Genomic DNA, 229,215 nt, shown 5'->3' with positions numbered 1-229,215 from the left:
GGAGGCGTTGTAGGGGCTGGACATCGTACCGTCGCCGAGACCCTTGATGATGACGCCGCCACCGGCGTTGTTGCCACCCGGGTAGTAGGCCAGGAAGTCCTGGTTCGCGGTGCCCCAGAACCTGCCGGTGATCATCTGGGCGCCGTCGAAGTCGGTCGGCGACGCATTGCCGGTGACGCCGTTGCCGTAGATGCCGATGTTCACCGCTGGAACCTTCACCCGGCCGGTGCCGACGCCGGTGGTCGCGTTGATCCGACCCCGCGCCGTCCAGACGCCGGAGTCGAGGCCCGTCGTGGTGCCGCCGGCGGTCACCAGGTCCGGTACGCCGTCACCGTTGAGGTCCTTGTCGACCGGGCCGGTGACGGCGGTGGTCGGCGCGTTGACCGGTGCGGCCTGCGCCGGCAGGGCCGGGACGACGGCGAGCGCCAGGGTGGCAGGCAGCGTCCAGGCGAGCAGCCGGCGACGGGCGGAGAGGTGCTTCATGGATTCCCAATTCAGTCAATGGATCTTGTTCGGCTCACCGTAGTGGACGCACGCCCGTCGTTCCCTCCCCTGAACGCCCGACCGGGTTCGTCATAACCGCATCTCCGGGGCGAGTCGGCCCTAGCCTGGGCTGGTGAGCACCATCGTCGTGTTTGGCGCGGGCGGCACCGCCGGGTCACGGGTCGTCGCCGAGGCCGCCGACCGGGGACACCGGGTGATCGCCGCGGTCCGGCGGCCGGAGGCGACCTCGTACCTGCCGGACGGGGTGCGCACGGTCACCGGCGACGCCACCAGCGAGCGCAGCGTCCGAGAATTGGCGCCGGACGCGGACGCGCTGGTGGTGGCCATCGGCGGCGGCGAGCGCGGGCTGTGGCGCACGGCCGCCGAGACCCTGGTGACCACCCTGCGGTCCATGCCGGCCGCACCCCGGATCATTCATCTGGGTGGCGGGTCCACGCTGCTCACCCCGCGCGGCACCCGCTTCCTCGACGAGCCGGACTTCCCCGAGCAGTACCGGGACTCGGCGATGGGCCAGGCCGACGCTCTGGACTACTACCGCAGCTCCGCCGACGGGGTGCGCTGGACCTACGTCTCGCCGCCACCGCTGGAGTTCCACCCCGGCGACCGCACCGGGCACTACCGCACGGGCACGGATGAGCCGGTCACCGACGACCAGGGCCGGTCGGTGCTCACCTACGAGGATCTCGCGGTCGCGATCGTCGACGAGATCGAGCAGCCCCGCTACGTGAACACGCGCTTCACCGCCGCGTACTGACCGGCAGCGCGGTCAGTCGGCGAGGCGGGCCGGGAAACCGCCGGTGGCGATCGGGCCCCAGGCGTCGATGGTGACCCGGATCAGCGACTTGCCCTGGCGCACCATCGCCGCCCGGTAGTCGTCCCAGTCCGGGTGCTCGCCCGAGATGCTGCGGAAGTACTCGACCAGCGGCTCCAACGCCTCGGGCAGGTCCAGCACCTCGGCCGTGCCGTCGATCTGCACCCACGGGCCGTTCCAGTCGTCCGAGAGCACACACGCCGAGACGCGGGGGTCACGGCGGATGTTTGTCACCTTCGCCCGCTCGGGGTACGTGGACACCACCAGCCGGCCCGCGCCGTCGATGCCGGCGGACACCGGTGAGGACTGCGGTCGGCCGTCGGCCCGGGTGGTCATCAGCACGACACGGTGTCGCGGCCGGAGGAAGTCGAGCAGGGTGTCCCGGTCGACCCGGGTGTTCTTCGCGATGCTGCGCGCCATCACTCGTTCCTACCAGGCCGGCGGCGGTCCCGCGGGCGGTGGGGGGTCAGCGGGGGTCAGCGGCGGTACGGTGCACCGCCTGGGTGGGGACGCGGGGTCGGCCGGCCGGGCGCCAGGCCCGGCCGTTGGCATAGATCACCCGGAAACCGAGGTACGAGGCGAGCGGCGCCCAGTGCGCCGAGCCCATCCGCAGTTCGGCGGCGTTGTGCCGCTGCCCGTTGGCCAACACGTCGAGCAGGACGGTTTCGAAGGCGGCCGATTCAACCCAGTCGACGTCCCGGGTGAAACCGCAGATCAGGGCGGCTCCGGTGACCTCCAGGAACTCGCGCAGCACCGCGTCCGACGCGCGCAGCACCGAGCAACTGCCGAAATAGAGCCGCCGCCCCTCGCAGCGGCCGGCCATCAACTCGGCCACCTCGTTCAGCTCCACCGACTGCCAGTCGGTGAGGCAGAGTCGGCTCGGCTCGCCGTGCATGGCGAAGAAGCCGACGCGGTGGTCGGCGTACTGCTTCAGTAGCCAGCGGTCCAGGAAGTAGAACAACTCGTCGCGGGTCGCCGCGTCCTTGTGGATGAAACGGATCTTGCCCAGCCGTTCGAGCAGTTCGAGGGTGGGCAGCACGGAACCGCGTTCATTGAGGTCGCGGTGCCACTGACCTTCGACACAGAAGACGCCACCGCGTGCCACATGCACCTCCGCCAGTCCGCCGCCCGGTCCTGACGTTACCGGCCGCGCAGCGGCGGGGAACATCACCCTGGGTGCGACCGGATGCGACGTTCGGTGCGGTTCCCGCGCTCCCGGGCCGATCGGGGGAAATGGCTGTTTCGCAAATCAGCCCAATTCACAGGCGACGCCCAGGAACGGGCGAATCATGAGGACAATTCTCGTTATTGCCGCCAACCGCACCGATCAGTGCCAGGGTGGAAATCGCGGGACGTCCCGGTCGATGTCCCAGAGCCACCCCATTCGCTCTCCTATCGGGAGGACTTCTGTGCGCGTAAACACCTTGAAGCGAGTTGCTGTCGCTTTCGCCCTGGCATTGCCCGGGGCAGCGATCGCCTCGGTGGTCGCCGCGCCGGCAGCGTACGCGGACGGCTGCTACACCTGGAACCGCAACCTGTACCAGGGACGATCCGGCGACGACGTCCGTCAGTTGCAGATCCGGGTCGCCGGCTGGGCCGGCTACCGGGACATCGTCGAGAACGACGGCCGCTACGGACCGAAGACCGCCGCCGCCGTGAAGCGGTTCCAACAGGCGTACGGGTTGCGCGCCGACGGCATCGCCGGCCCGCAGACGTACGCCAAGCTCTACCAACTCCAGGACAACGACTGCACGCCCGCCCACTTCACCTACGGCGAGTTGGACAACGGGTGCGGGAGCAGCGGGTGGAGCGGGGGTCCGCTGTCCGCGGCCCAGACCAAGCAGAACGCGCTGCGCACCATGTGGAAGTTGGAGGCGTTGCGCAAGAGCCTCGGCGACAAGCCACTGAACGTGACGAGCGGTTTCCGTAGCCGCGCCTGCAACAACCAGGTCGGGGGCGCCTCGGACAGCCAGCACCTGTACGGCAACGCGGCCGACGTCACCTCACGCACGTCGTCGCTGTGCAAGGTGGCACGGGACGCCCGCAACCGCGGCTTCAGCGGGATCTACGGGCCGGGCTACCCCGACCACGACGACCACGTGCACGTCGACTCGCGGCGCGAGAACAACAGCGACCGCAGCTCGAACACGACGAGCTGGTCCGCGCCGGACTGCGGGATCGGCGGCGGCAACGACTGAACCGACCGGTCGACGTGACGTCGGCCCGACGCGGTGGGGAAACCTCCGCGTCGGGCCGACGCCCTGTCGCCCAGGGCGGAGCGGGTCGTGGGGTGACGCCGCTCAGCTCGCCCGGGGCCAGCGCGGCACGGTGACACCGGGACTCACCGGGCGGCCGGCGGGCGCGGGTCGTACCCCCGTGGGGGTGGGCCGCGCGGCCTGGTGTCGCGCCGGCAGTCCGGCGCGGCCGGGCGCCGGCGGGCCGGGGGGCGTGGCCGGCCGGGCGGCGGGGCGCGCGGACGACGGCCCGGTCGCGGTGAACGGGAAGGGCACGTGCACGAACGGGTTGCCGTGCCGGATCAGCGCCTCGATCTGCCGCTCGTTGAGACCGTGCGCCTCCAGGACCCGACGCCCCCAGCGGTGCAGGCGGCACGGGTAGGACGCGCCGTCGTTGCGGCACAGCGGCCCGGTCGGCCACTCCTCGGCGGTGTGTACGACCACCGCCCGGACGGCGAGCCGGACATCTTCGGGGGTCAGTGGCGCCGGTACCGGCACCTCACCCAGCACCTGGTCGATGGGATCCGTCGACTGCTCACCAGCACGCACGGTAGGCCTCCCGCAGCTCGGCAGCGGTACGGCGGACCCACCGCACCGACATCCTCGGGCAGTGGTACGGCCGGCACCGGACGAAGGTTCAATTCCGGTACGCGGTAAGCAGATCCTCCGGCGACAGCACACGGAGCCCATCGACGGCGGCGCCGCTGCGAGACACGGCAACGGTCGGTACCGATTCGTCGGCTCCGGGCAGCCGGGACCGGTGTAGAAGTAGTCGGCCCAGGTCATGGGCATCGAAGGGCCGGTTCTCCTGCCACTTCACCGAGCCGACGAAGCAGATCCGCTCTGCGACGGGCGCCCGATCGGCACCGACGATGTCGATCTCTGGGTCGTTCGTACGCGTCCAGTAGCCGCCGATCGCCGACGCTTCGGCCGGCAGCGCATCTCCGGGCAGCCGGCGCATGGTCTCGCGGACGACAGGCTCGATCGCCCGGCCCCGCCAGGACGTCCACGACCGCAGGATCCGCTGCAGGGTCAGGTCACCTCGCCCACGCTCGATCTCGGCGAGGTGAGGTCCCAGGAATGACAGCCAGAAACGCAGGTACGGGTCAGCCACCGCATACCTCGTCTCCCGTGACGGCTTGGTCGACAGCGGGACGGTGACCTCCACGGCCCGCTTCCGGGTCAGCAGACCCAGGGCGCGGTTCAGGGACGCCTGCGGTAGGTCCCCCGCCGCACGGGAGATCAGCGTGAAGGTCCGCTCACCGGAGCCGATGGCCCGCAGTACCAGACCCGCCTGGGACTGGGGTGGAAACTCCGCCGCGAGCGCGCGTTCGCCGCTGACCAGCAGGGCCGAGGTCGGATCGCGTACCGCGTCGGCCAGATAGTCGTGCACCGACGCGCCGGTCGGCCACTCGTCGAGGATCAGCGGCAGACCCCCGGACACCAGGTAGGCGTCGAACGCGTCGGCGGCGGAGAGGTCGAGCATGTCGCGGACGTCGGCCGGGCTCAGCGGAGGGACGACCATCTCGGTGGCCCGCTGGTGGAACGGCCGACCATAGTCGTTCAGGGCCTCCATCATGGCCAGGTCCGAGCCGACGCAGATCAGCAGGACCGGCCGCCGGGACAGCTCGCGGTCGAAGACCTTCTGCAGCGTGCCCTCGAAACCCGGATCGCTCGCGATGAGGTACGGCATCTCGTCCAGGACGACGACGCTCGGCCGATCGGTCGGCAGCGCGGCGGCGAGCAGGGTGAGCGCGGCGTCCCAGGTCCGCGGCTGCTGCTCGCTCAGCAGTTGGGCTTCGGGCAACGTGGAGGCGGCCGCCGCTTCCACGAAGAGGGCGAGGTCGGCGACGGCGGTCGGCTGCGCGGAGGCAGTGAAGAAGAGGTAGGGGACCTCAGCCCGCTCGACGAACTCCTCCACGAGCCGGGACTTGCCGACCCGGCGGCGGCCGCGCATGAGCAGCGCGCGTCCCGGCCGACCAGCACGGCCACCGCGAGCTACCCGGGCGAGCATCCCGTCGAGCAGGGCCAACTCAGGCTCTCGTCCTACGAAGCCGTCCATGCAGCCACCCTCGATGCTGTCATTTTTGGAACACTCAAAAATGAGTGTATCAATGACAGTGGTGCAAACCAGGTCGCAAGGTCAGACGAGGTCGGCGTCGTGCACGAGCAGGGCCACCTGGACCCGGTTGTTGAGGTCGAGTCGGTTCAGCAGCCGGGAGACGTACGCCTTCACCGTCGCCACGCTCATGAACAGCTCCCCCGCGATCTCCGCGTTGGTGCGACCCCGACCCAGCGCGACCGCGACCTGCCGTTCCCGCTCGCTGAGCGCGGCGAGCAGGCGCAGCGCCCGTTCCCGTCGCGGATCGGGGCCGGGCAGCCCCGGGTTGGCGGCGGTCACGTGATTGATCAACGTGCGGGTCACCGACGGGGAGAGCATCGTCTCGCCTGCGGCGACCCGGCGTACCGCGTGCACGATGTCCACCGGCGGGGTGTCCTTGAGCAGGAAACCGGCCGCGCCGGCGCGCAACGCCCGCAACACCTGCTCGTCGGCGTCGAAGGTGGTCAGCACGAGCACCTCGGGCGGGTTCGGTTGCCCGCGCAGCGCCTCGGTGGCGGCCAGCCCGTCCACCCGGGGCATCCGGATGTCCATCAGCACGACGTCCGGGGCGTACGCGGCGACCGCCGCGGGAACCTCGCCGCCGTCGGCGGCCTCGCCCACGACCCGCAGGTCCGGCAGGCCGCCGAGGATCATCGAGAGCCCCGCCCGGACCAGCGCGTCGTCGTCCACGATCAGCACCCGCACCGGCTCCGACCCCACCGCGCCGGCTCCATCTCGGGCGCTGGGCAGGTCAGGAGAGCCAGGCCCGCTGGTCGGCGCGGTCACGCCGGCCACGGCAGCCAGGCCGCCAGCCGGAAGTCGCCGGTGTCGTCCCGACCGTAGGCGAGTCGGCCGCCGGCCAGGGTGACCCGTTCACTGATGCCGACCAGGCCGGTGCCCGCGCCCGGTAGTGTGCCGCCGGCCGGAGCGCCCACCGGCCACCGGTTGGCGATCGCCACGGTCAGTCCGGTGCCCGGGCCGCCGGTCACGTCCACGGTGACGGCCGCGCCGGCCGCGTGCTTGCGGGCGTTGGTCAACCCCTCCTGGACGATCCGGTAGGCCGCCCGTCCCAGCGCCGCCGGCACTTCCTCGGGCCGGCCCACACCGTCGCTGACGTTGACCCGCACACCGGCCGTCCGCGACTCGTCGATCAGGGCGGGCAGGTCGGCGAGGGTGGGCTGCGGCGGCTCGGGCGCGTCGCCGGTGCCGTCGTCCTCGGCCCGGAGCACCCCGATGACCTCCCGCAGGTCCTGCAGAGCGGCGTGCGCGCTGGCTCGGATCACCCCGGCCGCCCGTCCGACCTCGTCGGCCGGGGCGTCGGGGCGGAACTCCAGCGCGCCCGCGTGCAGGCTGAGCAGGGAGATCCGGTGGGCCAACACGTCGTGCATCTCCCGGGCGATGCGGGTGCGTTCGAGATGGCGGGCCTGGGCGACCCGCAACTGCTGCTCGGCCTCGGCACGCTCGGCGCGTTCGCGCAGCGAGACGATCAACTGTCGCCGGGCCCGCACGAACATCCCCCAGGCCAACACGGCCAGGGTGATCACCACGCCCCAGGTGGCGGTGAGCCAGTACGGCATCACCGGGTCCGGCCGGAACCAGCTGAACAGCAGATTGGTGAGCAGGCCGAGACCGGTCACCGCCACCGCGACGGCGGTGCGGCGGTGCACCACGACGGTGAAGTACACGATCAGCAGCGGGATCGCGGAGGCCATCGAGAACGTGCTCAACGGCAGGGTGGCCACCGCCAGCCCGAGCGGCCACCGGCGACGCAGCCAGAGCAGACCGCAGCAGACCAGCCCGATCAGGGCGTCGGCAGCCACCATCCAGTCGTGCGGAAGCGGGACGGCCGCCTCGGGAGTGGGCGAAAGGCTGTCGGCGGTGGCGAACAGCACCCAGAGCAGGCTGATGAGGAAGGCCAGGCTGTCCACCACCCAGTCACGGGTGGTGCGACGCGGACGGGCACGCTCCGGCTCCGCCGGCACCACCAGCTCCCCCGGCAGCAGCCAGGGGTGCTCGGGAACGGCGATGCTGGTCATCCGACCATGCTAGGCAGCGACAGGCACCGGCAACCAGCTACCAAAGTCGAGACCCCGTGGTCGACCAAGGTCGACGCGACGCCGACCCGTGGCCGCAGCGGATGGCCGGGCGGCGCGGGCAGGCTCGACCGCATGATCACCGTGGAGAACCTCACGAAGCGGTACGGACCGCACCCGGCGGTGGACGACGTGTCGTTCCAGTGCGAGCCCGGCACCGTCACCGGCTTCCTCGGGCCCAACGGGGCCGGCAAGTCGACCACCATGCGCATGATCTGCGGGTTGACCACACCGACCGCCGGCCGCGCCACCGTCGCCGGGCACCCCTACCGGGAGCTGCCGAACCCGGGGCGGGAGGTCGGCGTGCTGCTCGACGCCTCCGCCCAGCACGCGGGCCGCACGGGCCGCGAGGCGTTGACGCTGTCCGCGTACACCCTGGGTCTGGGCAAGCGCGAGGTCGCCGCGAAGCTCGACCTGGTCGGGTTGAACGCGGTGGCCGCGAAGCGTCGGGTACGGGCGTACTCGCTGGGCATGCGCCAGCGGCTCGGCCTGGCGCAGGCGCTGCTCGGTGACCCCCGGGTGCTGATCCTCGACGAGCCGGCGAACGGCCTGGACCCGGAGGGGATCTTCTGGATGCGGGGTCTGCTGCGCGACTTCGCCGACCGGGGCGGCACGGTGCTGCTCTCATCCCACCTGCTGCGCGAGGTGGAGGCGGTCGCGGACCGGCTGGTGGTGATCGGGGGCGGCCGGATCGTGGCCCAGGGCAGCAAGGACGAGTTGCTGGCCGGCGGCGGCACGGTGGTGCGGGCGCGTGACGGCGCGGCGCTGCGCCGGGCGCTGGACACGGCCGGTCTGACCGCCGCCGACAGCGCCGACGGCCTGCTCGTGCAGGCCGACGCCGAAATCGTCGGCCAGGCCGCGGCCGACGCCGGCGTCGCGCTGGCCGAGCTGCGGCCCGCCGGCAGCGGCGGCCTCGAACAGCTCTTCCTCACCCTGACCGCCGGCGAATCCACCCGGGAGGCCGTCCGATGACCACCACCACCGCGCCCGCCGCCGACGCCGTCACGTCCCGGCGTCATTCCCCGGTACGCCGGCCGTCGCTGCTCCGACTCACCGCTGTCGAGCTGCGCAAGCTCGTCGACACCCGGGCCGGCCGCTGGATGCTGATCACCATCGGCCTCGTCGTCGTCGCGGTCGTCACCCTCCTGCTGATCTACGCGGAGGACGCCGAACAGACCTTCGGCACCTTCTTCGTGACCTCGCTGCTGCCCGCCAACGTGCTCCTGCCGGTGCTGGGCATCCTGTCGATCACCAGCGAGTGGTCGCAGCGCACCGCCCTCACCACGTACGCGCTGGTCCCCCGGCGGGAGCGGGTGGTGACCGCGAAACTGCTCGCGGTGGTGCTGGCCGCGCTCGCCTCCCTGCTGGTCACCGTGGCCGTCGCCGCAGTCGGGACGCTCGTCGCGTCGGCCACGGGCGGTGCGGGCACCTGGCAGGTCGACGCGACCCTGATCCTGAACGGGGCGATCGTCCAGGTGGCCGGGGTGCTGATGGGTGCCGCCTTCGGTCTGCTGCTGCTCAACCCGCCGCTGGCGATCGTCGGCTACCTGCTGCTGCCGACCCTCTGGTCGGTGCTCGGCGGCATGGTCCGGCCCCTGCGCGGTCCGGCCGGGTGGCTGGACACCAGCCGGACCATGGAACCGTTGTTCGGCAGCGATGCGCTCACCGGCGACCAGTGGGGGCGGCTGGCGGTGTCCCTGCTCGTCTGGATGGCCCTTCCGTTGGCCGCCGGCCTGATCCGTACGCTGCGCCGCGAGGTGTCCTGACCATGGACACGGCCGGCTACCGTCCCCGCACCGTCGTCAGCGGCGGCCCACTGGAACTGGCGGTCCTCTGGGGTGGCTTCCCGCTGCTCGGCGCGGGGGCGGGCTGGCTCCTCGCCGCGTCGACCGGGTGGCTGGCCCGGTTGTCCTGGGTGCCGTTCGGCGACCTTCTCAGGTGGTTGGACCGGCTGCCGGAGCCGCAGGCGACCCTCGGCGCGGTGGCCGTCGGCGTCCTGGGTGGCCTGGTCGTCGCCGGGGTCGGCACCGCCGAACGGCTGATCGTCACCGTGGACTCCACGCAGGTCCGGCTGCGCCGCGCCGACCAGGTCCACACCGTCGCGCGGGCCGACACCCGGGTCGCCTTCCTGGCCGACAAACACCTGGTGCTGCTCGACGGCGACGGCGCGGAACTCGTCCGGGAGTCGACGGACCTGCCAGCGGCCCAACTGGCCGCGGCGTTCCGCGCGCACGGCTGGGCCTGGACGGACGAGGACCCCCACCGGTCGGCGTACCGGCTGTGGGTTCCCGACCTGCCCGGCCTGCCGGCCGGCGCGGACGCGCTGCTGCGTGCCCGTGACCGGGCTCTCGGACGGGATCGCCGCGACGACGCGCGGGAGCTGCGCCGGGAACTCGGCCGGCTCGGCGTGGTGCTGCGCGACGAGGGCAGACGTCAGTACTGGCGGACCGTCGCCCCGCGGACGGGACAGCCGACTTCGGCCGAGCGGGAGCGCGAGGGGCGGTAGCGTCAGGCCAGGAGATCCTGGGAGCGCGCGATGACCGAGCAGCAGCCGTACCGGATGGTGTCCCGACACCCCGGCTTCGAGCTGCGCCGCTATCCGGCCCACCTGGTGGCCGAGATGCGGGTCCAGGCGTCGTTCACCCGGGCGCCGATGGAGGCGTTCCGGCCGCTGGCCGCGTACGTCGGTGGCGCCAACCGGGCCCGGCAGCCGGTCGGGTCGGCCGTGCCGACGACGTCGCTGGCCAGCGGCTCGGCGAAGATCCCGATGACGCTGCCGGTCGTCCAGATCGAGGGTGAGCGGCCGGGCGCGTACCTGATCCAGTTCGTCCTGCCGGCCACCGTCACCGCCGCGACGGTGCCCGAGCCGGTGGACGCCCGGGTACGGATCCACGAGGTCGCGGCACAACTGGCGGCAGCGATGCGGTTCTCCGGCCGGTGGACGGAGCAGGCTTTCAGCCAGCGGGCCACCATGCTCGGCCGCGCGGTGACCGCCGCCGGGCTGCAACCCACCGGAGCGATCCGGTACGCGCGCTTCGACCCGCCGTGGAAACCGTGGTTCCTGCGCCGCAACGAGGTCGTGTTGCCGGTCGTGGAGTAGCTGGCGAAAAGAGGGCTCGTCGGTCCCGGCGACGCGATGCCGACCGGCCTAGGCTGACCGGGTCGTCTGCGCGTTCCATGGAGGAGCCATGACCCGGTACGTCGCCCTGCTGCGCGGAGTCAACGTCGGCGCCACCCGCCTCGCGATGGCCGACCTACGTCGGATCGTCACCGACCTCGGCCACGACGACGTCACGACGTACCTGCAGAGCGGCAACGTGGCCTTCGGCAGCACCGTGCGTGACGCGGAGAAGCTCGCCGCCGGCATCGAGCGGGCGCTCACCGACGAGCTGGGGCTCACCGTGCCGGTGCTGGTGCGCAGCGGCCGGGAGCTGGCGGCCGTGGCGGGCGGAAACCCGTACGCCGAGATCGACGACGACCCGAAACGGTTGCTGGTGGCCTTCCTCGCGACCGCTCCGAAGAAGTCGCTGGTCGACGCGCTCACCGTGCCCGGTGGCGAGAACGTGTCGTTCACGGTCACCGGCCGCGAGGTCTTCCTGCACTTCCCCGACGGCGGCTACGGGCGGACGAAGTTCACCAACGCGTACCTGGAGAAGCAGCTCGGCGTGGTGGGCACCACCCGCAACTGGAAGTCGGTGCATGCCCTGGCGGAGCTGGCCGCCGGCTGACCGGGCGGGCGCGGACGCCCGCCCGGGACCGGTCAGAAGTGGTACGCGGTCTCGTACTCGGGGACCAGCACCCGGCTGCGCGGCGAGATGCGACGCACCGCGGCGATCATGTCGTCGAGCCGGGCACGGTCGGTCGGCGCGACGACCGGCGGGTTGCGCAACTCGGTCTCGAAGTTGTCCCAGTGCACCGGCACGACGACCTTCGGGTAGTCCAGCCCGGACAGCAGCCGGGGCAGGTAGTCGCCGGTGGTGGTGGCGCTCTGCATGGCCACCATCGCCACGTCCGGCGCGAGGCCGGTGAGGTTGCGCTCGGCGACGTCGCTCGCCCCGGTGAAGTAGACCGACGGGCCGCGCTCGACGCGCAGCAGGTAGCCCAGCGTGTCGCCCTCCGGCAGGTCCGCGATGGTCGCCGGCCGCGCCGGCTGGCTCACCCGGACCCCCGGAAAGGCAACGGAGTACGACGCGTTGCGGCTGTGCAGCGAGCCGACCACCTCGATCGTGTGGTCGCCGAAGTTCAGCACCTCCCCGCCCTTCACGGCGCTGAGCTGCGTCGCCGGCACCCCGTAGGCCAACCCGAGGTGGTATGCGGTGAGGGTGCCGAACACCCGCGCGCCGGTACGCCCGGCGATGTACGGCACGTCCATGAAGTGATCCCAGTGCGTGTGCGTGACCAGTACCGTGGTGGCCTTCTCGACGCGCGGGCCGATCACGTCGGTCCGCACGGTCAACGGGGTGGCCGTGTTGAACGCGCCCGTGAACAGGCCGGTGTCGATCCGGCTGAGGAACGGGTCGACCAGGACGGTCCGGTCGGCGATGTCGATGCGCCAGCCGGCCGTGCCCCACCAGCGGAAGCTGACCGCCCCCTTGCCACGGGCGGGTGCGGGCGCGGCGGCCGGGGGCGCGGCCTGGGCCGGGGTGGCCGAGGTGGCGGCGAGTCCGCCGGCGGAGACCAGTGCGGTGGTGGCTGCGGCGTCGCGCAGGAAGCGACGGCGGTCGAGGTTGGGCATGTGGATCTGCTCCCCGTGTTCGGGTGATCGGTCGGCAACGAGCCAACCAGCGCCACCACGGTCAGGTCCAAGATCGAACGCTCGCACCACCGATACGTCAACGCATATCGGAGCTGTTCAGCGCAGGGTGAGTCACCGCTGGACACCCCGGAAATCAGTCGCCGCGCAGCGCCTCCACGGCGGTGCGGGCGGCCCGACCGACGGCCAGGTCCACGTCGATCCGGCGCGGGGCGAGGTCGTCCGCGCGGGCGAAGACGGCGATCCCGTACCGGCCGCCGTCGGGGTACTCGGCGACTCCGGCCTCCAGGTGCAGTCCGGGCAGCGTGCCGGTCTTGCCGGACACCCGCACGGCGGGCGGGAAGCCGGCGGCCAGGCGGGTCCAGAAGAGCTGCCGGGCCATCCAGGCGCGGACCATCCCGCACGCCGACGCCGGCCCGGCCTCGTCCCGCCAGATCAGAGTGAGCAGTTGGGTGATGTCCCGCGCCGTACTGGACGTGGTGCGCTGCGGGTCGAAGACCCGCATGGCCCGGACCTCGTCCGCCGGCAGGGTCGGGAAGATCCGTGCGAAGTCCGCCTCGGTACGCGCCCCCACGTCGGCGAGCATCATCTCGACCAGCTCCCGTGGGCCGCCGAGGACGCGGGTACGGGTGAGGCCAAGCTCGGCGGCGAGCATCGGCAGCAGGTCCGGGCCGACACGGCGCAGCAGCAGGTCGGCGGCGGTATTGTCGCTGACCGACATGGCGAAGTAGGCGAGGTCCCGCAACGACACCTCGGCGTCGTCGGCGCAACCGGCCAGCCCCCATCCGCCGAGCCGGTCGGCGGCGGTGACCAGGACCCGTTCGGTCGGATCGAGTTGACCCGCGTCGACCTGCCGGGCGAACTCCAGCACCAGCAGGATCTTGAAGATCGACGCGATCACCACCTGCTCGTCGGCCCGCAACCCGATCTCCCGGCCCGCCGCGTCCAGGTCCACGACGTGCAGGCTGGCGGTCACCCCGGCGTCGGCGAAGATGGCCTCGATCCGCTCCCCCACGTTCACCCCGGCACGGTATCCAGTGGCGGTGCTCCGACGCTGGCGTAGGGTCCGGCCGTGGACCTGCTCCGACATCTGCGGCACTTCGTGGTGGTCGCCCACGAGCTGCACTTCGGACGGGCCGCCGAACTACTCGGGATGGCCCAGCCCCCGCTGAGCCAGTCGATCCAGCGGCTGGAACGGGAGCTTGCCGTCGAGCTGTTCGACCGCTCCCGCCGACAGGTACGGCTCACCACCGCCGGCGGTCTGCTGCTCGCCGAGGCGGAGGAACTGCTCGCCGGCGAGGGCCGCCTGCGCAACCTCATGGTCCAGGTCCGCGCGGGCGAGCTGGGCGTCCTGCGCGCCGGTGTGCCGCCGGAGACCCCGGCGGTGACGCTGCGGGCGCTGCTGGACCAGCTCGCCACCCGTGCGCCCGGCCTCGACGTGGAGCTGCACGAGCTGACCACCGCCGAGCAGGTGCGGATGCTCGGCGAGCGGAGCCTGGACGTGGGGCTCGTGCACCATCCCGTCGATACGGACGGACTGCGCTTCGGCGCCCCTGTCGACGTACCGCTGGGGGTGTTGCTGCCGCGGACCTCGCCGCTGGCGCGCGGCCGGGCGGTGCCGCTCGCCGCGCTCACCGGCCTGGACCTGGTGGCCGCGCCCCGGGCCACCGCGCCGGGCTGGCACGACCACCTGCTCGCGGTGTGCCGACGGCACGGGTGGCGGCCGGCGCGGGTACGGCCCGCCCGGAACCCGGAGTTCCTGTTCGGGCTGGTGCTGGCCGGCGGCGGTGTCGCGGTGGAGCCGGCGGCCCTGGCCCGCCGGGAACCGCGGATCGCCTGGCGACCGCTCGTCGACGTGTCGCTCGCCAGACGCACCTCGGCGGCCTGGCCGCAGCGGTCGGCGCACCCGGCAGCGCCGATGGTCGGGCAGCTCGCCGCCGAGGTGCTGGCCACCGCCGAGCCGGTGCCACCCACGTCGCCGTCGGCACCGGCGGCACGGCCCTGGCCGGTCTTGTTCGACACGACCGGGTGAACCGAATCGGCGTTGCGCTCGTCACCTCGCTTTGGGCGGTGAATCCTCCAGCCGCCCGGGTATGGATAACGGGTAACGAAGACGCGAAGGAGCCGCAGTGGCACTCACGATTCCTGACATCAGCCTGAACGACGGCACCACGATTCCGCAGCTCGGCTTCGGGGTGTTCCAGATCGAGCCGAAGGACACCGCCGCGGCGGTGTCCACGGCGCTCGAGGTGGGCTACCGGCACATCGACACCGCCGAGATGTACGGCAACGAGGCCGAGGTCGGCGAGGCCGTCCGCACGTCCGGCCTCGACCGCGGCTCGGTGTACGTGACGAGCAAGTTGAACAACGGCTTCCACCGGCCGGACGACGCCCGCAAGGCGTTCGACTCGACGCTGTCGGCGTTGAAGATGGACTACATCGACCTGTTCCTGATCCACTGGCCGCTGCCGACCCTGTACGACGGCGACTACGTCTCGACGTGGAAGGTGCTGGAGGAATTCCAGCGCGACGGCCGCGCCCGCTCGATCGGCGTGTCGAACTTCCAGGTGTCGCACCTGCAGCGACTGGCCGACGAGGCGAGCGTGGTGCCGGCGGTCAACCAGATCGAGGCGCACCCGTACTTCACCAACGACGAGGTTCGCGCGTACGGCCGCGAGCACAACATCCTCACCGAGGCGTGGTCGCCGATCGCGCAGGGCAAGGTGCTGGACGACCCGACGGTGGTCGACATCGCCGAGCAGGTGGGTCGCACCCCGGCGCAGGTCGTGCTGCGGTGGCACGTGCAGCGCGGCGACATCATCTTCCCGAAGTCGACCACGCCGAAGCGGATCGAGGAGAACACCGGGATCTTCGACTTCGAGCTGGACGACGCGGCGATGGAGCGGATCACCGGACTGGACAAGGGCGAGGCCGGGCGGCAGGGCCCGAACCCGGACACCTTCGCCTACGTACCCCGCTGACCTGCGGCTGACGCTGCCCCGGAGTGTGGACTCCGGGGCAGCGCGCTGTTCGCGCGCAGGTCAGCTGTCGACACGCTCGGCGAGTCGGCGGAACACCGCCTGGGTAGGCGAGTCGGGCGTGGCGACGTAGACGATCAACCGCTGTTCGGTCTCCGGCACCAGCAGCACCCGGCACTCGAACTCGAGCGGTCCCAGCTCGGGATGGGCCACCCGCTTCACCACGGGACGGCGCTCCCCGACCTCGTGCTCGGCCCACAGTTCGGCGAAACGCGGCGAGGCGCCGAGCAGTTCGGTGACCAGCTCGCGGATCGCCGGATCGGCCGGGTAGCGGCCGTAGGCGGCCCGCAGGTCCGCGACCGTGGTGTGCACGAACCGGCGCGTGTCGCCGTCCGACCAGTGCGCGTCCGAGATCGGTTGCCGGAAGGTCCAGCGGATCATGTTGCGCTCGGCGTGCGGCACGGCCGCGAGATCCCCCACGAAGTGCGTGGCCAGCCGGTTCCAGGCCAGCACGTGGTACGCGGCGTCGACGAGGTACGCCGGGGTCTCGGTCATGGCGTCGAGCAGGTGCCGCAGCCCGGGCGGCACCTCGCGGCTCGGGCCGACGGCCGGCGGCGGGTTCTCCCCGGCGACCCGGAACAGGTACTCCCGCTCGTCGCGGTTCAGCAGCAGCGCCCGGGCCAACGCGGCGAGCACCTGCCGGGACGGGTGCGGCCCCCGGCCCTGCTCCAACCGGATGTAGTAGTCGATCGACATGCCGGCGAGCTGGGCGACCTCCTGCCGACGCAGCCCGGGCGTTCGCCGCCGTACCCCGTCGGGGAGGCCGACCTCGGCGGGCCGCAGGCGGGCGCGGCGAGCGCGGAGAAACGCCGCCAGTTCGTTGCGTCGCAGGCCGCTGCTCGTCATGCGTCCAGCATGCCCCGTGCCACACCGCTCAGGGTGGTACCGCCGGTCCCAGCCTCGCGGCGTCTCTCCCCGGCGGCCGTCGTAGGGCGAAGGCTCGGCGGCATGACGAACACGACCGCCCTGATCACCGGGGCCAACAAGGGAATCGGCCTCGCCACCGCCCGGCAGCTCGGCGCCCTCGGCATGACCGTGCTGCTGGGCGCGCGGGACGCCGAGCGGGGCCACGCCGCGGAACGGGAGCTGCGCGACGGCGGCGCGGACGCGGTGTTCGTGCCGCTGGACGTCACCGACGCCGCGTCGGTGGCCGCCGCCGCGAAACTCGTGGCGGACGGGTACGGCCGGCTCGACGTGCTGGTCAACAACGCCGGCATCGTGCTCGCCGACGGCACCCGAGGGCTGCCCAGCGAGACGACGGTGGCGACGATGCGCCGGCTGTACGAGACGAACGTCTTCGGCCCGGTGGCGGTCACCAACGCGCTGCTGCCGCTGCTACGGCGGGCGCCGGCGGCGCGGATCGTGAACGTCTCCAGCGAGGTCGGCTCGATATCCGTGATGACCGACCCGGACGGCGCGCTGTTCGCGTTGACCTCCGTGCCGTACCCGTCGTCGAAGGCGGCGCTGAACATGCTCACCGCCATGTACGCCAAGGAGCTGCGGGACACCCCGATCAAGGTGAACGCCGCGAACCCCGGCTACTGCGCCACCGATTTCAACGGCAACAGCGGCTTCCGTACGCCCGAGCAGGGCGCCGAGGTGAGCGTGCACCTGGCGACGTTGCCGGCGGACGGGCCGAGCGGGCTGCTCTGGGGCTTCCAGATGGACGCCGGTGGCGGGTACGGCGTACTCCCCTGGTGAGGCGAGGGCTTGACCTGGAGTGCGCTCCAGATACCAGGGTGGTCCTCGGGCGCCCACCGGCAGGGCGCACGGAAGGAGATCCCATGCGGTACCGCACGATCGGCGCCGACCCGGCGACCCGGCGCGAGGTCAGCGTGCTCAGCCTCGGGGCCATGCTGTTCGGCAGCACCACCGATGAGGCCACCTCGTACGCGATCCTCGACCGGTACGTCGAGGCGGGCGGCACCTTCATCGACACCTCGGACAACTACGCGTTCTGGGTCGACGGCTCGCAGGGCGGCCAGAGTGAGGAGCTGCTCGGGCGGTGGCGGCGCAGCCGGGGCATCGGCACCGAGATCGTCATCGCCACCAAGCTGGGCGCCCGCCCACTGGCCCCCGGCACCAGCTACCTGGACAACGCCGAGGGCCTGTCGGCGAAGGTGATCCGCGAGTCGGCGGAGCGCAGCCGTGACCGGCTCGGCGTGGAACGACTGGACCTGCTCTACGCACACATCGAGGACCGGACGGTGCCGCTCGCGGAGACCGTGGAGGGCTTCGCCGAGCTGGTCGCCGAGGGGACGGTGGGCCTGTTGGGGGCGAGCAACCACCGCGCGTGGCGGGTGGAACGGGCCCGCGCGCTCGCCGCGGCCGCCGGTCTCCCGGGGTACGAGGTGCTCCAGTACCACCGCAGCTACCTGCCCAACCGCACCGACCTGATCAGCGAGCTGGACCCGGATGGCGAGCCGGGCGGTGTCAGCGGCGACCTGCTCAGCTATCTGCGCGCCGAGCCGGAGCTGACCCTCGTGGCGTACTCGCCGCTGCTCAAGGGGGCGTTCAGCCGGGCGGACAAGCCGCTCAGCGCCGCATACGACCTGCCGAGCGCGCCCCGGCGGCTGGCCGCCCTGCGCGAGGTGGCCGGGCAGACCGGCGCGACGGTGAACCAGGTGGTGCTCGCCTGGTTGCTGGGCGGCGACCTGCCGTCGATTCCGCTGGTGGGCGCCTCCTCGGTGGCCCAGCTCGAGGAGAGCCTGGCCGCCGTGGAACTGGAGTTGACCGCCGAGCAGCGGCACCGTCTCGACACCACCTGGTGACCCTGCGACGGCCGTCCCGCCGATCTCAGTCGTCGGTCGGCGGGGCGGCCAGGTCGAGCTGCCAGTCGTTCACACGCATCAGGTGCCCGGGCGGGTACTCGAATTCCGTCTCTCCCAGCAGCGTGAAGCCCGCCTTGCGGCAGACCGCGTTCGAGGCGGGATTGTCGACGGACGGGTACGCGTGCGCGTGGCGCCGGTCCCCTCGGGCGCGGGCCACGTCGAGAGCCGCGCGCACCGCGGCGGTGGCCAGCCCCTGCCCCCGGTACGCGGGCAGCACCGCCCAGCCCAGCTCGTACACCGGTTGGTCGCGCCACTCGCGGGCCCAGTAGCCGACGCTGCCCGCCCGCGCGCCGTCCGGCAGCACCACCGTGAACATGCATCCCTGCCCGCCCTCGGCGAAGCGCACGTACCGGTCGTGCCGGGCGAGCACCTGCTCGTCGGTCTCGGGGCCGCCGGTGTGTCGGCGCGTGTCCGGTGAGTTGAGCTGCCGCAGCAGATCGAGATCACTCTCGTGCCACGGTTCGATGCGTACCTGCGTCATTCCGTCCCTCTCGTCGACCCCAGTCAAGCCGATACCACCGACATTCCTGCCGGAACAGCGCCCGCTAGTTCCGATCTAGCGGGCGGACGGTCGTCACCTCGCGCCTGCAGGACGGCGGGGTCGTTGGTCACACCGACCACGACGTCGCCGGCCATCGGACGAGAGGTATGGATGATGAACAGACGCGCGACCGGCCTGGCCATCGAAGCCGAAGGGCTCACCCGCACGTTCGGGGAGACCCGGGCGCTGGCCGGCATGGACCTACGGGTGCCCGCCGGTACCGTCTACGGCCTGCTCGGGCCGAACGGGGCGGGCAAGACCACGGCGGTCCGGGTGTTGGCGACGCTGCTGCGCCCCGACGGCGGCACCGCGCGCGTCTTCGGGCACGACGTGGTCACCGAGGCCGACAAGGTCCGCAGCCGGGTCAGCCTCACCGGCCAGTACGCCTCGGTCGACGAGGACCTGACCGGCACGGAGAACCTGGTGCTGCTCGGCCGGCTGCTGGGCCTGCGCAAGCCGGAAGCGCGCGACCGCGCGGCGGCGCTGCTGGCCGCGTTCGGTCTGACCGAGGCGAGCGACCGCCAGGTGAAGAAGTACTCGGGCGGCATGCGACGACGCATCGACATCGCCGCGAGCATCCTGAACACGCCCGACCTGCTCTTTCTCGACGAGCCGACGACGGGCCTCGACCCGCGCAGCCGCAACCAGGTGTGGGAGATCGTCCGGGCCGTGGTGTCGCACGGCACGACCGTGCTGCTGACCACGCAGTACCTGGACGAGGCAGACCAGCTCGCCGGGCGTATCGCGGTCGTCGACCACGGCCGGGTGATCGCGGAGGGCACCCCGGGCGAGCTGAAGTCGTCGGTCGGTTCCGGCACCGTCCACCTGCGCCTGCGGGACCCCGGCCAACGACCCCAGGCCGAGAGGGTGCTCCGGGAGGCACTGAACGTCCCGGTGCAGCTCGCCGCCGATCCGGTGGCCCTGACCGCCCGCGTCGGCGACGCCGGCAGCGACCTGGACGCCAGCGCGCAGGCGGCTCGCGCCCTCGGTGACCTGGCCCGCGCCGGCATCGTCGTCGACAACTTCTCCCTCGGCCAGCCCAGCCTGGACGAGGTCTTCCTGGCCCTGACCGACCACCCGGCCGTGCCGGCCGACGAGCGCGACGACGAGCTGGAGGCAGCCCGATGAGTGACACCACCACGACCGCCGGCACGGCCGAACGGGCGCCGTCGGTCTACGTACCGTCCGCCGACGCGCTGGCGACCGTCCTCGCGCCGGGCGCCCGACCCACCCGGCCGAGCGCGTTGGGCGCGTCACTCACCTTCGGCTGGCGGGCCCTGCTGAAGATCAAGCACGTGCCGGAGCAGCTCTTCGACGTGACCGCGTTCCCGATCATCATGGTGCTGATGTTCACGTACCTGTTCGGTGGCGCCCTCGCCGACAGCCCGCGTGACTACCTGCAGTTCTTCCTGCCCGGCATCATGGTGACGAGCGTTGTGATGATCACCATGTACACCGGTGTCGGCCTCAACACCGACATCGAGAAGGGCATCTTCGACCGCTTCCGGACGCTGCCCGTCTGGCGGCCCGCCGCGCTGGTCGGCATGATCTTCGGTGACGTGCTGCGCTACATCCTCGCCGCCCTGGTCATTCTCGGTGTCGGGCTGGCGCTCGGCTTCCGGCCAGCCGGTGGCGTCGCCGGAGTGGCCGCCGGGATCGGTCTGCTGGTCGTCTTCTCGTTCGCGTTCTCCTGGGTGTGGACGTTCTTCGGGCTGATCCTGCGCAGCGAGAAGTCGGTGATGGGGGTCAGCATGATGGTGCTGTTCCCGCTGACCTTCCTCAGCAACGTCTTCGTCGAGCCGAGCACCATGCCCGGCTGGCTCCAGGCGTTCGTGAAGGTCAACCCGGTGACGCAACTGGTGGCCGCCGTACGCGCCGTGATGTCCGGCGACTCGGACGCGTCCGCCACGATGTGGCTCCTGGTGTGGAGCGCCGGCTTCGTAGTCGTCTTCGGCACCCTGACCATGCACCGCTACAACCGCCGCTAACCGCATCCCCGCCCCCGCCCCGCCCGGCCCCCGCCCCGCCCGCCCCGTCGATCATGAAGTTGTGGTGGGCGATAAAGCGGCCTTTAACTCCCAAACCGGGCACCAAAACTCCATGATCGACGGCCCTAAGGTGACTACCCCGCGATCTTGCGCTTTCTGTGGCGACATAAGCCACGAGAGCTCCCGAGTCGACAACCGAAACTGCAAGATCGCGGGGATCGGGCCGGGATCGGGCAGGGTTCGGGGGCGCGGGGGTGGGGGTGGGGGGTTTAGAGGTGCCAGGGGAGGCGGGTTTGCGGGAGGTAGCGGCAGGTCGTGCCGGTGGAGACCGAACCGCGTAGGTGGGTGGCTAGCGCGGGATGGTTGTCGTCGAGCTTGCGGAGCGTGTCGCGGATACGCGCGGTGACCGTCTTGCGGGCCCGTTCGGCCTCGTCGCCCAGACGTCGACTCCGCCCGGCCAACCCCGCCGCGGCGCGCAACTCCTCGAGCAGCGCGCCGCGCTCGGCGTCGAGCGCGCCCACCTTCGCCGTGTCGCCACGCTCGGCGGCCCGGTCGATCTCGTCGTCGAGGCGCGTCAGGTGCCGCCGGTAGCGGGCCTTCGCCTCGTCGTCGAGGACCGGGTCGCCGCCCATCCGGCGGGCCGCCACCAGCGCCGGCCCGGCGGCCGGGTCGAGCAGTTCCACCGCCGGGACGTCGCTGCCGGGTCGGCTCAACAGCAGGTGCAGATCGTGCAGGCCCTTGGCGTCGGGCAGGTGCGCCACCACTCCCGCGTAGGCGAGCCGCCAGACCGGCCCGTCGCGCCGAAACGCGTACCCCTCGATCGTCGGGTCGGACGGTGTCACCTGACGCCGGCCCACGGCCTGGCCGCCCCCGACGACCTGATCTGCCCCCGCGACCTGGCCTCTCCCGACGACCGTGCTCGCGACGGCGACATCGCCGGGCCCACCGGGGCCGCTCTGATCGGCAACACCGCCCGGCCCGCCCCGGTCGGCGGCGTGGTCAGCCTCGACGGCGTGGCCCGGCTCGACGTGGGTTGGTGCCGGGTCGGCGAGCCGGAGGAGCACCTGTCGCATGCCGAGGGCGGCGGCGTCCCGGACCGTGGTGGCGCGCAGCTCCACCACCGTCGCGACGTCCCCCGGATGATCGCGACCGGCGAGGGCGTTCACCAGCCCCGCGCGGGCGATGAGCGACCAGGGTCGGGAGCCCATCCGGTCGGCGGCGTCACGGGCCGCCGTGAACCCGGTGACCGCGTCGTCCCAACGCTCCTGCGCGGCGTCGACCACGGCGAGCCAGTGGTCGATGGGCCCGCTGATGTCACAGCCGAACAGCCCCACCGCCCACTGTCCACGGTGCGGCATCAGCGCGGCCCGCGCGTCGTCGCAGCGCCGCGGATCGCGGGACGCGGCGGCGGCCTGGGCGCGCAGGCGCAGCCACAGCGGCGACACCGGACGCGGGTAGTGGATACCGGCCGCCTCGATGCCGGCGGTCAGCCGCACCGCCTGCTCGTCGTCGCCACGCTCGGCCGCCGTGATGGCCGAGAGCAGCTCCCGGTACGGGTAGTCGGCCGGCGCCCACTCGCGCAGCAACGCGTCGACCTCGTCGAAGCGCCCCTGCAACAGCAGCCGGGCCCACCGCAGGTGGTGACCCATGAAGGCGAACTCGGCGTGCCCCGGGTCGGACAGCTCGGTGATGACGGTGAACCGCTCGTCCGCCTCGGCGAAGTCGCCCCGGAACGCCGCGATGATCCCACCGTCGACGGCTGCCGCCATCCGGGGACGAGCCAACTCACCCTGCTGACCCACGGTGACGAAGGCGGTGAACTCCTCCATGAAGCGCGGGTCGCCCAGTTCGAGCAGTGCCACCCAGCGCAGCGAGGTGGCCCACAGCTCGGTCTCCCGGTCGCCCGTCCGGCGGGCCACGTTCCGGATCTCGGCGGTGAGCGCGGCCCGCGCCGCCGCGGTGCCCAGCCCCCAGGTGGTGTCGTGGCGGGCCCACAGGCTGAAGGTGAGTGCCTCGTCGTCGCGACCACGACGGGCGATGGTCTCCGTCGCGGTGATGAGATCCGCCACCAGCGTGCCCGGCGACGCGGTGGGAGCGGGATCGCCGATCAACCGCTGGTACGCCTCGCGGACCAGGTCCGTCGTGTCGACCGCGTGGGTGGTGTCCACCTGACGGGAGCGGTGCACGGTGAGCGCGACGCGGGCCAGCGGCACCGGGTCGTCGAGCGTACGGGCGAGCGTCGCTGCTTCGGCCAGCAGGCGTACGGCCTCGGACCGGCCGGCGTGGTGGTACTGCACCTCCCCGAAGTCGACGAGCAGCCGAATCCGCTGCGCGGGGTCCTCGACGATCTCCAACGCACGCCCGAAGTGCACCCCCGCCTCGTCGGCGGCGAGCCGCGCGAACGCGTCCCGTCCGGCGGCGGTCAGCAGTTCGACGGCGCGGGTCCGGTCCAGCGCGGCGCCGGCCAGGTAGGCGTGCCGGGCCAGGTCGGCCGGGATGAGCCGGTCGGTGAGCGCCGTCGGCGAGTCCACCGCACGGACCACCGCGGCGTGAAGGGCCTGCCGGTCGTCGGTGGTGAGCCCGTCGTACAGGGTCTCGCGGACCAGGTCGTGGGCGAAGGTGAACCGCCCGCCACCGCGGGCGACCACGAGCCGGGCGGTCACCGCGTCGTCGAGCAGCCGGTCGAGGTGTGCCACCGGTAGCGCCGCGCTGGCCGCCAGGACCTGCCGGTGGAACTCACGCCCCAGGACGGCGGCGACGGTCAGCGCCTCGACCACCGGGGCGGGCAACCGGGCGAGCCGCTGTCGCACCGCTTCCCGTACGCCTGGCGGGATCGTGCCGGTGGTGCCGTCGGCGTGCCACAGTCGCGCGGTCTCCTCGACGAAGAACGGGTTGCCACCGGTACGCCGGTGCACCTCGTTCGCCAGGTCGGAGGCGGGTTCCCGACCGGCGGTACGCGCCATCAACGCGGCCACCTCGTCGCGGGCCAGGCCGGTGAGGGTGATCGTGGTGGCCTTGGCGACCAGGGGCAGCAGCAGCGGGCGCAGCGGGTGGTCGCCGGCTTCGACCTCCGCGTCGCGGTACGTGCCGATCAGCAACAGGCGCTCGAACCAGGTGTGCTGGGCGGCGAACCCCAGTAGCCGCAGCGAGGCCGGGTCGGCCCAGTGCAGGTCGTCGAGGACGACGACCACCGGCCGGTGCGCGGAGACGGCGACCAGCGCGGCGGTCACGGCGTCGTACAGGGCGAATGCCTCCCGGTCGGCCACGTCCTGGCCGTCGCGGGCCGACCAGGCGGCGGTGAGGCCGGGAAGGTCACCGGTGCTGCTCTCGCCGAGCAGGGCGGCGAGGGCGGGTTCGGCAGCCGGGCGGGCGAACGCCCAGTCGTCGGCGGAGCGCCGCAGGGCGCGCAACACCTGCACCCACGGCCAGTAGCCGGGAGCGCTGGCGGAGTCCCAGCAGGCCGATCCCAGCACGAGCGCCCCGCGTCGCCGGGCCTCCCGCGCCGCCGACGTGACGAGGGTGGTCTTGCCGATGCCCGGCTCACCGGCGACCAGGACGAGACCGCCGTGACTGGTGGCCGCCCGTTCCAGCTCGGCGCGCAGCAGACCCGCGGGATGATCCCGCCCGATGATGGCGTCGCCGACCCGCGCGTCCATGGTTTCCAGACGGTACTGGAACCCACCGACGGTGAGCGTCGAATATGCCGCACGCCGCCAGCCCGTTGCTCCCTATCTTTCCCTATAAGGGTAGGATAGGGAACGATGACGGAAGACATGTACTCGGTCGAGCAGGTCGCTGACCGGCTCGGGCTGCACGTGCGCACCGTCCGGGGCTACATCCGCTCCGGGCGGCTGCGGGCCGTGCGGATCGGCAAGCAGTACCGGATCGCCGCCAGCGACCTCGACGCGCTGACCGCGCGGCCACCCCTCGGGGGTACGCCCGTCGCGGGCATCGTCGGGTCGGCCGAGGTGTCGAGCATCGTCCAGGTGGACGGGGTCGACCGGTCGGCCGCCGACCGACTCGGCACGCTCGTGCTCGCCAGCGCCAACACCGGGCACGACCCGGCCCGGCCACTGCGTGTGCAGACCGTGCACGACGACCAGCGCCACCGCTTGAAGATCATCATCATCGGTGACCCGGCCGGCACGGCCGAGTTGCTGCACCTGCTCGACGCCGTCCTCACCGCCGACAACGGCCTGATCGACCGGGAGGTCCACGATGCCTGACGAGATGCAGCAACGCGCCGGAGTGCCGGTGCTGGTCTGCGACCCGGCGGGCCCGCCGATCGCCACCGAGCAGGACGCGCTGGACCTGATCGGCGCGGCCTTCCTCGGCGCCCAGGTGGTGGCCGTACCCGCCAGCCGACTCGACGACCGCTTCTTCTCGCTCGGCACCCGCTTCGCCGGTGACGTGATGCAGAAGTTCGTCAACTACCGGCTGCGGCTCGCCGTGGTGGGCGACATCTCGACGCAGCTCGCGGGAAGTTCGGCGCTGCGTGCTCTCGTGCACGAGTCGAACCGGGGCGAGCACATCTGGTTCGTGCCCGACCTCGACGCCCTCGACGAACGACTGCGCGACGCGGCCTGACGCCCTCACGAACCCTGGAAGAGCGCCAACTCCACCGCGTCCGGCTCGACGCCCCGGCGCTGGGCCTGCTCGGCGGCCCAACGCAGATAGGCCAGCCACTCGTCCGGCGACCATCCGTTGCGGCGGGTGACCCCAGCCTCGGCGGGGAGGCGGCCGGCCACCACGCGGTCCAGGATCAGCGGCTGAAGGCCGCCCACGCCGCGCCGGTAGCCGGCGAAGTAGAGAACCTTCGTGAAGAAGGCCGGCCCCAACCACGGCAGGCGGGCCTGGGCGGGGTCACGGAACCGCCGGTACGCCGTGCGGAGCGCGGCCTCGTCCGCGACCGACATCTCCTCCAGGGCCGACGTCAGACGCTCACCCGTCGGATCGCCGCCGAGCGACCTGGCGGCGCGCCACGGCCCGTACCCGATGGGCCCGTAACCCCACATCAGCACGGCGGCCAGCAACTGCCGCGCGCTCGCCGAGCCGGCCCGGTACGCGTCGGCGACCGCGAACACGTCCTCCCGCCAGACCTCGCCGCTGCTCGGAAAGCCGTCCGGCCAGGCGTCCGCCGGCAGCCCGGCTCGCCACCGGTCCACCCGAACGACGATCGGACGCTCTCCTGGCAGTGGTCGCCGCATGGCCGCCTCCCTCTGGTCGTGGAGCAGCCCGCTGCGCTCGGGCCACCCTCCGTGACCGGCACGCTATGGCCGCACCGGCCCACCCACCGCCCCGCGAACGTCATATCGGGGTATCGGAGCCCGAGGGACGAGTTCAGTCGGTGCGGGCAGCCGGTGGACGGACGCCCAGCAGCTCGGCGAGGCTCACCATCGCGGCCTGGAAGTCGACCCGGTCGGCGGCGTGGAACCGTCGGAAGAACCAGTCGGGTACGCGTGCCTGTCCCCGCCGACTCTCAAAGATCAGATCCTGGGTCTGCCGGGCGAGGGTGAGCAGGCGCGATTCGACGTCCGGGGCGTCGTCCTGGACGGCCGTGGCGATCTGCCTCTGCAGGATCGCGAGCGCGCGGTGCCGCTCGGCGGCGACATCCCGTTGGCCCCGGTAGATCTCGACGCCCAGCAGGAGGACGCCGAGGGACGGGACGAACCACTGGGTCAGCAGGTCGGCCACGGTCAGCCCGGCGGTCACCGCGAAGACGATGCCCACACCGGCCCACAGGGCCACCCCGGTCAGCACGGTGTACGCGTACCGTCGGCGGACCCGGGCGCCCCAGCCCAGGTTCTGGTGCTGGCAGGCGAGCACGTCGTACGGGCGCGGCAGGTGTGGCACCTCGTAGTAGTCCCGGAGGTACCGCTCGTCGCCCCGGTAGGCGCGGTCGAGCCGGCTCACCTCCTCCGGCCCGAGCGGCTCGCCCGCCGCGACCGTGTTCCAGGGCAGGTCGAAGAGGCGTACGTCGAACATCTCCTGGAGGGTGGCGGCGCGGCGGATCTGGCCCGTCGACCAGGTGCCGAGCCCGATCGCGTTGACGACGGCCCAGAGGGCGCCCACGGCGGTGACGCCCACTGCCGACACGCCGGTGACGGCGACGACGGCGCCGCCGACTCCGATCGCGACGGAGAGCGCCATCCGCAGGTTGTCGAGCCGTTGCGCGCGGCGGTGGCAGACCGACATGGCGTGTAACAGCGCCATCATCGGGGGGTGGTTCTGCCGGCTGAGCAGGGAATCAGTACGCTCTGTCACAGCACCCCCTCACCTCAGTGAGCGAGTGTATATCCACGCGGGTCCATGTGACGGATGGTCATGTTTTGACTCTGCAAGGTGACCATTTGGCTACCATTTAGTAGGTTTCACATGTGACTGCGAATTACACACTCGTTCGGCGGGTCTCCGGGTAATCTCTGGTCCGCGCACATCCCGCGCACCACCCTTTCCGGCCGACGCAACCCCTGGTCGCCCCTGTCCACCTGTCCACTTCAGCCATCACGAAGGGTCGACCGAACGGACATGGACGACGGCGTCGATGACCTCGTGCGGGACAGCCTGGTCTCCAAGGCCGTGCGCTCCTGGGCGGAGCTGAACGGCGGCACGGTCCGGGCGCCACAGGTCCCCCTGCGCACCCACGGCTACACCAACGCCTTCCTGTTCACCATCATGTTCAGCCGTCCGGCTTTCGCTCGCGGCAACATCACCGAGAAGTTCCTCGTCAAGGCGCACGCCCGACGGACGGACGAACAGGCTCGACACGAGCAGGCATGGCAGTCGAACCCGGACTTCGCCCGTCGCCACCTGGTCAGGCAACTCCATCCGGCGCAGCGGGTCGACGACGAACGGATCCTGACCTTCCAGGAGCTCGCGAACGATGGTCGTCCGGTGACCACCCTGGACGTCCTCGCCGACGAGGCCCTGCTCGACAGCTTCCGGGTGGTGGCGACCGCGATCCTGAACGACTGGAACCGTCCCCCGGAGACCAGCGGTCGGCAGGGACGCCCGACGGACATCACCACGGTCGGCGCCTACCTCCGCCGGGAGCTGTCGTTGGCCGGGGCGCTGGACGACGTGTCGCAGCTGGGCGCCCGCCTCGGACCGTTCGGGCTGGCGGGTGACTGGATCGTCATGGACGGCATGGTTCTGCCCAATCCGTTGCGGGCACTCGCCGACGATTCGCCGATCGGGGCGAGGAAGATCGAGTACGTCTACGGATTCGCGCACGGCGACCTGCACGGCGGCAACATCGTCATCCCCCTGGACGACGACATCCCTCGACCGAAGAAGTTCCGCATGGTCGACCTCGAAACCTTCGAGGACACCGCACCACTGACCCGGGACCTCGTCTGTCTCCTGCTCACCACCCTGCTGCGCCACGTCGCACCCCCGCAGGCCGAGAAGGGGTCCGGGTTACCGGCGGCACAGGCCACGGCACTGATCCGCAAGCTGCTCCAACCGAGCGCGAACCGGCGCAGCCCGGCGCTGCCGCGCGTACTCGACGATCTGGTGGACGCCGCCGACCGGATCGGTCGCAATGCCGTGCTGGGCGGCCTGGGCCAGGAGTGGCAGACGCAGTTCCGGCTCTCCCTGATCGCCCAGGCGCTCGTCTGCACGACCTTCGACAACCTCAGCGACGACGGCCGCCGCTGGTGCTTCCGCCTGGCGGCCGAGACGTACGCGAAGGAGTTCCTTCCACCGACGACGACGCCGGACCATTCCACGCTGCTCGACCTCGCGATCGATCGGCCGTCCCGGCCACGGACCACCAACCGCGCTCCTCAGCAGCGGCCGGGCGACAACTTCTTCGACGGTGGCGGCTGCCCCGACAACCTCCGTGCCGAGCAGGGATCGCTGCACGCCGACTCCTTTCGTCCGGCAGCCAACTCGATCCACGCTGAACCCCGTCTCGGCGGCCGAGCGTCGGGCCGACGACCCGGCCCACGCGGAGAAGGCGTACCGCACCCACGTCAACCGGCCAACGACAGCGCGGCATGGGCGGGGAAACCCGCGAAGCGCCGGAACTTCTCGAAGGAGAGGCTCGGGCTGATCACGGCCGCCGTCATCGGCGGAGCCGCACTGACAACCACGGTGGGCAACCCCGGATCCATGGGGCTGCACCGAGCGGAGGGGACGACCGCGCCTCCGTCCCGAAGCATTCCGGAAGGGCCCGACCGTGGCGCGAGTCGGAACGAGGCCGGCCAGCAGTTGAACGACCTGGCGCTCAGGGTCGCCGGGCTACGGGAGCCGGTGCCGCCTGGTCGCTACACCTTCACCTGCCGCAGGGTGTGGGCGCCCGAGACGAAAGAACAACGAGACGACGCGAAGACGTTGTACCAGGAGGTGCGGCTGTGGTGGAACTCCCGCCGCGCTGGCCGGTCCGTCACGACGACCGAGGAGAGGCCCGGGCATTCGGCGGTCCGGCCGGACGTGCAGCCGTACGGCGATGGCGAGCTGACCGAGGTTCTCCCGCTGCCGGCCGAGACCCCGGACGAGCTGCGTGACCAGCTCCGGCAGCTCCTCGAATCGGGACCGCCCGCGCGGCGGAACGCCTCGGGAGCCCTACGGCACGTGGTCGAGTTCCACCAGAACCACCTGTTGACACCACCGCAGCGGGCAGCGCTCCTGTCATACCTCGCCGACGCCAGGGGCATCACGTATCGCAAGGCGCAGGTCGACCGGGCGAACCGGCGCGGCTACGCGTTCAGTGCCGACGACGGCGAGGGTCGACGTGACACGGTGATGTTCGACGAAGACGGGCGGGTGCTCAGCCATGAGCTGACCACCGTGGGCGGTGCGCTCATCAGTTACAACCTGCTGGTGACGAGCACCAGGACCGACACGATGGCCGAGCCGGACTGCGACTGAGGCCGACCCGGCCGTGGCCCCTGCCACCGGTCGCCTCGCCCGTCAGGGGCAGTACCGGTCGACGTAATTCGGCCAGTCCCGATAGGGCGCGGCGTCGCTACGGACCCGATTGCCGACACCGATCGTGAACAGCTTGGTGTCGTAGTAGTAGAACGAGACGGACCCGCTACCGAGGTTGTAGTGCGCGGAATCGACCCGGTACTGCCACTGCCAGGTGGCCAGGTTCTGGCGTCCGCAGGAAGAAAGCCGGCCACGTGGGTATCCGAAGTTCGGATACTCGTAGAAGCAGTACCAACCCGACGGACAGTCGGCGGTGGCGAGCACCCCGACGGGTGCGCGCAGGGTGACGACCAGGTCTCCGTCCTGGTAGCTGATCTCGTTGTCGTTGATTGCCTTACCGCCGGGATGATCGGCCAGGTAATCCGCCATTTCTTGAGACAGGCCACCTCGATGAAGAGAGGAGGCGCGGGATGGGACGGGCACCAGGAACACGATCAGCAGACAGCCGAGTGCCACAGCCATTGTTGCTCGGATGGGATGGACAGCTACCATTCGACACCTCGCGATGTGAGCGCCGTTCGGTCAGCATAAAAACTCCGCGCAATCCACCGCGAGCGGATGAAGCGCGATCACCAACGTCAGCAGTGCCCAAATAGGAACAATCGAGCACGCCACACCCCACGTTGGTCAAATTTGTGGAAGTTCCATCTGACCGGACCACCAGGGCGCACGAACAGACATTGATGACAGCGGATAGGTTCCCTACCATTCGGGACATGAGTGTCCGTCGCGTCCCCACCGTCGTCGTTCTCGCCGCGCTGGTCAGCCTGAGCGCCGTCGCCCCCGCCCGCGCCGACGACACCCCGGCACTGACCACGCCCGGCAGCCCGATCGTGCTGGCCAACGAGCCACACCAACTGACCCTGACCTGGGCGCCCGCGGCCTGGGCGAGCACGCCGACCGGGGACGGCCCGATCAGTTACGAGGTGCAGGTGCCGCTGGGCCCATACACGTACCGCCTTCTCGGCACCACCGACGCGACCACCCTCACGCTCACCGACCTGGCGCCCGGCACGACGTACCCGATCGCCATCGCGGCCCGCGCGCCCGGCGGCTACTCCGACAGCTCCCCCACGACGACCGTCCGCACCGCCCCCGGCCGCGCCACGGTCGCCTACCGCAACCTGGACTGGTCCCCCACGAACAACCAGATCCAGTACGTCCTCCAGGTCACCAACACCGGCGGCGGACCGCTCGACCTGAGCACCGTGCGGGTGCGCTACCACCTGCGTTTCGAGGGTGGCAACACGTCGCTGGTGACCAACTGCGACTGGGCCGCGCTGGGCTGCGACCAGGTCCGGCAGACGGTGCTGTTCTTCGTGCCACCGGGGACGCCGCCCGGCTATCCGGTACCGGGCACCACGATCCCGGGCTGGGTCGAGCTGACCTTCGCCGGCGGGACGCTCGCCCCGGGGGCGTCGACCGGGCCGATCCAGCTACGCCACCACCGGCACAGTTGGAGTGACATCGACGAGCGCGACGACCCGAGCTGGCTCGGCAACCGCCAGTGGACCGAGAACGAACGAATCACCGTGGACGTGGAAGGGGTCCGCGAATTCGGCGACACGAACACCTGACGCTGCGCGGGCGGCCGGTCCCCAGGCGGCGCCGGTCGGCCTCGACCTGATGAGCCTGATGCCTGTGAGTCATCTTGATGACTCACAGGCATCACCCACTCAGACACCATGCCGGCCGCTGTCGCGTCGGCCAAAGCTCGGAGGTGTGTAGACCCGGGCATTCGGTATGCCCACGGCCAGCAGCCGCGCCCGGGCACCGGCCAGCATCGCCGACCAACCGATGCGACGGCGGGCTGCTCGACCGCAGGACGTGTACGACAGACGCTGAGGGTGCTGTGTTCGCTCGATCGCATCTCATCCGGGTCGGGCAGACTGCGGGCATGACGGAACGTCCGGTGCTGTATCTGGTCGTCTGCGCTGCCGGCCCCGCGGAGCACATCGACGAGCTGGTCGACCTGTTGATCGCGGACGGATGGCGGGTGTGCATGATCGTCAGTCCCACGGCCGCGCCGTGGCTCGACCGAGCCGCGTTGCAGGAAAAGACCGGCTATCTCGTACGCGTCGAGTGGCGCATGCCCGGCGACCCCGAGCCGCACCCACCGGCCGACGTCGTGGTGGCCGCGCCGATCACGTTCAACACGGTGACGAAGTGGGCGCTGGGCATCAACGACACGCTGGCGCTCGGCGTCCTGAACGAGTCGCTGGGTGCGGGCCTACCGATCCTCGCTTTCCCCCACGTCAAGGCAGAACTGGCCGCCCATCCGGCGTACGCGGGTCACGTAGCGGTGCTGCGCGGTTCCGGCGTGGACATCGCCGATGGAAGGGCGCTCGACCCGGTGCACAGGCCGGACCGTTGGGGTGCGGTCATTGAGGCGGCCCGCTCGGCTCGACGTTCTTGATTCGTGCCGGGTGCCGACATGCGCGCTGCGCATCTGGCAACCCCACTTTTCACGGTGCATGAGGCGACACGCGGAGGAGACGTACTCGACAATTGCACGTTGACTTATGCCGCTCTGACTGAACGAGCCGTCCACATACAGAACGGTTCTGTGGCTAGGCTGCCGGGATGACGGATCTTGAGCGGGGTGTATATGAGCACCTGATCACCCGCGAACCGCTCAACAGCACATCGACCTGCCGGACCAGGCTGAACTGACATGACTCAGTCGAGCTTGGACAGGAAGGCACGGACCGCAGCGGCGAACTGCGCTTGAGCATCGTGATGCACTACGTGGCCTGCTGGCAGCTCGACCAGCCGGGCCCAACCGTGGCGGCGGGCGACCATCTCGCGCGCGTGATCGGCCGCCAGCTCGTCACTGCGTGTGCCGCGGATCAGAAGGGTGGGGCCGGTCACCGCTACCCAGTCCTTCCAGTGGTCACCGTTGAGTGCTTTCTGGGACGCCACCGTGTCATCGATGTCGAAGGAAAAGCCCCAGCCGTCTTCCGACTGCCGGAAGGAGCACTCCAGATAGGGAGCCGCCCCACGCAGGGCCGAGGCCAGCGCATCGCGGGATGGTGCTTGGCGAGGAAGGCTGGTGGTGAACGACCAGTCGCAGTCCACGAGCGCGCCGATGTCCTCGACGATCAGTGCGGTGACCAGATCCGCGTGCCGGCTGGCGTACTGGTAGGCGTTCACCCCGCCGAGTGAGTGGCCCAGCACCGCAGCCGGGCCCACCTTCAGATGCCGGTGAAAGGCGACGACGTCGGCAACGTAGTCGTCCCGCTCGTAGCTCTCGGCACGGTCGGACTCTCCATGCCCACGCTGATCGAGCGCAATCACCCGCCATTGCGGTGCCAGCGCTTCAGCCAGCGGCGCGAACGCCGATGCCTCGTTGTAATGCCCGTGCAGAGCCAGAAGAGGCATACCCGGACCGCCGAAGTCGAGATACGAGAGCCTCCGACCGCCAACCGTGAAGAACTCCCGCATGACCTGAAATCCTAGATCAACGATCGTCAGCTCACTCGACGTGCACTGAGCGAACGGTGCCGTGCCGCAAGCTCGCCTTCCACGCCCCCGCGTGATCGCGCGTTAGGTTGATGCCCATGGAGCAGCGGATCAGCCTCATCACCCTGGGAGTCGCGGACGTAGCCCGCGCGAAGGCGTTCTACGAGCAGCTCGGCTGGCGGGGTCAGGAGGTCGAGGGGACGGTCTTCATCCAGGCCGGCGGCCTGGCCCTCGTCCTCTGGGGCCGCGACAAGCTGGCCGCCGACGCGGGCATCGACGACCCGGGCACCGACGGCTTCGGCGGGGTGACCCTCGCCCAGAACGTCCGCTCCCGGGCCGAGGTCGACGAGGTGATCGCCACCGCGACCAAGGCAGGCGCGACGGTGACCAAGCCGGCCCAGGAGACCTTCTACGGCGGCTACGCCGGTTACTTCGCCGACCCGGACGGTCACCTGTGGGAGATCGCCTGGAACCCCGGTTTCACCCTCGCGGAGGACGGCTCCCTCACCGTCCCCGACTTCAGCGCCATGAACTGAGCAACAGCGGCACGAGAGGCAGCGATGACGCCGGTCACGGTGCCGGGGACGGGCAGAGCAGCGGGTCCAGCACCGGCAGTCGAAGAGGGTCCAGACAGATAGCCAGCAACTCCGGGTCCGGCGTAGGCGTAGCCGTCAGAGTCGGGGTCGACGTCGGGGAGGCCGACGCGACGGGCGGCGTCGGCAGGGCTGACGCGGGCGGGTCCGTGCTGGGGACCGGCGCCGGCACCGCACTCGCCGACGGGGTCGGGACGACGGGCGGCGCGGCAGCCGGTGGCAGGGCCACCGCTACGACAGGGGACACCACTGTAGAGGCATCTGCCGGGGCCGACGGCCGGACAGTTGATGCGGGCGGGGCGGTCCATACGGCACTCACGGCCGAGCCGACCCGCGTCCTGGGTGCCACCGGCCCGACGAGTCCCATCGGCACGAGGGTCGCCCCCGCCCTCGGCAGGTCCAAGGCGACGATCTCCGCCGAGGACACCGGGCCGACAGGACCTGACACGCCAGGGCCCAGAGCGCCCGGTCCGAGCGTCACGAACACCACCGCGGCGACGGCGGCGGCAGCGACCGCCCGCCGGTCGGGGCGTACGGCCGTCAGCGGCGCGTCGTCGGGCCCCACCAACAGAGCAGGCGCGGGCGGGGCGGCCCGGTGGGCGGTCAGCAGCGCGTCGACCTGCGCGATGACGGCCCCGCGGTCATCCACGGAAGTCGCGAGGGTGAGATAGAAGCGGAAGTTCACCACGGCACCGGACGGGACCAGCAGCCCGTCAAGTCGGCCGCGGTCCGGCAGCAGGGTGACCGGGACGTCGGGGTGATGGGCGGGGCCGACCAGGTCGTCGTACCGCCACTCACGCCGGTGCTCCCGACCGCCGAAGGCCACCCGTCGACTGGTCACCACGGCCATGCCGGTATCGACGGCGCGCAGGCCCGGCGGCAGTGCCTCGGAAGAGGGCTCAGCGAAGGAACACGAACCCGGCGTGGGCAGCCCGGGGACGTGCCGCGCCTCGGCCTCGACAAGCGTGGCGACGGGCAGGACGCGGAAGACGAGTTCGTCGTCGTCGAGATCCACCGGCAGGCCGGCGCGGGGCTGCGTACACCCGATGAAGCTGGCTGCTTCGATTCGCAGGCGGACCAGGTGGTCGTCGCGGCGCTGCCAGGCGTCGGCGGCGTCGCGGTACGCGCGCTGCCGGCGCTCGTTCTCGCGCTCGGCCCAGGCGCTCCGCCAGGGGGCGTGGGCCACAGAGGTCACGGTCACACGCGGTACAACCGCTCACGTACGTGACAGGCAACGCGACCGGGATCGATGCATCCCTTTGGTCCTCAAAGAGGAGAATTGACGGACGCCGGCGGCTGCTCCGGCAGGGAACCGGAGCAGCCGCCGGAACAGCACTACGGCCGCAGCGAGGTGAAGAACTGCGTCAGTTCACCGGCCAGCAGATCCGGCTCCTCCAGCGGCATGAAGTGCCCGCCCCGGCCCGGTTCGCTCCAGTGCCGGATGTCGGTGCAGGCCCGCTCGGCGATCGAGCGGGGAAAGTTCGCCTGCGAGGGTTCGGTGCTCACCGTGAACGCGGCGGGCACGGTGATGTCGGGTCGTGGCGTGTTGTGGTCGAAGTCGGCGTACTGCCGGAACGACGAGCCGATCGTGCCCGTCACCCAGTACAGCGTGATGATGGTGAGCAGGGTGTCCCGGTCGATGCTGTTCGCCAGGTCACCGTGGTTGTCGCTCCAGTCCCGGTACTTGTCGACGATCCACGCGGCAAGCCCGGCGGGTGAGTCGGCGAGCGCCGCTGCCAGGGTGTCCGGGCGGGTGCCCATGATGGCGCTGTAGCCGCCGTCGGTCTCGTCGTACGCGGCCTCGGCGTCCAGGAACGCCTGCTCGGCGGGCGACAGCGGGTGGGCGTCGAAGCTGGCCGGGAACGGTGGATGGATCATGTGGATGCCGGCCACCTGCTCCGGGTAGAGGGCGCCGAGCCAACCGGTGACCACTCCCCCGACGTCACTGCCGAAGGCGCCGTAGCGTTCGTAGCCGAGCACGTCGGTCATCAGCTCGTGCAGCGTCCGGGCCAGCAGCGCCCGGGTCACCGGCTCGTTCGGCGTAGCCGAGAAGCCGAAGCCGGGCAGTGAGGGCACCACCACGTCGAACGCGCCGCCGGGCCGGTGGGGGTCGGTCAGTCGGTCGACCAGCGGCAGCATCTCGACGAAGCTGCTGGGCCAGCCGTGGCTGAGGATCAACGGCAACGGCGCGGGCGCGTCCGCCGGGCGCGCGGCCCGGACATGCAGGAAGTGCAGCTTCCGGCCGCCGACGACGGCCAGGTGCTGGGGGTACGCGTTGAGCTCGGCTTGGCGAGCTGACCAGTCGAACCCGTCGTGCCAGTAGGACACCAGGTCCCGCAGGTAGTCGGGATCGACGCCGCCCTGCCACGGTTGTGTGCCGCTGCGGTCGGTGAAGCGGGTACGGGCCAGTCGAGCCCGCAGGTCGTCGAGAACCGCAGCGGGAACGTCGATGCGGAACGAGGAGACAGACATTTGTCCTCCGGTGAAGGAGGGCGCTCCCCGACGCGAAAGGTCAGCTGAGGGGGACGGCCGGGAGGAGCGCCCAGGAATGACGATGGGTGGTCACCGGGCTCACCTCCTCTCGTGGCTGACGACGATCACCCTACACAAGCCCGCGCCGCCACCTGGACGCTGAGGTGGCGGCGCGGCGTGGTCGGCTCAGGCTGACGGCATGCCCTCTTCCGGCATCTCGAAGACCCTGCGGATGTCCACCTCGACGTCACCGACCGTTTCGGTGAAGACGTCGACGAACCGCCGTCCCCACTCCACCGCCTCCTCGTGAGAGCGGACGTCCAGCAGGGCGAACCCGGCGATCAGCTCCTTGGTCTCGGTGAACGGCCCGTCGGTGACAGTGGTCTTGCCGCCGCTCACGGTGATCCGGGTGGCACCGTCGGAGGTCTGGCAGAGCCCTTCGGCGGCGAGCAGCACTCCGGACTGCACCACCTCTTTCATGAAGTCGTCCATCCGGGCCGTGAACTCGGGGCTCGGGTTGAACGCCTCAGGCTGGGTCTCGTCGAGCTTGTGCATCAGCATGTACCGCATCGGTGTGGTCCTCTCGTGAAAGGTGAGTGTTGGTCAGCGGGTCAACGGTCGGGTGCAGAGCGCCGTGAGCCAGCCGAACGCGACGACGCAGGCGAGTGCCATCCGGACGCTGAGGGTGTCCTGGTCGGGCCAGGCCAGGATCGCGACGACGGCCAGCGCGCTGCCGACGGAGAACGCCGCCCACCCGCGCTGCCCGGCCCGCCACCACGCGCGGGCGAAGACCAGGCAGGCGATGGGCAGTGAGCCGAACGCCAGCCCCGCGCCGACACCATGCCCGACGGCGTGCCAGCTCAACGTGTCGGGCGCACCCTCGGGCGCACCGGCCGGCCAGCCCATGCTGGGGTCGGCGACCAGCACCCCGCCGATGATCAGGCCGATGCCGTGCACGGCGATCAACGCGGGCCCCCACGATCCGCCCGGCTGACCGCCCAGCGCCCGGCGCAGCCCGACCGCGCCGGCCAATGCGAGCAGACCGGTCAGCACGAAGTTGGCGACCTGAATCCAGCCGAAATCACCCAGCGCCAACAGGCTGAGTGGCTGCCGGCTCAGGTCGAACCCATCCCGGGTGAGCACCTGGGCGGCGGCCACCACCACGAACAGCGGGCCGGCGAGGACTCCGCCGGCCAGTAGCGCCCTGGTCGTCGTACGCCGGGAGTCGACGCCGGCCACCGCGGGCCCCGCGCTCGCCTCGTTCGCGGTCGTCGTCATGTCGCCCTCCTCGTCTCTGCCGGCGGGGAGCCCGGTCCGGCAGTTCTGCCGGCCCAGGGCCGGTCCCGCGCGCCGGCGCGAGCCGGCCTGTCACTGACGCGTCGAGCGGCCGGCGCGGAATACGACATGACGGCCGGAGAATTTTTCAGCGGCTCGGGGCGACGCCTCGGGCGCAGTCGGCGGCGCGGGCGAGCAACAGCGCGCGCTCGCGTTCGTTGCCGGTCAGCTCGGCGGCCCGCTCGAACTCGGCGCGCGCCTCGTCGTGGCGGCCCAGCTTGGCCAGCAGATCGCCGAGCACGCTCGGCAGCAGGTGGTAGCCGGCCAGCGCCGGTTCGTCGGCCAGCGCCTGGGCCAGTTCCAGGCCGGCGGCCGGGCCGGCGGCGAAGGAGACCGCGACGGCCCGGTTCAGCTCCACGACCGGCGACGGCACGACCCTTACCAGCTCGTCGTAGCCGGCCGCGATCCGCGCCCAGTCCGTCTCCTGCGGGGTACGGGCCCGCGCGTGGCAGGCCGCGATCTCCGCCTGGAGGGTGTACGGGCCGGGTGCGCCCGCGGCCGCGCGGGCCCGGTCGAGGGCGGCCAGGCCCCGACGGATCAGCATCCGGTCCCAACGCCCCCGGTCCTGTTCCAGCAGCAGGATCGGTTCGCCGGTCGGATCGACCCTCGCGGCGGTGCGGGATGCCTGGATCTCCAGCAGCGCGGCCAGCCCGTGCACCTCCTGTTCGTCGGGCATCAGCCCTTGCAGGACGCGGGCCAGGCGCAGCGCGTCCGCGCAGAGGGCGGGACGCATCCAGTCGTCTCCGGCGGTCGCCGAGTAGCCCTCGTTGAAGATCAGGTAGATCACTTCCAGCACCGACGCGAGCCGTTCGCCGCGCTCGGCGACGCCGGGCACCTCGAATGGCACCTTCGCCTCGGCGAGGGTTTTCTTGGCTCTGGTGATCCGCTGCGCGACTGTCGTCTCGGGCACCAGGAAGGCCCGCGCGATCTCCTCTGTCTTCAGACCGCCGAGCATGCGCAGGGTCAGCGCCGCCCGCGCCTGGGGCGACAACACCGGATGACAGGCGGTGAAGAGCAGCCGCAGCAGGTCGTCGTCGATCCGGTCCTCGAAGGCGGCGTCGAAGTCGGGGGTGAACTGCTCGTCGCCGAGGTCGCGCCCCAGGTCGGCGACCCGACGTTCCAGCAGGTTCCGGCGGCGCAACGCGTCTATCGCCCGCCGCTTGCCGACAGTGGTCAGCCATGCGCCCGGGTTGGCCGGCACGCCGTCGCGCGGCCACTGTTCCAGTGCGGCCACCAGGGCGTCCTGGGCCAACTCCTCGGCCCAGCCGACGTCACGTACCAGGCCGGCCAGCGCGGCGATCACCCGTCCGGCTTCGATCCGCCAGACCGCCTCGACCGTGCGGTGCACCTGCTCGTCCCCCATGACCGCCCATCACAGCAGGCCGGTCCCGTTGGGACAAGGAAGCGGACACGGCCCGCCGGGCGGGTCAGGCCGTGGCGGGCTGGAAGAGTTCGACCGGGTTGCCGGCCGGGTCGTCCAGGACAATCTGCCGACCCCCTGGGCCGCTGACGACGTCGCTGCGGAACCCCACTCCGGCCGCGCGCAGCCGGGCTACCTCGGCGTCGATGTCGGCGACGATCAGGTGGATGCGGTTCCAGCCGCCCGGCCGCGGACGGCGACCGTCGGGCAGGGCCCGGCCCGCCGAGCTGGCCGGGCCGGAGAGCAGCAGCCGCAGGTTGCCGCGCCGCACGTCGGCGAACGCGGGCAGGAAGGCGCTGGCCGAGGTGAAGCCCAGGTGGACGGTGTAGAAGTCGACCGCGGCGGCCACGTCGTCGACGAGGTACCGCACGCTGACCGTGCTGTCATCGATGGGGCTGGTCATGATGCCCTCTCTCCCGGAGTGACGAGCGTGTGCAGCAGAAAGTCGATCCGCTCGGCGAGGTCGTCGGCGACCTGCTGGAACGCGGGCAGTCCCGCCGGGTCCGCCGCCGGGTCCGGGATGCTCCAGTGCGCGCCGCGCGAGCCTGCGGGGAAGTCGGGGCAGACCTCCTTGACCCGGTCGCAGAGGGTGATGACCGCGTCGAACGGCTGGCCGGTGAACACGTCGAAGTGCTTGGGCCGGGCCGAACCCAGGTCGATGCCGCGCGCCGACATGACGGTCACCGCGTGCGGGTGGACGGGCTTCGGCCGGCTCCCGGCGCTGTACGCCTGCACGGCGCCGGCGGTGCGGTGCCGCAGCAGCGCTTCAGCCATCTGCGAGCGGGAGCTGTTGCCGGTGCACAGGAACAGCACCCGCCCGGTCACCGAGGTGGCCGATGGGGGCGTGGCGAGCCGCAGCCCGGGATGCAGGGCCGCGCCAGCACCCGACAGCAGGCCCGCGCACGTGGCCAGGTCGAGCGAGTAGTAGGTGTCGCGGCCGTCGGCGCTGCTGCGCCGGGCGGTCACGAGCGCGGCCTTGCGGAGTTTGCCGAGGTGGTACGAGATGAGGCTCTGCGGCTGGCCGAGACGTGCGGTCAGCTCGTGCACGGCGAGGTCACCGCGGGCCAGTTCGCTGAGCAGACCCCACCGCACGGGGTGCCCGGCGGCGGTCACGAACCCCGGGGGTGCGCTGGTTCCGGACGACATCACACTCGCAGATTACATCAAACTGATTTGATGTAAATAGCGGTCAGCTCGCCCGTCTCCGGCGTGACAGGGAGCCGGGCAGCGGTTCGTCGGCCGGGAACCGCGAGCGCGTACGCGGCGGGTACGCCTCGCAGTGCCCCGCCCACTGGTCGGCGGCGACCGCGAGGGCGTCGGCCGAGACGGTGAGGACCAGCGGGTAGATGGCGGTGGCCGGCCGACGCATCCACGGGGGCAGCGACTCGGCGGAGAACTCGACGATCAGTTCCAGCCGACGCCGACGGAGCACCCGGGTACGCAGGGCCAGGTTGGGTTCGATGAAGCGGACCATCGCCGGTGGCGGGTGCGGGCCACCGGCCGCCGCCGCCTGGCCGTGCAGCCAACTGCCCAGCGCGCGGGCCTCCTCGACCAGGAGGCTCGGGTAGTGGTGCGACCACAGTTGACCGTCGGCGGTGCGGGCGTCCACCTCGATGAGCAGCCAGTCCTGCCAGCCCGGCGCGGCCAGGTCGGGGTCGTCGGGCGGGTCGATGCCCGGCTGGTAGCCGACCGGGCGAATCCGCACCCGGGCGCCGTCGTCGGATCGGATCTCCACTCAATCATTCTGGCCGAACTGAACGATCGTTATGGTGGAAACGCGCTACTTCGTGACGGTCCGCCGGACGCCCCGGTGTTCGGAGCACGCGCCCGCCCGGCCGCCCGCGAGGCTGACCGAGCCGTCCCGGCACTGCACGAGGTAGCCCCGACCCGCCCAGAACTGCGGCACACAGTCGAACCAGTCGCACACCTCGACGGCCGGCCGGCGGATTCGGGTACCGCCGCAGAAGTCGTACCCCAGGGGATTTTCCGGCGCCCCGCAGCGCGGACCGGACGTCGCGCGGGACGACGGGCGCGGCGACGGCTTCCGTCTGGGCGCGGGCGGCGGGACCGCCGGCCGCAGTAGCGCGGGAAACGCGCTGCCGGCCGGCGCCGGCGTGGCCGCCACGGCGACCTCCGCACCACCCGTCGGGTGCGACGGGTTCGAGTCGAACAGCGCCGCCGGCACGATCAGCGCGACGGCCGCCGCCACCGCGATCGACCGTCGACCACCGGGCACGAGCGAGGAGAGTCGGGCCTGCGCCGGCGTGGCCACCGCCGGCCGGAACGGCTTGAGCTGGTCGTGCTCCGCGATCAGCTCGTCGAGCTGACCGAGCACCGCGGCACGCTGCTCGATCGAGTCGGCGAAGGCCAGCGTCAGCTTGAACCGGAAATCCGCCGCCGCGTCGGTGGGCAGCAACAGACCGGTGGTACGCCGTCGGTCCAGCACCTGGATCAGGGTCACCGGCGCCGCCGGGTCGTGGGCCAGCCCGGTGATCCGGCCGTACGCCCAGTCGCGTCGACCGCGCCCGCCCAGCAGCACCAGCCGGCGGCTCGTGATGACGGCCATGCCGGCGTCGGTGACGCGTACGCCGTCGGGTCGACGCGGACGCAGTGACGCGGCCGGCACGGCGACCGTCAGGTCCGGCGCGGGCAGCACGGCCGTGTGTCGCACCTCGACCAGTTGCGCGGCGGGCAGCGCCCACAGCACCACCTCGTCGTCGAGGAGTTCGAGTGGAAGCCCCGCGCCGGCCGCGGCGGAACCGTGGAAGTCGGCGGCCAGGGCGCGCAGCCGCCGTAACTCGTCATCGCGTCGCCGCCAGGCCGTCTCCGCGCCGCGGTACGTGCTGATCCGCCGCACGTTCTGCCGCTGCGCCCAGCGGTACCGCCAAGTGGAACCCGTCGAATCAGTCTTTGCCACGCCGACTCCTTCGCCGCGTAGGCCACCAATCTGGGGTGCACTCGGATTAACAGGTGTGACGGTCGGCCGGGACACGCCAGGACGCGCGAACTACCCGAACGGCGGATCAACCCGGACGATAGGGCGATACTGCCGCGTCGATTCACCTTCCCTCGTGTCGTGCGGGGTGGTCGCTGTCTCGGTAACGTCAGCCGCAGCCGGGTGGCGACGCCGCCGCACCGCCCGCACGAAGGGGGTGAGGGTCATGCCGCCGGACACCCTGCCCGGCGTGGTCGTCGGGGTCGACATCGGCACCACGAGCACCAAGACCATGGCGTACGACACCGACGGGCGATTGCTCGCCAGCCACTCCGCCGCCTACCCCCTCGACGACCCGCACCCCGGGTACGCCGAGCAGGACCCGGAGGTGATCCTCGCCGCCGTCGTCGAGTCGATCCGGACCGTGGTGACCGAGCTGACCGTGCCGGTCTCCGGCCTGGCCTTCTGCTCCGCCATGCACAGCCTCATCGGGCTCGACGCGGCCGGCAACCCGCTCACGCCGTCGGTGACCTGGGCCGACTCCCGGGCCACCCGCCAGGCCGAACGGTTGCGGGCCGTGCCGTCCGGGTTGGCATTGCACCGGCGCACGGGTACGCCCGTGCACCCGATGTCGCCGCTGCCCAAACTGCTCTGGTACGCCGAGCAGGAGCCCAGGCTCTTCGAACGCGTCGCGCACTGGGTCGGCATCAAGGAATGGGTGCTGCTGCGACTCTGCGAGGCGCTGGTCGTCGACCACTCGATCGCCTCGGCCACCGGCCTGATGGACATCCACACCCTCGAGTGGGACACCGAGGCGCTGACCATCGCCGGCATCACCGAGGAGCAGTTGCCCCAACTGGTCGCCACCACCGCCGTCCTGCCCGGCCTCACCCCGCAGGCCGCCACCGCCCTCGGCCTGCCTCAGCGCACCCCGGTGGTGGTCGGCGCCGGTGACGGACCGCTGGCCAACCTGGGCCTGGGCGCCGTGCACCCCGGCATCATGGCCTGCTCGATCGGCACCAGCGGCGCCTTGCGGGTCATGGTCGAACGCCCCAGCGTGGACCCGCTGGGCGGGGTGTTCTGCTACGCGCTGACCGAGGATCGCTGGGCGGTCGGCGGCGCGATCAACAACGGTGGCATCGTCCTCAAGTGGGCAGGCTCGACGCTCGCGCCCGACCTGGGCGAGCAGTCCGAGGAGGAGCTGGTCGCCCTGGCGGCCCGCGCCCCGGCCGGCTCCGGCGGGCTCCTCATGCTGCCGTACCTGCACAGCGAACGCGCTCCACACTGGAGTGCGCTGCCCCGCGGCGCGTACGTGGGGTTGACCCACGGGCACCGCCGCGAACACCTCGTCCGGGCCGCGATGGAGGGGGTCTGCCAACAGCTCGCGCTGGTGCTCACCTCCGTCCGTGCCGCCGGCAACGAGGTCCGCGAGATACGGGCCGGTGGCGGTTTCGCCCGCAGCGGCCTGTGGCGGCAGATGCTCGCCGACGTGCTCGGCATGCCGGTGAGCTTCCCGGCCGGCCGCGAGGGGTCGAGCTTCGGCGCCGCGCTGCTCGGCATGCAGGCGCTGGGCCTGATCCCCAGTATCGACGTGGCGGCCGATCTGGTCCGCATCGAGGAGGTCATCCGCCCCGACCCGGCAGCCGCCGCCACGTACGCGGCGCTGCTGCCACTCTTCGCCGAGCTGTACGACGCGCTGGTGCCCACCTTCACGTCGATGCGTCGACTGGCGCCCGGCCTGCCCGCCGAACCGATGTAGGCCCTTCGGCCGGCCCGCCCCCGGGCCGACCCCCACCGGAGAAGGTCGTGATCGCCGTGCACCCACCCCTCGTCGAACCGCTGACCGTCCTTGCCGCGCCGGCCGAGCCGGTCACCACGGCTGGCGACGGCCAACTCGTCCTCGCCGCGTTGCTCGGCATCGCCGCCGTGGTGCTGCTGATCGCCTGGGCAAAGGTCCACCCGTTCCTGTCGCTGATCCTCGGCGCGGCGGTGCTCGGGGTGGTCGCCAGTGTCGCGCCCGACAAGATGATCGCCTCGTTCACCGGTGGTGTCGGCACCACTGTCGGCGGCGTCGGGCTGCTGATCGCGCTGGGGGCCATGATCGGGGGTCTGCTCGCCGAGTCCGGCGGCGCGGACGGCATCGTCAACCGGGTCGTCGGCCGGGTGTCCGGCCGCGCGCTGCCCTGGGCGATGGCCGGGGTCGCGGCGCTCATCGGGTTGCCGCTCTTCTTCGAGGTCGGCGTGGTGCTGCTGGTGCCGATCGTGCTGCTCGTCTCGATGCGGACCGACGTACCGCTGATGAAGCTCGGCATTCCCGCGCTGGCCGGCCTGTCGGTGCTGCACGGCCTCGTGCCACCGCACCCCGGCCCACTGGTGGCGATCTCGTCGCTCGACGCCGACCTGGGCCTGACGCTCGGGCTGGGCCTGCTCGTCGCGATCCCCACGGTCATCATCTCGGGACCGGTCTTCGGCAACCTCATCGCCCGGTACGTGCCGGCGACCGCACCCGCCGCGCTGCTGCCCACCCGCCGCCAGCCCGCCCACTCCACGGGCGCAACCGGGACGGCCGCTACCACCGGAACGACGGATCGGCGCGACGTGGACGGTGACCTGCTCACCGACGACGATCTCGTCAACCCGGGCGGCGGTCGACCGGGCGAGCCGGTGGACGACAGCGGCACGGAGACCGCCCGTCGTACCCCGGCGTTCTGGCCAGCGGTGATCACCGTGCTGCTGCCGGTGGTGCTGATGCTGCTACGCGCGATCGGTGAGCTGACGCTGGACGAGGGCACGGCGGGCCGAAAGACGCTCGACATCATCGGTACGCCGATCGTGGCGTTGCTCGCCGGGGTGATCCTGGCGATGTTCACCCTCGGCTACCAGGCCGGTTTCAGCAGGTCCCAGGTCTCGTCGGTGCTCGGAGGTTCGCTGCCTCCGATCGCCGGCATCCTGCTGATCGTGGCGGCGGGCGGCGGATTCAAGCAGGTGCTGGTGGACGCCGGTGTGGGCAACCTGGTCGCCGACGCCGCCAAGGACGCCAACCTCTCCCCGTTGCTGCTGGGCTGGCTGGTAGCGGTCGGCATCCGGGTGGCCACCGGCTCGGCGACGGTCGCCACCATCACGGCGGCGGGCATCGTGGCACCGCTCGCCGCGACCCTGGACCGGCCCGGGGTGGCCCTGCTGGCGCTCGCCATCGGCTGTGGGTCGCTGTTCTTCTCACACGTCAACGACGCCGGGTTCTGGCTGGTCAAGGAGTACTTCGGCCTGACCGTCGGGCAGACCATCAAGAGCTGGTCGGTGATGGAGACGCTCATCTCGGTGATCGGCTTCGCCGGCGTACTCCTGCTCGACCTGGTGGTGTGACGGCGCGGGCCGGGCTGTTGGTATTGGGCATGATGCCTCTGCGTCATCTTGATGCCGCTGAGGCATCACCCTTTCGGGGACGAGCCCTCCCGGACGGGTGACTGACGTCCCGGAAACCCCATCCGCCCCCTTCGCTTCTTATCGTGCAAAAGTGAGGAAAAGCGACAAGAAGCGCTCATCTTCCCTGCTCGCGGCGGCGGTCGCGCTGGTGGTCGCGGTGACGACGGGCCCCGCGACCGCCGATGGTCCCGGCCCGGACCACCAGACCACCCAGGGGTACGCGTCAGACAGGCTCGCCGCCGACGACGGGCCGGGCGACGACGAACCGAGCAACGGGGGCGGGCAGAGCGACGAGCCGGGCGTGGAGCCGACCCCGGAGCGGGCGCCGACCAGCGAGGTGTCCTGGCTGTCGTTCCCCGGCGGGGCGTTCGCGGTGGACTCGCTCGGGCACACCGTGCGGTACCGGGCCTGCGACGGCGACACCGGCCGGGTCGCCGACCCGGACATGCGGGTCGCCGCCGGGGTGGCCAGCGGTGCGGTCGCCGTCGACGGCAGGAGCTTTCGTTACCGGGTGCCGTTGACCGGCCGCGGCACGGGCACGCTCGTGGTGTCCGGGCCGCAGGCCCAGCCGGTCGAGCTGCCCGGCGTCGTGGTCACCAGCCCGCAGCCGCCCACCGACCCCGCCGAGGGTGCCCGCCTGTTCCCACTCAGCGGGCAGCTCGCCCGGGTGGTCGCCGACGCCAGCCTCAACCCCGCTGGCGCCACCGTCCGGGACCTGTCCGGCCGGTACGGCGACCAGCAGATCTCGGTCAACGGTGCGCTGCGGCCGAAGGCGGCGAGCGTCATCAAGCTCTGGATCCTTGTCGAACTCCTGCGTCGGGTCGACTGTGGACAGGTCTCTCTCGACGACGGCGTGCTGGTCACCCCGGCCGACGTGGTGGGCGGCACCGGCCAGCTCCAGTTCGAGACGTTCCCGCAGGTGGTCACGCTGTACCGGCTCGCCCGGTACCTGATCAAGTACAGCGACAACGTCGCGGCCAACGTGCTGATCACCTACCTGGGTGGCTTCGCCCCGGTCAACGCGCTGATCGACTCCATGAACCAGCGATCGACGATCCTGGCACGGCGGATGCTGGACAGCGCGGCGGCGCAACGCGGCGAGGAGAACTACACCAGCCCGGACGATGTGGTGTCACTGCTCGGCGCGGTCTGGGACGGCGAGATCCTCACCCCGGCCTCCCGCGACCTGATGATCGGCTTCATGCGCGAACAGACCCTCAACACCAAGATCCCGGCGGCGCTGCCACCCGGCGTCCCGGTGGCCCACAAGACCGGTGACCTGCCGGACGCCTCCCACGACGTCGGCTACTACCTGATCCCCGGCACGGAGACAGCCGTGGCGTTCCTCACCGCCGGACCGATGGCGACCGGGGACGAGACCGTCCGCCGGATGGCCAGGACCGTCTACGACTTCCTGGTCACCCCATCCGACGGAGCGGTCGAGGAGTGAGCCGCGATCAGGCCCGGCTGATCGCGTTGGCGTGGATCGCCTCGCTCACGTAGGCGGCGAGGCCGGGAGCGATGTTCTCGAAGTACGCGGTGAACCGCTCGTCGGCGAGGTACATGTCGGCCAGCCCCGCGTGGATCTCGTACGAGCACTCGTAGAACCAGCGGCTGATGAGCTGCCGGTGCTCCTCGGCCAGGTCCATCGCCTCCGGGCTGTCCGCCGGCACCCCCGAGGTCAGCAGCGCGACGATCCGCCGGCCCCAGTCCTCGTTCTCCGCCTTGTTCCGGAGCCAGTCCTGGCTGGTGTACCGCGCGACCCGCCGGTTCGACTCCCGGTACGCGTCGGTGTCGCCCCAGCGCTGCTCCGCCTCGGCCTCGTACTCCTCCGGCGTGAAGTCGCCGAAGACCTCGAACCGCTCCTCGGGTGTCAGCTGGATGTTCAACTTGCTCGCCTCCATCGCGAACTCGATCGCCGTGACCATCTCCTGCAACCGCTTGATCCGTACCGTCAGCAGTTCATGCTGGCGGCGCAGGTGGGCGGCCGGATCGGCCGCCGGGTCGTCGATGATCGCGGTGATCTCCTCAAGCGGGAAACCCAGCTCGCGGTAGTACAGGACGAGCTGCAACCGTTGCAGGTCCGTGTCGTCGTAGCGGCGGTAACCGGTCGACGTCCGGCCGCTCGGCGAGAGCAGACCGATCTCGTCGTAGTGGTGCAGCGTCCGTACCGTCACGCCGGCGATCCTCGCCACCTGACCCACCGTGTACGCCATGGTTCCCCTCCCTTCCGGAAACCAGGCTCCTGCCTGCCGCTACGTCAGGGTCAAGCCCGATTCTGACCCACCGTGGCGGGGCTGTCCGGGCGCCCGTACAGATAGCCCTGGCCGCGCGGGCAGCCGATCGCGGTGACCGCGTCGTGCTGGCGCTCGGTCTCCACCCCCTCGGCGATCACCGCCAGGTCGTACGCGCCGGCCAGCCGGGTGACCATCTCCACCGTCGCGTACGCCCGCTCGTCCGTGCCGAGACGGGCCACGAACGACCGGTCGATCTTCAACTCGGTGGCCGGGATGCGGTGCAGGTAGCTCAGCGACGAATAGCCCGTGCCGAAGTCGTCGATGGCGATCTGGATGCCCAGTTCCCGGAGCTGGTGCAGTCGTTCCAGCACCGCGTCGGTCCCCTCGATCAACGCCGACTCCGTCAGCTCCAGCGTCAACGCCCGCGGCGCCAGCCCGGCGCTGGCGGTGGCCGCCGTGACCGTGGCGATGAGGTCGGGCCGGCGCAGGTGGGCCGCGGCGATGTTCACGGCGACCGTCGCCTCCGGCACGCGGGCCCGCCAGGTCGACGCCGCCCGGCACGCCTCGTGGATCACCCAACGGTCGATCGGGAGGATCAGGCCGGTCTCCTCGGCCAGCGGCAGGAACCGCGCCGGCGACAACGTGCCCAGTCGGGGGTGCCGCCAGCGCACCAGCGCCTCGGCGCTGCGGACCGCGCCGGTGGCGAGGTCGACGATCGGCTGGAACTCCAGGTGCAGTTGCTCCTCGTCGACGGCCCGGCGCAGGTCGGCGATCAGCTCCGCCCGCGACACAGCCGACTCGCGCAGCGCCGGGGTGCACGTCCGGTACGCGGACTTGCCGGCGGCCTTCGCCGCGTACATGGCGATGTCGGCGTCGCGCAACAGGTCGGTGTGGGAGGCGTGCTGCGGCCCGTACTCGGCGATGCCGATGCTCGCCGACGGGTGCACACCCACGCCCTCCTCCCCCTCGGAGGGGCGCAGGGCGTCCAGCAACCGTTCCGCCAGGTGCTCCGGCGACACCGGCCGGTCGCCCTCGACCAGCACCGCGAACTCGTCGCCGCCGAGGCGGGCGATCGTCCCGTCGCCGTCCACGGCGGTCCGCATCCGGGCCGCCAGCCCGGTCAGCAGGGCGTCGCCCGTGGCGTGCCCGAACCGGTCGTTGACCTGCTTGAACCCGTCGAGGTCGAGCAGCAGGACCGCCACCGGCCGACCGTCACGCAGGGCCAGCCGCAGCAGCCTGTTGAACAGCAGCCGGTTCGGTAACCCGGTGAGCTGGTCGCCGTACGCGAGCCGGCGCAGTCGCGCCACCAGGCGCAGGTTCTCGTTGGCGGCCAGCCCCTGACGTACGGCGAGGGCGGCGAGCAGCGCCATCATGGTCACGAAGACCAGCGGCGGCGTCTGGCCGGTCGGCCGGCGGGCCAGCAGCACCGCGATGATCGCCCCGCCGACCGGCAGGTACGGCAGCGCCACCCGCCACCACGGCGGCAGCGGGGACTCGGCGGTCTCGTCGGTGCCGTCGCAGTCCGGCGGCGGGCCGCTACCGGTGGCCAGCCCGATCAGGAGGTAGCTCACCGGCCAGCACAGGTCGATGGGATGACCGGCGGCGTAGTCACCACGGGCGACCAGCGAGACGTACACCACGTCGGCTGCCACCCGGATGGTCAGGCTCGCCGCGAGCAGGCGCATCGGCCGCCACAGGGGCCGCGCCGGACCGGCCACCGCCACCAGGATGGTGAGCTGCATCAGGTCGAACATCGGGTAGAGCAGCCCCAACGTGCGCGCCGGATCGGCCAGCTCGGCGGAGGCGACCCCACGGAACACCAGCACCCACGCGACCGGCACCAGCGCCAGCGCGACGATCACGCCGTCCAGCAGCGTCCGGGCCCGCCCGACCGCCGTCCGCGGCCCGGACGGGGAGCTGAGCAGCGCGGCCGTGCCGGTGAGGATGCCGGCGCTGAAGACCACCCCGATCAGCGCGTTGTGCGGCAGGTCGTCCCCGACGAGCCGCTGCGCCATCCAGATTCCCCGGCCGAGCGCGGCGAGCGCCATGGTGACGGCGAGCAGGGTCCAGAACCTGCGCAGCGGGGCCGGATGTCGACGGGCCACGTTCGCACAGGCGACTGTCGCCCAGCCGGCCACCAGCAGCGCGCCCACGTCGCTGACCAACGCGGCGCCGGGCAGCGTGGCGGCCAACCAGCCGGCCTCCACGACCAGGACGGCGATCGCGACGATCGGGCCGATGGGCTTGAGCTGCCCCGCGGCCTGCTTCACGTCCTCTCGCGACACGGTCGCTCCGGCTCTTCGTCGTGTGTGCACAGTCGGGCGGACCGGTCCACGGCAAACCCCGAAAGCCTAGCCAGCGCCCGGGAACGCCGCCAGGGCCGAACATCCAGGTCGGTGCGGACTGCGCGGGCCTACCTGACGATCGGTGTCCCGCCCTCGCCGGCGGATCCGGTCAGCGGCCGGCGGAGCGGTTCCAGGGTGAGCGGGGTAAGGCGGTGCCGGCCAGCGGGCGGCGGACGGGGCGACGTCTACGCCGGCCGGGAGTGCACGGCGGGCGGGTGGCGGTGTACACGACGGATCCGGCCGACGGCGGTCGGCCGATCAGCCAGCACAGGAAGCGGGCCATCTGCGGCTCAGCCGACCGGGAGGCGCTGGGCGTCGGACTTGGCGATCTCGTACTGCGCCCCGCAGAAGGTGCACTGTTGCGCGTACCGGGTGCGGATCGGGATGAGCGGGATGAAGAAGAGGGTGAATTTCGTCGACCGGCGGGTGATCACCTGCGCGGCGTGGTTACCGCAGTGCTGGCAGACCTCCTGGACGACACCGGAACGGTCGACCTTGGTACGCAGACCAAAGATGAAGAACATCGCCCGGCAGTACCCACTCCACCCCGAAAAGTCACCGAACCCGCCGGACCGGCTGCAAGATCCGCACAAGTACAGGGAAACTGCTGCCTCTGCACGGCTTGAGGCAGCAGTTTCCCTGATGTTGTCCAGATCTGAGCCCGTGATCGAGCACGATCACGGCGGGACGGTCAGAAGGTGGGCTGGGGGTCCAGGCCGGGGACCTCCTCGGCGAGCCAGATCGGTTGCCAGGCCGTCATCTCGTGGAAGCGGCGCAGCTCGGACAGACCGGCCACCGACCCGGACCAGGCAGCGTACGGCGGGTTGCTCTCGTCGAAGCCGCTCTGCACGAAGGTCAGCGTGGTGCGGCCGCCGGATTCGGCCAGCTCCCAGTTGGTGACGCCGGTGGGTCCCCAGTCGACGGACATCCGCCGGCCGGGCTCCAGGTCGACGATCTTGGCGGCGTACCCGTGCTCGAAGCCGCCCATGGCGTACCGGCCGCCGACCCACGGCTCGATCCCGATGGGGTAGCCGAACCAGGCGCTGGCCTGCTCGGAGTCGGTCAGCGACTCCCACACCTTGTCGGCGGGGGCGGCGATGACCAGCTCGCCGCGCAGGTCGGCGGAGGTGAAGTCGGTACGCGGCAGCAGCGGCCTGCCCTCCAGGTGGGCGGCCAGGTTGGCGACGGACAGCGCCCAGTAGGTCTGGAGCACGCCCCGGATGCTGGCGCCGCTCATCGCCTCGGCGAAGTCGAAGTGGCTCTGGGTCAGCGTGAGCACCGTGGCGTCGGGGCCGTCGGCGGCGAACTGGAAGCCGGTGGTGGTCTCGACCCCGTCGAGCAGCCAGCCGAAGCGCAGCGACTCGTCGTCGGCGTGCAGGAGCCGCTGGTGCGGGGCGTCACCCTCGGGCGTGTAGCGGCCCCAGAACTCGTACCGCTCGGGCAGCTCGACCTCGGCGTGCTCGGCCAGCCAGACGCGCAGCTCGGCCGGGTCGGTCAGGGCCTGGCGGACGCGCGCCACGGGCGCGGCGAGGCGGGCCTGCACCTTCAACGGTTCACTCATTGTCGTTCCCTTTCGGATAGCAGGCGACGGCCAGCTTGAAGGCATCGCCCTCGCTGCCGCCGTAGCGGGTGAACAGGTCCTGAAGTGCGGTTTGCAGGTCGTGCAGGAACTCCTGGCGCTGCTCGGCGGGCACCCGGATCTCGCCGGAGACGCCGATCGAGGGCAGCTCGGGCGCCGCCCGGTCCAGGGCGGCGATGTCGGCCTGGACCTCCTCCATCAGGTCGAGCAGGTAGCCCAGGCTCAGCTCGTCGCGGGCGCGGCGTAGCCCGATGCGGCCGACCAGCCGCGGCGACAGCCAGTAGGACCGGGCGGCGGCCTGGTAGATGCCCTCGGTGATGCCCCGGACCTTGCGCTCGTTGACCAGCTCGACCAGGCCGGCCGCGACGAGCTGCTTGACGTGGTAGTAGACGCGCTGTGGCGTCTGGTCGAGTCGGGCCGCGACCTCGGTGCAGGTGCGCGGTTCGGCCAGTTGCCGCAGCACCTCCACGCGCTGCGGCTTGAGCAGGACCTCGGCCTGCTCGATCTGCTCCAGGTACAGGACGTCTCTCATGGCAAAATCAGTTTGTACGTACAAAACTTGTTTGTCAATCGCTTCGCGAGAAGCCGCGCCGACTTTCCTCGACGCGGCTTCAGGCGGCAGTCAGCCTCAGCTGACGCTCAGCAGATGATCAGGGCAACCAGTCGGGTCGCAGCGGGTAGCCGTTCACACCGTCCGGGCCGTTGTGGGTGGCCAGCACCTGGTGCAGTTGGATGCCGTTGCGCTCGAACGCCATCCGCGAACCCGCCATGTAGAGGCCCCACACCCGAGCGGTCCCCGCGCCCACCTCGGAAACGCAGAAGTCCCAGTGCTCCACCAGGTTGCGGCACCAGGCGGCGAGGGTCAGCGCGTAATGCTGGCGCAGGTTCTCCTCGTGGTGCACCTCCAACCCGGCATCGTGCACCTCGCTGATCAGCCGACCCGGACCGGCCAGCTCACCGTCCGGGAAGACGTACCTGTCGATGAACGCGCCCGAGCGGTGCGGCGCCCGGTTGTCGGCCCGCGTGATGGTGTGGTTGAGCAGCCGCCCACCCGTACGCAGCCGCGCCCGCAGCGCCCCGAAGTACGACGGGTAGTTGCGCACCCCGATGTGCTCGGTCAGCCCGATCGAGGAGATGGCGTCGAACTGCTCCGCCGGCGCGTCCCGGTAGTCGAGGTGTCGCACCTCGGCCAACTCGGTCAGCCCCTCCCGCTCGATCGCGGCCTGCGCCCACTGCGCCTGCGCCTTCGACAGGGTCACCCCGAGCGCCTTGACCCCGTACTCGCGCGCGGCGTGCCGGACCATGCCGCCCCACCCGCAGCCCACGTCGAGGAGCCGCATGCCCTTCTTCAGCGCCAACTTGCCGGCGACCAGGTCGTACTTCGCCGCCTGGGCCTGCTCCAGGGTGTCGGTCGGGGAACGGAAAACCGCGCAGGTGTACGTCATGGACGGGCCGAGCACCTTCTCGTAGAAGGCGTTCGAGACGTCGTAGTGGTGCGAGATAGCCGTGCTGTCCCGGACCCGGGAGTGCCGCAGCCCGTTCATCACCCGCTTCCAGCGCGGCTGCGCCTCCTGCGGTGGGGCCGGCGGCGGCAGCAGCCGCTCCCAACCCAGCCCCCGCACCAACGCGACACCGTCGGCCACCGACGGCGGGCGCAACCGCAGTTCGTCCTTGAGCACCCGCAGCGCCTCGTACGGGTCACCCGGATGCACCCCCTGCAACGCCAGATCGCCGCTGACGTACGCGCGGGCCATGCCCAGGTCGCCGGGGGCGGTGAGCAGGTACGACAATCCCCGCTCGGAACGGATCGCCAGGGTGATGCCGGCATCGGCCGGGCCGACGGCGCTGCCGTCGTACCCGGTGATGCGGATCGGCAACGGCCCGGCGGTGACCGCGCGGACGACATCCGCGACGGTCGGACCGGTGCGCCGGCCCCCCGCCGGCGGGGTGGCGGGGACGCTCGCCGCCCCCTGATCTCGGTCGGTCAGGCTCATGCTCGTGCTACCGCCTTTTCGTACAGTCCCGTCAGCCGGTGGTCCGGGTCGTAGCGGTCTTTCACCGCGCGCCAGGTCTCGCCCCCGTAGAGGCGATCGAAGGCGTCCCGGTCGTAGTACGCGTCGGAGTAGAGCGACTTGTGCCCACCCAGCTCCGACACCCTGCGTTCGATCGTGCGGTTGACGTCGCCGTCGGCGGCGCCGGGCGCGATCGGCACGCTCCCCCAGAACCCAATGTTGACGTAGTCCTGCCCCGCGTGGAGCGGATACAGCGGCCACGACCGCGCGGAACCGGGACCCTCCGGCTCGCGCAACCGCAACGGACAGAGCCACACCGGGGTCATCCCCACGTTGGCCGCGAACCAGCGCAGGAAGTCTGCCGTACGGTCCAGCGGAATCTCCACGTCCTGCACGACCCGCTCCCGGGCCGGCTGGCCGCGCAGCCGGTCGATCCGGGCCGCCACCTGGTGCCGGTGTTCGAGGCGGACCAGTCGGTGGTAGACGTCGCTGCGCCGGTAGCGCGCCGGCCAGAGCCTGCGCACGACCGGATGCTGCGCGCCGAACGCCGCCGAGCACCAGAACCAGTCGGTGTCCCAGCGCCACAGATAGTCGTACGCGGTCAGCACGTCGCGGGTGCGCCGACGCAGCGACCGGTAGTAGATCGCCTGGCCGGTGTAGTCGCTGGGCGGGTCGGCGGTGTCGGTGAAGGTCCCCAGCACCAGGTACGCCTCACCGGGGCTGAACATCACGCCGTCCAGCACGTCGACCGGCTCGCCGGCCCAGGACCGGGTGGCGCTCACCTCGGCGATCGCGTCGGTGAGCGCCTCCAGTTGGGTGAACCGGATGTTGCGCAGCGCCACGTACCGGCCGATCGGCTGCAACTCGATGCGCAGTCTCGTCGCGTAGCCGAGGCTGCCCAGCGAGTTGGGGAACGCGCGGAACAGGTCCGCGTGCTCCCCCTCCGGGCGGGCGGTGACGATCGCGCCGGAGCCGGTCAGGATGTCCATCTCGCGCACCGACTCGTGGGGCAGGCCGTTGCGGAAGGACGTCGACTCGATCCCGAGGCCGGTCACCGCACCGCCCAGGGTGATGGTGCGCAGTTGCGGCACCACCAGCGGCATCAGCCCGTGCGGCAGGGTGGCGTCGACCAGGTCCTCGTACGTGCACATGCCCTGCACGTCGGCCGTACGCCCGGCCGGGTCGACGGAGAGCACCCCGTTCAGGCCACTGACGTCGAGGCCCGGGGCACGGGGAGCGGATCGGGGACGGAACAGGTTGGAGGTGCGTTTGGCCAGCCGGACAGGCTCGCCCGTGGGCACCGCGGCGTACGACCGCCGCAACGTGTCCACCGCTTGATCATGGTCAATGGGGTGATCCACACGCTCAGCGCGCATGTGATCACCTTACGCCTGCACCCGGGAAATCGTGGGATGTCCTCGCCAGCCGTTTCCCGTCCGCCAGCAGGTCCGGCGGCTACCGTGGCGGGCATGCCGTCGCCCGCGATCGCCGCCCTGGACGCCGCCGGACTGCCGTACCGGTTGGTCAGCCACGGCGCGGTCGGCAGCCTCGCGGAGGCCGCCGCCGCCCGTGGTGTGGCCATCCCGGACGTGGTCAAGACGATCGTCGTCCGCCGTGGCGCGGACGACCACCTGTTCGTTCTCACTCCCGGTGACCGGGTCATCTCCTGGCCCAAGCTGCGCGCCCTGCTCGGTGTGCAGCGGATCTCCATGCCGGACGCGGCGGGCGCGCTGGCCGTCACCGGGTACGAGCGCGGCACCATCACCCCGTTCGGCGCGAGCACGGCATGGCCGGTGATCGCCGACGAGCGACTGCGGGGCCGGCAGATCACCCTGGGCGCGGGCGAGCGGGGTCTCGCCGTCGCGGTCGACGCCGACGCGACGATCGCCGCCCTCGACGCCACTGTGGCCGACGTCACCGATCCGCAGCCCGCCCGTTGAGCACCGCCGCCGTCGTCCGGCTGGCTCCGACGCGCCGCTCTGGGTGAGGATGGCGGCTATGCCCGCGCCCGAGGAACGCCCCGACCCCGTCGGCACCGTCTACGGTGGCCGACGCCGCGCCGGCTCGGGGCAGTTGGCCGACCCGCTGCTGCGGGTGGCGTTGGCGGTCGGGCTGGTGGGCGTACTCCTCGGTGTGCTCTTCGCCACCGGTCTGCTCGACGGCGACGACGAGCCGGTGGCGCCGGCGGCCGTCGGCACCCCGTCCGGCGCGGCCGAGCCGACCACCCCGGCGGCCGAGCCGAGTCCGACGCCCTCGGTCGAGCCGTCCCCGACCCCGTCGGTCACCCCGGCGATTCCCACCAGCGGCTCGCACGTACTGCGGTCGCCCTCCGGGCTCTGCCTCGGGCTCGACGGCGACGACGAGAAGGCCGAGGCCGAGCTGGCCGCCTGCACCGGCGGCCCGGAGCAGCAGTGGGTGGTCAACCCGATCGGGACGGGCGCGGTGACGCTGACCAACGCCGCCCACGGGCAGTGCCTCGACGTCGAGGGCGGCAGCGGTGACGACGGCGCGCGGTTGCAGCAGTTCCCGTGCCATGGTCAGGCCAACCAGCAGTGGCGGCTGACCCCGACCGGCGCCGGCCCCGCGCTGCTGGTCGCGGTGCACAGCGGCAAGTGCGCGCAGTCCGACGACGACGGCGCCGAGGCCGGGGACGACATCCGGCAGCGGCCCTGCGACGGTCGGCCCGCCCAGCAGTGGACGGTGGGCTGACTCAGCCGCGGAAGCTCCACGCCCGGGGCGCGGTCGCGGCGACGAGGACGGCCTCCGGCACCGGCCGGCCCGGCCGTCGACGCAGCAGCAACGACAGCCCGGCCGCGCCGATCGACAACGCGCCCGCCACGTACCAGGCGACCGCGTAGTCGCCGAGCCGGTCCCGGACCAGCCCCGCGCCCGTGGCCGCGAGCGCCGCCCCGAACTGGTGGGCGGCGAACACCCAACCGAACACCACCGCGCCCGCCCCGCCGAAGTACTCCCGGCACAACGCCACAGTCGGCGGCACCGTGGCCACCCAGTCCAGACCGTAGAAGACGATGAACACCAGCATGCTCGGCTCGGCGGTGCCCGCGAACAGGCTGGGCAGCACCAGCAGCGACAGCCCGCGCAGCGCGTAGTAGGCGCCGAGCAGCAGCCGACTGTCCACCCGGTCGGTGAGCCAGCCGGACGCGATCGTGCCGACGATGTCGAACAGCCCCACCAGCGCGAGCAGCCCCGCCGCCGTGGTCTCGGCCATGCCGTGGTCGTGCGCGGCCGGCACGAAGTGCGTACCGACCAGGCCGTTCGTGGTCGCGCCGCAGATCGCGAACCCGCCGGCCAGCAGCCAGAACGGCCGGGTCCGGGCCGCGGCGGCCAGCGCGCCCAGCGCCCGGGTCGCCGCGCCGCCGGTCGGCGGCGGCGCCGGAACGACCTCGGTCGCGCCGTAGGCGGGCAGGTCGAGATCCGCCGGGTGCTCGCGCAGCAGCCACACCACCAGGGGTACGACCGCCAGCGCGGCGCCGGCCACGACGAGTGCCGCCGTACGCCAGCCGTGGTCGCGTACCAGCACGGCGATCAGCGGCAGGAAGACCAGTTGCCCGGCGGCCCCGCCCGCGGTCAGCACCCCGGTGACGAGGCCACGGCGGCGGACGAACCAGCGCCCGGTGATGGTCGCCACGAAGGCGAGCGCCATCGAGCCGGTACCCAGGCCGACGAGGACGCCCCAGCACAGCAGCAGTTGCCAACTCGCGGTCATGAGCACCGTCAGGCCACTGCCGGCGGCGACCAGCAGCAGCGCCACCGAGACGACCCGGCGGATGCCGAACCGGTCCATCAGCGCGGCGGCGAACGGCGCGGTGAGCCCGTAGAGGAGCAGGTTGACCGAGACGGCCGCCGAGATCGTGGCGAGCGGCCAGCCGAACTCCGCGTGCAGCGGGTGCAGCAGCACCGACGGGGTGGCGCGGAAACCGGCCGCGCCGACGAGCGCCACGAAGGCGACGCCGGCCACGAGCCAGGCGGGGTGCAGACGGCGGTTTCTGGTCACGGGACAAGTCTGAGCTGGGCTCGTCGACTCGACGAGTGGCCGGAAAGCCATCGTGCGCAATAATCGGGCCATGAGCAGTGGCCCGCACCGGATCGCCGTCCTCGCCCTCGACCAGGTCGTCGGCCTCGACCTCGGCACCCCGTCCCAGGTCTTCAGCACCGCCCGGGGGGCCGACGACGCGTACCGCTACGACGTGCGGGTGTGCACCCCGGGCGGCAGGCCGGTCCGCAGCACCGCCGGCTTCCAGGTGCTCCCGGACCACGGATTGGAGCTGCTCGACACGGCCGACACCGTGATCGTCCCCGGCATCCACGACGGCGCGGCGCTCACCTCGGGCACCATCGAGCCGGAGGTGGCCGAGGCTCTGCGGTCGGCGTACGAGCGGGGCGCGCGGATCATGTCGATCTGCACCGGGGCGTTCGTGCTGGCCGCGGCCGGCCTGCTCGACGGACGCCGGGCGACGACCCACTGGGCGTACGCCGAGCGGTTCCGCCGCCTGCACGGGCGGGTGGACCTCGACCCGGACGTGCTCTTCATCGTCGACGACCGGGTGTTGACCTCGGCCGGAGTGGCCGCCGGCATCGACCTCTGCCTGCACGTCATCCGCCTCGACCACGGCAGCGAGATCGCCAACCGTGAGGCCCGACGCTGCGTGATGCCGCCGTGGCGCGACGGCGGGCAGGCGCAGTACATCGAACGGCCGGTGCCCCGGGCCACCGATGCGAGCACCGCCGCCGCCCGCGAGTGGGCCCAGCAACGGCTGCACGAGCCGATCGCCCTGCGCGACCTCGCCGAGCAGGCCCGGATGAGCGTCCGCACCTTCACCCGACGTTTCCGGCTGGAGACGGGACTGAGCCCGGCGCAGTGGCTGCTGCGGCAGCGCACCGACCACGCCCGACTGCTGCTGGAGACGACCGACCTCACCGTCGACCAGATCGCCCGGCGCTGCGGCTTCGGCACGACGGCGACCCTGCGCCAACAACTCCACCAACGCATAGGCGTGGCCCCGTCGACGTACCGCCGCACCTTCCACCCCCGCGAAGAGCTGCTGAAGTCCTGACCCCCCGCGATCTTGCTGAAGTCCTGACCCCCGCGATCTTGCACTTACTGTCGTCGAGATGCCCTTTATGCTCGCCTTTGTCGGCGCAGAAAGTGCAAGATCGGCGCGGTCCGGGGTGGGGTCGGCTCAGGTCCGGAGCATGTGGAGCTGGGCCTGGTGTTTGGGGAGGTGCACCCTCGCGTGCAGGTCCAGCGTGCGGGACCAGGGCAGCGGCTCGTCGACGATCAGGTCGAACCCCTCGCGCAGATGGGTCTCCACCGGGGCCTCGGCCGCCAGACCGAGCTGGTCGACCAGCCCGCACAACCGATCGCTGGTGCCGTGCAGCAGCGCCGACAGCCCGCGCAGACCACCGTGCTCGGCGGCCAACGCGTCGAGCTGCGGACGGTGGATGTCCTCCTCCAGCTCGTAGTAGGCGAACGGCGACCCGGCCAGCAACGCCTCGCTGGCCTGGATCATCAGCTCGTCGTTGGCGACCAGATGCGCCACGATCTGCTCGGCGCTCAACTGCCCCCGAGGGGCAGGCCCGAACGACGCCCCGTCAATCTCTCTGAACACCCCGTCATAGGCCCGCCGCAGCCCGCCATTTCCCGCCACACCCCCACCCCACCCGCCCCATCCCGTCGATCATGGCCTTGTGGTGCCCGGTTCACCCGGACGAGCGGCATTTGCCACCCACCACAATTCCATGATCGACGGGGTAGGGCAGGCGAGCGTGGTCAGCGGCGGGACTGGCGGGACCGGAGGTAGTCCGACACCACGTACTCGCCCAGGTCGTCCGTGTCGGGGGTGAACATGCGGCCACGGCTGCGCCGCGCCACCGCGTCGACGAAGCGCCGCAGGCCGTCATCGTCGCCGAGCATGAACAGGTTGAGCGTGGCGCCGTAGCGGCTCAGCCGGTCCACCTCCCGGACCGTCGCCTCGATCGTCTCCGGCAGCGGCGGCCAGTGGAACAGGGCCTCCCCGTCGTCCGGGTCCAGGTGGGCGGTCGGCTCCCCGTCGGTGACCACCAGGACGATCGGCTCGGCGTCCGGATGGCGGCGCAGGTGCCGGGCGGCCAACCGCAGCGCGTGCTGGAGGTTGGTGCCCTGCTCCAGATCCGGCTCCACGGCCGCCAACTCCTGCTGGGTGAGCGTCATCGCCTCCCGACCGAAGCCCACGATCTGCAGGGCGTCCTGCGGGAAACGCGTCTCCATGAGGTGCGCCAGCGCCAGCGCCGTCTGCTTCATCGGCCCCCAACGACCCTGCGAGATCATCGAGTACGACAGGTCGACGCAGAGCACCACCGCCGCCGAGGCCCGCTTCTCGGTCTCCACCACCTCGAAGTCCTCGACGGCGAGCTGCACCGGGACCGTGGGCCCGGCCCGGCGTACCGCCCGGGTGAGCGTGCGGACCACGTCCAACGGCTGCTCGTCGCCGTACTCCCAGGGGCGGGACGCGCCGCTAACCTCGCCGGCCGCGCCCGCCGAACGCAGGTCGTGCTGGCCGCGCGGCCCGGCCGTCAGGTCGGCGAAAACCCGCCGCAGCGCGGTGCCACCGAGCCGGCGTAGCGCCTTCGGACTCAGCGTGAGCCCGTCCGCGTCCCGGCCCACCCAGCCCTGCCGGCGCAGCTCCCGTTCCAGCTCACGCAGCCGGCGGACGTCGTCGGCCGCGTCCCGGCCCAGCGTCCGGGCCACCGCGTCGACGTCCACGTCGTCAAGCGTGGCCCCGGGGTGCTCCTGGTCGAGTTGGTCCAGCAGGTCGTCCAGCTCACCGATCTCACCGAGCGCCCCGGCCGCGTCCGCGTAGTCGAGGGGCTGATCGCCCCGGACCCGCTCACCGCGTCCCCAGCGCAGGTCCGGCCGCAGCGCCCGCAGGTTCGCGTCGAGCGCCGACAGCTCACCGGCGAGCCGGTCGCCGAGCGACTGCTGCATCAGACCGGCCAGCTCGGCGCGCTGCCGCTCGGACAGCGAGTTCATCAGCCGCTCACCGGCCGCCGACCGACGGGCCAGCACGTCGATCAGCTCGTCGACCGTCTCCGGCTTCTCCGGGAAGAAGTCGCCGTGTCGACGCATGAACTCGGCGAACGCGTCGGTGGTGTCCTCCGCACGGCCGTGCCGGGCCAGCAGGTCGTTCAGGTCGCGCATCATCTCGGCGAGCCGCTGCTGCGCGGCCGGATCGGCGGACGCGCGGACCGCGTCGCGCAGCCCCGCGAACCGCTGACCGAGTACGTCGTCCCGGAGCTGGTCGAGGATCTGCTGGTACGAGCGGCGGGCGTCCTCGCTGGCCCACTGGTAGCCGGACAGCTCCTGGACCGCCCGGGCCGTCGAGCGGGGCAGATTGTCCAGCACCGCCTCGGCGAACCGGGCGCTGTCGTCGTCGCGCCCCCGCAGCTCATCACGTTCGGCCGCGAGAGCCTGGTCGAGCAGGGCCTGTGCACGGGTCACCGCGCCGTCGAGGTCACCGCGCCGAAGCGCCTCGCGGCGCAGTCGTCGCGCCCGGGCGGCCAGGTCGTCCAACCCGCCCCGCCCCTGCGGGCCACGGCGCAGCAGGTCGCGCAGCGCCTGCCGCAGGCTGCCGCCGGCCAGCACCTCGGCGCCGACCGCGTCCACCGCCTCGCGCACGTCGTACGGGGGTGCCAGCGGGTCGGGCCCGCCGTTCCACTGGCCGTACCGGAACCGGTTGCCGGCCATGGTCAGCCCCGGCCGCCGTAGACGGTGCGCCCGGACTCCGTGACGTCCTTGCCGAGCCGGCGGGTCAGGTGCAGCCCTTCCAGCACGAACTCGACGGCCGCGGCGGCCTCCTCCGGGGTGGGCGCGTCGCCCAGGCCGAGCCGGTCGAGCACCTTGGCGAGGCCGGGCACGGTGCCCACCTGCCGCAGCAGCTCGGCGGAACCGACCAGCTCGCCGGTCTCGATCGCTGTTCCGTCCTCGACGAGGGCGGTGAACCCGGAGAGGTCGAGGCCGGCCAGGTGGGCGCGGAACGTCTCGGCGGTGGCGGTCCGCAGCAGGTGGGCCAGGATTTCGATCTCCCGTCCCTCCTCGCCGCTCTCGAACTCCACCTTGCCGCGCAGGGTGCTGGTCACCGATACCGCGTCACCGACCCGGGCCACCGCGGCCTCCGGTCGGCCGTCCGCGTCATCGGAGGCGGCGAGCAGGCCGGCACGCCGCAGCGCGGCGCCGGCGACCGTCTCGGCGGCGGCGATCGCGAACCGGGCGGAGACTCCGGAGCGCGGGTCCACCGACGGGGATTCCCGTACGGCGCGGGCGAAGCGGGCCAGCACCTCCAGCACGTGCTCCGGTACGGCGGCGACCAGGTCCGCCTCCTGGCGGATCAGCGCCAGCTCCAACTCCAGGTCGACCGGGTAGTGGGTACGGATCTCCGCGCCGAACCGGTCCTTGAGCGGGGTGATGATGCGGCCCCGGTTGGTGTAGTCCTCCGGGTTGGCGCTGGCCACCAGGAGCAGGTCCAGCGGCAGCCGGAGCTGGTAGCCGCGGACCTGGATGTCCCGCTCCTCCAACACGTTGAGCAGCGCCACCTGGATGCGTTCGGCCAGGTCGGGCAGCTCGTTGACGGCGAAGATGCCCCGGTTGGTACGCGGCACCAGCCCGAAGTGGATGGTCTCCGGGTCACCGAGGGTGCGGCCCTGGGCGATCCGGATCGGGTCGACGTCACCGATCAGGTCGCCGACGCTGGTGTCCGGGGTGGCGAGCTTCTCGCCGTAGCGCATCGAGCGGTGCAGCCAGCCGATCGGCAGGTCGTCGCCGGCCTCCGCGACCTGGGCGACCGAGGCGGGGGTGAGCGGATGCATCGGGTGTTCGTTGAGGACCGAGCCCGCGATGACGGGGGTCCACTCGTCGAGCAGCGAGCCCAGGGCGCGGATCAGTCGGGTCTTGCCCTGGCCGCGCTCGCCGAGCAGCACCATGTCGTGCCCGGCGAGCAGCGCACGCTCGACCTCGGGCAGGACGGTGTCGTCGTAGCCGACGATGCCGGGGAAACGGGTCTCGCCGGAGCGCATCCGGGCGAGGAGGTTGTCACGGAGTTCCTGCTTGACGGTGCGGTACTGGTGACCGGCCGCCCGCAGCGCGCCGAGCGTGCCGGGCAGGTCGGCCGGTGGAACCGGGATTACCGGGGTAGGCGCAGTCACCCGAGTAACGCTAGCTCACATTTTCGGGGGCGCCTCCGGCTTCGGGTGGCACCCCCACGGCCACCCTCAGCCCCGGCCGCAGCGCCGGCAGGCGCCCCGGCGGCGCAGGTGGTACGCGTACGTGGCCGCGCCGAGCGCCACGCCCCACACCGGCCAGAGCAGCATCGGCGCCCCGGTGAGGCTGGTCCCGCCGGTGAGCTCCCAGAACTGGGGGTTGCTGAGCAGGCCGAGGCTCGCCGCGGTGACGGAGATGGCGACCAGGGTGGCCGGCACCACGGCCAGCTTCACCGGCACCCGTCGACCGGCGAGCCCGACCATCCAGCCGGGGAACCGCTCACCCCAGCGCTGCACCAGCCCGAGGGTGAGGATCGCGCCGGCGGTGGCGAACGCGGCCAGCCCGAACCCCGCCCAGACCAGCCCGCTGTCCTGCATCTCGGTCAGGAACTCCCGGGAGATGCCGAGCGGGATGCCCGCCGCCCAGGCGAAGCGGATGGCCGCGTACGTCAGCGGGATGACCGCCGCGATGCCGGCGGCCCACCGACCCCAGCGCGCGGCGGCGGCCGGGGTGGTCCAGCCACGGTCGGTGTCGTCCCGCCCGCAGGAGACGCAGCTTCCGGTGGCACGGCGTTGCCAGGCGAGCACCGCCCCGGCCAGCAGCAGCCCGCCGAGCAGCGCGGCGAAGCGGCCGAACAGGGCCCAGTTGAAGATGTCGGAGTAGTCGACCGGCGGCCAGCCGAACGGCGCGCCGACGATCAGGATCGGCAGGTAGCCGAGGATGACCAGCACGCGGACGTCCGGCACGACCACGGCGAGCACGAACGCGACCGCCCAGCCGTAGCCGGCGAGCAGCGCCCGCAGCGGGCCCGGTGGGCGGACCGCCGGGCGGCTCATGGCCAGGGCGGCCACGGCGGCGGTCAGCAGGACGCCGGCGAAGAGCGGGGTGGCCACCTCCACCGGCACCAGGCGCAGCAGGCTCACGTCGCCGCCGTGGGGGTCGTTCGGGCCGAACGGGTAGCCGGCGCCGGTGAGGGTGCCGAGCAGGGCGAGTACGCCCCACAGGCCGAGCCAGCCGGCCGCGAGCGGGGCGAGCCGGTCGGGCCAGCGGGAGTCGGTACGGGCTCGAAGTTCATTGATCGTCGTCATGCCTACAGCCTCGACCGATCCGCGGCCGATCCCCTCCCGGGCGGCGGTGAACCCGCTCCCCCGGCCGGGGGATCAGCCGGACGGGGTGACGAAACCGGACTCGTACGCGGCGATGACGGCCTGGGTACGGTCGCGGACGCCCAGCTTGGCCAGCACGTTGCCGACGTGCGTCTTGACCGTCTCCACCCCGACGACCAGGTGCGCGGCGATCTCCGGGTTGGACCGGCCGGTCGCCATCAGCCGCAGCACCTCGGCCTCCCGCTCGGTGAGGCGCGCGGCGCGCAGGCGGTCCCCACCCGTCGGCCCGTACGCCCCGACGAGCTGGCGGATCGCGGCCGGGAACAGCAGCGACTCCCCGGCGGCGACGACCCGGACCGCCTCGACCACCTCCGCCGGGCGGGCCCGTTTGAGCAGGAAGCCGGACGCGCCGGCGCGCAGCGCCTCGTAGACGTACTCGTCGTTGGCGAACGTGGTGACCACCAGCACCCGGGGCGGGTCGGCGGAGGTGGCCAGCAGGTGCCGGGTGGCCTGGATGCCGTCGATGCCGGGCATCCGCACGTCCATCAGCACCACGTCCGGGCGGTGCCGGGCGACCAGGGGCGGCACCTCCGCGCCGTCGGCGGCCTCGGCGAGCACCCGCAGGTCGGGTTGCGCGTCGATGATGGCCCGCAGGCCGACCCGGATCAGCTCGTCGTCGTCGACGATCAGCACACCGGTGGTCATCGCACGTCCTCGTACGGCAGGCGGGCCCGGACGAGCCACCGGTCGCCGTCCGGGCCGACGCTGAGCCGGCCGCCGAGCAGCAGGACCCGTTCCCGGATGCCGTCCAGGCCCCGTCCGCCCCGCCCTGGTGCGCGCGAGGAGTGGGCCGGTTTTGCGAGCCCCGCAGTCGCGGACGAAGGGTGGCTCAGATCGGCGCGGCGCGGGTGGGCCAAGCCGTTTTCCATCTCCAACTCCAGGGCGTCCGGGTGCAGGTCCAGCCGCAGCGTCACCGGTCCGTGGCCGTGGCGGGCGGCGTTGGTCAGTCCCTCCTGGACGATGCGGTATCCCTCCCGGGAGACCACGGCGGGCACCGCCGTGGGGTCGCCGACGCGGCGGTCGTACACCGTCAGGCCGGCCGCGCGAGCATCGGTGACCAGCCGGTCCAGGTCGGCGAGCGTACGCTGCGGCGCCACCGACGGCCGGTCGCCGCCGGTCTCGCGGAGCAGCCCCAGCACGTGGTCCAACTCGTCCATCGCGGTCCGGCCGGCGTCCTCGATGGCGGTCAGCGCGCGCCGGACGAACTCCGGATCGGTGTCGAGCACCTCGCGGGCCGCCCCCGCCTGCAGGGTCGCCACGGTCAACGCGTGACCGACGGAGTCGTGCAGCTCCCGGGCCAGCCGGTTGCGCTCGGCGAGCCGGGTGGCGCGCGCCTCCAGGGCGGCGATCCGCTCGGCCTGGGCGGGGCCGAGCAGCACCGGGGCCATCGAGACGGCGAGCGCGCCGAGCCCGGCCACGGCGTAGCCGAGGCCGACCAGCAGGGCGATCCCGGCAAGCGTGAGCCAGCCGCTGTCCCGACCGTCAAGCGGCCCGAACTGTTCCCGGCTGGTCAGCTCGTCGCCCACACCGAACTGCTGGGCGATGAACGCCAGCGCCATCGGCAGGGCGCTGAACAGCGCGGTCATCACCAGCGCCCCGACGATGAGGTGCGTGGCGATCCAGAGCGCGCTGCGCAGGCGGCTCTCCCGGTCGCCCCGGTGTCCCGGCGCGGGGTCGGGCAGGTCGACGCCGAGCAGCGCCCGTACGGCGGCGATCTCCAACGCCCGGCTGCCGTCCAGCAGCAGCGGCACCACGGCGATCAGCGCCGCGACCACCAGCAGGACGTACACCAGCGGGCGGGGGATCTCCGAGTCGGTGAGCATCTGGGCGAAGGTCACCGCGAGGACCCCGTACGGCAGGGCCAGCACACCGCCCAGCAGCAGGAATACGCCGCGTCGCCAGGTGCTGCCGGCGACCAGCGGGGCGAGCGCCGCACGGAGGGTCATCCGGTCATTCTGCTGCCGAAGCCCCGGCGCGCGACTCCCCCGCAGCGGGGAGATCTCAGCGGTGGTCGGCCACGTACCCCTGCGGGTCCTTGTCGCGGAACGGCAGGTCGCGCCCGTTCTTGTGCTCGCCGTAGAAGGTCAGCCAACGCTGGCCCAGCTCGGCGCGCAGTTCGAAGCTGGCGTGCCGGCGGAAGTCGGGCAGCGCCTCGTCCTCCTCCTCGGCCAGGTGCTCGCTGTTCTCCCGGCGAGCCGTACCGACGGCCTCCCACCAGGGCTTCGAGCCGACGGGGTGCAGTTTGGACTCGGCGATGGCGTCCCGGATCTTGTTGTGGTCGCCGATGGCGTCTTCGGTCTCGTCCTCGCCGTCGTCACCGTGCTTGACCAGGTGCGGGTAGAGGATCGCCTCCTCCGCCTCGGCGTGGATGTCGAGGTGCAGGGCGAGGGCGTCCCAGATGGCCAGCAGTTCCTGCTCGTCGCGGGCGTCGTCGAGGCGGGCGAAGCCGCGCCGGAAGGCGGCGTGGTCGTCCAGGATCAGTGCGGTGATGTCGTCCACGTCGCTCACTTTCGCGGTGCTGGGCCGGTCGTCGGGTCGAAACTACCCCGATGTCCGCCTTTCCACGCCCGATCTCGGGCACGCCGGACCGGCGCTAGGCTCATGATCGTGACCTACCTCGCCGCGGAAGACCGCTACGACACCATGACCTACCGGCGCAGCGGACGCAGTGGCCTGCGGCTGCCCGCCGTCTCTCTCGGCCTGTGGCACAACTTCGGCCCGGACCGCCCGTACGAGCGCCAGCGGGACATCGTCCGGCGCGCGTTCGACCTCGGCGTCACCCACTTCGACCTGGCCAACAACTACGGGCCGCCGCCCGGTTCGGCGGAGGAGAACTTCGGCCGGATGCTGGCCACCGACCTGAAGCCGTACCGGGACGAGCTGGTCATCTCCAGCAAGGCCGGCTACCTGATGTGGCCCGGCCCGTACGGCGAGTGGGGCTCCCGCAAGAACCTCATCTCGTCGCTGGACCAGTCGCTGGGCCGGATGGGCCTGGACTACGTCGACATCTTCTACTCGCACCGCTTCGACCCGGACACCCCGCTGGAGGAGACGATGGGCGCGCTGGACGCCATCGTCCGCTCCGGCAAGGCGCTCTACGTGGGCATCTCCAACTACAACTCGGAGCAGACCACGAGGGCCGCGGCGATCCTGCGCGACCTGGGCACGCCGCTGCTGATCAACCAGCCGTCGTACTCGATGCTCAACCGCTGGACCGAGGACGACGGCCTGCTCGACACGCTGGAGCAGGTCGGCGCCGGCTGCATCGCGTACAGCCCCCTCGCCCAGGGTCTGCTGACCGACCGTTACCTCAAGGGCATCCCGGCCGACTCGCGGGTGCGGACCAGCGTCTTCCTGAACGAGAGCGACCTCGGCGACGAGAAGATGGCGACCATCCGGGGGCTCGGCGCGGTCGCCGAGCGGCGCGGTCAGTCCCTGGCCCAGCTCGCGCTGGCGTGGGCGCTGCGCGACTCGCGGATGACCAGCCTCATCATCGGGGCGAGCAGCGTCGAGCAGTTGGAGACCAACGTCGCCGCCGTGCACAACCTCGACCTCGACGCCGAGGACCTGGCCGAGATCGACCGCCTGCTGGGCTGACCGCCGGATCACGGGCGGGCCGGGTCACCAGATCCGGCGCCGCCCGGCCCGGTGGTTGCGCACCTCGCACCGTGGTCCCGTCGGCGCGACCGTGTCGCGCCGCCGCCGACCGACGCCGACCAGCACCGCCACGACCAGCACGACGGCGACGCCGGCCAGGACCGGCCACCGGCCGCCGAGGTCGCGCACCGACGCCACCGGCACGCCCGGGTCGGCCGCCGCCGCCACCGCCGACTCGCCGGCGACCGGCCGGCTCGCGGGGGTACGCGCGGAGGCCTTCGTCGCCGCCGCACGTGTCGGGGTACCGCCCGGGGCCGCGAAGACCACGTCGGAGCACGAGTAGTAGGTGTCCGGGGTGTTGGAGTTCTGCCAGATCGTGTAGATCAGGTGACGGCCGGTACGACCCGTGGGCAGCCGACCGGCCAACTGGTACGCGCCGGCCCGCACGGGCGGGTCGGTACGGGTCAGGAACGGACGCGGCTCCAGATCCGCCCAGGTGAGCCGTTTACGCGGGTCGTAGTCGGGCGTGGTGACGTAGAGCCGGAAGGTGCCCCGGTGCTCGATGGTGGTCCGGTACCGGAAGGTGAACGTCGCGCCGGTGGTCAGCCGGGTGCTCGGCCAGTCGGTCCGGGGCAGGTCCAGCCCCCGGTACGCGGAGAGTCCCCCGCTGCACAGTTCGCCGTCCGGGATCCGTTCCCGGTCCCGACCGTTGATGGCCGCGACGCGTACGTTGTCCCATTCCCGCACCGCCGCACCGGCCTCCACGGCCGCCCGGCAGGCGTCGGTGGAGGCGTACCGGCCCTGCGGCCCGCAGGCCGCCGCCCGGCTGACCGGGTCGGTGGGGGCGCCGTGCGCCCAGCCGGGCACCGCGCCCAGCGGCGCCGCCGCCACGACGACGAGCACCACGACGAGCATCCGACGCACCCTCATGGCTTGACCTCCCGTGCACTGGTACGGACGCGGGAGGCCAAAGGTTCGACGCCCGGGGCCCGGGAATCGCGTGGCGGTCCCCGGCGTTCCGATAACCGGTACCGAATACAGGCCAGACCCCCAGGCCGAGGAGGCAGACATGAAGGTACGTAGCTCGTTGCGTGCGCTCAAGCAGAAGCCCGGTTCGGTGGTGGTCCGTCGTCGCGGCCGGGTGGTCGTGGTGAACCGCGCGAACCCGCAGTGGAAGAGCCGCCAGGGCTGATCAACCCCTTACCGGACATACAGTCGACAACGCCCCGACCGGGATCATCCGGTCGGGGCGTTTCGCGTCTCGGTTCTCGCCGCGCGGTGCGGCCCGGTCGATGGCATCATGCCCCTTGATCAAGCATGTTCATCGATCGAGGGGGCGACGGTGCACGGAGCAGAGAGAACAGCCACCCGACGGCGTACGCGACAGCTCGCCGCCGGTGTGGTCGGAGCGTTGGCCGTACTGGCCGCCGTTCCGGCACCCGCGTGGGCGGCCACGTGGTCGCCGATCCAGGTCGTCTCGGAGCCCGGCTGGAGCGGGCAGGACCAGCCCTTCGTCGCGGTCGACCGGCAGGGTGACTCGCTGCTGGCCTGGTCCGGCTGCGACAGCAACGCGAGCGGTTGCTACGACCAGGTGAAGGCGCAGACCGTGTCGGCGGACGGCGTACTGGGCCCGATCCAGACGCTCTCGCCACTCGGACCGTCCGCGCTCTGGCCGAAGGTCGCGTCCGACGACGACGGCGACTCGGCAGTGGTGTGGATACAGGACGGTCTCGTGGCAGGCCGGCGGGTGTCCGCCACCGGCGAACTGGGTCCGCTCCAGATGATCGCCACGTGGCACGGGGTCAGCCCGGCCGTCGCGGTCGACCCGTCGGGACTGGCGCTGGTCACCTGGACGGAGATCCGCGACGGCGCGTACACGACGAAGGCCCGTTACTTCGGCGCGGACAGCTCCCTCGGTCCGGAGCTGACCCTCGGCGTCGGCGTGGACCAGCCGGTCGTGGGCGTCGACCGCACCGGGACCGCCGTCGTCGCCTGGACGGAGAGCTACGAGCGGGTTGTCGCGCGCCGCGTGCGCCCGGAGGGGGTCGGGCCGCTGCGCGTCATCGCGGGGCGGGCCACCGACGTGCGGTACGCCAGTGTCTCGCTCGCCGTGGACCGGGACGGCGACGCGGTCATCAGCTACCGGTGGTCCAAAGCGGGCGAGCCGCCCCGCCTGCGCGTACGGCACTACAGCCACACCGACACGTTGGGCAGCGTCCTCAGCGTCTCGCCGGCCGCCCACGAACTGAGCCTCTTCGACGAGCTCGCCGGTGACCTGGATGGCGACGCGGTGCTGACCTGGGGCCGTTGGACTCCCGAGGGTAGGCAGGTCTTCGCCCGTTCGATCTCCTCCACCGGCGTGCTCGGCACGGTCACCCGGCTTGGCGACGGCGACTGGCCGAAGATCACCCTGGACGACGACGGCGACGGCCTGGTCACGTGGCAGGCCCCCAGCCCGGACTTCTCCACCAACCAGGTGCACGCCCGGACGATCGGGCAGGACGGCACGTTCGGGGCCGACGAAACCATCGCCCCCGACGGGCGCTACGCGCAGCCGGCGTCCAGCCCGACCGGCCGCTTCTCGGTGATCTGGCAGAAGGCCTCCTACGTGTACGACATCCGGGCGCGCTTCGGTCAGTAGCCCGGCGGTGCGACGCCCGGACCGGTTCGCCGGTCCGGGCGCTACCGGAGCTGTCGGAGCTGACTCTTGTCGGGTTTGCCGCTGGCCGCGAGCGGGACGCGGTCGATGACCGTGACGGTGCGGGGCACCGCGAGGTCGCCCACCTGCACGGCCACGAGCTTGCGCAGCAGGTCCGGGTCGGGCGTCCTCCCGGCCGCCGGCACCACGAACGCGTGCACGGCCTCGCCGGTCATCTCGTCCGGCCGCCCGACGACGTACGCCTCGGCGATCGCGGCGTCGGAGGCGAGCGTGCGCTCCACCACTCCGGCGTGGACCAGCTGCGCGTTCACGATGATCACGTCCCGGGTGCGTCCGAGCAGCCGCAGGTAACCGTCGGCATCGAGCTCACCCAGGTCACGGGTCCGCACCCAGCCGTCCACGAACACCTCGGCCGACTCGTCCGGGTCCTGCCAGTACGACGATGCCTGCGCGGGGGTGCGGACGTAGATCTCGCCGTCGCGAAGGGAGACCTCGACGGCCGGACGGCCGACGGTGGCGAGCGTGGCGGGGTCGGTCAGCATCTCGGCGGGGGTCACCATCGCGATCATCGACGTCTCGGTCTGGCCGTAGCCGTGGAAGAGCACCGGACCCAGCACGTCGAGCGCCTCCGCCAGTCGGCCCGGCTGAAGTGGCGACCCGGAGACCATCAGCGCCCGCAGGTGACGCAGGTCCACCGGGTGGGAGCGCTGGTCCCGGATCAGCTGGTGCAGCTTGCCGACCGTGGTCACGCTGGCCGTGGCCCGATGCTCGACCAGGGCGTCCGGGAAGACCGGCCGGGGGGCCACGACGAGGGTGCCGCCCGCCACGAGGGCGAGGATGCCGTACTCCAGCATCACCTGGCTGGCCAGCGATCCGAAGACCAGGTAGCGCTGCAACCGGCTGGCCAGTTCGGCGATGGCCGGGGGCCACCGGTCCGGGTGGGTGACCCAGGACGCGGACATGGCCGCGTAGGTCTGCACCACACCCTTCGGTGTTCCCGTGCTGCCACTGGTCCAGATGATCCGGGCGGGATCCTCGGCCCGTCCCGCCGCGACGAGTGGCAGCCCGTTGTCGGGCTGCTCGGTGAACGAGGCCAGCCGGGTCGGGTCGACCAGGAGGGAGCCGGACAGTTGTGCCGGGCTCAGGTCGGCCCGCCACCCGGACACCCGCGCTCCCACAGCGAAGGCGGCAACCGTGGCGGCGAAGGCGGCGGCGTCGACCGGCAGGTCGAGCGTGACACCCACTCCGGGCCCCGCGCCGGACGAGCGCAGCCCGGCCGCGATGCGCCGGACCAGACCCGCCATCTCCGCTGCGGTCGTGACGACCGTCCCCTCCTCGAAGACCGGCCGCTCCCCGCCGGTCGTGAGGAGGTCGAGGACGGGCTGCGGCCAGAGGTCAGCGGACATCGGCGAGGACACCCTTGACGAACACCTCGAGGGGCTGCTGGTGCACGGTCGGCAGGTTCCAGGTGTTCTCCAGGTTCTCCGCCAGGTGGTGCTCGGCGACGACCTGCCCGTCGCGCAGCACCCGCACGACAGGGTGGAGATAGCTGGCGTCGTGCGCGGCGTTCGCGTCGTTCTCGGCCGGACGCGGCACGGTGATGTCGAACGGGTCGACCTGGTCGTGGTCGGGGCCGTACTCCAGGGTCACCAGGAACGCGAACACGTCCGGTTCCGCCTCCCGCAGGTAGGCGACCGGCACCTCCTCGCGGTAGCGGGCGACCTCGTCGTGGACGGTGATGACGTCGCCGAGCACCGCGAACTGCTGCCACAGCGCCGAGGTCACGTTGATCCGGGCGATGATCGAGGCGGCGATCGCCTCCGGCGTCAGGGCGATGGGGCGGGACGGCCAGGGCTCACCGTGGTGCCGCTCGCGGAGGATGTGGTGCAGCGCGCGGGTGGCGTAGCGGAAGCCGTGGATGAAGCCGTTCGTGGACTTCTTGAAGTCACGCTGCTGGCTGAGGGTGCCGGCGAAGTAGAGGCCGGGAACGTTCACCGACTCGAAGGCCGGGGTCTGCGCCGGGAACCGATCGTTGATGACCAGCTCCGGCCGGGCCGACTCGGCGAACACAGACGCGTCGAAGCGGAACCCGGTGCAGAGGATGATCCGGTCGTACTCGAGTTCGCGCAGATTCTCGACCGTCCGGGCGTACCGGAAGAGCACCCGGAAACCGCCGCCCTCCCGCTGACTGATTCGCTCCACCGTGCCGTCCAGGACCGCGTTCTGCGACTTCAACTGATAGGTGTCCAGGAAGTTGTTGTTCACCGCACGCAGGTGCCCGACGTAATGGGTCTGCCAGGCCAGCTTGATGGAGTGCGGCCCGGCGACGTGAATCGTCGCGGCGGTCTCGATCAGCGCGTCGGCGGTCTCGAAGGCCGAGTTGCCCTTACCGACGATCAACACCCGCTGGTTGACGAAATCGGCGGGATCGACGCTCACGCTGTCGTAACGCTCGGCCAGCTCCGCGCCCTCGATCGGCGGCACATGGAGCTGGGAGACGCCGGTGGCGACGACGACCCTCCGGGCGTTGAAGGTCTGGTCGCCGGCCTGCACCGTGAACACGTCACCGGTCTTCGACACCGAGGTCACCCGGGTGTCGTAACGGACGCGCAGACCCCGCGCGAAATCGGCGAGATAACGTACGAGATCGTCCGCGGCGGGGAAGTAGCGCGTGCTGTAGTTCTTGAAGAGCAGCGCCGGATCGTCGGACAGCAGCGAGTTCCAGTCCGACCGTAGGTTGAACTCCGGGTCCTCCGAGCCGGTCCACACCTTGTTGATCGAGATCAACTGTCGGTGTCGGGGATAGGTCTCGAAGAACATGCCCGGCCGGGGGCCGCCCTCCAGCACCACATAGTCGTGACCGTCGCGTTCCAGCAGGGCCGCGAGCTGCAAGCCCGCCGGTCCGGCTCCGATGATCAGGCAATCGTGCGTCATGCGGCGAAATGTACTGAGGCGATTTCAGAGCGCTCTGAGAAACTGTTTCTAGCATCCGCTTCCATGACGATTCAGGTGGATCTGGCAGCACCGCTGCATCCCGTCGACCTGTGCCGCGCGGCCGACCCGGTCACGCTCGTGGTCAGTGACGAGGTGCGCAGCCGGGTGACGAGCGGCCGGACGTTCCTCGGCAAGGCACTCGGCGACGACCGGGCCATCTACGGCGCCACCACCGGCTTCGGGGCGCTCGTGGGGTACGCGGGCCGAGCCGACCAACGCGACCAGGCCGACAACACCCTCGCCCACCTCGGCGCGGGTCAGGGGCACGACCTCCCCCTGGATGTCGTACGTGCGACGCTGCTGGTCCGCGCCTGGTCCCTGGCCCGGGGCGCGTCCGGGGTCTCGCCACACGTGATCGACGCGCTCGCGGCCATGCTCGGCACGACGTTCACGCCGGCGATGCCCCGGCTCGGCTCGGTCGGCGCCAGCGGCGATCTGATACCACTCGGCGCCGCCGCCAATGCGCTGCGCGGCCGTGGACACGCCTACGTGGACGGCGTCCGGATGCCCGCCGCGGATGCGCTCACCAAGGCCGGGCTGGAACCGCTGCCGCTCGACGGCCGGGACGCGCTCGCGCTTGTCAACGGCACGTCGCTGACCACCGCAGCGCTGACCCTCGCCCTGGACCGGGTCCGCACCTCGCACCGCGTGGTGCAGACGCTGAGCTGCCTCCTCGCCGACCTGCTCGGCAGCGACCCACAGTTCCTCGACCCCGCCCTCCTGGCCGCCTACGGTCACCGGGGCGCCATCGACGTCGGCGCCGCGATGCGGGCGACCTGCGCCGGTCTGCGGCCGTCCGGCGGCAGACCGCTGCAGGAGCCGTACAGCATCCGCTGCGCGCCGCAGCTGCTCGGAGCGGCCGAGGACGCCCTGCGCTATGCCGACGGCGTCGTGGCGGCCGACCTCGGCGCAGTGAGCGACAACCCGCTGTTCTTTCCGGACGACGACAAGGTCGTACACGGTGGCAACTTCTTCGGTCAGCCCGCCGCGTTCGCCGCCGACGTCCTGTCCATGGTGATCGCCCAGGTCGGCAACCTCGCCGAACGCCAGCTCGACCTGCTGGTGGATCCGGGCCGCAACGGCGGGCTGCCGCCGATGCTCGCGGCGGGGCCGGGGCAGCAGCACGGGCTACAGGGCGTTCAACTCGCGTCGACGGCGCTCATCACCGAGATCAGGCGGGACACCGTACCCGCGAGCGCGCAGAGCCTCCCCACCAATCTGCACAACCAGGACGTCATTCCGCTCGGCACGCAGGCCGCGCTCCGCGCCCTGGATCAGGCGGAACTGTTGCGCCTGATCACCGGTTCGCTCGCGCTGGGGCTGCGCCAGGCGGTGCACGTGGGGGCTCGCCGGCCCACGGCGGTGGGCTGCGACCGCGCCCTGCGGGCTCTGGAGGAGGCGATCCCCCCGGTCGACCCGGACCGACCGCTCGACGGGGACGTCCGAACAGCGGTCGTGATCGTGGAAGAGCTTGAAAAATCTCTGAATTCCCACTCGTACGGTGAGCGCCGTGATGCTTGATTACCTGATCATCGGAGCCGGTCCGGCCGGTCTTCAGCTCGCCGCCCTATTCGAGGCCGACGGTAAGCGCGACTACGTGGTGCTGGAGGCCGCCGACGGTCCGGGCGCCTTCTTCGCCACCTATCCGCGGCACCGCACACTCATCTCGATCAACAAACCGCACACCGGCACGGACGACCCCGAGCTGAATCTGCGGCTCGACTGGAACTCGCTGCTCACCGACGATCCGGCGCTGCTGTTCACGCAGTACACCGAGCGGTACTTTCCGGACGCCGACGTGATGGTGCGGTACCTCGCGGACTTCGCCGCGAAGACGGGCGTCAAGGTCAGGTACGGCGTCCGGGTGACCCGCGTGTCCAAGCACGACGACGTCTTCACGGTCGAGGCCGGCGACCAACGCTGGGCGGCCCGCACGGTGATCGTCGCCACCGGTGTCTCGAAGACCTACCAGCCGGACATCGTCGGATTCGAGCTGGCCGAGGGGTACGACGTGATGAGCGTCGAGCCGCGTGACTACCTCGACCAGAAGGTGCTGATCATCGGCAAGGGCAACTCGGCCTTCGAGACCGCCGACAGCCTCATGGAGACCACGACGCTGATCCACGTCGCCGGGCCCAGCTCGGTGCGGATGGCGTGGCGTACCCACTACGTCGGGCACCTGCGGGCGGTGAACAACAACTTCCTCGACACCTATCAGCTCAAGTCGGCGAACGCGATCCTCGACGGCACGATCAAGAGCATCGAGCGCGACGGTACCGGCTACAAGGTCGCGTTCAGCTTCTCCCGGGCGAACGAGGTCGTGAAGGAGCTGCACTACGACCGGGTGCTGGCGTGTACGGGGTTCCGGTTCGACGACTCGATCTTCGACTCCTCGGCCCGGCCCCAGCTCGCCATCAGAGACCGGTTCCCGGCACAGACCGAAGCGTGGGAGTCGGTGAACGTGCCGGGGCTGTTCTTCGCCGGAACGATCTCGCAGGTACGTGACTTCAAGAAGTCGACGAGCGGGTTCGTGCACGGCTTCCGCTACGCCGTACGCGCCCTGCACCGGATCCTCTCGGTTCGGTACGACGCCATCGGGTGGCCGTCCGACAGACTCGCGGCCGAGCCGGCGGCCATGACCGCGGCGGTCATCGAGCGGGTCAACCGCAGCTCGGCCCTGTGGCAGCAGTTCGGGTTCCTCGCCGACGTGCTCACCGTCGCGGGGCCGGCGGCCCGCTACCACGAGGAGGTGCCGGTGGACTACTTCGTGTCGACCGGCCTGCGCACCGCCGACCACGAGTACGACCAGGCATTCGTGATCACGCTGGAGTACGGGCCCGACCACGACCAGGTCGACCCGTTCGACATCACCGTGTCCCGCGTCGCCCAGGACGTGGTGGGGCAGGCGCACGACGCGGCGTACCTGCACCCGGTGGTCCGTTACCACCGTCAGGGCCAACTGATCAGCACGCACCACCTCGCCGAGAACCTGGAGAACCGGTGGGATCGGCCCGACGTCCACGTACGTCCGCTACAGGACTTCCTCCGCCGTTGCCTGTCCGGTGCCGAGGGCTGACATGGACCCCGTCCACCAGGACTTCTTCGAGGGTGGCGCCGGGCGGGAGCGCACCCTGGCCGCCAACGAACGGGCCTTCGCGCGACGGTGGCTCGTGCCCCGGGTGTTGCGGGCGACCGGCGAGCGGGACCTTCGGACCATGGTGGCCGGCACGTCTCTGGCCGCACCGGTGCTGGTCGCTCCGATGGCCTTCCATCGGCTCGCGCATCCCGACGGCGAGGCGGCCACCGCGCGGGGGGCGGCGGCGGCCGGCACGGCGATGGTGGTGAGCATGGCCGCCACCCAGCCGGTCGAGGAGATCGCGGCGGCGGGCGGGACGCTGTGGTTCCAGCTGTACCCGCAACCCGACCTCGACTTCACGGAGTACGTGGTCAAGCGGGCCGAGTCGGCGGGCTGCCGGGCGCTGGTGCTGACCGTGGACTCCCCGGTGTTCGGCAGGCGCGAGCGTGACCTGCGCAACGGCTTCACCGACCTGCCGCCCGGCTACGCCTGCGAGAACATGCGCGACGCGACAGGCCGGGTACGGCCGATAGAGATGGACGCGACGGCGGGGTGGGACCGGATCGCGTGGCTGCGTGGTGTCACGGGACTGCCGATCCTGGTCAAGGGCATCCTGCATCCCGCCGATGCCCGCCTCGCGGTCCAGCACGGCGTTGCCGGTGTAATCGTGTCCAACCACGGTGGACGGCAGCTCGACGGGGCTGTTCCCACGCTCGACGCGCTGCCCGCGGTGGTGGAAGCCGTGCGGGGGCAGATTCCGGTGCTGCTCGACGGGGGTGTGCGCGGCGGCGCCGACGTGCTGATCGCGCTGGCGCTCGGGGCGCGGGCGGTGCTGGTGGGACGTCCGGTGATCCGGGGGCTCGCGGCGGGCGGATCGGTGGGCGTACGGGAGACGCTCGAACGACTCACCGGCGAGCTGGATCAGGCCCTGGCCCTGGCCGGAGCGCGGCGACCGGCCGATCTGACGCCCGACCAGGTGGTGACCCGGTGAAGGCAGTGGTCGCCCTCCGGGAGTGGATCTTCGAGCGGGTGAACGGGAGCGAGGGGGTTCCCGTCCCCGGGCCGCTGGTGGGACCGGAGGACTTCGAGCGGGTCTACAGCCATCCGGCCGCCGACGGGCGCAGCCGCGGGGCCGGCCTCTCGGACCTGTTCTGGTACTGGCTCGCCCCCGGTCCACAGATGCATCAGGAGCACCTGGAGCCCGGCGAGGCATACAAGACGGTCGCGCGGACCACACGGCACGTGCTGGCCGTCCCCCACACGCGCTCCGACGAGCTGGCGACGGCCGCGACCCGGCGGATCCTCGACACGCTCCCGACCGGCCGGACCAGTCACGCGCGGCTACGGGACCTGATGATGCCGATCTGGGCCGAGGTCTCGTACGAGCTGGTGTTCGGCGCATCCTGCCCACGGGAGGTGCGGGACCTCATCGTGGCGAACGCGGACGACGTGGTCACCGCGCTGAAGGGGATGAGTCTGCGGCACATGTCCCGGCGGGATCGGCTGACGCGCTACCTGCTGGACCGGATCGACGCGGGGACGTGCCCGGTCGTGTTGCCGCCGCCCTTCACCGCCCTGGAGACCGCCTGGTACCTCCAGGGGGCATTCTTCAACACGGCCGTGGTGCAGATGTCCGAGGCCATGACACACATCCTGCTGTGCGCCCGGTCCGTCGAGGACACGTCGGACGACTCCCTCGACCGGATCATCGACGAGACGCTCCGGGTGTACCCGCTGTTCGGTATCGCGCACCGAATCACCTCCGGACCGATCACCGTGGGAGATCACACCCTCCCCACCGGTTCGGTGCTGCTCTTCAACTATCAGGCATATCAGCGCACCGGCCCCGCAGCCGACGACGGGTTCGACCCGGACCGCTGGCTGTCGTTGCGCCGGCAGGACACGCACTTCATCCCGTACGGCGTCACCGCCAACCGTGCCTGTCCGGCGCGCGGCTCGGCACCGATCCAGCTACGCGCGGCGACCCGGGAGGTGCTGCGGCGCTTCTCGGTCAGCTCGTCGGCGGCGCACACGCGCTCGCTGCCGAGTCGTGGTCCGGCGTACCTGACGCCCCGAGGTCTTGCCGGTCCCGGTCGCGGCCGGCTCGCCCTCATGCGGGAGCGTGACCGGTTCTTCGACGTGGGGCGGTCGGTCACGCAGCTCGTCTGCGGCACCTGGATGGTCGTCGACGCCCGGCGACAAAAGTTGTGCACCCGTTTCTTCGAGGAGGCAGACGCATGACCCCCACCGAGCTCGCGCCGCGGTTCTTCATCGCGGTCGCGGTCATTCTGCTCTTCTGCAGGCTTGTCGCCTGGCTCCTCGGCAAGGTGGGCCAGCCCGCCGTCGTGAGCGAGATGCTCGCCGGGGTGCTGCTCGGCCCGTCGCTGCTCGGCCTGCTCTGGCCGGACGCGCAGGCCACGCTCTTTCCCGCGCCGCTGCTGCCGATCCTGTACGTGGTCGGCCAGGTCGGCCTGGTGCTGTTCATGTTCCAGGCCGGGTACGCCTTCACCTCCCACCGGCTGACCAACCTCGCCGGCACGGCGGGAGCCGTGTCGCTCGCGGGTGTCACCGCGCCGCTGGTGTTGGGCATCCTGCTGGTCCTGGGCGTGGCGGGCTTCGTACCGATCCGCGCGGACGACGTGTCACTCGGCGTGTCCGCGGCGTTCGTCGGCGTGGCGCTGGCGATCACGGCCTTCCCGATGCTTGCCCGGATCATCACCGAGCGCGGCCAGACCGGTACCCGGCATGGAATGGTCGCCCTGGCCAGCGGCGCGATCGACGACATGGTCGCGTGGATCATGCTGGCGGTGGTGCTGGCGTTCGCCTCGGGTGCCGCCGGCCCGGCCCTGGTCACCGTGGGTGGCGCGGTGCTGTTCGGGTTGGTGCTGTGGCTGGGTGGCCGGCGGGTGACCGGCTACGTGATGGGGTTCCCGGGCGAACGCGCGCGGCTGCTCGGCACGGTGGCGCTGCTCTTCCTGGTCGCCTGGTACACCGACGAGATCGGGCTCTACGCGGTCTTCGGCGCCTTCGCGGTCGGCGTGGTGATGCCGCGTTCCGAGCAGACCGACAAGGTGGTCGACACGCTGTCGCCGATCGCCGCGACGGTGTTCCTGCCGCTGTTCTTCACCTACTCCGGGCTGCGCACCGAGTTCGCGTTGTTGGGCGATCCGGCGGTACTGGGATTCGCCGCCGCATGTGTGGCCGTGGCGATCGCCGGCAAGTACGGGGCCTGCTGGGCCGCGGCCCGGATGCGCGGTGAGCCGAACCGGGTCGCCCTGCGCGTCGGCGCCCTCATGAACGCCCGGGGTCTGATGCAGCTGATCGCGCTCAACGTGGGTCTGGAGGCGGGCATCGTGAATCCGTCGCTCTTCACGGTGTTGGTGCTGGTCGCACTCATCACGACGCTGATGACGACACCGCTGCTGAGCTGGATCGAGCGGCGCGAGGCCCGCACTCGCGCCCCTTCGCCCTCGCTCGTGACCGCCGGTACCCCGTAAAGTAATTGTTTGCGGCGACAAACTTTCCGGAACATAGAGACATGTCGATGAGTCGGTGTCACTATCTATCCATGACCCGACTCCTGCTCGTCGAGGACGACTCGGAGCTACGCGGAATGGTGGCCGAGACGCTGACCGGCGAGGGATACGTCGTCGACCAGGCCCCGGACGGCCAGCGCGGTCTGCACCTGGGGCTCACCCGGCCGTACGACGTGATGGTCATCGACCGACGCCTACCCGCCCTCGACGGGCTGGACCTGGTCGTCCGGCTGCGCTCCCGGGCGGTGGCCGCCCGGGCGCTGCTGCTGACCGCGCTCGGCACCGTCGAGGACCGGGTCGCCGGCCTCGACGCGGGCGCCGACGACTACCTGACGAAGCCCTTCGACCTGGACGAGTTGAGCGCCCGCATTCGGGCCCTCTGCCGCCGGATCACCGACTCCACCGAGGTGCTGCGGTTCGGATCGGGCCAGCTCGACCTCGCCGCGCGCGACGCCGTCCTGCCCGACGGCACCCGGATCGCCCTCTCCGCGCGCGAGTTCGAGCTGCTCCGGGTCCTCGCGGCCCGGCCGCTCACCGTCCACTCCCGCTCCGAGCTGCGCAGCCGGGTCTTCGACGAGGCTGCCGCGGCTTCCCTGGTCGACACGTACGTCTACTACCTGCGCCGCAAGCTCGGCCGATCGGTGATCCGTACCGTCCACGGCCTCGGCTACAAGCTGGGAACCCTGTGAGCTCCGAGGACACCATGCTGCGCCGGGCCAGGGCGCGGGTCAGTCTGCTCGTCGGACTCACCATGACGGCGCTGCTCGCCCTGGGCGCCGGCATCTCCTACGCCGCCCTGCTGCACAACCAGCACGAACAGATCGAACGGGAGCTCAGCTACGGCGTGGTCCACGGCACCATCGACGGACCACCGGCCTGTAGCTGGATCATCCTGTACGACGGCGGCCGCATCGACCCGGGCCGCAACCCGCCCCCGCCGGGCTTCCCCCTGCGGTCCGCCATCGACGCGGCGGCCCTCGACCAGCAGGTCCACAGCGACAGGGTCGACCGCAACGGAACGACCTACTACGTCCGCACCCAGCCCCGCGGCACGGGGGTCGTGCAAGCGGTGTTCGACGCGCGTTTCCAGCTCTCCGACCGGCGTCACCTGCTCGCCGCCTTCCTCCTCGCCGCGATCGTCGGTCTCGCCGCGGCAGCGCTCACGGGCATCGCCGTGGGCCGCCGGGCCGTGGCGCCGCTCGCCGAGGCGCTCGGCCGGCAACGCCGCTTCGTCGCCGACGCCAGCCACGAGTTGCGCACGCCCATCGCCCAGGTGCACACCCGCGCCCAGATCCTGGCCCGCCGCGCCGGTGCCGACCGCGCCGACTACGACCGCCTGATCGAGACCACCGGCCGCCTCGGTGAGATCGTCGACGAGCTGCTGCTCTCTGCCCGCCTGGCCGCCACCCCTGTCGACCGGCACCCCTCCGAGCCCGTCAACCTGGCCCTCCTCGCCGCGCAGGCCGTCGACTGCGAGGCCGACCGCGCCGCCGAGCAGGGTGTCCAGCTGCACGTGACCGTCCCGGACACCCCGGTTCTCGTCTGCGGCATCGCCTCGGCCCTGCGCCGCGTGGTCGGCGAACTGCTCGCCAACGCCCTCACCCACACGCCGGGTGGCGGTCGCATCGACGTCGCCCTGCACACGTCCCGCCGGAGCGCGGACCTGGTGGTCACGGACAGCGGAGCCGGCTTCGATCCCGCCGACGCGCCACACCTCTTCGACCGCTTCCACCGCGGGGCCGGGGCCGCGGACCGCCGCTTCGGTCTGGGCCTGGCCCTGGTGAAGGAGGTGGTCACCAGTCACGGCGGGACGATCTCCACCGACGCCCGGCCCGGCGTGGGGGCGACCTTCACCGTTCGCCTACCGACGGTTCCGCCTCGGGTCGCCCTGACCGCCTCGGTCGGGCGGGAGGTGCGACACGAAAAAGGTCAGCGGCCTGACCGGAATTCCCGACCAAGCCGCTGACCTGCAACACAAGGGTGGAGCCGAGGGGACTCGAACCCCTGACCCCCACACTGCCAGTGTGGTGCGCTACCAGCTGCGCCACGGCCCCTTGCTGTTCTCCCGGTCGCCCGGGCACTGGGAAACTATACACAGACCCGCCGGCATGGTCATCTCGCGGGGTCCCCACCCGGCCGGGTCAGTTCAGCGCCACGTCCGGCGGGAAGTGAGCCACGGCGGCCATCATCCCGCCCTGCCGGCGCAGCACCATCGGCCACAGGTCGTCGGGGCGGTCGACGAAGGCGTCACCGGGCAGGGCGTCCAGGACGAACCAGGACCCGTCGGCGATCTCCTGCTCCAACTGGCCACTGCCCCAGCCGGAGTAGCCGGCGAACACCCGGATGCCTCCGATGCTCTCCCGCAGCTTCTCCGGGTCGACGGAGAGGTCGATCGTGCCGACCGCCCCGGACACCTGGTGGAAGCCCTTGAGTCGCCGTAGCGGTTGACGCATCCGGGCCAGGCAGATCGCCGAGTCGGGTTGCACCGGGCCGCCCTCGAAGAGCACCGCCGGGTGGCGAGCCAGGTCGCTCCAGTCGCCCAGCACCTCGGCCACCGGCACCTCGGTCGCCCGGTTCAGGACGACGCCGAGCGCGCCGCCCGGCTCGTGGGCGACCAGCAGCACCACCGTACGGTCGAAGTTCGGGTCCTTCAGCGCCGGAGTCGCGACCAGCAGTCGCCCGGTCATCGACTCCATCGCTCGTCCGCCGATCGCCTGGCCCTCTCCCTGCATCCCACCTACCCGTCAGCCGTGAGCCCGCACCCGGGATCCGTCATCCGCCGCCTCCGCACGGTGCATCGGGGTCAGCCGCGCTGTCAACGCCATGCCTGGCACCATAGCCTGCGTCCCGGGCGCTGGCTAAGGTCTGAGCGGGGGTGATCGGACAGTTGCGACGGAGGTTCCATGGCACCGACGGCGGACCTCGCGGTGATCGGCGGCTCGGGGCTGTACGCGCTCCTCGACGGCACCCCCCATGAGCTGGGCACCCCTTACGGTCCACCGTCGGACGCGGTGACCATCGCGGAGGTGGCCGGGCGGCGGGTCGCGTTCCTGCCCCGGCACGGATCCGACCACCGGTTTCCGCCACACCGGATTCCGTACCGGGCCAACATGTGGGCGCTGCGCTCGCTCGGCGTACGCCAGGTGTTGGCGCCGTGCGCGGTCGGTGGGCTGCGGCCGGAGCTGGGCCCGGGCACGTTCGTGGTGCCGGACCAGCTCGTCGACCGCACCAGCGGTCGGGTGCAGACGTACTACGACGAGGGCGCGGTGCACGTGCCGTTCGCCGACCCGTACTGCCCGAAGGGCCGCCACGCCCTGCTCACCGCGGCGGCCGGACGGGACGTCACGGCGGTGGACGGCGGGACGGTGGTGGTGGTCGAGGGACCACGGTTCTCCACCCGGGCCGAGTCCCGCTGGTACGCGTCGATCGGCGGCACTGTCGTGAACATGACTGGCCACCCGGAGGCGGTGCTCGCCCGGGAGATGGCGCTCTGCTACTCCTCCATCGCGCTGATCACCGACCTGGACGCCGGTGTGCAGGCGGGTGAGACGGTGACCCAGGACGAGGTGTTCCGCGTGTTCGCGGCGAACACCGACCGGCTGCGGGACGTGCTGCTGGACGCGCTGGACGCGCTCCCCGCGGAGCAGGACTGCGCGTGTGGTCGGGCGTTGGACGGCATCAAACTGCCCTTCGCGCTCCCCTGAGCGCTCTCGGACGACCTCCCCGGACGCCGGAAAAGCCCGAAAGGTCTGTCACATCCCGATAGATTCGGCTGATCGGGAGGGCGGCCCACGGTCGCCCCTGCGCGCGAGCGGAGGCAGGCGACGATGGCAACGGTCCGGGACGCGACGTACGACGTGCTCCGCACCCTGGGCATGACCACCGTCTTCGGCAACCCCGGCTCCACGGAGGAGCCGTTCCTGCGGGACTTCCCGGCCGACTTCCACTACGTCCACGCGCTGCACGAGGCCACGGCCGTGGCGATGGCCGACGGGTACGCCCAGGCCGCCGGCAGGCCCGCGCACGTCAACCTGCACACGGCGCCGGGCATGGGCAACGGCATGGGCAACCTGGTGACCGCCTGGCACAACAAGACGCCACTGATCGTCACCGCCGGTCAGCAGACCCGGGAGATGCTGCTGCTGGAACCCCGCCTGACCAGTCGCCGGGCCGTCGAGCTGCCCGAGCCGTACGTCAAGTGGAGCTACGAACCGGTCCGCGCGCAGGACATCCCGGCGGCGCTGCTGCGGGCGTACGCGACCGCCGTGCAACCCCCGGTCGGGCCGGTCTTCCTCTCCCTGCCGATGGACGACTGGGCCCAGCCCGCCGGGTCGCCGCCCGCGACGCGCTCGGTGGCGACCCGCTTCGGGCCCGACCCGCAGCGGTTGGAGATGTTCGCCCGGGTGCTGGCCGACAGCCGCGACCCGGCCCTGGTGTTCGGGCCCGGCGTGGACCGCTCCGGAAGCTGGTCGGCGGCCGTCGCGCTGGCCGAGCGCCTGGCCGCACCGGTCTGGTCGGCGCCGGCGCCGGAGCGGGCCGTGTTCCCGGAGGACCACCCGCAGTTCCGGGGGGTCCTGCCGTTCGCCATCGGGCCGCTGGCCGAGGCGCTGCACGGGCACGACAGCGTCCTGGTGGTCGGTGCCCCGGTGTTCCGCTACTACCCGCACGTGCCGGGCGACCACCTGCCCGAGGGCGCCCGGCTGCTGCACGTCACGGACGACCCGGACGAGGCCGCCCGCGCCCCGGTCGGGGACAGCCTGCTCAGTGACCCCGGACTGGCCCTCACCGCCCTGCTCGACCTGGTCCCGGCGGCCGGCCGGCAGCCGCCGGCGCCCCGGACCGCGCCGCCGCCGCCGGAGGTCACCGTGCCGCTGAGCGCCGACGCGATGTTCGCCGCGCTGGCCGCGCACTGGCCGGCCGACGGCGTGCTGGTCCAGGAGTCACCGTCCAACCTGGCCGCGCTGCGCCGCAACCTTCGCATCACCCGCCCCGCGTCGTACTTCACGATGGCCAGCGGCGGTCTCGGCTACGGCCTGCCGGCGGCGATCGGCGTGGCGCTGGCCGAGCGGGACACCGGGCGCGGCCGGCCGGTGGTGGCGGTGATCGGTGACGGCTCGTTCCACTACTCGGTGCAGGCCCTCTGGACCGCCGCGCGCCTGTCACTGCCCGTCGTGGTCGTCGTCCCGGTCAATCAGCAGTACGCGATCCTCAAGGCGTTCGCCGAGCTGAAGGACACTCCCGGGGTGCCCGGGCTGGACCTGCCGGGACTTGACGTCACGGCGATAGCGGCCGGCTACGGCTGCGCGACCGAGGTGGTGCGAACTCCCGACGAGTTCGGCGCGGCCCTCACGGCCGGTCTGCGCGCCACGGGGCCCACCGTGCTGCCGGTGCCGATCAGCACCGACGTGCCCACGATCCTCTGACCGGACGCCGGGGCGGTCACCGTGGGGCGATCGACAGCGGAGCCCCGCTGAAGACGTCCAACACGGGCCGCGCCCCCAGCGGTGCGTCCAGGGTGACCGCGACCGGTTCGAGCTTGAGCATGGCGTTGCAGACGCCGGCGGACCGGGTGACGGTACCGCCGACCACCACCACGTCGGGCCGTTCCCACACCAGCGGGGTGATGTCGGTGTCACAGGAGCCGACGCCCAGGCGGACGGTCATCTTCGCGCCGTCCACCGACGCGAGGTCCTGGGCGCCCACGAAGCCGTCCGGCAGTGGTTGCGCCGGCGGGGACACCGAGGGGACCGGTCTGACAGCCGTCGGCGCGACGGCGAGTCGGGCCACCGGGGTGGCCAACTCCTCCACCGTGAACAACCAGGCCGGGACCTGCGCCTCGCCTCGACTCGTACGGACGGGCACGGCGCCCAGGGTCACCCCGGTGACGGTCAGCGGCAGGCAGGCCGTCTGCGTCGTGCTGGTGGCCCAGCCATCCGGCCCGGGTTCGACCGTGGGACCGCCGGGAGTCGGCAGTCCGGGACGCTTCGGCCGTCCCGGGCACGGCAGCGGGTCACCCTGGGCGAGCTGCCGGTACGCCTCGGCGGCGCTGATGAGCGGCAGGGCCAACCGGCCGTCCGGGAAACGGATCTCGCCACTGACGCCGGTCGACGGGATGGCGACCTGCGCGCGGTACCAGCCGGCTCGGAAGGCCGTCTCGGTGTCCGGGGTGAATCGCGGATCGCCGGTGAGCACGGTCGGCCCCTGGAGGGGCACGTACCCGTCACGCCAACCGGGACCGGGCCGCCAGGCCGCGGCGACCGCGGCGGCCCGGTCGTCGAACCCACGCCGGGTCGACGCGGTGGGACCGACGGCGGAATCCGCGGTGGGTGCGGCGGCGCAGGCCACCATGGACAGCAGGGGCAGGACGAGCAGCAGGACCGGTCGACGCATGCCTGGTTCGACGGTGTCGGCGGCGCGGGGGTTCCGGCGTCGGCTCAGGTCTCGCCACCCAGATCCGTCTGGTACGCCTGCCAGAGCAGATTGGTGCCACGCCGACGATGCCGGCCGAGCGCCCGCAGCAGGTGACCCGCACGGTGGCGTAGTTCGTCGGGGCTGGCCTCGGGCCGTTCCGCGACCCGCTGCACGGCCCTGATCGCGGCGACGATCGCGGCGTGCTCCCGGGTCAGCAGCCGGATGGCGTGGTCGAGGCGGGGCGAGTGGGTCAGCAGTTCCCGGTAGAGACCGGCCGGCCCCTCGGTGACCCGCACGTGCTCGGCGAAGCCCTGCCCGACCGGACGCAGGCGCAGCAGTACGGTCTCGCGCCAGCACGGCTCGGCCGCCGCGACAGCGATCGCCCGGGCCAGGGCGTGCAGGTCTGCGGCGAACCCGGCGGGGCGCGCCTCCGGCGCGAGTCCGGTTGGATGCGGGTGGGCGGCGGGCAGCCGGACGGTGCCTGACAAGTGCTGGACTCCACCGGTGGCCATGGCACCTCCCGCACGGCGCTGCTACCCCATACCGTGATGGTGAACCCGGCCGTTCGCCCTGTCCAGGGGCCTTTCGGTGCTCATCCACCCCACCCGCCACAGCGACGCGCTCCTGCCCCAGGCGTCGCAGACGTCGCAGCGCCGGCCTCGGTCGCGACAGCTCAGGCGTCCGCCAGCCGGCGTAGGTGGGCGGCGACGGCGCGAGCGTCGGGTGCGGCCTCTGGTCCGGCCGCGACGAACGCGTCGGCCAGCGCGCGCAGCTCGGACGGCGGCAGGACCGGCAGACCCATGCCCCGAAGTGGGACCGTGGCCCGCTGCCCGCTGACCCGATCGGCGACGGCGATGGCCGGCGGGCCACCACGGCCCTCCGTCTCGCGGTACGACCCCGGGTCGACGCTGGCGGTGGCGAGATCGACGGTACGGCTGCGCACGGCACCTCGCACGTGCACCCGGCTGCCGTCCAACCACGCGGCCGTCCGCAGCACCCGCAGCACCAGGAAGACACCGAGCAGGACGAACGGGAGCCCACACAGCCCGAGGAACAGTCCCCGCCCCGACCCGCCCCCGGACTCCCGCAGCGCGGGCGGCAGCATGCCGGGCGGCAGATCGCGGGCCTCCTCGTAGGTGGCGAACCCGTCCCCGGGGCCGGTGAGGCGACGTACCAGCCCACCCGCGATCACCGGGCCCAGCACGAAGGCCGCACCGACCGCCGCGACGAGCACCCCCGTCACCACCGCGAGCGTGCGTTGACCGGCTGACGCGCCGACCGACAGACGCAGTCCCTGGTTCGCCACAGCCGCAGCGTAGGCGGCGACGCCCCACCCCCGGCGCCCGGCGTCGGCGGCCCGGCGTCGGCGGCCCGGCGTCGGCGGCCCGGCGTCGGCGGCCCGGCGTCGGCGGCCCGGCGTCGGCGGCCCGGCGTCGGCGGCCCGGCGTCGGCGGCCCGGCGTCGGCGGCCCGGCGTCGGCGGCCGCTCGATGATCGACTCCAGATCGGCGATGTGGGGGTGTCCAGGCGTCGGGATCCCCCCACATGGGCGACGTGGAGTGGATCAAGCCCTCTGCCCAGGGCCGGATACGACCAAGCCCGGCACCCGGGCCGGATACGACGATGCGCCCCGGCCGGTGGGCCGGGGCGCATCGTTTCGAGGTGGTGGAGGTGCCGGGAATCGAACCCGGGTCCTTCGCCGGTTTGTCAGGGCTTCTCCGAGCGCAGCTCGCTATGCCTCTACTCGGCCCCACCGCTCACGCGAGCAAGTTGGTGTGACGGGCCCAGTCGCTGATTGATCTCGCCGCACGGACCCCGCGACCGGGTCCGATTGGCCAGCCTTCTAGCTGATGCCGGCTAACTGGGACGAAGGCGTTCCCAGGCCGACAGACTCACTACTCGCCTCAGGCGGCGAGAGCGAAGTCAGCGCGATTGCTCTTGGCGCTTATTGGTTTCCGACGACCGATTCTCGAGACGACGTCGGCTTCCTCGGCTCGCTTCCCCTGTCGCTGCGTACGAAGTCGAAACCAGTCACCCCCTCGACAGGCCGCCGATGTGGCGGCACTGACAAGAATAACGCCTGCCGCAACGGCTTTCATCCCGAGCCCCGAGCCGGCACGCCGACCCGGACAAAAGGGATGAATCAGTCGTCCATTCCCTTGCCGCGCCGACCGGCCACCTTGGCGATCTCCCGGTCCGCGTCACGCTTGGCGAGGTCCTGGCGCTTGTCGTACGACTTCTTGCCCTTGGCCAGGGCGATCTCCACCTTGGCCCAGCCGTCGGAGAAGTAGACCTGCAACGGGACGATGGTCAGACCGCCCTCGCGGGTCTTGCCGACGAGCTTGTCGATCTCACCGCGGTTGAGCAGCAGCTTGCGGGTACGCCGGGGCTCGTGGTTGGTCCACGTGCCCTGGGTGTACTCCGGGATGTGCATCGCGTGCAGGTACAACTCGCCGTTGCGCTCCTGAGCGAACGCGTCGACGAGCGACGCCCGTCCGGCCCGCAGCGACTTGACCTCGGTGCCGGTCAGCGCCATACCCGCCTCGTACGTGTCGAGGATCGAGTAGTCGTGGCGTGCCTTCTTGTTGGAGGCGACCACCTTGCGCCCCTTTTCCCGTGGCATCGGCGCCACCCCCTTCCCCTGGTTCGTCCGACGCCGGGGTCACCCCGACCGGACAACCGATCATGTTACCCGAGTAACAAGAACCCTCCCGCGCCGTTTATTTCCGGCTGCGGGAGGGTCCCGGTTAGACGACGAACCTGACTAGACCCGCAGGTAGAAGCGCAGGGTGATCCAGGCGGTGGCGGCGCTGACCAGGCCACCGACGACGGCCATCAGGGGGAAGACGACCAGGATGTCACCCCAGCTGATCGGCGACAGCAGGCCCTGCAACGCCTTGAGTGACCCGTCGAAGAGCAGATATTTCGCTGCCACCAGGGCCACCAGGCCGAGTAGTGCGCCGATCAGACCGGCCACCACGGCCTCCAGCACGAACGGCGCCTGGATGAACCAGTTGGACGCGCCAACCAGCTTCATGACCGCCACCTCGCGCCGCTTGCTGTACGCGGCGACCTGGATGGTGTTGGCAACCAGGAGCAGTGCGGCGATGGCCATCACGATCGCGGCGGCCAGGGCGATGTTCTGGATCGCGGTGAGTACGTCGAAGATCTTGTCCAGGAGCCGGCTCTGGTCGACGATCTCGTCGACGCCCTCGGTCTCCTTGTACTGGTCGTAGATGTTCTTGTACTGCTCCGGGTTCTTCAGCTTGAGCCGGAACGACTCCGGCAGCTGGTCCGGCTTGACCGCGTTCACCAGGTCCGGCGCGTCCTGGTACATCTCCTGGAACTTCTTGTACGCCTCGTCCTTGTTGACGTAGATGACTTCCTTGACCAGGGGGTCGTTCTTCAGCTTGTCGTTCAGGTCGGTGCGCTGCTGCTCGCTCACCTCCTGGCTCAGGAAGATCGAGACCTCGATGTTCTTGTAGTAGAGGTCCTTCATGTCGTCAACCTGGCGGTACATGAGACCGCTGGCGCCGAGCATGGTCAGCGAGACCGCCATCGTGATGATCATCGCGATGGTCATGGTCACGTTGCGCCACAGTCCGACCAGTACCTCGGACAGGACGTATTTCACGCGCATCGGGATTTCCTCCGGGTCTCCGGCATGAGGTGTTCGTCGTCAGGCTGCGAGAGGGGTGAGGCGCCGGTTCACCCGTAGACGCCGCGGGCCTGGTCACGCACGATGCGGCCGCTCTCAATCTCGATGACGCGGCGGCGCATCTGGTTCACGATGTTGGAGTCGTGGGTGACCATCACGACGGTCGTGCCGGTGCGGTTGATCCGGTCCAGCAGACGCATGATCTCGATCGAGGTGTCCGGGTCCAGGTTTCCGGTCGGCTCGTCCGCCAGCAGGATCAGCGGACGGTTCACGAACGCCCGGGCGACGGCGACCCGCTGCTGCTCACCACCGGAGAGCTCGTGCGGATAGCGGTGCTCCTTGCCACCGAGCCCCACCAGCTCCAGCACCTCCGGCACGACCCGGCGGGCAACCGCCTTGGTCTTGCCGATCACCTCAAGAGCGAACGCCACGTTCTCGTAGGCGGTGCGGTTCGGGAGCAGCCGGAAGTCCTGGAAGACGCAGCCGATCGAGCGCCGGAAGTGGGGTCGCTTCCAGGAGCGCATCGAGGTGACGTCCTTGCTGTTGACGATGACGCGTCCCTTGTTGGGGGTCACCTCGTGCAGCAGCATCTTGATGATCGTGGACTTGCCGGAGCCGGATGGACCGATGAAGAAGACGAACTCGCCCTTCTCGATCGAGACGGACACGTTGTCGAGCGAAGGCCGGGACGCCTTCGGGTACGTCTTCGTCACTTGCTCAAGCTGAATCACGGGTGGTGAGTCTACGCGGTGTAACAACTGAGCCAAGCCCCACGCCCCGCAGATGGCGCGCGCGTCGTCGAATCAGGCTCCCACCTGGAGATCGATGACGCGCTCCGCCCGCGACTCGTTACGCACCGTCGCCGGCGAGCTGCCGCTGCTTGCGCCAACGGATACCGGCCTCGATGAAACCGTCCAGCTCGCCGTCGAAGACCGCGCTCGGATTGCCGGTCTCCTGCTCGGTTCGGAGATCCTTCACCATCTGATACGGGTGCAGGACGTACGAGCGCATCTGGTCGCCCCACGAACCGGCCGCGTTCTCCTTCAGGCCCTCCAACTTGGCCTGTTCCTCCTGGCGCTTGCGCTCCAGCAGTCGGGCCTGGAGCACCCGGAGAGCGGAGGCCTTGTTCTGTAGCTGGGACTTCTCGTTCTGGCAGGTCACCACGATGCCGGTGGGGATGTGGGTGAGCCGGACCGCCGAGTCGGTGGTGTTGACGCTCTGCCCACCGGGGCCCGACGAGCGGTAGACGTCGGTCCGGACCTCGTTCTCCGGGATGTCGATGTGGTCGGTCTGCTCGGTTACCGGCAGCACCTCGACGCCCGCGAAGCTGGTCTGGCGCCGGCCCTGGTTGTCGAACGGGCTGATCCGGACCAGCCGGTGGGTGCCCGACTCGACGCTGAGCGTGCCGTACGCGTACGGCACCTTGACCGCGAAGGTGGCCGACTTGAGGCCCGCCTCCTCGGCGTACGAGGTGTCGTAGACCTCCGTCGGGTAGCCGTGCCGCTCGGCCCAGCGCAGGTACATCCGCAGCAGCATCTCGGCGAAGTCCGCCGCGTCCACACCACCCGCGCCGGCGCGGATGGCGACCAGCGCCTCCCGCGAGTCGTACTCGCCGGAGAGCAGGGTGCGGACCTCCATCTCCTGGATGGCCTTGGTCAACCCGGTGATCTCCGCCTCGACCTCGGTCAGCACACCCGGGTCGGACTCGGCCTCGGCCAGCTCCAGCAGCACCTGGGCGTCGTCGAGCCGGCTGCGCAGGCTGCCGAGCTTGCTGATCTCGCCGTTGACGTACGACAGCTGCGAGGTCACCTGCTGAGCCTTCGCCTGGTCGTCCCACAGGTCGGGGGCGGACGCCTCCTGCTCCAGACGGGCCTTGTCCTCGTGCAGCCGGTCCAGATTGAGGACGGCCTCGATGTTGCGCAGGGTCGCGTCGAGTTCCTTGAGCTGTTCGGCGTAATCGGCAGCGGTCACGACAGACAAGACTACTGCGCAGACGAGGAGTGAGCTTGTGAGCCCCGCAGGTCGGCGCCAAATCGGCACTGCGTCGCGGAAGCCGCAGCTCGTTCCGTGTCCGCGAACCCGCCGGTCGTCACCCGACGGGGGCGGACTTCAGCCACGAGAGTGCCGCCCGGTGGTAGGCGACCGCGAACTCCAGCGCGCTGGCGTCGTACGTCTCGCCGTCCCGTTTGGCGTTCTTGACCTGTTCCCGCACCTGGGCGAGGGCCTCGGTGTGGTATTCGTTGGCCGAGGCGTACAGGCTCTTGAGCTGGCTGGACGAATGGAGGTTGCCGAAGGCCATCCGGAGCGCGATCGGGTTGCGGATCGTGTCCCGCCCCGGGTTCTCCGCCAGCCAGCGGGAAAACGTCCGTTTCCCGCTGGCGGTGAGCGCGTACGGCTGGCTCATTCGGGGGCCCGGCTTGCCGAGCCGTACGTAGCCCCGCTCGGCCAGGACCGGCAACTCGCGGTAGACCTGACTACGGGTCATCGACCAGTAGGGCGCCAGCCGGCGCTCTGCGGCGGCCATCAGCTGACCGCCCGTCATGGGACCCTCGTGGAGCAGCCCGAGAAGGGCCGCCGCCGTGGGGTTGACTCCGGATTCCGCCATGCCCGTTACGCTGCCACTTTGCGCTGCCGGCGTCCAGGATTTGGCGGTTTGCCACCCAAGAAGTACTTCCTAAGTGCACTGTCGGCGGCAGACTGTCCGTTGAGGACTATCGATGGATTGCCGCCCTTGGCCGACCGCCGGCGGCGCTGGGCACGCCGCCGGCGGGTCGCCGCAGGTCAGCCCATGTGGGGGTACGTGTGGTCGGTCGGCGGCACGAAGGTCTCCTTGATCGTGCGCGGCGACACCCAGCGGACCAGGTTGAGCCAGGAGCCCGCCTTGTCGTTGGTGCCGCTGGCACGGGCACCGCCGAAGGGCTGCTGCCCGACGACCGCGCCCGTCGGCTTGTCGTTGATGTAGAAGTTGCCGGCCGCGTACCGCATGCGCTCGCCTACCGCGTCGACGACCCGGCGGTCGGTGGCGAACACCGACCCGGTCAGCGCGTACGGGGCGATCGACTCGGCCTGCGCGACCACCTCGTCGAAGCGGGCGTCGTCGAACACGTGCACGCCGAGGATCGGCCCGAAGTACTCGGTGGTGAACGTCTCGTGCGCGGCGTCGGAGCACTCGAAGAGCGTCGGCCGGACGAAGTAGCCGACCGAGTCGTCGGCCGTGCCACCGGCCAGCACCCGGCAGCTGTCATCACCGTTGATCAGCTCCAGCGCGGCGGTGTGCCGGGCGAACGCCTTGTCGTCGATCACCGCGCCGCCGAAGTTGCCGAAGTCGGTCACGTCGCCGTAGGTCAGCGAGTCAGCGGTCGCGGCCAGGCGATCGCGCAGGCCACCCTCCCAGATCGAGCGCGGCACGTACGCCCGGGAGGCGGCCGAGCACTTCTGGCCCTGGTACTCGTACGCGCCGCGGATCAGCGCGGTGTGCAGCGCGTCCACGTCGGCGCTGGTGTGCGCGACCACGAAGTCCTTGCCACCGGTCTCGCCGACCAGCCGCGGGTAGCCCCGGTAGCGCGCGATGTTGTCGCCGACGGTCTTCCACAGGTGCTGGAAGACCTTTGTCGAACCGGTGAAGTGGATACCAGCCAGGTCCGGGTCGGCGAGCACGACGTCGGAGACCTCCTCGCCCCGGCCGGTCACCATGTTGATCACGCCGGGCGGCAGGCCGGCGGCCTCGAAGAGCCGCATGGTGAAGTGCGCGGCGAACTGCTGGGTCGGGCCCGGCTTCCAGATCACGGTGTTACCCAGCAGCGCCGGCGCCGACGGCAGGTTGCCGGCGATGGCGGTGAAGTTGAACGGGGTGACCGCGTAGACGAAACCCTCCAGCGGCCGGTGGTCGAACCGGTTCCACACACCGGGCGACGACGCCGGCTGCTCCTCGAGCAAACGCCGCGCGAAGTGCACGTTGAAGCGCAGGAAGTCGATGAACTCGCAGGCCGAGTCGATCTCCGCCTGGATCGCGGTCTTCGACTGGCCGAGCATGGTGGCCGCGTTGAGGGTGTCCCGCCACGGGCCGGCGAGCAGTTCGGCGGCGCGCAGGAAGATCGCGGCGCGCTCCTCGAACGGCAACGCCCGCCACATCGGCGCGGCGTCCTTGGCCGCCTTGATCGCGGCGCGGGCGTCGTCGTGCGAGGCGTGCGCGGTCACGCCGAGCACGTGGGCGTGCTTGTGCGGCTGCACCACGTTGATCGGGTCACCCGCCGCCATCCGCTGCTCCCCGCCGATGGTCATCGGCAGGTCGATGCGCTCGGCGGCCAGCTCGGACAGCCGCCGCTGCAGGCGCTCCCGGTCTGCGCTGCCCGGCTCGTAGTTGCGAACCGGCTCGTTGCGCGGCTCGGGAACGGAGAACACGGCATCCATCAAGGCTCCTGGCGATCTCGACAGCGGTGGCGAAACCGGACCCGCGGGCACCGACCGGATAGCCGGATGCCGGACGCCGCGCGGGGTGGCCGAGCAGCGGCGGGACCTCCCGCGATTGTTTCACGCGAAGGTGCTGGCCCTGCCGCCGCCGTCACCCGATCGCGAAGGACCGACCGGCTCTCCTCTCCTTACCGGTCGCGGCCCGCCGTGCGGCTCGCCGTGGTGGGGCTGGGGCGAGCGTCCCCGGCTCCGGGCGGTCAGGCTTGATCCCTCCGCCGGGGACGCTCACCCCAGCCCCGACGTTGGTCGCCGTCCGCGCGCCCGTCGCGGTTCCTTCTGGGGTACGCCTCTCCTTGGGGTACGCCTCGGTGCGCCGCACGTCCTGCGGAGCTGCACCCTGTCCCGCCCCTGAGGGGGGACGCCACTCGACTTGTCCTGCTGGCTCGGCCGTGCTGGCTGGCGTACCCGAGGGGTGTGGCTCGTTCGGTGGAGGGCGCGGCGGCCCGCGTACCCTGAATGGTCGGTGACCTGGCGCCTCGAAGGGGAGACGATGACCAAGCAGCCCGGCCGCGACTCGGCCGCGGAGTCGGACCAGCCGGCGGTCGACGCCACCACCCCGACCGGTCGGCCCAACCCGGCGCCCGGAGCGGCGGTGCTCGCGCTGGTGGCGCTCGGCTGGCTGGCCGCCATGCTCTGGTCGACCCGGGAGGCCATCACCTCGGCGGCGGCCGGCATCACCGCGATCAGCCTGTCCGCGTTCGCCCTGCCCGGCGTGATCTCGGCCGCGCTCGTCGCGGGCGCGGCCACCGCGCTGGCCTTCGGCAACCTGCTGTCCCGCCGGTACGGCGACGGGACGACGCTGCGTTTCTTCGGCGCGATCGGGGCCGGAATGCTGGTCGGGCTGGCCGCCGCGGTGGCGATCAACCTCACCTACTTCGACACCTCGACCACCAACGTGATCGCCGGCACCACCGCGGCCGCCGCGATCATCGGCGGGGCGATCGCGGGCGCCCGGACCGCCCCGGCGGTCGGCGCGGTGGTGACCGCCGCGCTGGGCACGCTGATCTTCGTGGTGGCGTTCAGCCGTGCCCGGGATCCGCTGTTCGACCTCTTCGGCGCGGGCGACACCCAGCAGTCGCTCGTCGACGCGGCCAAGTGGGTGTCCCGCACCGAGTCACTCCTCGGCGGCCTGCTCGCCGGACTGCTCGCCTTCGGTTATCTCACCTGGGCCCGTCGTCGGGCCGTACGGCGCGATCCGCGGACGCCCGCGCTGCGCTGGCCGGCGTACCTGCTCGCGGGCGCCGGGCCCGGTCTGCTCCTGCTGCTCGCCGAAGTGATCATCCGGATCGGCGGCCGCTCGCTGCTGGACCTGGCCAGCGCGCTCAGCGAGGCCGACGCGGTGGCGCAGACGTCGCTGGGCACCTCGCGGGTGGACAACGGCATCTGGGTGCTGTTCGTGGGGGCGCTGACCGCGCTCGTCGCGTTCGGCCGGACACTCGGTCCGGCGCACACCGAGGACGAGCCGGCGTCGACCGGCCGACCCGCTGCCCGGTCGGCGACAACCGCGAGCGCGGCCAGCGACGTCGAGGAGGACGAGCCGGACACGGCGGACGCCGACCGCTGACCGCTGACGGGCGGCTGTCAGTCGGCGGCGCGGAGCAGGAGGTCCAACTCCGTCACGTCGTACCACTCCAGCTCGTGATCCTCGGCGCCGTCGACGGTGAACTGCGCGTCCGGGTCTCCGGCAGCGGCCTCGGTCACCACGTCGGCCGCCGCGGCGACCTCCTCGACGGCGTCCGCGCCGTCCACGTGGATCGCCGCGACAGCCCCCACCGGCACGGTGTCCGTCAACGTCACCAGGCTGGACCCCAGCTCACCGTCGCTACGGCCGATCGCGGCGGGCGCCAGGTCGACCGAGACGACCACGCGGCGGCGGGGCGCGGCCGGATCCTCGCGGAGCAGGTGCAGCGCGTCCTGGGCGGCCCGGGTGAACGCGACGTACTCCAACTCCTCCTCGTCGCCCTCGGCGTACCACTCGCGCAGCGCGGGCGTCACCGCGTGCGCGGTGTCGGCGGTCAGCCCCTGCTCGCGCAGGCGGGCCAGCATGGGTACGGTCGCCGGCACGTACACCCGGACAAGCTCGTCGGTCACCGGTCGTCTCCCCGCTCGATTCCGTGCCGACGGTAGCCGGCACGGGCGCAGATCATGCCGCACGCCGTGACCGTCATACACCCCGCCTCCGGCCGGTGGAAGTTTCCCGCCGGTGTGTCCGATGCCCACGCCAGCTGCGGTGTTGGGTGCCGAGGGCTGCCGGTGGCAAACTGAGGCAAACGCCGTCAACCCCGGGAGTTCCTGTGGAGCCGAGGTTCCTGTTGCTCTCCGACGTGGCCGCCGAGCTGAACGTGTCGGACTCGCAGGTCTACCACATGGTCCGCAGCGGGGAGCTACCGGCGATCAAGGTCGGCGGGCGCGGTCAGTGGCGGGTCGAGCGGGCCCGGCTGGAGGAGTACATCGCGCAGAAGTACGCCGAGACCGCCGACTGGGTACGCGACAACCCCCTCGTCGACCGCGACTCCGAGTAGCGCGGCGGGCGTCCTGCTGGTTGATCGGCTCCAGATCCCCGAAGTGGGGCTGTCCTGGCCACCGGGACACCCCGACGCCCGCGATCTGGAGCGGATCATGCCGACCTACGGGCTAGCGCCTCGTCGCGGGCATTGACCGGAGCCACTCCGTCGCCGAGAATCGGATCAGCCGGAGGCAAACGAAGGCAAACGCAAGATCATGGGGAGGCAGCGATGAACGAGCGGCGACCCGGAGTCTCCCGACCACCCGTGCGCCTGCGCCCCGTCCCGCCCATCGATCCGCCGTACCAGGACGAGACGTACTGGCCGGGGCCGACCCACGGCCAGCTCGCCCTCGACCTCTTCGCCTCGACACGACCAGATCCGGTCCGGCCTCCGGTGCGCCGCGCGGCCCCACGCCGTACGCCCGCGCATCCGGCCAACCACCCGGGCGCTCCCCTGCCGCCGACGACGGCGTCCGAGGCCACCCGGGCCGCGCACCGCTTCGTCGGCACCTGTCTGGAGGTGGTCAACGGCTACCGGTCGCCGGCCCAGGTACGCCCTCTACTCGACCCGGGCCGGGCGACCGACCTGCTCACCGAACTCGCTCGGGCCACCGGGCGGGCCGGGCCGGCGCGGCGTCGGGCGACCCGGCCGGCACTGCGGCTCACACGGCTGCGGGTTTGCGAGCCTCGCGAGGCAGCCGTGGAGGCAGCCGCCGTCGTCAGCGGTCCCGGTGGCCGTAGCTGGGCCATGGCGGTACGCCTCGAGCACCGGCGTGGCCGCTGGCTGTGCACAGCCCTGCATGTCCTCTGACCCGCTCTCCGTGCGCTGATCGACTCGACGTCCCGGAAATCGCGGCATCAAACGGCCGCTGACGCACCGACTTCCCGGAAGCGGAGTCGATCTCACCGCCAGGCCCGACGCCGCCCGGGCGGAGACCCCGCACCGTCGGGCCGGAGAAGCCAGGCCGACCGAGGCCGCAGACGCCGATGGGCCCTGGCCTTGTCGGCCGGGACCCATCGAGTCGCGGTGTCGGTCAGTTGCCGCCGTTCGGTGCGCCGTGGCAGCGCTTGTACTTGCGACCCGAGCCGCACGGGCACGGCGCGTTGCGGGACGGGCCGTTGCTGCTGGCGTCGGACTGGCTGGGGGCCGGACGCCGGGACCCCGCCGTCGGCAGTGTCGGGCCACGCAGGCCCGAGGCCGGCCGCTGCGGGGCGGACGGCGCGCTCTGCCCGGGCGCCGCCGGAGCACCCTGGGCCGGACGGCCCAGGCCGAGCGCCGGCGCCTGCTGCTGCTCCTGCTCGAAGGCGACGGCACCGGGACTGGCCTCGCCGTCGATGGTCGGAGCGGAGTACTGCAGACCCTGCCGCTGCGGCGCACGGTTGAGACCCTTGGCCCGGATCTCCACCGGCTTGTCGAGCAGCTTGACCTCTTCCGAGTCGGCGTCGGGCTCCGGCTCGGTGACCTGGACGTCCACGTTGTAGAGGAAACCGACGGTCTCCTCCTTGATGCCCTCCATCATGGTGGCGAACATGTCGAAGCCCTCGCGCTGGTACTCCACCACGGGGTCGCGCTGGGCGTACGCCCGGAGGTTGATGCCCTCCTGGAGGTAGTCCATCTCGTAGAGGTGCTCGCGCCACTTGCGGTCGATCACCTGGAGCAGCACCATCCGCTCGAGCTGGCGCACCCCTTCGGTGCCGAGCTGCTCCTCGCGGCGGTCGTACGCGGCGTTCGCGTCGTCCTTGAGCCGGGCGACGAGGAAATCGGCGTCCATGCCGGCCCGGGAACCGCCGGTCTCCTCCTCCAGCTCCTCGATCGTCACGCCGACCGGGTAGAGCTGCTTGAGGCTGGACCAGAGCTGCTCGAGGTCCCAGTCCTCGCCGTAGCCCTCCGAGGTGGCGCCCCGCACGTACGCCTCGACGGTGTCGTCGATCATGTTGCGAACCTGGTCGGACAGGTCCTCGCCGTTGAGCACCCGCAGCCGCTCGGCGTAGACGACCTGGCGCTGCTTGTTGAGCACCTCGTCGTACTTCAGAACGTTCTTGCGGATCTCGGCGTTCTGGCCCTCGATCTGGGCCTGGGCGCTCTTGATCTGGCGGGTGACCATCTTCGACTCGATGGGCACGTCCTCCGGGATGTTGAAGCGCTCCATCACGGCCTCGACCGCGCCGGCCCGGAAGCGGCGCATCAGCTCGTCCTGCAGGGACAGGTAGAACCGGGACTCACCCGGGTCGCCCTGCCGGCCGGCGCGACCGCGCAGCTGGTTGTCGATCCGCCGGGACTCGTGCCGTTCGGTGCCCAGCACGTACAGGCCACCGGCGGCGGCGACCTCGTCCGCCTCGGCGTCGCAGGCCTGCTTCCAGGTGGGCAGGACCTCCTCCATCGCCTTGGCGTAGTCCTCCTCGTTCTCCAGCGGGTCGAGACCGCGCTGGCGCAACTCGTTCGCCGCCAGGAACTCGGGGTTGCCGCCGAGCAGGATGTCCGTGCCACGGCCGGCCATGTTGGTGGCGACGGTGACCGCGCCCTTGCGCCCGGCCTGGGCGACGATCTCCGCCTCACGGGCGTGGAACTTGGCGTTCAGCACGTTGTGCGGGATGCCCCGGCGGCGCAGCAGCTGGGACAGGATCTCGGAGTTCTCCACCGAGACGGTGCCGACGAGCACCGGCTGACCCATCTGGTGCCGCTCGGCGATGTCCTCGATGACGGCGTTGAACTTGGCCTTCTCCGTCTTGTAGATGACGTCCGGCCGGTCCTCGCGGACCATCGGGCGGTGGGTCGGGATGGTCACGACGCCGACCTTGTAGACCTTGTTGAACTCGCTCGCCTCGGTCTGGGCCGTACCGGTCATGCCGGACAGCTTGTTGTAGAGGCGGAAGTAGTTCTGGAGGGTGATCGTGGCCAGGGTCTGGTTCTCCTGCTTGATCTCCACCCCCTCCTTGGCCTCGATCGCCTGGTGCATGCCCTCGTTGTAGCGACGGCCGTGCAGGATGCGACCGGTGAACTCGTCGACGATCAGAACCTCACCGTCGCTGACGATGTAGTCCTTGTCGCGCTTGTAGAGCTCCTTGGCCTTGATCGCGTTGTTGAGGTAGCCGACGAGCGGGGTGTTCACCGACTCGTACAGGTTGTCGATACCGAGCCGGTCCTCGACCTTGGCGACACCGCGCTCGGTGACCGCGACGGTCCGCTTGGAGTGGTCGACCTCGTAGTCGCCCTCGCCGTCGGTGCCGGGCTGGAGCCGGGCCACGACGCCCGCGAACTCGCCGTACCAGCGGGCCGAGTGCTCGGCCGGGCCGGAGATGATCAGCGGGGTACGCGCCTCGTCGATCAGGATCGAGTCGACCTCGTCGACGACCGCGAAGTTGTGGCCCCGCTGCACCAGCTCGTCCTTCGACCAGGCCATGTTGTCGCGCAGGTAGTCGAAGCCGAACTCGTTGTTGGTGCCGTAGGTGATGTCGCACTCGTAGGCGGCCTTGTGCTCGGCGGCCGGCCGGTTGGGCAGCACCACGCCGACGGTCAGCCCGAGGAACTCGTGCACGCGGCCCATCCAGGCCGCGTCGCGCTGGGCGAGGTAGTCGTTGACGGTGACCACGTGCACGCCGTCGCCGGAGAGCGCGTTGAGGTAGACGGCCATGACCGAGGTCAGCGTCTTGCCCTCACCGGTCTTCATCTCGGCGATGTTGCCGAAGTGCAGCGCCGCGCCGCCCATCACCTGGACGTCGTACGGCCGCTGGCCGAGCACGCGGGCGGCCGCCTCGCGGGCCACCGCGAACGCCTCCGGCAGCAGGTCGTCGAGGGTCTCACCGTCGGCGAGCCGCTCGCGGAACTGCTCGGTCATGCCGCGCAGTTCCTCGTCGGTGAGGTTGACGTAGTCGTCCTCGATCGAGCTGACGGCGGCGGCGATGGCCTTGAGCCGGCGCACCATGCGGCCCTCGCCCGCGTTAAGGACCTTTTCCAGAATCGACACGGATCAACGCTCCCCTAGACAGTCTCGAACCATCGTAGGCGCTCCATCGGCGCGATGGTCACTGGTGGCGGCGGTCCGCTCCGCCGAACCCGACATAACACGCGCACGGGATGCGCCCGGGACGTTATCCGGTTACGCCCAGGGCGAACGTTCCGGCACGATGCACGGGTGGAGCCTGTGAAGATCGTCGAGGACGGGGTGCTGCTGCGACCCTGGCGGGAGGCGGACGCCGACGGCGTACACCGCGCCTGCCAGGACCGGGACATTCAGCGCTGGACCACCGTACCGCGCCCATACCTTCCCGAACACGCCCGCGACTTCGTCACGCGGGTCAGCGCGCGCGGATGGGCGGACGGCACCGGGGCGCCGTTCGCGGTCTGCGACGCCGACACCGGCGAGCTGCTCGGCTCGTGCGGACTGGTCTCGATCGACAGTGCGGGCACCGGTGAGATCGGCTACTGGACGGCCCCGTGGGCGCGCGGCGAAGGGGTGAGCGTACGGGCCGCTCGGGCGCTGGCCCGCTGGTCCTTCGACGAGCTGGGGCTGCGTCGGCTGCTGTGGCAGGCCGAGGTGGGTAACCACGCCTCTCGGCTGGTCGCGCTCCGGGCCGGCTTCCGGATCGACGGCCGGGTACGGCTGGCGAACCCGGCACCGGACGGCGGCGCGGACGGCTGGATCGGCTCGCTGCTGCCGGGCGAGGTGCCCGAACCGGGGTCTACCGGGCCGGCCGCCCGAGGAACCCTGGCGGCGCGCCGGGCCGCTGTCTTCGGCCGCCCGCAACCCGTCCTGTTCGCCGCCTCGGCGAGCGGCGAGCTGCGACTCCGACCGATGGAGGAGCGCGACCTGGACGCCGTGGTGCAGACCTGCCGGGACCCGGAGACGATCCGCTGGACCACCGTTCCCGACCCCTATGACCGCTCCGACGCGCAGGGGTACCGGGGCTACGCCCGGGACGCCTGGGCCCGCGGCGACTCCGCCTGCTTCGTGGTCGCCGACCCGGACGACACCTACGCCGGCACGCTGGACCTGCGGCTCTCCCCCGCCGATCCACTGCTGGCGGACGTGGGCTTCATGGTCGCTCCGGCCGTGCGCGGGCGCGGCTACCTGCCGGCCGCGCTCCTCGCGCTCAGCGCCTGGGGCTTCACCACGCTGGGACTGGCGCGCATCGAATGGAAGGCGAACGTGGGCAACACCTCGTCCCGCCGGGCCGCCGAGAAGGCGGGCTTCACGTTCGAGGGGACGGCCCGGGGCGGGGTCCAGCACCGGGGTGAACGGGTCGACACCTGGCTGGCCGCACTGCTCGCCGAGGACCTGACGTGACGGGCACGCCGCCGGTCGTCGAGGCACACGGGGTACGGCTGCGGCCGTTCCGCCCCGACGACATCCCGGACCTGGTCGACGGCTGCGCGGACCCGCTGACCCAGCGGTTCGTGACCGCCATGCCGTCCCCGTACACCGAGGTGGACGCCCGCTGGTGGGTGGAGGCCGGCGCGCCGGCGGTCTGGGCCGGCGGCGGCGCCGCGTACGCCATCGCGGACCCGGCCACCGACCGGCTGCTCGGCGCCACCGGCTTGAGCGACCTGATGCCCTTCCGCAGCCAGGCGAACATCGGCTACTGGCTGCGGCCGGCGGCCCGGGGACGCGGACTGGCCGCCGCCGCGACCCGGGCGCTGAGCGAGCACGCCTTCGACACCGGGACGGCCCGGCTGGAGTTGCACACCGATCCGGAGAACGCGGCCAGCCAGCGCGTCGCGCTGGCCGCCGGCTTCCGCTACGAGGGCCTGCGCCGGTCGGCCGGCCAGCGCCGGGACGGCAGCCGACACGACCTGCTGGCCTGGGTACGCCTCGCCGACGATCCCCCGGGGCCGACGCCGCGGCTGCTGCCGGACCTGCCCGGCGGGGTGCTCACCGACCAGGTGGTGGCGCTGCGCCGACGCGGGCCGGACGACGCAGACATGATGTACGCCCTGCACAGCCGGCCGGACACGGTGGCCAACCAGGCTCCTCCGGTGCCCCCGACGCGGGAGTCGGTGCAGCGGCTCTGCCGGCTGGCCGAGAGCGCGTGGCTGACCGGTGACATCGCCCGGCTCCTGATCGTCGACGCGGCCACCGGCGAGCCGGCGGGCAGTTGCGGGCTGTCGTACACCGACGTGGCCGCCGGCGAGGCGTCGGTGGGCTACGCGCTGCTGCCCGAGTGGCGCGGCCGGGGGTACGCCACCCGTGCGCTGCGGCTGCTCGTCGACTGGGCGTTCGGGCCGGTCGGCGTGGCTCGGCTGATCGCCGGAACGGTGCCGGAGAACACCGCCTCGCACCGCGTGTTGGAGCGGGTTGGCTTTCGGCGCGAGGCCCTACAACGCGGACGCCTACCCGGCCTGGACGGCACCCGCATAGACGACCTGACCTTCGCGCTGCTGCCGGGCGACAGGCGCTGACGAAAGCGGGGAGTTGCGCCGGACGTCCGGGCAACTCCCCGCTCGACGGGGTCGAACCCGTCTCAGGTGTCGAGGGAGATGATGCCGTAGTCGTAGGCGTGACGTCGGTAGACGACGCTGGGGCGGCCGGTCTCCTTGTCCTGGAAGAGGTAGAAGTCGTGGCCTACCAGTTCCATCTGGAACAGCGCGTCGTCGATCGTCATGGGCTCGGCCGGGTGCACCTTCTCCCGGGCGATGTGCCACGGCTGGTCGTGCTCCTCCTCGACGCGCTCCGCGACGGCGGTGCCGGCGCGGGCGCCCGACGCGGACAGCGGAGCGGCCACCAGGTCGGTGACCGGCAGGTCGGCGGTGGCGGCGGCCACGGAGATCGGCGCGTGCCGACCGCGGTGTACGCGCCGGCGGTCCGCCGCGCGGCGTAGCCGGGTGTCGAGTTTCGCGATGGCGGCGTCGAGCGCGCTGTAGAAATCGTTCGTGCAGGCCTCGGCCCGGATCACCGGGCCACGAGATACGCAGGTGATCTCCACCCGCTGGCAGTGGTCGGCCTGGCGCGGATTGCGCTCGTGAAACAGCTCGACATCGATACGAATAATCTTGTGGTCGTAGCGTTCGACCTTTGCGAGTTTCTCGGCTACGTGTACCCGGTAATGGTCCGGCACTTCGACGTTGCGGCCCTTGACCACGATGTCCACGTGACCTCCCTTGTTCGGACGTCTTCGATCCGGTGTCCCGGTCGTGCGCCGTAGGAAGACCCGCTGGCGTCGACCGGTCAGTACGGCTACGCCTCCTCTCACCGCCGGGGGTGGGATGGAACGACCTCCTACCCCTGACAGCGAAACGCTAACTCCTGTTCGGCCGGCAGTCACCCCATGTTGCCAAGACCGCCCAGGATTTTTCGCACCTCATACACCATCGGGTGAAACGGAAACACGGTCGGTTACAACTGGAGTCTTTTCTCGGTCGCGGCGAGCACCGCCGCGACACCCGGTTGCCATCCGGTCGCCGTCAGCACCCGGGCCGCCGCGGCCAACGTCACGCCGGTGGTGACGATGTCGTCGAGCAGCACCACGAGGGGCCCGCCGTTCAATGGACCGGGCCCACCGGACGCGGCGGAGCGGGGACGGAACGCCGCCTCGGCGGCCGCCGCACGGCCCGCGCTGTCCAGCGTCACGGAGTCGGGTCGGGGCAGGGCACGCAGCGGGCGGTGCACCCGTACGGGCCAGCCGCACCGGCCCAGCCGGGCCGCACAGTGCCGGGCCAGCCGGTCCAGGTGATCCCCGTAGCGGGCACGGGCCGCCGCCGCGGTGTCCGGCACCGGCACCAGCGCCAGCGGACGCACCTCGCCGACCGCCGCCGCGACCACCTCGGCCAGCAGCGCGCCGAGCGGACGGGCCAGACCGTGCCGGCCGTGTTCCTTGTACGCCAACAGCGCCTCACGCAGCGGACCGGAGTACGGGCCGAGGGCGACGCAGCGCGGCAGGCCGGCCGGGGCGGGCGTGGGGCGGGCCTCCCGGGCACGCAGCGCGCTCAGCGCCGTGACGCAGGAGGGACACACGCCCTGCCGCAGCCGATGGTGACGCTCCCGGCAACCGGCGCAGTCCGCGGGGAGGACCAGGTCGGCGAGGTCCGCCCAGAGCCCGCGCACGACGTCAGTAGAGGAAGAACGGGGCCGACGGGTTGCTCGGGCGGACTCCGGCCGGCGGCGCGGGGACGTCCCGCACGCTCTCGGGCTCGATCCGTTCGAACGGGCTGCTGCGGTAGGCCACCTTGTTCGCCTCGTACATGTACGCCCCCGTGGGTACGCGCACGTTGCGGTTCGTGGGGTACGCCGTCAGGTGGTTGACCTTGGCGCCCACGTCGGTGCGCAGCGGTGTCTCCAGTGCGCCGTCCACGCTGATCTCGTAGATCGCGGGTTGGCCCGCCGAACCGGCCACGACCAGCCGGTCCTCGCCGATCCAGTCCACCGCGGTCAGGTTGGTCAACGAGGTGACCAACGCCCGGGGCGGACCGATGGACAGTCCGCTGCCGGAGGCGTCGAGGTTCAGCGCCGCGACGTAGAGCCGCCCGCCGGCGATCAACGCGACCCGCTGACCGTCCAGCGCGGAGGCGACCGCCGTGACCTCCGGCGAGGGCAGGTTGAGCGGCACCTCGGCCATTCCGGCGGTCTCGTCGAAGCGGTAGAGGCGGCCGTCGGCCACCACCAGCCCCTGTGCGGGACGCGTGTCGACGGTACGCAGCCAGACCGGGCGGCTGATCGAGGCGTACTCCCCGGGGCTGCGGCCGAGCGCGGCCACGGTGTTCGCGCCCGCGCCCACCGCGAGTCGTTGCCGGTCCTTCCCGCTCGTCACCACCAGCGCGGCGAGTACCCGGTCGACGCCCCGCGCGAGGTTGGCCGACACGATGGTGCGGTTGACCTCGGGTGCCAGGGGCACCACGCCACTGGGCTCGCCGGCGAAGTCGAGTGGGCGGATCGCGCCCTCGTAGACGCCGTACCGCTGCGGGTCCTCCCGGACGGGATAGAGCGGCTCGGTCGTCCGCCGCTCGCTGAGGTCCTGCACGGGCTGCGAGTTGTTCCGGATCTTCAGCTCCAGCTCGCCCGGCAGGTCGCCGAGCGACCAGGCGAGCTGCGTGATCACCTGGTCGACCCGGCTCTGGTCGTCGCCGGACATGTCCAGGTTGACCTCCCACCGGTTGTTCGCGCCGGTGGCATTGTTGATCAGCTCGGTGCCGTCCGGCAGGCCGACGACACCCGGCCGTAGCCAGTCGGACGGGCCGCCCACCAGCCAGCGCACGACCTCGTTGACGCGACGCTCGTCCGGCACCGCGTACGGGAGGTAGCGCTGGTCAGGCACCAGCCGGGTGCGGTCGGAACTCCAGAAGTAGATCGACTCATCCTGGTAGTACTGCTGGAGGGCGACGTCACTGAGCAGCAGCACGTTCGGCGGGTCGAGCAGGTACTGGCCGGCGCGCTCGTCGCTGCCGGCGCCGCCGAGGGCCGCGCTGCGCAGCCGGAACTCGTACTGCGTCTCGGTGGCCACCGGGGGCGCCAGGGTGCCGTTGGTCCGCAGCAGGCCGATCTGCTGCACCGTGATCCTGACGGTGGTGGTGGAGTCGCTGTTGAAGGTGAAGACGGTCTCGCGCAGCCGCACCACGGTCAGCGCGACCTCGCTGCCCTTCTTGTCCTGTAGGCGGGGCCGGTGCTCGGGGGCGATGAACGCCTTCACCCGCTCGTACGCCCGGTCCGGCTCGCCGGCGGCGGCGGACAGGAAGTTGCGCACGAAGGCGGCGTTGTCGCTGCCGCTGGCGGTCCGCGACGGCGGTTCGCTGCTGCGGCCGTTGCTCGATCCGGCCTCGGTCGCGGTGCCGGCCCTGCCGTCGACCCGCACGTCGGACGAGGCCGGAATGCCGCACCCGGCGCTGAGCAGCAACGCCGCGCCGAACGCGCCGAGCAGTGGTCGAGCCCTCATGAGCGCACCTCCTCCCGCTCGCCGCTCCCGGCCGGCGCCGGACCGATCGCCAACGCTCCGCCGCTGCCCGGTCCGATGGCCAGTGGACCGCCGTCGCGCGGGCCGCCGAACGGCAGGGCCGCGTCGGCGGGCACCAACCGCAGCGGCGAGGTGGTGAGCCGATCGCCGGCGCGGGCCGGCAGGGTGAGCCGGAACTGGGCGCCCTGACCGGGGGCTCCCCACGCCTCCAGCCAACCACCGTGCAGGCGGGCGTCCTCCAGGCTGATCGACAGGCCCAGGCCGGTGCCACCGGTCTGCCGGGCCCGCGACGGGTCCGCCCGCCAGAACCTGTTGAACACCAACTTCTCCTCGCCCACCTTCAACCCCACGCCGTGGTCGCGAACGGTGATCGCCACGGCGGTCTCGTCGATGCCGAGGGTGATGAGCACCGGCCGCGCCTCGCCGTGTTCGACGGCGTTGCCGACCAGGTTGCGCAGCACGCGTTCGACGCGGCGGGGGTCGACCTCGGCGATCACCGGGGTGCCCGGGAGGTCCAGCTCGATCTCCACGCCCACCCGCTCGGCCAGACCGGCCAACCGGTCGACGACCCGGTGCACCACCGGCACCAGGTCGGTCGGCTCGGCGTCCAGCATGGCGAAGCCCGCGTCGAAGCGGCTGATCTCCAACAGGTCGGTGAGCAGTTCCTCGAAACGGTCCAGCTCGGCCTGGAGCAGCTCGGCGCTGCGAGCCACCGCCGGGTCGAACTCGTCGCGTTCGGCGAAGATCAGGTCGGCGGCCATCCGGACCGTGGTCAGCGGGGTCCGCAGCTCGTGCGACACGTCCGAGGTGAACCGGCGCTGCAACCGGGACATCTCCTCCAGGCGCAGGATCTGCCGTTGCAGGTTGGTCGCCATCTGGTTGAACGAGGCGGCCAGCAGCGCGAGGTCGTCCTCGCCGTTGACCACCATCCGCTGGTCGAGGAGGCCGGCGGAGAGCCGCTGGGCGGTCCGCGCGGCGACCCGGACCGGGTTGACCACCAGCCGGGTGACCAGGGCGGCGAGCAGCCCCAGCAGGATCACCAGGGCGATGCCGGTGGCGACGACGGTGGCCCGGGCGTCCGCGGCGGTGGCGTCCTGACGGGTCAACGGCACCAGGTAGTAGAGCTCGATCTGCCCGAAGCGGGTCGGCACCGGCGAGCCGTAGACCAGGTACTTCGTCGGCTCGCCGGTGAGCCGGCCGGTCTGGATCTGGCTGGCCACCTTCCCGCTGGCGACCGCGGCCCGCAGCTCCTTGCTGATCAGGGGCTGGACGTTGACGGCCGGCGCGGTACGGGTCTGGATCATCGTCGGATAGTCGGCGGCGGTGATGGCCACCACCACGCCACTGGTCTGCTGGGGGTCGCCGCCGGCCAGGTAGTTCACCGTGCCCTCGATGGTCTCCTGGAGCTGCGCCTCCTGCGGCTGGCCGTAGAGGGAGACCTGCTTGGCCGCGTACCCGGCGCCGCCCTTGAGGCGTATCTGGACGTCGGTACGGGCGTTGTCGAGCAGGATGGTCGTGATCTTGTCAGCGATCAGGTACGCGAAACCGCCCACCAGGAGGCTGGAGGCGACCAACGTGATGGTGACCACCCGGACCTGGAGCGAACGTCGCCACGTCTGGTGCGCCCGGGCCAGCAGCCGCGCGCCCCGGCCGCTCAGCACACGCCAGACCTCCCGACCGGCGGCGAGCCGGCGGGCTGCGGTGGTCTGCGGGGGCGGGGGCGGCGAGGTCGACACAGTGCGACCAGGCTATCCGGTGCCCGCCTTGTAGCCCACGCCCCGCACGGTGAGGATGATTTCCGGTCGCTCCGGATCTGGCTCGATCTTGGCGCGCAGCCGTTGTACGTGCACGTTGACGAGTCGGGTGTCGGCCGCGTGCCGGTAGCCCCACACCTGCTCGAGCAGCACCTCGCGGGTGAAGACCTGACGCGGCTTGCGGGCGAGCGCGACCAGCAGGTCGAACTCCAGCGGCGTCAGCTTCACCTCCTCGTCGTTGCGGCTGACGGTGTGGGCGGGCACGTCGATGCTGATCTGGTTGCCGGGTGGCCCGATGGTCAGCATCTCCGGCGCGACGTCCTCGCCGCGGCGCAGCCGGGCCCGCATCCGGGCCACCAGCTCCTTGGGCTTGAACGGCTTGACCACGTAGTCGTCGGCGCCGGACTCGAGCCCGAGGACGACGTCCACGGTGTCGCTCTTGGCGGTCAGCATGACGATCGGCACGCCGGACTCGGCACGGATCGACCGGGCCACGTCGATACCACTCATTCCGGGCAACATGAGGTCGAGCAGGACGATGTCCGGCCGACTGTCACGGAACGCGGCCAACGCCCGCTCGCCGTCGGCCACGAACGAGGGCAGGAAACCCTCACTGCGCAGCACGATGCCGAGCATCTCGGCGAGTGCGGGGTCGTCGTCGACCACCAGTACCCGGGCTCTCATGGGATTAATATTGCATCCCCGTTCAGTTCGGTGGGACCGGCATCACCCGGCACGGACAGCCTCATGATCCCCCCTCGACGCGGTCCGCCGCCACCACGGCTCGGACGGGTCGCGTCGCCGGTCAGCCGAAGAGCGCCCGGCCCCAGTGGTCGCCACCGTCGCGTACGCCGGGCGGGCAGGCGAACAGGCCGCTGGAGACGTGCCGAAGGTACTCGTTCATCACGTCGTGGCGGGCCAACTGGGTCTGGATCGGCACGAACTGCTTGCGCGGGTCCCGCTGGTACGCGATGAAGAAGAGACCGGCGTCGAGCCGGCCGAGACCGTCCGAGCCGTCGACGAAGTTGTAGCCCCGGCGCAGCAGGTGCGCGCCGTTGTTGCGGCTCGGGTGGGCCAGGGCGACGTGGGCGTGCTCGGCGATCAGCGGCTTGCCGTCGTCACCGCGCGCCGCAAAGTCCGGCTCGTCGAACTCCTTGCTGCGCCCGAGCGGGGCGCCGCTGCCCTTGGTCCGGCCGACGATCTCCTCCTGCTCGCCCAGCGGTGTCCGGTCCCAGGTCTCCACCAGCATCCGGATCTTGCGGGTGACCAGGTACGACCCGCCCGTCATCCAGTCCGGCCCGTCGCCGGGCTGCACCCACAACTGGTCGCGCAGCAGGTCGGTCTCCTCGGCCTTGAGGTTGGCCGTGCCGTCCTTGAAACCGAACAGGTTGCGGGCGGTCGCCTGGTCGCGGGAGGTCGACGACGTACGGCCGAAACCGAGCTGCGACCAGCGGACGCTGACGACGCCCATGCCGATCCGCGCGAGGTTGCGGATCGCGTGCACCGCCACCTGGGGATCGTTGGCGCACGCCTGCACGCACAGGTCCCCACCGGAGATCGGGGCCTGCAACGCGTCGCCGGGGAACTTCGGCAGTTCCGCCAGGGCAGCCGGGCGGCGGTCGGCGATGCCGAACCGGTCCCGCCCGTCGGCGTCGCGGAACAGCGTCGGCCCGAAGCCGATGGTCAGGGTGAGCTGTGACGGCGGGAGGCCGAGCGCCTCGCCGGTGTCGTCCGGCGGGGCCTCCGGCATCCCACCGACCGCGCCGAGGACACCGGCGTCACGGCCGGCCGTCATCCGGGCGGCGGCGGCCGACCACTCCTCGAGCATCCCGACCAGGCGCGCCCGGTCCTTCGTGATGACGTCGAAGGCGACGAAGTGCAGCCGGTCCTGGGCCGGGGTGACGATGCCGGCCTGATGCTCGCCGAAGAACGGCACCGCTCCCGCCGGGTGGTCGCTGGCCGAGGCCGGGCCACGGGAGTCACCGACCAGCGCGCCCGCGCCGGCGGCCACCCCCGCGACTCCGGCCACCCCGGCGCCAGCGAGCGTGATAGCCCGCCGGCGGGTCAACCTGCGTACGCTCATCGACTCGACTCCCCCTGCGTCCCGGTCACTTGGCGACGACTGCGGCGACCTTGCTGATCGGCTCGGCGAGCGCGTTGATGCCGTCCGACAGCTCCTTGAGCTCGGGCTTGCTCAACGCGGTGTGCAGCTTCCACCCGTCGCCGTCGCGGTGCTTGCCGAGCTGCGCCTCGACGTTCGCGAACTCGGTGTCGAGCTGCTTGACCAGCTCCGGCGACCGCTGCTCCAGCGCGGGCCGCAGGGCGGACAGGGCCGCCTTGGAGCCCTCCAGGTTGGCGGCGAAGTCCCACAGGTCGGTGTGCGAGTAGCGGTCCTCCTCGCCGGTGATCTTGCCGCTGGCGACCTCGTCGAGCAGCTCCTTGGCGCCGTTCGCGAGCTGCAACGGGGAGAGCTTCTCGGCGTTGGCCTTGGCCACGATCTCCTTGACGTCGACCAGCAGCCGGTCGGCGATCGGGCCGTCCTTGCTGATGTCGCCGGACTGCCAGAGGTCCTTCTCGATCCGGTGGAAGCCGGTGAACTCCATCCCCTCCTCGATGACCTCCTCGCGGCCGTCGATCTTGGGGTCGAGGTCGCCGAAGATCTCGGCCACCGGCTCGATCCGCTCCCAGTAGGTGCGCGCCACCGGGTACAGCGTCTTGGCCTTCGCCACGTCGCCGGCCTTCACGGCGGCGACGAACTCCTCGGTCTTCTCCAGCAGCGCGGCCGTCTGGCTCTTGACGTAGCGCTGGTAGTTGTCGGTGGCCCCGGCCAGGGCGGCGTCGGCGGTCAGCGGCTGCGCGGACCCGCTGACCTTGAGCGCGCCCCGGATGCCCTTGCCGCTCATGCCCGGCTTGCAGGCCGTCTCGTACGTGCCGGCGGGCAGCTCGACGTGCAGCTCGCGGCTCAGGCCGGGGGCGATGTTCTCCACCTCGCCCATCACCCGGTCGCCGGAGGCGTACACGTAGAACTCGGTGACCTTCGCGCCCGAGTTGGTGATCTTGAAGGTGGCCGTTCCGGCGCCGAGGTCGGTCGTGGCGACGTCGCAGGCCGTGTCGGTGGCCTTGACCACGATCGGGCCGCCCGCCGCGTCCGACTTGTCGGAGTCAGCCTTGGAGCAGGCGGCGATGCCGGCCGTCGCCAGCACGCCGGCAGCGGCCAGCGCGAAGAATCGGGTGGTACGCATCTGTGCTGTCTCTCCTCGTGGGGTCAGGCACGCTGCGGCGCGGATGCCGCCTCTGCCTCGGCGCCGGTGTCGGCCCCGCGTTCGGTGACGGTGGTGGTGGACGGCGACGTGCCCGCGGGTGCCTCGACAGCGGGCGCCGAGGCCGCGGCCGGCGCCGGGGTCGCGGTGGCCGCTCCCGACGCGGGGGTACGCCGGGTCGGGCGCAGGAAGAGCGCCAGGACGGGTACGGCGTACGCGATCCAGGCGATGGTCTCGAGCACGGTGGGCGCGGGGGTCACGTTGAACATGCCGGCCAGCAGCGCCGCGTACCAGGTGCTCGGGTCGAGCGTGGCGGTGATGTCGAACGCCAGGTCGCCGAGGCCGGGCAGGACGCCGGCCTCCTGGAAGTCGTGCACGCCGTACTTGAGGATGCCGGCGGCGACCAGGATCAGCAGCGCCCCGGTCCAGGTGAAGAACTTGCTGAGGTTGATCTTGAGGGCGCTGGCGTAGAGCAGCACGCCGAGGACCACGGCGGTCGCGATGCCGCCGATGAGCGCCAGCAGCGGCCCACTGTCACCGGCCGCGCCCTGCGCCGCGGAGTAGAAGATCAGCGCGGTCTCCAGGCCCTCGCGGATCACCGCGAGGAAGGCCATCCCGGCGACGGCGAGCGACCCGACGGCGAGCGCCTCGGTCAGCTTGCCGCGGAGTTCACCCGCGATCGTGCGGGCCGCCCTGCGCATCCAGAAAATCATCCAGGTGACGAACACCACGGCGGCGACGGAGGTGATCGCCTCGAACAGCTCGCGATCCTCGGAACGGGCCAGCAACGAGGTCGAGGTGTACTCGATGAGCCAGCCGAACAGCACGGAGAGCGCCACGGCCAAGCCGACACCCGCCCACACCTGGGGCAACCGGTCCCGGCGCTGCGACTTCACCAGGAAAGCGACCAGGATGCTGACCACCAGGGTCGCTTCCAGGCCCTCCCGTAGGCCGATCAGGTAGGTGGCGAACATCCCCGCTCCGTGTTCATTAGGCACGCCTTCGCTAACTTAGGGCAGCCATACCTTCCTCCTGTTCACAGGACTCGTCAAGTTGTTCTTGGCAACCTCACTCTCCCCGTGACCTGGTCTTCGACCACCGGCCGCACACCGTTCACCGTCGACCGTGCGAGGATCGCCGTCGTGAAAGCCTTCCTGCCGTGGCTCGCGGTCCTGGCCGTCGTGCTGCTGCTCAGCGCGCTGCGCCAGCGCGCACTGGCCACCGTCGTCTCGCTGGGCTGGCTGGCCTGGTGCGCCTGGACCTGGCTCCGCCCCACCCCCCGCCGCTAACCCGCCCCGCGCCCCGCGCCCCGCGCCCCGCGCCCCGCGCCCCGCGCCCCGCGCCCCGCGCCCCGCGCCCCGCGCCCCGCGCCCCGCGCCCCGCGCCCCGCGCCCCGCGCCCCGCGCCCCGCGCCCCGCGCCCAAGATCGTCACAGTTTCAGGGATGTTGCTGCGTCAGACGCGCTGAAGGCAGCAACATCCCCGAAGTTGCTGCCATCCCCCGCCCCGCTCGCCCACAGCTCGCGCGATCTTGCACTTTCTGTGGCGACATAGGGGGTCGAGAGGCGCAAATCACCAACCGAAACCGCAAGATCGCGGGGCGAGGGGGCGAGGGGCCGCGGGGCGAGGAGCGAGGGGCGAGGGGCGAGGGGCCGCGGGGCGAGGGGGCGAGGGGCGAGGGGCCGCGGGAACGACGAACCGGGCCGGCTGTAGCAGCCGGCCCGGTTCGAGAAGAGCGGATCAGTAGCGGTAGTGGTCCGGCTTGAACGGGCCCTCCGGGGAGACACCCAGGTACGCGGCCTGCTCCTTGGTGAGCGTGCTCAGCTTCGCGCCGAGCGCGCCGAGGTGCAGGCGGGCCACCTTCTCGTCCAGGTGCTTGGGCAGCACGTAGACGCCGATCGGGTAGTCCTCGGTCTTGGTGAACAGCTCGATCTGGGCGATCGTCTGGTTGGCGAACGAGTTCGACATGACGAAGCTCGGGTGTCCGGTGGCGTTGCCCAGGTTCAGCAGACGCCCCTCGGACAGCACGATAACGGCGTGCCCGTCGGCGAAGCGCCACAGGTCGACCTGCGGCTTGATGTTGATCCGCTCGACGTCGGACCGCTTGGCCAGGCCGGCCATGTCGATCTCGTTGTCGAAGTGGCCGATGTTGCCGACGATGGCCTGGTGCTTCATCCGGGCCATGTGCTCGTTGGTGATGACGTCGAAGCAGCCGGTGGCGGTGATGAAGATGTCCGCCTGCTCGACCACGTCGTCCAGGGTGGCGACCTGGTAGCCGTCCATGGCCGCCTGGAGGGCGCAGATCGGGTCGACCTCGGTCACCACGACCCGGGCGCCCTGGCCGCGCAGCGACTCGGCACAGCCCTTGCCGACGTCGCCGTAGCCCATGACCACGGCCATCTTGCCGCCGATCAGCACGTCGGTGGCCCGGTTGATGCCGTCGATCAGGGAGTGCCGGCAGCCGTACTTGTTGTCGAACTTGCTCTTGGTCACCGAGTCGTTGACGTTGATGGCCGGGAAGAGCAGCGTGCCGGCACGGTGCATCTCGTAGAGGCGGTGCACGCCGGTGGTGGTCTCCTCGGTCACGCCCTTGATGCCGGCCGCGATCTGAGTCCAGCGCTGGCCGTCCTCGCCCAGGGAGCGGTGCAGCAGTTCGAGGATGACCGCGTACTCCTCGGAGTCGGCGGACTCGACCGGCGGCACGGCACCGGCCTTCTCGAACTCGGCGCCCTTGTGCACCAGCAGGGTGGCGTCACCGCCGTCGTCGAGGATCATGTTGGGGCCGTGGCCGTCCGGCCAGAGGAGCACCTGCTCGGTGCACCACCAGTACTCGGGCAGCGTCTCGCCCTTCCAGGCGTACACCGGAACGCCGGCCGGAGCGTCGGGGGTGCCCTCCGGTCCGACGACGATCGCGGCGGCGGCGTGGTCCTGGGTGGAGAAGATGTTGCAGGACGCCCAGCGGACCTGCGCGCCGAGGGCGACCAGCGTCTCGATCAGGACGGCGGTCTGGATGGTCATGTGCAGCGAGCCGGTGATCCGCGCTCCGGCGAGCGGCTGCGCCTCGGCGAACTCCCGCCGGATCGCCATCAGGCCGGGCATCTCGTGCTCGGCGAGCTGGATCTCCTTGCGCCCGAACTCGGCGAGCGACAGATCCGCCACCTTGAAGTCGCCCTCGGCGAGCGTGCTCGGCCGGGCCTCGGACGGCGTACCGCTGGCGGCCGCCGGGAGGGTGCTGGTCATGAAAGCTCCTGTCGAACGATGTCTGCGCCGATCCTCCACCTTACGCGCGCCGGCCACGGCCGCCGGGGGACGGGCAGCGGACAGCGCACGGGGCGGTCGGTGGTGGACAGTCCCGCTGCCCACCTCCGCCCGCCCCGCGCATCCCCCCGGTTTGGTTCCCCGCACGTCGCCGGACCGTCGTCGCGATGACGCTGCGTACCCATAGAGTCACACTCGGCCAAAGCTGAGTCAAGCTATTCCGGGAAAGTCGGACTTGTGTCGAGTCAACGCAGCCCCGACGTCGCCACGTACGCCTCGCCCTCGCCACTGATCCGCAGCGGCTCACCGGCCGCCGTGCCGATCGCCGCCTGACCGGACGTCAACGTCAGAGCGCCTGCCCCGTCGTCGACCGTCACCGAGCCGGCGCCGCAGAGCACCACCCGGGGACCGGGCAGCGCCAGTGCGGCCTCGGGCACATCCGCGCCGACCCGCACCCGGTGCAGCGCGAAGTCGTCCACCGGCACCGCCCAGCAGTCCACCCCCGGTGCGACGTGCCGAGCGGCGCGCACCGGATCGTCGAGCACCTCGAAACGCAGCACCCGCACCAACTCGTCCACGTCGATCCGCTTCGGCGTGAAACCGCCGCGCAGCACGTTGTCGCTGGCCGCCATGATCTCGACGCCACAGCCGCTGAGGTACGCGTGCAGGTTGCCCGCGGGCATCCAGATCGCCTCGCCCGGCACCAGCCGCACATGGTGCAGCAGCAGCGCCACCAGCACGCCCGGGTCGTCCGGATAGGCCTTCGCCAGCCGGCGGGCCAACTCGGCGTCCGGGCCGTCGGCCGCCGACGTCACGACGGCCCGCAGCAGCCCGTCGCGCTCCGCGACCGGCCAGCCGAGCAGCGTCCCCACCGCCGTGCGCAGGCCCGGGGGTCCGGTCCGCAGCGCGTCGACCACGGGCGCCAACTCGGGTACGCCGAACGCCGCGAGCGCCTCGGCCGACTCCACCGGATCGCGGAAGCCGCACAGCGCCTCGAACGGGGTGAGCGCGACCAACAACTCCGGCTTGTGATGCGGGTCGGAGTAGTTGCGCTCCCCCGCCGGCAGGTCCGCCTCCGCCGCGAACCCCGCCCGGGCCTGCTCCGCGTCCGGGTGGGCCTGCAGGCTCAGCGGCGAGTCGGCGGCGAGGACCTTGAGCAGGAACGGCAACCGGGTGCCGAACCGGTCGGCCACCCGTTGACCCAGCCACTGCCCCGGCTCGTCGCGTACCAGGTCACAGAGGCTCACCCGGACCCCGGCACGCTCCACGCTGGCCGGGGCCCCCGGGTGGGCGCCCAACCACAGCTCCGCCTCCGGGCCGGGGCTGGGCACCGGACGCCCCTGCAACAGCGCGATGGCGGAGCGGGACCCCCAGGCGTAGTCCCGGATCGGTCCGTACAGCGGTTCCACCGTCTCAGACCCCGGGCCGACCGACCGCCTCGCCCGCAGGTTCCTCCGGCTGCGGTACGGCGGTGTCGGCGGCAGCGCCGGTGCCGGCCTCGGCGGCGGCGACGCTGTAGATGTCCGGCTCCAGGTAGATCACCCGGGCGATCGGCACGGCGGTACGGATACGCGCCTCCACGGCGTTGATGCCGCGGGCCAGGTCCTGCGCGCTCTCGCAGGCCGGTACGCCGATCTTCGCGGCCACCATCAGCTCTTCCGGACCCAGGTAGAGCGTCTTCATGTGGATGATGCGCTCCACCTCGGGGCCCCCGGTGATGGCCCGCTCGATGGCGGCCAGGTCCTGCTGCTCGGCACCCTCACCGAGGAGCAGGCTCTTAGTCTCGATGGCCAGCACGAAGGCGATGACCACCAGCAGGATGCCGATCATCGCGGTGCCGGCGGCGTCCCACCGACCGTTCCCGGTGGCCAGCGTCATGCCGACGCCGAACAGCGCGAACACCAGGCCGACCAGTGCGCCGAAGTCCTCCAGGAGCACCACCGGCAGCTCCGGGGCCTTGGCCCGGCGGATGAACCGCACCCAGGACTGCTTGCCCCGGATGTGGTTGGACTCCTTGATCGCCGTCCGGAAGGAGAACGACTCCATGCCGATCGCCACCACCAGCACCGCCACCGGCAGCCACTGCCACTCGGTGATGCCGTGCGGATCCGACCACTTGTGGTACGCCTCGTAGAGGGCGAACAGGCCACCGATGCTGAACAGCACGATCGACACGATGAACGCGTAGATGTACCGCTCCCGGCCGTACCCGAACGGGTGCTCCGGCGTGGCCGCGCGCTTCGCCCGCTTGCCGCCGAGCAGCAGCAGACCCTGGTTGCCGGAGTCGGCGACCGAGTGGACCGCCTCGGCCAACATCGACGAGGACCCGGAGAGCAGGAACGCGATGAACTTGGTGACGGCGATGCCAACGTTGGCCAGCAGGGCGGCGACGATCGCCTTCGTCCCGCCGTTCGCGCTCACGCCGCCACTCCGCTTCGCGTCGTGGTGACGTACGTGCCGCGCCGCCCCCTGGGTGCGTTCACTGGTTCGACAGCTCCTTCATCTCGGTGATGGCCGGTACGGCCATCGGGTCCAACCCATGTGCCAGAGCAAGATAGATCGAAGCGAAGTCCGGCACGGCGATCAGCGAGGCCAACCGTTCCAGAGCCGACCCGCCCTCGGCGGTCACCACGTCACACCGCACGCCTCGGCGCTCGGCGAGGGTCTGCACCGCGTCCGCGCGGCGCTCCTCGACCGCGAGCGGCTCGTCCGTGTCGTCCTCGGCGTTGAGCCCGCCGTCACGCAACAGCACCAACCGCAGCCGCGTGCCCTCGCCGTCGTCGTCCGACGGGTCGGCGAAGATGTCGCGCTCGCCCTCGGCCAGGCCGCCGAAGACGCCGTCCAGCAGACCCACCCGCCCCCGTCCGGCCTCGCCCAGCGCGCCGGTGACCACCGGGTAGCGGGCGTTCGCGGACAGGGTGTCGCCGAACCGGCGGGCCGCAACGGTCGCCAGGGGCGACGAGCCCCACACGATCGGGATCGAGCCGGCCAGGCCCAACGCCAGCGACTTGGCCGGGTTGACGAACGACTCGGCGGCGGACCGGCAGCGGTCGGCGTCCGCGTCGAGCCGGGCCGCCGTCTCCGCCAGGTCCGCCTCGTTGACCTTCACCAGGCCGAGCGAACGCGCCGCCAGCAGGACCGGCACGGTGAGCGCCCAGAGGCTGGCCCGGGCCGGCGCCCGTCGGGGCACCGGGATGAACGGCGCGCGGGCCCGCTCGGCCACCGACTGCAACTGCGAGTCCGGTGCGCCCACCGCGACCAGCCGAGCGCCGCGCCGGTGCGCGGCCTCGGCGGCGCCGAGCGCCTCCGGACTGCGACCGGACGCGCTCACTGCGATGACCACGTCGGCGGCGCCCACCCAACCGGGTACGCCCGCGCTGCGGTGCCCGATGATCGGGACCGGGCAGCGCGGCCCGGCGACCGTGGCCAGCACGTCACCGGTACGCCCGGCCGTGCCGATACCGGCGATCACCACGGCTCGGGGCCGCCCGTCGTCGGCGAGCACGGCCAGGTTCGCCTCGGCGGCCAGCGCCGCGCTCTCGCGCACCTGCGCTCCGGCCGAGGCGGTGTGCCGCAGCATGTCGCCCGGGTCGTGCTCGGCCAGCGCGTTCGGGTTGTCGAGCAGGGCCTCGTCGGCGTCGCGCCGCCCGCTGACCCCAGCCGTGCCGTCGATCATGACTGCTGCCCGGGGCCGCCACGCGCCTCGTCGAGGAGCAGCACCGGCACGTCGTCGCGGACCTCGAAGATCCGGCCGCACTCCGTGCAGGTCAACGTCTGCGCCTCCGCGTCGTACGTCAGCGGGGCGTGGTGCGTGTCCGGGCAGGCGAGGATCTCGAGCAACTGCGGATCCAGGGCCATGGCACGGCTCCTTCCACGAGTGCGGGTCACCGACGGCGGTGCCGACCGGCGCAGGCGATCTTATCGGCGAACGCGGTCGAGCACCTCGTCCCGGAGCGAGACCATCCGCTCGCGGGTAGGTGCCTCGACGTTGAGCCGCAGCAGCGGCTCCGTGTTGGAGGCGCGCAGGTTGAACCAGGCGCCGTCGGGAAAGCGCAGCGTCAGCCCGTCCATCTCGTCGGCCGTCGCGTCCGGGTACGCGGCCCGCACGTCGGCCACCGCCGCGGCCTGGTCGGCGACCGTCGAGTTGATCTCACCGGAGGCGACGTAGCGCTCGTACTCGCCGGCCAGCACGGACAGCGGCAGCGACTGCTCGCCCAGCGCGGCCAGCGTGTGCATCGCGGCCAGCATGCCGGTGTCGGCGAACCAGAAGTCCCGGAAGTAGTAGTGCGCGGAGTGCTCCCCGCCGAAGACCGCGTTGGTCCGGGCCATCTCCGCCTTGATGAACGAGTGACCGACCCGGGCCACCACCGGCTCGCCACCGTGCTCACGGATGATCTCCGCGACCGCGTTGGAGGTGATCACACCGTGGATCACCGTGGAGCCCGGGTGCTTGGCCAGCTCACGCGCCGCGACCAGCGCGGTGATCGCCGACGGCGAGACCGGCTCGCCGCGCTCGTCGACCACGAAGCACCGGTCGGCGTCGCCGTCGAAGGCCAGGCCGATGTCGGCGCCGTGCTCGACCACGGCGCGCTGGAGGTCGACCAGGTTCGCCGGGTCCAGCGGGTTCGCCTCGTGGTTGGGGAAGCTGCCGTCCAACTCGAAGTAGAGCGGCACGATCTCCAGCGGCAGGGCCGACAGCGCGGCCTCGCCGAGCACGGTGGGGACGGTGTAGCCACCCATCCCGTTTCCGGCGTCGACCACCACCTTCAGCGGCCGGATGCCGGAGAGATCGACGAGCTTGCGCAGGTACGCGGCATAGTCGGGGAGCAGGTCACGCCGCTCGGCCGGCTGGGTCGGCTCGCCCGCCGGGCGGGACGCACCGGAGTCCAGCATCGCCTGCGCCCGGTCACGGATCTCCGCCAGGCCGCTGTCCTGGCCGATCGGGCGGGCGCCGGAGCGGCACATCTTGATGCCGTTGTACTGCGCCGGGTTGTGACTGGCCGTGAACATCGCCCCGGGCAGGCCGAGCGAGCCGGACGCGAAGTAGAGCAGGTCGGTGGAGGCGAGCCCGATCTCGATCACGGAGCGGCCCTCGGCCCGTACGCCGGCGGCGAAGGCGGACGCCAGGCCGGGCGAGCTGGCCCGCATGTCGTACCCGACGACGACGGCGTCACCGGGCTCGTCAGTGGCGTTGAGCAGCTGGGTGAAGGCGGCCCCGAGTGCCTCGGCGACCCGTTCGTCCCACTGGTCCGGCACCGTCCCTCGGACGTCGTACGCCTTGACGATCTGGGACAGATCAGACACTAGTTCCGCTCCTTGGCCGCAGGTTTCCAACGAACCTGAGCGTATCGGAGCGTCCGGGCCCCGCCCCGCTCAGCCGGGGAGCCGGGGCATGAACACGGTGTGGTCGCCGCCGTCCGGGTCGTCGGGCCGGCGCCCAGCACCCGGGTCGCCGGGTGCGCCCGGCATGACCTGAGTGGCGTCCGGCGGGGGCGTGGCAGGTCGCGCTCCGTAGACGCCCCCGGGGGCGGGCCTCGGGACGGGCACGGCCGGCGGCTGCTGGCCGTACACCGGACCGGGGTGACCGGGCGCGGCCGGCGACCCACCGCCGGCGCGGTAGGTGGTCCCACCGGGGTTGCCCGGCAGCGGGCCGGGCTCGTCGGTCGGCGTGCGGTCCTGCCGGGAGCGGCGGACCAGCAGCACGATCAGCAGCGCACCCACCGCCACCATCGCGATGCCGAAGAACATGATCGGCGAGCCACCGCCGGACTCGGCGGCCACGGCCGTCGTGGAGGGTGCTGCGGCGGTCGCGCCGAGTGCGGCGGGGTCCACCACCTCTCCCGCCGCCGCGACCTCGGTCGGGCTCGGTGTCGGGGTGGGCTTCTTCGACGGCGTCGGGGTGGGCGACGGCGAGAGCCGCCCGACGACCTTCGCCTCGTCCGTAGCGTTCCCCAACTGCTGGCCGGCAGCGGTCAGACCCACCCCGGTCACGTAGAGCCGGCCTCCCGACGTACCGGCGGCGAACGCCACCCGGTACCGCACGGTGATTCCCTTGCCCTTGCACAACGTCGGCTTGGCCGGCGAGGTCTGCCCGGTCGTCACGTTGCCGCCACCACCGGAGACACTCACCGGCACCCATTTCCCGCCCACGGCGACCTGGACCGTCACCTGGTCGGGCCGCAGACCCTCGAGGCTCAGCCCGACAGCCGTCCGCAGCAGGACGCATCCCGCGGTGCGCTTGCGGACCGCGACGTTCACTCCCTGGGGAGAACCTCCGGCGGCGAAGCTGCTGGCCGCGCCCACCCGGACCGAGTCGTCGTCGGCCAGCGCGGGTGACGCGCCGAGCATCACCAGGCCGACCAACAGGCCGCAGACCGTCGCGAGCCGTGCGGCGCGTCGACGCAGCGTCATGATCACCTCACCGTTCCTCCCCGGGTGGGGTCCGCCGGCCAGGCTACTACCGGACCACTTTCGCCACCTGTCACAGAGCGGTCGGCATGTGTGCGGCGTTACGGTTTACGACCCACGCTCGCCGCCAGGTCCGGCTTGGGCGAGAGCGTCGCGGCAGAGCCGGTCGGCGGTGCGCGTCGTCTCGGGGAGGCGATAGTGCGGAGTCAACGCGAGCACCCGGGCCGTGGCGTTCTCCAGACTCATCCGGTGCCCCACGCTCACGAAGACCGGCTTCACCCCGTCCCGGGTACGCAGCACCCGGCCCACCACCTCACCCCCGTCGCGCAACGGCGACCAGGCGCCCCGTTCGGCGGACGGCGCAACCCACTCGCCGACCAGCGGCGTCTCCCCCACCCCGATCGCGGGCAGGCCGGTGACCACCCCGAGGTGACAGGCCAGCCCGAACCGACGCGGATGCGCCACCCCGTGCCCGTCGCAGACCAGCAGGTCCGGGACGGTCTTCAACCTGCCCAGGGCGGCGAGCAGAGCCGGCATCTCGCGGAAGGCGAACAGCCCCGGCACATAGTCGAACGCTGGCCGGCCCACGCTGACCGCCGAATCCACCACGGCCAGCGTCCGGGCGTCCAACACGGTCACGGCGGCCGCGAGCAGGCCACCGCTCTCGGCGTACGCCACGTCCAGGCCGGCCACCGTCTCCGGCGCGGCCGGGCCGGGCCCGACCGGGTCGACGAGCGGCCGCAACTCCTCCTGTACGGCCACCGCCTCCGCGACCGAGCGCGGAGCCCGCGTCAGCGCCGGCACCGCCCTTGATCTACTCGACGTCGGCGATGTCGCGGTGTCCCGTGCCCCCGGACGCCCCGAGATCGGCGATGTCGCGTCGATCACACGTCCTGGGTCGGAGTCGACGCCCCGACAGGCTCTCCATCGGCGTCGCCGTCGACCCGCCTCCGGGTAGCACCAAAAGCGACACCGACGACCACGGCCGTGGCGACACCGAACGCCACCCCTCCCTTCGGGCCGAACGAAGGGATGCCGATCGCCAGGCCGAACAGGAGGCCAACCGCCCACGCCCAGAAACCGGACCTGCTGCTGCCGGTAGTGGATCTCGCCATGGAGCGATGTTAATACGCGCGGGCAACCGCCGTTCCGCGCTGCGGGGAGGGCCGAACCGCCACCGGACCACCCGGACCGACGGCCGCCGCGGAACCCGCTCGCCGAACCGCGATCAGGCGAGTTTCAGCTCGTCGCGGGCCTCGTCGATCCACCGGACGATGCCGTACGCGCCGCTGCCGGTAGCCAGTGACGTGGCCTCGTCGAGCAAGCCACGGGCGGCGTCCCGGTCACCATCGCTCGCCGCCAGGTCCGCCAGACCGATCAGATTCGCCGCCACCCCCGGCGTGAAGGACACCTTCCGCCGCAACCGCGTCGACTCCTCCAGCAGCTCCCGCGCCGCCTCGACCCGACCGGCGGCCTGCTCACCGAAGCAGAGGTGCCGCAAGACGTACGAGAGGGTCAGCTCGTCCCCCGCCTCGGTCGCCAACTCCCGCGCCCGGACGAAGGCCGGATCGGCGGTGGCCTGGTCCTGCCGGATCACCTGGTGGACCGTGCCCACCCAGAACAGCGCCTCACCCTCGCCACGGGCGTCGCCCACCTCGCGGTAGAGCTGCGCCGCCCGCTCGAAGAGCGACAGCTCGGCCGCGTCCTCCGCGCCGCTCTCCAGGAACCGCGCGTGCAACAGCCGTCCACGGGCCAGAGCCGTGTCCGCCTCCAACGCCACGAGATCCCGCTCGGCCTCGCCCAACGACGTCGCGTCGCCACCGAAGACCGCCTGCTCGTAGCGTTCCTGCGCCCGCGTCAACCGGACGTCGAATCCCTCGGCCATCACTGACCCACCCTTCCGTCGATACGCTCGCGTAGGAGATCGGCGTGGCCATTGTGCCGCGCGTACTCCTCGATCATGTGCACCAGAAGCCTGCGCAGCACGATCACGTTGCCGTCGCGTTGCCGCCCCTGCACGTCGAGATCCGCGGCCTCGCTGACGAACCGTTCGGAGAACGCCACCTCCGTACGCCAGGCCCGGTACGCCTCGTCGACCACCGCCGGATCGGCGACCGCGCCGTCGAAGTCGCCGTCCGGATCGTCGTCGGAGCAGTACATGCGCGGTGCCGCCTGGCCGGCCATCGTCCTGCGGAACCAGCCGCGCTCCACCTCGGCCAGGTGACGGATCAACCCGAGCAGCGACATCGTCGACGGTGGCACCGAGCGCCGAGCCAACTGCTCGACGGTCAGGCCGTCGCACTTCAACTCGAAGGTGAGGCGTTGGTCGCGCAGGTACTCGACGAGAACGGACCGCTCGTCGGCGAAGTTGCCGTCCGAGCGTGGGTCGTCGTCCGGATGGACGAACAGGTACGACCAACCGAAGGTCCGCGTGGGTTCGCCTTCGGCGGTCGTCGCCTCGGCGCGTGAATCAGCCATACGGCGACTCTCGTCGATGCCCGTCAACGCCGGCAACCGGCCGGCCGTCCGCGCTGGCTAGCGGGAACCGTGACAGGAGAGCCGGCGGAAGTCCTACGTAGAGGCCGACGCCGAGCGCGATGATCCCGAACTAGCGGGTAGCCAGATCGGGGTCGGCACCCGGATCGCCGGCCGCCCGAAGTTGCTCCTCGAACATAACGAAGGTTCGCTGTCGAATCCCCCGGATGAGAGCCTGCTCGTGCGGCGTCAGGTGCCGCCCCTCGGCCTTGGCCGTATCCCTCAGTGCCTGCACGGTCTCGTACAGAGCGAAGACCGGACCTTCGCCGACGAGGTAGTGAGCGCGGAACCGCTCCACTTCCTGCACAAACTCCTCCTGGGTGCGCCGGAAAACATCTCCACCGACGTCGAAGACAATCTCCGCGAAGAGGTCGTTCTTCGCCTGCCAGCCTCCCGTGTCGATGGCAACCCGCCACACCCGAGCACCACCGTCGGGTGTCTCCACGATCTTGACGGGAGACTGGTGGTAGAGGTAGTAGGACGGAAGAACCAGACCGGGCATCTGCACCACTAGGTGTTCTCCTCGTAAGTCGATTGGAGCGCTTCCCAGAACAACTGCTGCTCGCGTTGGAGGATGCCATCCACAATCGCAGCCTCGCGCCCCGTCAACACTCGGCCCTCGATGCGGGCCAAGGCGTCGATGTCGCGACGTACCTCGTAGAGCGCATGTTCCCAGACCGCTACTGCATCGAGCGCTGCCAGGTGCAGACGGAACTCCGCGAGGTGGCCGCTCGGCGTCTTGAGCACGAGTTGTATGTCCCGGTAGCCGCTGTCCTCCGGTGACAGAAATCGATCCTCACAACTCACGATTTGGACATCGGGGTGAGCGCCTAACCGCTCCAGAGCGCTGTAGAGATCGTCGAGCGACCGAAATTCGACCTTTGCGGCGGCCAGATCCAGCAAACGAGATACATCGCCCTGGCGCTTGGCCGCCTTGTCCTCGGCCCGTCTCCGATCCTTTGGCCCGGTACGCCACCCAGGCTCACCAACGCGGCGACCATCGAGGTGCGCAAGAGATACTGCAAGCTGATTCAGCTCCGTCTGAGCAACCGCCGCCTTCACGTAGAGGCTGTCGAGGTAGTGCTGACGGTAGATCGGGTCAGCTTGGCGACGCTTGTCGAATCCCGGTTGAACAGGCGGGTCGTCCGGCACCCGGATACTCGCGCTGATCATCCGCTGAACATCCGTCAGAGGTGTCTGCTGTGGAGATGTCATAACTCTGATGGGCTCGCCTGACCTTGTGACCCCGACGCCAGCGGCACCCCGCGCGTTGATGTCGTCGAGCACTTCGGCGAGCGCGTCGATGGCCTGTGGGTGGCTCGCCAGGTGGTGCAGCGTCAGCGGTCGGGCCGTCAGTGAGTTCGCCAGTTCCGGGGTGGCGAGGATCATCCGGGCCAGATCCGGTGCCTGCGCCAGTTGCCGGGCCAACGTCTCGGCAAGCTTCGGCTCATTGCGGGGTGGCTCTCGCAGGGCAGTGTCCAGCATCTCGCGGACGCGGGTGTCGGCGAACAGCCGCGACACGTCCTGCGCGGCCGCGTCGTCGAGGGTGGGCACCAGCCGCCGGAGGCTGGACGGATCCACCGCCCTCGCGAATTCGGCGGGACTCATCCCGGCCGAGAAGACCTCGTCAAGACTGCCGGCCTGCGCGAGTGGCTGACTTACGCGTGCATCCGACGGCAGGCCGTCGGGGACCGAGCCCGGGCCGTCCAGCAGCAGGTACATGCGGTTGACGTACGGGTCGCCGTGGCCGCCGTCGTCGTACCCGGGTGGGTGGGTCGGCAGGTCGGGGCGTTCGCTGAACCGGCCCCGGGGCAGCCCGCCGAGCGGCATCGGCCGGCCGTCTCCGCCCAGTACGAGCGCGTCGATGCCGACCACGTCGGGGTAGAGCGGGCGGTCACGGACGAGGCCGGTCTGCGGGTCGACGTAGAGGACCGTGCCGTTCTGGTTGAGTGCCACCCAGGCGTGCGAGCCGCCGCCGGCCCATTCGGTGATCAGGAACGCGTAACTGCCGTGCCCGCCCAGCAGCAGTTGGTCGTGCAGATTGGCATACCCCTGCCGGGCCTGCGCCGGGTCTGACGGCTGACCCGGCGCGAGTACGCGTTGGAATCGGCCGCCGGTGACGTCCTCGACCCGGCCCGGCCCACCCGCCTCGCCACGGATCGGACGTCGGATGTCGCCGTCCAGGTAGCCGTCGAAGGTGCGCGGCGCGGACACCCGCGGTCGCCCGTGCACCCAGGTCTCGAACAGTGACAGGGTGCAGTCCAGGCAGTTGATGCCACGGGTGGCGTCGGCCTGGGGACCTCCGTCGTTCAGCAGGCGGAACCAGCCGCCCTGGCGCGGGTCGGCGGTACGTCTGACGGTGCCGTCGCGCTCGCGTGGCATCTGTCGCTCGACGTCGACCTGGTGCAGCGCGAGTGGCGGCCGAAGCCCGCCCGGCTGCCCGTACGGGCGGGAGTCGTCGATCGGCGGGGGGACGTCGTCGCCGGTGAGTCGGGACGGGCCGCTGGTCTCCACCGCGCCGAGCGCGAGAGAGCCCACGTCGCTGTTGGCGTGTGCGAATGCCCCGTCGGCCAGGTCGATGACCGGCGGCGCGGTGATGCCGGCCAGGACGTCGTTGGCCAGGTCACGCCAGTGGGCGTACGCGCGTGTCTCGTCGTTTGCCGCCCGCTGCCAGCCGTCGGCCCACTGTCGGTGACCGGCCTGGTGCAACTGTCGGGCGTAGTTGGCGTACTCGACAGCCCTGCGGTCGTGCTCCGCCGCCCGCGCCCGCAGCCGGGCGGCTTCGGCCTGCCGGCGGTTGTTCTCGAAGCCGATCCGCTGTGCCTCGAAGTGGCCCTGGTAGCGCCGCCGCTCGGCGGCCTCCGCCTCGGCCAGCCACTGGGCCGCGTACCAGTCGTTGACGTCGGTCGTGGGCTCCACCGGGTCGCCGAACGCCACCACGTCGACGGGCACCGACGCACGAGCGCGGGCCCTCTGCCGGGGTACGCGGGCCGGCGCGACCGCCTCCCGCGTCGCGGACCACTCGGGTGCGGAGTGCCGACCCGTCGGCGCGACCACCGTGCTGCCGTCCGCCGGGGTCACGGCTGCGCCATGCCTGCCGACGGCGTCGGGTGACGCGCCGGCCGTCGGCCCGATGGATGTGAGCGGGGACGCCACCGAGGGCGCGATGGCCGGGGCAGGGCCGGCGGACGCGATGGACGCCGAGGGGCCGGCGGTGCTCGCCGTCGCCGGGCCGACCGGAGGCACCGCCCCCACGGCCGTTGGCAGGGACGCCGACGCCGGCCCGGTCGACGGGGTCACGGAGGCCGAAGGCAGGGAACCCGACGATGGTCCGACCGCTGTGGTCAGCGAAGCCGCCGGGGTCGCCGGAACCGACGGTGACACGGCCGAGGCGGCCCCGGGCAGACCGGTCGACGAGGGTACGGAGCCGCTGATGCCCGGGGCGACGCCGGCCGGGTCGATCGCCGCCGGGGTGACAGCCGGGGCGACGCCGACACCTGGCCCGCCGGCCGGGTCGACAGCACCGCCGACGGGCGCGTTGAACCCCGAGAGCGTGGGCGCCGCCGCGACGGCGGAATGTCCCGGCTCGGCAACGGCCGAGAGCCCGACCTCCGACACTGCTGGACTCGCGCCGCGCCCGTCGGCTGAAAGCCCCTGGGCGTCGGCTGCTGCGCGCCCCGGCGTACCGGCGACGTCCGCACCCACCGTCTGGGCACCGTCCCCTGTCGACATCACCGATGGCGACAGCGGCCCGGACGCCACCGACGGAGACGACACCGGCCCGGACGCTACCGGCCCGGACGCCGCGAGTTCCGGAGGTGGGGGTGGGATCGGCAGCGACGGGCCGGCGAGAGACGCCCCGGCCAGCGCGTCGGCCTGTGCGCGGAGGCGTGCCTGGAGGGCGTGGTCGGTCTGCGCGGTCGTCGAGCCGGTGACGCCGGACGCGGCGGCGCGTACCACGTCGTCGACCGAGGCCAGGCCCTGCCCGGTGGCGACGCTGGCGGCGCTCTCGGCCAGCATCTCGCCGGTCATCTCCCGACCCAGGTGCTCGCCGACACGTGCCGCGCGGCCGGTCGCGTGGCGGCCCAGGCCGGCCAGTGGCGCGACCGCGCCGCCGGCGAGCCCGCCGACGGCCGACGCGCCGAGGTCGGTCAGGTCGACGCCGTGGGCCCGGCCCGTCGAGTTCTGGTACGCCTGCGTGGCGAGGCTGATCCCGGACTCCTCGGCCGCCTCCTCCAGCCCTTCCCGGGTGGCGCGCTTCGCGAGCCCCTTCACGCCGCCCTTGGCGATCTCCTTGGCCGCGCGCTCGCCGGCCTCCTTGAGCCCGCGCCGCAGTGCCTTGCTGGCCAGTTGTCCCATCAACCGTTTGAAGATCTGCTGGATGAGCAGCCGGGTCGCGGTGACGGCCGCGCCGGCCGCCGGGGACGCCGCGCCGGCGGTGAGCAGCGCCGCCACCGCCACCGAGAGCAGTTCGATCACCAGGATCCCCAGCTCGATCCAGACTTCGATCTTGGCACCCTCGATGTCGCAGCCGCACTCCTCGACCAGGCGGCCCAGGTCGGCGGCGACCGCGAGCAGCACCGGCAGGGGCGCGTCGTCGCCCTCGGCGATGCCCCGCCAGGCCGCCTCGAAGGCGGCGTCGACAGCGCCGACGCCGCCGTATCCGGTGCGTACCTCGGTGGCGGCCGCGGCGGCGTCGGCGTGCGGGCCGGCGAGGACACCGGCGACCGCGTACCAGCGGTCGGCGAGGTCCCAGACGGCCCGTTCATTGCCCTCGGGCCACTGCACGCCGACGGCCCAGTCGAGGGCCTCGTAGATCCAGCCGGGTACGTCCCAGGGCGCGTAGTCCAGTGGGTGCGGGATCGGACTGGGCAGCACGCTCATCCGGATCGCCCCGCCGTCAGCGCTGGTCGGCGGCCCGGTCGAGCCGGGCGGCGCTGCTCTGGTCGGTCTGCACGCTCGCGTCGACGGCGCTGACCACGTCGACGCCCAGCTCGGTGAGCCGCTGACCGACGCCGGCCCAGGCGCGCAGCACGGTCTGCTCGATGCCGCGGTAGCTCCGTTCGAACGCGGCGCCGATGTCGTCGCGTCCCCACGGGCGGGCGCCGCTGGCGGCCTCGATCTCGCCGCCCTCGGCCGCGCGGCGGGCAGTCACCGCCTCGCCGGACAGGGCCAGGTCCTTGCCGCCGCGCCGGGCGCGGGACACGTCCAGCCAGAGCTGTCCGTCGCTCATGCCGGGCCCTCACGGCGACCGAGCAGGGCGTCGGCGCGGCCGAGCAACGCGCCGAAATCGCCGGTACGCAGGAAGTCCGCCGAGCCGGCGCCGGCCGGCATGGTCTCGGCGACCAGGGCCTGGGTGGCCTGGGTGGCAGCCGCCACGGCGGCCTGGATCGTCTCGGTGATCTTCCGGCCCAGCGCCTCGGCGTCGCGGACCCGGTAGACGGCCGGAGCCAGGACGACCTCGATGACCTGGCCCTGCGCGCCGACGGTCGCCGTGATGTGGCCATCCGGTGAGCGGCGGGTCACCCGCAGCTCGGCGAGTCGCGCCGCAAGATTGTCCAAACCGGACCTGAGCTGCTGGTACTGGCCGTACACGTCGTCGAATCGGGCTCGTAGCTCGCGATTGGCGTCCCGGTCCACACGTTCGCTCACCGCCGCTCCTCCCGTCACCGTCGGTATCCAAGACCATACCGGCCGCCATCGATCCGTGTAGTCCGGTAGTTTCGATGTGTGATCGACCGTCAGCAGGCCGAGCAGCTCGCATCCGCCTGGGCTCGGCGCGACTCACAGCGCCTCGGCCACGAGTGCACCGCGGTGGTCGACGAGTTCGACCTCGGCTTCGTCGTCACCTCGATCGTGTCGAGCGGAGCCCGGGCGATCCCCGGTGACCTGCCGACGACCGTCATCGACAAGCGCACCGGAAAGGTCACCACCTGGCCCCGGGTGCCGTCCACGGTGGTGGCGGACCTGTACCGGCGCAGTCAGCCCGACGGGCCGACCGCGCCGCGCACGGTCGACGCGTCGAGCCTGCTGATCCGGGAGATCCATCGGGGTCCGACGCCGAACACGGTGGCGCACCTGACCCTCGACGGCCGCATCTGGACGGCCCAGGGCACGAGAGGCCCCGCCACCCTGAACCACCACCCGCTCGTGCGCGCCTACCTGGACGAGAGGCCCGCGGGCGAGCTGGTGCGCGGCGTCGAGTGTCACGCCGAGCTGATCGTGGTCTCCGACGTGCTCCACGAGTACGACCACCGCCGAGCGGCCGAGGGCATCGAACCGATGGGGCGGGCCGAGGCCGCGGCCCTGCTCGACGCCGCCCGCTTCGAGATCTTCCGGATCCGGGAGCCGGGCGACCCGGCCGGCGGCGTCGCCGAGCTGCCCTGCGACTCGTGCATCGCGTTCCTGGTGCGCGCCAACGTCCTGCCGGAGGCGGCACGGGCCTACACGGAGACGTGGCGCGCCCCGGCCGCGCCCGACCCCGACCCGGGGCGCTTTCCGCCCGAGGTGGCGAACGCGCTGGTGGCGGCGGGTTGGCGACCGCACATCGGCGACCAGATCATGGCGGCGGCCGGTGTGCGGGACGTGACCGCCGTGCCGGGGAGGAGCCACCGGCACGAGGTCTTCCCCGCCGCCGTGCAGGCGTTGACCGCGTTCCCGAGCCTGGTGGGTGCCCGGCGCGGCCCGGGCGAGCAGGTGTGGATCTCCCGTTTCGACATCCGTCCGCACATGATCGCGCACACCGCCGACACGCTCGCTGACTTCGGCGCGGTGCTCGGCGTACGGCTCTTTCCGATCGGCACCGAGCAGCAGGACAGCATCCTCGCCGTCGACGAGCGGGGCCGGGCCTTCGCCCTCGACCAGGCCGGCGACTGGTTCCTCGGCGAGAGCATCGACGCCGCGCTCACCACGTTGCTGCTCGGCCGCGCCCCCGCCCGGGTGCGCGACGACGGCACCTGGGCCTAGGCCCCCTCTGGAGAAGAGACACCGAATTGACGAAACTATCGGGCGTCGCCGCCGTGCTCGCACTTGCGGTCGGAATCGCCGTCCTCCCGGCGACGGCTGCCTCCGCCGCTACCGACCGGAGTGGGGCGGTCCGGTTGGACATCCCGAACAGCAGTGCGTGCAGGGCCGGGCGCACGGTCATGCAGGGCATGGTGGCGGGGCCGGGCGGTCAGCTCTACATCGTCTTCACGAAGGCGGCCGGCGCGGAGCCGGTCCTGTCCCGGTGGCTGCGTGACGGCTCGACCTGGGACGGCGCCAGCTGGGTCTGCTCCGGGGCCCCCACCTCCATCCCGACCCTCGGGCACGGTAACGACCTCGCCTACAACGCGAACTATCTGGGCCAGGGCCCGGCCCTGATTGCCGCCCAGGGAAGCCAGTCCGCGTTCCTGAGCGACAAGGTGACAATCATTCGCCTGACCACCGCCGGGGTCATCGGCACGGCCGGTGAGGTTCGTCTGCCGGTCGGCGACATCAGCGGGTTCTGCTACAGCGCGACGGCCGCCGGCGGTGCGGGCAAGTACGCGGCCAGGCGGTTGGGCAGCCTGTGGACCCATCCCGGCGCTGGCGCGCTCACCAGTGGATGGACGCTGGTCAAGAGCAACCTGACGAGCCACGACAATCGTTCCGACCAGGGCATCGACTGCTCGGAGAACTACATCTGGAACACCAAGTCGATCAACACCTCGACTCCCTCCACCGGCTGGAACTGGGTGTACCAGTACAACTGGTCGGGAAGCGATGTGGAGAGCGACATCGGAATCCCGAGCAACAACCTGGTTGACGAGATCGAAGATGTCACCCATGTGGGAAGCGAATTCTTCGTCGGCATCAACCGCAACGACGGGCTGTCCGACACCGTGAAGGTGTTCACCGAGTAGCTGAGCCGAGAGAGCCTAGAGGTCGAGCCCGGTCAGCACCATGACGCGCGGCTCGGTGTAGTCGTCCATCGCGCTGCGCAGCCCTTCCCGGCCGACACCGCTGCCCTTCACCCCGCCGTACGGCATCTGGTCCGCCCGGTACGACGGCACGTCGCCGACGATCACGCCGCCCACCTCCAGGGTGCGCGCGGCGGCGAAGGCCACGTCCAGTCGCCGGGTGAACACGCCGGCCTGCAACCCGTACGCCGAATCGTTGACCGCGGCGAACGCGGCCTGGTCGTCGGCGACCGGGGTGACCACCAGCACCGGCCCGAACACCTCCTCGGCGACGACCTTGGCGTCCGCCGGGACGCCGGTGAGGACGGTCGGCGGGTACGACGCGCCGTTGCGCACGCCGCCCACCTCGACCGTCGCGCCGGCCACGACCGCCTCGGACACCCACGCGTCGACCCGGCGGGCCGCGTCCTCGGAGACCATCGGTCCGACGTCGGTCGACTCCAAGGCGGGGTCGCCGGTGCGCAGCGCGCGTACCGCCGCCACCAGCCGGGGCAGGAAGTCGGCGTGCAGCGCGTGGTGCACGTACACCCGCTGGACGGCGATGCACGACTGACCGGCCTGATAGTTGGCGAAGGTGGCGATGCGCTGCGCCGCGGCGTCCAGGTCGTCGGCGGACGCCCAGTCCGCGCAGAGCACCGCCGCCGCGTTGCCGCCCAGTTCCAGCGTCACGTGCTTCTCCGGCACCTGCCGCCGGATCGCGGCCCCGACAGGCCCGGACCCGGTGAACGACACGACCGGCAGCCGCGGGTCGGCGACCAGTTCGGCGGCGCGGTCGTTGGGCAGCGGCAGCACCGAGAACATGCCGGCCGGGAGGTCTGTCTCGGCCAGCAGTTCGCCGAGGAGCAGCGCGGACAGCGGCGTCGCCGGGGCCGGCTTGACGATGATCGGCGCGCCCACGGCGATGGCCGGGGCGACCTTGTGCGCGACCAGATTGAGCGGGAAGTTGAACGGCGCGATGCCGAGCACCGGTCCTTTCGGCACCCGCCGGACCAGTGCGATCCGGCCGGTGGCGGCCGGATCGGTGTCGAGTCGTTGCATCTCCCCCGAGAAACGGCGGGCCTCCTCGGCGGCCCACCGGAAGGTGGACACCGCCCGCCCGACCTCGGCGCGCGCCCACTTGACCGGCTTGCCGTTCTCGGCGGTGATCAGTGCCGCGACCTCGTCGACACGCCCGGCGAGCCGCCGGGAGACGTGGTCCAGGGCCGCCGCGCGGACGTGCGCGGGCAGGGCCGCGGCCTGCGCGGCCACCCCGGCCGCTGCCGCGACAGCGGCCTCGACCTGGTCGGCGGTGGCAACTGTGGTACGCCCCACCGCGCGACCGTCGTACGGATGGTGCACGGTCAGCTCGCCCGTGCCGGAGGCGGGACGGGAGGCGACGAAGAAGGGTGTGGCTTCCACGCCGTGCAGCGTAGACGGAACAGCAGCCGACGGAAACAGTCGCCGCATCCCTTGTCTGCTGCGGATTCAGTAGCGAAGATGGCAGACAGATTGCGATAACCGCCGCAGACCGCATCCCCGGCCCCCTCGGAGTGATCCCGTCATGAGTGACCAGCAGAAGCTGCGCAACTTCGTCAACGGCTCCTACGTCGACCCGGCCGACGGCGGGTACGCCGATCTGGTCGACCCCTGCACCGGGGAGGTGTTCGCGCAGACGCCGGTCTCCGGCCCCGCCGACGTCGACGCGGCGATGAGCGCCGCCGCCACCGCCTTCGAGAGCTGGCGGGAGGTCACCCCGGCCGAGCGGCAGAGGGCGCTGCTCAAGCTCGCCGACGCCGTGGAGGCACGGGCCGCCGACCTGGTCGACGCCGAGGTACGCAACACCGGCAAGCCCCGCCAGCTCACCGCCGACGAGGAGCTGCCCCCGGCGGTGGACGAGTTCCGGTTCTTCGCCGGGGCCGCCCGGCTGCTGGAGGGGCGCTCGGCCGGGGAGTACCTGGCCGGGCACACCTCGTACGTGCGGCGCGAGCCGATCGGGGTCTGCGCCCAGGTGACCCCGTGGAACTACCCGCTGATGATGGCCATCTGGAAGATCGCCCCGGCGCTCGCCGCCGGCAACACGGTCGTCCTCAAGCCGTCGGACACCACGCCGGTGTCGACGCTGCTGCTCGCCGAGATCGCCGCCGAATTCTTCCCGCCGGGGGTGTTCAACGTCGTCTGCGGCGACCGCGACACCGGTCGTACCCTCGTGTCCCACCCGACCCCGCAGCTCGTGTCGATCACCGGCTCGACCCGCGCGGGCATGGAGGTGGCCGCCGCGGCGGCCCCCGACCTGAAGCGCACCCACCTGGAGCTGGGCGGCAAGGCCCCGGTGGTGGTCTTCGACGACGCGGACGTGGCAGCGGCGGCCGAGGCCATCGCGGTCGGTGGCTACTTCAACGCGGGGCAGGACTGCACGGCGGCGACCCGGGTGCTGGCCGGTCCCGGCGTCCACGACGACTTCGTGGCGGCGCTCACCGAGCAGGCCCGCGCCACGAAAACCGGCTCGCCGGACGACGCCGACGTGCTCTACGGCCCGCTGAACAACGCGAACCAGCTCGCCCGGGTCAGCGGCTTCGTCGACCGGTTGCCCGACCACGCGGCGCTCCAGACCGGCGGCGCCCGGCAGGGCGAGCGCGGCTACTTCTACACGCCGACCGTGGTCTCCGGGCTGCGGCAGGCCGACGAGATCATCCAGGACGAGGTGTTCGGTCCGGTCATCACCGTGCAGCGCTTCTCCGACGAGGACGAGGCGGTGCGCTGGGCCAACGGCGTCGACTACGGCCTGTCGGCATCGGTCTGGACCCGCGACCACGGGCGGGCCATGCGGATGACCCGACGGCTCGACTTCGGCTGCGTCTGGGTCAACACCCACATCCCGTTCGTGTCCGAGATGCCGCACGGCGGCTTCAAGCACTCCGGGCACGGCAAGGACCTGTCGGTCTACAGCCTGGAGGACTACACCCGGATCAAGCACGTCATGCACAACATCGAGGGCTGACCGGTGAGCGCGAGGAGTGAGCCGGGTTTGCGAGCCCCGCAGTCGCGAACGAAGAGCGGCGCGGTGGCGACGTCTGAGGAGTTGCACAAGCGGCGGGGCACGGCGGTCGCCCGCGGCGTTGGCAGCGTCATCACGTCCTACGTGGACTCCGCCTCCGGCGGGACGATCACCGACGTCGACGGGCGGCAGTGGATCGACTTCGCCGCCGGCATCGCGGTGACCAGCGTCGGGAACTCCGCGCCGAAGGTGGTCGAGGCCGTCCGCGCCCAGGTCGAACGGTTCACCCACACGTGCTTCATGGTCGCGCCGTACGAGTCGTACGTGGCGGTGTGCGAGCAGCTCAACGCGCTCACGCCCGGCGGGTTCGAGAAGCGGTCGGCGCTGTTCAACTCCGGCGCCGAAGCGGTGGAGAACGCCGTCAAGATCGCCCGACACGCCACCGGGCGGCCGGCAGTGGTGGTGTTCGACCACGCGTACCACGGCCGGACCAACCTGACCATGGCGTTGACCGCGAAGAACATGCCGTACAAGCACCGGTTCGGGCCGTTCGCCGGGGAGATCTACCGGGTGCCGATGTCGTACCCGCTGCGCGACGGCGGGCTCTCCGGGGCGGACGCCGCCGCACGGGCCCTCGAGATCGTCGAGAAGCAGGTCGGCGCGGAGAACGTCGCCGCGCTGCTCATCGAGCCGATCCAGGGTGAGGGCGGTTTCGTCGTACCCGCGCCGGGTTTCCTGCCCGCGCTGCGCGCGTGGGCGACGGCCGCCGGGGTGGTCTTCGTCGCCGACGAGATCCAGACCGGCTTCTGCCGGACCGGCGACTGGTTCGCCTGCCAGCACGAGGACGTCGAACCCGACCTGGTGACCCTCGCCAAGGGCATCGCCGGTGGGCTGCCCCTCGCGGCGGTGACCGGCCGGGCGGAGCTGATGGACGCGGTGCACGTGGGAGGACTCGGCGGCACGTACGGCGGCAACCCGATCGCCTGCGCCGCCGCGCTGGCCACCATCGAGACCATGCGGGAACAGGACCTAGCGGGGGCGGCCCGCCGGATCGAATCCGTGCTGGCACCCCGGCTCCGGGCCGTCGCCGAGCGGGATCCCCGGATCGCCGAGGTACGCGGGCGCGGCGCGATGCTCGCCGTCGAACTGGTCCAGCCGGGCACCCTCGTCCCCGACCCGACCGCCACGGCGGCCATCTCGGCAGCGTGCCACGCCGCCGGCCTGCTCACCCTGACCTGCGGCACGTACGGCAACGTGCTGCGCTTCCTACCGCCGCTGGTCATCTCCGACGCGCAGCTCACCCGGGGCGCCGACATCCTCGACGCGGCGTTCGGGTGACGACCGTGGAGGGGCCCGACGCGGGCCCCTCCACACACGTCAGCGCAGCACCTCGACCGTGTTGTTGCGGACGAGGTTCTTGCCCGGCTCGCGGATCTGGTCCATCGCGGCGGTGTTGAGCAGCACACAACTGCCCGACGGTCCGGTCACCGTCACCGTGGTCGCCCGGTTGTTGTCCAGGTTCGTCACCCGCAGCCGCGTACCGACGGGGAACTGCCCGCTCGTCGCCGCAGGGGCGGCGTTCTCGGCGAAGAAGGTGATCGCACCGGAGCAGGCCGAGCCGGGCACCGGACGCGGCGCGGCGGGCGAGGCGGAACCGGGGCGTACCCCGCCGGGGGCGGGCTGGGCTGCCGCGCCGTCCAACCTCTCCACCACGTTGCGACGGATCACGTTCTTGCCCGGCTCCCGCACCAGCTCCATGGCGGCAGCGTTGAGCAGCACACAACTCCCCGACGGGCCGGTCACCGTCACCGTGGCCGCACGGTTGTTGTCCAGGTTGGTCACCCGCAGCCGCGTACCCACCGGAAACCGGTCACTGGTCGCCGCCGGCGCGCCGGCCTCCGCCGAAAAAGTCACCGAGCCGGAGCAGGCGGACGACCGTGCCGGGGCGGTGTCGGCGAACCCGAACCCGGTCCCCACCGCCACGCCCGCCGCGGCGACCACCGCCACGGTCGCCGCCAGCACGTGCTTTCGCTGCACCTTCATCGCCGTAACTCCCGCCCTAGCCAATGTCCGTCAGCCCCTGGTACGGATACAACCCCCCAACCGTTCACCCCGCCCCCGCCCCCCGCGCGCCCCCACCCCCACCGTCAAGCCCGTCGATCATGGAGTTCTGGTGGGCGTTACGGACCGATTCGCACCTTAGGGGAAGCACCACAACTTCATGATCGACGCGGACTGGGGGTGGGGGGACCGGGGGGGACGGGGGCGGGGTGGGGGGTGTTCGGGAGCGGTTAGGGGTGGAGGAGAGGGCTCAGGGTTCGGATGATGTGGGTAGGGCGGCGGTAGAGGTCGAGATCGGTGAAATAGCGCATCTGCCATCCGTTGGCGGCGAGCCAGTTCATTCGAGCGCGGTCGCCCTGGAGGCGAGCGCGGTCGAGATGGGACATCCCGTCGTACTCAATACCGACTCGATGTTTCCGGTAGCCAAGGTCGAGGCGGTAGAGAGGTATCCCGTTGCTGTCCGGAACCCACAGCTGAGGCTCTGGTGCCGGCAGACCGCCGTCGATCAACACAAGGCGAAGCTGACTTTCCTGTCGGCACTCTGCCCGTGGATCAGCGCGGCCGACGAGTTCGCGCGCCTGACAGATCCCACGCAGGCGATCGTGCCGAGCGACCTCGACCAGGAGTTCGTCAGGTTGGCAAGCGCCGACCCGAAGACACAGGTCCAGCAGTGGCATCGCGTCCATTCGGCGAACGGACCGCGCCAGATCCACCGCACATCGGGCAGCAGGCGCACAGGGAACACCACCCAGAAGCACCGGGTCGTCTACGGGCAGCACCGACTCGTGGGTTACGACTCCCCGGATGTGTGGCACGCGCTCCCCAGCCGGCACGATGACGTGCACGTCGGAGCTCCGGATGTCGCCAAAGCCATGCAGCTGCGCACCGGTGTGGAAGCCGACCACAGAGGTGTCCGGCAGACGCCGGAAGATCGCCGGCAGATGCCCGCCCCGGTCGGCCGATGGCGCGTAGACACCCCGTGACAGCCGGTGCAGTTGGGATAGCCCAACGATCCTGCGCACCTGCTCGCGACTGAGGCCAGCATTGAGTAGCTCCGGGTATCGATACAAACGCTCCGCCATACCGCGGAATCTGCGTCACCGGGCCCCGCCCCCTCCACCCCCACCCCCACGCCCTGTGGACAAAGACCAGCCCTGTGCAAAACCCCCGAAGAGGCGTCGGACGTGTTATAGCCCGCCTCGCCGACGGGGTCGATCATGGAGTTGTGGTGCCGGCGGAAAGCCTCGAATTGGTGGCTTCCGCCCACCACAACTCCATGATCGACGCGACTGGAGGGCGGGCGCGGGGCGGGGAGGGGGCGGGGAGGGAGGGGCGGGGGTTAGTCGCAGCCGTAGCCGTCGTTGTCGCGGTCCAGTTTGTAGATGTCTTCGCCGATCACCTTCACCGTTCCGCGGACGTAGGCGGGGCCGTTTCCGGAGCCAGGAAGGCAGTCGACGTCGCTGGCTATGGGGACGCAGGGGCTGTAGTTCGGGTCGCAGTTGGAGCTGGACTTCTTCTTCGTGCCGACGGCGACGACCTCGGTGACCGGCTGCTTGGTCACGGTGGACTTGACCAGCTTCTTGCCGGTCTGCACGCCGTCGGTGGTGGTCACCTCGTAGGTCAGCGTCCGTACGCCGTCCACGCCCTTCGTGCGGACCACCCGCTTGCCCTCGGCCAGCGAGGCGTCCTTGACGGTGCGCGCACCGTGGCGGATCGTCGCCCGCTCGGTCACGGTCGTCACCCGCACCACCGGCGCGGGCGCGGCACTCGAGGGCGCGGCAGTGGAGGGCTCGGGACTGGAGGGTGTCACCTCCGCGGACTGGGCCTCGGCGAGCGCGTCCTGTGTCGGTTCGGCGGGCGCCGCGACGATGGGTCGCTGCGCCTCGTCGGCGGCGGTGCCCGTGCTCTTCGGGTCCGGATCGCCGGCCAGCGCGCCGACGATGGCGGTGCCGGCACAGCAGAGCAGCAGGACGGAGAGCAGCACCGAGCCGAGGATCACGGCGGCGCGGCGGCCGGGGCTGGCACGGCGGAACCAGTTCGGGACGGCGGATGGCTGCGGTCCGGGGCCGTACGGCGGTGGATGCCCAGGCCCCGGTGGTGGTTGCATCGTCACGCGGAGAAGTGTCGTCGCAATCACTGTCCGCAATATCCACCGTCGCGCTCATTGCCTGCGCCGTTTGCCTGCCGTAGATCAATCGGTGGGCGCGACCTGCATCGCCGACCGAGCCGGCCGGGTGACAAGTCGACAGGTCGACCGACCCGTTAGGCCCGTCAAGCCGTGGCCGATAGTGCGGCTGCCGCGCGGCGAAACACCCGCCAAACGACCAAATCCCGCAACCCCCAGACCACCCGCCCAAAACTCCAGCCCGGCCCTCAAAAACCTGTCAGCAAGCCGTCACCCACCAAGCCAGCCCCGTCGATCTTGCATTTCATGTCGAGGCTGTGTCCGATAAGTGAGTGATGCCGCCACAAGAAGTGCAAGATCGACGGAGTTAGGGGGCTGGGGTTTCGCGGAGGCCCCAGGGGGATCCGTAGTTCGTCAGCAGGTCCAGGAACGGCCTGGGGGGTAGGGCTTCTGGGCCCAGCACCCCTGCGCCGGTCCACGCGCCGGTGGCGAGCAGTTCGAGCGCCACCACCGGGTTGACTGCGGTCTGCCAGACGACCGCCTGGTGGCCGTACTCGCTCATCGACCACTCGTTGTCGACCACGTGGTAGAGGTAGACCTCCCGGGGCTGCCCGTCCCGCCCCAGCCCGCGTACCCAGGTACCGGCGCACGTCTTGCCGCGCATCCGCGCCCCGAGGGTGGCCGGGTCGGGCAGGCAGGCCGCCACCACGTCGCGCGGCGACACGGAGGCACCCCGCACGGAGACCGGCCGGGTGGAATCCAGGCCGAGTTTGTGCAGCGTCCTCAGGACGTCGATGAACTCCTCGCCGAGGCCGTACTTGAAGGTGACCCGGCGGGCCTGCACCCAGCGCGGGATGAGGAGCACCTCCTCGTGCTCCACGTTGACGCACTCGACCGGCCCGATCCCCTCGGGGAAGTCGAAGACCTCCGGCTCGCTGAACGGCTCGGTGGTGTACCAGCCGCGGTCGGCCTCCCAGATCACCGGCGGGTTGAGGCACTCCTCGATCGTGGTCCAGATGGAGAACGAGGGCGCGAAGTCGTAGCCGTCGACGGTCAGGTTCGCCCCGTCCCGCACGCCGATCTCGTCGATCTCGCTGAACAGCTCGTCGGCGGCGTACCGGGCGAACACGTCGGACAGTCCCGGTTCCACGCCGATGCCGCCGAGCGCCAGCCGACCGGCCGCCGACCAGGCGTCGGCCTGCGCGAACTGTTCGTCGCCGAGCCGCACGCCCGTGTCGGCGTGCGAGAGCGACATCGCCATGTCCAGGTAGTCCGCGTCGGCCGCGAACGCGCCGTCGAAGATGGGCATGACGAAGCGCGGGTCGACGGCGTTGAGCACGTGGGTGATCCGGTGTTCCCGGCAGAGCGCGGTGATCGCGTCGGCCGAGGAGGCGTCCACCTGGGCGGCGACGAAGCGGTCGCCGTGACCGGCGACCGCGCGCGCGGCACGCTGCGGGTCGTGGTCGGCCACGACCATCGTCTCGAAGAAGGTCCGTCGGGCGGCGATGGCTACGGCGGCGGAGCCGACGCCACCGGCGCCGACGAGCAGGACACGCATCAGGAATCAAACCCCAAACCAAGACGATCGAGAGTACGGAGCCACAGGTCGCGTCTGCCCCCACGCGCATCGGCGCGGGCCATCGACCGGCGGGTGAGATTGATGCCGACCGCGCGGACGGGTTCCGGCGGGAACGGCAGGGGCTTGCGGCGGACGAGGTCGAGCCGGGTGAGCGGGGTGTTCCCGCCGGCCAGCAGATCGAGGAGCACGCGGGCGGAGAAGCGGGTCGCGCCGACGCCGAGGCCGGTGTACCCGGCGGCGTACGCCAGCCGCCCGCCGAAGGCGGTGCCGTAGAAGGGGCAGAACCGGGTGCAGGTGTCGATGACACCGCCCCAGCGGTGGCTGAAGCGCACGTCCGCGAGCTGCGGGAACGTGGTGAAGAAGTGCTGCGCGAGGGTGGTGAAGGTGGCCGGGCGCTGTTCCAGCTTCGGCGCGACCCGGTTCCCGTAGTGGTAGACGGCGTCGTAGCCGCCGAAGAGGATCCGCCCGTCGCGGGTGATCCGGTAGTAGTGGAACTGGTTGCCGGTGTCGGCGAGCCCCTGTCGGTTGCGCCAGCCGATCGCGTCGCGCTGGGCCGGGCTGAGCGGTTCGGTCATCAGGACGTGGTCGTAGACGGGCACCACGTACGCGCGCAGCCGCCGCAGCAGCGGCGGAAACGCGTTGGTGGCCAGCACGATCCGCCGGGCGCGGACGACGCCCGGTCGGCCCCGCGCGGTTGCGGCAGAGCCGGCCGGGCCGGCGGGTGCGGCAGGGCCGGCCGGGCTGCGCGCGTCGGCAGGGTCGGTGCCGAGGGTGTCCGCCCGCAGCGCGACGCCGTCGGCGCGCAGGGCGGTGACGCGGGTGTGCTCGTGCACGCGTACGCCGGCGTCGAGGCAGGCGCGGCGCAGACCCCAGGCCAGCTTGGCCGGGTCGGCCATGGCGACGCGGTCGGCGTCGATCATCCCGCCCAGGTAGGTGGGCGAGTTGACCTCGGCGCGTACCTCGTCGGCGTCGAGCAGCCGCACCCGGTGGCCGTACCTGCGGGCCAGCTCGGCGTCGGCGGCCAGCCCGTCGAGCTGGTACGGCTCGACGGCGACGGCCAACTCGCCGGTGCGCTCGAAGTCGCAGTCGATGTCGAACTCCGCGACGGTGGCCTCGATCGCGTCCAGGTTGGCGCGGCCGAGGCGTTCCAGCTCGCCGATCTCGTCGGGGAACCGGTCGACGCCGTTGGCGACGCCGTGGGTGAGCGAGGCGGCACAGAAGCCGCCGTTGCGTCCGGAGGCGGCCCAGCCGCAGGTCCCCGCGTCGACGAGGAGCACGTCCCGGTGCGGGTCGGCGCGCTTTGCCTCCAGGGCGACCCAGAGCCCGCCGTACCCGCCGCCGATCACCAGCAGGTCGGCGGTCTGCGCGCCGGTGAGCGGCGGTAGCGGGTTGGGCCGCTCCTTGCGGTCGAGCCAGTACGGCACGGGCGCCGCGTCGGCCAGCGCCCGCCCGACATGCGCGGGCGTCATGACGGCTGCCGCGCCTGCGGTGTCGCCCCGGCCCGCAGGTTGGCCCGGCGTTCCCGTCGTCCCCGCAGCGAGCTGAGCCCGACCAGCAGCAGCGCGATCGCGAACATCGCGGTGCCGATGACGTTGACCTGCGGCGGGATGCCCCGCTGGGCAGCGCCCCAGACGTACATCGGGAACGTGACCGTCGTACCGGCGTTGAAGTTGGTGATGATGAAGTCGTCGAAGCTCAACGAGAACGCCAACAGGGCGGCGGCCACGATGCCGGGCAGCACCAGCGGCAGGGTGATCCGCCGGAACGTCTGCCACTCGCTGGCGTAGAGGTCCATGGCGGCCTCCTCCAGCCGCCGGTCCATTCCGGCGAGCCGTGCCTTCACGGTGACCACCACGAACGACACGCAGAACATGACGTGCGCGATCACGATGGTCCAGAAGCCCTGCGGCACCCCGGCCGACACGAACAGGGCCAGCAGCGACGTGCCCATCACCAGCTCGGGCGTCGCCATCGGCAGGAAGATCAGCACGTTGACGCCGGCCCGACCCCGGAAGCGGTGCCGGACCAGCGCGAACGCCATCAACGTACCGAGCACGGTGGCGACGACCGTGGCGATAAATCCGATCTGCACGCTGCGGAGGACCGCGTCGCACATGTCCGAGGTGGCGCAGGGCTGCCGCCAGTTGTCGAGCGTGAACTCGTTGAAGTCGTACGACAGGCGGCTCGACGGGCGGTTGAACGACAGCCCGGCCACCACCAGGATCGGCAGCGACAGGTAGCCGAGCACCAGCAGCGCCACGATCATCACCCAGCGGTCCGCCAACCAACGGGAAACCCTCACAGCACCTCCTCCGTGCCAGCCCGCCGCAGGTAGCCGAAGACCACCGCGAGGATCGCCGCCATCAGCAGGAACGACAGGGCCGCGCCCTGCGGGTAGTCGAGCCGGACGAGGAACGCCGAGTCGATGACGTTGCCGACCATGTACTCGTTGGGGGTGCCGAGCAGTTCGGCGTTGATGTAGTCGCCGCTGGCCGGGATGAAGAACAGCAGCGTGCCGGCGACCAGGCCGGGCATCGACAGCGGCAGGGTCACCCGCCGGAACGCCTGCGCCGGGCTCGCGTACAGGTCGGTGGCCGCCTCCAGCAGCCGGGGATCGAGCCGCTCCAGGCTCGCGTACAGCGGCAGCACGAGGAACGGCAAAAAGTTGTACGTGAGGCCGAGCACCACCGCGAACGGCGTGGCCAGCAGCCGGCCGTCCGACCCGAGCAGGTGCACGTCGCGTAGCAGGCCCACGAGTGGACCGTTGTCCGACAGGATCGTCTTCCAGGCCAGCGTGCGGACGAGGAAGCTGGTGAACATCGGCGCGACCACGCACACCAGCAGCAGGTTCTTCCACCGGCCGGCCTTCTGCGCGATGGCGTACGCCAGCGGGTAGCCCAACAGCAGCGCCACCACCAGGGCCAGTCCGGCGTACCCGAACGAACGCAGAAGCTGCGGCCAGTACGCCTGCACCACGTCCGGGTAGTTGCCGAACGCCCAGGTCATCGCGTACCCGGTGGAGAGCGAGCCGCTGGGGTCGTACAGGCTCGCGGCGGCCAGTTGCAGCAGCGGCACACCGAAGAAGACGAGCAGCCAGGCCGCGCCGGGCAACAGCAGCAGGTACGGCAGGAGGCGGTACCGCCCGGACCGGGCCGCCGGTGCCGCGGGCGGCGGCTGGCCCGCCTTGGTGGGCGCCAGGAGGGTCACGACGACGCACCCACCGGCTCGTCGAGCACCGGCGACGTCCGGTCGACGTCGGCGGCGTCACGGGGCAGCAGGAACGCGTGCTGCGGATCCCAGTACGCCACGGCCTCGGCGCCGACCGGCATCCGCGTCGCGGTACCGCTGTTGGCGGCGAACACCGACAGTTCGGTGCCCCAGCCGGTGCGCAGCAGGTACTGCGTGCTGACACCCACGTAGGAAGCGTCGCTGACCACCCCGCCGACGTGTTGGTGTCCGTGGGGCACCTGGTCGGCGGAGCCGACCAGATGCAGCTTCTCCGGGCGTACCCCCAGGTGGACCGGACCGTGGTCGGCGCGCGACCGGCCGGCGGGCACCGAGAAGCGCGAACCGTGCGCCGTCACCGCCACCTCGCCGCCGCTCGTGCCGGCGGCCTCGCCGGCGAGGAGGTTGGACTGGCCGAGGAAGTTCGCCACGAACGCGGTGGCCGGGAACTCGTAGATGTCGGCCGGAGCGCCCTGCTGCTCGATCCGGCCGGCGTTCATCACCGCGACGGTGTCGGCCATGGTCATGGCCTCCTCCTGGTCGTGGGTGACGTGTACGAAGGTGATGCCGACCTCGGTCTGGATGCGCTTCAGCTCGATCTGCATCTGGCGGCGCAGTTTCAGGTCGAGCGCGCCCAGCGGCTCGTCGAGCAGCAGCACCTGCGGCTTGTTGATCAGCGCGCGGGCCAGGGCGACCCGCTGCTGCTGGCCGCCGGAGAGCTGGGCCGGACGGCGCGGACCGAAGCCGTCGAGCTGCACCAGCGACAGCATCCGCCGGACCTCCTCGTCGACCGAGCGGATGCCGCGCCGACGCAGCCCGAAGGCCACGTTCTCGAAGATGGTGAGGTGCGGAAAGAGCGCGTAGCTCTGGAAGACGGTGTTGACCGGCCGCTTGTACGGCCGCAGCCGGGCGATGTCGCTGTCGCCAAGCAGCACCTGACCGCTCGTCGGCTCCTCCAGCCCGGCGATCATCCGCAGGGTGGTGGTCTTGCCGCACCCGGACGCGCCCAGCAGCGCGAAGAACGAACCCTGCGGAATCGTCAGGCTGAGGTCGTCCACGGCAGTGAAGATGCCGAACCGCTTGGTGAGGTTGGCCAGGCGCAGGTCGCCGGCGGGTGTCTCGCGCGCCATCCTCGTCACGCCCCGATGACCTGCTGGAACTTGCCCTCGTACTCCTTCTCCTGCTTCTCGTCCAAGGCCATGAAGACCTTCGACTTCGCCAGCAGCGCGTCGTCCGGGAAGATCAGCGGGTTGGCGGCCAGGTCCGGGTCGATCTTCTCCATCTCGGCCTGGGCGCCCTTGACCGGGCAGATGTAGTTGACGTACGCGGCGAGCTTCGCGGCGACGGCCGGCTCGTAGTAGTAGTTGATCAGCGCCTCGGCGTTGCCCTTGTGGGTGGCCTTGTTGGGCACCATCATGTTGTCGCTGTAGAGCATCACGCCGGAGTCGGGCGCGACGAACCGCACCTTTTCGTTCTCGCTGGAGAGCTGGATGACGTCCCCGGACCAGCCGATGCACGCGGCGATGTCACCCTTGGCCAGGTCGGGTGCGTAGTCGTTGCCGGTGAACTTGCGAATCTGCCCGGAGTCGACGGCCTTCTTGAGCTTGTTGAGCGCGTCGTCGAACTGGGCCGCCGTGAAGTTCGACGGGTCGTGCCCGTTCGCGCCGAGCAGCAGACCCATCGTGTCGCGCATCTCGCTGAGCGCCGTCACCTTGCCCTTGAGGTCGGGGCGGGTCAGCAGCTCGTCGACGGTTCGCAGCTCCCTGGTGACGCTGCCGTTGTACGCCAACCCGGCCAGGCCGGACTGCCACGGAATCGAGATCCGGTTCTCGGTGTCGAAGGGCCGCTTGAGCAGCGACGGCAGCAGGTTCGCCTGCACGTTCGGGATCTTCGCCGGGTCGAGCTTCTGGATCCAGCCGAGCCGGATCATCCGCGCCGCCATCCAGTCGGTCAGCACGATGATGTCCCGGTCGGTGCTCTGGCAGGCGGCCAGCTGGTTCTGCACCTTGCCGAAGAACTCGTTGTTGTCGTTGATGTCTTCGGTGTAGGTCACCTGGATGCCGGTCTTCGTGATGAACTCGTCCAGGCTCGGCCGCTTGGACTCGTCCTTCTCGTCGACGTCCATGTACTGCGGCCAGTTGGAGAAGGCCAGCTTTTTCTCGGTGCCGGACAGGTCCTCGCTGACGCAGCCGGCCTCGGTCTGCTGGGCGCCCTTGGTGCCACAGCCGGCGAGGCTGCCGCCCGCCGCGAGGAGAGCGGCCGATCCGAGGGTGCCGGTGAGCAGTCCACGCCGGGAGAGGGGCCGGAGGGGAGTACGCATGACGACTCCTAGGGGGGTCATCGTCGGCGGCGGGACGGGGGAGGCGCGCCGGCGGGAATGTCGGGAGGGTCAGGTGTCAAGGAGCACTGATCCTGACATGAGGAAACCTCCCTTACAAGGGATTCCGTTGCGGGATTAGCTGTTGACGACGAAATACGCCAGACTGCGCGGGGACACACGCGCGACATCACGATTCGGGACATGGGGAGCGCACGATGACGAACCGGCAACACGAGAGTGGCAGCGGCGGTCGCCGCGTCGCCGTGCGTGAAGGTGCCAACCACGCTCTGCTGGACGACGTGGCCAAGCAGATCATCGAGCAACTCCAGGAGGACGGCCGCCGGCCGTACGCCACCATCGGCAAGGCGGTCGGCCTGTCCGAGGCGGCGGTCCGCCAGCGGGTACAGCGACTACTCGACTCCGGCGTCATGCAGATCGTCGCCGTGACCGATCCCCTCCAGCTCGGCTTCCCCCGCCAGGCGATGATCGGGCTGCGTACCGACGGCGACCTGGAGGCCGTCGCCGACCGGCTGGCCGAGCTGGACGAGGTCGACTACGTCGTCATCACCGCCGGCTCGTTCGACCTGCTCACCGAGGTGGTCTGCCGCAACGACGACCACCTGCTGGAGATCCTGCAACGGCTACGCGCGGTGCCGGGGGTGCTCTCCACCGAGGCGTTCGTCTACCTCAAGCTCCGCAAACAGACCTACACCTGGGGTACGGCCTGACGCCTCCCGCTGGCGCTGGTCGGCGCTCGGCGGCGCTTGGCGGCGCTCGGCGGCGCTCGGCGGCGCTCGGCCGCGCTTGATCGACTCGGTTGCAGGAAGTCGGGGTGTCCGGGCCGCTCCGATGGCCCGGTTTCCGGGATCCCGAGTGGATCAGCGGGCCGTTTGACCGGACCGGGGCAGGTTGTCGGCCACCTCGACGCATGCGCCACCGTTGTTGCTGCTGCGGGTCGCCGCGCGCCAGCGCGCGTCGGTCATGTCCATGTCCTGGCCACTTCCCTGATCAGCTCGATCGACTGGCGTCGGCGCAACGCCTCACCGGTGACGCTCTCCCACGTGTTGCGCCAGGACGTGTCGGCGCACACGACGGAGGCCCCCCGACCGCCCCCAAGACGTCCGCAGCCCAGGCGGCCCTACTTGATCCACACGGGCCGATCCACTCGATATCGCCGACCTGGCGGCATCACCGCCTCCCAATGCCGCAACATCGGCGATCCGAGCGCCCGAGGAGGAGGAGGAGGCCATACCTCCTGCGGATCCTTTGGAGCTGATGTCGTAAGCGAATCGGCCGACAGCAGCGTTGCCGCCGGAGCGCGGCCGCCTCTAGGCCCGACACCAGCAACCTGTGGATACTCGGCCGGTCGCTGGAGGCCAAGGTCTGCGCGCTCGGGCTCGCCCAGAGGGCGCTGGGCTACGCCGTCGGCTACCCCGGGCCGCACCCGCGATGTCGCAGACGATTCAGCTCCAAAGGCAGCGGTCACCCATACCGCGACCCCGGAATCACGCCGCCCGTCGGCCTGCCACCTTGCTCCCCGGCCGGCCCGCCAACCCGCCCGGAGCCGGCTGATGCGGATTCCGTTGGGTTTTACGCCTTAACGCGCTGAATCCGTCGCGCCTACGCCACCATGCTACCGATAACACTTGCCTTCATGACAAGGACTGTGCGATAACCGTGGGCAGAGCGGCCGGCTTCACCCCTTGACCGGCCCGACGATCGATGGGGCTGACATGGCCGACGCGACCGACCACCTCTGGATGCACTTCACCCGGATGGCGAGCTACTCCGCCGGCGAGGTGCCGACCATCGTGCGCGGCGAGGGCGCGTACATCTGGGACGCGCAGGGCCGCCGCTACCTCGACGGGCTCGCCGGGCTGTTCGTCGTCAACGCCGGTCACGGCCGCACCGAGCTGGCCGAGGCCGCCGCCAAGCAGGCCGGCGAGCTGGCGTACTTCCCGCTCTGGTCGTACGCCCACCCGAAGGCCGTCGAGCTGGCCGAGAAGATCGCCTCGCTCACTCCCGGCGACCTGAACCGGGTCTTCTTCACCACCGGCGGCTCCGAGGCCGTCGAGGCGGCGTGGAAGCTGGCCCGGGCCTACTTCAAGCGCACCGGCCAGCCCAACAAGTACAAGGTGGTCAGCCGCTACATCGCCTACCACGGCACCTCGATGGGCGCGCTGTCGATCACCGGCCTGCCCGGCATCAAGAGCGACTTCGAGCCGCTGGTGCCGGGCGGGATCAAGGTGCCGAACACCAACTTCTACCGGGCACCGGAGCACGGCGACGACCCCGAGGCGTTCGGCCGTTGGGCCGCCGACGAGATCGGCCGGGCCATCGAGCGCGAAGGGCCGGACACCGTCGCCGCGGTCTTCCTCGAGCCGGTGCAGAACTCCGGCGGGTGCTTCCCACCACCACCCGGCTACTTCGAGCGGGTACGGGAGATCTGCGACGCGTACGACGTGCTGCTCGTCTCCGACGAGGTGATCTGCTCGTGGGGCCGGCTCGGCGAGTACTTCGGGGCCGTCCGCTACGGGTACCAGCCGGACATCATCACCACCGCCAAGGGCATCACCTCCGGGTACGCCCCGCTCGGCGCGATGATCGCCAGCGACCGGCTCATGGAGCCGTTCCTGACCGAAACCGGCATGTTCGCCCACGGGGTGACCTTCGGCGGGCACCCGGTGTCCTGCGCGGTGGCCCTGGCCAACCTCGAGGTGTTCGCCCGCGAAGACCTCGTCGGGCACGTACGCGCCAACGAGAACTCGTTCCGCGCCACTCTGGAGAAGCTGCACGACCTGCCCATCGTCGGCGACGTCCGGGGCGACGGCTACTTCTACGGCATCGAGCTGGTCAAGGACAAGACCACCCGGGAGACCTTCGACGAGGCGGAGTCGGAGCGGCTGCTGCGCGGCTTCCTGTCCACCGCGCTGTTCCAGGCGGGCCTCTACTGCCGGGCCGACGACCGGGGTGACCCGGTCATCCAGCTCGCCCCACCGCTGATCGCCGAGCAGCGGCACTTCGACGAGATCGAGCAGATCCTCCGCACGGTCCTGACCGAGGCCTGGTCGCGGCTCTGACCGTCCGGGGTCAGTGGTTGGGGGGGATCACCCGGAGGTGACCTCGGCGGCCGGTCTGGTGGGGGTTCTCCGGGCGGGGCTGGTCGGGCTCCGGGGGGCGGGGGGCCGGACGGGCGGCCTCGCGGACCGCCTCGGCCAGCGCCACCAGGTCGTCCGTGGTGGGCGGGGGCGGCTCGAACTCGCCCTCGTGCCGGACCACGTCCCAGCCGCGCGGCGCGGTCAGGCTGCGGGCGTGCTGCTCACACAGGTCGTACGTGTGCGGCTCGGCGAACGCCGCCAACGGGCCGACCACGGCGGTGGACTCGTTGTAGACATAGGTCAATGTGGCGACCGCTTGCCGGGGGCAGCCGTTACGGGAGCAGCGCCGTGGTGACCTCACGGCGGCAGGGTATCCCCATTACCGGGTCCGGCGCACCGGTTCGCGTTGCGACACGCCCGTCGTGGTGATCACAATTCGCTGTGGGGGTCGCGCCGCGCCACGCTGGTGGCGGTGCCGCTGGCCGGCCCGGCGCGGGGGCTACCCTTTGCCTCATGACGAGTCCGGAACACCGCCGCCCCGGCCCCGGCCGGCGTGCGCACCGCGACCGGCACGGGCGTGGCCTGCGCGGGCGCCTGGTGCCGGCGACCGTGCCGCTGGCGCGGACCAAGGCGGAGGTCTTCGACGACCTGGTGCTGGACACCGTCGAGACGTTGGAGCGACGCTTCGCCAAGGAACTGGCCGGCGTCGAGTTCGCGGTCGAGGACGTTCCGCCGGACCTGAACGTCTACGACTCGGATGTGCTGGAGGACGGCGAGGTGCCGCTGGCCCGGCTGCTGCCGGGTCGCCCCGGCCGCCAGGAGGTGCCGCCCCGGATCGTGCTGTACCGCCGACCCCTGGAGTTCCGCGCGATGGACCGCGAGGATCTCGCCGACCTCGTCCATGACGTGATCATCGAGCAGGTGGCGAACCTGCTCGGGGTCGACCCCGACGAGTTGGCCTGAGCCGGGCGGCCCCCACCGCCTCGACTCCGCACCACCCCCGACGCCGTACCACTCAGGCGGCGCGCCGCTTCAACTTGCGCCGCTCCCGCTCCGAGAGCCCACCCCAGATGCCGAACCGCTCGTCGTGACCGAGAGCGTATTCGAGGCATTCGGTCTTGACCTCGCAGCGCGAGCAGATTCGCTTCGCCTCGCGGGTCGAGCCGCCCTTCTCGGGAAAGAACGCCTCGGGGTCGGTCTGCGAGCACAGGGCCCGCTCCTGCCACTCCGGCGCGTTTCCGAGCAGGTCGGCCACCTCAAGCTGGCCGTCCATCAAATGCCTCCTTGTCGCGCACCGGCGTCATCGCCGCTGCAACCCCCCACGCGAAAGGCGTGCGTGTCCGTCCGGTCCCGTTTTGTTGCGTTCCGTGCGAACAACCCCATTCAAATTACACGCGTGTAATGCGTGCGCCGTCAAGCCAAACTTGATAATGGAGTCGCCCTCCCGACAACCCTGGCCGGCCACCAGGGCCGTCCAGCCTCGCAACCTGCCCTATCGATTCAGACCCCGGCCGAGTAACGCCCTCTCCGGCGAGTTGCCCGACTTTTCTCCCGTGGCGCTCCCCCGGACGGTCCGTCGACCGAGGAACACCGGACCTCCTCCGCAAAGCTGATCTTGGTGGGGGACAGGTTAACGCGGCACGGCGCAGACCGCCCGCCAAGCCGTGGACAGCGTTCGCACCCCGCCCACAATGTGGACGGGGTGCGAAGGGACAGAAGGTGCGTCGAGGTCAGCCGGCAGCCCCGAAACCGCTGCTCGGCCAGGCGAACTCGGCTATCCCTCCACCATGGACAGAAACCGTGCCGGCGGACGTGTCCGCGTCCCACCAGACGGTATACATCCCGGCGGGAAGATCGGGATAGACCGCACTGTGGAACGAGCCGTCCCGAACCCGGCGCTCCCGTACGGCCGAATGGACCCGCCGGTCGTCGCCGCGACTGATCTCGATCTCCCGGCCGTGCAGATCCCGACCGGTGTAGATGATCAGGGCACCGGTGTCACCGCCCAGGTCGAGGACGACACTTCCCGTCTCCGACGGCCCGTACGTGTGTTCGTGCATGGCTACTCCCCCACCCCGGACGTCAGGACGACGCCGGCGGGTTGTTGAACCCGTCGTACGGCGTACCCAGGTAGGGGAAGTTCGCGAGGAACGGGGCCGTCACGTCGGCGGCGCTGAGCCCCGGGGTGACCGCCCCGGCCGCAGCGTCCGGGCGGAACGTCTTGTCCACCAGCGGCACGGTCACCCCGGCGATCGCCCGCAGCGCGATGCTGACCACGTCGTCACCGACCCGCCGCCCGTTCGGGAAGCCAGCCAGGTCGCCGCCGAGCACCCCGAACCGGTCCGGCCGCCGGTTCGGCGCGATGGCCGTGTTCAACCGCAGCATGTCGGCCTGCACGTCGCCGGTGGCGTTCGTGAAGCCGTCGATCAGACCGGCCGGTACGCCGGTGAGCAGGATCGCCACCAGGTCTGCGCGGGCCTTCTTGGACTTGTTGAGCTTGTCCAGGTTCGGGAAGACGTCCGGGTAGAGCGCCGGCAGCAGCGCGGCAAGCTCCGGCTGCTCGACGAACCGTGCGAACCGCTTGTCCTCCGACGGCGGCAGCGAATTCCACAGGTCCTTCTTGGACATCGGCACGATGACCTCGTTGAACAGCGGATTACCCAGCCGGGAGACCTGGGTGAACGGGCCGGTGGAGGTGTCCGCCCCACCCCGGTCGCCCAGCACACGGACCTGCCGGCGCGACGCCGACGTCCACACCCCCAGCACCGACGCGGCGTCGGCCGGACCGTACCGGTTCGCGCGGCGACGCACCTGCTTCAGCGGCACCTGCACGGCGATGCTGTGCACGTTCATCCGGTCGGTGGCGTTGACCGGCTCCCCCTCGGCCTTGAAGATCTTCTTGCCGGCCACGTGCAACTGCTGGAACGGCCGCAGCGTGCCGAGGTCGAAGATCGCTCCCAGGTCGACGAAGAACCCGTCCGCGCGCTGCCCCGCGAAGACCCGCTCCCCCGTCGACAGGGTGTAGGTGGCCTGGCGTACGAGGTCGGCGTACTTCGGCGTGGACAGCGGTCCGACGTTGCACGGCGGGCAGGGCAGCTTGTGCGCGAGCCGGTGCTCCTTGCCGTCGGTGATCCGGGTCAGGCTGTAGAACTGCCGGCGGTTCCAGTTCTTGCTGTCGAGCGACTCGATGGGCCCGGTGTTGTAGAGGAAGCTGTTCGGGTTGGTGATCTCGGTGGTGAACTCGAACCGGTAGGTGACGTCGGGATGACCGTCACCGTCGTTGTCGATGTGGATCTCGTAGCGCACGTCGTCGCCGAACTCGAAGAAGTTCGGCCCCCCGGACGGAAGCTGCAACGGCACGTAGTTGGCGATCAGCGTGACCGTGTCGGGCTTGTCGGGGCTGACGAACGCGTAAAGGTCGGAGCTGTCGGCGACCGGATCCTTGGCTATCTCCGGGGCCTCGCGGTGGGAAGACATGGCGGACCAACCTCACTGGGCGGGGACTGATGGCGGGGCGGAGGGCGCTCTCAGCGCCGGGCGAAGGCGCTGGTCAGCGTTTGGCGGCGCGGCGCAGCCGGTCCGCGAGACCGCGGTCGCGTACCTCGATCCGGGACTCACCGACGAAGACGTCCATCGTTCCGGACGCGGCGTCGCGCAGGTGCACGACGATCGGCTCGTCGGCCCGACCCGCCGCGCCCGGCGCGTTCTGGGCGGCCGACAGGCCCGGCACGGTGAGCGCGGCGGCGCCGAGGGTGGCGCTGGCCGCGGCGGTCAACGTCTGCCGGCGGGTCAGTCGCGGCCAGGGCCGCTTCCGCTGATCAGTGGTCATGGGGAACCTTTCCGGCGGCGGCGCGCACGCGCCCGCGGTGACGGGTCCGGTGCCGCCGACCGACGCCGCCGGGCCCCTGGGGGAACACCGGCGGCGGCCCTCGCCGCGACCGCCGCCGGCACCGCTTGGTACGGCCGGCGGCGGAAAAAGGTTCGACCTCAGCGGCGGGCGTGACCGTACGCGGTCGTCCGCTTGCGCGCCGGTCGGCCGGCCGCCGTCGCGATGGCCCGCAACTGCTCCTCGGTACGCGCCGAACCGTTGCCGGACCCCGCCATCCGGGAGATGGTCTCCTCCATCAGGGTGCCGCCCAGGTCGTTGCAGCCGCCCTGGAGCATCGCCACCGTGCCCTCGTCGCCGAGCTTCACCCAGGAGCACTGGATGTTGTCGATGCGGCCGTGCAGCAGCAGCCGGGACATGGCGTGCACCGCGCGGTTCTCCCGCCACGTCGGTCCAGGTCGGGCGATGCCGGCCAGGTAGATCGGGGCGTTGGTGTGCACGAACGGCAGCGCCACGAACTCGGTGAAACCGCCGGTACGGTCCTGCACGCCGGCCAGCACCCGGAAGTGCGCGAGCCACTGTCCGGGGTGGTCGACATGGCCGTACATCATCGTTGAGCTGGACCGGATGCCCAGCTCGTGGGCCGTGCTGACCACCTCGACCCAGGCGGCGGCCGGCAGTTTGCCCTTGGTGAGCACCCAGCGCACGTCGTCGTCGAGGATCTCGGCGGCGGTGCCCGGGATGGTGTCCAGCCCGGCCTCGCGGAGCTGGGTGAGCCACTCGCGGACCGGCACGCCGGCCTTCGCGGCGGCGGTGACGATCTCCATCGGGGAGAACGCGTGCACATGCATCTCCGGCACGCGGGCCTTGATGGCGCGGACGATGTCCGCGTACCCGGTCACCGGCATCTTCGGGTCGATCCCACCCTGGAGGCAGACCTCGCTGGCACCGGCCGCCCATGCCTGCTCGGCGCGGTCCGCGACCTGCTCGACGGAGAGCCGGTAGGCGTCGGCGTCCCGCTCACGCTGGGCGAACGCGCAGAACCGACAGCCCACGTAGCAGACGTTGCTGAAGTTGATGTTGCGGTTGACCACGTAGGTCACGTCGTCGCCGACCGCGTCCCGGCGCACGTCGTCGGCGAGCCGGCACAGCTCGTCCAGCGCCGGCCCGTCCGCCCCGAACAACGCCAGCGCCGCGTCGGTGTGGGCGGCCTCCAGCAACGCCGCCGGATCGTCGGCCGCGAGCCGCAGCCCGGCCGCCAGGTCACGGTCCGCGCCGCTACCGGCTGCCACCCGGGGTACGTCCGCCCGGCGCGCCGCCGCCTCGGGGGTGACCTTGCCGGCGACCTCGGCCCAGTCGCCGTAGACGCTGTCGAAGTCACCGCGCCGGTCGTCGGTGCGGCCGGTGGTGTCGATCGTGGCGTGCAGGTCGATCCGTCCGCCGAACACCTCCTCCGGCTCCTGCCAGGGGCGCCCCTGCGGCGCTGCCGACTCGACCGCCATCCCGGTCGCCGGGTCGGCGAGCGCGGTCACGTGCGGCAGCAGCCGCGGGTCGAGCCACGGGTCGCCCGCCCGCACGTACTCCGGGTAGATCGTCAACCGCTCGCGTAGCGTGAACCCGGCCAGCTCGGTGTGCCGGGCCAGCTCCTCGATCTGCGGCCACGGGCGCTCCGGGTTCACGTGGTCCGGGGTGAGCGGCGAGACGCCGCCCCAGTCGTCGATGCCCGCGCGCAGCAGCAGGTCGTACTCGCCGGCGATGAGGTTCGGCGGGGCCTGGATGCGGGCCTTCGGGCCGAGCAGCAACCGGGCCACCGCCACCGTGGCCGCGAGATCGTGCAGCTCCGCGTCGGGCATGCCGCGCATCGCCGTGTCCGGCTTGGCGCGGAAGTTCTGCACGATCACCTCCTGGAGGTGGCCGTACTCGCGGTGGGCGCGGCGGATCGCGAACAGCGCGTCCACCCGCTCGGCCGACGTCTCCCCGATGCCGATGAGGATGCCCGTGGTGAACGGCACCCCGACCCGGCCGGCGTCGTCGAGCACCCGCAGCCGTACCGCCGGTTCCTTGTCCGGTGACCCGTAGTGCGGGCCGCCCGGCTCGGACCACAGGCGGGTGGCGGTGGTCTCCAGCATCATGCCCATGCTGGGCGCGACCGGCTTGAGTCGTTGCAGCTCCGACCAGGACAGCACCCCTGGGTTGAGGTGCGGCAACAGGCCCGTCTCCTCCAGCACGCCCACCGCGCAGGCGCGCAGGTAGTCCAGGGTGGAGTCGTAGCCACGCTCGTCCAGCCAGGTGCGGGCCGCCGGCCACCGCTCCTCCGGCCGGTCACCGAGGGTGAACAGGGCCTCCTTGCAGCCCTGCGCGGCGCCCTCGCGGGCGATGGCCAGCACCTCGTCGCGGTCCAGGAACGGCGCCGGCAGGCGGTGCGGCACGGTGGCGAAGGTGCAGTAGTGGCAACGGTCCCGGCAGAGCCGGGTCAGCGGGATGAAAACCTTCTTCGAGTACGTGACGACACCTGGCCGCCCCGCCTCCCGCAAGCCGGCGTCGCGGACCTGACCGGCCACCCGGAGCAGCTCGTCGAGAGCCGCACCGCGGGCGGCGAGCAGCGCGGTGGCCTCGTCAAGGTCCAGCGCCCGGCCGGCAGCGGCCCGACCCAGGGCCCGCCGCACGCTCGCCTCGCTGGGACCGGAGTGGGTGCGATCAACCATCCGCTCACCCTATGCGCAGCGACTCCCCGCCCAACCGGTCCCCGCCCCGACCGCCCAGCCCCCTACCCGCGGCGACCTCGCAGTTGGTGGCGACACGAGGGGCAACAGAAAGTGCAAGATCGGCACGCGCTCGCCGATCTTGCACTTTCTGCGGTGACACAAGGGGTGTTTCACGCGAACCGGCAACCGAAAGTGCAAGATCGGCGCGAGGTTGGCGGCGTGCGGGTCAGCGCGGGTTGTCGGGGTTGATGTGCTGGGTGCGGTCGTTGTCCTCGGCGGTCGGGCGCGGGATCGCCTGGGTCGGGTCGGCGGGGCTCGGCTCGGCGGACTGGCGCGGGATGGTCTGGGTGGGATCGGCCGACGGCGGCTGCCCGAACGGCGGCGCGGGCGGCGTGGACTGCGGGCCCGGGTTGGCCGGCGGCGCGGACTGCGGGAACGGCGGCGCGGACTGCGGGAACGGCGCTGCCGACTGCTGGTGCGGCGGCGCGGACTGCTGGTGCGGCGGCGCGGACTGCTGGTGCGGCGGCGCGGACTGCGGGGCCTGGAACGGCGGGGACGGCTGGCCGTACTGGCCGGGAAACTGCGCCGGCGGGTAACCGCCCGGCTGACCCGCCTGCGGGTAACCACCCGGCTGACCGGGGGCCGGCCAACCGCCCTGCGGCTGACCACCGGGCTGACCCGGGGCCGGCCAACCACCGGGCTGCTGCGGCCAACCCGCCTGCGGCTGCCCGTAGACGCCCGGCTGCGGCTTCGGCTTGGGCACGTAGTAGAACGCCCGCCAGATCGTGAAGACCACCCAGGCGGCCACCGCGAAGATCACCAGCCAGGCGAAGCGGGTGAGCACACCGAGCAGCGCGTCGAAGATCTCCGCATCGGCGAGCCGGCCCACCGTCCAGATCAGCATGGTGAGCGTCCCGAACAGCGCGCTGAACGCGTACTCGCCGAGCGCCACCTGCGTGATGAGCTTCGCCTTCGGCAGCACCGGCGAGACGTGGGTGGCCAGCAGCACGGCCAGCAGCGGCAGGACCACCGCCTCCACCCCGATGAACGACAAGAAGGAGCTGCCCGCCCGGCCCGTGAAGTCGGTGTAGTCGGCGGGAATGATCAGCCGGAGCAGCCCCACGAAGAGGAAGACGGCGTTGGCGCCGAGCAGGGCGAGCGCACCCAGTTCGCGCAGTGGCTTGGTCAGCTGGCGGGCCTGCGTCGCGTCGGCGGACGCGGGCTCGGCGGGGCTGGTCACGAGCTCCCCCTCGGGGCATCAGACGGACAGGGCGCACGTGAGCCTAGTCTCCCCGGGCACCGGCGGACCGGAGGCGTCACGTACGCGAGGATGGTCGACATGCGCATCGTGGTTCTGGCCGGCGGCATCGGGGGCGCCCGGTTCCTGCTCGGCGTCCGGGCGTACGCCCGCGAGGTCGGCGCCGAGGTGACCGCCGTGGTCAACGTCGGCGACGACCTGTGGCTGCACGGGTTGAAGATCTGCCCCGACCTGGACAGCGTCATGTACACCCTCGGCGGCGGCGCCGACCCGGAGCGGGGCTGGGGCCGAGTCGGGGAGAGCTGGACGGTCAAGGAGGAGCTGGCCGGGTACGGCGTCGAGCCCACCTGGTTCGGCCTCGGCGACAAGGACATCGCCACCCACCTGGTCCGCAGCACCATGCTCAACGGCGGTTACCCGCTCAGCGCGGTCACCGAGGCGCTGGCGAGCCGCTGGCAACCGGGCGTACGCCTGCTGCCGGCGACCGACGACCGGCTGGAGACCCACGCCATCGTGAGCGGCAGAGGTGAGCCCGCGAACGGCGTCGACGCCGCCGAGGACGACCCGGGTCAGCGGGCCATCCACTTCCAGGAGTGGTGGGTGCGGTACCGGGCGAACATCGAGACCCACCGTTTCGTGTTCGTGGGCGCGGAGACGGCGAAGCCGGCCCCCGGTGTGCTGGACGCCATCGGGACGGCCGACCTGGTGCTGATCGCCCCGAGCAATCCGGTGGTGAGCGTCGCGCCGGTGCTCGCCGTACCCGGGATGCGTGAGGCCGTGGTGGACGGCCCGGCGCCGGTGGTCGGGGTCTCGCCGATCATCGGCGGAGCCCCGGTGCGCGGCATGGCCGACCGCTGTCTCGCGGTCCTCGGAGTCGAGTGCAGCGCGGCGGGAGTGGGTCGGCTGTACGGTGGCCGGTCGGCCGGCGGCCTGCTGGACGGCTGGCTGGTCGCCGAGGAGGACGCCGACACGCTGGTGCCGGAGGTGACGGTCCGCGCGGTGCCGCTGCGGATGACCGACGAGGCGGCGACGGCGGCAATGGTCCGCGCCGCGGTGGAGTTGACGTGAGGCTGGAGATCCTGCCGGTGCTGGGCATCGGCCACGTGACCGAGGGCGACGACCTGGCGGCGTTGATCGCCACCGCCGCGCCGTGGCTGCGCGACGGCGACGTGCTGGTGGTGACCAGCAAGATCGTCTCCAAGGCGGAGGGACGGCTGGTCGACGTCCCGGCGGACGGGCCGGAGCGGCTCGCCGCGCGCGAGGAGGTGCTGGCCGGCGAAACCGCGCGGGTCGTGGCCAGCCGGGGCGCGACCCGGATCGTGCAGACCCACCACGGATTCGTGATGGCGTCCGCCGGGATCGACGCGTCCAACGTCGACAAGACCCGACTGGTGCTGTTGCCCGCGGACCCGGACGCGTCGGCCCGGGAGCTGCGCGCCGCGCTGCGGGAACGGTACGACCTCGACGTCGCGGTGATCGTCAGCGACACCATGGGTCGGCCCTGGCGCAACGGGCTGACCGACGTCGCGCTCGGGGTCGCCGGCATGCCGGCCATCCGCGACCATCGGGGCGAGGTCGACCCGTACGGCAACGAGCTTCAGCTCACCCAGATGGCCGTGGTGGACGAGCTGGCGGGCGCCGGCGAACTGATCAAGGGCAAGTGTGACCAGGTCCCGGTGGCCGTGGTGCGGGGCTACCTCACCGCCACCCGCGCGGACGACTCCGGCGGCGCGCGGGCACTGGTCCGGGACGCAGCGCAGGACCTCTTCTCGCTCGGGACCGCCGAGGCCCGGGCCGCCGGGCTGACCGACGCCGCGACCCTCGCCGAGGCCGTCGGACCCGAGCCGGTCGACCCCGCCGCGGTGCGGCGGGCGCTCGACGCGGTCGCCGAGGTCGTCACCCCGGGCACGGCCTTCACGCTTGTCGACGAGGCGGAGGTACGCGCCGGCCTGGTCGCCGAGGTGCCCGGCTGGCCCGCCGACGCGAGCGCGCTGGTGCTCGGCACCGCCCCGGCGCCGGTCGATCCGATGGACCTGGTCCGCTTCGGTGCCGACCTGCACCGGCTGCGCATCGCCCTGGCAGCCGAGGGCATCCCGTCGACGCTGCTGCCCCCACCGGCCGGCAGCCCGGCAAGCGCCGCCCTAGCCCTGTAGGTCCGCGCCCCGCCGGCGAACGCCCAGCGGCGGACACCCCGCCGGCGGACGCCCCGCCGGCGGACGCCCCGCCGGTGGGCACCCCGCCGGTGGGCACCCCGCCGGTGGGCGCCCGGCGGTGGGCACCCCGCCGGTGGGCGCCCGGCGATCATGAAGTTATTGCCCGTCGCCTCGGCGTGTCCGGGCGATAACTTCATGATCGACGGGGCGTGCGGGGTTCGGGGTTCGGGGTCAGGCCTCTAGGACGGCTCGGCCTAGCGGGGTCAGCGTGTGGAGCACGGTGTTGCGGTCGCGGTGGCTGACGAGCAGGCCGGCGTTGCGAAGGACGGTGGCGTGCTGGCTCGCCGCCGCCGGGGAGATGTCGAGACGACGGGCCATCTCGCCCGTCGTACAGCCGTCGTCGCTGGCCTGTAGCACCGCGGCCCTGGTCCGGCCGAGAAGCGCGGCCAGCGCGTCACGACCGGCGCCGCTCGCGGCCGGTGTGTCGGTGTCGGTGACGGCGAGGCCGCCCAGCCGGTCCACGGGATAGACCAGGACGGGCGGCAGCGCCGGGTCGAGCAGGGCGACCGGTGTGGGTGCGCAGAAGAACGACGGCACCAGCAGCAGTCCCCGCCCGTCCAGGTGCAACTCGCGGCTGTGCGGGTAGTCGCGCACCTCGAGCACCCCACTCGACCAACGCATGGTCGGGCGCAGGCTGGCCAGGAGGCCCTCGACGCCGCCGTCGAGGAGGGCGCGCGCACGGCGGTTGCGGTCCGCCGCCACGGCGGCCTGGATACGGCTCCAGTACGGGCTGATCGCCAGCGCCCGGTACTGCTCCATCGAGTCCGCGAGGTGCCGCAACGTCGCCACGTCGCCCCGGGCCAGCGCGGCGGCCGACGAGGGCAGCGGGTTCTCGGCGGCCACCAGGGTCAGGTCCCGCTGAAGCACCTCGATGGGCGTGCCGCGCACCGCGTCCAGACCCGCCTCGAAACCCTCCACGCTGGCGTACGGGGTGAGGAAGTCGGGGAAGTAGCCGCGCGGCGGATTCAGGGCGAAGAGCAGTCGGAGCTGGTCGGAGGCGACGTCCCGGCGCAGCCCGCGGGTCACCGTGTGCCGCCAGGCCGATGTCAGTGGGTCGCGGTTGCGGCCCTGCAACGCGTGCAGGCTGAGGACCAGCTCCCAGACCGGGTCGGCCGCCGGCGCCACCCGGGTTCGGAGGATGTCCTCGCCGGAAAAGTGGATCTTCAGCATGGAGCGCTCCCGTGCCGCCGGCAGAGGGAATGCCGGGCGACCACTTCGACTCTACCCGGCCGGCAGTTATCTCCATCTTTAAGCCTGGGCTGAAAAACCTCGACGCCTCCGGGGACGGTTCGGCATGCTTCCAATGCCCGCGCACGGCACCGACGCGTCATGGACGCGCTCGACGCCGGGGCACCGGGACTGGGGAGGACCGGTGATCGGGCGGCACCACGAGGGTCTGCGGCCCTTGCTCCGCAGAGGTGTCGTCCGGTCACCCCGCCGCCGCGGTACGCGCCGCCGGCCAGGCGGAGCCGCCCGCTCGTAGAGTGACGGGATGCCCGACACCGCGATGACCGGACCCGCCGTCGACCCCGCCGATCCCACGACGTTCGCGGCACTGCACGCCGACGCCGTCACGCTGCTCGAAGGTTGGCAGCCGACCAGCCCGGCGGCGGCCGAGGCACGGGATCGCACCCTCGCGCTGCTCGCCGCCGGACCGATCGCGATGAGCCGGCAACACCGTCCCGGCCACGTCACCGCGAGCGCGCTGGTGCTGGACCCGACCGGGGCGCGGGTGCTGCTCTGTCTGCACGCCAAGTTCAGCCGTTGGGTGCAGCTCGGAGGGCACTGCGAGCCGGTCGACCGGACGCTTGTCGCGGCCGCGCTGCGCGAGGCCACCGAGGAATCCGGCATCACCGGGCTGCGCATCGACCCGGTGCCGATCGACATCGACGTGCACGAGGTGCAGTGCCAGGGCGGATCGCGCCACTACGACGTCCGGTTCGCCGTCGTCGCCCCGGCCGACGCGGTCGAACAGGTCAGCGACGAGGCCGAGGCGTTGGGGTGGTTCCCGCCCCACCAACTGCCCGAGCCGCTGGCCGGCGGGACCGCACAACTCGTCGAGCCGGCACTCGCGGCCCTGCGCAGGTGGTGACACGGCGCTGGCGGCGGGAGCTCCCGCCGCCAGCGCACGTACCGAACGTCAGACGTAGCCCTCTTCGCCGCGCTCCTTGAGCTCGTCGACCAGCAGCTTCACGTCCTGGGCCCGCTCGCGCGGACAGACCAGCACCGCGTCCGGGGTGTCCACCACGATCAGGTCACGCACACCGATGACCGCCACCAGCCGACCCGACTGCGGCACCACCACCAGGTCGGCGGCGTCCCGCAGCAACACGCCCGGCTTCGCATCCGTGCCGAGCACCACGTTGCCCGCGTCGTCGGCCGGGAGCACCTCGCCGAGGGTGTGGAAGTCACCGACGTCGTTCCAGCCGAAGTCACCCGGCACCGTGGCCACCCGGCCCGCCGTGGCCGCGCCCTCCATCACCGCGTAGTCGACGGAGATCTTCGGCAGCGTCGGCCAGACCGTGCCGAGGACGTCGTCCTGCTCCGGGGTGCCCCAGGCGGCGGCGATCGCGCTCACCCCGGCGTGCAGCGCCGGCTGCTGACGGGCCAGTTCGGCGAGGAACACGTCCACCCGCCAGACGAACATGCTGGCGTTCCAGAGGTGTCGACCCGAGCGGACGTACGCCTCGGCAACCTCGGCGGCCGGCTTCTCCTTGAACTCGGCCACCTGACGCCACGGGGTGCCGTCGGCGGCGTCGCCGGTCTCCAGATAGCCGTAGCCGGTCTCCGGGCGGGTCGGCGTGATCCCCACCGTCATCAGCATGCCCTGCTCGGCACCCCGGACCGCCTCCTGGACCGTACGCACCCAGCTGTCCGGGTCACGGATCAGGTGGTCGGCCGCGAAGCTGCCCATCACCGCCTCCGGGTCGCGGACCGCGATCACCGCCGCGGCCAGCGCGATCGCCGCGCAGGAGTCCCGGGGCGACGGCTCGACCAGGATGTTCTCCTCCGGCAGCCCGGTGAGCTGCCGGGCGACCGCCGCGACGTGCGCGGCGCCGGTGACCACAAGGGTTCGATCCGGCGTGGTCAGCGGCGCGAGCCGCTCCACGGTCGCCTGCAACAGCGACGAACTGGTGCCGGTCAGCGGGTGGAGGAACTTGGGGTGGCCGGCGCGGGACAACGGCCACAACCTTGTGCCGCTGCCACCTGCCGGGATGACCGCATAAAGCATCCGCACATCATGCCCGACGCATCGTCCCGCAGTGGCACGGGTCACCATGAGGGGCCCAAACGGTCACGAACGGGCGCGACTCCACGCGGCGATGTGCACCTCGGCGCTGGACTCCCAGGTGAACTCCTTGGCCCGGTCGAAGCCGGCCTTCGCCAGCGACAACCGGCGCTGCTCGTCGTCGAGCAGGGCGGCCAGGTCGGTGGCGATCTGGTCCGGGTCCTCCGAGGTGTACGCGACCGCGTCGCCGCCCACCTCGGGCAGCGACAGGCGGGGCGTGGTCAGCACCGGGGCGGCGCACGCCATCGCCTCCAGGATCGGCAGGCCGAACCCCTCGCCGTACGACGGGTAGGCGGCGACCAGCGCGCCGCCGAGGAAGCCGGGCAGGTCCCCGTACCGCAGGTAGCCGGGGCGCAGCAGGCGCAGGTGCGACGGCACCTCGGCCACCGCGCGGTCGATGTCGTCGTCGTGCCCCTGGCCGCCGGCGATCACCAACGCCGGCGGCTCGGCCCGGTCGGCCACCGCACGAGCCCAACCCCGAATCAGATTGGGTACGTTCTTGCGCGGCTCCTTGGCGCCGAGGAAGGCGACGTAGCTGCTGTTGCCCAGCCCCAGCCGGGCGCGTACGCGGGCCTTCTCCTCCTCGCTCGGCGCGTGGAAGGCGGCGTGGTCGACGCCGTGGTAGGCCACGTCGATGCGGGTCGGGTCGGCGTCGAGCAGTCGGATCAGCTCGTCCCGGGTGGCCTTGCTGGGCACGATCACCCGGTCGGCGCGACGCAGCGACGTCTTGATGGCGCTGCGGAAGAACGTCCGGCGCGACTTGTCGTAGTGCTCCGGCTCGGTGAAGAACGTCGCGTCGTGCACGGTGACCGTCACCGGGCACCCGGCCCGCAGCGGGCACGTGTAGAAGGGCGAGTGCAGCACGTGCGCGCCGACCTGCTGGGCGAGCAGCGGCAGGCCGGTCTGCTCCCAGGCGAGGCGGGCCGGGCGGTGCGCCACGGCGGCCGGAGCGGGGATGATCTCCGCGCCCGGGAGCATCCGCGTGTAACGCTCCTGGTCGGTGCGGAGGCTCACCACGGCCAACTCCACCCCCGACCCGCACACCTTTCCGAGGGCACCGAGCAGACCGTCGACGTATCGACCGACGCCACCACGGTCGGCGGGGACACTCGTGGCGTCGATGAGCACGCGGGGCGGGCGACCGGCGGTCACGGGGCGACTCCTTGAAGGTGGGTCTGTGGGGAACAACACTCCGGGGGTAAAGCCTACGCCGGAGTACGGGGCGGACGCTGACTGCGACCCGACCGTACGCCGACTTGTCATCGTCATCGAGTACGGGGCGCGGAGGCGTATCGTTCGCGCCGATGGCCGACAACATTGCCCGGGTGTTCGCCGACGCGATCGCGACCGACCCGACCCGACCGCTGCTGACCTGGTACGACGACTCCACCGGCGACCGCACCGAACTCTCCGGCGCCACCTTGGCGAACTGGGTGTCGAAGACCGCGAATCTCCTCGTCGACGAGGTCGGCCTCGCGCCGGGCACACCGGCCGGCGTCCTGCTGCCTCCGCACTGGCAGACCGCCGCGGTGCTGCTGGGCTGCTGGTCGGCCAAGCTGAGCGTCCTCGACACGCCGGGGAACGTCGACGTCCTCTTCGCGGCAGCCGACAGGTTCGACGAGGCGCAGTCCTGGCCGGCGGACGAGCGCTACGCCCTGGGCCTCGCCCCGCTCGCCGCCCCACTGCGGCAGGTGCCGCCCGGCTTCGCCGACTACGTGGTCGAGGTACGCGGGCACGGCGACCACTTCACCCCGCAGCCCGGCCCCGGCCCCACCGACGCGCACCTGCTGACCCGGGCCGAGGCCCGCGCCGACGAGCTGGGCATCGAGCGTGGGGCGCGCGTTCTGGTCGACACCGCCCGCTACCCCGACCCGGTCGACTGGCTCCTGGCGCCGCTGACCCGCTCCGCAACGGTGGTCCTCTGCGCCAACCAGAACCCCGCCCACCTGACCACCCGCCAAACCAGCGAAAAAGTAACCCACACCCTCCCCTAACCCCACGCCCGCGATCTTGCAGTTTCGGTTGTCGATACGCGTGGAATGCCCCTTAGGCCGCGACAGAAAGTGCAAGATCGCGGGAACCCAGGGCCAGGCTGGGTCGATCATGGAGTTGTGGTGGGCGAATAGCAGTGGTACGCGGCCTTTGCGGGGCACCACGACTCCATGATCGACGCCTACGGGGGCGGGAGCCTGCGGGGGCGGGAGCCTGCGGGGGCGGGAGCCTGCGGGGGCGGGAGCCTGCGGGGGCGGGAGCCTGCGGGGGCGGGAGCCTGCGGGGGCGGGAGCCTGCGGGGGCGGGAGCCTGCGGGGGCGGGGGCCGAGCCCCGACGGCTCCCGCTCCCACCGGGGTCAGGGGTGGGAGCGGGACTGGGCGAAGGTTGCGAAGGCCGTTAGGGACTCGGGGTTCGCCAGGGCGCCCTTCGCCGCTGCCGAGTCGACCGGGGTGCCGGTGAGGATTTTCTTGACCGGCACCTCCAGCTTCTTGGCCGAGAGGGTCCGGGGGACCGCGCGTACCTGGTGGATCTCGTCGGGGACGTGCCGCGGGGAGAGCGCCGTACGCAGCTCACGGCTGATCTTCGCCCGCAGCGCGTCGTCCAGGGTCAGACCGTCGGCCAGCACCACGAAGAGCAGCAGCTCGCCGGCACCACCCTCGTCGTCCTCCAGGTGCACCACGACCGAGTCGACGACCTCGTCGAGCCCCTCGACGACGGAGTAGAACTCGGCGGTGCCGAGCCGCACCCCGCCACGGTTGAGGGTGGCGTCGGATCGTCCGGTGATCACGCAGCCGCCTCGGGCGTTGATGGTGATCCAGTCGCCGTGCCGCCAGACGCCCGGGTAGACCGAGAAGTACGCCTCGGAGTAGCGGACGCCGTCCGGGTCGTTCCAGAAGCCCACCGGCATGCTCGGCATCGGCTCGGTGATCACCAACTCGCCCAGTTCACCGATCACCGGGGTGCCGTCGGCCGAGCGGGCCTCCACCTTGGCGCCCAGGGCACGGCAGGCGATCTCGCCGGCGTACACGGGCAGCAGCGGCACCCCACCGACGAAGCCGGTGCACACGTCGGTGCCGCCGGACAGCGACTGGAGCTGCACCTGGTCGCCCACCGTGTCGTACACCCAGTGGAAGCCCTCGGCGGGCAGCGGCGCACCGGTGGAGCCGACGCCGCGCAGCGCGGACAGGTCGGCGATCTCGCGGGGCACCAGACCGGCCTTGCGGCAGGCCAGCAGGAACGGCGCCGAGGTGCCGAAGTAGGTGGTGCCGGTGTCGGCGGCCAGCCGCCACAGCCCGCCGAGGTCGGGCTCGGCCGGCCGGCCGGGCTCCGCCCGGACCCCGGGGTTGCCGTCGAAGAGCACGATGGCCGCGCCCACCGCCGGCCCGGAGACCAGGAAGTTCCACATCATCCAGCCGGTGGTGGTGAACCAGAAGAACCGGTCGGACGGGCCGAGGTCGTGGTGCAGGGCCAGCATCTTCAGGTGTTCCAGCAGGATGCCGCCGTGGCCGTGGACGATCGGCTTGGGCAACCCGGTGGTGCCCGAGGAGTAGAGCACGTACAGCGGGTGCTCGAACGGCACCGGCGTGAACGTCAACGGCTCGGCGGTGGGCGCGGCCAGCTCGGCCCAGTCCAGGGCGCCCTCGGGGGCGGAGCCGGTCGGGTCGAGGTAGCCGATGCTGACGGTGTGCCGCAGCGACGGCAGGGCGGCACGGATGGCGGCGACCTCGGCGCGCCGGTCGACGGCCTTGTCGCCGTACCGGTAGCCGTCCACGGCGACCAGCACCGTCGGCTCGATCTGCTGCCACCGGTCGGTGACGCTGCGGGTGCCGAACTCGGGCGCGCAGGACGAGAAGATCGCGCCCAGGCTGGCGGTGGCGAGCAGCAGGACGTACGTCTCGGAGATGTTCGGCGCGTACGCCGCCACCCGGTCCCCGGCGGTGACGCCGAGCCGGCGCAGCCCGGCCGACACCCGGCGGACCTGCTCGCGCAGCTCGGCGGCGGTGAGGGTGACCGGCGGCCGGGTCTGGCCGTGCGCGATGACGACGGGGTCGTCGTCGGCGCGGCCCGGCATGCGCAGCACGTTCTCGGCGTAGTTGAGGGTGGCGCCGGGGAACCAGCGGGCCCCGGGCATCGTCCGGTCGGCCAGCGTGGCGGTCGGCGGAGTGTGCGCGACGACCTCGAAGTGGTCCCAGATCGAGCGCCAGAAGGCGTCCAGGTCGGTGACCGACCAGTGCCACAGCGCGTCGTAGTCGGCGAAGTCCAGCCCTCGGTGCTCCCGCAGCCAGCGCAGGTAGTCGCCGATCCGGGACCGCTCGAGCACGTCCGCCGGCGGCGTCCACAGCACGTCACCCACTGCTCCACCCTCCCCCCGGCCGCACGTCACTGTGCATGGGCCGTGGCGCCATCTTGCCCTACCTCGAAGCGCCATTCTGCGCACCGGGTAGGCCGATCGACGCGTGCGCGGCCCACACTCCACCACGTCAACCCATGTGGGTCAGCCCGCCCGGTGCGCCTGGATGGCACGGCGGCGGGCCAGGCGGTGCTCGCGGCGGATCTCCGCCTCCCGGTACCGGCGTTCGTCCTCCGGCGTCTCCGGCAGCACCGGGCGGACCGTGCGCGGCGCGCCGCCGACGTCCACCCCGACGAAGACCAGGTACGCGGTGGCGACCCGCACCGGCGCGTCCTCGGCCGAGTCCCACCGCTCGGCGACCACCCGCACTCCCACCTCCATCGAGGTCTGCCCGGTCCAGTTGACCTGGGCGTGCGCGTGCACCAGGTCACCGACCCGGACGGCCTCCGAGAAGACGATCTCGTCGATCGCCGCCGTGACCGCCGTCCCGCCGCTGTGCCGGGCGGCGGCGGCGCCCGCCACGTCGTCGACGAACTTCATCAGGACCCCGCCGTGAACAGTTCCGTAGAGGTTGACGTCCACCGCAGTCATGATCTTGCTGAGGGTGACACGGGAGTACGACGTCGGTTTGCCGGTCGGAGCGGCGGAGAGGTGCTCGGTCATGGCGGAAACGGTACGGTGCGCGGATGCGACATCTCTGGAGCTTCCTCGCCGGGTTGGTGGTGGCACCCATCACGTGGGCGCTTGTCACACTCGGGCAGGACGGGTCGAGCCGGACGGTCGACCGCTGGGTGGAGATCGGCACCTTCAACACCGCCAACCTGATCGAGCCGGCCGTGTACCTCGGCGTCGGCGGTGTCCTGCTCGGGCTGCTCGGCACACTGCGTTTCTCGCCGGCGGGCCCACTGGTGGCCGGGCTGCTGCTGGTCACCCCGTACATCGGGATGTTCGTGGCGCCGTTCGAGGTGCGCGACGCGATCCCGCACGAGTGGAAGGTGTTCGGCGACCCGCTGCCGCTGCGGCTGCCGGTCGAGAACGGCACGCTCTTCCTGATCGGTCTGCTGCTGTTGATGGCGACGTTCAGCGGTCAACGCTGGCGGCGGTGGCCGCAGCCGGTGACCGAGCCGGCCGCCACCCCGGCGCCGGCGGACGCGCCGCGCGGTGACGACTTCACCCTGACCGACTGGTCGTCGTCCGAGTCGGCGGAGCGCGACACCGCACCGCTGACCCTGGGCTACCCGGCCGATCCGACGCCGACCGAGCCGCTGCCCCGCCGGGTGGGCGGCGAGTCACCGTGGTCCGCGCCACCACGCGGTCAGTCGCGGCCCGAGGACACCACCGAGATCCGCTGACCGTCGGGCGGGCCGGAGAACCGGCCCGCCCGACCACACCACCGGCGTGAGCAGCGCTAGTGCACGGCGACGGCCAGGTCCGCGTCCACCACGCCGAGGGCGGCGCGGGGCACGACCAGGACCATGACCGCCAGCGCCGCGGCCATGCCGCCCGCGATGACGATCGCCATCGGTACGCTGCCCGTCCCGAACAGGCCGGCCAGGGGCGCCGACAGCGCGCCGACGCCGAACTGGACGGCACCGAGCAGCGCCGCTGCCGTACCGGCCGCCTCGCTGTGCCGGCTCATGGCCAGCGCCGGCGCGTTCGGCAGGGCCAGACCGGCCGCGGCCAGCACCAGCCACAGCGACGCGAGCAGGGTGCCCAGGCCGCCGATGCCGGTGGCGGCGAACAGCACCAGCAGCAGCCCGGCCGCCGTTCCCGCGATCAGGGCGCCGACGAGGATCTGCTGTGGGGTGTAGCGCCGCAGCAGCCGTACGTTGAACTGGGTGGCCCCGATCAGGCCCACCGCGCCGGCGCCGAAGGCCAGGCCGAACTGCTGCTCGTCGAGGCCGTACTCCTGTTGCAGGACGAAGGACGACCCGGCGACGTACGCGAACAGCGATGCCATGGCCAGCCCGGCGACCAGCACCAACCCGACGAACGCCCGGTCGTTCACCAGCGCCCGGTAGTCACGCAGGGTCGCCGCCACGCCGCCGTGCCGGCGGCGCGACACGTCGAGGGTCTCCGGCAGCTTCACCGCCGCGACGACGATCAGCAACGCGCCCAGTACGGCCAACGCCGCGAACACGCCCCGCCACTCGGTCCAGCGCAGCAGCCCGCTGCCCAGTGTCGGCGCGAGGACCGGCGCGAGCCCCATGACCAGCATCAACCGGGAGAAGATCCGCGCGAACGACGCGCCGCTGAACAGGTCGCGGACGACGGCCGTCGCGACCACGGTGGCGGCGGCGACGCCGAGTCCCTGGAGGACGCGCAGCACGCCCAGCACGGCGATGTTCGGCGCGAAGACGCACAGCACGGAGGCCACGATGTGCGCGGCGAGCCCGGCCAGCAGTGGAATCCGCCGGCCGACCACGTCGGAGACCGGCCCGATCAGCAGCTGGCCCAGCGCGAGGCCGATCAGGGTGCCGGTCAGCGTCAACTGCACGGCCGTCTCGGTGGTCTGCAGGCCGGCGGTGATGGCCGGCAGCGCCGGCAGGTACATGTCGATGGTCAGGGGTCCGATGGCGATCAACGCGCCGAGCACGAGCACGAGTTGCACGCGCTGGCGGTTGGTCATCAGGTCGCCGGGCAGCACATCCGGCTCGGGGGCGGTCTTCTCCACCAACTGCTTCGTCATCTCGATCTCTCTGGTTCGGGTCGTACGTCGTGGACGAGCGGTGGCGGGGATTGGTTTCGGTGATTGTCATGTGCAGACAACGTCTCAGGGCCCTGTGACATCCCCGATGTGGGAGGGCTCACGTGCGCACGCCGGCAGCCCCACCGCCGGTCGACGGTGGGGCTGTCGGGTTCTGATCAGGCGTCGGTCAGACGACGCCGGCGAGCAGCTGTCGCGCCATGACGATGCGCTGCACCTGGTTGGTGCCCTCGTAGATCTGGGTGATCTTGGCGTCGCGCATCATCCGCTCGACCGGGTAGTCGCGGGTGTAGCCGTAGCCGCCCAGCAACTGCACCGCGTCCGTGGTGATCTCCATGGCGGCGTCCGAGGCGAAGCACTTGGCCGCCGCGCCGAAGTAGGTCAGGTCGGCGTCGCCCCGCTCGGACTTGCCGGCGGCGGCGTACGTGAGCTGCCGGGCCGCCTCCAGCTTCATGCCCATGTCGGCGAGCATGAACTGGATGCCCTGGAACTCGGCGACCGCCTTGCCGAACTGACGGCGCTCGGCGACGTACCCCTTGGCGTAGTCGAGCGCGCCCTGCGCGATCCCGACGGCCTGGGCGGCGATGGTGACCCGGGTGTGGTCCAGGGTCTTCATGGCGGTGGCGAAGCCGGTGCCCTCCGCGCCGATCATCCGGTCGGCGGGGATCCGCACGTTGTCGAGGTAGACCTCGCGGGTCGGCGAGCCCTTGATGCCGAGCTTCTTCTCCGGCGCACCGAAGCTGACGCCCGGGTCGGACTTCTCGACCACGAAGGCGGAAATGCCCCGGGAGCGGGCGGCGGGGTCGGTGACGGCGAAGACGGTGTAGAACTCCGAGACGCCGGCGTTGGTGATCCAGCGCTTCACGCCGTTGAGGACCCAGTGATCCCCGTCACGAACGGCGCGGGTGGTCATCGACGCCGCGTCGCTGCCCGCCTCCGGCTCGGAGAGGCAGTACGAGAACATGGCGTCGCCCGCCGCGACCGCCGTCAGGTAGCGGCGCTTGATCTCGTCGGAGCCGGCCAGCAGCAGCGGCATCGTGCCGAGCTTGTTCACGGCCGGGATCAGCGAGGAGGACGCGCAGGCGCGTGCCACCTCCTCGATCACGATGGCGGTGGCCAGGGCATCCGCGCCCGCCCCGCCGTACTCCTCGGGGATGTGCGGGGCGTGGAAGTCGGCGGCCCGCAGCGCGTCGTAGGACGCCTTCGGGAACTCGCCGGTCTCGTCGGCCTCGGCGGCGTGCGGCGCCACCTTGGCGGCGCAGACCTCCCGGACCGCCTCCCGGATGGCCTCGTGCTCCTCCGGCAACCGGTAGACGTCGAACGACTCCCCTGCGGCCATGTCGGCCCCTCCCCTTCACCGCTATCATGCGCAGTCTGTGGCCTCCCCTGACCGCCGACCGCGCAGACTGAAGGATAGCGACTGCAGTTCAGGTGATGTTACCGGCGCGTAGGTATGGGCAGAACGGAGCACCCGCGCCGCTGGGCGATGATGGAAGCAGACAGTTGAGCCACCCCTCCGGTGCCCGCCCAGGCGCCGCAGCAGAATGCGACGCGACGACGCGCCGCCAGTGCGAGCGGAGAAGACAGGCGTGACGATCCCCTACCCCACCATCCAGCCGACCCCCGCCATCGCCGCGGTGACACCGCCCTCGGGCGCGCCTCGGCCGCGGGTGACGTTCCTGGGGACCGGTTACCTCGGTGCGACGTACGCCATCTGCTACGCCGAGCTGGGCTACGAGGTGCTCGGGTTCGACGTCGACGCGGACAAGATCGCGATGCTGAACGCCGGCGAGGTGCCGATCCACGAGCCCGGCCTGGACGAGTTGCTCAAGCGCAACCTGGCCGCCGGCCGGCTGCGGTTCTCGACCGACATGGCCGAGACCGCCGAGTTCGGTGACGTGCACTTCATCTGCGTCGGCACCCCCCAGCGGGCCGACGGGATGGGCGCCGACCTGTCGTACGTCGAGGCGTCGGTGACCGGCCTCGCCCAGCACCTGACCCGCAAGGCGCTCATCGTCGGCAAGTCGACCGTGCCGGTGGGGACCGCCGAGTGGGTCGAGCAGCTCGTGGGCAAGCACACCCACGACGACCTGGGCGTCGAGGTGGCGTGGAGCCCCGAGTTCCTCCAGGAGGGCTTCGCCGTCGACGACGTCCTGCGGCCCAACCGGATCGTGGTCGGCGTGAAGAGCGAGTGGGCCAACGGCATGCTCTACGCCGCGCACAAGGGCGTCTTCGACCTGGCCGCCACCGAGGACCGCGAGGTGCCCCTGGTGGTCACCGACTTCGCCACGGCCGAGCTGGTCAAGGTCGCGGCGAACGCCTTCCTGGCCACCAAGATCTCGTTCATCAACGCGATGGCCGAGGTCTGCGAGGCCAGCGGCGGCGACGTCACGCAGCTCGCCCGGGCCATCGGGTACGACCCGCGCATCGGCAACCGTTTCCTCCAGGCCGGCCTCGGCTTCGGTGGCGCCTGCCTGCCCAAGGACATCCGCGCCTTCCAGGCCCGCGCGCAGGAACTGGGCGCGGGCGAGGCGCTGCGCTTCCTGCACGAGGTCGACCTGATCAACCTGCGCCGGCGGACCCGCGTGCTCCAGCTCGCGGCCGACCTGCTCGGCCGCCGATCCGGGCCGGCCGGCCCGGACTTCTCCGGCACCCGCATCGCCGTGCTGGGCGCGACCTTCAAGCCCAACACCGACGACGTCCGCGACGCCCCGGCGCTCGCCGTCGCCGCGCTGTTGCAGAAGGCCGGAGCCGACGTGCACGTGTACGACCCGCAGGGCACCGAGAACGCCCGCCGCGCGGTGCCCGAGCTGACCTACGAGCCCGGCATCAACGAGGCGGTCGCCGGCGCCGACCTGGTCTGCGTCCTCACCGAGTGGGCGGACTTCCGCAACGCCGACCCGGTCGCCCTGGGCGAGCTGGTCGGCGGACGCAAGGTCGTCGACGGGCGCAACTGCCTCGACTCGGCACTGTGGACCCAGGCCGGCTGGGAGTACCGGGGCATGGGCCGCCCCTGACGATCCACCACTCATCGGCCGGCCGCGAAGCGCTCCACGCGGCCGGCCGATGATGTTGTTTGCCCCGGACCCGCCGACAAGTGTCGAAATCCGCGCCAGCTTTGGGCATGCTGCGACAGTGGAAGTCCACAGTGCGGCGGGTGGAGGGGTGTCGTGGCGACCTTTCAATGCTCCTCGTGCGGCCGGGAGATCAAGCCGGCCGTGCACTGCCCGCACTGCGGGGCCGACCAGCCACAGTGGGTGGAACACCTGGCGGACATCGAGCGCTCGATAGCGGAGATGAAGGCGCGCGACGCCGCCATCGCCCGCGAACAGCGGCAGATCGCCGCGAAGATGCAGGCCGCGCTCTTTCAGCGGGACATCCTCGCCCATGCCGGTGAGGAGCGGATCAAGCAGGCCACCCGGCCCCGCCGGGTACTGCGCCGCCGTCCCGGTCGCCGCCCGCCGACGGCCACCACGACCGGCGCGCCGCCGCCCCGGGTTCCGCGCCAGGGCACGCCGCCCGTCCCGGAAGACCCGCCGCCGCCCCCGCCCCGGGCGTCCTGGCTGGACGCCGACGACCCCGAACACCCGCCGGAGGCGTCCAGCCGGGAGGTGCAGAACATCCCGCTCGGGCTGGGCGCGCTGCTGCTCGCCGTGGCCGCGGTCGTCTTCGCCGCGGTGGCGACCAGCTCGATGGACGCGCTGGCCCGCCTCGGTGTCCTGCTGCTCGCCACGGCGCTGATGCTGCTGGCCCCGCCGGCGCTGGCCCGACGCGGGCTCACCTCCACCGCGGAGACGATCTCGGCGGTGGGCCTGCTGCTCGTGCCGTTGGCCGGCTACGCGCTGTGGGCGGTGGACCGGATCGGCAGCGGTACGTCGGGCGCCGTCTTCGCCGGGTTGATCTTCGCGGCGACCGCCGCCGTGTCCGTCGGGTACGCCGCCGGGACAGGTCTGCGCGCACCCCGCTTCGCGACCGTGGTGGCCGCGCAGCCGGTCCTGCCGCTGCTCGCGTACGACCGGATCACCGGGCCGGCCGGCTGGGCGCTGGTGCTGACCCTGGTGGCCCTGCTCGACCTCTGGCTGGCCCGCTCGCCCATCGTGGCGGAGCGCCCCGCCCGGCAGGACCTGTCCCAGCCGGCCCCGCCGTCGACGACGCCCCGGGAACGCGACGCCGAGGCCCGGCCGGAGGGCGACCCGGAGGAGGCCGGCGAGGTGCTCGACGCCGACCCGGGCCCCGCCGACACGCGGCCCGCCCGCCCGGTGCCCGGGCTGCGCGAGCTGACCTGGTCGCTGCACGCGGTGGCCGTCGCGGTCGCCCTGGCGTACGCGGTCACCGCGCTGCTGCGGGCGCAGGCCGTGCCGACGGCGACCGGTGCCGGACTGGTGCTCCTGCTGGCCGCCGTCGTCGGGCTGGCCGGCGCGCTGGTGCTGCGCCGCCCCCCGCTGCCCGACGTGGCGGCCGGCATCGTCACCCTGGCCGTGATCGGCGCGTTCGGCCGGGTCGCCTCCGTGGCCCTGCCCGGCCAGGCGTTGCTGCTGATCGCGGCGGTGATCACGGCGACCGGCCTCGCGGTACGCGCGATCCCCGAGGCCGCCCGCCGTGGCCCGCAGATCGCCTCGGCGGTAGCGCTGACCGTCAGCGGACTGGTGGTCGCCGGAGGAGCCCTGCGGGCGGGCGTCGCCCCCGTCCGGGCGGCACTGCCCGCCTGGGACGCCGACCTCGACCGGCACGCCGCCGAGCTGGCCGCCTCCGTCGGCCCGACCACGTGGCAGCTCGCCGCCGCCGCCTTCCTGCTCACCATCGCGGCGATGCTGGCCCTGCCACCGGAGATCCGCCGCGAGTTCGCGGTCGCCGGCGCGGCGCTGACGGCGCTCGCCGTACCGGCGTCGTTCGGCCTCGGTTGGGCAGCCGCCCCCTGGCCGATGGTGATCACCGCGATCGGCATCGGAGTTCTCGGCCTCTCCGCGCGTACCCCCCGGGCCGCCCTGGCCCACGGGGTCGGCGCCGCCGTCGTGGGCCTGTTCGGCGCGGGCGCCGGCCTGTCCCGGCCCGCGCTCACGGCCGCGGTCCTGCTCGCCCTCTTCGCGGCCGGCGCGCTGGTCGCGTTGGCGCCCCGGGTCCGGATCGCCTCGGCCGCCGCCGAGACGGTCACCGACTGGGCCGCCGGGGGCGCGGCCTTCGCGCTGCCCGGCGCGGTGGCCGCGTTCGTGGCCGCCACCGTGCCCGTGGACGAGACCCCCACCCCGGCCAGCCTGCGCGAGGCGACCGTCCCGGTGCTCGCGGCGAGCTTCCTGGCCGTCTGTGTGACCCTCGGGTACGCGGCGATGGTGCAGGTCTCCCAGCGGCGCATCCCGGTGCCCCTGTCGGTCGGCACCGGAATGGGCGGGCTCGTCGTCACCGCCGCCGCCTTCGGCGCGCCCGGCGCCACCGTCGCCGACGCCTGGGTCGGGGCGCTCCTGCTGATCGCCGCGGTGCTGCTCTTCCTGGCCCCCTCGATCGACGCCGGCCGCCGCTCCGACCTCACCCTGGACGGCTCGGACCTGGCCGCCGCGGCGGTGACCACCGCACTGATCGCCACGATGGTGCGGATCGCCGCGGTTCTCGCCCCGGGTGGGCAGTTGGCCGTGGCCGCCGGCCTGGTCCTGGTCGTCGCCGTGGCCGCCCGCGCCATGCCCGAGGAGTGGCGACGCGGCCCCATCCTCGGCATCGCCGTCGGCGGCCTACTCATCGGGGTGCTCGCCGGTTGGACGGCGCTGCGCGGTGGCGTCGGCGTGCTGGCCACGCCGGGGCCGATCTGGAACGGCGACCTGAGCAACTGGCCGGCGGCGCCGACCGGCGGCTCGACCTGGCAGGCGCCGATCGCGCTGCTGCTGCTGGCCGTCGCCGCCGGCGTCCTGCTGCCACCGCCCTGGCGCTGGGACGCGTCCGGCGTGGCCGTGGTGCTCGCCACCATCGGAGCGCCGGCCGCGTTCAACCTGCCCTGGTGGTCACCGGTGCTGGTCGGAGCGATGGTCGCCACCGTCTTCGGAATGGCGGCGGTGGCCACCGAGGAGCCGCGCGCCGGGCTGTCCCGAGCCACCGTGGCCGGGGTGGTCGCGCTGCACGGGGCCGGCGCCGGGCTGGTCCGCCCGTGGACCACCGCGCTGGCGCTGGGCAGCATCGCGCTGATCGGTATCGTCGTGGCCACGCTGGCACGCGTCCTCGCCCGGCCCCAGGTGACCGACCTGGAGACCGAGGGCATGCCGCCGCACCTGGCGCAGATCGGTGGCGCGGCGGCGGGTGCCGCGCTGCTGGCGTTGCCCGGCGCGGTGGCGGCACTGGCCGTCGAGTTCCAGCACTCGGCACAGGTGGTGCTGACCGCCGCGCTGGCCGCGTCGAGCCTCGGTCTGGCCGGTGTGGCCGCCGTACGCCGGCACGTGCCGCAGTACCTGCCCTGGGTCAGTGTGGCCGTGGTCGGCGGCGCGAGCATCAGCGCGGTCGCCGCCATCCCCACCGGGCTTCCCGTCGGGGTCTACGCGGCCGCCGCCGCGCTGCTCGGCGTCCTCGCCGAACTGGTCCGCGCGGCGACCGTGCCGCCCACCGCCGCCGCCCAGCCGGTCCGCCGCTGGGCGGTGCTGCTCGACGGGGCGCTTCGCCGGCTACCGGACGACCCGGATCGGCGACGGTGGCGGGTCAGCCCTTCGGCCGGCGCTCTCGCGGCCGCCGCGCTGCCGACCGCCCTGGCCGTCGCGTCGATCGCACCCACGCTGGTCTTCGCCCTCGTCGAGCCGCAGCGCACGTTGCGCCGGATCTGGCAGGGCCCACCGCCGGAGCTGCTCACCCCGCCGCCGGACGTGGTCAACCCGACCCACGTGCTCACCGCGCTGCTGCTCACGGCGACGGCCGCACTGGCCGCCACCGGTTTCAGCGGCGGACGGCGGTCCCGTGCCGTACCGGTGGTGCTACCCGGAGCCGCCGTGACGCTGCTGATCGCGCCCATCGCGTTGGGCAGCAGGTGGCCGGCGAGCACACTCGCCGCGCTGTCCGTGTTCACCATCGCCATGCTCGGTCTCGCCCTGACCCCGCCGCCGCCGCTCGTGGAGCCGGCCCGCTCGCTGCGGCTGGCCCGGGTGCTGGTGTTCGTCATCGGCCTGGCCGCCGGTGGCGCCGGACTGGCCGGCAGCCTGGCCGAACGGCAACTGACCCTGTTCACCCTCGGCGGCGCGGTCGGCGTCGGGGCGGTGGCGGCCCTGTTCGGCACCACCCAGCGGGCCCGCATCCTCGGCTGGCTGTTCGCCTCGATCATGGCCCAGCTCTTCGTGCTCACCGCCGGCCTGGTCGCCGGGCTGGCCGCGGTCTGGTCCGCGTTCGGGGTACTCGCCGTCGGCGCGGTCCTCCAGGTGCTCGCGGCGACCCTGCCCCAACTGCGCCGCCCCGAGGCGCAGCGCGAGGCGTCCACCGTGCAGTGGAGCGGGTACGCGGCGGCCCTGATCGCGCTGGCGCTCGCCTTCGACTCGCCACGGCACATCGCCGCCCTGCTGGCCGCCTGGGGCGCCGTCCTCGGCGTGGCGGCGACCCGACCCGGTCGACGTCCCGTGGAGCGTCGGATCCTCTTCTGGGCTGTGGTGTTCTGCGAGATCACCGCCTGGTGGATCCTGATGCGCGTCGCCGACGTGGCGCTGCCCGAGGCGTACACGCTGCCGTTCGCCGCGCTGGCCCTGCTGGTCGGTGTGCTGGAACTGCGCCACCGGCCGGACCTGAGCAGCTGGGTGGCGTACGGACCGGCGCTGGTCGCCGCGTTCCTGCCGACGCTGGCGATCGTGCTCGCCACCGAATCCAGCACGCTGCGGCAGATGCTGCTGCTGCTCGGCGCGGTGGCGGTGCTGATCTTCGGATCGTCCAGCCGGCAACAGGCGCCGGTGATCGTCGGCGCGTCGGTCACCGCAATCGCCGCGATCCACGCGCTCGTCAGCCTCGGGCCGTGGCTGGCGCTGATCCCCGTCGGCATCCTGCTGCTCGTCCTCGGCGCCAGCAACGAACGCCGCCGCCGCGCCCAGGAACGCCTCCAGACCGCCCTACGCGGCATGAGATGAACCGGAGGGTCCCTGCGGCGTGGGTGAGGAGGGACGGTGGGTGTGCCGAGCCGTCGGTCGGTCACCGGTGGGTGTGCCGAGACCGCCGGGGCTTTCGGCGATCTTGCACTTTCTGTCGCCGCGTAGCTGGACAAATGCCGCATAGAAACCACCGAAAGTGCAAGATCGCGGTGACCCATTGGGCGCCGGTCCTAGCGGGCCAGGCGGTCCAGCAGCTCGTCGAGTAGTGCGCGTTCGCCGGGGGTGAGGTCGCCCGGGTCGTTGGCGACCAGCGCACGCAGCGTCAGGGCGGCACTCGTACGGGTCGCGGGGGCCTCGGCGGAGGGCGCGCGCAGGACGCCGGCCAGCGCGGCCTCGCGGACCCGTCGGGACAGCCCGAAATCCGGCTCCGGCTGGCTGATTAACGTGAGCGTGATGCCGACGTTGGCGGCGAGCACCTGCTCGGCGGCGTCCTCCACCGGCACCTTGAGCAGGCCCTGGGCCGCGGTGTCGGTGAACCGCTGGCGCAACGCGGCGTGCGCGGGTGCGGTCACGGCGCAGGGCTTTCCCGGCTCGACGCGCCCGTAGAGCAGCCCGTAGAACGACGGATGCTCCAGCCCGAACCGTACGTGCTTGTCCCAGCCCTCACGCAGGTCCTCCAGCGGGTCGCCGGAGCTCTCGACCGCCGTGTACTGGGTGAAACCGTGGTTCACCACGGCGTCGATCAGGCCCTGCTTGTTGCCGAAGTGGTGGTACAGCGTCGGGGCCTGCACGCCGGCGCGCTCGCACACCGCCCGCGTGGACATCGTGCCGCCGGACTGCAGCAACTCCGCCGCGGCCAGCAGGAGTCGATCTCGTGCGTTCTGCATGCTTGCTATAGTAGCTTACATAGCGCTACATTGCGTTCTATAGCGAGAGGAGAGGTCCATGAGGACTTGGTTCATCACGGGTGGGACGCCCGGAGGGTTCGGCCTGGTCTACGCGGAGGCGGCGCTGGAACAGGGCGATCGGGTGGCGGTTACCGCCCGTCGACCCGCCGAGCTGCTGGAATGGGCCGAACCGTACGGCGACCGTGTGCTCGTTCTCCCGCTCGACGTCACTGATGCCAACCAGGTGCGTGCGACGGTCAAGACGGCAGAGGCGCGGTTCGGCGGGATCGACGTGCTCGTCAACAACGCGGGTCGGGGCTGGTACGGCTCGGTCGAGGGAGCCCCGGACGAGATCGTCCGCCGCACGTTCGACCTCAACCTGTTCGCCGTGGTCGAGGTGATGCGCGCGGTCCTGCCAGGCATGCGGGCACGCGGCGACGGCTGGATCGTGAACATGTCATCGGTGGCGGGCCTCGTCGGCGCGGAAGGGTTCGGCTACTACGCGGCGGCGAAGTTCGCGCTCGAAGGACTGTCGGAGACACTGCGCCAGGAAGTCGAGCCGTTCGGTGTGCGGGTCCTCGTCGTCGAGCCGGGTGCGTTCCGCACCAAGGCCTTCGCCTACTTCCAGAACGAGCCCGTCAACGAGACCGTCGACGCCTACGTGTCGATGGTCGAGGGCGTCAAGGCGGCGTTCGTGGCACATGACGGCAACCAGGCCGGCGATCCTGTCCGTGGGGTGCAGGCCGTGATCACCGCGATGAACGCGCCCGTTCCACCGAAGCGAATCGTGCTCGGCAACTCCGGGTACGACGCCGTTGTCGCAATGCACGAGAACGCACTGGCGGAACTGCGCGCGAACGAGAAGCTTTCCCGCAGTGCGGACTTCTGAGCCGGCCAGCACCTCGAACTGATCGCCAGGCTGCGGCCCACGCGCCGTCGCGGACGGACTCATCACCCCTGCCGAGATTCACCACCACGCGCCCGTGTCCGGGCACTCGAAGAAACCGGAGAGCAGACATGAACGACATCACCCTGCCCAAGGCCATCGACAACTTCGTCGCGGCCACCAACGCGCACGACGCGGATGAACTGGTCGCGGTATTCGGCGACGGAGCCGCCGTGCGCGACGACGGGAAGACCTGGGCCGGCGAGGCCGAGATCCGCGAGTGGATCCAGGGGCACCTGATCGACCCCAGGGTCGTGCTCACGCCGACCTCGTTCGCGGACGATCGGCTGGTGGCCTCCGCGGACGGCGACTTCCCCGGCGGGCCGCTGCCCTTCGCATTCGTGTTCGGCGTCAAGAACGACCAGGTCACCAGCCTCGCGATCGACCCAGCCTGATCCACCACCGGCCGGGGCGGCATGAGTGCTTCCCCGGCCCGGAAACGCGGTGATCAACCGATGGCTACGACGCCGACACGCCCTGGGGCAGGGTGGACTGGAGGGCCGCGTCCTTGGTCTTGATGAGCTGCTCCAGGTCCTGCTGGTAGGTGGCCATGCGGGTCCGCAGCGTCTCGTCGGACGCGCCGAGGATCCGTACGGCCAGCAGGCCGGCGTTGCGCGCGTTGCCGATCGACACGGTGGCCACCGGAATCCCCGCCGGCATCTGCACGATGGACAGCAGCGAGTCCATACCGTCAAGGTGCTTCAGCGGTACCGGCACGCCGATCACCGGCAACGGAGTCACCGAGGCGACCATGCCCGGCAGCGCGGCGGCGCCACCGGCACCGGCGATGATCACCTTGAGCCCGCGGTCGACGGCGTCGCGACCGTAATCGATCATCGCGACCGGGGTCCGGTGTGCCGAGATGACCCGCACCTCGTACGACACCTCGAAGTCGTCGAGCACCTCGGCGGCAGCGCGCATGGTCGGCCAGTCCGAGTCGCTGCCCATGATCAAACCGACCGTGGTCACCGGAGTCCTCCTTGGTTCGCCGCCACCGGGGTCACTCGTGCCCCGCCTGGAGCCAGCGTGCGGCCCGCGCCGCCCGCGCCCGTACGTCGTCCAGGTCGTCGCCGAGCACCGTGACGTGCCCGATCTTGCGGCCGGGGCGTACCTGCTTGCCGTAGAGGTGCACCTTGGCGCCCGGCTCGGCGGCGAAGAGGTGGTGCAGCCGCTCGTCGATCGAGATCCCGCCCGGCTCGCCACCCAGCACGTTCGCCGACACGACGACCGGCGCGGTCAGCGCGGTGTCACCCATCGGGTAGTCCAGCACCGCCCGCACGTGCTGCTCGAACTGGGAGGTGCGGGCACCCTCGATGGTCCAGTGCCCCGAGTTGTGCGGACGCATCGCCAACTCGTTGACCACGATCGCCGGCCGACCGGCGTCGTCGCGCACCTCGAAGAGCTCCACGGCGAGCAGCCCGACCACACCGAGCGCGGTGGCCAGGTCGATGGCGAGCTGCTGGGCGGAGACCGCCAGTTCCTCGTCCAGGCCGGGCGCCGGTGCCAGCACCTCGACGTTGATGCCGTCGCGCTGGACCGTCTCGACCACCGGGTACGCGGCCACCTGGCCGAACGGGGAGCGGGCCACCTGCACGGCGAGTTCGCGGCGCAGCGGCACCCGCTCCTCGACGATCAGCCGGGTGCCGCCGGCGAGCAGCGTCGCGGCCAGCTCGGCGGCCTGGGAGGCGTCGTCCACCATCCAGACACCCCGACCGTCGTAGCCGCCCCGGGCCGCCTTGAGGACCACCGGCCAGCCGACCTGTTCACCGAAGTCGACCAGGTCGGCGGGGTCACCGACCGGCCGCCACGCCGGGTTGGGCGCGCCCAGCTCGCTGAGGCGTTCCCGCATGACCTGCTTGTCCTGGGCGTGCAGCAGGGCGTCCGCCGGCGGGTACAGGGTCACCCCTTCGGCCGTCAGCGTGCGGATGTGCTCGTTGGGCACGTGCTCGTGGTCGAAGGTGACCACGTCACAGCCCTTGGCGAAGGTGCGCAGGGCGGCCAGGTCGGTGTGGTCGCCGTACTGGACGTCGGCGGCGACCAGGGCCGCGCCGTCGTCCGGGGCGCTCGCGAGCACACGCAGTGACTGGCCGAGGGCGATCGCGGCCTGGTGGGTCATCCGGGCCAACTGGCCGCCACCCACCATGCCGACAACAGGCAGACCGGTACGGGAATCCATAGCGCGGCCAGCCTACCGAATGCCCCGACTCACCCCAGCTCGGCGATCAACTCATCGACGGAGGTGACCGGCCGCTGGCAGACGAAACCCCGGCAGACGTACGCGGCGGACCGGCCGTCGACCAACGGCCGGTCGGCGAGCAACGGCACGCCGGGCTGGTCCGGGAGGCCGGCGACCACCACGGCTCCGGGCGGGGCGTGCCGTCGGGCGGCGGCCACCAGCGGGTCGCCGGCCGGGTCGTCGGTCGCCACCGCGATCTCGTACGGCCCGGACAGCAGTGCCTCGCCGACCGTGGCGGCGTACCCGGCGAAGCGGGCGTGCCGCCCGACGATCGGCGCCACGGTGGCGAGCGCGGCCTCGGCAGCCTCGCGGTAGCGGGTCTCGCCGGTCAGCGCGGAGTACGCCACCAGCCCGGCGACCAGCGCCGACCGCCCCGACGGGGTGGCGTTGTCGGTCGGATCGGCGGGCCGGGCGACCAACTGCTCCGCGTCGTCGGCCGTGTCGTAGTAGGCGCCGCCGGGCGCGGCGAAGCGCTCCAGAGCGGTGTCCAGCAGCTCACCGGCCAGGGTCAGCCAGCGTCCCTCCCCGGTGAGCTGGTGCAGGGCGCAGAACGCCTCGGCCACACACCCGTAGTCCTCCAGCACCCCGGCCGGCTCACCGACCCTGCCGTCACGCGAGACGCGCCGCAGCCGGCCGTCGACGACGTGCACGCTGGCCAGGTGCTCGGCGGCGTCCCGCATCGCGCCGTCGACGACGATGGTGATGCCCTCCAGCAGGTTGGCGCCCTCGTCCCGCTTCTCCAGGGACAGCGCGGCGACCTGGAGGAATTCGACGATCGCGGTGATCGCCAGGCCGTTCCAGGCGGCCACCACCTTGTCGTCGCGGGCCGGCTGGGGCCGGGCGTCGCGGGCCGCGAGCAGTTGCCCGACAACCCGCTGCCAGCGGGTACGGACCTCGGGCGCGGCGTCGTCGACGTCCCGCGCGAGCCTGAGCACGCTCGTGCCGTGTTCAAAGGTGCCGTCCTCGGTGACGGCGAACAGGTCGGCGGCCCACCGGCCGTCCTCGTCGCCGAGCGCCTCGACGAGCTGCGCGGGGGTCCAGGCGTAGGTGAGCCCCTCGACGCCGTTGGTGTCGGCGTCCAGCGCGGACGCGAACCCCTCACCCGGCCGGTGCAGCTCGTCGGCGAGGAACCGGGCGGTGTCCCGGGCGACCCGACGGGCCAGCGGGTCGCCGGTCAGCCGCCAGAGCTGCGTGTAGACGCGCAGCAGCAGCGCGTTGTCGTAGAGCATCTTCTCGAAGTGCGGCACCGTCCAGTGCGCGTCCACCGAGTACCTGGCGAAACCGCCGGCGAGCTGGTCGTAGATGCCGCCTCGCGCCATCGCCTCGGCGGTGTGCCGCACGATCTCCAGGCTGCGCGGGTCGCCGGTGCGCTGGTGGTGGCGCAGCAGGAAGAGCAGGTTCATGTGCGGCGGGAACTTCGGGGCGCCCCCGAACCCGCCGTTCGTCTCGTCGTACTCACCGGCCAGGTTGCCGGCCGCGGCGTCGAGCAGTGGGCTGTCCAGCGGCGCGGTGGGGCCGCCCACGGCCTGTGCGCCACCGATCGCCTCCACCACGGCGGCGCCCTGGCGCAGCACCTCGTCCCGCTGGTCCCGCCAGGCGGTGGTGACCGACTGGAGCAGGCGGGTGAAGTTGGCGCGCGGGAAGTAGGTGCCGCAGAAAAACGGGGTGCCGTCCGGGGTGGCGAAGACCGTCATCGGCCAGCCGCCCTGACCGGTCATCGCCTGGGTGGCGGTCATGTAGACGGCGTCGACGTCGGGGCGCTCCTCGCGGTCCACCTTGATCGACACGAAGTTGTCGTTCAGCAGCGTGCCGACCTGCTCGTTCTCGAACGACTCGTGCGCCATGACGTGACACCAGTGGCAGGCCGCGTAGCCGACCGAGATGAGCACCGGTACGTCACGTCGTTTCGCCTCGGCGAACGCCTCGTCGCACCAGGGCCACCAGTCGACCGGGTTGTCGGCGTGCTGGAGCAGGTACGGGGAAGTCGCGTCGGCGAGTCGATTCACCCGACGACCATAACCACCCGCGCCGGGGCGCGCCGGGCGGTCAGGAGGCGCCGTCGGCGCGCAGGCGGAAGACGTTCGACTCGGCCGAGTCGCGCAACGTGCCCAGCACCGCACCGATCTTGTCGGCCGGCATGGGCTTGAAGAAGTGGTAGCCCTGCGCGGACGTGCAGCCCAGCTCGGCCAGGGCCAGCCGCTGTTCGGCCGTCTCCACGCCCTCCGCGACCACCCGCAGCCCCAACTCGTGGGCGAGCCCGACGGTGGTCCGGACGATCGCCGCGGCCTCGGGCGAGTCGGCCATCCGGATCACGAAGGAGCGGTCGACCTTCAACTCGTCCACGGCGATCCGGGTCAGGAAGGTCAACGACGAGAAGCCGGTGCCGAAGTCGTCCACCGCGAGCTGCACGCCCATCGACCGGAGGTTGGCGAGCACCTCGTCGATGACCTCCAGCTCGCTCATCACCACCGTCTCGGTGATCTCCAGGACCAGCCGGTGGGGTGGCACCTGGTGTCGGCGCAGCGCGTCGCCGATCTCCGCCGGCAGGCGAGGGTCGAGCAGGCTACGCGCGGACAGGTTGACCGAGATCGGCACGTCCAGCCCTTCGCGGGCCCAACTCGCGGCCACGCCGAGCGCCTTGTCGAGCACGTAACGGGTGAACGTGCCGAGCTGTTCGCTGTTCTCCACCGGGCGGATGAAGTCGGCCGGGCTCAGCCAGCCCCGCCGGGGGTGCTGCCAGCGGATCAGCGCCTCCACCCCGGTGGGCGCGCCGGTCGCCAGGTCGACAGCCGGCTGCAACGCCAGCACCAACTGGTCGTCGACCTTCAGCGCCTCACGCAGTTCGGCGAGCAGGGCGAGCTGGTCGGTGCTGGCCGCGTCCCGGGTGCTGTCGTACGCGGCGACGCTGCCGCCGCCCTCCTTGGCCTGGTACATGGCGATGTCCGCGCGGCGCAGCAGCTCGGTCAGGTCGGCGGTGCCGGCGTCGGCGACGACCACGCCGACGGAGACCTCGATGGACATCCGCACCCCGGCCACCTCGGTCGGCGCGGCCAGCCGCTCGGCGATCTCACGGGCCTGCCGCAGCGCGTGTGCCATGGGCGCGGCCCGGTCACCCAGCACGGGAACCGAGGTGAGGAGCAGCGCGAACTCGTCGCCGCCGAGCCGGCCGAGCAGGTCACCCGGGCGGGCCAAGGCGCTGAGCCGGTTGGCGGTCAGCCGCAGCAACTGGTCGCCGGCCGCGTGCCCGAGGGTGTCGTTGACCTCTTTGAACTGGTTGATGTCCAACAGCAGCAGTGCCACCGGGTGGTCGTGTGCGAGCTGCCGCAGCGACTGGTCGCCCTTGCCGAGCATCGCCGTGCGGTTCGCCAGCCCGGTGAGCGGGTCGTGCACCGCCTCGTACGACGATCGGGCGGTGACCAGCCGCAGCTCGCGGTGCGTGGCGGCGTCGTGCAGGGCGGCGGCGAGCGCGTCGCCGAACGCGGCGACCGCGTCCCGTTCCCGGGTCGCGGGAGGGGCGGAGCGGGGGAACCGGACCCTGAGCTGACCGACCGGCGCGGCACCGACCGACAGGGGACGCACCAGCTCGTACTCGTCGGGCTCCGACCTGTCGGGCGGGCTGATCTCCCGATCGAGCAGCTGGCCCCCGGCGTCCCCCCGGTAGCGCCGCCATCTGCCGTCGGGCCGGGCCACCTCGACGTCGACCAGCTCGGCGTTGAACAGCGCCAACGCGCCGGTCACCGCCGCGCTGGCGACGCCCCGCTCGTCGAGCTGGTTGAGAGCCGCGGTGGCCTCGGCGAAGGCACGCCACGTCCGACGTTCCTGGTCCGCCCGCAGTCGGTAACGGTAGGTCTGTTGCAGGAGCCAGAGCAGCGGCGGGAGCAGCAGCAACCAGCGCGGGTCCAGCTCCAGCAGCGCGATCACGACCAGGCCGACCGCCACGTTGCCGACGAACATCAGCAGCTTGCCGCGCAGCGCGGCCAGCAGCGGCGGCCCGATCGGGAGCCCGTGCCGCAGGCTCAGGCTCACCGCACCGAGCCAACCCGTCACCATCAGGTACGTCACCGACCCGGCGATCACGGCCAGCGCCAGCACCGGGTTCGGAGGGGTGAGCAGGGGGTGCCCCAGCGCGGTGGTCACGGACACGGCCAGCGCCGACGCGGCAGCCAGGGACGCGGCGATCCGGACGATCTCCAGCGGCGGGCGGCGGTCGCTGTGCAGGGACAGACCCGTCCAGGCCAGCCCGGCGCCGATCAGGGTGGCCGACGGCAGCCAGCCGGCCGGGGCGAGATAGAGGCAGACGATCAGGGCCGCCTCACCCCAGGTGATGCTGACCATGCCGGCGGCGCTGCGAAACCGGAGCCGGGCGAGTTGGGCGAGGGCCAGGACACCGACCGCGATGCCGAAGCGGGCCGGACCACCGAGCGGGTCGTCAGCCGGCAGCCCGGACGGAAGCGTCAACCCGACCACGGCGGCGACCAGCGCGGTCACCGTCACCGCGGCCGTCAGCACACGCAGCCGGACCGGCATACCGTGCACTCCGGGCCGGTCGAACGGGTCGCCGGCCGGACCGGAGGTCATCGACCTCCCCCGTCAGCCGTCCGAACGGCGGTACGACGGGCAGCCGGTGCTGTGCTGGTCATCGGCGCCCCCTCCCGCGCACGTCTCGGGGACTTTTGGTCCCCCGGCGGAAGGCTAAGCCAAACCGGGTGGTCGCAACAGGGGTCCACCACCCGGTTCGGCGTGAATCACGCGCGGACTACCCGTTCCGCTGCTGCTGGTGCCCATTGGGAGCGTGCGCGGATGAATCATGCGCGGCGGTCCCGTCTGTCGGATCGACGACTGAAGCGTCGCCCCTGGTCGAATCGACCGCCCGCCCCGGCTGCGGGAACCGGTCGGGCAGGCGCCGCAGGCGGGCGTTCATGTTGCGGATCAGCAGGATGGTGGCGGTGGCCAGCAGCAGGATGAGGAGAAGGCCCATCGGGCCGGCCAGACCACCCGTGCGGGTGTCCCCGAAGTTGTTCTCCGCGAGCACCTGGGCAGCGGTCAGCATGGTCGTCCTCCGATGTGCGATTGCCTACCAGGGTAGACCCGGCCGGAATCAGCGCGCGTGCGCCGTCTCCCGCACCCCGGCGAAGAGGTCGGACTCGGGCAGCGGGCTCTCCACCATGCTGCGCACCAGCTCGAAGTCCTCCGTCGGCCAGGCCCGCTGCTGCATCTCCATGGGCACGTGGAACCAGAAGCCGTCCGGGTCGACCTGGGTGGCGTGGGCGCGCAGCGCGTCGTCCCGCACGGGGAAGTATTCGGCGCAGTCGACCCGGGTGGTGATCCGCGGGCCCTTGTCCGGGCGCTCGTCCCAGCGCTTGAGCCAGTCCTCGTACGGCGACTCGGCGCCCGTGGCGAGCATCGCCTCGTGCAGAGCCATGATCTTGGCCTTGGAGAAGCCGATGTCGTAGTAGAGCTTCAGCGGCTGCCAGGGCGCGCCCAGCTCGGGGTAACGCTCCGGATCACCGGCGGCCTCGAAGGCGGCCACACTCACCTTGTGGCACATGATGTGGTCGGGGTGGGGGTAGCCACCCTCCTCGTCGTACGTGGTCACCACGTGCGGACGGAACTCCCGCATCAGCCGGACCAGGGGGCCGGCGGCCACCTCGACGTCCTGGAGGGCGAAGCAGCCCTCGGGGAGCGGCGGCAGCGGGTCGCCCTCGGGCAGGCCGCTGTCGACGAACCCGAGCCATGCCTGGTCGACGCCGAGGATCGCCCGCGCGGCGTCCATCTCGGCGCGCCGGATGTCCCCGATGTTGGCCCAGACGTCGGGCCGGTCGAGCTTGGGGTTGAGCACGCTGCCGCGCTCACCGCCCGTGCACGTCACCACCAGTACGTCGACCCCCTGGGCGACGTACTTCGCCATGGTCGCCGCACCCTTGCTCGACTCGTCGTCCGGGTGCGCGTGGACGGCCATGAGACGCAGCTGCTCTGCCAACTTTCGGCGCTCCTCGTCTGGTGCCGGCCGGTGGACCCGACCGGGCTCGACCGGCTGACCTGCCAGGAACCCTCCTCGCCCCGCCGCCGGTCGGCACCTGCGGGACCCGACCTGCCATTCCTGGCGTTCGGCCGGGCTGGGAGGATGGACTCCTGCCATTCTTGCCGATGCCGCCGACAACAACGCCAGGAGATACCCGCCGGTGACCGAGACGCACGCCACAATTTCACCGGGCGCGCCGGTTTTTCCGGCCGGGCGCTACGGCCGACGCCGGGCGCCCGGCGGAGGCCGGCGTCGTACGCTGCTGGCCGCCCTGGTGCTCCTGGTGCTGGTGGTGGGCCTGAGCCTGATCTCGCTGCGGCTCTACCGCCAGTACGGTGACCCGGTCTACGACGCCCAGGTGATCACGTACACCGACATCACGGACAACCAGGTGGTGGTCGACTTCCGCGTACGCGTGCCGGAGGGCGGAACAGCCGTCTGCGTCCTGCGCGCCCGCGACCGCGCCGGGGTCGAGGTGGCCCGCGACGAGGTCACGGTGACCGCCGCAGCGGGTGAGCGGCACGTCAGCGCCCGGCACCGCCTCAGCACCAGCGCCCGACCGTTCATCGGCGAGGTGCTGCGCTGCCGCGCGCCGGCCTGAGCTGCCCGGACGCCACCCGGTAAGGGCGGCTGGACGACCGTCGCCCGGCATCGACCGCGGGTGTCGGATACGGACACCGCCGGTGATCGTCGACACGCTGTGTCGTACCGCACTGGTAACTTGGTAGTTCACCTGTCAGCCAGCCACGCACAACCGAGGAGAACGCCTGTGTCCACTGGCAACGAGGCGCCCGCCACCTGGCTGTCCCAGGACGCGTACGACCGCCTCCAGGCCGAGCTCGACGAGCACATCGCCAACCGTCCGGCGATCGCGGCCGAGATCAACGCTCGCCGCGAAGAGGGCGATCTGCGCGAGAACGGCGGCTACCACGCCGCCCGCGAGGAGCAGGGCAAGGCCGAGGGCCGCATCCGTTACCTGCAGGAGCTGCTGCGCACCGCCAAGGTCGGCGCGGCGCCGACAGCCGACGCGGTGTCGCCCGGCATGGTGGTGACGATCTACTTCGACGACGACACCGACGACACCGAGACCTTCCTGCTCGGCTCGCGGGAGATCGCCGCCACGACCGACCTGACCGTCTACAGCCCCGAGTCCGCCCTGGGCAAGGCGATCCTGGGTGGTCGTGCCGGGCAGACCTGCACCTACACGGCGCCGAGCGGTGCCGACATCAAGGTGACAGTGGTCAGCTTCGAGCCGTTCTCCGGCTGAGCACCGCGTAACGCCCACGCCGTGACGCCGCCGAGGCGTGACACCTCCTGTCACGCCTCGGCGGCGAACACCACCTGGTAGCCACTGGCCCGCAGCGCGCTGATCAGCGTGTCGGAATGCTCCACACCACGGGTTTCCACCGACAGCGCCACCTCCACCTCGCCGAGGCCGAGGTGCGGGTTGGCCCGCTGGTGTTCCACGTCCACCACGTTGGCCCGGTGCTCGGCGATCTGACTCAGCAGTGACGCGAGCTGCCCGGGCCGGTCCGAGCAGCGGACGGTCACCCGCAGGTAGCGGCCGGCGGCGGCGAGACCGTGCTCGATCACCCGCAGCATCAGCAGGGGATCGATGTTGCCGCCGGAGAGCACCGCGACCACGGGCGTCTCCACCTCCACCACGCCGGCCAGGAGCGCGGCCACGCCGACCGCCCCGGCCGGTTCGACGACCTGCTTGCCGCGCTCCAACAGCATCAGCAGGGCCCGGGAGATGTCCTCCTCGGAGACCGTGACGATCTCGTCGACGAGCTTGCGGACATGGTTGAAGGTGATCTCCCCCGGTCGTCCGACCGCGATGCCGTCCGCGATGGTGGCGAACGCCGGCAGCCGAACCGGTTCCCCGGCCACCAGCGAGGGCGGGAAGGCCGCCGCGCCCGCCGCCTGCACGCCGATGATGCGTACGTCCGGGCGGAGCGCCTTGGCGGCCACCGCCATGCCCGAGATCAGGCCGCCGCCGCCCACCCCCGTGATGATCGTCCGCACGTCGGGGCACTGGTCGAGGATCTCCAGGGCGACCGTGCCCTGCCCGGCGATCACGTCCCGGTGGTCGAACGGGTGGATGAGCACCGCGCCGGTCCGCTCGGCGTACGTCTGCGCGGCCACCAGCGACTCGTCGACCGTGTTACCGGCCAGCTCGACCTGCGCGCCGTACCCCTTGGTGGCCGCGACCTTCGGCAGCGGCGCGTTGACCGGCATGAAGACCGTCGCGTGCGTGCCGACCAGCCCGGCGGCGAGCGCCACGCCCTGGGCGTGGTTACCGGCGCTCGCCGCGACCACGCCACGCTCGCGCTCCGCCGCCGACAGCCGGGAGATCCGCACGTACGCGCCACGCACCTTGTACGAGCCGGCGCGCTGTACGTTCTCGCACTTGAGCCACGTCGGCCCGCCCAGCGCCGCGCTCAGCGGCCGGGAGGGCTCCAGCGGGGTGGTCCGGACGACGTCGGCGAGCAGTTTCCGCGCAGCCCGTACGTCGTCGAGCCCGACCAGTTCCGTCATGCCCCGATCGTGCCACCCGACCTTGGCTGCTCCGTCGGCGACACCGGGGTGGGCGACGCACGCGCCACGCGACGATGGCCCGGTCGTCGCGGCCGCCCGCCCCGGGTGGCGGACCTGCGGGTCGCAGAACCGCCTGCCGGCTGCCTTGATCCACTCCAGGTCGCCGATATCGGGGTATCAGGTCACGCCGATAGCGCCACCTCGGCGACCTGGTGCGGATCACAACGCGGGCGCGTCCCCCGCGGCCGCCGAAGCCGGGGCCGGCGGGGCGGGCACGGCCGGCGGGACGGGCACGGCCGGCGGGGCGGGCGGCCATGCCTGTGCTGGCCAGACCGGGGCGGTCGGCCAGACCGGGGCGGCGCGGGCGATCCGGGCCTCCTGGGCGGCGGAGATCCGGTGGATCAGCAGGATCAGCGTCACCGCGGCGATCGCGCAGCCCAGCGCCGGCAGGGTGTTGCGGAGCAGCGAGTCCCGGTAGTGGTCGACGTACGCCTGGTAGCCGGCGTCGTTGAACGGGGTCTCCGGCAACCTCGCGTACGCCCTGTCCTCGGCGCGGCTGCTCAGTCGCTCACCGATGCTGAACACCAGCCAGGAGCACCACCAGACGCTCACCAGGGTGGGCGTGAACCGCCGCCAGAGGCTGTCCCGGGCCACGCCCGCGACGACCCGGGCCGGCACCACGAAGTTCGCGAACGGCACCAGCCAGCCGGCGATCGCCCAGCCCGCGCCCAGTGTGGGCAGCGCACCGGGAAAGGCGTCGGTGTTCTTACGCGCCCGCCACGTCCAGATGATCACCAGTACGGCGGCGGTGAGGTAGACCACGGCCATGGCCAGCGCCGCCACGACGTTGATGATCACGGGCCCGAGGAGCAGGTCCGCGTCGTCGTCGGCCATGGCCCGCCGGGCCAGCATCATCCCGATGAGCGGGGACAGCGCCACCACCAGGTACAGCACCGCGGTCGCGCCGACGGCGACGCTGGCCGCCAGCCCGATCCCCCGTACGCGGTAGGTCGCCAGCCCCGGCGTGACCGCCGGCTGACCGAGCGGGGTGTAGCAGCGCGGGCATTCGTTGTGCTCGGAGGACGTGGCGTCCCCGCAGGTCTGGCAACGCATTGGTGTCCCCCGTGGTTCGCGCGACAGTGCGCGCACACGCTAGACGATCATGCGCTGGCCGGCGACCCCGTTCCGACGAGGGGATAGCCGGGGGCGTGACGCGACCACGGGGCGGTCATCTCGAACTGACCGGCCACGCCGAGCAGCAGCAGCTCCGAGCCCGGCGGACCGACGATCTGCACGGCGACCGGCAGCCCGTCCGGGCGGCGCCCCACCGGCACGACGATCGCCGGCAGGCCGGCGACGTTCCACGGCGCGGCGTACGGGGCGTACCTGATGTTGGCCGACAGGTTCGCGCGCCAGGACCGCTCCGACCAGCGGCCGGCCTCCGGCGGCGCGCTCGCCAGGGCGGGCGTGAGCAGCAGGTCGACGGAGTGGTCGGTGAAGAAGTCGACCGACCGCTGGCGCCAGGCGGCCCGGTCGGCCTCCCGGACGTAGCCGCGGCGCTGTGCCCACTCGCCAAGCGCGACGTGCCGCCGGGTACGGCGTTGCAGACCGCGCCGGTCCAACCCGGCGGCCCGGACGTCGGCGGCCGCCGCGGCGAACCAGGTGGCGAGGCCCTGGAGGCCCAGGGCCGTGGGGTAGACCGGATCGGCCGGCACGGTGTCGTGGCCGGCGGCGGCGAGCAGCCGCCCGGCGGCGGCCACCGCGTCCCGGTTGGGCGCGTCCGGCGAGACTCCGCGCACCGGCGAGCGCAGCGAGACACCGACGCGCAGCCGCTGCGGTGGGACCAACTTCTCCGGGCGTCGACCGGCGAGCACCGAGAAGCCGACGGCGGCGTCGGCGACCGTGCTGGTGAGCATCCCGTGCTCGGTGAGGCCGAACCAGTCGTCCGCGCCGAGCTGGCAGGGCACCACACCGCGGCCGGGTTTGAGGCCGACCAGGCCGCAGCAGGCCGCCGGGATGCGGATCGAGCCGAGGCCGTCGTTGCCGTGCGCGATCGGCACCAGGCCGGCGGCGACGGCGGCGGCCGCACCGCCCGAGGAGCCCCCGGGGGTACGCGTGCTGTCCCACGGGTTACGGGTCACCGCGCTGTCGTCGTCGGTGAGCGCCCAGAGTCCCAGCTCGGGCATCCGGGTGACACCGACGATCACCGCGCCGGCGCCCCGCAACCGCCGGACCACCTCGTGGTCGGCCTCCGCGACGTCGGTCCGCACGGCGGCCGACCCGTTCCAGGTGGGCAGGCCGGCCACCGGAGTGTTCTCCTTGACCGCCACCGGCACACCGGCCAGGGGGAGGTTGGCCAGGTCCTCCTGCTCGTCGACCTTCTCCGCCTCGGTGATCGCCTCGCCGCCGCGAACGGCGCGGAACGCGGCCAGTTCGCGGTCAGCCGAGGCGATGTACTCGAGGTGGTCGGCGACGACCTGGGTGGCGGAGACGTCACCCCGGCGTACGCCACGGGCGATCTGCTTGGCGGTCGCCCCGACCCAGGTCGCCATGATGTCCTGCACGGCCGTCCTCCCCAGCGGTCAGCCCAGCGCCTGCTCCAGATCGGCGAGCAGGTCGTCGACCGTCTCGATGCCGACAGACAGTCGCACGAGATCGCCGGGAACTTCAAGCGGCGAGCCGGCAGCACTTGCGTGTGTCATCCGGCCCGGGTGTTCGATCAGGGATTCCACGCCACCGAGCGACTCGGCGAGCACGAAGAGCTTGGCGCGGTTGCAGATCTCGACGGCGTGGTCCTCGCCGCCGGCGGCCCGGAACGAGATCATGCCGCCGAACCGGCGCATCTGCTTGGCCGCCACCTCGTGACCGGGGTGCGAGGGCAGCCCCGGATAGATCACCTGGGACACCTTGCCGTGCCCGTCGAGGTACGCGGCGAGGCGCTCGGCGTTGTCGCAGTGCCGGTCCATGCGTACCCCGAGGGTCTTGATGCCACGCAGGGTGAGCCACGCGTCGAACGGGCCGTTGATCGCGCCCATCGCGTTCTGGTGGTAGCGCAACTCCTCACCGAGCGCGGCGTCGGCGACGACGAGCGCGCCGCCCACCACGTCCGAGTGGCCGCCGATGTACTTGGTGGTGGAGTGCACGACCACGTCGGCGCCGTACGCGATCGGCTGCTGGAGGTACGGCGAGGCGAAGGTGTTGTCGACCACCAGCAGCGCGCCGGCGTCGTGCGCCACGCTCGCCAGGACGGCGATGTCGGCGATGCCGAGCAGCGGATTCGTCGGCGTCTCCACCCAGATGATCTTCGTACGACCGGGCTGCACGGCGGCCCGCACGGCGGCCGGGTCGGAGACCTTGGCCGGCGTGAACTCCAGGCCCCAGCGCTGGGCCACCCGGGCGAAGAGCCGGTAGGTGCCGCCGTACGCGTCGTCCGGGATGATCACGTGGTCGCCCGGCTGGCACACCGCCCGCAGCAGGGTGTCCTCGGCGGCCAGGCCACTGGCGAAGGCCAGACCCACCGGCCCGCCCTCCAGCGCGGCCAGGCACTCCTGGAGGGCGTCGCGGGTCGGGTTGCCGGAGCGGCTGTACTCGTAGCCGAGCCGGGGAGCGCCGACGGCGTCCTGGGCGTACGTGCTGGTCTGGTAGATCGGCGGGATCACCGCGCCGGTGCGTGCCTCAGGGTCCTGACCGGCGTGAATGGCGAGCGTCTCGAAGCCGTGACTCATTCTGGTGAGGCTAGTGCCCCGCCGCGGCGACCCGGCACGGAACCCGTGCTCCGGGCGGGGGCCGGACCGTCCGGCCCGACCCCCGCGCTCCGGCGCAGTGCCGGGGACGGCCCTCAGGCGGCCGGGACGGGCAGGACGTGCAGGGTGACCGGGCGGCTTCCGGTCCAGTCGTAGGAGACCGCGTAGAGCCGGGCGCCGTTCGGCGCCCAGGCCAACGCGCCCGGGCTGAGCTCGTCGCCCAGCTCGAAGTGGGCCAGCTCGGTGCCGCCCGTCGAGAAGACGAACACGTCCGGGTCGTAGGAGGCGTCCGCGCCGCCGGCGATCCGGGTGCCGTCGCGCGAGACCTCGACCGCGTTGGGGTACGCGCCGGTGCGGTAGGTCGCGGACGGGGTGGTGATGTCGGCGAACGGGAACGCCTGCACCTCGTAGGGCGCGCCGGACGCCGTGAACACGGTGGTGCCGGTCGGGTCGAGGGCGATGTCGCGCAGGTTGCTGCCGATCGCCATGAACTCGTTGGTGCCCGGCTCGCTCAGCACGCCCCCCGCGCCGATCGTGTACGTGTACACCGACGCGGGGCTCAGGCCGGGCTGCCCGGCCAGCAGCACCGAACGGTTCTGGCTGGCGTTGGTCAACAGCGGAGCGCCGTAGAAGCCGCTACCGGTGTCCAGACCCGTGGTCACGCGCGCCGGCTGGCGACCCAGGTCGATCCGGCCGATGTTGCCGTCCCAACCGCCGCAGCCGTACCCGAACCACAGGTACCGCCCGGTCAGCGCCAGCGACGACGGGCACTGGCCCGCGCCGGTGTCGTACCGGGCCGCCTCGACGAGCGAGCCGGTGTCGAAGGCGGCGATGGCGTTGGCGGTGGGCAGCGCCACGTAGAGGGTCTGCCGGTCCGCGCTGAGCAGCAGGTCGGACGGGCCGGGCAGGCCGGACAGGGTGCCCACGACCGCACCCGTCGCGCTGGCCACCACGACGTCGGTCGAGGACGGGCCGCCGCTGACGAAGACCCGGTCACCGGCCGAGACCACGTCGGCCACCGCCGGCAACGACAGCGGGGTGGCCGTCGGCGCGGGGGCGGCCTGGGCGGGGCCCGGCAGGCCGACGGTGAGCAACCCGGCGGCGGCCAGTGTCGCCAGCGCCAGGGTCGTGCCTCTCTTGATGTACACGTGCGTTCCCCCCATGTTTTGATCCAGACGCGTAAATGAGTACCACAGTCGATGCGTACGTGGGGGGCACGTTCCGGGAGATCGGGGCTATAGCCTGGCGCGATGAGCGGGTGCGTGTTCTGCGGGATCGTGTCGGGTGACGTTCCGGCGTTCCGGGTCGCCGACGAGCCGGACGGAGTGGCGTTCCTGGACACCCGCCCGGTCTTCGCGGGGCACGTGCTGGTGGTGCCCCGGACGCACCTGGTAACCCTGGCCGAACTGCCGGCCGAACTGCTGCCCGGCTACTTCGCGCTGGTCCAGCGGCTGGCCGTGGCGGTGGAGACCGGCCTGGGGGCCGGTGGCACGTTCGTGGCAATGAACAACCGGGTGTCCCAGTCCGTCCCCCATCTGCACACCCACGTGGTCCCCCGCACCAAGGGTGACGGCCTTCGCGGCTTCTTCTGGCCGCGCACCCGGTACACGGACGACACCGAGGCACAGACCTACGCCGACCGGATCGCCGCCGCCCTCGGCGACGGGGCCTGAGTCACAGTGGCGCGGGTAAGGAAGCAGAACCCACCGGTGTTACACGCTGGGAGAGGTATGAGAGGAGTCCCACCGTGTTCCTGCGCCGTATGAACGCCGAGATGATCACGCCCGAGCAGGCCCTGCCGGGCCGCCCGATCTCGATGCCGGTCGCCGACCGCCACGAGGTTCTGGGCACCCCGCTGAAGGGTCCGTTCCCGGAGGGCCTCCAGGTGGCCGTCTTCGGCATGGGCTGTTTCTGGGGCGCCGAGCGGTTGTTCTGGACGCTGCCCGGCGTGTACACGACGTCCGCCGGTTACGCGGGCGGCTTCACCACCAACCCGACGTACGAGGAGACGTGTTCCGGTCGCACCGGGCACGCCGAGGTCGTCCAGGTGGTGTACGACCCCAGCAAGATCACGTACGAGGACCTGCTGAAGGTCTTCTGGGAGAACCACGACCCGACCCAGGGCATGCGCCAGGGCAACGACGTGGGCACCCAGTACCGGTCGGCGATCTACACGACCACCGACGAGCAGCGGGCCATCGCGGAGTCGTCCCGGGACGCCTTCCAGCCGATCGTGACCCGGGCCGGCAAGGGTGAGATCACCACCGAGATCGCCCCGCTCGGCAGCTACTTCTTCGCCGAGGACTATCACCAGCAGTACCTGGCTCCGACGAAGAACCCGAACGGGTACTGCAACCACGGCCCGAACGGCCTGAGCTGCCCGGTCGGCGTGGCCCGTACCGCCGGCTGACCGACACCCACCCGCTCCAGCGCGATGCCCGGCTGCCGAGACGGCGGCCGGGCATTCCCGTCTGACCGTGTGATCGAAATCCGTTGCCGAGGCCGTCGGGAACTCGATAGCGTGGCGGTACACGTGAAAGGAGGTGGTCCAGACTTGTATAGCAATCGGACTCGTGAGGTGGCTGTCCGCTAGCCGCTGTCCTCGACAGTGATCGTCCGCCGCGAGGCGGGCAACCAGTACGACCGTCGAGACCGTGTGGCAGCGGTGCGGCGAATCCACGACAGCCACCCGACCCCCGGGGTGCCGGCATAGTCCAGCCGGCCCACGCGACAGCGTGGAGCGCCCCGGGGGTCGCTTCATATCCGCGGGAGATCAGCGTGTCGATGCGCGAGCTGGTGATTCTCGGGACGGCCAGCCAGACGCCCACCCGGCAGCGCAACCACAACGGTTACGTGCTGCGCTGGGACGACGAGGTGATCCTCTTCGACCCGGGCGAGGGCAGTCAGCGTCAACTCCTGCACACCACCGTCACCGCCACCGACCTGACCCGGATCTGCGTCACGCACTTCCACGGCGACCACTGCCTCGGTCTGCCCGGCACGATCCAGCGGCTCTCGCTGGACCGCGTACCGCACCCGGTCGCCGTGCACTTTCCGGCGGGCGGCGCCGACTACTTCGCCCGCCTGCGGCACGCCACCTCCTTCTACGAGAGCGCCGAGCTGGCCGTCACCCCGATCGAGACCGACGGGCAGCGGATCGCCCTGCGCTGCGGGACGCTGGAGGCCCGCCGGCTGCGGCACCCCATCGAGACGTACGGCTATCGGCTCGTCGAGCCGGACGGCTGCCGGATGCTGCCGGAGAAGCTGGCCGCGTACGGCATCGCCGGCCCGGCCGTCGGTGAGCTGATCCGCGTCGGGCACCTGGACCTCGACGGGCGTCGCGTCACCCGCGACGAGGTGAGCGTGCCCCGACCGGGGCAGCGGTTCGCCTTCGTGATGGACACCGGCCTCTGCGACGGCGTGTACGCCCTGGCCGAGCACGCCGACCTGCTGGTCATCGAGTCGACGTTCCTGGAGTCGGAGGCCGCGTTGGCCGCCGAGGTCGGCCACCTGACCGCGGCGCAGACCGCGCGGGTGGCGACCGAGTCCGGGGTACGCACGCTGGTGCTGACGCACTTCTCCCAGCGCTACCCCGACCCGCGCCGATTCCACGACGAGGCCCGCGCGCACTTCGACGGTGACCTGATCATCGCCGAGGACCTGACCACCGTGCAGGTCCCGCCGCGCCGGGTAGCCTCGGCCGGGTGACCGTCACGCTCCGCTCCGCGACCGGCGACGACCTGATGGCGGTGGGTGCCCTGCACCAGCGCTCCCGGGTCGCCGCGTACTCCGCCTTCCTGCCGGCCGAATCCCTCGCCGACCCGACACCGGAGGCGATGGGGCGGTACTGGGTGGAGCGGTGGCAGTGGGAGCGGGACACCCACCGGATGACCGTGGCCGAACGGGCCGGAACGGTGGTGGGGTTCAGCCACCTCGGCCCCGACGACGAGGACGACCCCGCCACCGGGCTGCTCAACGCGATCCACCTGGAGCCGACCGAGCAGGGTCGGGGCACCGGCCGGGCGCTGATGGTGGACGCCCTGGACGCCATGCGGGCGCGCGGCTGGCGTCGCGCGGTGCTCTGGGTACTCCGGGAGAACGCGCACGCGCGCTCCTTCTACGAGCGCGGCGGCTGGACCCCAACAGGCGTGGAGCGCGAGGAGCACATCGGCACCGCCCTAACCCCCCAGATCCGCTACACCCGCCCCCTCTAACCCCCACCCCGCGCCCTCCCCGGCCGGCCCTCCCGGCGATCATGGACTTGTGGTGGGCAGTTGAGGCACTTCTGCACCTTCTGCTCACCACCACAAGTCCATGATCGACGCGAGCGGTGGGGTGGGGGCGGAACGGTCGGGTGGGGGGTTAGTGGGCTCCGAGGTGGGACAGGAGGTCCTGGCGGGTCAGGACGCCCTTGGGCTTGCCGTCGACCAGGACCAGCGCGGCGTCCGACTTCTCCAGCAGGCCAACGGCCTCGCTGACCGGCTGGCCACCACCGATCATCGGCAGCGGGTCACCCATGTGCCGCTCGATGGTGTCGTGCAGGTGAGCCTGGCCGGTGAACAGCGCGTCGAGCAGGTCCCGCTCGGCGATCGAGCCGGCGACCTCGCCGGTCACGACCGGCGGCTCGGCCTTGAGCACCGGCAACTGCGAGACGCCGTACTCGCGCATGTAGTCGATCGCGTCGCGGACCGTCTCGGTCGGGTGGACGTGCACCAACTCGGGCAGACCGCCGGGCTTGCTCGCCAGCGCGTCGGCCACGGTGGGCTCGGCCCCGGAGTTGTCGAGGAAGCCGTACCGGGCCATCCACGAGTCGTTGAAGATCTTCGAGAGGTAGCCCCGGCCGCCGTCCGGCAACAGCACCACGATCACGTCATCCGGGCCGGCCTTGCGGGCGACCTCCAGCGCGGCCACCACCGCCATTCCGCAGGAGCCGCCGACCAGCAGCCCCTCCTCGCGGGCCAGCCGCCGGGTCATCTCGAAGGACGCCTTGTCGGACACCTCGATGATCTCGTCGGCGACGCCCCGGTCGTACGTCTCGGGCCAGAAGTCCTCGCCGACGCCCTCCACGAGGTACGGCCGGCCGGTGCCGCCGGAGTAGACCGAACCCTCCGGGTCGGCGCCGACGATCCGCACCCGGCCCTCGGAGGCCTCCTTGAGGTACCGCCCGATACCGGAGATCGTGCCGCCTGTGCCGACACCCGTCACGAAGTGGGTGAGCCCGCCCTCGGTCTGCTTCCACAGCTCCGGGCCGGTGGTCTCGTAGTGCGAGCGCGGGTTCGCCGGGTTGCTGTACTGGTCGGGCTTCCACGCGCCGGGGATCTCGCGGGTCAGCCGGTCGGACACGTTGTAGTACGAGCGCGGGTCCTCCGGGGCGACCGCCGTCGGGCAGACCACCACCTCGGCGCCGTACGCCCGCAGCACGTCCTGCTTGTCCTGGCTGACCTTGTCGGGGCAGACGAAGACGCACCGGTAGCCCTTGAGCTGGGCGACCAGGGCCAGCCCGACACCGGTGTTGCCGCTGGTCGGCTCGACGATGGTGCCACCGGGCTTGAGCAGGCCGGCCGCCTCGGCGTCCTCGACCATGCGCAGGGCGATCCGGTCCTTCACCGAGCCGCCCGGGTTGACGTACTCGACCTTGGCGAGCACGGTGGCCCGGATGCCCTCGGTGACGTTGCGCAGGCGGACGAGCGGGGTGTTGCCGATCATGTCGACGACGTTGTCGTAGTACTGCACGGTGTGCCCTTCGTTGCGGCGCCGGCGACGGCGGCCGGGCAGACGTATCCTCGCCGCCCAGCGTACGTGCCGTCAGTGCGCCAGACCCCCGGGGATGACCGAGCTGCGCCGGGCCTCCCACTCCAGGAAGCGGTCGGTCTCGGAGAGCACGCTGCCCGCCAGCCAGGTGACCATGACCGCGTCGTCGGCCAGCCCGAAGATCGCCAGCGGGATCTCCGGCAGGAAGTCGATGGGCGAGACGATGTACGCCGTGGCCGCCGTCATCATGGCCAGCCGGAGGCCGCCGTCGTACTCGCCCCTGGCGGTGGCCCGGATCATCCGGGGCAGCGCCGCCAGCCGGGCGCCCAGCGAGGGCCCGCCGCGCGCCCCTGCCGCCAGTGCCCGCGCCAGGGCCGCGAACGCCGCGCTGCGCTTCAGTGTCTTCCCCATCGTCGTGCTCCTCTCCGCCGGATCAGCGTGGCGGGTCGGCGCAAGTCGGCCGGCCTCCACCGGACAGGTACCCCGTCGCGTCGGTTTCCAGGCACCCGCGAGCCGTGACGACGACAGCGGTGTGTCGGGCCGGCGCGATAATGTCGCCATATGGGGGTGGCTGGTTCTGTCGTACCCGTTGGTCCGCGCTGGCGGCAGGCCTTGCGGATCGCCCGACTGGCGGCGATCGGCACGGGCGCCACGGCGGCGGCCGCGATGGCGACCGGCGGGGTGCTGCTCGGCCAGGCCCGCCAGGCCCGCCGCACCATTCCGATGGCCGAGGCGCCGCCGCCGCGCTGCGACGGGATGTACGGCGCGAAGTTCCCCGGCCCCGCGCTCACCATGGTCGTGCTCGGTGACTCGTCGGCGGCCGGCTACGGGGTGCACCGCCGCCGGGAGACACCCGGAGCGCTACTCGCCACCGGCCTGTCCCGGCGGCTGCACCGGCCGGTGCAGCTGCGCCGGTTCGCGGTGGTCGGTGCCATCTCCGCGGCCCTGCGGCACCAGGTGGAGGCGGCGCTCGAATGCTCCCCGGACATCGCGGTGATCCTGATCGGGGGCAACGACATCACCAACCGCACCCCGCGTGGCCTGGCGGTGCGCTACCTGGTCGAGGCGGTCCGCTCGCTGCGCGACGCCGGCTGCGAGGTCGTCGTCGGAACCTGCCCCGACCTCGGCGCGATCCGGCCCATCCAGCCGCCGCTGCGCTGGCTGGCGCACCGGTGGAGTCGCCAGCTCGCCGCCGCCCAGACGGTGGCCGTGGTCGAGGCGGGCGGCTGGACGGTGTCCCTCGGCGACCTGCTCGGCCCACGGTTCGCGGCCGAGCCGCTGCGGATGTTCGCCTGGGACCGGTTCCACCCCTCCGCCGAGGGGTACGCGATGGCCGCCGCCGCCCTGCTGCCGACGATGCTGTCCGCGCTCGGGGCGGGGCAGGAACGACGGGTCACACCGGCGCGGGGCGAGGGCGTACGGTCGCTGCCAGAGGCCGCGCAGGAGGCGGCCCGGCACGCCGGAACCGAGGTCAGCGGCACCCAGGTCCGGGGCCGCGACCGGGGGCCGGCCGGCCGGTGGGCGCAACTGCGCCGCCGGGCGTTCTTCGGTGTGCACGCGGTGCCGCAGCCCGGCGGCGCGGACGCCTCGACAGTGGAGGGACTGGCATGAACGAGCGCAGCGAGCGGGACGTGACCGAGGGCCTCCCCGGCCGGCTGGGTCGGGCGGCGGCGCTCTCGCTGCTCGCCGGCACGGTCGGTGGCGCCGCCGTCCTGGCCGGCGAGGCGTTCGTCGCACGGCACCGGCGGTACGCCCAGCCGGAGCTGGGGCTGGCTCTGCGCGCCACGATCGGTCGGGCCGACGCCGCACCGCTGCGCCTGGTGCTGCTCGGTGACTCGTCGGCGCTCGGTGTCGGCGTCGACCGCCTCGACGACACCATCGGCGGGCAGTTGGCCAACCTGCTCGCGGAGGGGCCGTCCGGCCGCCGGGTGCACCTGTCCAGCGTCGGCGTCTCGGGCTCCCGCTCCACGGACCTGGCCACCCAGGTCGCCCGGGCCCTGCTCGGTGAGCGGCCCGACGTGGCGCTGATCCTGATCGGGGCGAACGACGCCACCGGGCTACGCCGGCCGGGTGACGCGGCCGCGTACCTCGGGGCGGCGGTGCACCGGCTGCGGGAGGCGCGCGTCGAGGTGGTGGTGGGCACCTGCCCCGACCTCGGGGCGGTACGCGCCATCGCGCCGCCGCTGCGTCAACTCGTCGGCTGGTCCGGCCGGCGGATGGCCCGCGCGCAGACCACCGCGGTGTTGGAGGCGGGCGGGACGGTTGTCGACCTGGCCACCGAGACCGGTCCGGTGTTCCGGGCCGACGCGGGCACGCTGTGCCACGACGGTTTCCACCCGTCGGCCGACGGCTACCGGGTGTGGGCGCACGCCCTGCTACCGGCCGTGGTGGCCGCCGCAGCGGTCGCCTCCCGGCGTTGACGCACGCCGGGCGAGGGTGACATTTCCCGCCGCCTCCGCTTCTTCCGCGCCATGTTACCGGCGGGTTAACGTTGGCCCATGCCGATTGAGTCGTCCCGCGACGCCGTCATCGTCGCTACCGCCCGCTCCCCCATCGGCCGGGCCCACAAGGGGTCCCTGCGCGATGTCCGCTCCGACGACCTCGCCGCGACCATCGTCCAGGCCGCCCTGGACAAGATCCCCCAGCTCGACCCGAGCACCATCGACGACATCCACCTCGGGTGCGGCCTGCCCGGTGGCGAACAGGGCTTCAACATGGCCCGGGTGGTGGCCACCCTGCTCGGCCTGGACGCCGTCCCCGGCGCCACGCTGACCCGCTACTGCGCCTCCTCGTTGCAGACCACGCGGATGGCCCTGCACGCGATCCGGGCCGGGGAGGGCGACGTGTTCGTCTCCGCCGGGGTCGAGATGGTCTCCCGCTACGCCCGGGGCAGCTCCGACGGCCTGCCGCCGGAGGCGCAGGCACTGGTCGGCGGCGGCTGGGAGAACCCGCGCTTCGCGTCCGCCGCGGAGCGTTCGAAGCGCCGCGCCCAGGGTGGCGCCGAGGTGTGGACCGACCCGCGCGACAGCGGCGACCTGCCGGACATCTACCTGACCATGGGGCAGACCGCGGAGAACCTGGCCCAGGTGTACGACGTCACCCGTGCCGACATGGACGAGTTCGGCGTACGCAGCCAGAACCTCGCCGAGAAGGCCATCGCCGACGGCTTCTGGGCCCGGGAGATCACCCCGGTCACCACCCCGGACGGCACCGTGGTGAGCGCCGACGACGGTCCCCGATCCGGCGTCACCCTCGACGCGGTCGCCGGGCTGAAGCCGGTGTTCCGTCCCGACGGCCGGATCACCGCCGGTAACTGCTGCCCCCTCAACGACGGGGCCGCCGCCGTCGTGGTGATGAGCGCCCAGCGGGCCGAAGAGCTGGGCGTGACCCCGCTGGCCCGGATCGTCTCCACCGGCGTGACGGCGTTGTCGCCGGAGATCATGGGCCTCGGGCCGGTGGAGGCGTCCCGGCAGGCGCTGCGCCGGGCGGGCATGACCATCGACGACGTCGACCTGGTTGAGATCAACGAGGCGTTCGCCGCCCAGGTCATCCCCTCCTACCGCCAACTGGGCATCCCGGAGGACAAGCTCAACGTGATGGGCGGCGCGATCGCGGTCGGGCACCCGTTCGGTATGACCGGCGCCCGGATCACCGGCACCCTGCTCAACGCCCTCGAGTGGCACGACAAGACGATCGGTCTGGAGACCATGTGCGTCGGCGGCGGCCAGGGCATGGCCATGGTCCTCGAACGGCTCAACTGACGGTCTGAGCGCGCCCGGCGTCGCGCGGCTGCGGGTCCGCTGCGGGCCGTAGGCCGCACCCGGCGGCTCAGAGCGCGTTGCGGGTCGCCGTCACCTCGGCGGCGGCCCGCGCCAGCACCTCGTCGTCGGCCCCGGCGGCGAGCAGGTCGGCGGTCACCACCCGCAGCTGGTCGGGCAGGGCCAGGTCGTTGTCGAGCCGGGGCACGGTGCGACGTGGTTGCCCCTCGGCGTCGGCCGCCAGGTTGGCGACCTCCTGCACCAGACGGTGCACCAGATCGGCGCGGGGCACGTTGCCGGTGGTCGCCGTCGCGGCCCAGCGCGGCTGCTCCCAGTGCCCGACCTGGCCGACCAGCAACCGCACGGCCTGCTCCAACTCCGCTACGCTCACCGCGCCGAGTCTACGGCCGACCCGCACCGCACAACCGGTCGCCGCAAGCGGGATCAACTCGACCTGCTGGAAACCGGGGCATCACCGCGCCCCGGACACCCCGAGATTCGCTGAACCGAGTCGATCAAGCAGGCCGGTCAGCGGCGCAGGTAGCTGAGCAACCGCAGCAACTGCCAGTAGAGGAACACCAGGCCGGTCACCAGGCCGAACGCGCTCAGCCACGCGTACCGGCGGGGTCGGCCGTCGCGCACCGAACGCTCGACCAGATCGAAGTCGAGGATGAAGCTGAACGCGCCCGCGATGATCGCCACCACCGAGAAGGCGTACGGCAACCAGCCGACCTCCCCGCTGACGCTGTAGACCGCCAGCCCCGGCCGGCCGGAGATCAGGTAGGAGACGAGGTTGACCACGCTCAGCACGGCGATGCCGAGGAGCGTGCCGATCACGAGCCGGGCCAGCCGGGGCGTCGCGCGGATCACCCGGGCCCGGTACAGCGCGGCCATGCCGAGGAAGACACCGAAGGTCCCGGCCACCGCCTGCACGACGATCCCCGGGTAGACCTGCTCGAAGGCCCGGCTGGCCACCCCGAGCAGCAGCCCCTGGAGCAGCGCGTAGCCGACGATCGGCACCGGATTGGTGATCCCCCGCAGCGAGATGACCAGTACCAGCACGATCGAGGCGAGGGCGGTGCCGGCCAGGGCCGCGCCCAACCACACCGCGTCGGGCACCACGGCCCAGGACACCGCGGCGGTCGCGCCGGTGAGCAGGAGCAACCCGACGGTACGCACCACGACGTCGTCGACGGTCATCGGCTCGACGTCGCGGGAGCTGACCACCCGGGACTCCAACCGGCTGGTCTCGTCCAGCCGGTTGAGCACCGGGTTGTTGCTGCGCACTGTCGCCTCCTTCGCCCGCGTACCCCTGGCAGTCACTCTGCCAAGGGTGGCCCGGCGGTGGCGGCGAAACGGCGCGGACGACGGCGCCCGCCCCTGCGGGAAGCGGGAGCGGGCGCCGGTCAGCGGTGCGGACGAGGTCAGTCGTCGCCCTGGAAGTAGCTCAGCAGGCGCAGGATCTCGATGTAGAGCCACACCAGGCTGACCAGGATGCCGAACGCGGCGACCCAGGAGTAGCGCTGGGGCAGGCCCATCCGGACGCCGTCCTCGATCTCCTTGAAGCTGAGCACGAAGCTCAGCGAGGCGACCACGATGCAGACGAGGCTGAAGCCGATGGCCAGCGGGCTGCCGTCCCGCAGACCCGTGTTGACGCCGAACAGCGCCAGCACCAGGTTGATCAGCATGACGCCGGCGAGGCCGACGATGGCCGTCGACACGACCTTCACGAACATCGGGGTGGCCCGGATGATCTTCGCCTTGTAGATCATCGTCATCAGGAAGAAGATGCCGAAGCTCGCCACGGCGGCCTGGAGCACGATGCCGTCGTAGAAAGTTGCGAACGCCTTGCTGACCATGCCGACGAAGACGCCCTCGACCACCGCGTACGCGATGACCAGCGCCGGGTTGGCCATCCGGGAGAACGAGATGATCATGCCGAGGACCAGGCCGACGACTGCCGCGCCGATCCAGGCGGCACCGACCAGCGCGTCGGGTACGAGCACCCAGGCGGCCGCGGCCGTGATGCCGAGGATGCCGAGCAGGGCGACCGTCTTGACGACCACGTCGTCGACGGTCATCGGCGCCACGGTGGGCGGCGCGGCCGGGTAGCCGGCCTGGGACGGGTACTGCTGCGGAATGCCGGGCTGTCCGTACGGCCCGGTCGGTGCGTACCCGGCGGAGCGCTCCCGCTCGGCCGCTTGGCCGAGCCGGGCGAGCACCGGGTTCGAGGTCTTCACTGTCTGGCCTCCCTCAGGGGGTCGTTTGCACGTGAACGTGCCCACCAAGAGTAAACTGCCCGGCCCATTCCTGGTGATCACGAATGGGAACGCGAGGCCGTGGCGGATGGTGCCCGGGGCGGGGGTCGAACCCGCACGCCTTTCGGCAGCCGCTTTTAAGGCGGCCGTGTCTGCCGTTCCACCACCCGGGCGGGTGGCACCCGCGCGTCGACACGCACGGTGCAGTGTCACCGTAGCCGGTCGGCGGCGACCCGGCGTACCCCGCCAGCTTGGCCACATTAGGGTCGATGCCGTGAGCAGCGCAGCCCCAACGGCCCCCGACGCCGCCCCTGACCAGGGGGTCCGCCTCGCCGATCCGGTCGAGCGCCCGACCCGGGCCGTACGGCTGCGCACCGCCGTCCGCCGCCACCGGACGGACCTTCTGGTCGCCCTCGTGTGGGTGGCGCTGGCCGGCTGGCTGACCCACGGGCTGTGGCCCGACCCGGGTGGGCGCACGTTGGCGCTCAATCCCGAGGACCAGACGCTCTACGAATGGTTCCTGGCGGTCGACGCACGCGCACTGCTCGGTGACTTCCACCTGCTCACCGACCGGCTCAACGCCCCGGACGGCGTCAACCTGATGGCCAACACCACGGTCATCGCGCTCGGTGTGCTCTGCGCGCCGGTCACCCTGCTGTTCGGTGCGCCCACCTCCTTCGCGCTGCTCGCCGCCGCCAACCTGGCCGGCACCGCCCTCGCCTGGTACCTGCTGTTCCACCGGACGTTGCGCGTCCGCCGGCTCGCCGCCGCGCTCGGCGGCGGTCTGTGCGGCTTCGGTCCCGGCATGGTCTCGCAGACGAACAGCCACCTGCACATGACGGCGCAGTGGCTCGTGCCGGTGATCGTCTGGCTGGTGGTACGACTGCTGCGGGCGTCCGACCCGGGTGCGGGTCGCGGTCGGCCCGTCGGCCCGGACCGACGCCGGATGGTCAGCTCCGCGGTCGGTCTGGCGGCCGCCGTCACCGCGCAGGTCTTCATCGGCGAGGAGGTGCTCTTCCTCAGCGCCGTCACGCTGCTGGTGATGGCGATCGCGTACGCCCTCGCGGACCGGGACCTCGCCCGGAGGGCGCTGCCCGGGTTCGCCGGCGGACTGGCGATCGCCGCCGGTCTGGCGATGGTGGTGCTCGGCTACCCGCTGTGGTTCCAGTTCGCCGGACCGCAGGGTGTCTCCGACGGGATGTTCAGCCCGGCCTACTTCTCGGCCGACCTGAGCAGTTGGTGGGCTGTCTCCCCGCTGTCGGTGGCCGGCAGCGACGAGGCGTCCCGGCTCACCACCGGCCCGGCCGAGTACAACACCTTCCTCGGCTGGCCCCTGCTCCTGGTCACCGCCGCCTGCGCGGTCTGGGCCGGCCGACGCCGACTGGTGCTGGCGTGTGTGGCGGCGGCCCTGGTGATGGGCGCTCTCTCGCTCGGCCCGGAGGTGGTGCTCGGCGGCACCCGCACCGCGCTGCCCGGCCCGTACGCCCTGCTGGCCGGCCTGCCGGTGGTGGACGGCGCCCTGCCGATGCGGTTCGGCCTGGCCCTGCTCCCGATCGTCGCGACGGTGCTGACCCTCGCCGTCGACCGGGCACTGGGCAGCGCCGGACGAGCACGTCGGCTGGTGCCGCTGGCCGTGGCCGCGGCTCTCCTGCCGATCTTCCCGACCCCGCTGCCGACCGCCGGGCGGCCCGCCCTGCCGGAGTTCATCACCGGCGGACACTGGCGGCAGTGCGTCGACCCCGGTGGTGTCCTGGTTCCGGTGCCGCCACCCACTCCCAAGGAGCCGTGGCCGATGCGCTGGGCGGCCGCCGCCGACGCCGGGTTCGGCCTGCCCGAGGGGTTCTTCATCGGCCCCTACGGACGCGGTGGCACCGCCGCCATGGGCACCTTCAAGCAGCCCACCTCGGCGCTGCTGGCCGACGTCGCCCGCCGCGGCGACCAACCGGCCATCGGTGACGAGCAGCGCCGGCAGGCCGCGAAGGACGCGGACTTCTGGGGCGCGTCCTGCGTGGCGCTGGCCGACGACGCCCCGCACGCGGCGAGCCTGAAAACCACCCTGGAGCAGCTCTACGGTCCGGCGACCAGGATCGCCGACGCGTGGACCTGGAAGGTCTGACCCACCCCAACCAGTGCCCCCAACGGCGCCGATCTTGCACTTTCGGATGGTGCAATGACCGCTTTGGGGGCCATTGTCACCACAGAAAGTGCAAGATCGGCGGGGTGGAGCGAGGGCTGCGGGAACGCAGCGCGGGTCAGACGCGCGGAGCGCCGACCGGCTGGGACGCCTCGACGAACTCCTCACGCGGGTCGTGCAACTGGCCCAGCGCGACCACCTCACGCTTGAGGAAGAACGCCAGCGACCAGTCCACCACGACCCGGACCTTGCGGTTGAACGAGGGGATCCGGCTCATGTGGTACGTCCGGTGCATGAACCAGGCCGGCCAGCCGGTCATCTTGATGCCGTACACCTGGGCGACGCCCTTGTGCAGGCCGAGGCTGGCCACGCTGCCCGCGTGCTTGTGCTTGTAGTCGACCGGCTCGCGACCCCGGATCACCGCGACGATGTTGTCGGCCATCCGCGCGGCCTGACGCACCGCGTGCTGCGCGCTCGGCGAGCAGAAGTTGCCCGGCTCCTTGGTCAGATCCGGAACGGCGGCGCAGTCACCCGCGCTCCACGCGCCCTCGATCACCCGGTCACCGTCGACCACCTGAAGGGTGGGGATGCAGGTGACCCGCCGGCGATCGTCGCGGGGGAAGTCCGTCGCGTCCAGCATCGGCGACGGCTTCACACCCGCCGTCCACACGATCGTGTCGGACCGGAAGCTGTCCCCGTCGGAGAGCTTCACCACCCCGTCGACACAGGACTCCAGGCGGGTGTCCAGCCGGATGTCCATGTTGCGCTTCGTGAGCTGCTGCACCGTGTAGGCGCCCATGTCCCGGTCGACCTCGGGCAGAACCCGCTGGGTCGCCTCGACGAGCACCCAGCGCATGTCCTCCGGCTTCAGCTCCGGGTAGTAGCGCAGGGCGTCCCGGGCCATGTCCTCCATCTCGGCGAGCGCCTCGATGCCGGCGTACCCACCGCCGACGAACGTGAAGGTCAACGCCGAACGGCGGACCTCCGCGTCCGGGGTCGCGGCCGCGATGTCCAGCCGGTCCAGCACGTGGTTACGGAGGTAGATCGCCTCGCCGATGGTCTTGAACCCGATGCCCTGTTCGTGCAGGCCCGGAATCGGCAGCGTCCGGGACACCGACCCCGGGGCCACGATCACGTGGTCGTACGCGATCTCCCGGGCCGGGCCGGCGATCGGCTGCACGGTCGCCACCTTGCGGTCGTGCTCGACGCGCGTGACAGTTCCCGCCACCACCGTGCACCGGCGCAGCTCCCGGCGCAGCGGCACCACGGAGTGCCGGGGGGAGATGTTCCCCGCCGCGGCCTCGGGGAGGAACGGCTGGTAGGTCATGTGGGGCTGGGGGTCCACGACGATGACCTCAGCCTCACGGGAGCTGAGCTTCTTCGACAGGCGCAGGGCGGCATAGAGGCCGACGTGCCCGGCACCCACCACAAGGATCCGCTTCGGATTCACGTCGTCTATCTTTCCCCGCCCTGCTCAGGTAATCCCGCTCGCGCCCCCCATCTGTGACGGAACACAACCCCTGTGACCTGCGTAACCCTGCCGCATCACGGGTTCACCTGCGCCGCAGCAGCCAACCCAGCAACGCGGCGACACCCACCGCCACCAGCAGCCCCAGCACGGTGACCCACTGGTGACCGGCCTCGCCACCCACGCTCGCCACCTGCAACAGCAGCACCCCCAACACGGCCGTACCCAGCAGCACCGCCGCCACCCGCAGCAGCCACCGGCTGACCAGTCCCGGGTCCACCACCCCGTCGTACGGCAGCAGCGCCGCCAGCGCGCACAGGGAATGCCCCAGGTACAGCAGCGCGGCGACGGCGAGCAGCCGCCACAACGCCACCGGCCGGCCGTACCCGTCGACGGCGAGCAACCAGCCACCCACCATCACCAGCGCCGCGAACGTCGGCCACAACCGTCGCGGACCCACGGCCGGCAGCAGCGCGGCCACCGCCAGGAGAAGGAGCGGCCGACCGGTCAAGACCTCGGAGGGAAACGCCACCGCGTAGCCGACGAGCGTCGTGACGAAGATCGCGGCCCGTACCAGCAGCGGAATGGCGCTGATCCGGGTCACGGCGTCCTGAGCGGCCCGAACCCGCTCCACGACGGCGTTCATCGTGCCCCTGTCGTTCGCGACTGCGGGGCTCGCAAACCCGGCTCACTCCTCGCGCTCATCGTGCTCCTGTCGCTCGCGACTGCGGGGCTCGCAAACCCGGCTCACTCCTCGCGCTCATCGTGCTCCTGTCGCTCGCGACTGCGGGGCTCGCAAACCCGGCTCACTCCTCGCGCTCATCGGCCACCCACCCTCGGGGCCGTCGCCAGCCGCGCCACGTCCCGTAACACCTGGTCGAGGCTGCCCGCGCCGGCCCAGCGCACCACGGGTACGCCGTGCTCCCGGAGCTGCCCGATCATCGTCTCCCGGTCCAGTCGCCACAGCCGGTACGCCACCTCGGCCCACCCCCGGTCCTTCGGCGGTGTCAGGTCGGCCGGCAACGTGTCGACCGCCACCACGAACCGGCCGGCGCGGGCCAGCCGGGCCAGCATCTGCGCCGACCGCTCGTCCAGCAGCGGGGTGAGGACCACCACCAACGCGTCCGAGGAGAGCAACTGCGGGCCGAAGACCTGGTCGTACGGCTCGTGCTGGGCCGCCTCGGCGCGTACGTCGAGCAGCCACTCCAGCACCGTCAGGTACTGCCGTCGGCCGGCGGCGGGCCGCAGTCGGCGAGCGCCCGGCCCGTACTCCAGCAGCGACACCCGATCGCCCCGGTGCAGGTAGTGCTCGGCGATCGCGGCGGTCGCCCGCACGGTGGTGTCCAGTACGGACGCGGCACCGTCCACACCGCCGGAACGGCCCGCCTCGGCGAGCACGTCGAGCAGCACCACCACCTCGGCGTCACGGTCGGACAACGTCGCCGCCACGTGCAACTGCCGGGCCCGCAGCGACACCCGCCAGTCGACGCGGCGGAGGCGGTCGCCCGGGGCGAAGATCCGTACCCCGGCCAGCTCACCGCCCTCTCCCGGACGGCGGGAGTGGTGCGCGCCCACCAGACCGGCGGCGCGGGGCATCGCCTCCACCGCCTCGAACGGCTCGGTGCGCGGATAGACCCGCACCGGGACCGGTTCGGTGATCACCGCCCGGGACACCAGCAGGCCACCGGCGGCGGCGACCCGCGCTCCGGCCGGGCCGACGGGGTGCCGGCCCCAGCGCAGAGCCCGTCCGGCCAGTTCCAGGTCCACCGCCGCACCGGTGGGCACCGATGTCACGAACGGCCGATCGGCGGGCGAACGTCTGCGGCCGGAGGCTGGCGGGGTGTCGGCGGTGGGCGGCGCGTCGGCGGCCTCGACGCCGGCGAAGCCGGCACGGGTGATCCGTAACCACGGCGAGACCCGCGACCGCACCACCACCACGTCGTAGTCGACCGTGTCGGGATTGCCGACACTGACGGCCGCCGACACCTCGCCGCCCTCGACCAACGGTCCGTCCTCGGCGCAGGTGATCCAGACCTGCGGCAGCGCGGCGGGCCTGCGCCGCAGGGCGTACGCGGTGCCGATCGCGAACGGGGCCGCCAGCACGACGAGGTCGACCCGTCCGAGCAGCACTCCCGCCACCAGCAGCAGGCCGGCGAGTAGCACGGCGCGACCGAGCGCGGGAGTGGGCGCCCAGCCGGCGCTCGACTCCGGCTCGGTGGGTCGCGGCGCGGACGCGGTCGGACCGGTCATCAGTGTCGGGGCCCGCCGGCGGCGTAGCTGGGCAGGGCGCCGCTGGCCGGAGCCGGCGTCCCCTCCAACACCTCACCGACCACAAACGCCGGGTCGACGCGGCGCAGCCACATCTCGGGGCGCAGGGTGATCCGGTGGGCCAGCGCGGGCGCGGCGACGTCCTTGACGTCCTCCGGCACCACATAGTCCCGGCCGTCGAAGACGGCGCGGACCCGGGACAGCAGCAGCAGCGCCAACGAGCCCCGTGGCGAGGCCCCGACCAGCACCGACGGGTGTTCCCGGGTGGCCGCGGTCAGCGCCACGATGTACCGGCCGATCGAGTCCTCCACCACCACGTCCTCCAGGGCGGCCTGCATGGCCCGCAGGGTGGCGGCGTCCACCACCGGCTTGATATCCGCCTCCTCGCGGCGGCGGCCCATCCGGCGGCGCAGCACCTCCCACTCCTCCTCGTGCTGCGGGTAACCGAAGGAGACCCGCAGCAGGAACCGGTCGAGCTGCGCCTCGGGCAGCGGATAGGTGCCCTCGTACTCGATGGGGTTCGCGGTCGCCAGCACGTGGAACGGCTCGTCCAGCTTGTACGTGACGCCCTCGACCGAAACCTGCTTCTCCTGCATGGCTTCGAGCAGCGCGGACTGGGTCTTCGGCGGCGTCCGGTTGATCTCGTCGGCGAGGAGCAGGTTGGTGAAGACCGGCCCCGCCCGGAAGGTGAAGTCACCGTTGCGCTGGTCGTAGAGGAAGGAGCCGGTGACGTCGGCGGGAAGCAGGTCGGGGGTGAACTGGAGGCGGCGGAAGTCCAGCCCGAGCGCCTGCGCGAAGGAGCGCGCGGTGAGCGTCTTGCCCAGACCGGGCAGATCCTCCAGGAGCACGTGGCCGCCGGCCAGGATTCCGGCGAGGACCAGTTCCAACGCGTCGCGCTTGCCGACCACGACGGTGCCGACCGCGTCCAGGACGGCCCGCGCCAGGCGACCGACCTCGGCGGCGGGCATGCTCCGGTCCACGTCGTTCATCAGATTTTCTCCAGTTCGGCGACGATCACCGCGAGATCGCGCGGCGACGGGGGGCGTCGGGGCGGGGTTTCCAGGAACGTCCACAGCCGATCGCCCAGCAGGGCTCGGGCGCGGACGGGATCCGACTCACGGGTCACGGCGTGCTTCAGGCGAAGCCGCTCGTCGGCCAGTTCCGCGAGCCGGGGCAGGATCACCCCGGTGAAGCGTTCGGGTCGCGTCGTGGACCAGTCCAGCGGCAGTTCCCAGCCGTTGATCGCGGCGCGCAGCGCGTCCCGGGCACCCCAGTTCCAGGTGCCGTCGTCGTCCTGGGCGAGCCGGGTGCGGGACCTCGCCGCCGGTGGCGGCGCGAGCGCTGCGGCGACCCGGCGTACGGCGGACACGGCGAACACCCCGGCGACCAGGATCGCCAGTGAGATCTGCAGGCCGACCGCCCGGAGACCGACGACCAGCACGGCGACCAGGGCCGCGTTGCCGGCCAGGGCCCGGAACACCCGCCCGGCCCGGCCACCGGACTTCCGGTCGTCGTGCCTCGGCCGCTCCTCCTCGAAGGTGAGCAGGTCGTCGATGCTGGCGCTGCCACTCATGCCGGCACCTCGGGTGGACCCGTCGTCACGATGGTGAGTTCGCCACGCAACCGCCGCAGCGCGGCACGGGCCTGGTCGCGGGTGCCCTCGCGGACCTCACGCGTGGCGTACCGGGCCTCGCGGTAGACGTGCGCGAACTCGGCCAGCACGTCGGCGCTGACGATCGCCGGGACACCTGTCGACTCGTCGCCCCGCAGCAACCGGGTGACCAGGTCGGTCGGTGTGTCGCCGAGATGCCGGGGCACACCGGCGGCCGAGGCGGCCTCCTCCAGACGTACCCAGCAGGCGATCACCGCGACACGGGGATCGGTGGACTGGTCGTCCAGCTCCACCAGGCCGGCGTCCAGGGCGGCGACCACCTCGCGGGCCGTGCCCTCGGCCGTACGCCGGGCCCGCTGCGCCGGTAGGGAACGCGAGGTGCGGCGCAGCGCGCCACGGAGCAGGATCCAGGTGAGGTAGCCCAGCACCGCGAGGATCGCCAGCCCGAGCAGGGCCATCGCCACGGTGGCGATCCACTGCGGGATGTGCGCCTGGGTGGCCTCGCCGGTGTCCCTCGGCTCGACGGGGATCGACGGCGACGGCACGTCCGTCGGATATTCCGGCACCCAGGGCACACTCTTCGCGACCGGCGGGATCCGACTGGCGCCGATCGACGAGTGGGCGGACGCGAGCGCGGCCGCCGCGAGCAGGGCCGCCACCGCGCCCACCGGCCACCAGCGGCGCAGCAGGCCGAGCACCGGGCGGACCACACCCGGACCGGCGGGTGGCGACGGCGCGGGCGGGCGTGTTCCGGTCGTCATCGCCACCACCCCACGCGTTCTCAGTCCACTTCGGCCAACTGCTTGGCCCGGCCGAAGACGTCGTCCAACATCCCCGGTGTCAGCCGTCCGGTGAAGGTGTTCTGTTGGCTGACGTGGTAGCAACCGAGCAACTCCGGCACGGCCGCGCCGGACCAGTGTGCCCCATGGCCGAACGCGGGTCGCGGGCTGGGCGGGCGCTGCCCGTACACGTGGCGTAGCACCGGCCACCACGCGGCCCAGGCGAACGCGCCCAGCGCGACCACGACGCGCAGGGTGGGCCGGATCAGCGTGACCTCGCGGTGCAGCCAGGGCGCGCAGGTGTCCCGTTCGTCCGGGGTGGGCTTGTTGTCCGGCGGCGCGCAGCGGACGGCCGAGAAGATCCGGGTGTCACGCAGGGTGAGCCCGTCGTCGGCGGCGACGCTCGTCGGCTGGTTGGCCAGTCCGGCCCGGTGCAACGCCGCGAAGAGCACGTCGCCCGAACGGTCGCCGGTGAAGATCCGGCCCGTGCGGTTGCCTCCGTGCGCGGCGGGCGCGAGGCCCAGGATGGCGATGCGCGCGTCGCCGGGCCCGAATCCGGGCACCGGCCGACCCCAGTACTCCTGGTCGCGGAAGGCGGCCCGCCGCGTGCGGGCCACCTCCTCCCGCCACGCGACCAGCCGGGGACAGGCGAAACAGTCGCTGACCGCCGCGTCGAGATCGACCAGGTCCGCCGCCCGCGCGGCGCGGGCGACGACCTGGTCGGGGGTACGGGACTCAGCCAAGTTTGGCCCGGAAGAGTTCGAGGGTGCGCGCCCAGGCGCTGGCGGCGGCACGCTGGTCGAACGCCTCCGGCCGGTCGTCGTCGAAGAACCCGTGCGAGGTGCCCGGGTAGGCGTAGATCTGGCAGGTGCCGCCGGCCTCCTCGACGGCCCGGCGTACGGCCTGCACACTCTCGTCGGTGGAGGTGCCGTCCTCATCGGAGCAGTGGATGATGGCCGCCTTGCCGGCGTAGTCGACCCAGTCGGACCGCATCGACTCCCACGACAGAGCGGGATAGAAACCGGCGGTGGCCACGATCCGCTCGGAGCGGGTCGCCGACCGCAGGGCCAGGCTGGCACCGGCGCCGAACCCGACCGCGCCGACCTTGCCGGTGACCTCGGGACGCCCGGCGAGGTAGTCGGCGGCCTCCGCGACGTCCTTGGCCGCCTCGGCCATCCGATTCGCCAACTCGTGCTGCGCCTCGGCCGCCTCGCTGGTCGCCGCGCCGTGGCGGAAGTTCGGTACGAGGGCGACGAAGCCGGCCTCGGCGAACCGGTCCGCGACCGACCGGATGTGTGGGACCAGACCCCACGACTCCTGCAGGACGATGACGGCGGGGCTGGCCGTGCCGCTCGCGGGTATCGCGAGATACCCCTCGCTCGTGCCCCCGTTGCTGCGGTAGCTCACCATGTCGCCCATCGGCCGTCCTCCTAGCGGTCAGTCATCGTTGGCTGGTCGCCCAGTGGTCCTACGTGCCGGTAGCCTGCCACGCCGTGACCCCGGCCGGGAAGACGTCGGAACAGTGGCATTTACCTCCTGTTCGCCGGCCGGTGACCGCGGGTATGCCGACGGCGGCGGGGAATGTTCCCCGCCGCCGTCATCGGTGCTTCAGACGTGTTATCAGGCCTTCTTGGTCAGGCAGAGCACGTAGCCCTTCTTGCCCGACTCGATGCTGTAGAAAACGTACCCCTCCTCGCCTTCCTTGAAGAACTCGTTGCAGGTCGTCTCGGACTTGGCCTGGGTCTCGGTCTGCCCGTCGAGCCGACCGACCACGTTGTACGCGGCGTCGGTGGAGGTGCACTCGACGACCTTGGCGCCGTCGACCTCCTCCTCCTTGTCGCCCTTGATCTCGGGCAGCTCGGCGATGCAGTCGCCGGCCTTCGCGTCGGCGGTCTCGTCCTTGTTCACGAAGTTGCCGATGGCCGTGCCGAGGCCGAACTTCAGGCCGGCGATCACGAGGAAGATGACGATCGCGCCGATGATGCCGAGCGCCTTCTTCCCACCGGACTTACCCTCCGGCTCGGCCGGCGGCGGCGTCTCGACGGCCGGCTGGGCCGGCGTCTCGGCAGCCGGCTGAGCCGGCGCTGCGTCGGACGCGGGGGGCGGTGCGACCTGCTCTGACACGGGGGTTCCTTCCGAGGGATGAATGAGCAGACGACACCGTAACGATCATTGATTTCCGGTGTCGTCCCGCTCACCTCGTCCGTTCAGCTATTTCCCAGCATCGTGTGCATGATGTGGTTCACATCGCCCGTCAATTCGTCGGGGTCGGGGTCGGCTCGTCGCTCGGCGTCGCGCTCGGGCTGCCCGGCGTCACGCTCGGCGTGGGCGTACCGGTCGGCGATCCGCTGGCCGAGGGCGTGCTGGTCGGCGCCTCGGGCATCCGTGGCCCCCGAGGCCCGAACGGCGGCCGGTCCGGGCAGTACGGGTACGGCCGCAGCAGCGGGTTGCCGTACTCGTCAACCCGGCCTTCACAGTCCGGGTAGCCCAGACGAATCGGATTGCCGTTCTGGTCGAAGAGCCGGGCGTTCTCCACCAGCCGACCCTCGCTGTCGTAGACGAAGACGTCCCGCACCTGGCTGTACGGGTCGTTGATCGACGTCGGATCGATGCCGTAGTCGCCGTACCGCATCCGGTCCTCCGCCTGCATGAGAGCGGAGAGGGCAAAGAGGACGAGCACCGCGCTGCCGATCTGCACCGCCGATCGCGGCCAGCGGGTGAGCTGGGCCGAACGGCGACCGAGCCAGATCGAGGCGAGCACGAAGCCGACCAGCATGATCAGACCGGCGAGCAGCTCCCCACCGAAGCGGGGCAGCACCCCGAAGCTGCCGCCGGTGCTGATCACGGTGAGCAGCATCGCCGCCAGGTAGCCGCGCAGCACCCACCAGGCGGGGCGCAGCAGACGGAGGAATTCGCTCGCGGTGGCGTACCCCAGGGGTGGGCCGAGCCGGGAGTCGAGCGCGCGCAGCCGGCCGCGGACCCGGACCACGGCGGTGGCGACCCGCTGGTCGAGGTTGCGTCCGCCGCCCTCGCCGACGCCGGCCGCCGCGCGCAGCTCGGCGGCGTACGTCTCCGGCTCGCCCAGCCGCTCGACGAGGGTTCCCTCGGCCTCGGCGGCGACCTCGGTGAGGTGGTCGGCGAGGTCCTCGGTCAACTCGGTTCGGCGATCCGGCGGCAGGTCGGCCAGAGCGGCTCGGACCCGCGCCACGTAGTCGGTGATCTCCTGCTCCGTGACGGTCATGCCGCCAGCCCCCGATCGTCGAGCAGCGTGTCCATGGTGGTGGCGAACGAGCGCCAGAGCTTGCCGGAGCGGGTCAACTGGTCACGCCCGGCGGCGTTGAGCGAGTAGTACTTGCGGTGCGGGCCGGTCTCGCTCGGCACGACGTAGGTGGTGAGCAGGCCGGCGGCGAAGAGCCGGCGCAGCGTGCCGTAGACCGAGGCGTCGCCGATCTCCTCCAGGCCGGCCTCGCGGAGCCGGCGGAGGATGTCGTAGCCGTAGCCGTCTTCCTCCTTGAGGACGGCCAGGACGGCCAGATCGAGCACGCCCTTCAACAACTGTGTGGTGTCCACGCATTGCACACTAGTGTGCAATGCGAAATAGCGTCAACGACTCGCCGATATCAGGGGTTAGATCAACACGAGATCGCCGATGTCGGGGTGTCCGGGTGGCCCGGATACCGCGATATCGGCGATGTCGAGTCGATCAAGGCGGTGGCGGCCTACTGGAGGCTCCAGGCGATGCCGTCCAGAATGTCGTGCTCCGACGCGACCACCGAGGGCATGCCGGCCCGCTCCATGATCACGCGCAGGACCAGCGCCCCCGCGCCGATCACGTCGGCCCGACCCGGGTGCATCACGGGGATCTCCAGCCGCTGCGCGCTGGTCCGCTCCAGCAGGTCCGCCGTCACCCGCGCCACCGCCTCGTACGACACCCGGGCGTGGTGGATGCGCTCCGGCTCGTACCCCCGCAGGCCCTCGGCGATGGCCACCACGGTGGTGACCGAACCGGCGAGGCCGATCAGGGTGGCCGCCTCACGGCCGGGCACCGCCGCGAGCGCCCGGTCCACGACGGCGGCGATGTCGGCCTCCGCCGCCGCGACCTGCTCCGGCGTCGGCGGATCACCCGCCAGGTGCCGTTCGGTCATCCGGACGCAGCCGATGTCCACCGAGATCGCCGACCGCACACCGGCCCGGTCACCGACCACGAACTCGGTCGAGCCGCCGCCGATGTCGACGACGAGGAACGGCTCCTCGGCGTCGGCCGGCAGCCCGCGCACCGCGCCCGTGAACGACAGCCGGGCCTCCTCGTCGCCGCTCACCACCTCGGGCTCGACGCCGAGGGTGCGCTGCACCATCTCGGTGAAGTCGGCGGCGTTGGCGGCGTCCCGCGAGGCCGAGGTCGCGCACATCCGTACCCGCTGGGCACCCAGCTTCTCGATGTCGGCGGCGTACGACGCCAGCGCCACCCGCGTCCGCTCGATCGCCTCCGGCGCGAGCCGGCCCGTCCGGTCCACGCCCTGCCCCAGCCGGACGATCTCCATCCGCCGGGTCACGTCGACCAGCGGGGCCTGCGGCCCGGCCGACTCCTCCGGAAGGTCCGCGACCAGCAGTCGGATCGAGTTGGTCCCGCAGTCGATGGCCGCCACACGCGTCGTCACCCGGCAACCCTACGACAGCCGCCGTCCGGCGCGATCTACAGCCGCAGCAGCATCCGGGTGTTGCCCAACGTGTTGGGTTTGACCCGCTCCAGGTCCAGGAACTGGGCGACACCCTCGTCGTACGAGCGCAGCAACTGCTCGTAGACCGCTCGTGGCACCGGAGCGCCGTCGATCTCGCGGAAGCCGAACGAGCCGAAGAACCGGGTCTCGAAGGTCAGCACGAAGATCCGTGCCACGCCCAACTCCCGGGCCACGTCGATCAGTTCGCCGACCAGCCGGTGACCGATCCGCTGGCCCTGGCAGGTCGGGTCCACCGCGACCGTGCGGATCTCGGCCAGGTCCTCCCACATGACGTGCAGCGCGCCGCAGCCGACCACCGCGTCGTCCTCGGCCCGGACCGCCACCTGGAACTCCTGCACGTCCTCGTACAGGGTCACGGTGGCCTTGCTCAGCAGCCGCCGGTCGTCGGTGTACATGTCGACCAGCCGCCGGATGCCCCGCACGTCCCGGGTCTGGGCGCGCCGCACCAGGATCTGCCCCTCGGCCTGTGCGGTCATTCGGTGTCGGGCACGTCCACGCACGGCCCCGCCGTCCACCAGGGCTCGACCAGCGCCAACGTCTCGTCGCCGAACGGGTTCACGCCGGGGCCGGCGCCCAACGCGTGCCCGAGGTGCACGTGCAGGCACTTCACCCGGCCCGGCATCCCGCCAGCGGAGATGCCGGCGATCTCCGGCACCTCGCCGATCGCGTCCCGGCGGGCCAGGTAGTCCTCGTGCGCCGCCCGGTAGTGGGCGGCCAACTCCGGATCCGTCGCCAACCGGTCGGCCATCTCCCGCATCAGCCCCGCCGACTCCAGCCGGCTGCACGCCCCGGTGGCACGGGGGCAGGTCAGGTAGAACAGCGTCGGGAACGGGGTGCCGTCGGCGAGGCGCGGCGTCGTCTCCACCACGTCGGGCAGCCCACACGGGCAGCGGTGTGCCACCGCCCGGGTCCCCCGGGGAGGGCGGCCGAGCTGCGCGGCCACCGCGGCCAGGTCGGCCTCGGTCGCCGGTTCCCGTTGCGGCAGGGGTACGGAATCCGCCGCCGGCTCCGACGGTGGTACGACAGTCACGGTGCTCGTCTCTCCTGGTGTGCTGGTCGGTGGGTCACTTGCCCGGCTGCTGGCTGTCCGCCGCGCGCACGCTCGACCAGAGCGTGTCGTACCAGGTCACCGGGCCGGCCGGGGCACCCGAACCGGCCGGCTTGCCGGCGTCGCGGGCCGCGCCCTCGGCGTCGTTCAAGATCACCATCATCTTCTCGCCCGGCCGACCCATGAAGAACCGCTCCCGGGCCTGCGTGATCTTGTACTCGTCGTCCTGCCACTTGGCGGCCTCGGCGGCGAGCTCGGCGATCTCCTCCTCCTGCGCCGCCTGCGCGGCCTCCATCCGCTCGATGTCGGCCTGCTGGTCCAGGTAGACCCGCACCGGATAGGTGTACGCCAGGGCGAGCGCGATCAGCACCGCGAACAGCACGGTGGCTCGACCGGTGAAGCGACGGGGATGGGGTGCGGCGAGCCGCTTGACGGCACCGCCACCGGCGGCGGTACGACGGGCGGCGGCCGGACGACTCGCGGAGCGCCCACCCTCCGCGCCGCGGACGGCGCCCGGGGCGCGACCGGCGGCGCCACGCGTCTCGGCACGTACGCCGGCGTCCCGGAGCGACCCGCGGGTGGCCCGCCCGACGCCCGGCCGGCCGGCCTGACCCGGTCGGCGGGCGGGTCGTTGACCACCCGGTGTGCGGCGCTGCATCGTCACACCCCTCCCCCGAGGCTACGTCTGTCGCGTACGTGCGCCGGGAAGCCCCACGGCGGTGGGGCCTCCCGGCAACCACACTCAGGCCGAACGGTAACGCGGGAACGCACCCGCGCCCGCGTAGCGCGCCGCGTCGGCCAGCTCCTCCTCGATCCGGAGCAGCTGGTTGTACTTGGCGACCCGGTCCGAGCGGGCCGGAGCGCCGGTCTTGATCTGGCCACAGCCGGTGGCGACCGCCAGGTCGGCGATGGTGGTGTCCTCGGTCTCGCCGGAGCGGTGGCTCATCATGCACTTGAAGCCGGCCCGGTGGGCCAGGTCCACGGCGTCCAGGGTCTCGGTCAGCGAACCGATCTGGTTGACCTTCACGAGGACGGCGTTCGCCGCCTTCTCCGCGATGCCACGCGCGATGCGCTGCGGGTTGGTGACGAACAGGTCGTCGCCGACGATCTGCACCCGGTCGCCGATCGACGCGGTGAGCGTCTGCCAGCCGGTCCAGTCGTCCTCGGCCAGCGGGTCCTCGATCGACACGATCGGGTACTCGTCGGCGAGCTTGGTGTAGTAGGTGCTCATGTCCTCGGCGGACTTCGCGGCGCCCTCGAAGGTGTAGGTGCCGTTCTCGAAGAACTCGGTGGCCGCCACGTCGAGCGCGAACACGATGTCGGTGCCGAGCCGGTAGCCGGCCTTCTCGACCGCCTCGGCGATCAGGTCCAGGGCTGCCGCGTTGGTGGGCAGGTTCGGCGCGAAGCCGCCCTCGTCGCCGAGCCCGGTCGACAGGCCCTTCTTCTTGAGCACCGACTTCAGCGCGTGGTAGACCTCCGCGCCGGAGCGCAGCGCCTCGCGGAAGGTGGGCGCGCCGATCGGCGCGATCATGAACTCCTGGACGTCGACGTTGGAGTCGGCGTGCGCGCCACCGTTGAGGATGTTCATCATCGGCACCGGCAGCAGGTGCGCGTTCGGACCGCCCAGGTAGCGGAAGAGGCTCAGCTCGGCGCTGCTGGCGGCGGCCTTCGCCACCGCCAGGGAGACCCCGAGGATGGCGTTCGCGCCCAGCTCCGACTTGCTGTCGGTGCCGTCGATGTCGAGCATCTTCTGGTCGATGAGCCGCTGCTCGCTGGCCTCGTAGCCGATGAGCTGGTCGACGATCTTGTCTTCGACGTTGGAGACCGCCTTCTCCACGCCCTTGCCCTGGTAGCGGTCGGCGTCACCGTCGCGCAGCTCGATCGCCTCGAACGCGCCGGTGGAGGCGCCGGAGGGCACCGCGGCGCGGGCCACCGTGCCGTCGTCCAGGCCGATCTCGACCTCGACCGTCGGGTTGCCCCGCGAGTCGAGAATCTCCCGGGCGACGATTCCCTCGATGGTTGCCACTGAGTCGCTCCTCGTTGTTGTGATCCGGTCCGTGGGTGGGCCGCGACGGTGCGGCTGAGGCAGGTGTTGAACGCAGCGTATCGGGCCGCGAGATCGGACACGGCGTCGCCCGCGCACCCGAGTCGCCCCGCGGTGACGGACATTCCCGTATTTCCGGGCGTCAACCGGCAACGGGTTTGCGCTGCGCGGACTAGATCCACCAGGCTGGTCGCCATGCCCGCCGCCACGACCACCCTCCGCATGCTCGCCGTGTCGGTCATCGCGTCGCTCACGGTCACCGGCTGTCAGACAATCGAGGACGCCGGCAGCGCCATGGGTCGCTCGGATCTCGTCAACGACCTCGCCGCCCGCCTCGATCGGGCACTGGAGTTGACCTACACGGCCGACTACCAACTGCCCGGCGGTCAGACCGCCGCGATCGTGCAGGCGCAGGACCCGGCCCGCTCCGCCTACACCTACCCGGGTGGGCGGCTGACCGTCACCCCCGACGCCGTCACCCGTTGCACAGCGGCCGGCGGCCGGATGGCGTGCACACTCGTCCCGCCGCCCACACCGGGCAGCAAGCCCACCGTCGCCCTCTTCGACGAGGCGAACCAGCGGGGTCTCGTCACCCCGCCCGTGGTGGTCGGCCTGCTGACCGCCGCCGCCCTCGACCCGCAGGCCGTGATCAAGCAGAGCGACACCACCGTCGCCGGACATCACGCCGCCTGCGTCGAGGTACAGCGCGCGGACGGCGACTTCAGCGCCTGCGTGACCACCGAGGGCGTGCTCGGCAGCTTCCTCGGCTCGGTCGACGGTAAACCGATGGAGCTGGCGTTGAGCGACTACTCCGAGACGGTCGAGAAGAACGCGTTCGACCCACCCGCCGGAGCGGGCGTGGTGGACAACCGCCCCGGCGGCTCCTGAGGCGTCCGAGGTCCGGCGGGTCCCCCGCACCGCCCGCAGCGCCCGCACCGCCCGCAGCGCCCGCACCGCCCGCAGCGCCCAAGATCCGCGCAACTTCGGCGTAGTTGCTGCCTTCGGCGGGGTCGGAAGCAACAACGTCAGGGACGTTGCGCGGATCTTGGTGACGCGTGGGCTGACGGACCCTCAGACGCCGAGCAGGGCCCGCAGGTGGCGTGGGGGCGGGCAGTCGTGGGCGAGCATCGCGTCGTGCCAGTCGCGCGCCGACACGCCCTCCGGACGGGCGGCGGCGATCTCGGCCACCTCGCTGTACCCGACGAAGTACGTGGAGAGCTGCGTCGAGGTGAGCAGGGACCGACGCCACTTGCCGGCGGCCTCGCCCTCCTCCTGGAAGCCACGGCCGGTCATCAACGCCATGGCCTCGGCCTCGGGCAGCTCCTCGGCGTGCACCAACTGGTCGAGCAGCGCGTTGATGGTCATGCGCAGCTGCATCTTGAGCTGCTGCAACCGCACCGGTAGACCGCCGAAGCCGAGACCTGCCATCAGCTCCTCGGCGTACACGGCCCAGCCCTCGACGAACGGGCCGGAACGGGCCAACGCCCGCACGCGCGTGCCGCCGACGTGCCGCCGGGCGTGGGCGAGCTGGAGGAAGTGGCCGGGCATCGCCTCGTGCACGGTCAGGTTGCGCACCATGTGGTCGTTGTACTCGCGGTAGAAGGAGTCGACGCGCTGCGCCGACCAGTCCGCCGGGGTGGGCGCGATGCAGTAGAACGTCGGCACCGCCGCGGTCTCCAACGGGCCGGGCGAGTCGCAGTACGCGACGGCGACGCCCCGCGCGAACTCCGGCATCTCCTGGATCACGCACCGGTCGTCGACCAGTGTGACCAGGTCGTGCAGCCGGACGAAGTCGGTCGCCTCGTCCAGGGTCACACCGGCCAGCTCGACGATCGTCGAGTCGTCCGGGTGCTCGGCGGCCAGCATGTCCAGCGCCCGGCGTACCGTCTCGTCGTCGGCGGGACCACCGGCCAGCTCGACGGCCGCCGCGCGGATCTCCTCGGTGACCCGGTCCAGGTTGGCCCAGGCCCGGCGCTGGATCTCGGCGGCCCCCAGTTCGGTGTCGAGGGTGTGCCAGAGCCGCGCCTCCCAACGGCGGCGGCCCAGGCGCGGGTCACGGCCGGGCCCGGCGTCGGCGGCCAACCCGGCCCGCAGCCAGGCGACGAACTCCTCCAGCGCGGCGATCGCGGCGGTCGCCGCCGGCTCGACCTTGTCGAAGCCGCCCGGCGCCTGCGCGATCAGCCCCGGCAGCTCGTCACGGATGAGCGCGGCCGTGCCGGTGAACTGCCCGACCGCCGTCTCCGCGTGGATCCGCGGCATGTCCCGCAGCGTGGCGCGCGCGGTGGCGAGGGCGTCCGGCACGGCGGCGAGCCGGCCGGTCAGCTGCGTCAGGCGCACCTCGGCCGGGGCGTACGGGCGGGCCAGCAGGGGGTGCAGCAGCGGGCCGGGATTGTGGTGCAGCGGGTCCCACTCGTGCGACCGGATCTCGGTCAGCTCGAACAGCTCCCGGTCGACGAAGCTGGTGAGCAGCGCGTGGTCGACCTGCTCGTCGGCGTCGAGCGAATCGGGGTCCAGTTCGGACAGCGCGTTCGCCGCGTCGGTGAGCATCACCCGGTCGGCGGCCAACGCGTCGGCGGACAGATCGGGAAGCCGGTCGTCGAACCGATGATCCCCCGCGGCGGTAGCAACCCCAGGCCGCGCTTCCAGAAGCGCCTCGACAACCCGCTCAGCAAGAACCCCAAACTCCTCCACCCGGCAACCCTACCGACCACCCCGCGCCCCTCTCGTTGATCATGAAGTTATTGCCCGCTGCATCGGCGTGTCACGGCAATAACTTCATGATCGACGAGGTCAGGAGGGTGGGCGTTCGGCGGCGCGGATGGTGTCGGCGTGGGCCAGGGTTGCGCGGCGCAGAGCCGCCTCCGGGTTCAGGCCGGCCTTGCGGGCTTCGGCCACCAGGGTCAGGAGGGTGGCACCCAGGCGCTCCTCCTCGTCCGTCCGGGTGTCGGAGGGTGGGAGGGGGACGGTCAGGTTGACGCGGGCGGCGCGGTCGAGGATCTGCGCGGCCAGCGACAGGGCGGGTTGACTGAGCGCCACGCCGTCCAGCACCGAGTCACGCGCCTTCTCGGCCCGCTTGATCCGCTCCCAGTTCGCGGTGATGTCCTCCAGCGTGCCCGCCTCCGCGCCGGCGAAGACGTGCGGGTTACGCCGGATCATCTTGTCGACCAGGCCACCGGCCACGTCGTCGATGCTCCAGCGTTCCCCCTCGGGCAGCTCCTCGGCGAGCCGCGCGTGCAACACCACCTGGAGCAGCACATCGCCCAACTCCTCGCGGAGCGCGTCGGTGTCATCGGCGCTGATCGCGTCGTACGCCTCGTAGCTCTCCTCCAGCAGGTAACCCGCGAGGCTACGGTGCGTCTGCGCCCGCTTCCACGGGTCGCCGCCCGGCGAGGCCAGCCGGTCCAGCACGGCCACCGCGTCGAGCAGCCGCGCCCCCGGCGGATCCCACGAGCCGTACATCAGCTCCATCTCGGCGAGCCCCGGCTCCCGGGCCAGCCGCAGACCCAACTCCCGGGCCAACGACTCGTCCCCGGCCGGTCCGGCCAGCCAGACCGCCGTACCGTGCGTCGCCACGACGTCCAGCAACGCCTGCGTGGCCGGGCCGTCCACGACGGTCACCTCGGCGCCCGCCTGGCGCACGGCAGTGGTCAACTCGCTCTCCGCGCCAGCCAGCACCGGATGCTGGCGTACGACGTCCCAGGCGGCCGAGGTCAGCAGGCCGGCCGGCAGCCGGGGCGAGGTGACCAGCAGGACGATCCGTGCCGTCATGCTCAGCTGGCCGTGCCCTCGGCGTCCGGGTTGGGGCTCGACGGCGACGCGTCCGGGGTGGAGATGTCGGTGACCGGGCCCTCTTCGTTGATGTACGGCAGCGCGTAGAAGATGACCTTCTGACCGGTGCTCACCAGCGAAGGCACGCCCACCTCCCGGTAGCGCGGGTTGATGGAGACGTCGGCCCGGCCCGCCTCGTCCTCGAGCGCGACGCTGAGGGCGGTGGCGCTGCCGACGAAGGCACCGTCGCCGAACCGCTGACGGACCTCGGTCACCGGTAGCCCGCCCGGGATCTCCCCGGTCGGGACCAGCGCGTGGTAGACGGCCATCACCGACTCGTCGCTCACCTCGGCCGGCGGAAGCTGCTGGTTGAAGGCCTGCAGCAGGTCGACCCACTCGCCCCAGAGCTTGGTGTACTCGGTGGTTGCCGGCACCCCCAGGCTCTGCTCCACCTGCTGCGGGCTGACCTCGTCGGCCACCTGGATGTTCTTGGCCTTCGCCACCCGCTTGCCCAACTCCAGGCCGACCAGGAGGTTCACCACGTCCTGCCGGGTGACGCGCGGCGGCCTCGCGCCGGTCGGGTCGGGCACCTGGTCGGCGTCACCGTACGTCGCCGACACCTCGTCGTAGATGCCCTCGACCCGCTCGAGCGAGTAGGTCCTGTCACCGACGTACACGGCGACGTCCGGCGCGGACCTCTGGCACGCGGCGAGGGAAAGGACACCCAGAGCCGCGACGCTGGCGGCGGCGATCACACGGCGAGCACGCATGCCCGTCACTCTCTCATGCCCTCCCGGCCGCTGTGACGGCCCCCACCGCACCACGCCGGCTCCACGCGGTCGCGGACGCCCGCAGGCGCCCGCGACCGATCACGCGGTTGCCGCGACGAGCGGGGCGGGAGCGCCCAGGACGTCGGAGAGCAGTTGCGCGCACCATTCGAGCAGCGCCTGGTCGCGCAGCGGTTCGCCGCCGATCCGACGGGTGCTCGGCCGGGGCACGCTGACCTGGTCGGTGGCCTGCTTGTAGACCGCGTCCGGGTGGTAGCGCTTGAGCCGCAGCTGCTTCGAGTCGGGCAGCGGCAGCGGCCCGAATCGCACGTGCTTGCCCTGCATGGACACGTCGGTCAGGCCGTACCGGCGGGCCAGCAGGCGGAACCGCGCCACCGCCACCAGGTTCTGCACCGGGGCCGGCGGCTCCCCGTACCGGTCGGTCATCTCGGCGACGACCTCGCGCAGACGGTCCTCGTCGCGCGCCTCGGCGAGCTTGCGGTACATCTCCAGACGCAGACGTTCCACGCCCACGTAGTCGTGCGGCAGGTGCGCGTCGACCGGCAGGTCGATCTTGACGTCGGTCTCCTCCTCCTGGCGCTCGCCCTTGAACGCGGAGACCGCCTCGCCGACCATCCGCACGTACAGGTCGAAGCCGACGCCCTCGATGTGGCCGGACTGCTCACCGCCCAGCAGGTTGCCCGCGCCCCGGATCTCCAGGTCCTTCATGGCCACGTACATGCCGGCGCCCAGCTCGGTGTGCTGGGCGATGGTCGCCAGCCGCTCGTGGGCGTGCTCGGTGAGCGGCTTCTCCGGCGGGTAGAGGAAGTACGCGTACGCCCGCTCCCGTCCCCGGCCGACCCGACCACGGATCTGGTGCAACTGGGCCAGACCGAGCAGGTCGGCCCGCTCCACGATCAGGGTGTTGGCGTTCGGGATGTCGATGCCGGACTCCACGATGGTCGTGCAGACCAGGACGTCGAACTCCTTCTCCCAGAAGCCGACCATGACCTTCTCCAGCGCCTCCTCGCTCATCTGCCCGTGCGCGACGGCGACCCGCGCCTCGGGCACCAGCTCGCGCAGTCGCCGCGCCGCCCGGTCGATCGACTCGACCCGGTTGTGCAGGTAGAAGACCTGCCCGTCGCGCAGCAGCTCACGGTGGATGGAGGCGGCGACCTGCCGGTCGTCCTGCGCGCCCACGAAGGTGAGCACCGGGTGCCGCTCCTCCGGCGGGGTGGCGATGGTGGACATCTCCCGGATGCCGGTGATGGCCATCTCCAGGGTGCGCGGGATCGGTGTCGCCGACATGCTCAGCACGTCCACCGAGGCGCGCAGCGTCTTGAGGTGCTCCTTGTGCTCGACGCCGAACCGCTGCTCCTCGTCGACGATCACCAGCCCGAGCTGCTTGAACCGGGTGGCGGTCTGCAACAGCCGGTGCGTGCCGATGACGATGTCGACGGTGCCGTCGGCGACCATCTCCAACGTCCGCTCGGTCTCCTTGGCGGTCTGGAACCGGGAGAGCTGCCGGATCTGCACCGGGAACTGGCTCATCCGCTCGGCGAACGTGTTGTAGTGCTGCTGCACCAGCAGGGTCGTCGGCACCAGCACCGCCACCTGCTTGCCGTCCTGCACGGCCTTGAACGCCGCCCGGACCGCGATCTCGGTCTTGCCGTAGCCGACGTCGCCACAGATCAACCGGTCCATCGGGACGGTCTGCTCCATGTCCCGCTTGACCTCGTCGATCGCGGCGAGCTGGTCCGGCGTCTCCTGCCAGGGGAACGCGTCCTCCAGCTCCCGCTGCCACGGGGTGTCCGGCCCGAACGAGTGGCCCTTGGACGCCTTGCGGGCGGCGTAGAGCTGGATGAGCTGCGCGGCGATCTCGCGGACCGCCTTGCGGGCGCGGGCCTTGGACTTCTGCCAGTCCGAGCCGCCCATCTTGTGCAGGGTCGGCTGCTCACCGCCCACGTAGCGGGAGAGCTGGTCGAGCTGGTCGGTGGGGACGAACAGCCGGTCACCGGGCTGGCCGCGCTTGCTGGCCGCGTACTCGATGACCAGGTACTCCCGGCTGGCGCCGTTGACCGTGCGCTGCACCAACTCGACGTACCGACCGATGCCGTGCTGCTCGTGCACCACGTAGTCGCCGGCCTTGAGCTCCAACGGATCGATGGTGTTGCGCCGGCGGCTCGGCATCTTGCGCATGTCCCGCGTCGAGGTGCCCCGACCGCCGGTGACGTCGTTGCCGGTCAGCAGCACGAAACGGGACGCCTCGTCGACGAATCCGCTGGTCAGCGCGCCGCAGGTGACGAGCAGGTCACCGGGTGCGGGCGCGGTGGGCACCTCCTCGGTGAGCCGGGCGCCCAGACCCGCGTCGCGCAGCACCTCCACGGCACGCTGGGCGGGGCCGTGTCCCTCGAAGACCAGCGCGATCGACCAGCCCTCACCGGCCCAGCGCTTGAGGTCGTCGACGACCCGCGCCGTCTCGCCGTGGTAGAGCGGGGCGGGCTGGGCGGCGAGGGTCACCGCGATGGCGTCGTCCGGGGTGACGCTGGCCTGCTCGGGCGCGTCCTCCCAGGGCTGCCGCGCCTCAACCGTCTCCGCCTCCCCCAGACCGAACGGGGACAGCGTCCACCAGGGTTGACCGAGCGTGCCGGCGGTGGCGCGTACCTCGGCCAGGGTGCGGAAGGCGGCGGCGCC

The 229,215-nt window shown here is 71.8% G+C and carries 208 protein-coding genes, 2 tRNA genes, 1 other RNA gene and 1 pseudogene (2 of these 212 only partly in view); 71 read left to right on the top strand and 141 right to left on the bottom strand.

The genetic code is table 11. The features are described 5' to 3' along the window. A protein-coding gene (locus tag ACTFTM_RS06625; RefSeq protein ID WP_449564960.1) for a hypothetical protein crosses the window boundary here: on the bottom strand, window positions 1-483 show its 5' end (the start). It extends 564 nt beyond the left edge of the window; only the first 483 of its 1,047 coding nucleotides appear in the window; the start codon lies at window positions 481-483; its stop codon lies beyond the left edge, outside the window. 133 nt (window positions 484-616) lie between these two features. Between ACTFTM_RS06625 and ACTFTM_RS06620 the strand changes: the two genes are divergently transcribed. Beyond that, window positions 617-1,258, top strand: a complete 642-nt coding sequence (locus tag ACTFTM_RS06620; protein ID WP_449564959.1) for an NAD(P)-dependent oxidoreductase — start codon at window positions 617-619, stop codon at window positions 1,256-1,258. 12 nt (window positions 1,259-1,270) lie between these two features. Here ACTFTM_RS06620 and ACTFTM_RS06615 read toward each other — a convergent pair whose 3' ends face one another. Beyond that, window positions 1,271-1,735, bottom strand: a complete 465-nt coding sequence (locus ACTFTM_RS06615; RefSeq protein ID WP_396801425.1) for a PPOX class F420-dependent oxidoreductase — start codon at window positions 1,733-1,735, stop codon at window positions 1,271-1,273. Window positions 1,736-1,781: 46 nt separating this feature from the next. Next, window positions 1,782-2,420, bottom strand: a complete 639-nt coding sequence (locus ACTFTM_RS06610) for a DUF6642 family protein (RefSeq protein WP_357127766.1) — start codon at window positions 2,418-2,420, stop codon at window positions 1,782-1,784. A 304-nt stretch (window positions 2,421-2,724) separates the two neighbouring features. On the opposite strand from ACTFTM_RS06610, the gene ACTFTM_RS06605 reads away from it, so the two are divergent. Further along, the gene (locus tag ACTFTM_RS06605; RefSeq protein ID WP_449564958.1) at window positions 2,725-3,513 is read left to right on the top strand and encodes a D-Ala-D-Ala carboxypeptidase family metallohydrolase; all 789 of its coding nucleotides are present in this window, start codon (window positions 2,725-2,727) and stop codon (window positions 3,511-3,513) included. A 102-nt stretch (window positions 3,514-3,615) separates the two neighbouring features. Here the strand turns inward: ACTFTM_RS06605 and ACTFTM_RS06600 are convergent, their stop codons facing one another. The 4 genes from ACTFTM_RS06600 to ACTFTM_RS06585 form a co-directional block, all read right to left on the bottom strand. Beyond that, complete coding sequence (locus ACTFTM_RS06600) at window positions 3,616-4,098, bottom strand: hypothetical protein (protein WP_449564957.1); 483 nt, start codon at window positions 4,096-4,098, stop codon at window positions 3,616-3,618. An 88-nt stretch (window positions 4,099-4,186) separates the two neighbouring features. After that, window positions 4,187-5,611, bottom strand: a complete 1,425-nt coding sequence (locus ACTFTM_RS06595) for an ATP-binding protein (protein ID WP_449564956.1) — start codon at window positions 5,609-5,611, stop codon at window positions 4,187-4,189. An 81-nt stretch (window positions 5,612-5,692) separates the two neighbouring features. After that, window positions 5,693-6,304 carry a response regulator gene (locus ACTFTM_RS06590; RefSeq protein ID WP_449566559.1) on the bottom strand — a complete coding sequence of 204 codons (612 nt, stop codon included), beginning with the start codon at window positions 6,302-6,304 and terminating at the stop codon, window positions 5,693-5,695. A 128-nt stretch (window positions 6,305-6,432) separates the two neighbouring features. After that, window positions 6,433-7,686: a sensor histidine kinase gene (locus tag ACTFTM_RS06585; RefSeq protein WP_449564955.1), complete on the bottom strand. Its 1,254-nt coding sequence runs from the start codon at window positions 7,684-7,686 to the stop codon at window positions 6,433-6,435. A 132-nt stretch (window positions 7,687-7,818) separates the two neighbouring features. On the opposite strand from ACTFTM_RS06585, the gene ACTFTM_RS06580 reads away from it, so the two are divergent. The 5 genes from ACTFTM_RS06580 to ACTFTM_RS06560 all read left to right on the top strand — a co-directional run bounded on the left by ACTFTM_RS06580 (window position 7,819) and on the right by ACTFTM_RS06560 (window position 11,471). Continuing rightward, complete coding sequence (locus tag ACTFTM_RS06580) at window positions 7,819-8,715, top strand: ABC transporter ATP-binding protein (protein ID WP_449564954.1); 897 nt, start codon at window positions 7,819-7,821, stop codon at window positions 8,713-8,715. Then, window positions 8,712-9,509 carry an ABC transporter permease gene (locus ACTFTM_RS06575; protein WP_449564953.1) on the top strand — a complete coding sequence of 266 codons (798 nt, stop codon included), beginning with the start codon at window positions 8,712-8,714 and terminating at the stop codon, window positions 9,507-9,509. Before ACTFTM_RS06580 ends, ACTFTM_RS06575 begins: the two co-directional genes overlap by 4 nt. Window positions 9,510-9,511: 2 nt before the next feature. After that, on the top strand, window positions 9,512-10,249 hold the full coding sequence (locus tag ACTFTM_RS06570; protein ID WP_449564952.1) for a YqeB family protein: 738 nt from the start codon (window positions 9,512-9,514) through the stop codon (window positions 10,247-10,249). Window positions 10,250-10,279: 30 nt separating this feature from the next. Beyond that, window positions 10,280-10,843 (top strand): SOUL family heme-binding protein, encoded by a 564-nt coding sequence (locus ACTFTM_RS06565; protein ID WP_449564951.1) that lies wholly within the window; start codon window positions 10,280-10,282, stop codon window positions 10,841-10,843. 88 nt (window positions 10,844-10,931) lie between these two features. Continuing rightward, window positions 10,932-11,471 (top strand): DUF1697 domain-containing protein, encoded by a 540-nt coding sequence (locus tag ACTFTM_RS06560; RefSeq protein WP_449564950.1) that lies wholly within the window; start codon window positions 10,932-10,934, stop codon window positions 11,469-11,471. 32 nt (window positions 11,472-11,503) lie between these two features. Here the strand turns inward: ACTFTM_RS06560 and ACTFTM_RS06555 are convergent, their stop codons facing one another. Both ACTFTM_RS06555 and ACTFTM_RS06550 read right to left on the bottom strand, forming a co-directional pair. Then, window positions 11,504-12,478, bottom strand: a complete 975-nt coding sequence (locus ACTFTM_RS06555) for an MBL fold metallo-hydrolase (RefSeq protein ID WP_449564949.1) — start codon at window positions 12,476-12,478, stop codon at window positions 11,504-11,506. 154 nt (window positions 12,479-12,632) lie between these two features. After that, window positions 12,633-13,517, bottom strand: a complete 885-nt coding sequence (locus tag ACTFTM_RS06550; RefSeq protein ID WP_449564948.1) for a serine hydrolase — start codon at window positions 13,515-13,517, stop codon at window positions 12,633-12,635. 51 nt (window positions 13,518-13,568) lie between these two features. On the opposite strand from ACTFTM_RS06550, the gene ACTFTM_RS06545 reads away from it, so the two are divergent. Together ACTFTM_RS06545 and ACTFTM_RS06540 are read left to right on the top strand one after the other, a co-directional pair. Further along, window positions 13,569-14,528: a LysR family transcriptional regulator gene (locus ACTFTM_RS06545; protein ID WP_449564947.1), complete on the top strand. Its 960-nt coding sequence runs from the start codon at window positions 13,569-13,571 to the stop codon at window positions 14,526-14,528. Between the two features lie 97 nt (window positions 14,529-14,625). Then, window positions 14,626-15,477 carry an aldo/keto reductase gene (locus tag ACTFTM_RS06540; protein WP_449564946.1) on the top strand — a complete coding sequence of 284 codons (852 nt, stop codon included), beginning with the start codon at window positions 14,626-14,628 and terminating at the stop codon, window positions 15,475-15,477. A 60-nt stretch (window positions 15,478-15,537) separates the two neighbouring features. On the opposite strand, the gene ACTFTM_RS06535 is transcribed toward ACTFTM_RS06540, so the two are convergent. Then, complete coding sequence (locus ACTFTM_RS06535; RefSeq protein WP_449564945.1) at window positions 15,538-16,380, bottom strand: helix-turn-helix transcriptional regulator; 843 nt, start codon at window positions 16,378-16,380, stop codon at window positions 15,538-15,540. Window positions 16,381-16,482: 102 nt separating this feature from the next. Between ACTFTM_RS06535 and ACTFTM_RS06530 the strand changes: the two genes are divergently transcribed. After that, window positions 16,483-17,235 (top strand): SDR family oxidoreductase, encoded by a 753-nt coding sequence (locus ACTFTM_RS06530; protein ID WP_449564944.1) that lies wholly within the window; start codon window positions 16,483-16,485, stop codon window positions 17,233-17,235. Between the two features lie 83 nt (window positions 17,236-17,318). Then, entirely contained in the window at window positions 17,319-18,305 is a 987-nt protein-coding gene (locus ACTFTM_RS06525) for an aldo/keto reductase (RefSeq protein WP_449564943.1), read from the top strand. A gap of 25 nt (window positions 18,306-18,330) precedes the next feature. Here the strand turns inward: ACTFTM_RS06525 and ACTFTM_RS06520 are convergent, their stop codons facing one another. Further along, on the bottom strand, window positions 18,331-18,846 hold the full coding sequence (locus ACTFTM_RS06520) for a GNAT family N-acetyltransferase (protein ID WP_449564942.1): 516 nt from the start codon (window positions 18,844-18,846) through the stop codon (window positions 18,331-18,333). 174 nt (window positions 18,847-19,020) lie between these two features. On the opposite strand from ACTFTM_RS06520, the gene ACTFTM_RS06515 reads away from it, so the two are divergent. Together ACTFTM_RS06515 and ACTFTM_RS06510 are read left to right on the top strand one after the other, a co-directional pair. After that, window positions 19,021-20,034 (top strand): ATP-binding cassette domain-containing protein, encoded by a 1,014-nt coding sequence (locus tag ACTFTM_RS06515; protein ID WP_449566558.1) that lies wholly within the window; start codon window positions 19,021-19,023, stop codon window positions 20,032-20,034. Then, window positions 20,031-20,894, top strand: coding sequence for an ABC transporter permease (locus ACTFTM_RS06510; RefSeq protein ID WP_449564941.1), 864 nt, complete (start codon window positions 20,031-20,033; stop codon window positions 20,892-20,894). Before ACTFTM_RS06515 ends, ACTFTM_RS06510 begins: the two co-directional genes overlap by 4 nt. A 269-nt stretch (window positions 20,895-21,163) precedes the next feature. Here ACTFTM_RS06510 and ACTFTM_RS06505 read toward each other — a convergent pair whose 3' ends face one another. Next, window positions 21,164-24,550 carry an ATP-binding protein gene (locus ACTFTM_RS06505; protein ID WP_449564940.1) on the bottom strand — a complete coding sequence of 1,129 codons (3,387 nt, stop codon included), beginning with the start codon at window positions 24,548-24,550 and terminating at the stop codon, window positions 21,164-21,166. Window positions 24,551-24,655: 105 nt separating this feature from the next. Here ACTFTM_RS06505 and ACTFTM_RS06500 point away from each other — a divergent pair, with 105 nt between their 5' ends. Both ACTFTM_RS06500 and ACTFTM_RS06495 read left to right on the top strand, forming a co-directional pair. Next, window positions 24,656-25,120, top strand: coding sequence for a helix-turn-helix domain-containing protein (locus ACTFTM_RS06500; RefSeq protein ID WP_449564939.1), 465 nt, complete (start codon window positions 24,656-24,658; stop codon window positions 25,118-25,120). After that, window positions 25,113-25,481: a DUF4180 domain-containing protein gene (locus tag ACTFTM_RS06495; protein ID WP_449564938.1), complete on the top strand. Its 369-nt coding sequence runs from the start codon at window positions 25,113-25,115 to the stop codon at window positions 25,479-25,481. The genes ACTFTM_RS06500 and ACTFTM_RS06495 overlap by 8 nt, the downstream gene beginning before the upstream one ends. A 5-nt stretch (window positions 25,482-25,486) precedes the next feature. On the opposite strand, the gene ACTFTM_RS06490 is transcribed toward ACTFTM_RS06495, so the two are convergent. Beyond that, a complete protein-coding gene (locus tag ACTFTM_RS06490) occupies window positions 25,487-26,101 on the bottom strand; it encodes an 8-oxoguanine DNA glycosylase OGG fold protein (RefSeq protein ID WP_449564937.1) in 615 nt (204 codons plus the stop codon). Between the two features lie 133 nt (window positions 26,102-26,234). After that, entirely contained in the window at window positions 26,235-27,158 is a 924-nt protein-coding gene (locus tag ACTFTM_RS06485; RefSeq protein WP_449564936.1) for an S-4TM family putative pore-forming effector, read from the bottom strand. Window positions 27,159-27,422: 264 nt separating this feature from the next. Between ACTFTM_RS06485 and ACTFTM_RS06480 the strand changes: the two genes are divergently transcribed. Then, complete coding sequence (locus ACTFTM_RS06480) at window positions 27,423-29,768, top strand: hypothetical protein (RefSeq protein WP_449564935.1); 2,346 nt, start codon at window positions 27,423-27,425, stop codon at window positions 29,766-29,768. A gap of 42 nt (window positions 29,769-29,810) precedes the next feature. Here the strand turns inward: ACTFTM_RS06480 and ACTFTM_RS06475 are convergent, their stop codons facing one another. Next, window positions 29,811-30,197, bottom strand: coding sequence for a peptidase inhibitor family I36 protein (locus ACTFTM_RS06475; protein ID WP_449564934.1), 387 nt, complete (start codon window positions 30,195-30,197; stop codon window positions 29,811-29,813). Between the two features lie 347 nt (window positions 30,198-30,544). On the opposite strand from ACTFTM_RS06475, the gene ACTFTM_RS06470 reads away from it, so the two are divergent. Beyond that, window positions 30,545-31,405 carry a cellulose binding domain-containing protein gene (locus ACTFTM_RS06470; protein WP_449564933.1) on the top strand — a complete coding sequence of 287 codons (861 nt, stop codon included), beginning with the start codon at window positions 30,545-30,547 and terminating at the stop codon, window positions 31,403-31,405. A 320-nt stretch (window positions 31,406-31,725) separates the two neighbouring features. Continuing rightward, a complete protein-coding gene (locus ACTFTM_RS06465) occupies window positions 31,726-32,244 on the top strand; it encodes a flavoprotein (RefSeq protein WP_449564932.1) in 519 nt (172 codons plus the stop codon). A gap of 263 nt (window positions 32,245-32,507) precedes the next feature. On the opposite strand, the gene ACTFTM_RS06460 is transcribed toward ACTFTM_RS06465, so the two are convergent. Beyond that, the gene (locus ACTFTM_RS06460) at window positions 32,508-33,272 is read right to left on the bottom strand and encodes an alpha/beta fold hydrolase (RefSeq protein ID WP_449564931.1); all 765 of its coding nucleotides are present in this window, start codon (window positions 33,270-33,272) and stop codon (window positions 32,508-32,510) included. Between the two features lie 116 nt (window positions 33,273-33,388). Between ACTFTM_RS06460 and ACTFTM_RS06455 the strand changes: the two genes are divergently transcribed. Continuing rightward, the gene (locus ACTFTM_RS06455) at window positions 33,389-33,826 is read left to right on the top strand and encodes a VOC family protein (protein ID WP_449564930.1); all 438 of its coding nucleotides are present in this window, start codon (window positions 33,389-33,391) and stop codon (window positions 33,824-33,826) included. Window positions 33,827-33,860: 34 nt separating this feature from the next. Here the strand turns inward: ACTFTM_RS06455 and ACTFTM_RS06450 are convergent, their stop codons facing one another. From ACTFTM_RS06450 to ACTFTM_RS06410, 9 genes are all read right to left on the bottom strand, one after another. Then, complete coding sequence (locus ACTFTM_RS06450; RefSeq protein ID WP_449564929.1) at window positions 33,861-35,078, bottom strand: hypothetical protein; 1,218 nt, start codon at window positions 35,076-35,078, stop codon at window positions 33,861-33,863. Window positions 35,079-35,218: 140 nt separating this feature from the next. Then, window positions 35,219-36,355: an epoxide hydrolase family protein gene (locus ACTFTM_RS06445; RefSeq protein WP_449564928.1), complete on the bottom strand. Its 1,137-nt coding sequence runs from the start codon at window positions 36,353-36,355 to the stop codon at window positions 35,219-35,221. 186 nt (window positions 36,356-36,541) lie between these two features. Beyond that, entirely contained in the window at window positions 36,542-36,925 is a 384-nt protein-coding gene (locus ACTFTM_RS06440) for a YciI family protein (protein ID WP_449564927.1), read from the bottom strand. Between the two features lie 33 nt (window positions 36,926-36,958). Further along, on the bottom strand, window positions 36,959-37,633 hold the full coding sequence (locus tag ACTFTM_RS06435) for a DUF998 domain-containing protein (RefSeq protein ID WP_449564926.1): 675 nt from the start codon (window positions 37,631-37,633) through the stop codon (window positions 36,959-36,961). A 145-nt stretch (window positions 37,634-37,778) separates the two neighbouring features. Beyond that, the gene (locus tag ACTFTM_RS06430; RefSeq protein WP_449564925.1) at window positions 37,779-39,053 is read right to left on the bottom strand and encodes an RNA polymerase sigma factor; all 1,275 of its coding nucleotides are present in this window, start codon (window positions 39,051-39,053) and stop codon (window positions 37,779-37,781) included. A gap of 64 nt (window positions 39,054-39,117) precedes the next feature. Then, window positions 39,118-39,513 (bottom strand): VOC family protein, encoded by a 396-nt coding sequence (locus ACTFTM_RS06425; RefSeq protein WP_449564924.1) that lies wholly within the window; start codon window positions 39,511-39,513, stop codon window positions 39,118-39,120. Next, window positions 39,510-40,256, bottom strand: a complete 747-nt coding sequence (locus tag ACTFTM_RS06420) for an arsenate reductase/protein-tyrosine-phosphatase family protein (protein WP_449564923.1) — start codon at window positions 40,254-40,256, stop codon at window positions 39,510-39,512. Before ACTFTM_RS06420 ends, ACTFTM_RS06425 begins: the two co-directional genes overlap by 4 nt. Before the next feature lie 43 nt (window positions 40,257-40,299). Then, window positions 40,300-40,845: a WapI family immunity protein gene (locus tag ACTFTM_RS06415; RefSeq protein WP_449564922.1), complete on the bottom strand. Its 546-nt coding sequence runs from the start codon at window positions 40,843-40,845 to the stop codon at window positions 40,300-40,302. Between the two features lie 45 nt (window positions 40,846-40,890). Further along, complete coding sequence (locus tag ACTFTM_RS06410; RefSeq protein ID WP_449564921.1) at window positions 40,891-42,027, bottom strand: hypothetical protein; 1,137 nt, start codon at window positions 42,025-42,027, stop codon at window positions 40,891-40,893. 244 nt (window positions 42,028-42,271) lie between these two features. Between ACTFTM_RS06410 and ACTFTM_RS06405 the strand changes: the two genes are divergently transcribed. The 3 genes from ACTFTM_RS06405 (at window position 42,272) to ACTFTM_RS06395 (ending at window position 46,918) form a co-directional block, all read left to right on the top strand. Continuing rightward, window positions 42,272-43,804 carry a gluconokinase gene (locus tag ACTFTM_RS06405; protein WP_449564920.1) on the top strand — a complete coding sequence of 511 codons (1,533 nt, stop codon included), beginning with the start codon at window positions 42,272-42,274 and terminating at the stop codon, window positions 43,802-43,804. Between the two features lie 56 nt (window positions 43,805-43,860). Next, window positions 43,861-45,408: a GntT/GntP/DsdX family permease gene (locus ACTFTM_RS06400; protein ID WP_449566557.1), complete on the top strand. Its 1,548-nt coding sequence runs from the start codon at window positions 43,861-43,863 to the stop codon at window positions 45,406-45,408. Window positions 45,409-45,559: 151 nt separating this feature from the next. Then, window positions 45,560-46,918 carry a serine hydrolase gene (locus ACTFTM_RS06395; protein WP_449564919.1) on the top strand — a complete coding sequence of 453 codons (1,359 nt, stop codon included), beginning with the start codon at window positions 45,560-45,562 and terminating at the stop codon, window positions 46,916-46,918. Between the two features lie 7 nt (window positions 46,919-46,925). Here ACTFTM_RS06395 and ACTFTM_RS06390 read toward each other — a convergent pair whose 3' ends face one another. The 7 genes from ACTFTM_RS06390 to ACTFTM_RS06360 form a co-directional block, all read right to left on the bottom strand. Next, window positions 46,926-47,684, bottom strand: a complete 759-nt coding sequence (locus ACTFTM_RS06390) for a MerR family transcriptional regulator (protein WP_449564918.1) — start codon at window positions 47,682-47,684, stop codon at window positions 46,926-46,928. Between the two features lie 50 nt (window positions 47,685-47,734). Continuing rightward, window positions 47,735-49,990, bottom strand: a complete 2,256-nt coding sequence (locus ACTFTM_RS06385; RefSeq protein WP_449564917.1) for a putative bifunctional diguanylate cyclase/phosphodiesterase — start codon at window positions 49,988-49,990, stop codon at window positions 47,735-47,737. A gap of 350 nt (window positions 49,991-50,340) precedes the next feature. Next, complete coding sequence (locus ACTFTM_RS06380) at window positions 50,341-50,574, bottom strand: zinc-ribbon domain-containing protein (RefSeq protein WP_449564916.1); 234 nt, start codon at window positions 50,572-50,574, stop codon at window positions 50,341-50,343. 167 nt (window positions 50,575-50,741) lie between these two features. Next, entirely contained in the window at window positions 50,742-51,611 is an 870-nt protein-coding gene (locus ACTFTM_RS06375) for an SRPBCC domain-containing protein (protein WP_449564915.1), read from the bottom strand. Next, window positions 51,604-52,161, bottom strand: a complete 558-nt coding sequence (locus ACTFTM_RS06370) for a helix-turn-helix domain-containing protein (RefSeq protein ID WP_355051970.1) — start codon at window positions 52,159-52,161, stop codon at window positions 51,604-51,606. Before ACTFTM_RS06370 ends, ACTFTM_RS06375 begins: the two co-directional genes overlap by 8 nt. A gap of 118 nt (window positions 52,162-52,279) precedes the next feature. Then, entirely contained in the window at window positions 52,280-53,623 is a 1,344-nt protein-coding gene (locus ACTFTM_RS06365; RefSeq protein WP_449564914.1) for a class I SAM-dependent methyltransferase, read from the bottom strand. Further along, the gene (locus ACTFTM_RS06360; protein WP_449564913.1) at window positions 53,620-55,017 is read right to left on the bottom strand and encodes an FAD-binding oxidoreductase; all 1,398 of its coding nucleotides are present in this window, start codon (window positions 55,015-55,017) and stop codon (window positions 53,620-53,622) included. Before ACTFTM_RS06360 ends, ACTFTM_RS06365 begins: the two co-directional genes overlap by 4 nt. A 93-nt stretch (window positions 55,018-55,110) precedes the next feature. Between ACTFTM_RS06360 and ACTFTM_RS06355 the strand changes: the two genes are divergently transcribed. Together ACTFTM_RS06355 and ACTFTM_RS06350 are read left to right on the top strand one after the other, a co-directional pair. Further along, complete coding sequence (locus ACTFTM_RS06355; protein ID WP_449564912.1) at window positions 55,111-55,581, top strand: aminoacyl-tRNA deacylase; 471 nt, start codon at window positions 55,111-55,113, stop codon at window positions 55,579-55,581. A gap of 58 nt (window positions 55,582-55,639) precedes the next feature. After that, entirely contained in the window at window positions 55,640-56,350 is a 711-nt protein-coding gene (locus ACTFTM_RS06350) for an RICIN domain-containing protein (protein ID WP_449564911.1), read from the top strand. A 1-nt stretch (window position 56,351) separates the two neighbouring features. On the opposite strand, the gene ACTFTM_RS06345 is transcribed toward ACTFTM_RS06350, so the two are convergent. Further along, a complete protein-coding gene (locus ACTFTM_RS06345; RefSeq protein ID WP_449564910.1) occupies window positions 56,352-57,656 on the bottom strand; it encodes an MFS transporter in 1,305 nt (434 codons plus the stop codon). A gap of 70 nt (window positions 57,657-57,726) precedes the next feature. Between ACTFTM_RS06345 and ACTFTM_RS06340 the strand changes: the two genes are divergently transcribed. Then, entirely contained in the window at window positions 57,727-58,716 is a 990-nt protein-coding gene (locus ACTFTM_RS06340; protein WP_449564909.1) for a GlxA family transcriptional regulator, read from the top strand. A gap of 126 nt (window positions 58,717-58,842) precedes the next feature. On the opposite strand, the gene ACTFTM_RS06335 is transcribed toward ACTFTM_RS06340, so the two are convergent. The 7 genes from ACTFTM_RS06335 to ACTFTM_RS06305 all read right to left on the bottom strand — a co-directional run bounded on the left by ACTFTM_RS06335 (window position 58,843) and on the right by ACTFTM_RS06305 (window position 66,568). Further along, window positions 58,843-59,310: a hypothetical protein gene (locus tag ACTFTM_RS06335; RefSeq protein WP_449564908.1), complete on the bottom strand. Its 468-nt coding sequence runs from the start codon at window positions 59,308-59,310 to the stop codon at window positions 58,843-58,845. A gap of 122 nt (window positions 59,311-59,432) precedes the next feature. Beyond that, on the bottom strand, window positions 59,433-61,385 hold the full coding sequence (locus tag ACTFTM_RS06330) for a vWA domain-containing protein (protein ID WP_449564907.1): 1,953 nt from the start codon (window positions 61,383-61,385) through the stop codon (window positions 59,433-59,435). Window positions 61,386-61,387: 2 nt separating this feature from the next. Then, on the bottom strand, window positions 61,388-62,839 hold the full coding sequence (locus ACTFTM_RS06325) for a magnesium chelatase (RefSeq protein WP_449564906.1): 1,452 nt from the start codon (window positions 62,837-62,839) through the stop codon (window positions 61,388-61,390). 66 nt (window positions 62,840-62,905) lie between these two features. Then, a complete protein-coding gene (locus ACTFTM_RS06320) occupies window positions 62,906-63,982 on the bottom strand; it encodes a hypothetical protein (RefSeq protein ID WP_449564905.1) in 1,077 nt (358 codons plus the stop codon). A gap of 72 nt (window positions 63,983-64,054) precedes the next feature. After that, entirely contained in the window at window positions 64,055-64,705 is a 651-nt protein-coding gene (locus tag ACTFTM_RS06315) for a response regulator transcription factor (RefSeq protein ID WP_449564904.1), read from the bottom strand. Further along, window positions 64,702-66,006, bottom strand: a complete 1,305-nt coding sequence (locus ACTFTM_RS06310) for a histidine kinase (RefSeq protein WP_449564903.1) — start codon at window positions 66,004-66,006, stop codon at window positions 64,702-64,704. The genes ACTFTM_RS06315 and ACTFTM_RS06310 overlap by 4 nt, the downstream gene beginning before the upstream one ends. A gap of 55 nt (window positions 66,007-66,061) precedes the next feature. Further along, window positions 66,062-66,568, bottom strand: a complete 507-nt coding sequence (locus tag ACTFTM_RS06305; RefSeq protein WP_449564902.1) for a hemerythrin domain-containing protein — start codon at window positions 66,566-66,568, stop codon at window positions 66,062-66,064. Window positions 66,569-66,661: 93 nt separating this feature from the next. On the opposite strand from ACTFTM_RS06305, the gene mgrA reads away from it, so the two are divergent. Beyond that, window positions 66,662-67,657, top strand: coding sequence for an L-glyceraldehyde 3-phosphate reductase (gene mgrA / locus ACTFTM_RS06300; protein ID WP_449564901.1), 996 nt, complete (start codon window positions 66,662-66,664; stop codon window positions 67,655-67,657). 24 nt (window positions 67,658-67,681) lie between these two features. Here the strand turns inward: mgrA and ACTFTM_RS06295 are convergent, their stop codons facing one another. Continuing rightward, entirely contained in the window at window positions 67,682-68,587 is a 906-nt protein-coding gene (locus ACTFTM_RS06295) for a lytic polysaccharide monooxygenase auxiliary activity family 9 protein (RefSeq protein ID WP_449564900.1), read from the bottom strand. Window positions 68,588-68,726: 139 nt separating this feature from the next. Here ACTFTM_RS06295 and ACTFTM_RS06290 point away from each other — a divergent pair, with 139 nt between their 5' ends. After that, on the top strand, window positions 68,727-68,849 hold the full coding sequence (locus tag ACTFTM_RS06290) for a 50S ribosomal protein L36 (RefSeq protein WP_030490864.1): 123 nt from the start codon (window positions 68,727-68,729) through the stop codon (window positions 68,847-68,849). A gap of 150 nt (window positions 68,850-68,999) precedes the next feature. Then, the gene (locus tag ACTFTM_RS06285) at window positions 69,000-70,298 is read left to right on the top strand and encodes a hypothetical protein (protein ID WP_449564898.1); all 1,299 of its coding nucleotides are present in this window, start codon (window positions 69,000-69,002) and stop codon (window positions 70,296-70,298) included. Window positions 70,299-70,339: 41 nt separating this feature from the next. Here ACTFTM_RS06285 and ACTFTM_RS06280 read toward each other — a convergent pair whose 3' ends face one another. Next, window positions 70,340-71,722 (bottom strand): class I adenylate-forming enzyme family protein, encoded by a 1,383-nt coding sequence (locus ACTFTM_RS06280; RefSeq protein ID WP_449564897.1) that lies wholly within the window; start codon window positions 71,720-71,722, stop codon window positions 70,340-70,342. Next, entirely contained in the window at window positions 71,712-73,250 is a 1,539-nt protein-coding gene (locus ACTFTM_RS06275; RefSeq protein ID WP_449564896.1) for an NAD(P)-binding domain-containing protein, read from the bottom strand. The genes ACTFTM_RS06280 and ACTFTM_RS06275 overlap by 11 nt, the downstream gene beginning before the upstream one ends. 63 nt (window positions 73,251-73,313) lie before the next feature. Here ACTFTM_RS06275 and ACTFTM_RS06270 point away from each other — a divergent pair, with 63 nt between their 5' ends. The 7 genes from ACTFTM_RS06270 (at window position 73,314) to ACTFTM_RS06240 (ending at window position 81,888) form a co-directional block, all read left to right on the top strand. Then, window positions 73,314-74,831, top strand: a complete 1,518-nt coding sequence (locus tag ACTFTM_RS06270; RefSeq protein WP_449564895.1) for an aromatic amino acid ammonia-lyase — start codon at window positions 73,314-73,316, stop codon at window positions 74,829-74,831. Next, window positions 74,824-76,386, top strand: coding sequence for an NAD(P)-binding domain-containing protein (locus tag ACTFTM_RS06265; protein ID WP_449566556.1), 1,563 nt, complete (start codon window positions 74,824-74,826; stop codon window positions 76,384-76,386). The genes ACTFTM_RS06270 and ACTFTM_RS06265 overlap by 8 nt, the downstream gene beginning before the upstream one ends. Window position 76,387: 1 nt before the next feature. Further along, a complete protein-coding gene (locus ACTFTM_RS06260; protein WP_449564894.1) occupies window positions 76,388-77,377 on the top strand; it encodes an alpha-hydroxy acid oxidase in 990 nt (329 codons plus the stop codon). Next, the gene (locus ACTFTM_RS06255) at window positions 77,374-78,627 is read left to right on the top strand and encodes a cytochrome P450 (protein ID WP_449564893.1); all 1,254 of its coding nucleotides are present in this window, start codon (window positions 77,374-77,376) and stop codon (window positions 78,625-78,627) included. Before ACTFTM_RS06260 ends, ACTFTM_RS06255 begins: the two co-directional genes overlap by 4 nt. Next, window positions 78,624-79,883 (top strand): cation:proton antiporter, encoded by a 1,260-nt coding sequence (locus ACTFTM_RS06250; protein WP_449564892.1) that lies wholly within the window; start codon window positions 78,624-78,626, stop codon window positions 79,881-79,883. The genes ACTFTM_RS06255 and ACTFTM_RS06250 overlap by 4 nt, the downstream gene beginning before the upstream one ends. Before the next feature lie 71 nt (window positions 79,884-79,954). Continuing rightward, window positions 79,955-80,611 carry a response regulator transcription factor gene (locus ACTFTM_RS06245; RefSeq protein ID WP_449564891.1) on the top strand — a complete coding sequence of 219 codons (657 nt, stop codon included), beginning with the start codon at window positions 79,955-79,957 and terminating at the stop codon, window positions 80,609-80,611. Then, on the top strand, window positions 80,608-81,888 hold the full coding sequence (locus ACTFTM_RS06240; RefSeq protein ID WP_449564890.1) for a sensor histidine kinase: 1,281 nt from the start codon (window positions 80,608-80,610) through the stop codon (window positions 81,886-81,888). The genes ACTFTM_RS06245 and ACTFTM_RS06240 overlap by 4 nt, the downstream gene beginning before the upstream one ends. Window positions 81,889-81,903: 15 nt before the next feature. Here the strand turns inward: ACTFTM_RS06240 and ACTFTM_RS06235 are convergent. Together ACTFTM_RS06235 and ACTFTM_RS06230 are read right to left on the bottom strand one after the other, a co-directional pair. Beyond that, a tRNA-Ala gene (locus tag ACTFTM_RS06235) sits at window positions 81,904-81,976 on the bottom strand. 87 nt (window positions 81,977-82,063) lie between these two features. After that, entirely contained in the window at window positions 82,064-82,654 is a 591-nt protein-coding gene (locus ACTFTM_RS06230; RefSeq protein ID WP_396801320.1) for a YqgE/AlgH family protein, read from the bottom strand. A 171-nt stretch (window positions 82,655-82,825) separates the two neighbouring features. On the opposite strand from ACTFTM_RS06230, the gene ACTFTM_RS06225 reads away from it, so the two are divergent. Then, complete coding sequence (locus tag ACTFTM_RS06225) at window positions 82,826-83,626, top strand: S-methyl-5'-thioadenosine phosphorylase (RefSeq protein WP_449564889.1); 801 nt, start codon at window positions 82,826-82,828, stop codon at window positions 83,624-83,626. 123 nt (window positions 83,627-83,749) lie between these two features. Further along, window positions 83,750-85,345 (top strand): benzoylformate decarboxylase, encoded by a 1,596-nt coding sequence (mdlC, locus tag ACTFTM_RS06220; RefSeq protein ID WP_449564888.1) that lies wholly within the window; start codon window positions 83,750-83,752, stop codon window positions 85,343-85,345. Between the two features lie 16 nt (window positions 85,346-85,361). On the opposite strand, the gene ACTFTM_RS06215 is transcribed toward mdlC, so the two are convergent. The 10 genes from ACTFTM_RS06215 to pruA all read right to left on the bottom strand — a co-directional run bounded on the left by ACTFTM_RS06215 (window position 85,362) and on the right by pruA (window position 94,400). Further along, window positions 85,362-86,312, bottom strand: coding sequence for a hypothetical protein (locus ACTFTM_RS06215; protein WP_449564887.1), 951 nt, complete (start codon window positions 86,310-86,312; stop codon window positions 85,362-85,364). A gap of 44 nt (window positions 86,313-86,356) precedes the next feature. Further along, window positions 86,357-86,845: a hypothetical protein gene (locus tag ACTFTM_RS06210; RefSeq protein WP_449564886.1), complete on the bottom strand. Its 489-nt coding sequence runs from the start codon at window positions 86,843-86,845 to the stop codon at window positions 86,357-86,359. Window positions 86,846-87,006: 161 nt separating this feature from the next. Beyond that, complete coding sequence (locus ACTFTM_RS06205) at window positions 87,007-87,639, bottom strand: hypothetical protein (protein ID WP_449564885.1); 633 nt, start codon at window positions 87,637-87,639, stop codon at window positions 87,007-87,009. 356 nt (window positions 87,640-87,995) lie between these two features. Beyond that, window positions 87,996-88,371, bottom strand: a transfer-messenger RNA (tmRNA) gene (ssrA, locus tag ACTFTM_RS06200). A gap of 104 nt (window positions 88,372-88,475) precedes the next feature. Beyond that, window positions 88,476-88,955, bottom strand: a complete 480-nt coding sequence (gene smpB / locus ACTFTM_RS06195; RefSeq protein WP_449564884.1) for an SsrA-binding protein SmpB — start codon at window positions 88,953-88,955, stop codon at window positions 88,476-88,478. 141 nt (window positions 88,956-89,096) lie between these two features. Next, window positions 89,097-89,972: a permease-like cell division protein FtsX gene (gene ftsX, locus ACTFTM_RS06190; RefSeq protein ID WP_449564883.1), complete on the bottom strand. Its 876-nt coding sequence runs from the start codon at window positions 89,970-89,972 to the stop codon at window positions 89,097-89,099. A gap of 68 nt (window positions 89,973-90,040) precedes the next feature. Next, window positions 90,041-90,721 carry a cell division ATP-binding protein FtsE gene (ftsE, locus tag ACTFTM_RS06185; protein WP_007455859.1) on the bottom strand — a complete coding sequence of 227 codons (681 nt, stop codon included), beginning with the start codon at window positions 90,719-90,721 and terminating at the stop codon, window positions 90,041-90,043. A gap of 118 nt (window positions 90,722-90,839) precedes the next feature. Further along, entirely contained in the window at window positions 90,840-91,961 is a 1,122-nt protein-coding gene (gene prfB, locus ACTFTM_RS06180; RefSeq protein ID WP_449564882.1) for a peptide chain release factor 2, read from the bottom strand. 118 nt (window positions 91,962-92,079) lie between these two features. Next, window positions 92,080-92,595, bottom strand: coding sequence for a PadR family transcriptional regulator (locus ACTFTM_RS06175; RefSeq protein ID WP_007455856.1), 516 nt, complete (start codon window positions 92,593-92,595; stop codon window positions 92,080-92,082). Between the two features lie 176 nt (window positions 92,596-92,771). Beyond that, complete coding sequence (gene pruA, locus ACTFTM_RS06170) at window positions 92,772-94,400, bottom strand: L-glutamate gamma-semialdehyde dehydrogenase (protein WP_449564881.1); 1,629 nt, start codon at window positions 94,398-94,400, stop codon at window positions 92,772-92,774. A gap of 550 nt (window positions 94,401-94,950) precedes the next feature. Between pruA and ACTFTM_RS06165 the strand changes: the two genes are divergently transcribed. Further along, on the top strand, window positions 94,951-96,024 hold the full coding sequence (locus ACTFTM_RS06165) for a hypothetical protein (RefSeq protein WP_449564880.1): 1,074 nt from the start codon (window positions 94,951-94,953) through the stop codon (window positions 96,022-96,024). A 17-nt stretch (window positions 96,025-96,041) separates the two neighbouring features. On the opposite strand, the gene ACTFTM_RS06160 is transcribed toward ACTFTM_RS06165, so the two are convergent. After that, window positions 96,042-96,551, bottom strand: a complete 510-nt coding sequence (locus tag ACTFTM_RS06160) for a DUF6912 family protein (RefSeq protein WP_449564879.1) — start codon at window positions 96,549-96,551, stop codon at window positions 96,042-96,044. Between the two features lie 203 nt (window positions 96,552-96,754). On the opposite strand from ACTFTM_RS06160, the gene ACTFTM_RS06155 reads away from it, so the two are divergent. Next, window positions 96,755-96,982 carry a helix-turn-helix transcriptional regulator gene (locus ACTFTM_RS06155; protein ID WP_449564878.1) on the top strand — a complete coding sequence of 76 codons (228 nt, stop codon included), beginning with the start codon at window positions 96,755-96,757 and terminating at the stop codon, window positions 96,980-96,982. 213 nt (window positions 96,983-97,195) lie between these two features. Further along, window positions 97,196-97,777, top strand: a complete 582-nt coding sequence (locus ACTFTM_RS06150; RefSeq protein WP_449564877.1) for an Rv3235 family protein — start codon at window positions 97,196-97,198, stop codon at window positions 97,775-97,777. A gap of 223 nt (window positions 97,778-98,000) precedes the next feature. On the opposite strand, the gene secA is transcribed toward ACTFTM_RS06150, so the two are convergent. Next, the gene (gene secA / locus ACTFTM_RS06145; protein WP_449564876.1) at window positions 98,001-100,931 is read right to left on the bottom strand and encodes a preprotein translocase subunit SecA; all 2,931 of its coding nucleotides are present in this window, start codon (window positions 100,929-100,931) and stop codon (window positions 98,001-98,003) included. A gap of 168 nt (window positions 100,932-101,099) precedes the next feature. Here secA and ACTFTM_RS06140 point away from each other — a divergent pair, with 168 nt between their 5' ends. Both ACTFTM_RS06140 and ACTFTM_RS06135 read left to right on the top strand, forming a co-directional pair. Then, window positions 101,100-102,251, top strand: a complete 1,152-nt coding sequence (locus ACTFTM_RS06140; RefSeq protein WP_449564875.1) for a GNAT family N-acetyltransferase — start codon at window positions 101,100-101,102, stop codon at window positions 102,249-102,251. Beyond that, window positions 102,248-103,363: a GNAT family N-acetyltransferase gene (locus ACTFTM_RS06135; RefSeq protein ID WP_449564874.1), complete on the top strand. Its 1,116-nt coding sequence runs from the start codon at window positions 102,248-102,250 to the stop codon at window positions 103,361-103,363. The genes ACTFTM_RS06140 and ACTFTM_RS06135 overlap by 4 nt, the downstream gene beginning before the upstream one ends. 62 nt (window positions 103,364-103,425) lie before the next feature. On the opposite strand, the gene hpf is transcribed toward ACTFTM_RS06135, so the two are convergent. From hpf to efeU, 8 genes are all read right to left on the bottom strand, one after another. Beyond that, window positions 103,426-104,052: a ribosome hibernation-promoting factor, HPF/YfiA family gene (gene hpf, locus ACTFTM_RS06130; RefSeq protein ID WP_449564873.1), complete on the bottom strand. Its 627-nt coding sequence runs from the start codon at window positions 104,050-104,052 to the stop codon at window positions 103,426-103,428. A 245-nt stretch (window positions 104,053-104,297) separates the two neighbouring features. After that, window positions 104,298-105,005 (bottom strand): ComF family protein, encoded by a 708-nt coding sequence (locus ACTFTM_RS06125; RefSeq protein WP_449564872.1) that lies wholly within the window; start codon window positions 105,003-105,005, stop codon window positions 104,298-104,300. 4 nt (window positions 105,006-105,009) lie between these two features. Further along, entirely contained in the window at window positions 105,010-106,827 is a 1,818-nt protein-coding gene (locus ACTFTM_RS06120; RefSeq protein WP_449564871.1) for an LpqB family beta-propeller domain-containing protein, read from the bottom strand. Further along, window positions 106,824-108,581 (bottom strand): MtrAB system histidine kinase MtrB, encoded by a 1,758-nt coding sequence (mtrB, locus tag ACTFTM_RS06115; protein WP_449564870.1) that lies wholly within the window; start codon window positions 108,579-108,581, stop codon window positions 106,824-106,826. Before mtrB ends, ACTFTM_RS06120 begins: the two co-directional genes overlap by 4 nt. Before the next feature lie 12 nt (window positions 108,582-108,593). Beyond that, complete coding sequence (mtrA, locus tag ACTFTM_RS06110) at window positions 108,594-109,283, bottom strand: MtrAB system response regulator MtrA (protein ID WP_355052014.1); 690 nt, start codon at window positions 109,281-109,283, stop codon at window positions 108,594-108,596. Between the two features lie 121 nt (window positions 109,284-109,404). Next, the gene (gene efeB, locus ACTFTM_RS06105) at window positions 109,405-110,682 is read right to left on the bottom strand and encodes an iron uptake transporter deferrochelatase/peroxidase subunit (protein WP_449564869.1); all 1,278 of its coding nucleotides are present in this window, start codon (window positions 110,680-110,682) and stop codon (window positions 109,405-109,407) included. A 25-nt stretch (window positions 110,683-110,707) separates the two neighbouring features. Further along, on the bottom strand, window positions 110,708-111,841 hold the full coding sequence (efeO, locus tag ACTFTM_RS06100; RefSeq protein WP_449564868.1) for an iron uptake system protein EfeO: 1,134 nt from the start codon (window positions 111,839-111,841) through the stop codon (window positions 110,708-110,710). Window positions 111,842-111,864: 23 nt separating this feature from the next. Then, window positions 111,865-112,833, bottom strand: a complete 969-nt coding sequence (gene efeU, locus ACTFTM_RS06095) for an iron uptake transporter permease EfeU (protein ID WP_449564867.1) — start codon at window positions 112,831-112,833, stop codon at window positions 111,865-111,867. Between the two features lie 168 nt (window positions 112,834-113,001). Between efeU and ACTFTM_RS06090 the strand changes: the two genes are divergently transcribed. Further along, a complete protein-coding gene (locus ACTFTM_RS06090; protein WP_422738428.1) occupies window positions 113,002-113,148 on the top strand; it encodes a hypothetical protein in 147 nt (48 codons plus the stop codon). Between the two features lie 450 nt (window positions 113,149-113,598). Here ACTFTM_RS06090 and ahcY read toward each other — a convergent pair whose 3' ends face one another. The 14 genes from ahcY to ACTFTM_RS06020 all read right to left on the bottom strand — a co-directional run bounded on the left by ahcY (window position 113,599) and on the right by ACTFTM_RS06020 (window position 129,711). Then, the gene (ahcY, locus tag ACTFTM_RS06085; RefSeq protein WP_449564866.1) at window positions 113,599-115,098 is read right to left on the bottom strand and encodes an adenosylhomocysteinase; all 1,500 of its coding nucleotides are present in this window, start codon (window positions 115,096-115,098) and stop codon (window positions 113,599-113,601) included. A gap of 263 nt (window positions 115,099-115,361) precedes the next feature. Next, complete coding sequence (manA, locus tag ACTFTM_RS06080; RefSeq protein WP_449564865.1) at window positions 115,362-116,525, bottom strand: mannose-6-phosphate isomerase, class I; 1,164 nt, start codon at window positions 116,523-116,525, stop codon at window positions 115,362-115,364. 4 nt (window positions 116,526-116,529) lie between these two features. Beyond that, entirely contained in the window at window positions 116,530-117,537 is a 1,008-nt protein-coding gene (locus ACTFTM_RS06075) for a cation diffusion facilitator family transporter (RefSeq protein ID WP_449564864.1), read from the bottom strand. Window positions 117,538-117,595: 58 nt separating this feature from the next. Beyond that, a complete protein-coding gene (locus ACTFTM_RS06070) occupies window positions 117,596-118,792 on the bottom strand; it encodes an SIS domain-containing protein (RefSeq protein WP_449564863.1) in 1,197 nt (398 codons plus the stop codon). Continuing rightward, window positions 118,789-118,974 (bottom strand): Trm112 family protein, encoded by a 186-nt coding sequence (locus tag ACTFTM_RS06065; RefSeq protein WP_007455824.1) that lies wholly within the window; start codon window positions 118,972-118,974, stop codon window positions 118,789-118,791. The genes ACTFTM_RS06070 and ACTFTM_RS06065 overlap by 4 nt, the downstream gene beginning before the upstream one ends. 60 nt (window positions 118,975-119,034) lie before the next feature. Then, entirely contained in the window at window positions 119,035-120,420 is a 1,386-nt protein-coding gene (locus ACTFTM_RS06060; RefSeq protein ID WP_449564862.1) for a phosphomannomutase/phosphoglucomutase, read from the bottom strand. A gap of 69 nt (window positions 120,421-120,489) precedes the next feature. Continuing rightward, window positions 120,490-121,527, bottom strand: a complete 1,038-nt coding sequence (locus tag ACTFTM_RS06055; RefSeq protein ID WP_449564861.1) for a hypothetical protein — start codon at window positions 121,525-121,527, stop codon at window positions 120,490-120,492. 105 nt (window positions 121,528-121,632) lie between these two features. Next, a complete protein-coding gene (locus tag ACTFTM_RS06050; protein ID WP_449564860.1) occupies window positions 121,633-122,328 on the bottom strand; it encodes an endonuclease V in 696 nt (231 codons plus the stop codon). 424 nt (window positions 122,329-122,752) lie between these two features. Then, window positions 122,753-123,409 carry a tetratricopeptide repeat protein gene (locus tag ACTFTM_RS06045; protein ID WP_449564859.1) on the bottom strand — a complete coding sequence of 219 codons (657 nt, stop codon included), beginning with the start codon at window positions 123,407-123,409 and terminating at the stop codon, window positions 122,753-122,755. Beyond that, window positions 123,409-124,002: a DinB family protein gene (locus ACTFTM_RS06040; RefSeq protein WP_449564858.1), complete on the bottom strand. Its 594-nt coding sequence runs from the start codon at window positions 124,000-124,002 to the stop codon at window positions 123,409-123,411. The genes ACTFTM_RS06045 and ACTFTM_RS06040 overlap by 1 nt, the downstream gene beginning before the upstream one ends. Before the next feature lie 130 nt (window positions 124,003-124,132). Beyond that, window positions 124,133-124,561, bottom strand: coding sequence for a hypothetical protein (locus ACTFTM_RS06035; protein ID WP_449566555.1), 429 nt, complete (start codon window positions 124,559-124,561; stop codon window positions 124,133-124,135). An 8-nt stretch (window positions 124,562-124,569) separates the two neighbouring features. After that, window positions 124,570-128,943 (bottom strand): toxin glutamine deamidase domain-containing protein, encoded by a 4,374-nt coding sequence (locus ACTFTM_RS06030; protein WP_449564857.1) that lies wholly within the window; start codon window positions 128,941-128,943, stop codon window positions 124,570-124,572. A gap of 16 nt (window positions 128,944-128,959) precedes the next feature. Then, on the bottom strand, window positions 128,960-129,292 hold the full coding sequence (locus ACTFTM_RS06025; protein WP_449564856.1) for a hypothetical protein: 333 nt from the start codon (window positions 129,290-129,292) through the stop codon (window positions 128,960-128,962). Beyond that, a complete protein-coding gene (locus tag ACTFTM_RS06020) occupies window positions 129,289-129,711 on the bottom strand; it encodes a YbaB/EbfC family nucleoid-associated protein (RefSeq protein WP_449564855.1) in 423 nt (140 codons plus the stop codon). Before ACTFTM_RS06020 ends, ACTFTM_RS06025 begins: the two co-directional genes overlap by 4 nt. A 78-nt stretch (window positions 129,712-129,789) precedes the next feature. Between ACTFTM_RS06020 and ACTFTM_RS06015 the strand changes: the two genes are divergently transcribed. Continuing rightward, a complete protein-coding gene (locus ACTFTM_RS06015) occupies window positions 129,790-131,025 on the top strand; it encodes an SUKH-3 domain-containing protein (protein ID WP_449564854.1) in 1,236 nt (411 codons plus the stop codon). 179 nt (window positions 131,026-131,204) lie between these two features. Further along, entirely contained in the window at window positions 131,205-131,942 is a 738-nt protein-coding gene (locus ACTFTM_RS06010; protein WP_449564853.1) for a hypothetical protein, read from the top strand. Window positions 131,943-131,957: 15 nt separating this feature from the next. Here the strand turns inward: ACTFTM_RS06010 and ACTFTM_RS06005 are convergent, their stop codons facing one another. Beyond that, entirely contained in the window at window positions 131,958-133,445 is a 1,488-nt protein-coding gene (locus tag ACTFTM_RS06005; protein WP_449564852.1) for an aldehyde dehydrogenase family protein, read from the bottom strand. Window positions 133,446-133,539: 94 nt separating this feature from the next. Between ACTFTM_RS06005 and ACTFTM_RS06000 the strand changes: the two genes are divergently transcribed. Then, window positions 133,540-134,976, top strand: a complete 1,437-nt coding sequence (locus ACTFTM_RS06000) for a gamma-aminobutyraldehyde dehydrogenase (protein WP_449564851.1) — start codon at window positions 133,540-133,542, stop codon at window positions 134,974-134,976. A 63-nt stretch (window positions 134,977-135,039) separates the two neighbouring features. Continuing rightward, window positions 135,040-136,311 carry a 4-aminobutyrate--2-oxoglutarate transaminase gene (gabT, locus tag ACTFTM_RS05995; RefSeq protein ID WP_449564850.1) on the top strand — a complete coding sequence of 424 codons (1,272 nt, stop codon included), beginning with the start codon at window positions 135,040-135,042 and terminating at the stop codon, window positions 136,309-136,311. Window positions 136,312-136,350: 39 nt separating this feature from the next. On the opposite strand, the gene ACTFTM_RS05990 is transcribed toward gabT, so the two are convergent. Beyond that, complete coding sequence (locus ACTFTM_RS05990) at window positions 136,351-137,016, bottom strand: hypothetical protein (protein ID WP_449564849.1); 666 nt, start codon at window positions 137,014-137,016, stop codon at window positions 136,351-136,353. Between the two features lie 254 nt (window positions 137,017-137,270). Here ACTFTM_RS05990 and ACTFTM_RS05985 point away from each other — a divergent pair, with 254 nt between their 5' ends. Further along, window positions 137,271-138,017: a hypothetical protein gene (locus ACTFTM_RS05985; RefSeq protein ID WP_449564848.1), complete on the top strand. Its 747-nt coding sequence runs from the start codon at window positions 137,271-137,273 to the stop codon at window positions 138,015-138,017. A gap of 356 nt (window positions 138,018-138,373) precedes the next feature. On the opposite strand, the gene ACTFTM_RS05980 is transcribed toward ACTFTM_RS05985, so the two are convergent. The 7 genes from ACTFTM_RS05980 to ACTFTM_RS05950 form a co-directional block, all read right to left on the bottom strand. Next, a complete protein-coding gene (locus ACTFTM_RS05980) occupies window positions 138,374-139,141 on the bottom strand; it encodes a G5 domain-containing protein (RefSeq protein WP_449566554.1) in 768 nt (255 codons plus the stop codon). A gap of 385 nt (window positions 139,142-139,526) precedes the next feature. Then, window positions 139,527-140,717 (bottom strand): saccharopine dehydrogenase family protein, encoded by a 1,191-nt coding sequence (locus ACTFTM_RS05975; RefSeq protein ID WP_449564847.1) that lies wholly within the window; start codon window positions 140,715-140,717, stop codon window positions 139,527-139,529. Further along, entirely contained in the window at window positions 140,717-142,207 is a 1,491-nt protein-coding gene (locus ACTFTM_RS05970; RefSeq protein ID WP_449564846.1) for an NAD(P)/FAD-dependent oxidoreductase, read from the bottom strand. The genes ACTFTM_RS05975 and ACTFTM_RS05970 overlap by 1 nt, the downstream gene beginning before the upstream one ends. After that, a complete protein-coding gene (locus ACTFTM_RS05965) occupies window positions 142,204-143,040 on the bottom strand; it encodes an ABC transporter permease (RefSeq protein ID WP_449564845.1) in 837 nt (278 codons plus the stop codon). Before ACTFTM_RS05965 ends, ACTFTM_RS05970 begins: the two co-directional genes overlap by 4 nt. Further along, the gene (locus ACTFTM_RS05960; protein WP_449564844.1) at window positions 143,037-143,945 is read right to left on the bottom strand and encodes an ABC transporter permease; all 909 of its coding nucleotides are present in this window, start codon (window positions 143,943-143,945) and stop codon (window positions 143,037-143,039) included. The genes ACTFTM_RS05965 and ACTFTM_RS05960 overlap by 4 nt, the downstream gene beginning before the upstream one ends. Beyond that, window positions 143,942-145,093, bottom strand: coding sequence for an ABC transporter ATP-binding protein (locus ACTFTM_RS05955; protein WP_449564843.1), 1,152 nt, complete (start codon window positions 145,091-145,093; stop codon window positions 143,942-143,944). The genes ACTFTM_RS05960 and ACTFTM_RS05955 overlap by 4 nt, the downstream gene beginning before the upstream one ends. Window positions 145,094-145,098: 5 nt before the next feature. Next, window positions 145,099-146,283: an extracellular solute-binding protein gene (locus ACTFTM_RS05950; protein WP_449564842.1), complete on the bottom strand. Its 1,185-nt coding sequence runs from the start codon at window positions 146,281-146,283 to the stop codon at window positions 145,099-145,101. A 215-nt stretch (window positions 146,284-146,498) separates the two neighbouring features. On the opposite strand from ACTFTM_RS05950, the gene ACTFTM_RS05945 reads away from it, so the two are divergent. After that, the gene (locus ACTFTM_RS05945) at window positions 146,499-147,011 is read left to right on the top strand and encodes an Lrp/AsnC family transcriptional regulator (RefSeq protein ID WP_449564841.1); all 513 of its coding nucleotides are present in this window, start codon (window positions 146,499-146,501) and stop codon (window positions 147,009-147,011) included. 174 nt (window positions 147,012-147,185) lie between these two features. Here ACTFTM_RS05945 and ACTFTM_RS05940 read toward each other — a convergent pair. After that, window positions 147,186-147,272, bottom strand: a pseudogene (locus ACTFTM_RS05940) (DUF397 domain-containing protein); the annotation flags it as partial. 744 nt (window positions 147,273-148,016) lie between these two features. Here ACTFTM_RS05940 and ACTFTM_RS05935 point away from each other — a divergent pair. After that, window positions 148,017-149,363 carry an aspartate aminotransferase family protein gene (locus ACTFTM_RS05935; RefSeq protein WP_449564840.1) on the top strand — a complete coding sequence of 449 codons (1,347 nt, stop codon included), beginning with the start codon at window positions 148,017-148,019 and terminating at the stop codon, window positions 149,361-149,363. A 10-nt stretch (window positions 149,364-149,373) separates the two neighbouring features. Here ACTFTM_RS05935 and ACTFTM_RS05930 read toward each other — a convergent pair whose 3' ends face one another. Beyond that, a complete protein-coding gene (locus ACTFTM_RS05930; RefSeq protein WP_355239687.1) occupies window positions 149,374-149,742 on the bottom strand; it encodes a DUF3499 domain-containing protein in 369 nt (122 codons plus the stop codon). A 152-nt stretch (window positions 149,743-149,894) separates the two neighbouring features. Here ACTFTM_RS05930 and ACTFTM_RS05925 point away from each other — a divergent pair, with 152 nt between their 5' ends. After that, on the top strand, window positions 149,895-150,344 hold the full coding sequence (locus tag ACTFTM_RS05925; protein WP_007455785.1) for a metallopeptidase family protein: 450 nt from the start codon (window positions 149,895-149,897) through the stop codon (window positions 150,342-150,344). A gap of 52 nt (window positions 150,345-150,396) precedes the next feature. On the opposite strand, the gene ACTFTM_RS05920 is transcribed toward ACTFTM_RS05925, so the two are convergent. From ACTFTM_RS05920 to ACTFTM_RS05895, 6 genes are all read right to left on the bottom strand, one after another. After that, the gene (locus tag ACTFTM_RS05920; protein WP_007455784.1) at window positions 150,397-150,654 is read right to left on the bottom strand and encodes a WhiB family transcriptional regulator; all 258 of its coding nucleotides are present in this window, start codon (window positions 150,652-150,654) and stop codon (window positions 150,397-150,399) included. Window positions 150,655-151,111: 457 nt separating this feature from the next. Then, a complete protein-coding gene (locus tag ACTFTM_RS05915) occupies window positions 151,112-151,441 on the bottom strand; it encodes a phospholipase (protein ID WP_449564839.1) in 330 nt (109 codons plus the stop codon). Between the two features lie 22 nt (window positions 151,442-151,463). Then, window positions 151,464-152,858, bottom strand: a complete 1,395-nt coding sequence (locus tag ACTFTM_RS05910) for a DUF4331 domain-containing protein (RefSeq protein ID WP_449564838.1) — start codon at window positions 152,856-152,858, stop codon at window positions 151,464-151,466. 73 nt (window positions 152,859-152,931) lie between these two features. After that, a complete protein-coding gene (locus tag ACTFTM_RS05905; protein ID WP_357129962.1) occupies window positions 152,932-153,210 on the bottom strand; it encodes a hypothetical protein in 279 nt (92 codons plus the stop codon). 158 nt (window positions 153,211-153,368) lie between these two features. Further along, the gene (locus tag ACTFTM_RS05900; RefSeq protein ID WP_449564837.1) at window positions 153,369-155,912 is read right to left on the bottom strand and encodes a bifunctional FO biosynthesis protein CofGH; all 2,544 of its coding nucleotides are present in this window, start codon (window positions 155,910-155,912) and stop codon (window positions 153,369-153,371) included. 226 nt (window positions 155,913-156,138) lie between these two features. Then, window positions 156,139-157,152 carry a hypothetical protein gene (locus ACTFTM_RS05895; protein WP_449564836.1) on the bottom strand — a complete coding sequence of 338 codons (1,014 nt, stop codon included), beginning with the start codon at window positions 157,150-157,152 and terminating at the stop codon, window positions 156,139-156,141. A gap of 99 nt (window positions 157,153-157,251) precedes the next feature. Between ACTFTM_RS05895 and cofD the strand changes: the two genes are divergently transcribed. Next, a complete protein-coding gene (gene cofD / locus ACTFTM_RS05890; protein ID WP_449564835.1) occupies window positions 157,252-158,238 on the top strand; it encodes a 2-phospho-L-lactate transferase in 987 nt (328 codons plus the stop codon). Then, window positions 158,235-159,323, top strand: a complete 1,089-nt coding sequence (locus ACTFTM_RS05885; protein WP_449564834.1) for a coenzyme F420-0:L-glutamate ligase — start codon at window positions 158,235-158,237, stop codon at window positions 159,321-159,323. The genes cofD and ACTFTM_RS05885 overlap by 4 nt, the downstream gene beginning before the upstream one ends. Before the next feature lie 231 nt (window positions 159,324-159,554). Here ACTFTM_RS05885 and ACTFTM_RS05880 read toward each other — a convergent pair whose 3' ends face one another. Continuing rightward, window positions 159,555-160,553, bottom strand: a complete 999-nt coding sequence (locus tag ACTFTM_RS05880) for an ArsR/SmtB family transcription factor (RefSeq protein WP_449564833.1) — start codon at window positions 160,551-160,553, stop codon at window positions 159,555-159,557. Between the two features lie 322 nt (window positions 160,554-160,875). On the opposite strand from ACTFTM_RS05880, the gene ACTFTM_RS05875 reads away from it, so the two are divergent. Then, window positions 160,876-161,475, top strand: a complete 600-nt coding sequence (locus ACTFTM_RS05875) for an NUDIX hydrolase (protein ID WP_449564832.1) — start codon at window positions 160,876-160,878, stop codon at window positions 161,473-161,475. A gap of 48 nt (window positions 161,476-161,523) precedes the next feature. Here the strand turns inward: ACTFTM_RS05875 and ACTFTM_RS05870 are convergent, their stop codons facing one another. Next, complete coding sequence (locus tag ACTFTM_RS05870) at window positions 161,524-162,615, bottom strand: mannose-1-phosphate guanylyltransferase (RefSeq protein WP_449564831.1); 1,092 nt, start codon at window positions 162,613-162,615, stop codon at window positions 161,524-161,526. Window positions 162,616-162,678: 63 nt separating this feature from the next. Further along, a complete protein-coding gene (locus ACTFTM_RS05865) occupies window positions 162,679-163,824 on the bottom strand; it encodes a glycosyltransferase family 4 protein (protein ID WP_422738388.1) in 1,146 nt (381 codons plus the stop codon). Between the two features lie 152 nt (window positions 163,825-163,976). On the opposite strand from ACTFTM_RS05865, the gene ACTFTM_RS05860 reads away from it, so the two are divergent. Next, complete coding sequence (locus ACTFTM_RS05860) at window positions 163,977-164,666, top strand: TIGR03089 family protein (protein ID WP_449564830.1); 690 nt, start codon at window positions 163,977-163,979, stop codon at window positions 164,664-164,666. Window positions 164,667-165,020: 354 nt separating this feature from the next. Here ACTFTM_RS05860 and ACTFTM_RS05855 read toward each other — a convergent pair whose 3' ends face one another. Continuing rightward, window positions 165,021-167,018 (bottom strand): acetoacetate--CoA ligase, encoded by a 1,998-nt coding sequence (locus ACTFTM_RS05855; protein WP_449564829.1) that lies wholly within the window; start codon window positions 167,016-167,018, stop codon window positions 165,021-165,023. 141 nt (window positions 167,019-167,159) lie between these two features. Beyond that, the gene (locus ACTFTM_RS05850) at window positions 167,160-167,678 is read right to left on the bottom strand and encodes an acyl-CoA thioesterase (protein ID WP_007455764.1); all 519 of its coding nucleotides are present in this window, start codon (window positions 167,676-167,678) and stop codon (window positions 167,160-167,162) included. 23 nt (window positions 167,679-167,701) lie between these two features. Here ACTFTM_RS05850 and ACTFTM_RS05845 point away from each other — a divergent pair, with 23 nt between their 5' ends. Continuing rightward, complete coding sequence (locus ACTFTM_RS05845) at window positions 167,702-168,367, top strand: hypothetical protein (protein WP_449564828.1); 666 nt, start codon at window positions 167,702-167,704, stop codon at window positions 168,365-168,367. A 56-nt stretch (window positions 168,368-168,423) separates the two neighbouring features. On the opposite strand, the gene ACTFTM_RS05840 is transcribed toward ACTFTM_RS05845, so the two are convergent. Both ACTFTM_RS05840 and ACTFTM_RS05835 read right to left on the bottom strand, forming a co-directional pair. Continuing rightward, window positions 168,424-169,704 carry a multidrug effflux MFS transporter gene (locus tag ACTFTM_RS05840; protein WP_449564827.1) on the bottom strand — a complete coding sequence of 427 codons (1,281 nt, stop codon included), beginning with the start codon at window positions 169,702-169,704 and terminating at the stop codon, window positions 168,424-168,426. 187 nt (window positions 169,705-169,891) lie between these two features. After that, window positions 169,892-171,061 (bottom strand): acyl-CoA dehydrogenase family protein, encoded by a 1,170-nt coding sequence (locus ACTFTM_RS05835; protein WP_449564826.1) that lies wholly within the window; start codon window positions 171,059-171,061, stop codon window positions 169,892-169,894. A gap of 250 nt (window positions 171,062-171,311) precedes the next feature. On the opposite strand from ACTFTM_RS05835, the gene ACTFTM_RS05830 reads away from it, so the two are divergent. Beyond that, on the top strand, window positions 171,312-172,739 hold the full coding sequence (locus ACTFTM_RS05830) for a UDP-glucose dehydrogenase family protein (protein WP_449564824.1): 1,428 nt from the start codon (window positions 171,312-171,314) through the stop codon (window positions 172,737-172,739). Between the two features lie 153 nt (window positions 172,740-172,892). Next, on the top strand, window positions 172,893-177,794 hold the full coding sequence (locus tag ACTFTM_RS05825; RefSeq protein WP_449564823.1) for an SCO7613 C-terminal domain-containing membrane protein: 4,902 nt from the start codon (window positions 172,893-172,895) through the stop codon (window positions 177,792-177,794). Window positions 177,795-177,985: 191 nt separating this feature from the next. On the opposite strand, the gene ACTFTM_RS05820 is transcribed toward ACTFTM_RS05825, so the two are convergent. Next, window positions 177,986-178,642, bottom strand: coding sequence for a TetR/AcrR family transcriptional regulator (locus ACTFTM_RS05820; protein ID WP_449564822.1), 657 nt, complete (start codon window positions 178,640-178,642; stop codon window positions 177,986-177,988). A gap of 58 nt (window positions 178,643-178,700) precedes the next feature. Between ACTFTM_RS05820 and ACTFTM_RS05815 the strand changes: the two genes are divergently transcribed. Together ACTFTM_RS05815 and ACTFTM_RS05810 are read left to right on the top strand one after the other, a co-directional pair. Then, window positions 178,701-179,531 (top strand): SDR family NAD(P)-dependent oxidoreductase, encoded by an 831-nt coding sequence (locus ACTFTM_RS05815; protein ID WP_449564821.1) that lies wholly within the window; start codon window positions 178,701-178,703, stop codon window positions 179,529-179,531. Between the two features lie 128 nt (window positions 179,532-179,659). After that, complete coding sequence (locus tag ACTFTM_RS05810; protein ID WP_449564820.1) at window positions 179,660-179,983, top strand: nuclear transport factor 2 family protein; 324 nt, start codon at window positions 179,660-179,662, stop codon at window positions 179,981-179,983. A gap of 64 nt (window positions 179,984-180,047) precedes the next feature. Here the strand turns inward: ACTFTM_RS05810 and purE are convergent, their stop codons facing one another. From purE to mca, 6 genes are all read right to left on the bottom strand, one after another. Then, window positions 180,048-180,557 (bottom strand): 5-(carboxyamino)imidazole ribonucleotide mutase, encoded by a 510-nt coding sequence (gene purE, locus ACTFTM_RS05805; protein WP_449564819.1) that lies wholly within the window; start codon window positions 180,555-180,557, stop codon window positions 180,048-180,050. A 31-nt stretch (window positions 180,558-180,588) separates the two neighbouring features. Continuing rightward, the gene (locus ACTFTM_RS05800; RefSeq protein ID WP_449564818.1) at window positions 180,589-181,764 is read right to left on the bottom strand and encodes a 5-(carboxyamino)imidazole ribonucleotide synthase; all 1,176 of its coding nucleotides are present in this window, start codon (window positions 181,762-181,764) and stop codon (window positions 180,589-180,591) included. A 29-nt stretch (window positions 181,765-181,793) separates the two neighbouring features. Beyond that, complete coding sequence (locus ACTFTM_RS05795; protein ID WP_449564817.1) at window positions 181,794-183,830, bottom strand: thioredoxin domain-containing protein; 2,037 nt, start codon at window positions 183,828-183,830, stop codon at window positions 181,794-181,796. A gap of 40 nt (window positions 183,831-183,870) precedes the next feature. Continuing rightward, entirely contained in the window at window positions 183,871-186,351 is a 2,481-nt protein-coding gene (locus ACTFTM_RS05790) for a putative bifunctional diguanylate cyclase/phosphodiesterase (RefSeq protein ID WP_449566553.1), read from the bottom strand. A gap of 229 nt (window positions 186,352-186,580) precedes the next feature. Next, window positions 186,581-186,874: a hypothetical protein gene (locus ACTFTM_RS05785; protein ID WP_449564816.1), complete on the bottom strand. Its 294-nt coding sequence runs from the start codon at window positions 186,872-186,874 to the stop codon at window positions 186,581-186,583. A gap of 48 nt (window positions 186,875-186,922) precedes the next feature. After that, window positions 186,923-187,804 (bottom strand): mycothiol conjugate amidase Mca, encoded by an 882-nt coding sequence (gene mca / locus ACTFTM_RS05780; protein WP_449564815.1) that lies wholly within the window; start codon window positions 187,802-187,804, stop codon window positions 186,923-186,925. 202 nt (window positions 187,805-188,006) lie between these two features. Here mca and ACTFTM_RS05775 point away from each other — a divergent pair, with 202 nt between their 5' ends. Both ACTFTM_RS05775 and greA read left to right on the top strand, forming a co-directional pair. Next, window positions 188,007-188,447, top strand: coding sequence for a DUF4307 domain-containing protein (locus ACTFTM_RS05775; protein ID WP_449564814.1), 441 nt, complete (start codon window positions 188,007-188,009; stop codon window positions 188,445-188,447). Between the two features lie 168 nt (window positions 188,448-188,615). Beyond that, on the top strand, window positions 188,616-189,113 hold the full coding sequence (gene greA / locus ACTFTM_RS05770; protein WP_355048818.1) for a transcription elongation factor GreA: 498 nt from the start codon (window positions 188,616-188,618) through the stop codon (window positions 189,111-189,113). A gap of 50 nt (window positions 189,114-189,163) precedes the next feature. On the opposite strand, the gene ilvA is transcribed toward greA, so the two are convergent. The 5 genes from ilvA to ACTFTM_RS05745 form a co-directional block, all read right to left on the bottom strand. Further along, entirely contained in the window at window positions 189,164-190,384 is a 1,221-nt protein-coding gene (gene ilvA, locus ACTFTM_RS05765) for a threonine ammonia-lyase (RefSeq protein WP_449564813.1), read from the bottom strand. 219 nt (window positions 190,385-190,603) lie between these two features. Then, window positions 190,604-191,497, bottom strand: a complete 894-nt coding sequence (locus tag ACTFTM_RS05760) for a DUF4328 domain-containing protein (RefSeq protein WP_449564812.1) — start codon at window positions 191,495-191,497, stop codon at window positions 190,604-190,606. Between the two features lie 47 nt (window positions 191,498-191,544). Continuing rightward, window positions 191,545-192,936, bottom strand: coding sequence for an amidase (locus ACTFTM_RS05755; RefSeq protein ID WP_449566552.1), 1,392 nt, complete (start codon window positions 192,934-192,936; stop codon window positions 191,545-191,547). Window positions 192,937-192,966: 30 nt separating this feature from the next. Next, window positions 192,967-194,109, bottom strand: coding sequence for a cystathionine gamma-synthase (locus ACTFTM_RS05750; protein WP_449564811.1), 1,143 nt, complete (start codon window positions 194,107-194,109; stop codon window positions 192,967-192,969). Between the two features lie 113 nt (window positions 194,110-194,222). Then, entirely contained in the window at window positions 194,223-195,275 is a 1,053-nt protein-coding gene (locus ACTFTM_RS05745) for a YncE family protein (protein WP_449564810.1), read from the bottom strand. A 102-nt stretch (window positions 195,276-195,377) separates the two neighbouring features. Here ACTFTM_RS05745 and ACTFTM_RS05740 point away from each other — a divergent pair, with 102 nt between their 5' ends. The 4 genes from ACTFTM_RS05740 (at window position 195,378) to ACTFTM_RS05725 (ending at window position 198,341) form a co-directional block, all read left to right on the top strand. Further along, entirely contained in the window at window positions 195,378-195,800 is a 423-nt protein-coding gene (locus tag ACTFTM_RS05740; protein ID WP_449564809.1) for an HIT family protein, read from the top strand. Window positions 195,801-195,874: 74 nt separating this feature from the next. Then, on the top strand, window positions 195,875-196,537 hold the full coding sequence (msrA, locus tag ACTFTM_RS05735) for a peptide-methionine (S)-S-oxide reductase MsrA (RefSeq protein ID WP_357130066.1): 663 nt from the start codon (window positions 195,875-195,877) through the stop codon (window positions 196,535-196,537). A 368-nt stretch (window positions 196,538-196,905) separates the two neighbouring features. Beyond that, window positions 196,906-197,835 carry a ribonuclease Z gene (locus ACTFTM_RS05730; protein WP_449564808.1) on the top strand — a complete coding sequence of 310 codons (930 nt, stop codon included), beginning with the start codon at window positions 196,906-196,908 and terminating at the stop codon, window positions 197,833-197,835. Then, window positions 197,832-198,341, top strand: a complete 510-nt coding sequence (locus ACTFTM_RS05725; RefSeq protein ID WP_449564807.1) for an N-acetyltransferase family protein — start codon at window positions 197,832-197,834, stop codon at window positions 198,339-198,341. Before ACTFTM_RS05730 ends, ACTFTM_RS05725 begins: the two co-directional genes overlap by 4 nt. A gap of 148 nt (window positions 198,342-198,489) precedes the next feature. Here the strand turns inward: ACTFTM_RS05725 and ACTFTM_RS05720 are convergent, their stop codons facing one another. Together ACTFTM_RS05720 and ACTFTM_RS05715 are read right to left on the bottom strand one after the other, a co-directional pair. After that, window positions 198,490-199,860: a cystathionine beta-synthase gene (locus ACTFTM_RS05720; protein WP_449564806.1), complete on the bottom strand. Its 1,371-nt coding sequence runs from the start codon at window positions 199,858-199,860 to the stop codon at window positions 198,490-198,492. 72 nt (window positions 199,861-199,932) lie between these two features. Further along, window positions 199,933-200,289: a YkvA family protein gene (locus ACTFTM_RS05715; RefSeq protein WP_449564805.1), complete on the bottom strand. Its 357-nt coding sequence runs from the start codon at window positions 200,287-200,289 to the stop codon at window positions 199,933-199,935. Between the two features lie 150 nt (window positions 200,290-200,439). Between ACTFTM_RS05715 and ACTFTM_RS05710 the strand changes: the two genes are divergently transcribed. From ACTFTM_RS05710 to ACTFTM_RS05700, 3 genes are all read left to right on the top strand, one after another. After that, window positions 200,440-201,489, top strand: coding sequence for an SGNH/GDSL hydrolase family protein (locus tag ACTFTM_RS05710; RefSeq protein ID WP_449564804.1), 1,050 nt, complete (start codon window positions 200,440-200,442; stop codon window positions 201,487-201,489). Continuing rightward, window positions 201,486-202,298 carry an SGNH/GDSL hydrolase family protein gene (locus tag ACTFTM_RS05705; RefSeq protein ID WP_449564803.1) on the top strand — a complete coding sequence of 271 codons (813 nt, stop codon included), beginning with the start codon at window positions 201,486-201,488 and terminating at the stop codon, window positions 202,296-202,298. The genes ACTFTM_RS05710 and ACTFTM_RS05705 overlap by 4 nt, the downstream gene beginning before the upstream one ends. 78 nt (window positions 202,299-202,376) lie before the next feature. Next, a complete protein-coding gene (locus ACTFTM_RS05700) occupies window positions 202,377-203,639 on the top strand; it encodes an acetyl-CoA C-acetyltransferase (RefSeq protein ID WP_449564802.1) in 1,263 nt (420 codons plus the stop codon). A gap of 67 nt (window positions 203,640-203,706) precedes the next feature. Here the strand turns inward: ACTFTM_RS05700 and ACTFTM_RS05695 are convergent, their stop codons facing one another. The 4 genes from ACTFTM_RS05695 to ACTFTM_RS05680 all read right to left on the bottom strand — a co-directional run bounded on the left by ACTFTM_RS05695 (window position 203,707) and on the right by ACTFTM_RS05680 (window position 206,067). After that, the gene (locus tag ACTFTM_RS05695; protein WP_422738352.1) at window positions 203,707-204,027 is read right to left on the bottom strand and encodes a hypothetical protein; all 321 of its coding nucleotides are present in this window, start codon (window positions 204,025-204,027) and stop codon (window positions 203,707-203,709) included. Between the two features lie 137 nt (window positions 204,028-204,164). Further along, window positions 204,165-204,923, bottom strand: a complete 759-nt coding sequence (locus tag ACTFTM_RS05690; RefSeq protein WP_449564801.1) for a Bax inhibitor-1/YccA family protein — start codon at window positions 204,921-204,923, stop codon at window positions 204,165-204,167. A 137-nt stretch (window positions 204,924-205,060) separates the two neighbouring features. Continuing rightward, window positions 205,061-205,876, bottom strand: coding sequence for a Bax inhibitor-1/YccA family protein (locus ACTFTM_RS05685; RefSeq protein ID WP_449564800.1), 816 nt, complete (start codon window positions 205,874-205,876; stop codon window positions 205,061-205,063). Window positions 205,877-205,983: 107 nt separating this feature from the next. Then, window positions 205,984-206,067, bottom strand: a tRNA-Leu gene (locus ACTFTM_RS05680). Window positions 206,068-206,168: 101 nt separating this feature from the next. Between ACTFTM_RS05680 and ACTFTM_RS05675 the strand changes: the two genes are divergently transcribed. Continuing rightward, the gene (locus ACTFTM_RS05675) at window positions 206,169-208,010 is read left to right on the top strand and encodes a hypothetical protein (RefSeq protein ID WP_449564799.1); all 1,842 of its coding nucleotides are present in this window, start codon (window positions 206,169-206,171) and stop codon (window positions 208,008-208,010) included. 136 nt (window positions 208,011-208,146) lie between these two features. On the opposite strand, the gene ACTFTM_RS05670 is transcribed toward ACTFTM_RS05675, so the two are convergent. From ACTFTM_RS05670 to eno, 16 genes are all read right to left on the bottom strand, one after another. Continuing rightward, window positions 208,147-209,478: an NAD(P)/FAD-dependent oxidoreductase gene (locus ACTFTM_RS05670; RefSeq protein ID WP_449564798.1), complete on the bottom strand. Its 1,332-nt coding sequence runs from the start codon at window positions 209,476-209,478 to the stop codon at window positions 208,147-208,149. A 103-nt stretch (window positions 209,479-209,581) separates the two neighbouring features. Continuing rightward, window positions 209,582-210,142 (bottom strand): hypothetical protein, encoded by a 561-nt coding sequence (locus ACTFTM_RS05665; RefSeq protein WP_449564797.1) that lies wholly within the window; start codon window positions 210,140-210,142, stop codon window positions 209,582-209,584. 173 nt (window positions 210,143-210,315) lie between these two features. Beyond that, window positions 210,316-211,746, bottom strand: coding sequence for a DUF58 domain-containing protein (locus tag ACTFTM_RS05660; protein WP_449564796.1), 1,431 nt, complete (start codon window positions 211,744-211,746; stop codon window positions 210,316-210,318). Continuing rightward, window positions 211,746-212,753 carry an AAA family ATPase gene (locus ACTFTM_RS05655; protein WP_449564795.1) on the bottom strand — a complete coding sequence of 336 codons (1,008 nt, stop codon included), beginning with the start codon at window positions 212,751-212,753 and terminating at the stop codon, window positions 211,746-211,748. The genes ACTFTM_RS05660 and ACTFTM_RS05655 overlap by 1 nt, the downstream gene beginning before the upstream one ends. After that, window positions 212,753-213,337: a hypothetical protein gene (locus ACTFTM_RS05650; RefSeq protein WP_449564794.1), complete on the bottom strand. Its 585-nt coding sequence runs from the start codon at window positions 213,335-213,337 to the stop codon at window positions 212,753-212,755. The genes ACTFTM_RS05655 and ACTFTM_RS05650 overlap by 1 nt, the downstream gene beginning before the upstream one ends. After that, entirely contained in the window at window positions 213,334-214,137 is an 804-nt protein-coding gene (locus ACTFTM_RS05645) for a DUF4129 domain-containing protein (protein WP_449564793.1), read from the bottom strand. Before ACTFTM_RS05645 ends, ACTFTM_RS05650 begins: the two co-directional genes overlap by 4 nt. 20 nt (window positions 214,138-214,157) lie before the next feature. Further along, a complete protein-coding gene (locus ACTFTM_RS05640) occupies window positions 214,158-214,898 on the bottom strand; it encodes a uracil-DNA glycosylase (RefSeq protein WP_449564792.1) in 741 nt (246 codons plus the stop codon). Continuing rightward, complete coding sequence (locus tag ACTFTM_RS05635; RefSeq protein ID WP_449564791.1) at window positions 214,891-215,574, bottom strand: dienelactone hydrolase family protein; 684 nt, start codon at window positions 215,572-215,574, stop codon at window positions 214,891-214,893. Before ACTFTM_RS05635 ends, ACTFTM_RS05640 begins: the two co-directional genes overlap by 8 nt. Before the next feature lie 201 nt (window positions 215,575-215,775). Next, complete coding sequence (locus tag ACTFTM_RS05630; protein ID WP_449564790.1) at window positions 215,776-216,279, bottom strand: LppU/SCO3897 family protein; 504 nt, start codon at window positions 216,277-216,279, stop codon at window positions 215,776-215,778. 130 nt (window positions 216,280-216,409) lie between these two features. Then, on the bottom strand, window positions 216,410-217,396 hold the full coding sequence (locus tag ACTFTM_RS05625) for an HAAS signaling domain-containing protein (RefSeq protein WP_449564789.1): 987 nt from the start codon (window positions 217,394-217,396) through the stop codon (window positions 216,410-216,412). Further along, window positions 217,393-217,725, bottom strand: a complete 333-nt coding sequence (locus ACTFTM_RS05620; protein ID WP_234584103.1) for a PadR family transcriptional regulator — start codon at window positions 217,723-217,725, stop codon at window positions 217,393-217,395. Before ACTFTM_RS05620 ends, ACTFTM_RS05625 begins: the two co-directional genes overlap by 4 nt. A gap of 149 nt (window positions 217,726-217,874) precedes the next feature. Continuing rightward, a complete protein-coding gene (locus tag ACTFTM_RS05615) occupies window positions 217,875-218,801 on the bottom strand; it encodes a Ppx/GppA phosphatase family protein (protein WP_449566551.1) in 927 nt (308 codons plus the stop codon). A 47-nt stretch (window positions 218,802-218,848) separates the two neighbouring features. Then, on the bottom strand, window positions 218,849-219,370 hold the full coding sequence (locus ACTFTM_RS05610) for an amino-acid N-acetyltransferase (protein ID WP_449564788.1): 522 nt from the start codon (window positions 219,368-219,370) through the stop codon (window positions 218,849-218,851). Then, entirely contained in the window at window positions 219,367-219,924 is a 558-nt protein-coding gene (locus tag ACTFTM_RS05605; RefSeq protein ID WP_449564787.1) for a DUF501 domain-containing protein, read from the bottom strand. The genes ACTFTM_RS05610 and ACTFTM_RS05605 overlap by 4 nt, the downstream gene beginning before the upstream one ends. Before the next feature lie 34 nt (window positions 219,925-219,958). After that, window positions 219,959-220,600, bottom strand: a complete 642-nt coding sequence (locus ACTFTM_RS05600) for a septum formation initiator family protein (protein WP_449564786.1) — start codon at window positions 220,598-220,600, stop codon at window positions 219,959-219,961. Window positions 220,601-220,684: 84 nt separating this feature from the next. After that, window positions 220,685-221,968 carry a phosphopyruvate hydratase gene (gene eno, locus ACTFTM_RS05595; protein WP_449564785.1) on the bottom strand — a complete coding sequence of 428 codons (1,284 nt, stop codon included), beginning with the start codon at window positions 221,966-221,968 and terminating at the stop codon, window positions 220,685-220,687. Window positions 221,969-222,181: 213 nt separating this feature from the next. Here eno and ACTFTM_RS05590 point away from each other — a divergent pair, with 213 nt between their 5' ends. Further along, complete coding sequence (locus ACTFTM_RS05590; RefSeq protein ID WP_449564784.1) at window positions 222,182-222,874, top strand: hypothetical protein; 693 nt, start codon at window positions 222,182-222,184, stop codon at window positions 222,872-222,874. Window positions 222,875-223,057: 183 nt separating this feature from the next. Here ACTFTM_RS05590 and ACTFTM_RS05585 read toward each other — a convergent pair whose 3' ends face one another. The 4 genes from ACTFTM_RS05585 to mfd all read right to left on the bottom strand — a co-directional run. Then, window positions 223,058-224,677, bottom strand: coding sequence for a DUF885 domain-containing protein (locus tag ACTFTM_RS05585; RefSeq protein ID WP_449564783.1), 1,620 nt, complete (start codon window positions 224,675-224,677; stop codon window positions 223,058-223,060). 99 nt (window positions 224,678-224,776) lie between these two features. After that, window positions 224,777-225,754: a nucleoside triphosphate pyrophosphohydrolase gene (locus tag ACTFTM_RS05580; RefSeq protein ID WP_449564782.1), complete on the bottom strand. Its 978-nt coding sequence runs from the start codon at window positions 225,752-225,754 to the stop codon at window positions 224,777-224,779. A 2-nt stretch (window positions 225,755-225,756) separates the two neighbouring features. Further along, window positions 225,757-226,524, bottom strand: a complete 768-nt coding sequence (locus tag ACTFTM_RS05575; RefSeq protein ID WP_449564781.1) for a hypothetical protein — start codon at window positions 226,522-226,524, stop codon at window positions 225,757-225,759. Window positions 226,525-226,623: 99 nt separating this feature from the next. Beyond that, a protein-coding gene (gene mfd / locus ACTFTM_RS05570; RefSeq protein ID WP_449564780.1) for a transcription-repair coupling factor crosses the window boundary here: on the bottom strand, window positions 226,624-229,215 show its 3' portion. The gene runs 1,038 nt beyond the window's last position; 2,592 of the gene's 3,630 nt are visible here — the last part of the coding sequence; its start codon lies beyond the right edge, outside the window; it ends in the stop codon at window positions 226,624-226,626.

The organism is Micromonospora sp. RB23 (assembly GCF_053585025.1).
Note: the sequence above shows the minus strand (reverse complement) of the source record. Positions and strands in the feature narration are given on the sequence as shown.

Coding starts and splice junctions, on each gene's coding strand:
- ACTFTM_RS06475 (WP_449564934.1), bottom strand. CDS start 30,197: ATGGCGGATTACCTGGCCGATCATCCCGGCGGTAAGGCAATCAACGAC.
- ACTFTM_RS06390 (WP_449564918.1), bottom strand. CDS start 47,684: ATGGCGTACACGGTGGGTCAGGTGGCGAGGATCGCCGGCGTGACGGTA.
- ACTFTM_RS05950 (WP_449564842.1), bottom strand. CDS start 146,283: ATGCGTACTCCCCTCCGGCCCCTCTCCCGGCGTGGACTGCTCACCGGC.
- ACTFTM_RS06440 (WP_449564927.1), bottom strand. CDS start 36,925: ATGCGGTACATGCTGATGCACAAGCTCGACGAGACCCAGCCTGAGGCG.
- ACTFTM_RS06570 (WP_449564952.1), top strand. CDS start 9,512: ATGGACACGGCCGGCTACCGTCCCCGCACCGTCGTCAGCGGCGGCCCA.
- ACTFTM_RS06595 (WP_449564956.1), bottom strand. CDS start 5,611: ATGGACGGCTTCGTAGGACGAGAGCCTGAGTTGGCCCTGCTCGACGGG.
- ACTFTM_RS06585 (WP_449564955.1), bottom strand. CDS start 7,686: ATGACCAGCATCGCCGTTCCCGAGCACCCCTGGCTGCTGCCGGGGGAG.
- pruA (WP_449564881.1), bottom strand. CDS start 94,400: ATGGATGCCGTGTTCTCCGTTCCCGAGCCGCGCAACGAGCCGGTTCGC.
- ACTFTM_RS05975 (WP_449564847.1), bottom strand. CDS start 140,717: ATGCGTGTCCTGCTCGTCGGCGCCGGTGGCGTCGGCTCCGCCGCCGTA.
- ACTFTM_RS06515 (WP_449566558.1), top strand. CDS start 19,021: ATGAACAGACGCGCGACCGGCCTGGCCATCGAAGCCGAAGGGCTCACC.
- ACTFTM_RS06430 (WP_449564925.1), bottom strand. CDS start 39,053: ATGGGGGACGAGCAGGTGCACCGCACGGTCGAGGCGGTCTGGCGGATC.
- ACTFTM_RS06470 (WP_449564933.1), top strand. CDS start 30,545: ATGAGTGTCCGTCGCGTCCCCACCGTCGTCGTTCTCGCCGCGCTGGTC.
- ACTFTM_RS05915 (WP_449564839.1), bottom strand. CDS start 151,441: ATGCACGAACACACGTACGGGCCGTCGGAGACGGGAAGTGTCGTCCTC.
- ACTFTM_RS06460 (WP_449564931.1), bottom strand. CDS start 33,272: ATGCGGGAGTTCTTCACGGTTGGCGGTCGGAGGCTCTCGTATCTCGAC.
- ACTFTM_RS05880 (WP_449564833.1), bottom strand. CDS start 160,553: ATGCTGAAGATCCACTTTTCCGGCGAGGACATCCTCCGAACCCGGGTG.
- ACTFTM_RS06030 (WP_449564857.1), bottom strand. CDS start 128,943: ATGAGCGTGCTGCCCAGTCCGATCCCGCACCCACTGGACTACGCGCCC.
- ACTFTM_RS06365 (WP_449564914.1), bottom strand. CDS start 53,623: ATGAGCCTGACCGACCGAGATCAGGGGGCGGCGAGCGTCCCCGCCACC.
- ACTFTM_RS05580 (WP_449564782.1), bottom strand. CDS start 225,754: ATGACGGCACGGATCGTCCTGCTGGTCACCTCGCCCCGGCTGCCGGCC.
- ACTFTM_RS06275 (WP_449564896.1), bottom strand. CDS start 73,250: ATGACGCACGATTGCCTGATCATCGGAGCCGGACCGGCGGGCTTGCAG.
- ACTFTM_RS05600 (WP_449564786.1), bottom strand. CDS start 220,600: ATGCAGCGCCGCACACCGGGTGGTCAACGACCCGCCCGCCGACCGGGT.
- ACTFTM_RS06500 (WP_449564939.1), top strand. CDS start 24,656: ATGACGGAAGACATGTACTCGGTCGAGCAGGTCGCTGACCGGCTCGGG.
- ACTFTM_RS06575 (WP_449564953.1), top strand. CDS start 8,712: ATGACCACCACCACCGCGCCCGCCGCCGACGCCGTCACGTCCCGGCGT.
- ACTFTM_RS06150 (WP_449564877.1), top strand. CDS start 97,196: ATGAACGAGCGGCGACCCGGAGTCTCCCGACCACCCGTGCGCCTGCGC.
- efeU (WP_449564867.1), bottom strand. CDS start 112,833: ATGTTCGCCACCTACCTGATCGGCCTACGGGAGGGCCTGGAAGCGACC.
- ACTFTM_RS05850 (WP_007455764.1), bottom strand. CDS start 167,678: ATGACCGAGCACCTCTCCGCCGCTCCGACCGGCAAACCGACGTCGTAC.
- ACTFTM_RS06525 (WP_449564943.1), top strand. CDS start 17,319: ATGCGGTACCGCACGATCGGCGCCGACCCGGCGACCCGGCGCGAGGTC.
- ACTFTM_RS05905 (WP_357129962.1), bottom strand. CDS start 153,210: ATGACCACTGATCAGCGGAAGCGGCCCTGGCCGCGACTGACCCGCCGG.
- ACTFTM_RS06000 (WP_449564851.1), top strand. CDS start 133,540: ATGAGTGACCAGCAGAAGCTGCGCAACTTCGTCAACGGCTCCTACGTC.
- efeO (WP_449564868.1), bottom strand. CDS start 111,841: ATGCGTACCACCCGATTCTTCGCGCTGGCCGCTGCCGGCGTGCTGGCG.
- ACTFTM_RS06175 (WP_007455856.1), bottom strand. CDS start 92,595: ATGGCGGAATCCGGAGTCAACCCCACGGCGGCGGCCCTTCTCGGGCTG.
- ACTFTM_RS06230 (WP_396801320.1), bottom strand. CDS start 82,654: ATGCAGGGAGAGGGCCAGGCGATCGGCGGACGAGCGATGGAGTCGATG.
- ACTFTM_RS06510 (WP_449564941.1), top strand. CDS start 20,031: ATGAGTGACACCACCACGACCGCCGGCACGGCCGAACGGGCGCCGTCG.
- ACTFTM_RS06370 (WP_355051970.1), bottom strand. CDS start 52,161: ATGAGAGACGTCCTGTACCTGGAGCAGATCGAGCAGGCCGAGGTCCTG.
- ACTFTM_RS05625 (WP_449564789.1), bottom strand. CDS start 217,396: ATGACCGTCACGGAGCAGGAGATCACCGACTACGTGGCGCGGGTCCGA.
- ACTFTM_RS06480 (WP_449564935.1), top strand. CDS start 27,423: ATGGACGACGGCGTCGATGACCTCGTGCGGGACAGCCTGGTCTCCAAG.
- ACTFTM_RS05800 (WP_449564818.1), bottom strand. CDS start 181,764: ATGGATTCCCGTACCGGTCTGCCTGTTGTCGGCATGGTGGGTGGCGGC.
- ACTFTM_RS06120 (WP_449564871.1), bottom strand. CDS start 106,827: ATGAGGGCTCGACCACTGCTCGGCGCGTTCGGCGCGGCGTTGCTGCTC.
- ACTFTM_RS06505 (WP_449564940.1), bottom strand. CDS start 24,550: ATGGACGCGCGGGTCGGCGACGCCATCATCGGGCGGGATCATCCCGCG.
- ACTFTM_RS06530 (WP_449564944.1), top strand. CDS start 16,483: ATGACGAACACGACCGCCCTGATCACCGGGGCCAACAAGGGAATCGGC.
- ACTFTM_RS06210 (WP_449564886.1), bottom strand. CDS start 86,845: ATGGCCACCGGTGGAGTCCAGCACTTGTCAGGCACCGTCCGGCTGCCC.
- ACTFTM_RS05665 (WP_449564797.1), bottom strand. CDS start 210,142: ATGAACGCCGTCGTGGAGCGGGTTCGGGCCGCTCAGGACGCCGTGACC.
- ACTFTM_RS06310 (WP_449564903.1), bottom strand. CDS start 66,006: ATGACCCTCCGTGCGGCGCTCGCCCCGCTGGTCGCCGGCAGCACCTGG.
- ACTFTM_RS05955 (WP_449564843.1), bottom strand. CDS start 145,093: ATGGCGCGCGAGACACCCGCCGGCGACCTGCGCCTGGCCAACCTCACC.
- ACTFTM_RS06420 (WP_449564923.1), bottom strand. CDS start 40,256: ATGTCGTCCGGAACCAGCGCACCCCCGGGGTTCGTGACCGCCGCCGGG.
- ACTFTM_RS06495 (WP_449564938.1), top strand. CDS start 25,113: ATGCCTGACGAGATGCAGCAACGCGCCGGAGTGCCGGTGCTGGTCTGC.
- ACTFTM_RS06270 (WP_449564895.1), top strand. CDS start 73,314: ATGACGATTCAGGTGGATCTGGCAGCACCGCTGCATCCCGTCGACCTG.
- ACTFTM_RS06405 (WP_449564920.1), top strand. CDS start 42,272: ATGCCGCCGGACACCCTGCCCGGCGTGGTCGTCGGGGTCGACATCGGC.
- ACTFTM_RS05900 (WP_449564837.1), bottom strand. CDS start 155,912: ATGGTTGATCGCACCCACTCCGGTCCCAGCGAGGCGAGCGTGCGGCGG.
- mtrA (WP_355052014.1), bottom strand. CDS start 109,283: ATGAGAGCCCGGGTACTGGTGGTCGACGACGACCCCGCACTCGCCGAG.
- ACTFTM_RS06565 (WP_449564951.1), top strand. CDS start 10,280: ATGACCGAGCAGCAGCCGTACCGGATGGTGTCCCGACACCCCGGCTTC.
- ACTFTM_RS05715 (WP_449564805.1), bottom strand. CDS start 200,289: ATGGGGAAGACACTGAAGCGCAGCGCGGCGTTCGCGGCCCTGGCGCGG.
- ACTFTM_RS06465 (WP_449564932.1), top strand. CDS start 31,726: ATGACGGAACGTCCGGTGCTGTATCTGGTCGTCTGCGCTGCCGGCCCC.
- ACTFTM_RS05750 (WP_449564811.1), bottom strand. CDS start 194,109: ATGAGTCACGGCTTCGAGACGCTCGCCATTCACGCCGGTCAGGACCCT.
- ACTFTM_RS05790 (WP_449566553.1), bottom strand. CDS start 186,351: ATGCCGGTCCGGCTGCGTGTGCTGACGGCCGCGGTGACGGTGACCGCG.
- ACTFTM_RS06215 (WP_449564887.1), bottom strand. CDS start 86,312: ATGCGTCGACCGGTCCTGCTGCTCGTCCTGCCCCTGCTGTCCATGGTG.
- ACTFTM_RS06055 (WP_449564861.1), bottom strand. CDS start 121,527: ATGACGCTGCGTCGACGCGCCGCACGGCTCGCGACGGTCTGCGGCCTG.
- ACTFTM_RS06280 (WP_449564897.1), bottom strand. CDS start 71,722: ATGTCCGCTGACCTCTGGCCGCAGCCCGTCCTCGACCTCCTCACGACC.
- ACTFTM_RS06005 (WP_449564852.1), bottom strand. CDS start 133,445: ATGCGGCGACTGTTTCCGTCGGCTGCTGTTCCGTCTACGCTGCACGGC.
- ACTFTM_RS06590 (WP_449566559.1), bottom strand. CDS start 6,304: ATGATCCTCGGCGGCCTGCCGGACCTGCGGGTCGTGGGCGAGGCCGCC.
- ACTFTM_RS05815 (WP_449564821.1), top strand. CDS start 178,701: ATGAGGACTTGGTTCATCACGGGTGGGACGCCCGGAGGGTTCGGCCTG.
- ACTFTM_RS05980 (WP_449566554.1), bottom strand. CDS start 139,141: ATGCAACCACCACCGGGGCCTGGGCATCCACCGCCGTACGGCCCCGGA.
- ACTFTM_RS05860 (WP_449564830.1), top strand. CDS start 163,977: ATGGCCGACAACATTGCCCGGGTGTTCGCCGACGCGATCGCGACCGAC.
- mgrA (WP_449564901.1), top strand. CDS start 66,662: ATGATCGTGACCTACCTCGCCGCGGAAGACCGCTACGACACCATGACC.
- ACTFTM_RS05935 (WP_449564840.1), top strand. CDS start 148,017: ATGGCCGACGCGACCGACCACCTCTGGATGCACTTCACCCGGATGGCG.
- ACTFTM_RS06065 (WP_007455824.1), bottom strand. CDS start 118,974: ATGGCCCTGGATCCGCAGTTGCTCGAGATCCTCGCCTGCCCGGACACG.
- ACTFTM_RS06330 (WP_449564907.1), bottom strand. CDS start 61,385: ATGGCCGGCAACCGGTTCCGGTACGGCCAGTGGAACGGCGGGCCCGAC.
- ACTFTM_RS05655 (WP_449564795.1), bottom strand. CDS start 212,753: ATGAACGACGTGGACCGGAGCATGCCCGCCGCCGAGGTCGGTCGCCTG.
- cofD (WP_449564835.1), top strand. CDS start 157,252: ATGCGCATCGTGGTTCTGGCCGGCGGCATCGGGGGCGCCCGGTTCCTG.
- ACTFTM_RS05820 (WP_449564822.1), bottom strand. CDS start 178,642: ATGCAGAACGCACGAGATCGACTCCTGCTGGCCGCGGCGGAGTTGCTG.
- ACTFTM_RS05785 (WP_449564816.1), bottom strand. CDS start 186,874: ATGCTGACCGCTGCCCAGGTGCTCGCGGAGAACAACTTCGGGGACACC.
- ACTFTM_RS06520 (WP_449564942.1), bottom strand. CDS start 18,846: ATGACGCAGGTACGCATCGAACCGTGGCACGAGAGTGATCTCGATCTG.
- ACTFTM_RS05920 (WP_007455784.1), bottom strand. CDS start 150,654: ATGGACGGCCAGCTTGAGGTGGCCGACCTGCTCGGAAACGCGCCGGAG.
- ACTFTM_RS06455 (WP_449564930.1), top strand. CDS start 33,389: ATGGAGCAGCGGATCAGCCTCATCACCCTGGGAGTCGCGGACGTAGCC.
- ACTFTM_RS06045 (WP_449564859.1), bottom strand. CDS start 123,409: ATGGCCGAGGGATTCGACGTCCGGTTGACGCGGGCGCAGGAACGCTAC.
- ACTFTM_RS05990 (WP_449564849.1), bottom strand. CDS start 137,016: ATGAAGGTGCAGCGAAAGCACGTGCTGGCGGCGACCGTGGCGGTGGTC.
- ACTFTM_RS05835 (WP_449564826.1), bottom strand. CDS start 171,061: ATGGCCGCAGGGGAGTCGTTCGACGTCTACCGGTTGCCGGAGGAGCAC.
- ACTFTM_RS06010 (WP_449564853.1), top strand. CDS start 131,205: ATGCAGGGCATGGTGGCGGGGCCGGGCGGTCAGCTCTACATCGTCTTC.
- ACTFTM_RS05760 (WP_449564812.1), bottom strand. CDS start 191,497: ATGCGTTGCCAGACCTGCGGGGACGCCACGTCCTCCGAGCACAACGAA.
- ACTFTM_RS05875 (WP_449564832.1), top strand. CDS start 160,876: ATGCCCGACACCGCGATGACCGGACCCGCCGTCGACCCCGCCGATCCC.
- ACTFTM_RS06350 (WP_449564911.1), top strand. CDS start 55,640: ATGCCCGCGCCCGAGGAACGCCCCGACCCCGTCGGCACCGTCTACGGT.
- ACTFTM_RS06035 (WP_449566555.1), bottom strand. CDS start 124,561: ATGCCCGGTCTGGTTCTTCCGTCCTACTACCTCTACCACCAGTCTCCC.
- ACTFTM_RS05910 (WP_449564838.1), bottom strand. CDS start 152,858: ATGTCTTCCCACCGCGAGGCCCCGGAGATAGCCAAGGATCCGGTCGCC.
- ftsX (WP_449564883.1), bottom strand. CDS start 89,972: ATGCGCGTGAAATACGTCCTGTCCGAGGTACTGGTCGGACTGTGGCGC.
- ACTFTM_RS05650 (WP_449564794.1), bottom strand. CDS start 213,337: ATGAGTGGCAGCGCCAGCATCGACGACCTGCTCACCTTCGAGGAGGAG.
- ACTFTM_RS05660 (WP_449564796.1), bottom strand. CDS start 211,746: ATGACCGGTCCGACCGCGTCCGCGCCGCGACCCACCGAGCCGGAGTCG.
- ACTFTM_RS06225 (WP_449564889.1), top strand. CDS start 82,826: ATGGCACCGACGGCGGACCTCGCGGTGATCGGCGGCTCGGGGCTGTAC.
- ACTFTM_RS06025 (WP_449564856.1), bottom strand. CDS start 129,292: ATGAGCGACGGACAGCTCTGGCTGGACGTGTCCCGCGCCCGGCGCGGC.
- ACTFTM_RS05740 (WP_449564809.1), top strand. CDS start 195,378: ATGAGCGGGTGCGTGTTCTGCGGGATCGTGTCGGGTGACGTTCCGGCG.
- ACTFTM_RS05845 (WP_449564828.1), top strand. CDS start 167,702: ATGCGACATCTCTGGAGCTTCCTCGCCGGGTTGGTGGTGGCACCCATC.
- ACTFTM_RS06340 (WP_449564909.1), top strand. CDS start 57,727: ATGAGCAGTGGCCCGCACCGGATCGCCGTCCTCGCCCTCGACCAGGTC.
- ACTFTM_RS05870 (WP_449564831.1), bottom strand. CDS start 162,615: ATGCTTTATGCGGTCATCCCGGCAGGTGGCAGCGGCACAAGGTTGTGG.
- efeB (WP_449564869.1), bottom strand. CDS start 110,682: ATGAGCGTACGCAGGTTGACCCGCCGGCGGGCTATCACGCTCGCTGGC.
- ACTFTM_RS06265 (WP_449566556.1), top strand. CDS start 74,824: ATGCTTGATTACCTGATCATCGGAGCCGGTCCGGCCGGTCTTCAGCTC.
- ACTFTM_RS05705 (WP_449564803.1), top strand. CDS start 201,486: ATGAACGAGCGCAGCGAGCGGGACGTGACCGAGGGCCTCCCCGGCCGG.
- ACTFTM_RS06040 (WP_449564858.1), bottom strand. CDS start 124,002: ATGGCTGATTCACGCGCCGAGGCGACGACCGCCGAAGGCGAACCCACG.
- ACTFTM_RS06380 (WP_449564916.1), bottom strand. CDS start 50,574: ATGTTCTTCATCTTTGGTCTGCGTACCAAGGTCGACCGTTCCGGTGTC.
- ACTFTM_RS06580 (WP_449564954.1), top strand. CDS start 7,819: ATGATCACCGTGGAGAACCTCACGAAGCGGTACGGACCGCACCCGGCG.
- mdlC (WP_449564888.1), top strand. CDS start 83,750: ATGGCAACGGTCCGGGACGCGACGTACGACGTGCTCCGCACCCTGGGC.
- ACTFTM_RS06295 (WP_449564900.1), bottom strand. CDS start 68,587: ATGAGGGTGCGTCGGATGCTCGTCGTGGTGCTCGTCGTCGTGGCGGCG.
- ACTFTM_RS06375 (WP_449564915.1), bottom strand. CDS start 51,611: ATGAGTGAACCGTTGAAGGTGCAGGCCCGCCTCGCCGCGCCCGTGGCG.
- smpB (WP_449564884.1), bottom strand. CDS start 88,955: ATGCCACGGGAAAAGGGGCGCAAGGTGGTCGCCTCCAACAAGAAGGCA.
- ilvA (WP_449564813.1), bottom strand. CDS start 190,384: ATGACGGAACTGGTCGGGCTCGACGACGTACGGGCTGCGCGGAAACTG.
- ACTFTM_RS06555 (WP_449564949.1), bottom strand. CDS start 12,478: ATGCCCAACCTCGACCGCCGTCGCTTCCTGCGCGACGCCGCAGCCACC.
- ACTFTM_RS05635 (WP_449564791.1), bottom strand. CDS start 215,574: ATGGGCGACATGGTGAGCTACCGCAGCAACGGGGGCACGAGCGAGGGG.
- ACTFTM_RS05945 (WP_449564841.1), top strand. CDS start 146,499: ATGACGAACCGGCAACACGAGAGTGGCAGCGGCGGTCGCCGCGTCGCC.
- ACTFTM_RS06615 (WP_396801425.1), bottom strand. CDS start 1,735: ATGGCGCGCAGCATCGCGAAGAACACCCGGGTCGACCGGGACACCCTG.
- ACTFTM_RS06320 (WP_449564905.1), bottom strand. CDS start 63,982: ATGACGACGATCAATGAACTTCGAGCCCGTACCGACTCCCGCTGGCCC.
- ACTFTM_RS05970 (WP_449564846.1), bottom strand. CDS start 142,207: ATGACGCCCGCGCATGTCGGGCGGGCGCTGGCCGACGCGGCGCCCGTG.
- ACTFTM_RS06490 (WP_449564937.1), bottom strand. CDS start 26,101: ATGCGGCGACCACTGCCAGGAGAGCGTCCGATCGTCGTTCGGGTGGAC.
- ACTFTM_RS06535 (WP_449564945.1), bottom strand. CDS start 16,380: ATGACGAGCAGCGGCCTGCGACGCAACGAACTGGCGGCGTTTCTCCGC.
- ACTFTM_RS06445 (WP_449564928.1), bottom strand. CDS start 36,355: ATGTCTGTCTCCTCGTTCCGCATCGACGTTCCCGCTGCGGTTCTCGAC.
- ACTFTM_RS06560 (WP_449564950.1), top strand. CDS start 10,932: ATGACCCGGTACGTCGCCCTGCTGCGCGGAGTCAACGTCGGCGCCACC.
- ACTFTM_RS05645 (WP_449564793.1), bottom strand. CDS start 214,137: ATGACGACCGGAACACGCCCGCCCGCGCCGTCGCCACCCGCCGGTCCG.
- ACTFTM_RS06355 (WP_449564912.1), top strand. CDS start 55,111: ATGCCGTCGCCCGCGATCGCCGCCCTGGACGCCGCCGGACTGCCGTAC.
- ACTFTM_RS05590 (WP_449564784.1), top strand. CDS start 222,182: ATGCCCGCCGCCACGACCACCCTCCGCATGCTCGCCGTGTCGGTCATC.
- ACTFTM_RS05610 (WP_449564788.1), bottom strand. CDS start 219,370: ATGACCGCACAGGCCGAGGGGCAGATCCTGGTGCGGCGCGCCCAGACC.
- ACTFTM_RS06315 (WP_449564904.1), bottom strand. CDS start 64,705: ATGACCACCGGTGTGCTGATCGTCGACGACGACGAGCTGATCCGGGTC.
- ACTFTM_RS06165 (WP_449564880.1), top strand. CDS start 94,951: ATGACCAAGCAGCCCGGCCGCGACTCGGCCGCGGAGTCGGACCAGCCG.
- ACTFTM_RS05925 (WP_007455785.1), top strand. CDS start 149,895: ATGACGAGTCCGGAACACCGCCGCCCCGGCCCCGGCCGGCGTGCGCAC.
- ACTFTM_RS06250 (WP_449564892.1), top strand. CDS start 78,624: ATGACCCCCACCGAGCTCGCGCCGCGGTTCTTCATCGCGGTCGCGGTC.
- ACTFTM_RS05700 (WP_449564802.1), top strand. CDS start 202,377: ATGCCGATTGAGTCGTCCCGCGACGCCGTCATCGTCGCTACCGCCCGC.
- ahcY (WP_449564866.1), bottom strand. CDS start 115,098: ATGACCAGCACCCTCCCGGCGGCCGCCAGCGGTACGCCGTCCGAGGCC.
- ACTFTM_RS06260 (WP_449564894.1), top strand. CDS start 76,388: ATGGACCCCGTCCACCAGGACTTCTTCGAGGGTGGCGCCGGGCGGGAG.
- ACTFTM_RS05710 (WP_449564804.1), top strand. CDS start 200,440: ATGGGGGTGGCTGGTTCTGTCGTACCCGTTGGTCCGCGCTGGCGGCAG.
- ACTFTM_RS05575 (WP_449564781.1), bottom strand. CDS start 226,524: ATGCGTGCTCGCCGTGTGATCGCCGCCGCCAGCGTCGCGGCTCTGGGT.
- ACTFTM_RS06360 (WP_449564913.1), bottom strand. CDS start 55,017: ATGCGCGCTGAGCGTGTGGATCACCCCATTGACCATGATCAAGCGGTG.
- ACTFTM_RS06245 (WP_449564891.1), top strand. CDS start 79,955: ATGACCCGACTCCTGCTCGTCGAGGACGACTCGGAGCTACGCGGAATG.
- ACTFTM_RS06290 (WP_030490864.1), top strand. CDS start 68,727: ATGAAGGTACGTAGCTCGTTGCGTGCGCTCAAGCAGAAGCCCGGTTCG.
- ACTFTM_RS05755 (WP_449566552.1), bottom strand. CDS start 192,936: ATGGCGACCTGGGTCGGGGCGACCGCCAAGCAGATCGCCCGTGGCGTA.
- ACTFTM_RS06435 (WP_449564926.1), bottom strand. CDS start 37,633: ATGACGACGACCGCGAACGAGGCGAGCGCGGGGCCCGCGGTGGCCGGC.
- ACTFTM_RS06070 (WP_449564863.1), bottom strand. CDS start 118,792: ATGATCGACGGCACGGCTGGGGTCAGCGGGCGGCGCGACGCCGACGAG.
- ACTFTM_RS06425 (WP_449564924.1), bottom strand. CDS start 39,513: ATGACCAGCCCCATCGATGACAGCACGGTCAGCGTGCGGTACCTCGTC.
- ACTFTM_RS05810 (WP_449564820.1), top strand. CDS start 179,660: ATGAACGACATCACCCTGCCCAAGGCCATCGACAACTTCGTCGCGGCC.
- ACTFTM_RS05840 (WP_449564827.1), bottom strand. CDS start 169,704: ATGACGAAGCAGTTGGTGGAGAAGACCGCCCCCGAGCCGGATGTGCTG.